The organism is Azospirillum sp. SYSU D00513 (assembly GCF_017356015.1).
GTDB lineage: Bacteria > Pseudomonadota > Alphaproteobacteria > Azospirillales > Azospirillaceae > Azospirillum.
In genome coordinates this window covers 1-193,209 of sequence record NZ_JAFIQV010000006.1, presented here as the reverse complement: position 1 = coordinate 193,209, position 193,209 = coordinate 1, and the positions used below count along the sequence as shown (strand labels likewise).

The following is a 193,209-nucleotide window of genomic DNA, read 5'->3' as shown; positions in this document are numbered from 1 at the left end:
TCGGGAACCGGACCCGCGTCAACGGCCAACAAAGCCGCCGCCTGCGCATCCCTTCTCACAACACGGTCTTCACTTTTAAAAGATCCCGCGGCGCTCGGCGCCGCATTTGCACTTGACTTTTCCGACCGGCTCCGCTTCGTCAGCGGCGCCTGCGTCGGTGGAGGGGTTTATATGTGCCCTGGCCCCTTCGGCGCAACACCTTTTTGACAGGTGAGTGAAGAATCTCGGTCGCCTTTGCGTCACAGGGCCATCGGCGCCTCCATCATCCACACCGCCTTTTCAAAGGACTCCGCCGGCCCTTCCTTCATCGGCCGTGCCGACAGCACCGTTTCCTAGCGAAAATGTCCGCGCCTCCCCCAATTCGGGCTTGCGCTGTGTATTAATATATTAATATGCTGTCCTCCGAAGCCGAGACGACGGGGCACAGCCGCCGATGTCCGGCAATGGAGGACATCCATGAGTTCACCCGCAGAGCCAGCGCCGGCGTCGACCCGGCCCATGCCGCGTGCCGCGAAGGCGACGCGCGGACGGCCGCGGGCTGCCACGACCACCGCGGTCATCTACCAGGCGTTGCGCGCCGACATCGTCGGGATGCGCCGCACGCCGGGCGAGGCCATCGTCGAAAAGCACATCGCCGAGAATTTCGGGGTCAGCCGCACACCGGTACGGGAAGCCCTGCTCCGGCTGGCCGACGACGGGCTGATCGAGATCTTTCCGCAATCCGGCACCTTCGTCGCCCGCATCCCCATGGACGCCCTGCCGGAGGCGGTCGTGATCCGCACCGCGCTGGAAGGTGCGGCCGTGCGCAACGCGGCGCAGCGCGCCACGGGCAGCCAGATCGCCGCGATGCGGGCCAACCTGCTGCTCCAGCAGGAGATGGAAGCGGCGGGCGACCTCGACGGCTTCCACGAGGCGGACGAGCGCTTCCACGCGCTCATCGCCGAGATGGCCGGTTTCCCCGGCCTTTGGAGCCTCGCGCAGCAGGTGAAGGTGCATGTGGACCGCTACCGCCGCCTGACCCTGCCCGAGCCGGGCCGCATCCCGAATGTGATCGGCGAACACACGGCCATCGCCGACGCCATCGCGGCGCGCGATCCGGTCACCGCCGAACGGCACATGACCGTCCATCTCGAAAGCCTCCTGACCGCGATTCCGCAGGCCCAGGGGGCCAACCCGTTCTTCTTCTCCGGTTCGCCGGCAACAACGACCTCGTGAGGATTTGTCCATGAAGATCTCCGTTCGGCACGCGTCGCATCCGGATGCCGTCCGCACCTTCGACACCGAGGCCCTGCGCAACGATTTCCTCGTCCCGACCGTCTTCGAGGCCGACGACATCGTCCTGACCTACAGCCACATCGACCGTTTCGTGGTCGGCGGCGCGATGCCCGTGGCGGGTCCGCTGAAGCTGGAGTCGGCCAAGGCCATCGGCTCGGCTACCTTCCTGGAGCGCCGCGAACTGGGCGTTGTCAACGTCGGCGGCCCTGGCCGCGTGACGGTGGACGGCACCGCCTATGAGCTGGCCCCGCGCGACTGCCTCTACGTCGCCATGGGCAGCGTGGATGTCCAGTTCGAGAGCCTGGACCGCGCCAACCCGGCCAAGTTCTACCTGAACAGCGCCCCGGCCCACGCCCGCTTCGAAACGATGAAGATCTCCATCGAGCAGGCCAAGCAGGTCCATCTGGGCGACCCGTCCCAGTCGAACGAGCGGACCATCTACCAGATGATCCATCCGGACGTGTGCAAGACCGCGCAGCTCGTGCTCGGCATGACCGTGCTGAAGCCGAACAACATGTGGAACACCATGCCGTGCCACACGCATGACCGGCGCTGCGAGGTGTATTTCTATTTCGACCTGCCGGAGCCGGCGCGCGTCTTCCACTTCATGGGCGAGCCGAACCAGACCCGCCACCTCGTGGTCGCCAACGAGCAGGCGGTGATCTCGCCGAGCTGGTCGATCCACAGCGGCGTCGGCACGCGCAACTACACCTTCATCTGGGCCATGGCCGGTGACAACCAGGACTTCACCGACATGGACATGATCCCGATGGAAGAGCTGCGTTGAGCGGAGACGCCACGATGACCAACCCCTTCGACCTCACCGGCAAGGTGGCGCTGGTCACCGGCGCCAACACCGGCATCGGGCAGGCCATCGCGGTGGCGCTGGCCCGGGCCGGCGCCGACGTCGCCGCCGCCGGCCGCACCCCGCCCGAGGAAACCCGCGCCCTGGTCGAAGCGACCGGCCGCCGCTTCCTGTCGGTGCAGGCGGACCTCACCAGCCTGGAGCCCATTCCGGGTGCCGTGGAACAGACGGTCGAAGCGCTCGGCGGGCTCGACATCCTGGTCAACAACGCCGGGATGATCCGCCGCGCCGACGCGCTGGACTTCACCGAGTCCGACTGGGACGAGGTGATGAACGTCAACATCAAGTCGGTCTTCTTCCTCTGCCAGGCCTTCGGCCGCTACGCCATCGGCCAGGGGCGCAAGGGCAAGATCATCAACATCGCCTCGATGCTGTCCTTCCAGGGCGGCATCCGGGTGCCCTCCTACACCGCGTCGAAGAGCGGCATCGCCGGCCTCACGAAACTGCTCGCCAACGAATGGGCCGGCAAGGGCATCAACGTGAACGCCATAGCGCCGGGCTACGTCGCGACCAACAACACCGCCGCGCTCCGCGCCGACGAGAAGCGCAACGCCGACATCCTGGCCCGCATCCCGGCCGGCCGGTGGAGCGACGCCTCGGACATGGGCGGCCCGGCGGTGTTCCTGGCCTCCGCGGCCTCCGACTACGTCCACGGCACGATCCTGCCCGTGGACGGCGGCTGGCTGGCCCGCTGAGAAGGAAGACGAAGGATGAGCACCGACGTTTTCCTGCTGAGCGATACGCTTGACTGGAAGGATCTCGGCAACGGCGTGCGCCGCAAGATCCTCGGCCACAACGACGCCATGATGATGGCGCGCTTCGAGTTCGAGAGCGGCGCCGTGGGCGCCCTGCACCGCCACCCGCATCACCAGTGCGCGGTGGTGGAGAAGGGCTCTTTCGACGTCACCATCGAGGGCCGCACCCAGCGGCTGGGCGTCGGCGACGGCTACATGGTGCCGTCCAACGCGCTGCACGGGGTGGTCGCGCTGGAGCCGGGCACCCTTCTCGATATCTTTACCCCGATCCGAGAGGATTTCCTGGCCTGATCCCCGAGGGGGGCAAAGGCCTGGACAAGAGTTCAACGGAGGGGCCGGCGGAAACCGGCCCCGAAAACAGGAGGAAGCCACATGAAGATCAGTTTCGGCAGTGTCCGCACCGCCCTGCTCGCGGCCTGCGCCGCCGGCGCCATGCTCGCCTCGCCCGCCTCGGCGCGCGACTTCCGCTCGGCGGACATCCACCCGTCCGACTACCCGACCGTCGAGGCGGTCCGCTACGTCGGCAAGCTGCTCGCCGAGCGCACCAACGGCCGTCTGGGCGTCAAGGTGTTCCCGAACGGCGCTCTCGGCAACGAGAAGGACACCATCGAGCAGCTGAAGATCGGCGGGCTCGAGATGATGCGCATCAACGTCGCCCCGCTGAACAACGTGGTGCCGGAGACCATCGTCACCGCGCTGCCCTTCATCTTCCGCTCGACCGAGCACATGCACGCGGTGCTCGACGGCCCGATCGGCGACGAGATCCTCGCCGCCATGGAAAGCCAGGGCATGGTTGGCCTCGCCTTCTATGACAGCGGCTCGCGCAGCATGTACTCCGCCGGCAAGCCCTACAAGACGCTGGCCGACCTGAAGGGCGCGAAGATCCGCGTCCAGCAGTCCGACCTGTTCGTCGCCATGATCCAGGCGCTCGGCGCCAACGCCACCCCGATGCCCTTCGGCGAGGTCTACACCGCGCTGAAGACCGGCATCGTCGACGCGGCCGAGAACAACTACCCGTCCTACGAGTCCTCGCGCCACTTCGAGGCGGCCAAGTACTTCACGTTGACCGAGCACGCCATGGCGCCGGAAGTGCTGGTCTTCTCCAAGACCTTGTGGGACCGGCTGTCCAAGGACGACCAGGCGCTGATCCGCCAGGCGGCCAAGGAGTCCGTCCCCCACATGCGCAAGCTGTGGGAGGAACGCGAGAAGAAGTCCAAGGACGTCGTTGTGGCGGCCGGCGCGCAGATCGTCGAGGTCGCGAACAAGCAGGAATTCATCGACGCGATGAAGCCCGTCTACGACAAGTTCGCGAACACGCCGAAGCTCCAGGACCTCGTGAAGCGCATCCAGGAAACCAAGTAACGCACGGGCGGCGCGGCGCCCCTCCCCGTGGGGAGGGGTGACGCCGCGCCGCACCGGGGAGCAGTGCGGCATGGATATCGAAATGCAAGCAAAGGACGTCACCCCACGGCGCAGCTCGGGCTGGCTGACGCAGATGAACGCGATGCTGGCCCGCATCGGCATGGCCGTCTCGATCGCCGGCCTGCTGGCGATCGTCGGCGTCGTGTTCTATCAGGTTTTCGGCCGTTACGCGCTGAACGACCCGCCCACCTGGGCGGAAAGCCTGGCCATCGTGCTGGTGCTGTACGTCACGCTGATCGGGGCCGCCGTGGGCGTGCGCGATGCCGGGCACATCGGCCTGGAGTCCCTGCTCGTGCTGCTGCCGGACAGTGTGCGCAAGAAGATCGAAATCGTCATCTATGTCCTGGTCGGCATCTTCGGCGCCGGCATGGCCTACAACGGCTGGCTGCTCGGCAGCTCGGTCGCCTCCTACACGATCGCCAATCTCCACGTCTCCGAAGCCTGGCGCTACGTGCCGCTGGTCCTGTCGGGGGTGCTGATCGTCCTCTTCTCCATCGAACACATCATCGCGCTCCTCCGCGGTGAGGAGGTCGAACCGTCATGGAACTGATCATTCTGTCGGCCACCTTCTTCGGCTTCCTCATCCTGGGCGTGCCGGTGGCCTTCGCCATCGGCCTGTCCGCGCTCTGCACCATCCTCTACGAAGGTCTGCCGGTCGCGGTCATCTACCAGCAGATGATGTCGGGGATGAACATCTTCTCCTTCCTCGCCATCCCCTTCTTCGTCTTCAGCGGCGAGCTGATGCTGCACGGCGGCGTCGCCGACCGGATCGTGGGCGCCGCCAAGAGCATGGTCGGCCACATCCGCGGCGGGCTGGGCATGTCGAACGTGGTCGCCTGCACGCTGTTCGGCGGCGTCGCCGGGTCGCCGGTCGCCGACGTGTCGGCGATGGGCGCGGTGATGATCCCGATGATGAAGCGCGAGGGCTACCACGCCGACTACGCGGTCAACGTCACCACCCACGCGGCACTCGTCGGCGCGCTGATGCCGACCAGCCACAACATGATCATCTACGCGCTGGCCGCCGGCGGGAAGGCCTCCATCGGCGCGCTGATCGCGGCGGGGTTGATGCCGGCGCTGCTGCTGATGGTCTGCAACCTGGGTGCCGCCTATCTCGTCGCGGTCAAGCGCGGCTACCCGGCGGGCTCCTTCCCCGGCTGGGAGATCATGTGGCGGTCGCTCGCCGCCGCACTGCCCGGCCTGTTCATCGTCGTGATCATCCTCGTGGGCATCATGTCCGGCGTCTTCACGGCGACGGAATCGGCGTCGGTCGCGGTGATCTACGCGCTGCTGCTGACGCTGTTCGTCTACCGCTCCATGACCTGGAACCATTTCCTGGCGGCGGCGGCCAAGACGGTGAAGACCACCGGCGTCGTCCTGCTGCTGATCGGCGTCTCGACGATGTTCCAGTACCTGATGGGCCTCTATCAGGTGGCGGACCTGACCGGCGAGATGATGGCCGGCCTGTCGGACAACCCGTGGGTCATCTTCCTGATGATCAACATCATCCTGTTCCTGCTCGGCACCTTCATGGACATGGCGAGCACGATCCTGATCTGCACGCCGATTTTCCTGCCGATCGCGATGCAGTTCGGGATGGACCCGGTGCAGTTCGGCATCGTGATGCTGATCAACTGCGCCCTGGGCCTGAACACCCCGCCGGTCGGCACCACCCAGTTCATCGGCTGCGCCATCGGTGGTGTGTCGGTGGGCGAGGTGATGCGCTCGATCACCCCCTTCTACGGGGCGCTGTTCGTCTGCCTTCTGCTCGTCACCTACGTGCCGGCCTTCTCGCTCTGGCTGCCGCGCCTGCTCATGCACTGAGCCGGACACCAGTCCGACAAAAGGGCCGCGCCGGAACACTCCGGCGCGGCCCTTTCCTTTTTCAGGCCGATGGAAGGGGGGAGCGCGCCTCCAGGAAGCGCCCGGCCCAGTCCCGGCCCTTCTCCAACTCGCCGAACAGCCACTCGCGGAAGGTCCGGATCTTCGGCAGGTCCACCGTGGATTTCAGGGTGGCGAAGCCGTGTCCCTGCGCCCTCAACCCCTGCGTGGCGAAGGGAATCACCAGCTTGCCCGCCAGCAGTTCGCGTTCGGCCAGCAGCAGGCTGTCGAGGCAGACACCGAGCCCGTCCACGGCGGCGCTGATGGCCATGAAGGACCGGTCGAAGCGCGGGCCGCGCTCCAGGTCCAATTGGACCCTGCGATGATGCCGCGCCCAGTCGTTCCAGCGCAGGATGTTGATCTCCGAATGGATCAGCGTGTGCTGCCCGAGATCGCCTGGGCGGCGGATCGGCTTCAGCCCGTTGGCGAGGCCGGGTGAGCACATCGGGACGATGATGTCCTCGGGAAAGGGCACCATGACGGTCCCGGCGGGCGGCGGGCCGGGGTTGTAGCGGATGTCCACGTCCACGACGCCCTGCGCGAGGTCGGCCGCCGCCACCGACGCCTGAAGGCGGATGTCGATCCCCGGATGAAGCTCCTGGAAGCGCGCCAGCCGCGGCATCAGCCATTGGGTGGCGAAGCTCGGCGTGGAATGGACGGTCAGGACGGCGCTGCCCACCGTCTGGGCCACGATCTGCGTGGCCGCGTCGATGCGGGCGAAAGCCTCCGTGACCTCGGCCGCGTAGAGCCGCCCGGCATCGGTCAGCAGCACCGAGCGGTGCACCCGGTGGAAGAGCCGCACGCCGAGTTGGTCCTCCAGGACCTTCACCTGATGGCTGATCGCCGATGGGGTGACGGCGAGATCCTCCGCCGCAAGCGCGAAGGAGCCGAGCCTTGCCGCGGCCTCGAAGGCCTGGACGGCCTTGATGGACACCCTTTTCCGCATCGCGGTCTTTCGATGAATTCAGCTCATCTATCCGCGATCTTATTCATTTGTCAGGCTCACCTCAAGAACATACCGTTTCCATAGCGATCGGCGGAACGGATTGTCCGGACCTCCTCGCACCTTTCAAAAATCCATTGGGCAATCGCGGCGTGAATTCGCCGCCACGGGCGGCTTTGCGCCAAAGGAGAGGACATGCTGCTTTCCAACAAGCTGTGCGTGATCACGGGGGCGGCCTCGCGGCGCGGCATCGGCCGCGCGACCGCGCGCCTTTTCGCTCTGCATGGCGGCCGCGCGATCATCCTCGATCTCGACGGCGGGCAGGCCGAGGCGGCGGCGGCCGAACTGGGCGAGGCGCACCGCGGCTACGCCTGCGACGTGACGGACAAGCCCTCCTGCTTCGGCGCCGTGGAGCGCATCGTGGGCGAGTTCGGCCGCGTGGACGTGCTCGTCAACAACGCCGGCATCACCCAGCCCCTGCGCTTCATGGACATCGAGCCCGGCAACTACGACGCCGTGATGGACGTCAGCCTGCGCGGGACCCTCTACATGAGCCAGGCGGTCCTGCCGCACATGCGCGAACGCCGTTCCGGCTCGATCGTCTGCATGTCCTCGGTCTCGGCGCAGCGCGGCGGCGGCATCTTCGGCGGCCCGCACTACAGCGCGGCCAAGGCCGGCGTGCTCGGCCTCGCCAAGGCGCTCGCCCGCGAGGCTGGGCCGGACAACATCCGCGTGAATTCCATCACGCCCGGCCTGATCCAGACCGACATCACCGGCGGCAAGCTGACCGACGAACTCAGGACCGAGATCCTGAAGGGCATCCCGCTCAACCGGCTGGGCGACGCGGAGGACGTGGCGCGCGCCTGCCTGTTCCTCGCCTCCGACCTGTCCTCCTACGTGACCGGCGCCACGATCGACGTCAACGGCGGCATGCTGATCCACTGACGGATCGGCACCCGAGAAACGAGGCGTTCCCGCCGAGGACGCCCGCGATGCTGGAGGAATTCGTGGACATCAACACAACAGGCACCATCGACCATCGGGACGGCAAGACCGGCCACAACGTCGACCTGGCGGAGCGGGCCTACCGCATCCGCCGCAACGCCCTGCTGATGGGCGAGGTGCAGGGCCAGGGCTACATCGGGCAGGCGCTGGACATCGCCGACGTGCTGGCCGTCGCCTACTTCCACGCCATGCGCTACCGCCCGGAGAACCCGGACTGGGAGGAGCGCGACCGCTTCCTGCTGTCGAACGGCCATTACGCCATCGCGCTGTACGCCGCACTCCTGGAGGCCGGCTTCCTTCCGGAGGAGGAGCTGGAGACCTACGGCAGCGACGACAGCCGCCTGCCCATGTCCGGCATGGCCAGCTACACGCCGGGCATGGAGATGTCCGGCGGCTCGCTCGGCCTCGGGCTGTCGATCGCGGTAGGCAAGGCGCTCGGACTGAAGCGCAAGGGCTCCTCCTCGCGCGTCTTCACGCTCTTCTCCGACGGCGAGCTGGACGAGGGCTCGGTGTGGGAGGCGATCATGTCGGCGAGCCATCACAAGCTCGACAACATGATCGGCATCATCGACGTGAACAACCAGCAGGCCGACGGCCCCTCGACCCAGATGCTGGCCTTCGAGCCGCTGGTGGAAAAGCTGGAAGCCTTCGGCTGGTACGTCCAGCGGGTGGACGGCAACGACCTGCCGGCCGTGGTCGCCGCCTTCGACGCGGCCCGCGCCCATCCCGAGCCCAAGCCGCGCATGATCGTCTGCGACACCCGCATGGGCCGGGGCGTGCCCTTCCTGGAAGCCCGCGAGAAGAACCACTTCATCCGCGTCGACGCGCACGAATGGCAGCTTGCCCTCGAAGCGCTGGACGCCGGGAGGACCGCATGAGCAGCAACGCGACCACCACGGCGCCGGCCAAGCCGCGCCTGAAGACCTCGGCGATGATCGCCTCGATCGCCTCCGAGGGGCAGCGCACGAAGCCCGCCCCCTTCGGCCACACGCTGGCCGAGCTGGCCCGAAGCCGGACCGACATCGTCGGCATGACCGCCGACCTCGGCAAATACACGGACCTGCACATCTTCGCGAAGGAGCATCCGGACCGCTACTACCAGATGGGCATGGCCGAGCAGCTGCTGATGGGGGCCGCCGCCGGTCTGGCGCATGAGGGCTTCATGCCCTTCGCCACCACCTACGCGGTCTTCGCGTCCCGCCGCGCCTACGACTTCATCCACCAGACCATCGCCGAGGAAGACCTCAACGTCAAAATCGTCTGCGCCCTGCCTGGCCTGACCTCCGGCTACGGGCCGAGCCACCAGGCGACGGAAGATCTGGCGCTGCTGCGCGCCATGCCGAACATGACGGTGATCGACCCCTGCGACGCGCACGAGATCGAACAGGCCGTGCCGGCCATCGCCGGCCACAAGGGTCCGGTCTACATGCGCCTGCTGCGCGGCAACGTGCCGCTGGTGCTGGACGAGTACGGCTACCGCTTCGAGCTGGGCAAGGCGAAGCTCCTGCGCGACGGCGCCGACGTGCTGATCGTCTCGTCGGGCATCATGACGATGCGCGCGCTGGAGGTTGCCCGGTCGCTCGAATCCGACCGCGTCGCGGCGGCGGTGCTGCACGTGCCGACGATCAAGCCGCTCGACACCGAGACCATCCTGCGGGAAGCGGCGCGCAGCGGGCGCATGGTGGTGGTCGCCGAGAACCATTCCGTCGTCGGCGGGCTGGGCGAGGCGGTCGCGGGGCTGCTGCTCCGGTCCGGCGTCACCCCGGTCTTCCGCCACATCGGCCTTCCCGACGAATTCCTCGCGGCGGGCGCCCTGCCGACCCTGCACGACCGCTACGGCATCTCGACCGAGGTCGTGACGAAGAGGATCAAGGGCTGGCTCGGCGAATGAGCCGGACCGGCACGGCCACGCGTCCGCCGATGCGGAACTGAAAGCCCGGGCGCGGCGGGTGCGGGGGCCAAACTGGCGCCCCCGGACGGGGGCGCCGCAAATCACAAAACTGGAGGAAATCGTGAAGAAGATGCTTCTCGCGCTCGCCGTGGGCGTCACGCTCGCCGCTTCACCGGCCTGGTCGCAGCAGGTCCTGCGCATGGCCCACAACGCAGCGCCCGGCAATCCCAAGTCCGAAGCGTCGCTGAAATTCGCCGAGCTGGTCGAACAGAAGACCAACGGCCGCGTGAAGGTGCAGGTCGGCGGCAGCGCCCAGTATGGCGACGACGTCGAGGCGCTGACCAGCATGCGGCTCGGCACGATGGCCTTCAGCGCCAATTCGCAGGGGGCGACCTCCGGCGTCGTACCGCAATTCTCCGTGATCGGCCTTCCCTTCCTCGTCCAGGATCTGCCGCAGGCCTGGAAGCTGCTCGATGGCCCCGTCGGCGAGCGGCTCGGCGGCCATGCCAAGGAGAAGGGTCTCGTCCTCCTCGCCCTCTGGGACAACGGCATCCGGCACACCAGCAACAACGTGCGGCCGATCAAGACGCCGGAGGATCTGGCGGGCGTGAAGATCCGCACCCCGCCGGACCCCATCACGGTGGACATCTACAAGGCGCTGGGCGCGAACCCGACGCCGATGCCCTTCTCCGAACTCTACATCGCGCTCCAGCAGGGCGTGGTCGACGGGCAGGAGAATCCGCTGATGAACATCTACTCCTCGAAGCTGCACGAGGTTCAGAAATACGTCACCCTGACCGGGCACAAGTACGAATCGACACCGGTGCTCGCCAGCAAGATGGTCTTCGACGGCCTCTCCAAGGCGGACCAGCAGGCGGTGATCGCGGCCGCGGCCGAGGCCGGCCGGCTGAACCGGGAAATGTCGCAGAAGGCCGACAACGAGCTTCGCGGCAAGATGGAAGCGGCCGGCGTCCAGTTCAACACGGTCGATCCGGCTCCCTTCCTCGCCAAGGTCAAGCCCGTCTACGAGAAGTGGGAGAAGCAGTTCCCCGAGCTGACCGCGCTCGTCCGGGCGGAAGCCTCCGCGGCGGCGAAGCCCTGATGGACATCCTGCGCGAGCAGGAGGTGACGGAGGCCGGCCTTGCCGCCTCCGCCATCCACGTGGTGGACACGGCCATCGCCGTCGCCGCCACGGTCGTCTCGGTCCTTGCGCTGGTGCTTCTGTTCCTGTCGCTCGGGGCGGAGGTGGTCGTCCGTTACCTCACGACCCAGGGCCTCGGCTGGCCGTCGGAAATGCCGAACATCCTGTTCCCCTGGCTGGTCATGGGCGGGATCGTGCTCGGCGCGCAGCGCGGCGCGCACATCGCGGTCACGATCGTCTTCGGCTTCCTCGGCCGGGGTGCCGCCCGGGCCCTGCTGCTGGCGATGCAGGCCGTGATCGGCGCGACCTTCTTCTATCTCGCCTACATCGGCATGGACGTGATCGAGATCACCGGCACCGAGGTCTTTCCGGTGACCGGGATCTCCGCCCACTATGCCTACCTGTCCCTGATCGCCGGATTCGTCGGCGTCGGGCTGACCGCGGCCACCACCTTCGCGCGGCTGCTCGTCGCCGAGGATCCGCTCGCGGTGCGCGCCCAAGGTCCGGAGGACCATCAATGACCCTGCTCATGGTTTCCGTTTTCGGCGTCCTCCTGCTGCTCGCCTTCCCGGTGGGCTACGCCCTCGTCATCAGCTCGGGCGTCGCCGTCATGACGCTGGGCTCGGTGCCGACCGTCGTCGCGGTCGTGAAGCTTTTCCAGCCGACGCAGAGCTTCCCGCTCCTGGCCATCCCCTTCTTCGTCCTGTCCGGCGCCCTGATGATGAGTGGGACGCTGGGCCAGAAGCTCGTCCGCTTCGCAGCATCGCTCGTCGGCCGCTTCCACGGCGGGCTCGCCCAGGTCACCGTCGTCGGCTCGACCATCTTCGGCGGCGTGTCCGGCTCCGCCGTGGCGGAAGCCTCCGCACTCGGCGCGATGCTAATCCCCTGGCAGAAGAAGGAGGGTTATCCGCCGGCCTTCAGCGCCGCCGTGACCGCCTCCTCCTCCGTCATCGCCGGGCTGATCCCGCCCTCCATCCCGCTCATCCTCTACGCGGCCGTCTCGAACGCCTCCATCGCGTCGCTGTTCCTGGCCGGCATCCTGCCGGGGCTGATGCTGGCATCCGGCATGATGGCCGTCTGCTACCTGAGCGGCCGCCTGCGCGGCTTCCCGCTCCTGGCCGGCACCGGCGGCCTCAAGGACATCGGCCGGGCCATGCTCTCCGCCCTTCCGGCCCTCCTGATGCCCGCCTTCATCGTCGTGCTGCTGCGCGCGGGCATCGCCACCCCGACCGAGGTGAGCGTCGTCGCCGTCGCCTACGCGCTGTTGGTCAGCGCGCTCATCTACCGCGACCTCACGGTCAAGCGCGTCCATGCCGCACTCGTGGCCACGGTGATCACCACGGGCGTCGTGATGCTGGTCATCGCGGCCTCCAACCTCGTCGGATACGTCCTGATCGTGGAGGCGATCCCGAACGCCGTGACGGAATACGCCCAGGGCGTGCTCAAGGAGCCCTGGCTGATCATCCTCGCCATGAACCTGATCATGCTGGTGGTCGGCATGTTCCTGGACCTTCCGGCGGCGATCCTGCTGCTCGGCCCGACCTTCGTCGCGGTGGGTGCGGCCATCGGGCTGGACGTCATCCAGCTCGGGATCATGATGGCCGTGAACCTCAGCATAGGCCTTTTCACCCCGCCGATCGGGACCACCCTGTTCATCTCCGCCGCGATCTCGCGCGAGCCCATCGGGGCCATCGTGCGGGAGCTGTGGCCCTTCTACCTCGTGGCCCTCACCGTGCTGGGGCTCGTGTCCTATGTGCCGGCGGTCATCCTGTACTGAGCCGCCGCAAACAACGACGAACCAAGGGAAATGGGAGGATCGGCAATGACGACGGTCGGGTTCATCGGTCTCGGCTCCATGGGGCTGCCCATGGCCGGCAATCTCCTGAAGAAGGGTTTCGCTGTCCGCGGCCATGACATGCGGCGCGAGTCCGTCGCGGCCCTGGAGCGGGCCGGCGGCGCCGCGGCTTCAACGGCCGCGGAGGCCGCGAGCGGGGCCGACGCCCTGGTTCTGATGGTGGTGAACGCGGCGCAGGCCGAAACCGTGCTCTTCGCCGAATGCGCCCTCGACGCGCTGCCGCGAAACGGGGCCGTCGTGCTGATGGCGACCTGCCCGCCCGGCGCGGTGGCATCCCTGGCCGCGCGGGTGGAAGCGGCCGGCCGGCGGTTCATCGACGCGCCCGTGTCGGGCGGCACCGTGGGCGCGGCCGGCGGAACGCTCACCATCATGGCGGCGGCCCCGCCGGCAGTCTTCGAAGCGGTCAGGCCCGTGCTGGCCGCGATGGGCGACAAGCTCTTCCACGTCGGCGAGAAACCGGGCCAGGGCGCCACCGTCAAGACCGTGAACCAGCTGCTGTGCGGCGTGCACATCGCCGTGACGGCGGAGGCCTTCGCGCTCGCGGCCAAGATGGGCGTCGATCCGGCCGTCCTGCTGGAGATCATGGGCGGTTCCTCGGCGTCGAGCTGGATGCTGAAGGACCGCGGCCCGCGCATGATGAAGGACAATCCCGAGATCACCAGCGCCGTGGACATCTTCGTCAAGGATCTCGGCATCGTGCTGGAGGCGGGGCGCGACGCCAAGGCGGCGCTGCCGCTGGCCGCCGTCGCCCACCAGCTCTTCCTCTCCACCTCCGGGCGCGGCGACGGGGCGGCCGACGACAGCCAGGTCATCCGCAGCTATCACGCCCTGAACGGAACCGGTGGGCACCGCTGAGCCCCTTCCCCCGTTCCTACCGCCTGCCATTTGAAGATCAGAGTGTCGACAGCCTGTTCGATATGCCTGCGATTACATGACATAGCGTGCAAAAAGTCTGGTCCGTTTACTCCGCAAGTCCGCACCACGCATGGATTTTACATGCACCATCATGAACTCTGGATCCGGCAGCTCAGATACATGACGCGCCGGTGCCAAAACTGATGAAACTTCTGCGCGCTGGAATGGTTAGGGCCACAGTGCCCACCGTGGAGAGCCAGCCGCGACCATGAGCATTGCCCTCGCCGCCCTGACGCCCCTCATCGGGGGGCTGCTCGCCCCCTTGACGATCCGGTCCGGGCGCACCGTCTGCGCCGCGTCAGCCGGCGCCGCTTCGCTCCTGGCCCTGTGCCTTCTCCTCAGCCACGCCCCGGCGGTCTACAGGGGTGAGGTGATCCGCCAGCAGATCGACTGGATTCCGCAGCTCGGACTGAGCTTCAGCTTCTTCGTGGACGGGCTCGGGCTGTTCTTCGCGTCGCTGATCCTCGGCATCGGCCTTCTGATCATCGTCTACGCGCGCTTCTACCTGTCGCGCAGCGACCCCATGGGCCGCTTCTACGCCTTCCTGCTGCTCTTCCAGAGCGCCATGCTCGGGGTGGCGCTCAGCGACAACATCCTGCTCCTCCTGGTCTTCTGGGAGGTGACGAGCCTCAGTTCCTTCCTGCTGATCGGCTACTGGCGCCATCTCCCCGAAGGGCGGCAGGGCGCGCGCATGGCGCTGGTCGTCACCGGCGGCGGCGGACTGCTGCTGATCGCGGGCATGCTGATGCTCGGCCACATCGCCGGTTCCTACGAGATCACCGAGATCCTGCGGCGCGGCGACGCCATCAAGGCGCATCCGCTCTATGTGCCGACGCTGCTGCTCATCCTGGCCGGCGCCTTCACCAAGTCCGCCCAGTTCCCCTTCCATTTCTGGCTGCCGCACGCCATGGCCGCGCCGACTCCGGTGTCGGCATATCTTCACTCGGCGACCATGGTGAAGGCCGGCGTGTTCCTGCTGGCGCGCTTCTGGCCGGCGTTGGCCGGCACGGAGATCTGGACGCTCATCGTCGCGCCGGTCGGGTTGATCACGATGATCGTCGGCGCCTGGATCGCCATCTTCAAGGACGACCTGAAGGCCCTGCTGGCCTTCTCCACGGTCAGCCACCTGGGTATGATGACGATGCTGCTCGGTTTCGGCACGCCGCTCGCCGCCGTGGTCGCGGTGTTCCACATGCTCAACCACGCCACCTTCAAGGCCGCCCTCTTCATGAGCGCGGGCATCGTCGATCACGAGACCGGGACCCGCGACATACGCCGCCTCGGCGGGCTCTGGCGCCTGATGCCGATCAGCAGCGCGCTCGCGATGCTGGCCGCCGCCTCCATGGCCGGCCTGCCGCTCCTCAACGGCTTCCTCTCCAAGGAGATGATGCTGGAGGAAGCGGCGCACACGGAACTCGCGGGCATCCCCTATCTGATGCCCGTCCTGGCGACGCTGGGTGCCGTCTTCTCCGTCGCCTATTCGGCGCGCCTGGTGTTCCACGCCTATCTCGGCCCGGCGCGCGACGACACCCCACATCACCCGCACGATCCGCCGATGGGCTTGTGGGGACCGGTGGCGTTCCTGGTCCTGCTCGTCGTCGCCATCGGTCTCGTCCCGACGCTCGCCGGGCCGGTGGTGGCGCGGACCGCCATGGCCGTGATCGGCACGGAGGAGCTTCCCTACTACTCCCTCGCCATCTGGCACGGCGTCACGCCCGCCCTGATCATGAGCCTCGTCGCCTTCGCGCTCGGCGGGCTCATCGTCTACCGCTACGCGGCCCTGTCCCGCCGGCACGCGGCGCTCCCCCGGCCGGACGCCAAGGCCATGTTCGACGCGGTCATCGGCGGCCTCATCGCCGCGTCGCGGGGCTTCACGCACCGCCTGCACACCGGATCGCTGCGGCGCTACATGGCTGTGATCCTCGTCACCGTGATCGCCGTCGGCGCGGCGGCGTTCCAGGCCGGCGGCCACGCGCCCGGCGGGCGCGAGGCCTTGCCGGCCGACCTGCCCGCGATCATCGTCTGGGGCGTGCTGCTGGCGACCTGCGCCGCGGTGGTCGTCGTCCACGGCAACCGGCTGCTGACCCTGATCCTGACCAGCCTCGCCGGGCTGATCGTGTCGCTTGCCTTCCTGCAGTTCTCCGCGCCGGACCTGGCACTGACGCAGATCTCGGTCGAGGTGGTGACGACGATCCTGCTGCTGCTGGCCCTCAACCTCATGCCACGCCACAGCGAGCTGATCGAAAGCCTGCCGCGTCGCCTCGGCGGCGGGCTGGTCGCCATCGCCGCGGGTGCGGGTGCCGGCATGCTGTCCTACGCCGTCATGACGCGGAACATCGCCTCGATCTCCGAGTACCACCTCGACCAGTCGAAGCCCGGCGGCGGCGGCACCAACGTGGTCAACGTCATCCTGGTCGATTTCCGCGGATTCGACACGTTCGGCGAGATCATCGTGCTGGGCATCGCAGCACTGACCATCGCCGCCATGCTGCAATCCGCCCTGCGCGGCGCCCCGGCGCGGCGGCTGGACTCGATGCGCCCGGGCGTGGAATCGGCGGACGCCCATCCGCTGCTCCTCGTGGTGTCGACCCGCGTCCTGCTGCCGCTGGCCCTGACGGTCGGCATCTACATCTTCCTGCGCGGCCACAACGAGCCGGGCGGCGGCTTCATCGCCGGGCTGATCGTGGCCATCGCCCTGATCATGCAGTATCTGGCGAGCGGCTACAGCTGGGCCGCGTCCCGGGCGCGGCTCGACGCCCGCGGCATGATCGGCGCGGGCGTCCTGATCGCCGGGCTGACGGGCGCCGGCGCGCTGGTCTTCGGGGCTCCCTTCCTGTCGACGAGCTACGGCTACTTCCACCTGCCGCTGATCGGCGAATTCGAACTCGCCACGGCCATGCTCTTCGACCTTGGCGTGTTCCTGACGGTCGTCGGCACGGTTGTGCTGGCGCTGGTCGAAATCTCGCGCATCCAGCGCCGGGCGGAGCGAGAGCCGGTTCCCGAGGGACCCATGGACGTCCTGCTGCATTCCACCGACCCCGCCCCGCCGGCGCCCGTCGCGTCCGAACGAAACGAGGCCTGACATGGGAGACCTGGACATGGGAGACCTGGCATGGAGTTCCTGATCGCCAGCGGCATAGCCGTGCTGACCGCGACGGGCATCTACCTGGCGCTGCTCCGGCAGACCTTCCCCGTCATCATCGGCCTGGCCTTTCTCACCTACGCGGTGAACCTGTTCCTTTTCGCCATGGGGCGCCTGACCGTGGACCGTCCTCCCATCATCGCGACGGGGTCTCCCGGCTACGCCGACCCGCTGCCGCAGGCGCTGGTGCTGACCGCCATCGTGATCTCCTTCGGCATGACGGCGCTGATCGTGGTGCTTGCCTTGCGCGGGTTCCTCGAGACCGGCAGCGACGCAGGGAACGCCGAGCGCGGCGAGGACGGGATCCCCGGCGTCCCGGACCGGAGCCATCGATGAATCACTGGATCATCGTCCCGATCATCCTGCCGGCCTTCGCCGCGGCCTTCCTGGTCACGGCGCTGAGCCACGACCTGGCGCGCCAGCGGCTCGTCTCCACCGTCTCCACGCTCCTCCTGCTGGCGACGGCGGTCTGGCTGTTCATCCTGGCGTCGGACGGAACGACCCGCGTCTATCTCCTCGGCAACTGGCCCGCCCCCTTCGGGGTCGTGATGGTGCTGGACCGCCTGTCGGCGCTGATGCTTCTGGTCACCGCGGTGCTGGCGCTCGCGGTCGTCGTCTACGCCTGCGGCGGCTGGGACGCGAAAGGCCGGCATTTCCACACGCTGTTCCAGTTCCAGCTGATGGGGATCGGCGGGGCCTTCCTCACCGGGGACGCCTTCAACCTGTTCGTGTTCTTCGAGGTGATGCTGATCGCGTCCTATGGGCTGATGCTCCATGGCGGCGGGGCCTATCGGCTGCGGGCGGGCTTTCAGTATGTCGCGGTCAATCTGGTCGGCTCGACGCTGTTCCTGTTCGCGGTCGGGCTGATCTACGCCACGACGGGCACGCTCAACATGGCCGACATCGCGGTCAAGGCGCGCGCGGTCGCCGAGGGGGACGTGGCGCTCCTGCGCACGGGCGTGCTGCTGCTTCTTCTGGTCTTCGCCCTGAAATCGGCGCTGGTGCCCCTGCACTGGTGGCTGCCGACGGCCTACGGCGCCGCCCCGGCACCGGTGGCCGCCCTGTTCGCGATCATGACCAAGGTCGGCGCCTACTGCATCATCCGCATGCACGGCATGGTGTTCGGGGCGGAAGCCGGTGCGGTGGCCAACGCGGCGCAGCCGTGGCTCCTGCCGGCGGCGCTGCTGACCCTCGTGGTCGGCGCCCTGGGTGTCCTCGCGACGCGGCGGCTGCTCGACCTCGTCGCCTTTTCCGTGGTCTGGTCGATGGGATCGCTGCTCATCGCGATCAGCCTCTTCGACGCGGGCGGCATGGCCGCGGCACTCTATTACGCGGTGCATTCGACGGTCGCCGCGGCCGGGCTTTTCCTCGTCGCGGACATGATCGTGCGGCATCGCCGTCACTGGGAGGACCGGCTGACGACCGCCCCGCCGGTTCCGCACGCCACGCTGCTCTCGGGATTGTTCTTCCTGGCGGCGATCGTGATGGCGGGCCTGCCGCCCTTCTCCGGCTTCATCGGCAAGCTGCTGGTCCTCGACGCCGTGCGCGAGGCCTCCTCGGCGGTCTGGGCCTGGGGCCTGATCCTGGCGACGAGCCTCGCCGTCATCATCGGCTACAGCCGGGCCGGCAGCGTCCTCTTCTGGAAGGCGGAGGTCCGGGCCGAGGAGGCGCTCACAGCCGACGGCACGGGCCTGCCCCTGACCTCCATCCTCGCCGCCGCCGGCATGATCGGGGCCGCCGGCCTGCTGACGGTCGGAGCGGGTCCGGCGACCGACGTCTTCGCGGCGACCGCCCGGCAGATCATGGACATCGACGGCTATGTGGGCGCGGTGCTCGGCCCCGATGCGAGACTGGCCCTGGGGAGGTGACGATGATGAACCGCCTGCTGCCGCACCCTTCGCTGACCGTCATGATCGTCCTCGTCTGGCTGCTGCTGGCGAACGACTTCTCCATCGGCCATCTTGTGCTTGGCCTCATCATCGGCCTTCTCGTGCCGCGCTTCACCGGGGTGTACTGGCCGGACCGGGGCCGCCTGCGCAACCCGCGGGCGATCCTCGGCTATCTGCTGGTCGTGGCCTGGGACATCTGCGTGTCCAACATCCAGGTCGCCTATCTCGTGCTGTTCCGCCGGGCCGACACGCTGCGTTCGCGCTTCGTCACGGTGCCGCTCGACCTGCGCACGCACGACGCCATCGCGGTGCTGGCCGGCACCATCACCATGACGCCGGGAACGGTCAGCGCCGACACCTCGGCCGATGGGCGCTCGCTGCTGGTCCATTGCCTGGACACCGACGATCCGGACGCCCTGGTGGCACAGATCAAGGACCGGTACGAACGCCGCTTGAAGGAGATCTTCGAATGATCGCCATCGCCTGCGCCGTCGCCTTCGGCGGGATCATGGCCGCCATGCTCCTCAACGTCTTCCGCCTCGTGGCCGGCCCGGACGTGCTGGACCGCGTCCTGGCGCTCGACACGCTGGTGATCAACGCGATCGCGCTGATCGTCGTGGTCGGGATCTGGTACTCCACCGCGATGTATTTCGAGGCGGCGCTGCTGTTCGCCATGGTCGGCTTTCTGTCGACGGCCGCCTTCTGCAAGTTCCTGCTGCGCGGCAACGTGATCGAATAGGAGGGACCATGACCTTCATCGGCGAATTGATCGTGTCGGTCCTGATCCTGACGGGCACCTTCTTCCTGCTCGTCGGGTCCATCGGGCTGGCCAAGCTGCCGGACATCATGCGCCGGCTGCACGGGCCGACGAAGTCCACCACGCTCGGCATCGGCGCGACGCTCATCGGCTCCATGCTGTATTTCGCGTTCATCGGGGGTGGCCTGTCGCTGCACGAGGTCCTGATCACGCTGTTCCTGTTCCTCACGGCACCGGTGTCGGCCTACATGATCGCCAAGGCGCACATCCTGCGCAGCGGGTCGACCCAGGCCAGCCTGCCGGCCACGGGCCGGAAAACCGGCTGGGCGACGTTCCACCGCCCGGTTCCCACCGGCAAGCCGGCTCACCGCGATCCCGGCACGAGCGGCAAAGCGACCTAAAGGGCAGGCAACCGGAAGGATCAGGACGCCGCCCGGAGGCGGCGATCCGGGGACGCGGCAATTTCACACGGCGGCACGCTCCGGCCGCTCGCCGCATCTGCCGTGACCAGCGCCGAAACGGCCAGGCAGTCATGGCGCAGCACGTCGTGGCAGTTGCGGCCGAACCATTCCAGGGAGGCCTCGGCGCCGGGCTCCTCCATCAGTTCCCCGAGGAAGGCCCGGTAATCGACCGCCCCTTCGAACAGGGGGACCATGCCGTCGCGGCGCCCGGCCGCAGCATACACATTGGCCGCCTCGAAGACGCCGAGGTCCGCCCGCGAGCGGATGTTCTTCAGGTGGTAATGGCCGATGCGCGGGAGCAGCGCGCGACGGGCCGCGACGGGATCGTCCCCGGCTTCCCACACGTGCAGCGCGTCGAAATTGACCCGCAGGGCGGGGTGGTCCACCGCCTCGATCAGGGCCAGCGTCGCCTCCAGCCCGTCGGCCAGCGTCTTCGGATGGGTTTCCACCAGGAGGGAGAGGCCCTGGTCCGCCGCCAGCGCGCAGACCAAGCGCAGCCGCTCCGCGATGAGCGCCCGCCGGTCGGCCGGCGTGTCGCGGCTGCCGCTGCCTCCGGCGAAGGTGCGGATCTTGCGGGCGCCCCAGCGCCTCGCCAAGCGGCAGAGCGCTGACGCGTCGGCGAGCAGCGCGTCCGGGTCGCCTTCGAGCGGCAGATAGTCGCTGATCATCGGCACCGACAGCCCGAAGCCGGCCAGCCAGGCGGCGTCGCGTTCGGGCACGCGCGCCGGGTCGCCCGCCATGTTCCGGGCGTGCGCGCCCCAGAGTTCGATGCCCTGGAAGCCGTTCGCGGCCGCCCAGCGCGCCAGATCGTCGAGCGACAGCAAATGATGGCGGAAGGTGATTGTGCATAGAGAGAGCTTCATCAGGCGGCCTCGCTTTCGGAATACTCGAGCGGCAGCCGGTTGGCGGCACACCAGTCGCGGAAGACGGCGCCGAGCGCGGCCTTCAGCTCGAATTCCAGCCGGTCGAGCCGGTCCAGCCGGGCGAAAAGGTCGGGTGCAAGCCCGGTGTCCCCCGTCTGGCTCAGCCGCATTGCCGCGTAATGCAGGGCCTTGAAGCCCTGGAACAGCTCCTCGATGCGGTCGCAATGGGCGAGAAAGCTGGGGTCGGGCAGGCGCAGCGCCCGCCAGAAGAAGGCGAAGCCATGCTCGTAGGCGTATTTGCGGATGGAGAGCACCGGCAGTTCGCGCAGGGCCGTGGCGAGATCCGCCGGCGAGCGCCCGTCCCTTCCCGCGAGATGAGCCGTGAGGATGGCGCGGACCGCGTCGGTGAGCGGGTTGGCGTCGGGACGGAAGCAGGCCTCGAACCAGGCCTTGAGGTCCGCCGCCGCCGGCGTCCGCAGGTCCCGCCGGTCGAAGGCGAAGCCGCCGGCAACGCTCGGCTGAAGGAAGGCGTTGACGATCCGGTCCCGCGCGACCTCCCCCTCCCAGCGGAAATCCGGGTCGGAGACGAAGAAGACCTGCGGGTCGGCGGCGGTCTCCAGCATCAGGTAATGGGGGAAGGGGTTCTGGTTGAACTTGTTCTCCCGCTCCGGCAGGTGAAACAGGTCCACCATCGCCATGACGTTCAGCGTCGGCGGCCGGTTCTCGACGAGGTCCAGCAGGGTGGCCAAATTCTCGGCCTTGCTCTTGGTCCGGTCGTACCATTCCCGCACCTCGGCCCCGTAGAGCCGCCGGTACCAGGCGCGGAAACCGTCATGGCTGACCGAGGGGGCGTGGTAGAGCAGCCCCATGGTGTCGCCGACGGCGAAATCGGCGTCCCAGACGCCGAAATAGAAGGGGCGGTGGTCGATGCCTTCGCGCTTCAGGGCGTCGCACAGGCAGCTGACGACGCAATGGATCTTGATGTCGACATACTCCTCCCCGTGGACGCTGCCCGGCTCCGGCGCGGGGGACGGTGCCACCGCTAGGTCCCCGGTCTCCTCCGAGAACAGGGCGGCGACGTCGGCCACGGTGGACAGATCGCGCGTGGCGATGAGCTGTTCGGGCACGTCCAGCCCGTAGGACAGCTCCAGTTCCAGGAACAGCTCCATCATCAGGACGGAGTCCAGATACAGGTCCTCGTTCAGCCGGGCTGTGGGACCGAAACCATCGAGGTGCTGGTTCTTCAGATGATCCCGCAGGACCGCGTGGATCGCGTCGACGACGCCGTCCCGCGTCATTGCACCGCTCCCGTCACCAGCGCCCCGCCGGCATGAAGCTCGGCGACCCGGCGGCGGCTGATCTTGCCGTTGGCCATGCGCGGCAGGCTGTCCGCCTGGATGATCTCGGCGGGCTGCTGGTGGGCGGCGAGCCGTTCCTGGCACCAGCCGCGGATGGCCGCCGGCGCCAGCGGCCCGCTGGCGGTGAAAGCCAGCGCCACACGCTCGCCCGCGAAGGGATCGCTCTTCCGGAAGGCAACCGCGTCGGTCACGCCCGGCATGGTCATCACCACGTCCTCGACCTCGCCCGGATAGACGTTGATGCCCGAGACGTTGATCGTGTCGTCCAGCCGCGAGACGAAGACCAGCATGCCGTCGGGCTTGCGGTAGCCGAGATCGCGGGTGCGGACCTCGCCCTCCGCCCCGCTGACCACGATTTCGTCCGGCGTGCCGGCATCCGTGCCCGCACGCAACTCGTGGTGCGGCAGCGGATAGCCCAGTTCGTTGGTGGCGGTCATGTCCGGGTTGATGGCGATGCAGCCGGCCTCCGAGCAGCCGTACTGCTGGAACATGTGCCGCGTCCTGGCCCGGATGCGCGCGAACCAGGGTTCGGGCAGCAGCGTGCCGGAGGTCATCGCCGCGTGGATCGTCTCGTCCGCCGGCATCAGCTTCGCCAGCGCGTGCAGGATGACGGGAGAGGAATAGAGCAGCGGCCGCTCGACCTCGCGCAGGGTCTTCAGCACGTGTTTCGGGTTCCCGGTGTCCAGCACGACCGGGACCGCCCCCCGCCTCAAGCCCACCAGCAGCCCGCAGATCAGCCCGTAGGAATGGGTCGTCGGGCAGGCGATCACCGGGGTCATGCCCTCGGGCTCGCGGAAGAAGCCGACGTAGCTCTCGATTTCCCGGTCGATGGCGCTCCAGTCCCGGGCGATGCATTTCGGCGCGCCGGTGGTGCCCGAGCTCATCTGGAGGAGACGGCCCGGCCCGGCCACCGCCTCGGGATCTCCGTCCTCCGGCACCAGCTCCTCGGGTGTGAGGCTGTTGTAGAAGAGGTAGTTGCAGCCGGCGTCCCGCGCCATGCGCCGCGCCGCCGGCAGGGGCGTGCTGGGATGGAGCGGCAGCAGGCTGCCGCCCGCCGCCCGGACGGCGAAGAAAAGGCCCAGCCAGTCGATGGTCGCCGAAAAGCAGGCCGCGACGCGGGCACCGGGCCGCCTCATGAGCTGCGCCTGTTCCGCGCTGCGCGCCGTCAATGCCTCGATATCGGCCCGTGCGTAATGCCGGTCGTCGATCCGGATCATGGTGTGCCTCTTTTGAAGCCGGAAGATCGTGAAAGCGGAAGATCGTGAAAGCGGAAGAAAAGGGTGAGCCCGGCCCGTCAGGCCGGAAACTCCGCGAAGACGTTCGGTATGGAGTGGTGAAGCTCGGTCCGGGCGTTCAGCAGCTTCTCCGTCAGGAGCGATTCGGCCAGCAGGCGCTCCGCCCGGTGCCCGACCAGCGCCTGGCGCTCGGCCAGCCCGTGACGCCGGGCGTACCGCTCCAGGCAGCGGTGCACCTTCTCCCAGAACGTGCGTTCCGGAAGCCCGTAGCGATGCTCGATGAGATGCGAGAGGTCGGTCATGTTGTAGACGAACAGCGTGTCCATGACCAATTCGCGCAGGGCGTCCACCGTGTCCGCCCAGTAATACTGGTTGGGAAGCCCGTCGCGGTACTCATCGTCCATGTCGCGGAACGGGGGAACGGCGGTGGGATCGCGCAGGAAGCCGGGCTCGTATTCGACGCTGTCATGGAAGTCGCGCAGGATGAGCCGCGCCGGCCAGCCGTCGCGGTGGACCAGGACCATGTTCTGCCCATGCGCCTCCACGGCGACGCCGTGGCACACCAGCAGATGCCAAACCGGCAGGACGGCCACCTCGATCAGCCGGTCGAGCCAGGCGTCCAGCCCGAAGCGCTCCACCCAGCCCGCGATGAAGGCGTCGCCGTCCGGCTCGGTGACCGCCAGCAGGTTGAAGGGCACGGCACCCTCGCCCTCGCGCAGCGCCGCGGTCACGCTCCGCCGCCACAACACGGCCATCTGGCCGGCGAGCGGCCCGTCGCGGTCGGCGATGATGCCCGCATATTCCGGCAGCAGCGTCAGCGGATAGCGGTGTTCGAAGTCGGCGTCGGCGGCGACGATCCCGGTCAGCCAGTGCGAGATGACCGGGGCCGTACAGACCGAATGGGGCACGATGATCCGGCGCGAGGCGGTGTTGACGATGTTCATCGCCAGCTTCACGTCGGCCTTGCGCGGATCGTCGGCGTTCATGACGGTCCGCAGGGACTGGCTGGCGCGGTAGCGGTCGCCGAGCGGCCCCAGCGCATGCGCGCGCCCGTCGGCCAGCCAGCCCGCCAGCCCGCCCTGCCGCAGGTCTTCCCATTGCCAGGGATGGAGCGGCAGGAGGCCGAACGCCTCCGCGTCCAGCCCGAGCATGGCGCGGCGCTCCTCGATCTCCTGCCAGACCGCCTCGCCCAGCTCCGCCCGCCAGAAGCGGGATTCGTCGCCGGGAAGCGCCTGGCGCAGATGGGCGCGGGCGACGAGCAGCCAGACGAGCTGGAATTCCTGCCCCGCTTCCGGCCCGAAGGCGGCGTGGTCGTCCTCGCTGAAGCCGAGCCGCGCCTTGAAGCAGGGATGATAGGGGTGTCCCTCTTCCAGCGCCCCCTCCAGCTCGGCGTAGCCACGGCTCTCGCCGACGAGCCCACGACGCATCCGCAAGGGCAGGTTGGCGTCGTTCCAGCGGCATAGCGCCACCGTGCGGTCGAGTTCGGCCAGCAGAGCCGCCTTGTGCGCCTCCGGCACCGGCAGCCCTTCGAGGAGCGCGCGGTGATCCGCCGCCTCCCAGAGCCCGAGCCCGGAGCGCGTCTCGACCGAGCCGGGCAGGATCCGCAGCCGCCCGAAGGGTCCCTGACGGCCCCGGCAGCGGAAATCCCGCCGTCCCACGACCCAATGGAACAGCAGGGCGTCTCCCTCGCCCGTGATCCGGGCCGTCACCAGCTCCTCGAACAGGAGGGCGGCCGCGAGCTGCCGCGCCACCCGCTCGTCCGGGCGGCCGGGCAGATCAAGAGGGAAAGGCATGGAAGCCTCCTTCGGGGCGCAGGCCGGGGCGGCGGGCGGCGGACGGCCTCGTGGGCGCAGCTGGGGATACACCGGCGGCACGGTTTGCGAGATCGCTCGGGATGTGGCCCGCCTGGCGGTGGAGCGGGTTCGGCAGGGCCGCGTAGAGCGCGCCCTCGTTCGGCGTTTCCAGTTCGTCGATGTCGAGCAGGCGGGTGGTCAGGTTGAACTTCGCCCCGATGGTCGGGCTGTCCAGCAGCCCCTCGACAAAGGACCGCCCCGCCCTGCGCAGCGACGGGGCGAGGGACTCCAGCCGCCCGCGCAGCATCGCCAGCAGATCCTCCTCGCCCACCAGCCCGTCCTTTCCCAGCCGGGAGATGACGGAAAAGACCTGGTTCACGATGAGGTAGTAGGAGACGCGCCGGTTGATCTCCTCTTCGCCGTACCAGAGCGAGCGCATGTTGTCGGCCTCGGGCACATGCCGGCGGAGGCTGTCGCGGTAGCCGTCGCAGAGATAGAATCCCTGGTTGTCGCGGTAGTGGAAGCGGCTCGGCACGTCCTGGCCGATGTCGAGCAGCCCGTTCTGCTGATGGGCCTCCAGGGCGATGCCATGCTCGTCGTAGAGGCTCAGCACGGGGTCCAGCGCGCAGGCCAGATAACGCCCGAACCAATGGCGGGACGCCTCCGCCAGCGTGATGCCGCGCGACGTCGCGAGGCGCCGGACCAGCCGCTCCAGCCGGGAGGGCCGGTCCGGCAGCGGATCGGCGGTCAGCGCCGCGATGGTGACGACCCCGCGGCGCCGCCCGCCCACGAACGGGTTCTCGCGCAGGATGACCTCGAAGCCGCTTTCCGCCCGGCCGGGCAGATCGAGCGTGATGTAGGCCGGGTCGAGCAGGAAGCGCAGCCGCGCGCCCAGCGACGGCCCGATCGCCCCGATCAGCTTCGCCATGAGGACGCCGGCCTCCAGCTCGTGCCGGCGGTTGAGCCGCACGGAGTTGGTGATGCGGACGGGCAGCGAGAATTTCAGCATCCACGGGCTGTCGGGGCTGTAGACCGTGCGCACGGAGGAGGTGGCGGTGAAGTCCGGCCCGGCCGGCCCCAGGTCGCGCAGCGTGCCCTCCTCCACCATATCCCGGACCTCGGGGTCGAGCAGCAGCGCCTCCGCCTGGAGCGGGTGCATGGGGATGAGCTGCTCGCCCTCGGCGAGCGGAAGCCGCGCGCCATCAGTGCCCAGCATCGCCGATATCATCTCCGGCGCGCCCTGCCGGAAGGCGGAACGGTGGCTCACGCGGGACGAGACGGCGGCGAAGAAGCGCAGGCGGAAGCGGCCGTGCAACTCCGGCGCGTAGCTCGGCTGCTGCCAGTGGCTCATGCCCTGAACGCTCTTCGGCGTCGGGTGCAGCCAGTGCCCGAAGACGAGCGACTGTTCGGCGGCGATGAAATCGTCTCCGTCCGTGCTTTCCATCCGCTGCGCATCGATGTAACGCTCGACCGACTGGTAGCTTTGCAGCACGCGGAGCAGCAGTTCGAGTTCGCTCCCCCGCAAATCATGTCCCCTGGCGCCGAAACGGGCGTAGCTCTCGCGGGACAGGCAGTAGAGGGCGGAGAAGGGCTCCGCCGGCTGCCAGGCGCCTTCCGTCCCGGTCCGCATCCAGAGACGGCCGAACCCGACCGGGCCGCACAGGGAGCGCGCGGCGATCTCCGCGCGCAGGGCCGCCCCCTGCGACGGGAGCGCCCATTCGATGCAGTCGGGGCCGGCCGGCGAACCGCCCGGCTCCGAGGCCTCCTCCGTGGCGGCGCCGATGGCGGTCCCATCGGCGCCGTCGTGCCGGACCAGCCTGCCCGCGTCGATCTCGCGGCGGTAGCAGTTGGCGAAGCTCTGGAAGGTGACCTGTTCGGCGATCTGCTGGGAGGATCGCGGCTGGCGGGAACTCATGGTGGCCATCCTGGCGACGGGTCGCGAATTGGCTGCGGGCGCGGGGGCTGCGGGCGCCGGTTCTCGGCGGGCCGGCGCTTCAGGCAGACCAGTCGAGCCGGCGCTCGCCCTCGCGGAAGGCGAAGCGCAGAAGATGGCTCTCGATCACGGCCTTCGTCTCCGCGAGCCCCTCGGCCGTCGGCGCGCTCACGCGGATGCGCAGGCCGCCCGCTTCCGCCCGCAGGGCCGCCGTGCCGCAGGAGAAGCGGCATTCGCCGCCTTCCTCGGAAGGGACGACCTCGATCTTGTGGGCGAAATGCTTGCAGAGCTGGCCGGCGTAGCGTTGGCCGTGCTCGGTTTCGAACAGGGTGGCGGTTTCGAGCATGGGTCTTGTCCCTTGTCGGAATGCGGGGAAAGGAGGAGCGGCGGGACGCCGCCCCCCCTTCACCGCCCTCGGCCGGTCAGAAGCGGGCCGAAGCGGTGAGCATGAAGGTCCGGCCGGGCTGGTAGAGCGGCGTGACCGTGCCGAACTCCTGGCCATAGGTGGCCCGGTCGGCGTAGGTGGCATCGAAGAGGTTGCGGACGTCCGCGCGCAGGGTGAGGGCGGACAGGTCCGGCAGCCGCACCTCCGCGAAGAGGTTGACCGTCTCGTAGCCTTCCAGCGGGAGGTTGCCCGGCTGGACGTCCTCATAGTCGAGCACGAACTCCGCGTCGGCGCCGACGGTCACGTTCCAGGCGCGGAAGGTGTGGGCGCCGCCGACCGTGATGATCTGCCCCATGGGGGTGGCGAGATAGGTGCCGGTGTCGGAGTCGGCGGGCAGCCCGTCGATGGTGACGTCGATGTCCGCGTACTTCACGCGCACGAACCCGTCGGCCCAGCCATAGCCGAAGCCGACCTCGTAACCCTCCGACCGCACGTCGCGGGCGAGGTTGGCGCTCGCCACCGCGAAGCGCGCGGCACGCGCGTCGTCGAGCTTCGTCCGGAACACCCGGCCCTCGGCGGTGAAGCCGTCGTAATGGGCCTCAAGCCCGGCGGTCCAGTTGTCCGCCGTCACCGGCTCCGGCCCGTTCCCGTAGTTCCAGTCCGTGTTCATGATGAAGTTCTCGGCCAGCGGGATGCCCGCCCAGCTGTGGGAATAGCCCGCCTTTGCCGTCAGAAAGCGCGGGATGATGTCCAGCTCGGCCGAGATGTTGTGGCTGAGGCCGCTGTTGGTCCAGTCCTCGCCGGTCGTGCCCTCGAAGGTCTGGCGGTCGCCGCGCAGGCCGAAGGAGAGGCGCAGCCGCTCCCAGGGCTCAAGCCGCGCCTGGGCGTAGAGGCCGTTGTTGCGGGCCTTCTCGCCGGCGGCGAAGGTCTCGTCCTCGTAGCTGGCCTCGTCGCGGTAGAAGTCCGTGCCGACCGTGACCGTCCCGAGCCCGAAGGAGAAGCGGTTCTCGAGCTTGCCGTTGAAGGACGCGGTTTCGCCCTCGCCCGGAAAGCTGGTGGCCACGGTGCTGGGCGGGCGGGGGCGCACGAAGATCGGCGTCTCCACCTCGGTCCGCCCGTAGGCGAGGACGAACTTCGGGTCCCACAGCTCGGTCGGGCGCGTGTGGCTGTAGGACAGCACCGTGTTCTGCCGGTCGAGGCTGTAGTCGCGCACCACCGGTTCCCAGGCCGGACGTCCTGTGATGAAGCCGGTGTTCGCGCGGAAGGGCCGCGGCGCCTCGTCGTGGATGCGCTCATGGCTGACTTGGAGGCGGTGACCGGACTCGGTCTCGTAGGCGCCCTTGACGAGGCCGCTCAGCAGGTCCGTCTCGGTGCCCTCCACCCGGTCGCCGTTGCCGGCCTTGAACTTGCGGCCCGTGCCGTAATTGATGTAGCCGAGCCCCTCGAAGCCCTGGGAGCGGCCATAGCCGGCGAGGCTGGTGGTCACGCCCGGCCCGTTCGAACTCAGCACGGACTTCACGAAGGCCCCCACCCCGTCACCGTCGAGCAGGTCGCGCGCGTCCTTGGTCTCGTAGGCGATGGAGCCGGCCAGCGCACCCGGCCCGGCATCCGCCGGCGCCACGCCGGCATCGACCCGCACGGCCTTCAGGAAGACCGGGTCGATGAGGGTCGTGCCGTTGTGGTGGAAGATCTTGTTGTTCTGCCGGCTGCCGTCGATGGTGACGTTGAGGTTGGTTTCCTCCACGCCGTTCACGTAGACCTTCTGCGACATCGGCACGGAGCTGCCGACCCGGATCCCCGGCTCGCCGGCGAAGACCTCGCGGATGCTCGTGGGGTTCTTCCGGTCCAGGTCCTCCTGCGTGATCTCGGTGTGGCCGATGCCGTTCCAGGAGGCGCCGGTCACCGTGATCGCGCCCAGCACCATGGCGTCTCCGGCGTCACCCACGGCCACCGGCGCCGCACCGGTATCGGTGCCAGTCGGGGCCGCGGCGAGGGTCGCGGCGGCCGGGCCGGTCATGCGGACCGTCACGCCGGTGCCGGCCAGCAGGCCCTGCAGCGCCTGGTCCGGCGTCATGTTGCCCGCGACCGGCTGCGAGGTCCGGCCCGCCGCCAGCCCGCTGGAATAGACGAGCTGCCAGCCGGTCCGGCGGGTGAAGGCGTCGAGCGCGGCCGGAAGCGGCTGGGCGGGGATCGCGAAATCCATTTGCCGGGCGGCGTCCGCCTGCGCCGTCTGCTGCGCCAGGACAGGCAGCGGGATCGCCAATGCGCAGCCGAGGGCCGTCGAGGCCGTCAATGTCCAAACCAACCGCCGGTTCACGGACTTCCCCTTCCGCGCCCCAACCCCCGGCGTCACCCCCCTACGGCCAAGCATCCCCTGCGACTCCCCTCATGTGTGGCGTTCCGGGGGATCAGAGCCGACGGCTGAAGCTTCCCCCTTCTCGCCTGACGTTCGGGGCAGGGCGACCTTACAAAAAAATCCTGGGCCAAAAAATTCTCGGGCCAAAAAGTCGCAGGGCAGAAAAGTCTGAGGGTGGGATGGTTTCAGCCGATGACGATCACGCCCGCCGGCAGCACGGCCATCCGCGCGCCCGCGATCTCGGCGAGCGAGCGGAGCGCCCCGACGGGATCGTCCAGCCGGAAGTTGCCGCTGACGCGCTCCTCGCCGATCCGCCGGCCGAGCAGCAGGATCGTCCCGTCGTGATAGCGCCGCAGAGTTTCGACCACGGTCCCCAGCGGCTGGTCGTGGAAGATGAAGCGCCCCTCGCGCCAGGCCAGCGCCGAGGCGGAATCGACGCGGACCGCCACCGACAGGCCGTCGTCCGTCGCCGTCACCCGTTCGCCCGGCGCCAGCGCCAGGGACTGGTCCGGTTGTGCCGAACCGGTGACGGACACCCGGCCGCGCTCCAGCACGACCGCGTCCTCCCGCTCGCCGGAGCGCACCGCGAAGGCGGTTCCCGTGACCTGCACGGTGCTGTGGGCGGCGACGACGCGGAAAGGATGCGCCGCGTCGGGTACGACCTCGAAGAACCCCTCCCCCCGCAGCAGCCGGACAAGCCGCCGCCCCTCCGCGAAGTCCAGCGCCACGGCCGATCCGCCGCCGAGCAGCAGCCGCGATCCGTCGGGCAGCGGAAACTCCCGCCGCTCCCCCGCTGCCGTCCAATGGTCGGCGGCCCAGCGGAGCGCGGCCGCTGGATAGAGATGGAGGCCGGCCGCGACCAGCGCGGCGGAGGCGGCCACCCACGCCACCCACCGCCGCCGCCGGGGCGCCCGGCGCGGCTTGGGCAGGCTTACCGGCGGGGGCAGAGGCGCAGGCGCGGGAGCAGGTGGCCGCACTGCGGGGGCGGACGGGCTGGCGAGCGTGGCGGCCCGCAGCTCCGGCATGCCGGCGATCTCCGCCAGCCGGTCGAAGGCGGCGGCGCGGCGCGGGTCGCTCCGCCGCCAGTCCTGGAAGGCCGCGAGCGTTCCGGCATCGGGCACGCCGTCCTGGAGCGCGGCGAACCAGGTCAGCGCCTCGTCGGTGACCGGGTCGGGGTGCCGGTACCCTCCGGACGGATCGGGGCCGTCGACTTTGTCCTGCTCCACTCGGGTCATCCGCGCTCTTCGTGTTCGGGCTTCCTATAGCTTAGACGTTCAACCGCGCGGACGACACAATATGGACGGCGCGGCAGGGCGGAGGGCCGAAAAAGGCGATTCCGTACCGCCCCGTGAAAATGAGAATAATTATCAGTTGCGGAGATTGGGCCAATCTGGCAAGCCTTCGGTCGTGACGGTGCGGTCGCCGGTGTCGGGAAAGCCGGCTTCGGAAGGGCCACAGGCGCCTTCACCCGGGGAACGACAAGCCCGCACAGCGACGATAGGCTGACCATGCCCGCACGCCTGAACGCCATCTATCTCGATCACCGCCATTCGCTCCTGGGGCGGGCGCTGCGGATCGTGCGCGACCCGCAGACGGCCGAGGATCTCCTCCAGGAAAGCTGGCTGCGCGCCCACAACGCGGCGGAAAAGGGACCGATCGACAACATCGGCGCCTTCCTGCACCGCACGGTCCGGAACCTGGCGCTCGACCACATCCGGCGGCGCAAGACGCAGGAGCGCTTCGAGGTCCGGCCGGCCGAGGATCTGGACAGGCTGGAGATCCCGTCGGCGGACCCGTCGGCGGAGGAGCACCTCCTCCAGCGCGAGCGGCTGAACCGCTTCAAGGGCGCGCTGGACGCGCTGCCGGAACGGGCGCGCCGCGTCTGGATCCTCAACCGGGTGGAGGGCTGGTCCTATCCCCGGATCGCCGAGCATCTCGGCGTCTCGCAGGGGACGGTCTTCAACGACATGAAGCTCGCGATGGGGCACTTCGCCGACGCGCTGTCGCGCGCGGAACGGAACTGAGCCCGCCCAGGGCTCAGGCCTTTTCCATCTCGCCGTCCATTCCACCGTCCGTTCCGCCTTCCGCCGGGACGGAGAAGTAGAGCGGGTTCGCCTGGTGCGCGTTTGCGATGGCGACCTGAAGGTTGTCGAGATGCGCCGCCAGCGCGCGGACCGCGCCCGCCGGATCATGGGCCGCGACGGCCTCCACGACGGCGGTGTGCTCAGCGATCACCTGCGCCATGCGGCCCCGCACCGGCAAGGTCAGCCGGCGGTAGCGGTCCACCTGCACCTTGACCTGCTGGGTGAGCGTCCAGAAACCGGGATAGCCCGCCGTCTCGGCGATCAGGGCGTGGAAGGCCTCGTCCGCCTGGTGGAAGCCCTCCTGGTCGCCCGCCGCTTCCATTTCACGCGCCAGCTCCAGGTTGGCGCGCAGCCGGGCGACCTGGCTGGCCGTCGCCCGTTCGGCGGCGTAGCGCACCGCGGCCTCCTCCAGCGCGCGGCGGATGGCGATGTCCTCCGGCAAGGAGGCGAGCGGGATGCGGGCGACGAAGGTGCCGGACTGCGGGAAGATCTCGATCAGCCCTTCATCGGCCAGCCGCAGCACGGCCTCGCGCACGGGCGTGCGGCTGACGCCGAAGGCCTCGGCGATCTGCTTTTCCGAGATCGGCTCACCCGGCTTGCGGGCCAGCGACACGATCTCGGCGCGCAGTTCGCGGTGGATGGTGGCGGCGACGGTGGTGCCCCGCCGCGCGGCACCCGGCCCCGCAGCCCGTACCGAATTGCTCAAACGCCCACTCCACCCAGGCAGGAACGACCTTTCCGCGACTATAGCGGCGCCCTTCGGCGGCGGTCAAACGCGTGGCCAGGCGAAGGGGTGCGCCGCAGGGCCGGTCTTCGGCGTTTTTCCGCGACGTGGCGCTGTCGCCGGACGGACTGATATATTAGCCTTGCGGGACCGAAGCAGCGGCGGCCCGCGTCACATGGCCGTCCGAAGGAGAGGACGCCCATCATGGAACGCAAGCGCATCGCGCTGGTCGCGCACGACGCCCGCAAGAAGGACCTGATCGCCTGGCTCGGCGCCAACATCGGCACGCTCGACGGCCACGCCTTCTGGACCACCGGCACCACTGGCAAGCTGGTCCGCGAGGCGCACCCGGAGCTGGAAGTGACGCTGCTGAAGAGCGGTCCTCTGGGCGGCGACCAGCAGATCGGCGCCATGATCGCGGAGGCGCGCATCGACATGCTGGTCTTCTTCGTCGATCCCATGACCGCCCAGCCGCACGACGTGGACGTGAAGGCGCTGACCCGGCTGGCGACGCTCTACAACATCCCGCTCGCCTGCAACGAGGCGACCGCCGACATGATCATCTCCTCCCCGCTCTTCTCCAGCGGCTACCGGCCCCGGCCGGCCGACTTCCAAGGCTACGAGGGCCGCCGGGTCTGAGGCCCGGCGGGCGGGATCGCGGGCGCCTATGCCCCGACCTGATCGATGGCGGTAGGCGTCGGAAGACGCTTGCATCGCGAACTGATATATTAATATGTTGTGCCACGCCCAGGGTCGGCGTGGTCGCGCGGGGGCTGTTCGCACAGTCCGGCATCCGGCGCCCGCTCCCCTCACACCGGGGCCCTGTTCTCTGTCCAGCGGCCCCTTCTCTCAGCGGAGAGTTTCGATGCTCCACCCCGACCGCCTTTTCCCGAGCGACCCGACCCAGCGCGACATCGCGCGCCGGCTCTACGCGGAGGTGGGCAACCTGCCCATCGTCAGCCCGCACGGCCACACCGACCCGTCCTGGTTCGCGAAGAACGAGGCCTTCCCCGACCCGGCCACCCTGTTCGTCGTGCCCGACCACTACGCCTTCCGCATGCTCTACAGCCAGGGCGTGCCGCTGGAGAGCCTGGGCGTGCCGCGCCGCGACGGCGGCCCGGTCGAGACCGACAGCCGCAAGATCTGGCGCCTGCTGGCCCAGAACTGGCACCTGTTCCGCGGCACGCCGACGCGCATGTGGCTGGACCACGCCTTCGAGACCCTCTTCGGCGTCACCGAGCGGCTGAGCGCCGAGAGCGCCGACCGCATCTACGACCAGATCGACGCCGCCCTGAAGACGCCGGAGTTCCGCCCGCGCGCCCTGTTCGAGCGCTTCAACATCGAGGTCATCGCGACCACCGAATCGCCGCTCGACCCGCTGGACCACCACCGCGCCATCCGCGAGAGCGGCTGGAAGGGCCGCGTCGTCACCGCCTTCCGCCCGGACCCGGTCGTCGATCCGGAGTTCGAGGGCTTCCAGGCCAACGTCGAGGCGCTGGGCGCCATGACCGGCGAGAACACCGGCAACTGGGCCGGCTACCTCGCCGCCCTGGCGAACCGCCGCCAGTACTTCAAGGAATTCGGCGCCACCTCGACCGACCACGGCCACCCGACCGCCGCCACGGCGGACCTGTCGCGCGCCGACGCCGAGCGGCTGTTCGACAAGGCCCTGCGCGGCACCGTCACGCCCGAGGAGGCCGAGCTGTTCCGTGGCCAGATGCTGACGGAAATGGCGAAGATGAGCCTCGAAGACGGGCTCGTCATGCAGATCCACCCGGGCTCCTTCCGCAACCACAACCCCGGCGTCTTCGAGCGGTTCGGCCGCGACAAGGGCGCCGACATGCCGACGCGCACCGACTATGTGCGGGCGTTGAAGCCGCTGCTGGACCGGGTCGGCAACGAGCGCGACCTGACCATCATCCTCTTCACGCTGGACGAGACCAGCTACGCCCGCGAGCTGGCGCCGCTGGCCGGCCATTACCCGGCGCTGCGCATCGGGCCGGCCTGGTGGTTCTTCGACAGCCCCGAGGGCATGATGCGCTACCGGGAGACGGTCACGGAGACGGCCGGCTTCTACAACACGGTCGGCTTCAACGACGACACGCGCGCCTTCTGCTCCATCCCCGCGCGCCACGACGTGGCGCGGCGCGTGGACTGCGCCTATCTCGCCCGGCTGGTCGCCGAGCACCGTCTGGAAGAGGACGAGGCGCGCGAACTGGCCGTGGACCTCGCCTACCGCCTCGCCAAGAACGCCTACAAGCTCTGACGGCGTCCCGAGGACAGCAAGGACGGCGGGACCCTGCCCCGCCGTCCCCCGGACCAAACACGGTTTGGCCGCAGGACCGTTGAATGGAGGCCGGCGGGCTGCTACGCCGTCACGGTTCCGACCTCCCGCCCCGAACAGCCGGACCGGCCCATGCCCGATTGCACCACCGAAAGCGCCGCGAAGGCCGGATTCGCCACCATGGCTCCCGCCGGAGCCCGCTCGGACAACCCGTTGCGCGGCATCCTGATGGTCGTCGTGGCGATGGCCTTCTTCTCCTGCTCGGACGCGGCGGCGAAGTATCTCAGCCAGACCCTGCCCTCCATCGAGATCGGCTGGATGCGCTATTTCGGCTTCACGCTGCTGATGCTGCCGCTGGTGATGCGCGACGGCACGGCGGTGGTGCGGACGGCGCGGCCGGGGCTGCAGGTCCTGCGCGGGCTGGGCATGCTGGGTTCGGCCCTGTTCTTCATCATCGCCATGCGTTACCTGCCGATGGCCGAGGCGGCGGCGACCAGCTACGTGTCGCCCGTCTTCGTCACGGTCCTGTCGATCCTGTTCCTGGGCGAGCGGATCGGCCCGCGCCGCTGGGCGGCGGTGCTGGCCGGGCTGGTGGGCGTGATGATCGTCATGCGGCCCGGCGGAGCCGCCTTCCAGCCGGCGGCGGTCTTCCCGATCCTCTCGGCCATGTGCTGGGCCTGCGGCATCATCATCACCCGCAAGATGACCGGGCAGGAGAATCCGAACACGACCCTGATCTGGAGCGCGCTCACCGGGCTGGCGGCGCTGACCCTGCTGCTGCCCCTGGAGATGCGCGTGCCGACGGGGCCGGAACTGGCGCTCGGCCTCTTCATCGGGCTCGTCTCCACCATCGGGCAGTGGCTGGTGGTCCAGGCCTACCGTTACGGCGACGCCTCGGTGCTGGCCTCCTTTTCGTATATCCAGCTGGTCTGGTCCACGGCGCTGGGCTATCTGGTGTTCGCCGCGGTGCCGGACGCCTGGACCTTCGCCGGATCGGGCATCATCATCGCGAGCGGCCTCTACACCGCCCACCGCGAGCGCATCCGTGCCCGCGAGGCGGCGATGGCGCGGCGGGCATGAGTCCGGCGGGCATGAATTCCACAGAAGCTTTAGATATCGAAACCGAAGATCGGGGGAGTTTGGCGATGGGTGTTTCCGCGCGCCGGGTGGCGGCCCTGGGCGAATGCATGATCGAGCTGTCCCGCCGTCCGGACGGGCTGATCAGCATGGGCTTCGGCGGCGACACGCTGAACACGGCGGTCTACATGGCGCGGCTCGGCGCCCCGGTGGACTACGTCACGGCGCTGGGCGACGACCCGAACAGCGACGCGATGGTCGCGTCCTGGCAGGGCGAGGGCGTCGGCACCGGCCATGTGCTGCGCGTGCCCGGCCGCGTGCCGGGCCTCTACATGATCGAGACGGACGACCGGGGCGAGCGGCGCTTCCTCTACTGGCGCGACTCCGCCCCTGCGCGCGAGCTGTTCGTTCTGCCGGATTCCCCCGCCCTGATCGAGGCGCTGGAGGGCTACGACCTGCTCTACCTCTCCGGCATCAGCCTCGGCATCTGGGGCGAGCGCGGGCGCGCGGCGCTGTTCCCGCTGCTCGACCGGCTGCGCGAGCGCGGCGGGCGCGTCGCCTTCGACACCAACTGGCGCCCGCGCCTGTGGCCGGACAAGGAAACGGCCATGCGCGCCTATGACGACATGCTCCGCCGCACCGACATCGCCCTGCCCGGCGTGACCGACCTGCGCGACCTGTACGGCGACGCCGACGCCGCCACCGTGCTGGAGCGCGTGCGCGCCGCCGGCGTGCCGGAAATCGTCCTGAAGCTGGAGGAGCCCGGCTGCATCGTCGCCGGCGACGGCCCGGACCTGGAGGTGCCGTCCGAGCGCGTCGCGACGGTGGTGGACACCACGGCGGCCGGCGACAGCTTCAGCGCCGGCTATCTGACGGCGCGTCTGGAAGGCCGCAGCCCGGCCGAGGCGGCACGATCCGCTCACAGGATCGCCGCCGTGGTCATCCAGCACCGCGGCGCCATCATCCCGCGCGACGCGATGGCGGAGTTCCTGAAGCCGCAGTCCTGAAGGTCTGCCCGTCCGGGATTTTGGCGGCGGTCCGAGCCTGTGGTAGGATGCCCTGACACTGGAGGGCGGAAGACATGGGGAACGCTGCGCGACAGGTGCCACCGCCGCTGACCGTCGAGAAGTTCCTTGCCACGGACCCGTCCGAGTTCGGTCCGGCCTGGCGCTACGAACTCGTGGACGGACAGCCGGTCGCGCAGGCCGCCCCGACGCCCGAACACGGCGCCATCCTGGCGAACCTCGCGGCCGCCCTGAAGACGCGGCTGCGCGGCACGCCCTGCCGGCCGGAAGGCGGTTCGGCCGCGGTCCCCCGCGACAAGAGCAGGGACCGCGCCCGCATCCCCGATGTGCTGGTCCGCTGCGACGGACTGCCCACCGTGCTCTTCGAAATCGTTTCTCCGTCGGACGGGAAGAGCCAGGTCGAAAAGGCCAACCGCTACCGCGACCTCAAGAACGTCGAGGGGGTACGGGAAATCGTGGAGGTCGTGCAGGACGAGTATCTGTGCCGCCTGCACCGCTGGCGTAACGAGATCGCCGGCTGGCAGATGGTCGAGATCGACGGGCCGGACGGCGTGCTGCCGCTGGCGTCGCTCGGCATCGAGATCGCCTTCGCGGAGATCTACGACGGCGTGCTGGAGCCGGTCCCGTCAGAGCGGCGGGACGCCGGTTAGGACGCGCCCCGCCCCGACCACCCGCCGCATGGCGTCCGCCGGCATGGGCCGTCCGAAATGCCAGCCCTGGCCGTAATGGCAGCCCAGTGCCTGGAGCGGCGCCAGCATCGCCTCGGTCTCCACGCCCTCCGCGACCACCCGCAGCCCGAGGCCGCGGGCAAGCCGGGCGACCGCCTCGACGATAGCCGCCGTCCGCGCGTTCTCGCCCATGCCGACGATGAAGCTGCGGTCGATCTTCAGCACGTCGATGGGAAAGCGGTGCAGGTAGCTCAGCGACGAATAGCCGGTGCCGAAATCGTCGAGCGACACCTGGGCGCCCAGCCCGTGGATGCCCTCGATGATCCCCAGCGCCTGGTCCGGCCGGGCGACCAGCACGCCTTCGGTGATCTCCACCTTCAGCCGGTGCGCGGGGAAACGGGTGTCGTCGAGGATGGCGCGGAGCCGCCCGACGATGGCGTCCGAGGCGAAATGGCTTCCCGACAGATTGATGCTGAGGAAGGGTCCATCCGCACCGCCGCCTGCCGCCGCGAGCAGCGCGCGGGCGGCGCTCTCGAACATGCGGAGGTCGAGGGCGTGGATCACCCCGCAGCGCTCCGCCGCCTCCAGGAACTCCGCCGGCGGGACGATCCCGCGCCGGGGATGGCGCCAGCGCACCAGCGCCTCGAAGCCGGCCAGCGCACCCGTGTCGAGCCGCACGATCGGCTGGAAGAAGGGTTCGAACTCGCCGGCCTCCAGTGCCCGCCGGAGTTCGACTTCATGGATCAGGAAGTCGAAGGCGCCCGGCTCGCCAGCCGGTTCCGGCGCCGGGCCGGAGGCCGTCAGGTCGGTCCCGTCCGCCGTGCCGATGCGTTCGACCAGCGCGTTCTGGGCGTGGCGCATGCGGCCGATCAGGACGCGCAGCAGCTGGCCCAGCACGGGATCGCCCGCCTCGATGTGGCTGTGCAGCATCTCACGCGTCACGACGAGCAGTTCCAGCGGCTCCAGCGCGCGCGCCGTCGCCGAGCGGGGCTGGTCGTCGATAACCGCCATCTCGCCGAACAGCTCCCCCGGGCCGAGCCGGGCGAGCACCACCGGCTGCCCGCCGCGTTCGGCCAGGATCTCGACGAGGCCGGACCGGATCAGATAGGCGCGGTCTCCCCGCTCGCCTTCCGAGAAGACCAGCGCGCCCGCGTCCAATCGAACAGTGCCCATGGCGCCAACTCCTTGCAGGGGCCGCGCCGCCGGATCACCGGAGGAAGGCTCCGCCGGCGAGAGTAACCGCACGCGCGAAGCCGATCACCAGTTTTCGCCGTCTGGGTTAGTCCGAACGCAGAGGGCTGGCCCCGGCGGAGCACGGAAGGGCTTGCGTCCGGAATTGATATATTAGTATTCATGAGGCTGGCTTGGTGCGAAGGAGGACCGGCAGTCATGGCATCCAGAAGCCGGAGCGGCCCTCTTCAGGACAGTGGTCCCGTGACCTCGGGCTCCGCGCCGAGGGCGCTTCCGCGCACCCCACAGCGCGGCGCCACGGCGGCCACCACCATCCACCGCAGCCTGCGCGCCGACATCGTGGGCATGCGCCGCAAGCCGGGGGAGCCCGTCTCCGAGAAGCAGATCGCCGAGGCCTTCGGCGTCAGCCGCACGCCCGTGCGCGAGGCCGTGCTGCGGCTGGCCGATGAAGGGCTGATCGAAATCTTTCCGCAGTCCGGCACCTTCGTCGCCCGCATCCCCGTCGCGGCCCTCACCGAGGCCAGCGTGATCCGCAAGACACTGGAGCAGGCGACGGTCCGCTTCGCGGCCGAGCGCGCGACCCGCAGCCAGATCGCCGCACTGCGCGCCAACCTGGAGCGCCAGCACGAGGTGGACGCGGCGGGCGACGCCGACGGCTTCCACCAGGCCGACGAGGCCTTACACGCGCTGATCGCGGAGATCGCGGGATATCCCGGATTCTGGCCCATCGTCCAGCAGGTCAAGGTGCAGATCGACCGCTGCCGCCGCCTGACGCTGCCAGTGCCCGGCCGCATGGGGACGGTGATCGCCGAGCATGAGGGCATCCTCGCGGCCATCGCCGACCACGACCCGGACCGCGCCGCCCGGCTGCTCGGCGACCACATCGACGGGCTGCAGCTGACCATCGCGGATGTCCGGGGCGCCACGCCGCTCTACTTCACCCCCCTTCAGTCAACCCCCACCGAGGCCGAGCCATGACCCAGACGCGACCCGTTCCCACAGCCGCAACCCGCCGCCGCGTCGGCGTGATCGGGCTGGGCATGGCGGCGACGCCGCACGCGCAGAGCCTGCTGGATCTCGCCGGGCGGCTGGAGGTCGCCGGCGGCTACAGCCCATCGCCCGACCGCCGCGCCGCCTTCGCCGCGCGCTTCGGCCTGCCGGTGGTGGAGCGGATGGAGGATCTGCTGGACGACGCGACCGTGTCGGCGATCCTGCTGCTCACCCCGCCGGACACCCATGCGGGCCTGGTGGCCCGCTGCGCCGCCGCCGGCAAGCATGTGCTGCTGGAAAAGCCGCTGGATGCCACGCCGGAAGGGGCACGCGCCGTGGTCGAGACGATGGAGCGCGCCGGGCTGACGCTCGGCGTCGTGCTCCAGCACCGCTTCCGCGCGGCGGCGGAACGGCTGTCCGAGCTGCTGCGCGACGGCACGCTGGGCCGGCCGCTGTCGGCGTCCGTGGTGGTTCGCTGGTGGCGCGACGCCGCCTATTACGCGCAACCGGGCCGCGGCATGAAGGCGCGCGACGGCGGCGGCGTGCTGCTGACCCAGGCAATCCACACGCTGGACCTGTTCGTCAGCCTGCTCGGCCTGCCCAGGCAGATCGCCGGCTTCGCCGCCACCAGCGGCCTGCGTCCCATCGACACCGAGGACATGGTCGCGGCGGCGTTGCGCTACGACAGCGGCCTGCTTGCGACGGTGGACGCCAACACCGTCTCCTACCCCGGCTTCCCCGAGCGCATCGAGATCGCGGGCACCCTCGGCTCGGCCGTGCTGACCGGCGACCGGCTGGAGGCGAAGCTGCACACGGGCGAGACGATCCGGGCGGGGGAAACCGGCGGCACGCTGGGCGGCGGCGCCGATCCCATGGCCTTCTCCAACCAGCATCACCGCGCCGTGCTCGCCGACTTCCTCGACGCGCTCGACCAGGGCGGACGCCCGCGCGCGGACGGGCGGGAAGCGCTGAAGGTGCACCGGCTGATCGAGGGCCTTCTGCGCGCCTCGGACGGCGGCGGCGTCACGGAGATCGCGGAGGGGTAGGCCGGAAGGCGGGTCGGACAAGCGGGTGCGGGCGCTGCTACACTCCGGGGGCACATCCGGACTGGGGCGGAGCATCGCATCATGACCGACTTCGTGTTCGAAACCACGCCGCGCATCATCTGCCGGCCCGGCGCCTCCGCCGGCCTGGGCACGCTGGCGCGCGATCTCGGCGTCACGCGGCTTTTCCTCGTCACCGACCAGGGGCTGGTCAGGGCCGGGCTGCTGGAGCCGGTGCTGGCCGCCATCGGAGAGGCCGGGATAGCCGCCACGGTCTTCTCCGACGTGCTGGCCGACCCGCCGGAGGAATCGGTGCTGGCGGCGGTCGAGCGGGCCAGGGAGGCCGGTGTTGACGGCGTCGTGGGGTTCGGGGGCGGCAGCTCGCTCGACACGGCGAAGCTGGTGGCACTGCTGGCGGGGTCCCCGCAGCCGCTGCCGGAGATCTACGGCATCGGGCTGGCGAAGGGAAAGCGCCTGCCGCTGATCCAGGTGCCGACGACCGCCGGCACCGGATCGGAGGTGACACCCATCGCCATCGTCACGACGCCCAGTCACGAGAAGAAGGGGGTGGTGTCGCCGCAGCTCTACCCCGACCTGGCGCTGCTCGACGGCACGCTGACGCTCGGCCTGCCCGCGCATGTGACGGCCATGACCGGGGTGGACGCCATGGTCCACGCGATCGAGGCCTTCACCAGCCGCCACAAGAAGAACCCCGTGTCCGACGCGCTGGCGCTGAAGGCGCTGGAGCTGCTGCACGCCAACATCCGCACCGCCATCATCAACGGCGGCGACGTGGCGGCGCGCTCGGCCATGCTCCAGGGCTCGCTGCTCGCCGGCATGGCTTTCGCGAACGCGCCGGTCGGGGCCGTGCATGCGCTGGCCTACCCCTTGGGCGGCCACTATGGCGTGCCGCATGGGCTCAGCAATTCGCTGGTGCTGGCGCCGGTCATCGCCTTCAACCGCCCGGCCGCCGACCGTCCTTACGCCCAGCTCGCCGAGGCGATGCTGCCGGGCCGGCGCTTCACCGATCCGGAGGAGGGTGCGGACGCCTTCGTCGCGGCCATCCGCGCGCTCCTCGCCGACATGCCCTACGCCCATCGGCTGAGCGAGGTCGGGGTAAGGAGGGAGGATCTGCCGATGCTGGCGCGCGACGCCATGAACGTGCAGCGCCTGCTCGTCAACAATCCCCGTGACGTCGCCTACGAGGACGCGCTGGCGATGTACGAGGCCGCCTATTGACATCGCCGCGCAGCTGCTGGAGGTGGCCGCCGCGTGAGGCGTTCCGGTGGAACGGCGGAAGAGGCCGTGCGCGACAAAAGCGCCCGACTTATGTTCTTCTCAAAGGAAGGTTGTGCGGCCGGCCCGAAGGCCATTGAAGAACAGCGCGAGGATGGCCGGCGAACCCATGGATCAGACTGGAAACCAAGGCAGCGGAACCGACCAGATCGGCCCCGAACGCGCCAGGACCATGGTTCGCGAGCGGATGGAAGGCCGGACCATCGACATCGATGCCTGCGCCCGCGAGCCGATCCACATTCCGGGCACCGTCCAGCCTCATGGGGCGCTGCTGGCCTTCGATCCGGAGACGCGGCGGGTCGCCGTCTGCGGGGGCAACACCGAGGCGCTGCTCGGCGCCGGGCCGCAGGCCGTGCTCGGACAGGACGCCGGAGACTGCCTCTCCGCCCCCTTCGTCGAGGCGGCCCTGAGCCGATGGAAAGCCGGGGAGCTGTCGTTCCATGAGCCCCTGCGCCTGACCCTTGCGCCCCGGCCCGGCGCTTCCGCCCCCCTGACCGGCTGGGTGCATGTGAGCGGCGGCCTGATCCTGGCGGAAGCGGTAACCGACCCCGCCGAGCCCGCCGGACAAACCTCGATACAGGGCATCGTCAACCGTGTCCTGGGAACCCTGCAAAGGGCGCGGACGGTCGAGGAGCTGTCGCGGACCATGGCCCGCGCTATGCGCGCCCTGTCCGGTTTCGAGCGGGTGCTCGTCTACCGTTTCGACCCTGACTGGAACGGCGAGACCATCGCGGAGGACAAGGTGGCCGACTGGACCCAATCCTTCCTGGGGCTGCGCTCGCCCTCTTCCGACATTCCAGCGCAGGCCCGCGACCTGTACACGAAGAACCTGATCCGTTTCGTTCCGGACATCGACCACGCGGCCGTTCCCCTGCTTTCCACCCCGGACCGGCGCGACACGCCGCTCGACCTGTCCGGCGCCCGGCTGCGGAGCCTCTCCCCCGTCCATCGCGAGTACCAGCGCAACATCGGGGTGAAGGGGTCCATGTCCGCCTCCGTGCTGAAGGACGGAACCCTGTGGGGGCTGATCATCGGGCATCACCGGAACCCTCACCGGGTTTCCCCGGACGCCGAGGAGGCCATCCTCACCCTTGCCCGCGCCTTCGGCATGCGGCTGTACCAGGTCGAGACCGGGGAGGCTCAGGCGGAACGGAACCGCCAGATGAACATCTGCTCCCGGCTGATCGGGCAGGCGGCCGGGCAACGCGACCTCGCCGGCGCCCTGACCGGCCGTGAGCTGGATTTGGGCAAGCTGTTCGGAGCGTCGGGCGCCGCCCTCGTGCTCGACGGCGACGTCCATCCGGCCGGAGCCGCCCCGCCGCGCGCCGACGTCGCCGGCCTCGCCGACTGGATCAGGGACACGGCACCCGAAGGCTCGCTCTTCACCGCCCATGACCTTCCGCACCGCTACGTCCCCTTCGTGAAGCACGCCAAGACCGCCAGCGGCGTGCTGGCCGCCTTCCTCGGCGAGGGCCGCAACGACATGCTTCTCTGGTTCAGGCCGCAGGAGGCGGAGACCGTCGCATGGGCGGGGGAACCCACCAAACGGATCGAACCGGGCAACGGCGGAAACATGATCCTCCCACGCCAGAACTTCGAACTCTGGCGCGAGGTGCGGGCCGGCTACAGCAACCGGTGGCAGGACTGGGAACTGGAGACCGCCGATGAGCTGCGGCGGGCGGTCGAGGGCGTCATGGCCCGGCGGCTGGACGAGCTTCGGGAGGTTCAGGACAGGATCGAGAACATCCGGCGGCTGGAAGCCCTGGAAAGGCTGCGGATCGCGAAGGAGGAGGCCGAGCGCGCCAGCGTCGCGAAGAGCCGGTTCCTCGCCGCGGCGAGCCACGACCTGCGCCAGCCCGTGCAGTCCCTGCTTCTGTTCCTGGAATCCCTCGCCCCCCACGTGCGGGGCGAGCAGGGCCGCGAGGCGATGAGGCATCTCGGGCGCGGCATGGACGCGCTGAAAATGCTCCTGGACGGCCTTCTCGACCTGTCCAGCCTGGACGCGGGCGTCACGCAGCCGGTCATCGAGGAATTTCCGGCGGCTGGCCTCCTCGGGCAGCTCGCGGCCGACTTCGCGTCGGTCGCCGCGGCCAAGGGGCTGGACTTCCAGGTCGGGCAGTGCGCGGCCAGCCTGCGGAGCGACCGCACGCTGCTGCGGCGCATGCTCAACAACCTCGTGGAAAATGCGGTGCGCTACACGGAGTCCGGCCGCATCGCCATCGAATGCCACCCGGCCGGCGGACATCTGCGGATCGAGGTCCACGACACGGGCGCCGGCATTCCATCCGAACATCTGGACCTGATCTGGGACGAGTTCCACCAGCTCGGCAACCCGGAGCGCGACCGCAACCACGGGCTTGGCCTCGGGCTGTCGATCGTCCAGCGCCTGTCCGGCCTCCTCGGCCACCCGGTCGAGGTCCGTTCCATGCCGGGGCAGGGATCGGTCTTCTCGGTCGAGGTGCCTCTCGGCAAGGCCCTGCCCGCCCGGCCACCGGCCGCCACGGCGGAAACGACGGGCAATGGACGGCTGGTGCTCCTTGTGGACGACGATTCCATCGTGCTGCTCGCGCTCAAATCGGTCTTCGAGGCCTGGGGCTACGGCGTGCTGGCCGCCGGCTCCTGCGATGAGGCCGTCCGGATGCTGCGGGAGGCCGGGCAGGCGCCGGACATCGTCGTGGCCGATTACCGGCTGCGCGAGAGGCGCTTCGGGACGGAGGTGATCCTTAAGGTCCGGGAGATGCATGGCACCGGCGTGCCGGGTGTCATCCTGACGGGAGAAACGGGACCGGAAGCCCGCCGCGACTCCCTGACCCACGGGTTCGAACTCATGCACAAACCGGTGACGCCCCGGCAACTGGGCGAGATCCTCGGCAAGCTGCTTCCGTCGGCATAGATTTCGGTTTCCAGACGCTTTCAGATTTGAAAGCCCGGCAGATTCAACATACCCGATGACTTTGAAGATCCGGTGCTGGTCGAACCGCCGCGCCCGGATGAATCGAACCTCGCCGGGCTCCGGTGTCAGGTTGCTGTCAGGTTCGGTCCGTATAGTCCGTCCCGCAAACAACCTTGAAAAACGAACCAGAAGAAGAATGAGGAGGATCCCCATGAAGGCAGCCATGCTCCTGGCCGTGGGCCTGACCCTGTGCTCCGGCGTGGCGCTGGCCCAGCAGGCCCAGCTGCCGCCGGCGGGCGAGCGTCCGCAACGCCTGCCGGAACTCGTGCTCGGCTCCGACACCGACGACACGCTGATGTCCCAGAAGTCCTACGAGCTGGTGGCCGGGCAGGCCTACCGGCTGGAGGTCACCAACGCCGGCATGCAGGAATACATGTTCCGGGCGCCCGACCTGTTCCGCAACGCGCTGATCCGCCAGATCGTCGTGGAAGACCTGGAGGTCCACACCAACTGGATCCACGGCCTGGAGTTCGACGCCAAGGGCACGATGGAGGTCTTCTTCACGCCCGTGAAGACCGGCGACTACGACTTCTTCATTGAGCCGTTCCAGGACGCGATGCGCGGCCGCATCAGCGTGAAGGCCAAGCAGTAGGCAGCGGGCAGCAGGGGGAGGAAGTGATGAAGGCGCTGACACGCGCGCGGGCGCTGGCCGGCCTTGCCGGCGTCCTTCTGGTGGCGTCGTTCGGGGCGGGAGCGGCGCTCGCCGCCACTCCCGCCGGCGAGGCCAAGACGATCCGCATCGGCTATCTGGCGCGGGAGGAGCCGCCCCGCATCCCGCTGACCTTCCTCGAGCCCGACATCCAGGACGAGGGGGTTCAGGGCGCGCGGCTCGGCGTCGCCGACAACGCCACCACCGGGCGCTTCATGGGCCAGCGCTACGAACTGGTGGAGACGGTCCTGCCGCGCGACGGCGACCCGGCGGAAGCCATCCGCAAGCTGGCCGCCGACGGTGTCCGGCTGGTCGTCGCCGACCTGCCGGCCGAACCGCTGCTCGCCGCCGCGTCGGATCCGGCGGCGGAAAAGATGCTGATCTTCAACGCGCGGGCACCCGACGACGTGCTGCGCAACGAATCCTGCCGCGCCAACCTGCTGCACACGGCACCGAGCCGGCGCATGCTGGCCGACGCTCTGGCCCAGTATCTCGTCTGGAAACGCTGGCCGGAATGGTTCCTGGTGGTCGGGCAGACGCCCGGCGACAAGGCCTTCGCCGACGCGATGGAGCGAGCGGCAAAGCGCTTCGGCGCCAAGATCGTGGAGCGGCGGCCCTGGACCTTCGAGACGGGCAACCGGCGCTCCGACACCGGCCACACCACCGTGCAGTCGGCCATCCCCACGGCGACGCAGCGGGTGGAATACGACGTGCTGGTCGTCGCCGACGAGGCTGACGAGTTCGGCGAGTATCTCGACCACCGCACCTGGCTGCCGCGCCCCGTGGCCGGAACCCAGGGGCTGGTGCCGACGATCTGGTCGCGCGTGCACGAGCAGTGGGGCGCCACCCAGCTCCACAGCCGGTTCGAGAAGGCGGCAGGACGCTGGATGACCGAGCGCGACCACGCCGCCTGGATGGCCGTGCGCAGCATCGGCGAGGCGGCGACCCGCACCAACGCCACCGACCCCGACCGGCTGATCGCCTTCATCCGCAGCGGCGACTTCGGGCTGGCCGCCTTCAAGGGCGAGGCGCTGACCTACCGGCCCTGGGACGGGCAGCTCCGCCAGCCGATCCTGATCGCCGGCCCGCGCATGCTGGTGTCGGTCTCGCCCCAGGAAGGCTTCCTGCATCCCGGCTCGCTGCTCGACACGCTGGGCGACGACCGGCCGGAAAGCCGCTGCAGCCTTGCCCGATAAGCCAGGTCCGGGATCAAGTCCGGACCGGAACCAAGAATTGAGGAGGAAAGCATGAAGAGGCTTCTGCCCGCCGCGGCGCTGCTGGCGGCACTCGGGGCCGGCGCCGGGACCGCCCGGGCCGAGACCATCGTCGTCTCCAATGAAAAGGACAACTCCCTCTCCGTGATCGACGGCGCGACGCTCACCGTCGTGAAGACCATCGAGACCGGCCGGCGTCCGCGCGGCATCATCTTCAGCAAGGACATGACGAAGGTCTATGTCTGCGTCGGCGACGACAACCGCATCGACGTGGTGGACCTGGAGGCCGGCAAGGTCGTGGACCGGCTCCCCTCCGGCCCGGATCCGGAGCTGTTCGACCTGCACCCCGACGGGAAGACCCTCTATGTCGCCAACGAGGACGACAACATGGTCTCCGTCGTGGACATCGAATCCAAGCGCGTCACCGGCGAGATCCTGGTCGGGGTGGAACCGGAGGGCATGGGCATCAGCCCGGACGGGTCGGTCCTGGTGAACACGTCCGAGACCACGAACATGGCCCACTTCATCGACACGAACAGCAAGGAGATCACCGCCAACGTGCTGGTCGACGCCCGACCGCGCGTCGCCCGCTTCACGCCGGACGGAAAGCAGGTCTGGGTCTCCTCGGAGATCGGCGGAACGGTCAGCGTGATCGACACCGCCAGCAAGGACATCGTGAAGAAGATTGGCTTCGAGGTGCCCGGCGTGCGGCGCGAGGCGATCCAGCCGGTCGGCGTCCAGATCACGAAGGACGGCAAGCGGGCCTTCGTGGCGCTCGGCCCCTCCAACCGCGTGGCGGAGGTCGATCCCGTCACCTACGAGGTGAAGAAGTACCATCTCGTCGGGCAGCGCGTCTGGAACGTCGCCCTGTCGCCGGACGAGAAGCGTCTCTACACGACCAACGGCGTCAGCAACGACGTGTCGGTCATCGACCTCGAGCGCAACCGCGTCGTGAAGAGCCTTCCCGTCGGTGGCGCGCCCTGGGGCGTGATCGTCAAGCCCTGACCTTCGCCGGAGGATGCTTGCCGGCCGCCAACGGCCGGCAACGGAACGGACCCGCTATTTCTCGCCCACGAAGTCGCAGTGCGGAAAGGTCTGGAAGTCGTAGTGGCGGACGCGCAGTTCCGGCCCGCGGCGGCCGAACCGGTCGAGCACGGCGAGATGGGCGGTCTGGTCGAGCATCCATTGCGGCCGGCCATCGAGCAGGAAATGCCCGATGTAGGCCGTCAGCGTATCCAGGAACCGACCGGCGGCCGGCGTGTCGTTGTAGTAGACGAAGCCGACGGGTATATCGCGGAAGGGCCCGCGCCGGCGCCGGTCGTGCATGACGCCGACATCGTGACCGGCCATCTCGCCGGCGAGCCGCCGGAGGTCGCCGCGCACGGTGGCGTCCAGATCGACCACGATCAGCGGCCGCCCGAGATGACCATGCCACTGCCGGGCACGGATGAAGCGCGCGCTGGCGTAATAGGTGCTGCGCTGGGCGGGTTGCCAGCCGGTCAGGTCGGTCCTCTCGCAGGACAGGCCGATGACCAGCGAATAGCGCTGCCGCCACTCCTCGATCATCCCAAGCAGCGAGCGGGAGGGGGACACCACGTTCAGCACCACCGCCGCACCGGGGCTGTGCTCGCCGATCGACCGGAGCAGGTCCGGCCCGAAACGGCGCACATAGACCTCGTCGCCGCTCATCATGATGACGGGGTCGCTTCCCCCCGGAATATCCGTCACGACCGTCATGTCCGGCAGCCGGGCGATCACGGCGTCGGCCGGCGGCAGCCGCTCGAAGAAGGCATCGTCCGCCCGCAGCATGGACCAGTAGCCGAGTTCTCCCGCAGCCGTCTCCTCCCCGCCCGCGAAGCGGGCCGCGAACCTCATCTGCAGACGTGACGCGAGGGGGAGGCGGCCCCGGCGGTAGGCGTGATAGCCCACCAGCGATGCCGCCAAGATGTCCTTGGGGTCGCCGCGCAGGCGCCGCCGCGCCGCGATGGCCACCGCTTGCAGCCGCCGGTCGTCGAGAGCGCCCAACTGGAACAGGTCCAGCGCCAGCGCCATCCAGGGCCGCAGGCTGCCCGGTTCGTCGGGATGCACCGCCTGAACCCTGCTCAGGTGATCGAAGGCCTGCACGGCCATGGCGAGATCGACGGGACAGGCCTTTCCCGGTGACCAGTCGAGCAGACCGCTGCGGTGCTGGAGCAGCCGCGCCAGGCTGTCGTGTCCTCTCACCGACTGCGGGTCGAGCGCCACCGCCCGGCGCGCCGCGGCTTCCAGCCGGACGGACTCCCGCCCGCGCAGGACATCCAGATTGTTCCGCGCCTGCTTGTGACCAGGCGTCGCCGCCAGGATGCGCTCGTACCAGGCGGCCGCGTCCAGCGGCCGGCCGCCTCCGGCGGGCGGAGGGGCGGCCAGCAGGTTCGCCAGGTTGAAGGCCCCCGCCCCATGGGCCGGCAGGAGCGCCAGCGCCCGCCGGTAGGCGTGATCGGCCGCACCCGGCCGGCCGGCGCCGCGCAGCAGGCTTCCGTAATTCGCCCAATGGTCGGGGCTGTCCGGCTGTGCTTCCACCACCGCGCGGAAAAGGCCGGCGGCCTCGGCGGCACGCCGGGTCTGCATCAGCAGCATGCTCAGCATCTGAAGCGCCTGGAGATGGCCGGGCATGGCCGCCAGGAACGCGCGGTATCCCGCCTCCGCCTGCGTCAGGTCCCCCTGCTGGTGGCTGCGCATGATGTCCGCGAGGTCCATGCCCGTTTCTCGTCCGCTGTTCCCCGCCATCGCGGTTCCCCGGCGCCGGCCGCCGGTGAAACGGACCCTGCCACGTCTTTCACCGCCCGGTCCACAATGGCGTCCGGCCGTGCCCCAGTTCCGCCGGAGTCCAACGGAACGGCCTGGGGCTCAGGGGAGGCCGCGTGAAACGCCGCGGCCCTCGATCCGCGCGACGATCTCCTCGCACAGCGCGTGGGTCCGCAGGGCGTCCTCGGCGGACAGGCGGCGCCCCTCGCGGACGGCGTCGAGGAAGGCCGCGCAGGCCTGCTCGATGCCGCGCTGGCGGGCGACGGGCGTCCAGTCGCCGCGCCGTGCCCGGACCTCCTCGCCCCGATGGTCCAGCCGGTCGGCGAGGTTGAGGACCGTCCTCTTGCTCCCCTCCCCCATCGCCTCCAGGATCTCCTCGGTGGAGCCGCTCATCCGGTTCATGACGCCGACGGCGCTGAAGCCCTCGCCCGACAGCGTCAGCAGGACATGGTGGAGCATCCCGTCCCGGAGCTTCCACCGGACGTCCACGTCCCGAACCGGCCCCGGCGCCAGGAAGCGGAGCGTGTCCACGACATGGATGAAGTCGTCGAACACCATCCGGCGCGGCGCGTCGGCCGAGGCCGTGCGGTTCTTCTGCATCAGGATCAGGTCGCGCGGATGGCCGAGCAGGCCGGCGTAGAGCGGGGCGAAGCGCCGGTTGAAGCCGACCATCAGGGAACAGCCCCGGCTTTCCGCCAGCCGCACCAGCCGTTCCGATCCCGCCAGCCCATAGTCCAGCGGCTTGTCCACATAGACCGGGATGCCGGCCAGCAGCAGCGGCTCCACCAGCGCCGCGTGCGCCTCCGTCGCCGCGTGGACGAAGGCGGCGTCGAGCCCGCCGGCGAGCAGCGACGCCATGTCGGTGTGGCGGTTCCGGATCCGGTGGGCGTCGCCCAGCTCGTCCAGCACCGCCCGGTTCCGCGTCATGAGGCTGAGGTCCAGGTCGGAGCGGGCCGCCAGCACCGGCAGGTAGGCCTTGCGGGCGATGTCGCCCAGCCCGATCATCGCGACGCGCATCATGCCTCCTGTCCGTGCCACTCCTCGGCGCCGGCGACCCAGGTCGCCAGCACCTCCACCTCTTCCGTGATCAGGACGAGATCGGCGCGCAGGCCCGGCGCCAGCCGCCCGAACCGGCCGTCGAGCCGCAGGAAGCGCGCCGGGTAGAGGGAGGCCATGCGCAGCGCCTCCTCCAGCGGAAGGCCGAGCATGGTGACGCAGTTCCGGACCGCCGAGGCCATGTCGATGTCGGCCCCAGCGAGCGTGCCGTCCAGCGTCACCAGCCGCCCATCCCGGCGCAGGATGGTCTGGCCGTACAGCTCGAACCGGTCCGCGTCGGTGCCCACGGGGTCCATCGCGTCGGTGACGAGGAACATGGTGCCGGGGGGCTTGGCCGCGAGCATCACCCGCAGCAGCCCCGGATGGACATGGACCCCGTCCACGATGAGGCCGCACCAGGCGTTCCGGTCGGCGAGCGCGGCGCCGACCGGGCCGGGCTCCCGGTTGACGACCGGCGGCATGGCGTTGCCGAGATGGGTGAAGCCGCGGACGCCGGCGGCCAGCGCCTGCCCCACCCGCTCGAAGGACGCCGCCGTGTGGCCGGCGGACAGGACGACGCCGGCTTCGGCGAAGCCGCGGATGGCCGTGTCCTCCACCGCCTCCGGCGCCAGCGTCAGCAGCACCCGCGCGCCGTGCGGCTCCATGCTCCGGGCAAGGCCGCAGATCTCCGCGAGGTCGTCCGCGTCCGGCGGACGGATGAAGCTCGCCTGGTGGACGCCGCGCCGCGCCTCGCTGAGGAAGGGTCCCTCGATGTGGATGCCCAGCACCCCGCCCCGCGGGTCGGCCGCCGCCTCCAGCGCCGCGGCGCAGGCGGCGCGCTGGCCGTCCCGGCGGTCGGTGATGAAGGTCGGCAGCAGGCCGGTCGTGCCGAAGGGCCGCATCGCCCGGGCGATGGCCAGCGCCGCCTCGCGCGTGGGCGTGCGGTTGAACAGCACGCCGCCGGCGCCGTTGACCTGCGCGTCGATGAAGCCCGGCGCCAGGATCGCCCCCTCGGGCAGCCGGCGCCGCTCCGCCCCCGGCGCCTCGGCGCCGTCCGGCAGCAGGTCCAGGATCAGCCCGTCCTCGATCAGCAGGGACAGGCCGTCGGCCATGCTCTCGCCCGTGAACAGGCGGCAGCCGGTGAGCAGGGTCCGCATCAGCGTGTCTCCGTCACCTTGCGCAGGTTGGCCGGCGCGTCCGGGTCATAGCCGCGCGCGACCGCCAGCCGGTGCACCGCCATGTAGAAGCTCTGGATCTGGCAGAGCGGCGCCACGGCCGGGTGCAGCCCGGCTATGGTCGGCAGCGCCGTGGTCCCGGCGCCGTCCAGCGCCGACCAGACCGGGCTGCCCAGCGCCGCGATGCGTTCCGCCGCCTGCCTGATCGAGCCGGCGGCCTCGTCCTCCTGCCCGACCGCCAGCACCGGCAGGTCCGGCCCGACCAGCGCCAGCGGCCCGTGGATCACCTCGGCGGCGCTGAAGGCCTCCGCGTGCAGGCGGGAGGTCTCCTTGAACTTCAACGCCATCTCCAGCGCCGCGCCATAGCTGGTGCCCCGCCCGATGACGAACAGGCCGCGCGCGGGCACCAAGGTCTCCAGCGCCGGCCACCAGTCGAGGCCGAGCGCCCGCTCCAGCGCGTCCGGCACGGATTCCGCCGCCTCCAGCAGTTCCGCCGATCCCGACCAGTGCGCGGTCAGGTTCAGGAAGGCGAGGCAGGACAGAAGATAGGACTTGGTCGCGGCGACGCTTGTCTCCGGCCCGGCGCCGAGCGGCAGCGCCACGTCGCAGAGCGCCATCAGCGGCGAGTCCTCGTCGTTGACGAAGCCGACGGTCACGGCGCCGCCGGCCTTGGCCGCCTCGGCCAGCCGCAGCAGGTCCGGGCTGCGGCCGGACTGCGACACGGCGATGAAGAGGCTGTCCCGCAGGTCGAGCCGCGTGCCGTAGACCGAGGCGACGCTGGGGCCGACCGAGGCGACCGGATGGCCGAGCGCCGTCTCGACCAGGTACTTGCCATAGACGGCGGCGTGGTCGGAGCTGCCCCGCGCGCAGGTGGTGACGAAGCGCGGCGGTGCGGCGCGCAGCCGGGCGCCGAGTTCGGCGAAGGCGGCGCGGTTGCGCTCGATGTGGCGGCGGGCGGCGGCGGGCGCCTCGGCGGCCTCGCGGCCCAGCGCCGTTCCCGTGGTGCTTTGCGTCATGGCAGCGTTTTTCCGTTGTTTGCAGCGGGTCTCAGACGAGGTTCAGTTCGACGATGTAGTCGTAGGCGTCGCCGCGGTACTGCGACCGCACCAGCTCGAGCGGCGTCCCGTCCTCCAGGAAGCTGCGCCGCTCGATATGGAGCGCGGGCGCGGCGTCGGCCACCTCCAGCAGCCGCGATTGCTCGGGCGTCAGGCAGACGGCGGACAGGCGCTGCAGCGCGCGGAAGGGCGGGTAACCGCGGGCGCGCAGGGCCTGGTAGAGCGAGCCGTCCAGCGCCTCCGGCTCCGGCAGGAAACGGGCAGGCAGCACGGCGAACTCGATGGCGAGCGGGATGCCGTCGGCGAGCCGCAGCCGCCGCAGCTTGGCGACCTGCGCGCCGGGGCTGAGCCCCAGCGCCAGCGCCTCCTCCGGCGAGGCGGGTCCCGTCGCGCGGCTGATCCAGCGCGATCCGGCGCTCATCCCCCGCGCGGCGATGTCCTCCGTGAAGCTGGTCAGGGCGGACAGGCTCTGCTCGACGTGCGGGTTCCGGTTCACGAAGGTGCCGGCCCCCTGGCGCTGGCTTAGCAGCCCTTCGGCGCTCAGCTCCCGCAGGGCCTTGCGCACGGTGACGCGCGACACCTCGAACATCTCCGCCAGCTCGCGCTCGCCCGGCAGAGCGTCGCGCTCGCCCAGGCTGCCCGACGTGATCAGCCCCCGCAGGTGGCGGGCGAGTTGCATGTAGAGCGGCAGCGGGTGCTCGCCGGACAGCGCGCTCTTGTCGAAGGCCGTCTTCGGGCTGCCGAGGCTGGACATGGACTGCGGCTCTTCCTGCTCGTGGCGGACGACCGATAATACCAATAACATACCACACCGCAACCATTCCTTTCCGCCCGCTCCCGAAATTGGAATCGGCCCGTCCTTCACCCCAGGGCTGCGCGTTGCGGAAGTCCGGCGAAAAATCGAGGAAATCACCTCTCCGATGGAGGTATGATGCGTGAAAGGGCACTGTGGGAGGGAACCGGTATTCGAAAGGTAGCTCCACCGGGATTGCAGAAGCGCGTTGCAAACGGCTTGGCAATCGGTATCATCGGCAGCATTCCAATATAGGACCATTCGCTCGTCGGAGGATCGATGGCGGAGAGCACAGAGGAGGCCGGCGTCCGTTTCCAAGGCCTGGACGGCTGGCCGACGGCCGAGATTCTCACCGCGCTGTGGAACGGGCAGATGCAGGCAGTCGCCGCCTGCCTGCCGGCGCTGCCGGCGCTCGGCGCGGCGGTCGATGCCGCCGCGCGGCGGCTTTCCGGCGGGAACGGGCGGCTGGTCTATGTCGGGGCCGGCTCCTCGGGCGGCATCGCCGCCATCGACGGGCTGGAGCTGGGCGGAACCTTCGACTGGCCGGACGCCCGGCTGGCGGTGGTGCTGGCCGGCGGACTCGACCTCAACCGCGGCCTCTCGGCCGGGGCGGAGGACGACGCCGGGGCCGGGCGCGAGGCCGCCCTGGAGCGGCGGGTCGGCCGGGGCGACGTGGTGGTCGGGATTTCCGCCGGCGGGCGCAGCCCCTACACCGTCGCCTTCCTGGAGACGGCGCGGCGGGCGGGCGCCCTGACCGTCGCCGTTTCCAGCGTCCCGGACTCTCCGCTGGTCCGCGCCGCCGAGCATGCCGTCGTCATCGCCACCGGGCCAGAGGTGCTCGCCGGCTCCACGCGGCTCGGCGCCGGGACGGCGCAGAAGGTGGTGCTGAACCTGTTCTCGACCGCCCTGATGACGGCGCTGGGCGCCGTGCACGACAACCTGATGGTCAATGTCCGGCCGGAGAACGCGAAGCTCCGCGCCCGCTGCGCGAGCATCGTCGCGCGCATCGCCGGCGTGGACGCCGTCCGGGCGGAGGCGGCGCTGGCCCGCCACGGCGACGTGAAGCGCGCCGTGCTCGGGCTGGCCGGCGTCGCCGAATCCGACATCAACGACCGCCTGGCCGAGGCCGGCGGCAATCTCCGCCGCGCCCTGAACGGGGTGCGCCGGCGGGAAGGAGCATCCGCATGAGCATGGTCACCCTCGGCGCCCCGATCTCGGGCTGGGCAGCACCCCTGTCGGAGGTGCCCGACCCAGCCTTCGCCGAAGGCATGATCGGCGAGGGCATCGCCATCGACCCGACCGATGCCACCCTGCGGGCGCCCTGCGACGGAACGGTCCTGTCGGTGCACCGCGCGCGGCACGCCTGCACCGTCCAGGCGGCCAACGGGGCCGAGATCCTGATGCACATCGGCGTGGACACGGTCGCGCTGAACGGGGAAGGCTTCACGGTCCATGTCGGCGGCGGGCAGGCCGTGCGCGCCGGCGACCCGCTGATCTCCTTCGACATGGACCTGCTCGCCGCCCGCGCCCGCAGCCTCATGACCATGCTGATCGTCGTGAACGGAGACGAGCATGCGGTCGGCGACCTCGTCACCGACCGGGAGGTCGCGGCCGGGGAACCGGTCATGTCCGTGACCGCCCGGACCGGCGGCGGGGATGGCGGCGAGACGGCGGGCGCGCGGAGCGCCGAGCGGCAGGTGGTGCTTCCCATCGCCCACGGGCTGCACGCCCGTCCGGCGGCGGCGCTGGCGGCGGCGGCGAAGGCCCATGCCGGGGCGGTCACCATCGCCTGCGGAGGCCGGAACGCCAACGCCAAGAGCGTCACCGCCCTGATGGCGCTGGGCAGCGCCCATGGCGACCGGATGACCCTCACCGTGGAAGGCGACGGGGCCGACGCCGCGGCCGACCGGATCGCGGGGCTGATCGCCGCCGGGCTGGGCGACCCCGTCCTGCCGGTGACGGCGGTCCCGGGTACGGGCGTGGCGACGACCTCCACCGAAGCACCCTTCACGGAGGGCGAGCCGGTCCTGCTGAAGGCGACGGTCGCGGTGCCCGGCCTCGCGGTCGGCCGCGCCGTCCGGCTGGTCCGCAAGGCGGCGGAGGTGCCGGAGCAGGGCGCCGGGCCGGAGATGGAGCGCCGCCGGCTGAAGGCGGCCATCGCCGCGACGGCCGACCGGATCGAAGCCGCAGCCACGCAGGAAATCGGAGGCCACGGCGCCATCTTCGCGGCGCACCGCGCCCTGCTGGAGGACCCTGAACTCAACGGCGCCGCCATGGCCGCCATCGCCGAGGGGCGGAGCGCCGAATGGGCCTGGCGCACGGCCTTGAGCCAGCAGGCCGAGACGCTGGCCGGCCTCGCCGACCCGCGCATGGCGGAACGCGCCGCCGATCTGCGCGACCTGGAGGCGCAGGTGCTGGCGGCACTCGGCGGTCACGACACGCTGCGCCAGATCGCCGGCCTGCCGGAGGGCAGCGTCCTGATCGCCGGGGAGATCATGCCGTCGGAGGTCACCGCGGCCCCGCCGGGCCGGCTCGCCGGCATCGTCATGGAGGAGGGCGGCCCGACCTCCCACGCCGCGATCCTCGCCGCCTCGCTGGGCATCCCCACGCTGGTCGCCGCCGGGCGCCCGGCGGCGCGGGTGCCGGACGGCGCGCCGCTGATCGTGGACGGCAACCGGGGCGAGCTGCGCGTCTTCCCGCCCTTCGAGCTGGTCCGGGCCACGCTCGACCGGATCGAGAGCGGCCGCGCCCGCCGGGCCGCCAACCTCGCCGCCGCCGGCGAGGACTGCCGCATGGCGGACGGCACGCGGATCGAGCTGTTCGCCAACCTGGGCCGCGTCGCCGACGCCGCCTCGGCGGTGGTAAACGGGGCGGAGGGCTGCGGCCTGCTGCGCACCGAGTTCCTGTTCCTCGACCGCGGCCAGGCGCCGACGGAGGAGGAACAGCGGGACCAGTACCAGTCCGTCGCCGACGCGCTCGGCACCCGGCCGCTGATCGTCCGCACGCTCGACGTCGGCGGCGACAAGCCCCTGCCCTACCTGCCGCTTCCGCGCGAGGAGAACCCGGTGCTGGGCCTGCGCGGCGTGCGGGTCGGCTTGCGCGACCCGGAGCTGCTGCGCGCGCAGATCCGCGCGATCCTGCGCGTCCGCCCGGCCGGGCGCTGCCGCGTCATGGTCCCGATGGTGACCTCCGTGTCCGAGATCGAGGCGGTGCGCCGCATGGTGGAGGAGGAGCGTGCGGCGCTGGGCATCGCGGTGCCGGTCGAGGTCGGCGCCATGATCGAGGTGCCAGCGGCGGCCCTGATGGCCGACCGGCTGTCCCGCGTCGCCGACTTCCTGTCCATCGGCACCAACGACCTGACCCAGTATGTGCTGGCGATGGACCGCGGCAACCCGCATGTGGCCGCCCAGCTCGACACCCTTCATCCGGGCGTGCTCCGCCTGATCGCCCAGGTGACGAAGGGGGCGGCGGCCTTCGGCCGGCCCGTCGCGGTGTGCGGCGGCTCGGCCTCCGATCCGGTCGCGGCGCCGCTGCTGATCGGGCTCGGCGTGACGGAGCTGTCGGCCACGCCGGCCGTGATCCCGGACCTCAAGGCCTTCATCCGCACGCTGCGCCCGGAGGAGTGCCGGACCGTGGCCGAGGCCGCGCTGAACCTGGATTCGGCCGAGGAGGTGCGCCGCCTCGTGGCGGAGCGCTGGAGCGGTTTCTGAGGGGCCGGAACGTCAAGAAACGCCGAACATCAAGAACGGAAGAACGGGGTGTGACATGTCTTCGAACCGCTTTTCGGGCCTGCAGAATCTCGGCCGGGCGCTCATGCTGCCCATCGCCGTGCTGCCCATCGCCGGCCTGCTCCTGCGCATCGGCCAGCCTGACCTGCTGGACATCGCCTTCATCGCAGCGGCCGGCGACGCCATCTTCTCCAACCTAGGCCTGCTCTTCGCCGTCGGCATCGCCGTGGGCTTCGCGCGCGAGAATCATGGCGCGGCCGGCCTCGCCGGTGCGGTGGGCTACTTCGTCGCCATCAAGGGTGCCGTGGTGCTGAGCGGCGTGGCGCCCGAGATGGTGGCCAAGATGTCCGCCCGCATCAGCATCCCGGTCGGCATCCTGATCGGCATCGCCGCCGGGCAGCTCTACAACCGCTTCAAGGACATCCAGCTTCCGGAATATCTGGCCTTCTTCGGCGGGCGCCGCTTCGTGCCGATCGTCACGGGCTGTGCGGCGCTGGTGCTGGCGGTGCTGTTCGGCATCGGCTGGCCGCTGATCGACGCCGGCCTGTCCGGCCTGACCTCGGCGGTGCTGGGCGCGGGCCAGATCGGCCTGTTCCTCTACGGCGTGCTGAACCGCCTGCTGATCATCACTGGCCTGCACCACATCCTGAACAACGTCGCCTGGTTCCTGCTCGGCGACTACCAGGGCGTCACGGGCGACCTGAACCGCTTCTTCAAGGGCGATCCCACGGCCGGCGCCTTCATGGCCGGCTTCTTTCCGGTGATGATGTTCGGCCTGCCGGCGGCCTGCCTCGCCATGTACCACACGGCCAAGCCCGAGAACCGCGCCGCGGTGGGCGGCGTGCTGCTGTCCATGGCCCTGACCGCCTTCCTGACCGGCGTGACGGAGCCGGTGGAATTCTCCTTCATGTTCCTGGCGCCGGTGCTCTACCTCGTGCACGCGCTGTTGACCGGCGCGTCGCTGGTGATCATGGACCTGCTGAACGTGAAGCTCGGCTTCGGCTTCTCGGCGGGCTTCTTCGATTACGCGCTGAACTACGGCCAGGCGACCAACCCGATCCTGCTGCTGCCGATCGGCCTCGCCTATTTCGCGGTTTATTACGGGCTGTTCCGCATCTGCATCACCGCCTTCGACCTGAAGACGCTGGGCCGCGAGGACGGCACGCTGGCGATACCCGCCGGCCAGGCAGCCCCTGCCGCCGGTGCCGCCGCGCCGGCCGGCGCCACGGCGAGCGCCGCCGCCCCGACCAGCCGGGGTGCGGCCTATCTGGCCGCACTCGGCGGCGCCGGGAACGTCCGGACGGTCGAGGCCTGCACGACGCGCCTGCGCCTGACCGTCGCGGACAACGCCGCCATCGACGAGCCGGGCCTGAAGACGCTCGGCGCGCGCGGCGTGGTCCGGCCCTCGGCCGGTTCGGTCCAGGTGATCATCGGCCCGCTCGCCGACCAGATCGCGGGGGAGGTGCAGGACGCGATGCGCTCCACCCGTACGGCTGCCATCAGCTGAGGCCGGCCACCGCCCAACGCCTCCGGTCCCGCCGCCAGCGGGCCGGAGGTTTTCGTTTCACGAGAAGGACGCCCCTCCATGCGCCTGCCCGCCGGCACCCTGATCCGCGCCGAAGCCATCCTGTTCGACATGGACGGCACGCTGATCGACACCACGGCCCCCAACCTGCGCGCCTGGACGGGCTGGGCGGCCCGCCACGGGCTCGACCCCGACGCCATCCTCCGGGTCTGCCACGGCCGCCGCACCATCGAGACGGTGCGCATGTTCGCTCCGCCCGGCCTGGACGCGGAGGCCGAGGCGCGGGCGCTCAGCCTGGAAGCCACCTTCGACACGGAAGGCGTCTTCCCGGTGCCGGGCGCCCCGGCCCTGCTGGACGCCCTGCCCCGCGACCGCTGGGCCATCGTCACCTCCGCCGACCGCGCCATGGCCGAGGAGCGGCTGCGCCAGGTCGGGCTGCCGCGGCCGGAGATCCTGATCGCGGCGGAGGACGTGTCGGCCGGCAAGCCCGATCCGGAATGCTACCGTCTGGCCGCCCGCCTGCTCGGGCGCGACCCCCGCGACACGCTGGTCTTCGAGGACGCCCCCGCCGGCTTCGAGGCGGGCCGCGCCGCCGGCGCCCGCACCCTCGCGGTCGCGACCACGCTCACCGAAGCCGAGTTGGCGGAGATCGAGTGGATTACGGACTTCGAGCGGCTGAGCCTCGCCGTCGCGGACGGGCTGCGGCTGACGGTGATCTGATCCCGGCGCGCCCCTCATACGATTTTTATGAAGTCCTGCCTGTGGTCAGGACTTCCGCGCCCCAACTTCCGCGCCAGGGGGCGCGGGGCCGCAGTCGCGGCCCTATACCGGGTTCGGAGGTCCGAATCTTCCGAACCCGGTATCACAGCGAGGCGGTGATGCCCCCGTCGACGTAGAGCACATGCCCGTTGACGAAGGCAGAGGCGCCGGAGGCCAGGAAGATGCAGGCGCCGACCAGCTCCTCCACCCGGCCCCAGCGGCCGGCCGGCGTGCGCTTTTCGAGCCAGGCCGAGAAATCCGCGTCGGCGACCAGCGCCGCGTTGAGCGGCGTGTCGAAATAGCCGGGCGCGATCGCGTTGCACTGAAGCCCGTATTTGGCCCAGTCCGTCGCCATGCCCTTGGTGAGGTTGCCGACCGCACCCTTGGTCGCGGTGTAGGGCGCGATGGACGGGCGGGCGAGCGAGGTCTGGACGCTGGCGATGTTGATGATCTTGCCGGCGCCGCGCTTGATCATGTGGCGGGCGACGGCCTGCCCGACGTTGAAGACGCTGGACACGTTGGTCCGCATCAGCCGTTCGAAGGCATCGGCGGGAAAGTCCTCCAGCGGCGTGCGGAACTGCATGCCCGCGTTGTTGACGAGGATGTCGATCGGGCCGGTTTCCGCCTCGAAACGGTCGACGGCGTCGCGGGCCGCCTCATGGTCGGTCACGTCGAAGGGGAGCGTGCCGGCCCCCTCCCCGAGCCCTGCCGCGGCTTCCGCGAGCTTGTCCCTGTCGCGGCCGTTGAGCACGACGGCAGCACCCGCGGCGGCCAGCCCCTTGGCCAGCGCCAGCCCGATGCCCTGCGAGGAGCCGGTGACGAGGGCGCGCCGGCCCTTCAGGTTGAAAAGTTCGATGGACATGAGACGTCTCCAATTCCGGCGGGCCATGGCCGCCGCGCCGGCATATCGAAAAAAGAAAGGGATCAAGGCCCATCCGGACGCTGGCGGCTGCCGGCGCCCGGACGGAAAAAGAATGAGGGGCGCCGGCCTTACTGGGCCTTGCGGGCCTTTTCGATCTCGGCGCGGAACTCGTTCACGAACTCCGGCCCGATCTCCTTCGTGTATTTCTCGACGACCGGCTGGACCTTCGCCTGGAGCTTGGCGATCTCCTCCGGCGGCATTTCCGTCAGGGTCATGCCTTCCTTCTTCAGCTCGGCGATGGCCTTGTCGTCACCCTCGGCGATCAGCTTGTTCTGGAGCGCCAGTGCGCCGGCCGCCGCCTTGCGGACGGCATCCTGGTCGGCGGGCGTCAGCTGGTCCCAGAACTTCTTCGACGCAAGCAGGGTGACCGGCGTGTAGACGTGGTTGGTCAGGGTGACGTACTTCTGCACCTCGAACATCTTGTTCGCGTGCATGTGCTGAAGAGGGTTCTCCTGCCCGTCGAGCGAGCCGGTCTCGAGTGCCGTGAACACCTCCGAGAAGGACATCGGCACGGCGTTGGCGCCGAGCGCCTTCCAGGTCTCCAGCGCCACCGGGTTCTGCATGACGCGGACCTTCAGGCCGGCGATGTCCTCGGCCTTGGTCACCGGGCGCTGGCGGTTCGAAAGCTCGCGGAAGCCGGCATGGCTCCAGCCAAGCCCGACCATGCCCATCGGCTCCAGCTTGTCGAGGATCTTGCGACCGACCGGGCCGTTGAAGACGTACTCGACCTCCCGCAGGTTGTTGAACATGAAGGGGAAGTCGAAGATGCGCACGTCCTGGATCTTGCCCGCCAGCGGGGCCAGCGCGCCGATGTAGAACTCCTGCACGCCCGTCTGGACGGCCTGGAGCTGCTTGTCGTCGCCGCCCAGCGAGGCGCTGTGGAAGACGTTGATCTTCACGCGCTTGTTCGTGGCGGCCTCGACGTCCTGGGCGAACTGGATCATCGCCTTGGCCTGGGCGTGTTCCATCGGATGGGCATGGCCGAGCTTGGCCGTGCGGGTCTCCTGGGCGAAGGCGCCGCCGGACATCAGGGCGATGGCCGCGACGGCCGCGACGCAGAGCCGTTCGAACGAGAACTTCATGGTTGTCTTCCCCCTTTTTGAAAGCCGGCATTCACGGCCGGCGGCTTGGTCACAGGCGACCTTTGCGACGGGTCCCCGCCTTTACGCGAAGGTCATCTGGACCTTCATGGACTGCGTCCGGTCGAGCGCGAGGCGGAAGGCCTCCGCCGCCTCGCCGAACGGCACGCTGGCCGTCAGCAAGGGCCGCACGTCCAGCTTCCCGCTCCCCATCAGCTCGACGGCCAGCGCGAACTCCGTGTCGAAACGGAAGGTGCCGCGCATGTCCAGCTCCTTGGTGACCAGCACGTTCATCGGCACGGCGATGTCGCCGCCGAGGCCGAGCTGCACGACCACCCCGCCCGGACGGACGGCGTCGAGCGCGCCGCGCAGGGCCGATTCCTGGCCCGACGCCTCGAACAGGACGTCGAAGGTCCCCTTGTCCGCCGTGTAGGGGGCGAGGCCGTCGCGCTCGTCGGCGACGTTGACCGTCCGGTTGGCGCCGAGCCGTGCCGCGACGCTCAGCGGGAAGGCGGCGACGTCGGTCGCCACGATCTCCGCCGCGCCGGCCGCCCTGGCGACCAGCACCGACAGGGCGCCAATCGGGCCGCAGCCGGTGACCAGCACGCGCTTGCCCATCAGCGAACCCGCCCGGCGCGCGCCGTGCAGGCAGACGGCCAGCGGCTCCGCCATCGCCGCCTCGGCCATGCTCATGCCCTCGGCGATGGGCACCGCCTGCTCGGCCAGCACGGTGAGGCTCTGCCGGAAGCCGCCCTGAACGTGCGGGAAGCGCATGGCGCTGCCCATGAAGCGCATGTCCAGGCACTCGTTGCGCATGCCCTCGCGGCAATAGCGGCACCGCCCGCAGGGGCGGCTGGGGTTGACCGCGACGCGGGTGCCGGGGCGCAGTCCCTGAACCTCGGCGCCGACCTCTTCCACCGTGCCGGCGATCTCGTGGCCGAGCACCATCGGCTCCTTGATGCGCACGGTGCCGAAGCCGCCATGGTTGAAGTAGTGCAGGTCCGACCCGCAGATGCCGCCGGCCTCAATCCGGACCCGGACCTCGCCGGGGCCGGGCGCGGCCTCCGCGATGCTTTCGACCCGCAGGTCCTTGGGCGCATGAATGACGACGCCGCGCATGGAAACTTCCCTCTTTGTCGGTGGCAGCGCCGGTGGCCGGGCTCTGCCGGGGTTGATCGCGGGGGCCGGGTCCGTCAGAGGACGGCCAGCATGCCGCCGTCCACGTAGATGATCTGGCCGTTGACGTAGTCCGACGCGGCGGAGGCGAGGAAGACCGCCGTGCCGATCAGCTCCTCCGGCTTTCCCCAGCGCCGGGACGGGGTGCGGCCCTTGACCCAGGCGTCGAAGGCCGGATTCTCGATCAGCGGCTTGTTCATGTCGGTCAGCATGTAGCCGGGGCCGATCGCGTTGGCCTGGATGCCGTCCGCGGCCCATTCCGCGGCCATCGCGCGGGTCAGCATCTTGATGCCGCCCTTGGCGACGGTATAGGGCGCGACCGTCGCGCGGGCCAGCTCGCTGGTCAGGGAGCCGATGTTGATGATCTTGCCCCGGCCGCGCGGGATCATCCGCCGGGCCGCCTCGCGGCCGATCACGAAGGCGCTGGTCAGGTTGGTGTCGATGACCTTCTGCCATTCCGGCGTGGACAGCTCGACCATCGGCTTGCGCAGCTGCATGCCGGCATTGTTCACCAGTATGTCCACCACGACGCCGGCCTCGTCGAGCCGGGCGAAGGCCTCGGTCACCGCCGCCTCGTCCGTGACGTCGAAGGCCGCCTCGCGGACGGCGTAGCCCTTCGCCCGCATCTCCGCCGCCGCCGTGGCGAGCCGCTCGCCGCCGGTGCCGTTCAGCACGACGGCGGCGCCGGCCGCCGCCAGCCCCTCGGCGATGGCGCGCCCAAGCCCCCGCGTGGAGCCGGTGACGAGGGCCGTACGGCCGGACAGGTCGAACAGTGTCTGGGACATGAGCGCGGTCTCCTCAGGGCTGCGTGCGGCGGACGACGAGGTCCGGCCGCTCGAGGACGGCCGGCAGCAGGTCGGTGCCGAGGCCCGGCCCTTCCATGGGGTAGACGTACCCGCCCTCGATCCGCGGCACGGCGGTGACCAGCTCCCGGTACCAGCCGTCGTAGAAGGCGCGCACCGATTCCTGGATCAGCGTGTTGGGCTGGCTGAAGGAGGCGTGGACGGCGGCGGCGAAGCCGACCGGGCCGATGCAGTCGTGCGGCGCGAAGGGCTTGTGGTGCGCCTCGGCCAGTGCCGCGATCTTGCGCCCCTCGGTCAGCCCGCCGGTCCAGCAGAGGTCCACCATGACGATGCCAACGGCGTCGCGGTCCAGCATCTCCTTGTAGGCCCAGCGCGAGCCCAGCGTCTCACTGGCGCAGACCGGCACGCTGGTGGAGCGGGCGTATTCGGCCAGCGCCTGCGAGGAGTTCATGCGGATCGGGTCCTCGAACCAAGCCGGCGCGTAGGGCTCCAGCGCGCGGGCGATCTGCTTGGCGGTGGTGAGGTTCCACAGGGAGTGGAACTCCACCATGATGTCCATCCGGTCGCCGACCCGCTTGCGGATCTTCTCGAAGGGCTCCAGAGCCGTGCGCATCTGGGCGGCGGTGATGAACAGCCCCTGGTTCTCCTGCGCGACCGGGTCGAAGGGCCAGATCTTCATCGCCGTGATGCCGCTCTCCAGCAGGTTCTCCGCCAGGGCGCCGGCGTCGTTCATGAAGCCGTGCAGGTCCTCGTAAGGGCCTTCCGAATGGCCGAAGTTCCAGTTCGCGACCGGCTTGATGTTGTTGGAGCGGACATAACCGTAGCCGGCGCAGGTGTTGTAGACGCGCAGCCGGTCGCGGCAGAGCCCGCCCAGCATCTGGTGCACCGGCAGGCCGCAGACCTTGCCGAACAGGTCCCACAGCGCGATGTCCACTGCCGAGGCCGCGCGGTACTCGACGCCCGTCGAGGACTGGGCCATCGGCAGGTTGACGAGGTCCCGGTGGATAGCCTCGATCTGGAGCGGGTCGCGCCCCAGCAGGCGCCCGGCCAGCGTGTCGTGGATGTGCGCCTCCACGGCGGCAGCACCATAGAAGGTCTCGCCGAGACCGATCAGCCCCGAATCGGTGTGGACGCGGACCCAGAGCACATTCGCGAACTCAGCCGTCCGCAGCGTTTCGATCAGGGTGATCTTCATTCCGAACCCGTTCCTTCCCTTTCCCGAAGCGGCCTTTCCCCGACGGGGTGGCGCTCTTTGCACGAGAGCATAGGTTCGCTGGTGAAATATCACAACATTTTCCAATGTGGCACCCGCCCAAGGTTACGTTGTAGCTTGGGACCGGGGAGTTGGCCGGGCAGGGAGCAGTGGGAATGGACGAACGCACCCAACCGGGGATGCCCGAGGACCGGGTGGAGGGGGAGGAGCCGGAGGAATCGGCGGTCCGGCGCCGGAACCGGGTGAACCTGATCGAACTCGCCTACGAGCGGCTCGAGGAGTTCATCGTCGACTGCACGCTGAAGCCTGGTTTCATGCTGACGATCCAGGATCTGCAGGCGATGACCGGATTCGGGCGCACGCCCGTGCACCAAGCGGTCAGCCGGCTCGCCGCGGACACGCTGATCCTGGTGCGCCCGCGCCACGGGATCCAGATCGCGCCCATCGACCTCGCCCGCGACCGCCTGCTGCTGGGGCTGCGCAAGGATCTGGAGCGGTTCGTCGTCCGCCTCGCCGCGGAACGATCAGGACCCACCCACCGCAACCAGGCGATCCATCTGGAACGGCTCCTGCGGGAGCGGCGCGACGGCATGGAGATCGGGGAATTCAACCTGATCGACCGCCGCATCGACCGGCTGATCCTGGCCGCCGCCGGGGAACCCTTCCTGGAGCACACGCTCCGGCCGCTCCACACCATTTTCCGCCGCATCGGCTGGATCTATCACACCCACGCGGCCGGGAAGCCGGGGGCGGACCTGTCCATCGACCGGCATCTGGCCATCCTTTCCGCCCTCGCGGGCCGGCGGGTGGAGGAGGCGGTGGAGGCCTCGGATGGTCTCATGGACTTCATGGACGGCGTGCTGTTGGCGCTGGAGCGTTCGGTGGAGCCGGCCCTGCTCGACTGCCGGCTGATGGACGACGCCCTGTAGCCAAGCAACCAAGCCAGGCGGCCCAGGCCAGACCATCTGAGCACGCCCGCGCGGTTCAGGCCGCCCGGACCGTCGCGTTGAAGTCGCGGGCAGCGCCTTTGAGCCGCTCCGCCTCCTCGGCCAGACGGTTCGCCGTGACGAGAAGCTGGCCGGCGGCGGCACCGGTTTCCGCTGCGGCCTCGGTCACCCCGCCGACATTGGTGTTGACGTCCTCGGTCCCGCGCGCCGCCTGCGCGACGTTTTCGGCGATCTTGCCCGTCGCGGCGTCCTGCTCCTCGACGGCGGCGGCGATGGCCGTGGAGATCTCGTTCATCTGGCCGATGGTGCGGCCGATGGCATCGATGGCGTCCCGTGCCCCGCCGGTGGCGCCCTGGATTTCCTGCACCTTGAGCTGGATTTCCTCGGTGGCCCTGGCGGTTTGGTTGGCGAGGCTCTTCACCTCACCGGCCACGACGGCGAATCCCTTGCCCGCCTCCCCGGCCCGCGCCGCTTCGATGGTGGCGTTCAGCGCCAACAGGTTGGTCTGGCCGGCGATGCTCTGGATCAGCTCAACCACCTGCCCGATCTGGTTCGCCGCCTCCACGAGCCCCTGCACCGTGGCCTTGGTGCGTTCGGCCTCCTGAACCGCCTCGCCGGAAATGCGCGACTGGTTCGTGACCTGACGGCCGATCTCCAGGATGGAGGCGGAGAGTTCCCCGGCCGCCGCCGCGACGGTCTGGATGTTGGTGGACGCCTGTTCCGCCGCCGCGGACACGGCCGTCACCTGGCCGCTCGCCCGCGAGGCGCCGGAGGACAGCGCCGCCGCAGCGCCCTTCACATCGACCGCTTCGGCGGCGATCGCCTCGACCACCTTGCCGATGCTGGCCTCGAAGCCGTCGGCCAAGCCGGTGAGGCGACGGTCGTAGGCGGTCCTGTTCTCGGCGAGATAGATCGCGATCACGAGGTCCATGTCGAGCATGGAGGCGAGGTTGAGCGCGCGCATCAGGCGCGCCGTCCTGTCCTGGGCGGCGGCCGGGTTGAGGCGGCTGCCGAAACGCCGCGCCGCCAGGGCGTAGACGTGGTTCAGGATGAAGGAGTATCCGCCGATGTACCAGCGGGGCTCCAGCCCGATGCGGCTGTGTGTCAGGCCGATGCGCCGCACGGAGTCCATGTAGGCCGCGTCGAACCGCCCGGAAAACAGCTTCAGCCAATGCTCGATCTGCGCCGACCTGGCCCGGTCCATCGAAACCGCGCCGCCCGGGAACATGGCGGACATTTCCGGCCACCCACGCACGTGCTCGTAGAACTTGGTCAGGATGCCGGGAAGGGTGTCCTTCAGGACGGGATGGAACTCCACGAGGGCCGAGCGCGCCTCTTCATCGAATCCGACAAAGGCGAGACGCTTTTGAAGGTCTTCCGCGCCGCTCATCCCAGCCTCGTTCAATCGATATATGACGTCAATTTAAACGGCTCCTCGCGACACATCCAGCATGATTTTTCACTCAAATTGTAACGAAGGGCATGGGTCGGACCATGCCGGCCAGATGCACGGCAAAGCGTCGCGCCTGTGACTCCGCCGGGTGCGATGTGTTACGATTGCAGGCGCCGAAAGTGCTGCGCGCATTCCGGCGACCGCGAGGAGTCCTTCCATGTGCTGCCGTGAAATCGTCGAACGGGTCTATGCGGAACTGGTCTCCCGCGGCGAGCCGGAATCCCACGCCCGGGAGGCTGGGGTGGTGATCTTCACCTTCCATCATCCGGAGGTGCCGGCGGCGGAGGCCGTGGCGACGGTGGAGTCCTGGACAAGGCCGCCCCTGCTGCATTAGGCGCCGGGCCGGCGCTCCCTCACCAACCCAGGGCCGGATGCCTGCGCAGGACGGGGTCCCACCGGGAAAAGTCCCGTTCCTTGTCCCGGAGCGCGGTCCGCGTCCACCATCCGGCCTGTGGCTGCCGCACCGAGGCGGACGCGCTCGCGGAGGCCGCCTCCGCTTCCAGCAGCAGCCGCATCAGGGCGCGCTCGACCCCGATCAGCCTCTGGCGGGTGCCGATGCAGCAGCATTCCCGGCTGCGCGCGCGGATCTGCCGGATCGCCCGATGGTAGGCACGCAAAGCAGCCGCATGTCCGTGCAAAACACTTCGTCCTGTTAAGCAACGATGTTGCCAACATTAGTCTAAAAATTTCCGATAGGGCGAGCGGTTCCTCGGGAAAGGGCGTGCTTGTCACAGGGTGGAACACCCGTTGATCAGAAGGCGGAACGCTCGTTGATCACAGGGCGGAACGCCCGCTGATCAGAGGGCGGAACGCCCATGGAATGCCTGCGGAACGCCTGCGGCCCCGCCACCGCGCGTCCCTCACCGGTCGATTTCACCCGCCCGGCGGGGTGCCTTCGAAGGCGGCGCGGCGGCGTCCGATCTCCTGCGCCATGACGTCGAGGAAGGCGCGCACGCGGGCCACCTGCCTCAGGTCCGGGTGGGTGAGGAGCCAGAGCGTGCTTTCCATCTCCGCCATGAGCGGGCCGATCCGCCGCAGACTGGGATCGGAGTCCATCAGGAAGCAGGGCAGGATCGCCCGCCCGAGGCCGGCGCGCACGGCCGCGCGCAACCCGAGCAGGCTGTTGGAGCGGTAGACGACCCGCTCCGGCGGAACATGGGCGCGGAGCCATTTCGCGAAGCCCAGATGCCCGAGGCTTTCGTCCGGCCCGACCCAGTCCTGCGCGGCCGGATCAGCCGAGTCCTCAACGGACGCGGCGGCATAGACGGCGGACGCGATCGCCGCGGCGCGCCGCCCGACGAGCGTCTCCGGCACCGCGCCGGATGGCCGGATCGCCACGTCCGCGTCGCGCTTGGTCAGGGTTAGGAAGCTGTTGGTGACGACGACCTCCAGCGTGATCCCGGGGAAGTCCCGCCGGAACGCCGCGAAGCAGGGCGTCAGCACCTCCAGCAGCGTGTCCGTGGTCGTCACCCGCAACGGCCCGCTCGGCCTCAGGTCCTGGCCGGCGAGCAGGCGTTCGAGGCCGGAGAGTTCGACCTCCATGCGCTGCGCGGCGGCGATCACGGCCTCCCCGGCGGGGGTTGGCGCGTAGCCGTCGCGCGCCCGGTCGAACAGGCGCGCGCCGAGCCTCTTCTCCAGGGCTCCCAGGCGGCGGAAGGCCGTCGAGTGGTCGATCCCCAGCCTGCGCGCGGCACCGGTCAGCGTGCCCGCCGTGCCGATCGCCAGCACGAGCCGCAGATCCTCCCAGCCCAGCCGTGCCGCCTCCCGCCCCTCTTGCATCGCTGCAAGCTCCCTTTGTGATTTCCCAATATTTCTTGTTTTCGGGAAAGGGTCCAGCTTGGCCTCACCGACAACGGGAGCCGCAAGCCATGACCGACCGTACCCCTGACCAGACCCTGGTCCCTTACGCCGCCTTCATCCTCCGCGTGGCGCTGGGCCTCATGTTCCTGTCTCACAGCCTCGTCCTGAAGCTCTTCGTCCTGACGCTCGCCGGGAATGCCGCCTTCTTCGAAAGCATCGGGCTGCCGGGCTGGTTCGGGTACGGCGTCTTCGCCGCCGAGCTGGTGGGCGGGACTTTCCTGCTTCTCGGGATTCAGGCGCGCTGGGTTTCGCTGGCGCTGGCGCCGATCCTGGCCGGGGCCGTCTGGGTCCATTCCGGCAATGGATGGATGTTCGGCTACCCGAACGGCGGCTGGGAATACCCGCTCTACCTGACCGTCCTCGCCCTCGTGCAGGCGCTTCTCGGCGACGGCGCCTTCGCGCTCAGCCCGTCCCGCGCGGCCAAGGCCGGGATGGTGCCGGCGGCCCTGCCGGCGCGCTGATGCCCGCGCCCTTCTTCCCCGCCCTTCCGCTGGAGACTGTCCCCATGACGACGCCCCGACTGATCAGCCATGCCCTGTGCCCCTACGTCCAGCGCGCCGTGATCGCGCTCACCGAGAAGGGCGTGCCGCATGAACGGGTCTATGTGGACCTCGACCGCAAGCCCGCCTGGTTCACGGCGATCTCCCCGCTCGGCAAGGTGCCGCTCCTGGAGACCGGCGGGGCGGTTCTGTTCGAGTCCGCGGCCATCTGCGAGTATCTGGAGGAGACGGCGGCAGGTCCCCGGCTGCACCCGGCCGACCCGCTGCTCCGGGCGCGGCACCGCGGCTGGATGGAGTTCGGCTCCGCGATCCTGAACGACATCGCCGGCTTTTACCGCGCCCCCGACGCCGAATCCTTCGAGGCGAAGCGGCGGGCCATCCGGGAGAAATTCGAACAGGTGGAACGCGAACTTGGTGAAGGGCCGTGGTTCGCGGGTGCCGAATTCTCGCTGGTCGACGCCGTCTTCGGGCCGGTGTTCCGCTATTTCGACGCTTTCGAGACGGTCGCTGGCTTCGGCTTCTTCGACGGGCTGCCGAAGCTCCGGACCTGGCGCGCCGCCCTGGCCGCGCGCCCGAGCGTCCGCGACGCCGTGGCGCCCGACTATCCGGAGCGGCTGCGGGCCTTCCTCAAGGCACGCGACTCGCATCTGTCCGGCCTGATGGCCTGAGGACGGCGGTGGTGGCGCGCACGGCCAGCCCGGAGGGCCTTAGGAGAACCCGCCCGACAGCCAGGCGATGAGCGTCGAGGCGGCGCCGGCCCCCGACAGCAGGAACACGGTGAGCAGCCGCCGTTCCCGGACGGCGCGCCGCTCGGCCTCGAGCTGTGCCCGCATGAGATAGCGCTGCTCTGGCGCCAGGAACTCGCCGGCACCGGCCTGCTGCACGGCCGTGGCCTGCCTGCCCTTCCGCCGCCTGTTCCGAGCTTTCTTCGCCATGTCGCCTCCGGCACGCCCGTCCGGAAAGGCCGGACGCCTACCCCGAAGGAGGGGTGCCCATGGAATAGCTCCGCTCACGCTTCCCGTCAGCCCGTCTCTCGCCCGATGCCGGGATTGTCACAGGCCGGCGGGAGGGCCAACGATGCCTTCCTACGGCACCAGTGCGTATCCCGGCATCTCAGGCCAAGCGGTCGTCGAACTCCGGCATCCGCCAGGGACCGCCGAGGTCGGTGTTCCGCAGCAGCAGCACCAGCTCCTCCCGCGACCGGGTCACGGCGGTGTAGAGCCAGCGCCATTTGTGCTCGCGGAAGGCCGCGGAGTCGTCGATCACCGTGACCGACGGAAACTCCGACCCCTGGGAGGCGTGGCAGGTGATCAGCCAAGCCCAGTCGAACTGCTGGATGTCCTTGTCCAGCCGCGGCGGGTGGGTCTCGCCGCCGTAATGGGCCTCGAACATCCAGGGATGGACGATCAGCTTGCCGCGCGCCCGCACCTCGTCCTCCATCTGGACGCCGAGCGACCAGAGTCCGGCATGCTTGCCGCGCGCCCGGTCGGCCGCCCGTGTCAGCGTGCCGACCATGCCGTTGAACAGCCCCTCCTCCTTCTGGTTGCGGCGGCACATCACCCGCTCGCCCGCCTGGGGCATGGCGGATTCATGGCCGTGCAGAGTCCGGATGCGCTTGGTGAAGGCGGTGCGGACCCGGTGGGTCCCGCAGATGGCCTGGGTTCCGGTCCGGGTCACCAGCCCTTCGGTGTTGCGGTTGTAGGGCAGCACATGCGCGTTGCCGGCCGACCCGAAGCGGCGCGGCAGCTCCTGGCGCCGCAGCAGGTGGGCGAGCCGGATCACCGGGCTTTCCTTCGCCGTGCGGTGCGGCTCGACCAGCCGGAAGTCCGGCTCGCCGCTGGTGAACATGCCCTGCCCCGACACCGGCGGAAGCTGGTAGTCGTCGGCGATCACCAGGATGCGCTTGCCCGACCGCAGAAGGTCGTTCGCCACGTCGTCCCCGACCATCGAGCCTTCGTCGCAGACGATCAGCTCGGCCTCGGCGAAGGGACCTTCCGACCGGCGGGCGAAATACAGCTCGCCCGTGTCCTCGTCCTGGCGCGGGGCGTAGAGCAGCGAATGGAGCGTTCCCGCCTCGTCGAGGCCCTTGCGCCGCAGCACCTGCGCCGCCTTCCCCGTCGGCGCCCCGACCACGACCTTCTCCAGGCCGCGGCGGTCGCGCAGATGGTCGAGCGCGAAGACCGTCGTCCTGGTCTTGCCCGTCCCGGCCTCCCCCGCCAGCCAGAAGATCTGGGGCGCGTCGCGGTCCGCGTACCAGGCATCGATGGCCTGGATCGCGCGGAACTGCTCGTCCGTCGGGGTATCGGACGAGGCGGGCCTGGAATTGGATGGCGTCGGCGTCATGGCGGGCTCCGGAGGGCGGGCCACCTTACCTCCTGCCCGGCGTTCCGGCCCAGCCTCTTGTGGCGGTCCCATGGGGCAGGCGCTCCCGACCTCGTGGAGCGCCCGCACCACACCGGCGCCTACTCCTGCATGGCCCGGCCGGACAGCTTTGCGATCACTTCCTTCCTGGTGGCGATATCGGCCTCCAGGGCGGCGATCTCCTGCGCGGATTGGCCGCTGTTGCCCATGCTCGCCACATTGGCTTCCGCCGCCTTCAGCTGCTCATTGAGCACGGCCTGCCGCGCGCGGTCCTTTTCGCCCTCCACGCGCATGCCCGCGAGCCTCAGCCGCAGACGATCCAGATCACGCTTTTCCGAAGCCATCTTCTGCTGCAGCGCGGAGCGGTTGCCCACCAGCCTCTTGGCCTCGCGGTCGGCGTCCGCCGCCCGGGTTCGCGACGCGGCCGCTTCCACGCGCAAGGCCTCGACCTCCGACCGCGCGGCGGCGAGGTGAGCCTCGAAGCCCCCGGACGCGCTGCAGCTTGCCGCCGCAAACACGTTGTTGACCTTGCCGGGATCGCACTGCTCGGCCGTGGTCGCGCAGCCCGCCACCACCGGCAGCAAGGCCGAAACCAGGACGAGATGCCTTACCGTCTTGACTGTGAACACGCCTGAACTCCCTGCCGGCCCGGACATCAAACGCCAGCCACGCCCGCCGTCACGCCGGCGAGGTCGTTGATCGTGTTGTCCAGCTTCTGCTTCTCCGCGACGAGCTGGGCCCGCTTCGTCCTCATGTAGGCGATGTCGCTCTTGCTGATGGTGCCGCCATTGATGCCGGCCTGCAGGCTGTCGATCTTCTCCTGGAGACTCGCCGAAGCCTTCACCATGTTCGCGCGGTCCCGTTCGGCCTCCTGCACCCTGGACGCCAGCTGGCCCTTGGAGGCCTGCCCGGACGCCACCTGACGCTGCAGCTGCTTGATGTCGGCCTGTGCATCCCTGGACACGTCGGCGGACGCCTGGACCACACGGTTCGCCTGCGCGACGTCCTCTTCCAGCTTGTTCTTCTGAACGGCGTATTCGGCGCTGGCCGCACCGGCTTGCCCCTGGCGCTGGGCGACGTAGTAGCCCGCCGAGCCGCCGGCCAGACCGCCCGCCGCGGCACCCGCCGCACAACCGACGGCCTTGTTGTCGCTCAGCAGGAGACCGGCCAGGCAGCCGACCGCGGCGCCGGCAACCGCGCCCTGCGCCGTGTAGTCGGATGAATAATCACGCAGCGCCTGCTGTTGGGGAGACAGGCTCTGCGACGATTGATCGCCAGTCGTCGTGCAAGCCGCCGAGAAAAGGACAAGCATTAATGCAGATGCTATACGGGTCTTCTTCAGCATGATTTTCACAACCCTCGCCTTTATTAGAATTATTAAGACTTTTCGCCTATCACGTCCTGCATGGGTCAACGACGCTTGCGGGAACCACAATCAGGAGTTTTTCTTGTTAACCCTGTTTGGTGTGGACTTGCGGAGCATTTTGCCCGAAAAAGTGCTAACGATGTCTTTCTAACCGTCTGACGGTTGCGGCATCAATGCGTCGATAGTGGAATCTACGAAGTTTGTGGGGATAGGCCGAAGGAAAATGTTCATGATCACAGGACCTTCGCTCGGGGCAGCAACACCGTTTCCGGCGGCAAGGCGGATGGAACGTGGCGATGACTGACGTGCGCGCCCCCTCCCGGGCGGCGGCCGCGGCGGGGCTGTTCGGGCTGCTGGCCGTCCTTGCCGTCGTGATCGGTTGGCTCGCCTTGTCCGCCTGCGGCCTCTTCCTGCCGGGCGTGGGCTGGCTCCTCGACTCCTGTGCCGTCGCCGCGCCGTCGATCAGCCAGGAGGAGGCGGAGCGGCTGCGTGGCGCCACGCTGGCGGAAGAGGCCCGGCAGCTGGAGCGCCGCCTCGCGCAGGCCGCCTCCTGCCCGACCCCGCCCCCCGGCGCGCCCCTCCACGCCGCCGCCCCGCAGCCGCCGCCCCAGCTGGCGGCCTGCCCAGTGCGCCGCTCCGACCGGGTGGCCCTGCTTCTGGACGCCTCGACCAGCATGAAGCTGTCCTACACGCTGGATCCGGATCTCGAACGCAGGACCATGGAGGCAGCCCAAAAGGTCGAAGCCAGCGGAATGGGCAGGGCATCCCCTGCCTTCGCCGAACTCCAATCCTTGCTCCAGGAAATGGAAGCGGCCCCCGGAACACCGCGCATCGAGCTTGCGAAACAAGCCCTGACACAGCTCGCCGACGCCGCCGATGCGGAAACCGGTTTCGAGCTGATCAGCTTCGCGCAGTGCGGGCCGCCACGCCACCAGGGGCGTTTTTCGCCCGCGCAACGCGCGGAACTGAAGCGTGCCATCAGCGGCACCGAGCTTCGCGACTCCACCGCCCTCGCGGACGCCATCGCAGCTTTGCCCCGGATGATCCCCCGCGAAGAGGGAGCCGGCCGCCCGCTCAACGTCGTCCTGATCTCGGACGGCAACGACAGCTGCGGCGGCGATCCCTGCGCGGCGGCCGCGCAGCTGGAACAGGAACGCCCGGAGATCAACGTGAACGTCCTCGCCATCACCCGCTCCATCGGCGCCATCCGTTGCGTCGCCGACCGGACGGGCGGGCAGTTCCTGCAGGCCGGCGACGCGGCATCGCTCGCGCCGCTGCTGAGGACGGCCGCCGGACAGAACGTGCCGGACCATTGCCGATGAATCGCCGGATCACCGCCGGGCAGGACGCAGAGAGACAAGGAAAAGGGTCACAGGAATGAGCGTGAATGGGGAAGGCACCAATGGGGAGCCCGCGGATCGACAGGGCCAGGGCGGAGCACCGTCCGGCGGCCGCGCTCCGGACCAGCCTCCGGTCGTCGTGATGCCCCACCGCCCGTGGGTGGCGCCGGCCATCGCGTGCCTCGTCGCAGCGATCGTGCTCCTCTTCCTCCTGATTCCGGGCGTGCTGCGCTACCCTGCCGCTCTCACGCCGGAGCCCGCCGCCTTCACGCCGTCCCCCAGCGCGCAGGCCGAGACCAACCGGGCACTGGAGGAGCGCATCGCCAGCCTGCGCCGTCTCGCCGACGCCCGTGTCTGCGTCGCGCCGGACGGGTACCACCTGCCCGACGGCCCCGCCGCGGCCGAGGTGCAGCCGCAGGACCGCGCCGCGCTGCCGGCTCTCCCTCCCGACCAGACCAGGGTGCCGCCCCAGTCCGTCCCGGAGAACCGCCCCTTCGCCGGTTCGCTGCTCGACCTGCTCGACCAGGCGACGGTCCTGGTTCTCCAGACCAACGCCGCCGGGGAGGTGCAGGGGTCCGGCACCGGCTTCTTCGTCGCGCCGGGCCGCGTCCTCACCAACCGGCACGTCACGGCCGGCGACGCCGGGCGCAAGATCCACGTGGTCAGCCGGGCGACCGGTGTCGCGACCGCCCAGATCCTGGCGGAAAGCGCCGACGGCGAGCCGGGGTCGCCGGACTTCGCGCTGCTCGGCGTGCCGGACGGCACCGGCGCCAATCCCCCAGTGCCGCTGTCCTTCGCACCGCCCGCGGAGCGGCTGGTGAATGTGATCACCGCCGGTTATCCCGGCATGGTCCTGGACACGGACGAGCGGTTCCAGCAGCTGCTGCGGGGCGAACAGACCGAGTTGCCGACCGCCGCCGTCACGGAAGGTGTGGTCACCGCGGTGCAGTCCGGCGCCGGCGCCGGCATGGTCCTGCACACCGCGCAGATCACGCCTGGAAACAGCGGCGGCCCGCTGGTCGACCGCTGCGGCCGGGTGCTGGGGATCAACACCTTCATCCAGGCGCGCGAGGAAGGCCGCATGAACTATGCGCTCGCCGCCGCCGACGCGAGCCGCTTCCTGGCGGCGAACAACGTCACGGTGCGCGACGCGACGGGCGCCTGCACCCCCTCTTCCGGCACGCCCGCTCCGGCTTCCGCCGCGACCCCGGCAACCGGAGCCCCGGGCGCCGGTCGGCCCGCCGCTCCGCAGCCGGAGTGACGGATATGGTCCGCAAGCCGATCGCCGAGACCACCCTGGCCGGACTGCGCCCGCTGGGCGTCGCCGGACGCCGCGTGCTCGACTCCTGGGAACAGATCGACAGTTATCTGCGCAATGGCCCCCAGCCGGGCCTTGCCGACCTGTTCGCCGAGCCCGTCGCCCAGCCCGGCGGGCGGATCACCTGGTTCGCGCCTGACGGAGCATCGGTTCAGCCCTTCCACGCCCTGCCCCCGGCCGACCAGGAGAGCTTGCGCGCCGCCCTGGAGGCGAAGGTCGGCCAGGTGGAGGCCATGGCCGCGCCGCTGCTCGGTTCGAGCAACCAGACCGCGCGCCTCATCGGCGAAACCCTCCAGCGCGCCCTGACCCTTCCCGGAGAGGTCGAGAAGATCCTCTTCTCCGTGGACGGACAGCCGGTGCTCATCAACTGGAGCACCGAACCGGAAGGCGCGCCGCCCGCCCTGAACCCCCTCAAGGAGTTCATACGCCGCGCGGCCCCGCCTCCCCCTCCTCCGCCTCCCGCGCCGCTCCCGGTGGCCGCTCCCCCGGTGGAGCCTCCGGCCCCGCCGCCCGCGCCGGCGCCGATCCTGGTCGAGCGCCCCTTCGCCTGGTGGTCGCTGCTCTGGCTGCTCTTCGCCCTGCTGGCGGCCTGGATCTTCTACGTCCTGATGATCGGCTGCGGACTCTGGCCCGGCGGGGGCCTCCTGAACCACTGCCCGGTGCGGCCCATGGCCATGGCTCCGGCGCCGGATCCCGAGGCTGCACGCACCGACGCGCTGCGGGCCGAACTGGCCTCGCTCGAACAGCGCCTTGAACAGGCGCCCCGATGCGAACCACCGGCACCGCCCCCTCCCCCACGCGCCGATTCCGAGTTCGACCGGCGAATGGCCGAATCGGGAGCCGCCGAGGGTGAGTTGACGGTCACGCTGATCTGGAACACCTCGGCCGACCTGGACCTTCATGTCCGGTGTCCGGGGGGTGCGGAGATCTACTTCCGCAACACAACGGCTTGCGGCGGTGAGCTGGACGTCGATGCGAACAGCGACAGCCCGAGCGCCCGCCCCGTCGAGAACGTCCTCTTCCGCCAGGCCCGGCCGGGCAGCTACCGTATCGAAGTGAACAACTTCAAGGATCGGGGCGCCGGAAGCAGCAGCTTCCAGGTCCGGGTCAAGAAGGGCTCCGAGGAAACCGTCTACGACGGCCAGCTCGGGGCAAGGGGCAAGGTGCGGGTCGTGGACGTGACGATTCCCTGAAGAACCGGCCTGCCCGCCAGGCCGGGATTGCGCACCGCTTAGAGTCGACCGTCGAGAAACCAAGGATGTGCGAGCAATGTTGAAAAGCCTGTTCCGCTGGCAAAAAGGCAGCGTCGTCACGCTGATCCCCAACACCGGCATCCAGTTTCTCGACTTCGGCGTGACGGCCGCCTTCGCCGGTCAGGTGCGGCAGCATTTCTACTGCCAGCCGCTCGCCGGGGAGCTGGAGGACGGCCGGCAGCCCGTGCAGCTGCACGAGGTCAGCCACGACGAGGAGAAGCAGCCCTATTACGAGGATCCGGCCACCGGCATGAGGATGTCCGTGGACGAGGAGGACGTGTTCCTCGTCCGGGGCGACCAGGTGCTCGACCTGCTCGCGGGACGCTGGATGCCGGCCCCCGTCCTGCGCATCCTGGAAGACGGGGTGTTCGACGAGGGCCCATTCAACTGGTCGCGCCTGTTCGTGACGAAGCTGCCGGAGCCGGACGCCGACGGCAACCGGTGGCGGGTCACCCTGGCGCTCGACACCCTTCTCGGGCCGCGTCCCGCCGGCAACCGGTACGTCATGCCAGAGCCCCGGGACGCGACGGACATGGCGCCCTTCGCGCTCGCCACCGGCTTCCGGGACGTGAACCCCTTCCTGAACACCGAATGGGTCCGCTCCTGGCTCCGGGACAACCATCTCGCCGCGGAGAGCGCGCGGCGCAACGGCCGGAAGGTGACGCTCGACGATCTGCCCAACGGCGGCATCTACTGGGCGAGCTACGCGGTCCTGCTGAAGGTGCTTGGTGACGGCAGCGCGCCCGACCGTCCCGCCGGTGCGCCGGACGGACCGATCCTGCCGCGCCTGCGCTTCCTGGACGAGGCGCCCTACGCGCGCGACCAGAAGCCGATCCCCGTGAACCTCGTCATCGACATCGGCAACAGCCGCACCTGCGGGATCCTGATCGAGGACTCCTCCGAGGGGACGCAGCGGCTCGACATGAGCCAGGCCTACCGGCTGGAGTTGCGGGACCTGTCCAACCCGGCCCACACCTATGCCGACCCCTTCGAGAGCCGGATCGAGTTCCACACCGCCAATTTCAACCTCGGCGCCTACTCGCGCATGTCCGGGCGGCCGGTGCGCGACGCCTTCTGGTGGCCCAGCCCGGTGCGCGTCGGGCCGGAGGCGGCCTGGCTCGCCTCGCTGACCGACGGCACGCAAGGACGCAGCGGGCTTTCCAGCCCCAAGCGCTACCTGTGGGACAAGTCGGAGCGCGCCACCCCGTGGGTGAACAACGGCGGGCTCCTGCCGGTGGGCGAGCGGGTGCCGCCGATCCGCGGTCCCATCCCGAGCAAGCTCAAGCAGAACGGCAACAAGCTGAAGCCGGGTGACTTCCCCGGCATGAAGCCCGCCTATTCGCGGCGCTCCCTCTACATGCTGATGCTGACGGAGCTTCTGGCCCATGCGCTGATCCAGATCAACGCCCCCTCCACCCGCGCCCATCGGGCGCGCAGCGAGGAGCCGCGCGTTCTGCGCAACGTGATCCTGACGGTCCCCTCGGCGACCCCGGTGGCCGAGCAGAAGGCGCTGAAGCTTCTCGCGAAATCCGCCATCGACCTGCTGTGGGAGGTGATGGACTGGGACGCGACCCAGCCGCTGCGCCGCCGCCCCGAACTCAAGACCGAATGGGACGAGGCGACCGCCACGCACCTGGTCTACCTCTACAACGAGATCACGCAGAAGCTGCAGAGCGCGCCGCGCGACTTCTTCACGATGATGCGCCGCAACCGGCAGGACGCCGGTGGGAACCCCATGCTGCGCGTGGCCAGCATGGACATGGGCGGCGGAACCACCGACCTCATGATCATCCAGCATGAGGTCACGGACAACGACCGCACCATCCTGCCCCGGCAGCTCTTCCGCGAGGGCTTCCGGCTCGCGGGCGACGACATATTGAAGCAGGTGATCGAGGACGAGGTGCTGCCCTGCCTGCGCCAGACTCTCGCCGAGGCGGGGGTGACTTACCCCGATAATTTTCTCGTCGAGCGTTTCAGCAGCGAACGCGAGGGCATGTCCCAGCAGGAACGGACCCTGCGCGCCCTGTTCGTCAACCAGGTGCTGAGACCGGCGGCGCTCGCCCTGCTGAGCCGTTACGAGGCGGGCGCGCGGCATGCCGGGGACGAGGAGCTGGTCCTGCGGCTGGCCGACAGCTTCCCGGCGGACCGGCAGCCCCGGCGCGCCGTCATCGACTACGTGGAGGAGGCCGCCCGGCGAAGCGGGGGCTCCGGCTTCAGCCTCGACCAGGTGGTCCTGCGGACCCGGCGCTCGAACATCGCCGCGACCATCCGCGGCGTCGTCCGCGGCATGCTGACGGACATCTGCGACGTGGTCCGCTCCTACGACTGCGACGTTCTCCTGCTGTCCGGCCGGCCGTCCTGCTTCCCGGTCATCAAGGACATGATCATCGGCCAGGCGCCGGTTCCGCCCAGCCGGATCGTGCCGATGGACTCCTACGAGATCGGCAACTGGTACCCGTTCCATTCCGCCACCTTCCGGGTCGAGGACCCGAAGACGACCGCGGCGGTCGGGGCCATGCTCTGCCAGGTCTGCGCCGGGCAGGTGGAGGGCATGCTCGTGCGCACGGGCGACTTCCGCATGCGCTCCACCGCCCGCTACATCGGCGTGATGGAGATCAACGACCAGATCCGGACGGAGAAGCTGATCTTCTCCGACATCGACCTGGACCGGAACGAGCAGGCCACCAGCCGCACGGTCGCGGTGACGCCGCCCGCCTTCATCGGGTACCGGCAGCTTCCCCTGGAGCGCTGGAAGACGACGCCGCTTTACTTCCTCGACTTCCGGAACTCCGCGGACGCCGGGCAGCTGGCGATGCCGCTCTCGGTGACCTTCGAACGCAAGAACGAAGCCGTGGAGGACGACGAGGGCGCCCTGGAGGATTTCGACGTGCAGCAGGTCAAGGACGCCAACGGCGAGGACGTGACCGACAGGCTGAAACCCCCGAGCCTCCAGACCCTGCGCGTCGAGCGCGGCCAGGAGGCCGGCTACTGGCTGGACAGCGGTCTGCTCACCATGAACTCGCAGGGCTGAGAGGAAGAGAACCCCCATGGTACGCGATAAGGATCAAGCCCTCGGCAAGAGTTCCCTGTCCATGGCGCAGGCCGCCAAGGACGCGCTGGGCTGGATAACGGACAACGCCAAGCTCGTCGGCCCGGCGCGCTCCGGGCTGGAGCGCAGCCTGAAGACCCACATCGTCGAGGCCAACCGGCTGGCCACCGCCGCCGTGCGCCCGATGTCGGCGGCGGTGTTCGGGCCCAGCCAGGCCGGCAAGTCCTTTCTGATCGGCAAGTTCATCACCCCGACCGAACGGCCGGCCAGGGTGGTGTTCGGCGAGGGCGCCGAACGGGAGGAGCTGGACTTCCTGAGCCAGGTCAATCCTCAGGGCGGCAAGGAGACCACCGGCCTCGTCACCCGCTTCTCCATCACCCCCTACCCCACCCCGCCCGGCTTCCCCGTGGTCCTGCGGCTCCTGCGCGAGGTGGACCTCGTCAAGATCCTGGCCAACAGCTTCCTGTTCGATCTCTCGGGCACCTACGAGCCGCGCGACCCGTTGCACGTCTCATGGATCGACCGGATGGTCGATGAACTGGAGCCGCAGGCCGGACGCACACCGGCGCCGGGCCTGCGGATGGAGGATGTTCTGGAGCTCCGCGAGTATTTCGAGGAGAGCCTGACCGCCCATCCCTACATGCAGATCCCGGAGCTGGCGGAGGCCTATTGGCCGGCGATGGAACGGCTGCTCCCGTTGCTGAGCGGGCCGGCCCGCGTCCGCGCCCTGTCGCCGCTCTGGGGCAACCTGCCGGAATTCGACGGTCTTTTCACCGAATTGAAGGGCGCGCTCGACCAGCTCGCGCACTCGACGGTGGCCTTTGCCCAGATGGAATCGATCCGCGACACCTCCGCGGGCGTCCTCCATGTGGACCGCATCTACGAATTGGCCCAGAGCAGCGGCCCGGGCGCGCAGATCGTCCGGCTGGCGCTGGCCGACCGGACGCAGGTCTCGCTCCGGAAGTCGGTGGTCACCGCCCTGACGTCCGAACTGCGCGTGACGCTGGACCGTGCGCCCTGGCCGTTCCTGGAGCACACCGATCTTCTCGACTTCCCAGGCGCGCGCTCCCGCGAGGACAAGACGCCCGAGAAGTACCTGAGGCGCGACGTCAAGGCGGGCGAGCGCCCGCCCCGCGAGAATTGCCTGCTGCGCGGCAAGGTCGCGGTGCTGTTCGACAACTACGTGGCCGATCTCGACCTCAACACCATGATGCTGTGCATTCCCGACAGCAACATGGAGGTCGCCAAGCTTCCCGAGCTGGTCGGGGGCTGGATCGTCAAGACCCATGGGGCCACCCCCCGGGAGCGTGCTAGGCGCAGCACCAGCCTGCTGTTCTGCATGACCAAGTGCGACCGGCTTTTCGATCTCGCGGCCGGCGCCGGCATGGACCAGCAGATCGAGAACCGCTTCGACACCAATTTCCGGTCCTTCCCCGGCTGGACCACGGAATGGCACCCGAACCGGCCCTTCGACAACAGCTTCATGCTGCGCAATCCGAAGGCGGTCGAACAGCAGAGCATCTTCGTCTACGACGGCCCTCCCACCGACCGGGTGGTGCGCGACGAAGCCGCGCTGACGCCCGATTTCGAGAACCGGCTGCTGCCCGCCTTCCGCAAGGCACTGGCCGAGAACCATCTGGTCCGGACCCATGTGTCCGATCTCGACCAGAAGGTCGACGCCATGATGGCCTTCAACGACGGCGGCGTGTCGCACCTCGCCGAGGCGCTGGCACCGGTCTGCGCCCCCGATCTGAAATACGATCAGATCCGGCCGAGGGCCGAGGCTCTGGCCCTGGAGCTGTCCGCCAAGCTCTCGACCTATTTCGACAAGGACGATATCAAGGAACGGCTGGACCGCCGCACGGCCCGCGCGATGGAGGCGTTCCGCGCGCTCGGCGCCTCCGGCCAGCCGATCGGCCTGTTCCTGCAGGAGCTGGGGGTCGAGGAACTGGCGCTCCGGCAGGCCTATTTCGACTTCGCGCGGCGTGACCGGAACGCCGCGAAGCCCGCCAACGCACCCGCCGCGAAGCCGCCGGCCGACGATTTCGGCATCGACTTCGATGCTCTGGGCGGGTCGGGAGGATCGGCGGCAACGGCCGCCCCGGTCCAGGCGGCGCCGCGCCGCGAGACCTACGGCAGCGCGGCGATCGCCCGCTGGCTCGACGGGCTGCTGCGCAAGACGGGGGACACCGCCCTCACCAGCTATTTCGGCCTGACCCCGGAACAGTTCCAGACCTTCGCCGACGAGTTGGAGAGCGGCGCCCGGCGGCTCCGCCTGATCGAGCGGATCGATGCCCACACCGACAAGGTCATCGGCTACCGCCAGTCCCCGGCGGCGACCGCCGCCGCCGTGGCGCTGGGCACGAGCCTGATCATCAACGACTTCGTCAGCGACGCCGGCCGCCGGCTGATGGAGGAAGCCCCCGATGCCGACATCGCCGCGCAGGCGCGGAGCGCCTTCACGGCGGTGCGCCCGCTTTCGCCCGGCGACATGCCGGACTTGCCCGCCGACGAGGCCTCCCTGTCGGCTCTGCGCCGACAGTTTCCGACGGAATGGGCCAGGGCCTTCCTGGCCCTGACCCGCGAGAACGCGTCCTCGAGCGCCGGCCAGCTGGTCGACCCGGAACAGAACGCCCGCCTCGGCGCCATTCTCGACGCCTTCCGCCTTTGACGCTACCCGCCTGCACAGTGAGCCACGATGCGCCTGCCTTATGAGATCAAGGACGACGACCATTACCCGAGGGGCGGTGTCGCCGCCGTGGTGATTCCCGCCGCCGCCGGCCGCGCAAGCGGCCCGGTGGATGTGGTCATCGCCCAGGAGGATCCCGAATCCCCCTATCTCGGCCAGCGGGGCTGGCAGGCGGTCGAATACCGCTGGCAGGCCTCCCCGGTCCGCGACGAAGGGACCGACCTCGTCGTGTCGTTGGGCGAGCGGGTCACCGCGCTCATCGAGGATTTCACGCCGGTGCGGATCCTGCTGCCGGATCTGAAACTCGAGGGTCAGGCCATGTGGCAGGGGGTCACCCCCCCCTCCACCGCCGTTCCCCCCGCCGGCGATCCGAGCGCCCGCGGCGGTTCCTCCTTTCTGACACCGGTGACGGTGGCACCGCCTCCGCCCCCGCCGCCTCCCCCGCCCACTCCTTCTCCTCCTCCGCCACCTCCGCCGCCGCCGGTCGAGGTGGTGCAGCCGGTTGTGGTGCAGCCGGTCGAGCCAGAGCCGGAGCCCGTCGTGTCGGAGTCGCAGACGGAAACGGTCCCTGTTTCTCCGCCCCCCGATACTCCGCCCCCTGATACTCCGCCGCCCGATAGAAACAAGACGGGGCGATCCTGGCTGCTGCCGGTCATCCTTCTTGTGCTGATCGTGGCGGCGGCCTTCGCCGCCTTCCTGCTGTACCCGCAGGGTGAGGAACAGACCGCCGCGGCACCGCAACCCGCACCCTCCCAGACTCCGGCGCCTCCGGCGGCCCCCGCGCCGCCGCCTCCCCCGCTGACGCTGGCCGAACTGCACGAGCGCGGCCTCGCCGCCGCCGCCGCCGGCAACGCCGACGAAGCCTGGCGGCAGTTCCGCAGGCCGGAGGCCGAGAGCTACGGGCCGACGCTGCTGCATCTGGCGCAGGCCCTCGACTCCGTGGAATTCGCGCCGGGGCTGTACCGGGAACCGAACGACATCGCGGCGCTCCAGCTCTACGCGCGGGCCTGTGCCGCCGGAGAAACCGGCGCGTCCGCGGCGCTCGGCCGCCTGGAGACGGAGATCACGCGGCGGGCCGATGAGGGCGACGTGCTGGCGAGCGAGGCCCTGCGCCTCGAGGTGCCCAAGGCGAAGAACGCATGCCGGTGACATTGGGAGAACGAGCGATGCTTGCGAAGACATTGAAGGCGGCGCTTCTGGCCGGCGTGTTCCTGGGGAGCATGGCCGGGGGCGTGCCGGAGGCGCGCGCGGCGCAGCCGCTCGCCGTCGAGGGGGTGCCCGGCCTCGACCAGCGCATCCTCACCCGGCCTCTTGCCGCCCTCAGCGCGAACCCCGGAGCCGCCCTGGCATCCGGTGGCGCCGCGCTGCCGACCTTCACGCATTTCTATGTGTTCGAGCGCAAGGTCGAGGGCGGCAAGAGCTGGCTGCGCGTCGGTCCGAACCGGAACCAGGCGCCCACCGGCTGGCTTCCGGAGAGCGCGACGGTGCCCTGGCGCCAGGCGGTCGCGCTGGCCTTCAACCAGGCGCCGAACCGCCCTCCGGTGCTGTTCTTCGACCAGCGCCCGCCGCTCGACGCCCTGCTCGCCGACCAGCGCCGGGGCGAGCGCGTCACGCGGCTCGTGGAAGGGGCGAGGTCGCGCTCTCTGCCGCCGGACAGCGGGGTCCTGGCCATGGAGCCGCAGCCCGTGGCGGATTTCCGGTCCTCCTTCTACCTGCTGCCGATCCTGGAAGCGCAGGACGTCCAGGTGCCCGGCCTGCGCCGCCGGGGCGGAACCAAGCTGGTGAAGGTCGCCTCGGTGTCCCTTCCCCTGCCGGAAGAAGCGGACGAGGTGACGCAGCAGCAGGCCCTGGCGGAGTTCAAGACCGGGGTCGTCTTCGTCATCGACACCACCATTTCCATGGGCAAATACATCGACCGGACGCGCACGACCGTGCGCCGGGTGATGGAGCGGATCCGCCAGTCCTCGATCGGGGACAAGGTCAGCTTCGGGCTCGTCGGTTTCCGCGACTCCCTGGACGGGCGGACCGGCCAGGATTACCTGACGCGCGTCTTCCACCCGCTGAAGGAGACCTTCGACGCCTCGGCCTTCCTGAAGTCGATCGAGGAGATCGAGGAATCCCAGGTCTCCAACGCCGGCTTCATCGAGGACGGTCTCGCCGGAATCCAGACCGCGCTGCGCATGGAGAGCTGGCCGAAGTTCGGCGGCCGCTACGTCATCCTGATCTCGGACGCGCCGGTCCGCGAGGCGAACGATCCGCGCAGCTCGACCCGGATCAGCCCGTCGGACATGGCGACGGACGCCAGCGCGCCCGACCGGGCGACCGCGATCATCTCCATCCTGCTGAAGACGCCTCAGGGCAAGGAACATCACGCCCAGGCGGAGAGCCAGTTCAACCAGCTCTCGCGGTTCCGCCCGACGGACCGCCGCTACTCCCTGTCCGTTCCCGAGGGCGATCTGGAGCGGTTCGGCACGACGATCGACCAGCTGGCCGACGACATCGTGCAGATGTCGGTGAACGCGTCGCAGGGCCAGATGGCCAGCGGCGCGGCCCCGGCCACCCCGGCCACCCCGGCCGCCGGAGCACAGGCGTCCCCGGTCCTGGACGCCGGCCGCGCCATGCAGCTCGCCTGGCTCGGCAACCGGCAGAACAGCCGCGCGCCGACGGTGCTCGAAGGCTGGGCCGCGGATTTCGACCCGGCCGACCCGATGGCGCGCCAGGCCTTCGACGTCAACGTCCTGCTGACGCGCAACCAGCTCAACGAACTCTACCAGGCGCTGGACGCGATCTCGCAGGCCTCGACACGCCGCCTGGACGCGACGGGAGGCAGCCAGTCCTTCTTCGCGCAGCTGCGCCACGTCCTGGCGACGGCGCAGACCGACCCGACCGCCCTGCAGTCGCTGGACCCCAACTTCGCCAGCCATGTGCCCAACCCGGACGAGGTGCGCAGCCTCAAGGATCTGGTGTCGGGCTTCGTGAACCATCTGCCCTACCAGAGCAGCCTGCTGTCGCACGGGCAGGAAACGCTCGAGGCGCTGAGCGACGCCCAGCTCCATGAGCTGCTGACCGGGATCCGGTCCAAGCAGCAGATCTACAAGAGCTATTTCCAGGACGTCGACCGCTGGGTGAAGCTCAACCCCGCGGCCGGGCTCGAGGAAGCCGTCTACCCCGTTCCGATCAGCCTGATGCCATGACGGACGCCGGACATGGGGAAGCGGCGGTGCCCCTGATCGACATCGCGGAGCTGCTGACGGAACGGCAGGACGCGGACCGCTGCTTCAGGCTGCGAGTGTCCGCCTTCCGGCTGTTCGCCGGCGACCGGGTCGCCGTTCTGGGTCCCAGCGGCAGCGGAAAGAGCACCTTCATCGAGACGGTGGCCTGCGCCCGCGCGCCCTCCTCGGCCTCGGTCCTGACGGTCCATGCCCCGGCGCTGGCCGGCGGTGCCGTGGATGTGGGCCGGGCCTGGGCGGAGGGCCGGGAGTCGCTGCTCACGCGCCTGCGGGCGCAGGTCTTCGGCTATGTCCACCAGACGGGCGGCTTGCTGGAATTTCTCTCCGTGCGCGACAACATCGCGCTGAGCCAGCGCCTCGCCGGACGGCCCGACCCCGACTGGATCGACCGGCTGGGCCGGGAGTTGAGGATCGACACCCTGTTCCGCAGCCCCCCCGCCCGCCTGTCCGGCGGCCAGCGGCAGCGGGTCGCCATCGCGCGGGCGCTCGCTCACCGGCCGAGCGTGGTCATCGCGGACGAGCCGACGGCGTCGCTCGACCGCGGCATCGCCCGCGTCGTCATGGGGCTGCTGTGCGAGACGGCGGCTGCGGCCGGCGCGGCGCTGCTGGTCGCCACGCATGATCTCGCCCTGATCGATGAGTTCGGTTTTTCGGCGACCGGCCTCGCCGACGACGGAAGCCACGGCGCGCTCCAGGCCGTCGCCCTGTCCAGCATCGCCGGAGGCGCGGCATGAGGCTCTGGATCACCGGCCTGTCGCTTGGCCTGCGCGACCTCTTCCATGACCGCTCCGGCTTCCTGACGCAGGTGCTGGCGCTGGCGACGGTGCTGGCCCCCCTGCTGGTGCTTTACAGCCTGCGCGTCGGGGTCGTCAGCAGCCTGGTCGCCGACCTTTCCGAGGATCCGCGCAACCGGCAGATCGTCGCCACCCAGCAGGGCCATTATCCGCCGGACTTCTTCGACGCGCTGCGGGCGGATCCCCGGGTGAGTTTCGCCGTCGGCCACGCCTCGCCGATCGCCCGCGAACTCACCTTCGCAAGGGAAACGCAGGGGGTCGGGGCGCGGGCCGACGGGGTCGTGCTCGGCAGCGGTCCGGGCGATCCCTTCCTCGGAAGGAACCTCGCGCCGCCCGCGCGCGGCGAGGCCGTCCTGTCCCGCGGATTGGCGGCGCGGCTCGGCGTGCAGCCGGGCGACCGCGTGGTGCTGTCCGCCGTCCGCAGGCTCGCGGGTGAGGAGGAGGCCCTTGCCCTCTCGCTGGCCGTCACCGGCTTCGTCGACCCCGCGCTCTGGGAAGCCGACGGCGCGCTTCTGGCGGACGAGACCCTGGCGGCCGTGGAGCAGTGGCGGGACGGCGCCGCCGTGCCGGCCTTCGGCTGGGCGGGCCGCGAGGCGGCGCGCTCCTTCGCCTACAGAAACTTCCGCCTTTACGCCCGCGACCTGCCGGACCTGCGCTCGCTGCACGCCGAACTGGCCGCGCGCGGGCTGCCCGTGCGCGCCCCGCGGCTGAAGGAGTTCGAGAACATCATGGCGCTGAACGCCGCCCTCGGCGTGATCTTCCTGATCATCGCGGCGGCCGGCGCGCTGGGCTTCCTGTTCTCCTTCGGCGCGACCCAGTGGGGAAGCGTGAAGCGCAAGCGTCCGGCGCTGAGCGTGCTGAGGCTGCACGGCCTGCCGCGCCCGCAGGCCGCCCTGTTCCCGGTGGTGCAGGCGTTCGTCGTCGCGGCCTGCGGCTGGGCCCTGGCGAGCGGCGCCTATTTCGCCGCGGCAACCGCGCTCAACCGCACTCTCGCCGACAAGCTTCTGGTCTCCGGCACCATCAGCCAGCTCACCCCCGTCCATTTCGGCATCGCTTTCGCCCTGACTGTCGGCGTGGCGCTGCTCGCCTCCATGACCGCCGCTTGGCAGGTCACCCGCATCGAACCAGGAGAAGGCATCCGTGGGAACTGATTGGCGCGCCGTCCTCGGGACGGCCCTCGTCTTGGGAGTTCTGCCCCTGGGCTCCACGGCCCGTGCGCAGGCGGCGAACGCCCCGGCGGCCTGGCCGCAGGAGAATTTCGATCCGCAGCCCGCCGAAGGCGACCTGACTCTGCCCATGCCCTGCGGCGGCAAGATGATGTTCCGCCGCGTCGACACCTTCGTGGGGAACGGCAACTGGCTGGCCGACCAGCAGATCCGCATGGGCAGTCCGGACGAGGCGCGCGCGAGCAGCGAGGATCTCCGCTTCGGGCGGCTCGTCGGCGGATTCAGCGAGGACGGCAAGCCGGAACGTCGCTTCTATTACATCGGGAAGTATGAGGTCTCGCTGGCGCAGTACGACGCGGTGATGGGCAAGGGCTGCGAAGCAAAGGGCGCGGAAGGCGCCCTGCCCAAGGAGGACGCAGGGTGGTTCGACGCCATCACCTTCACGCAGCGCTACAGCGAGTGGCTCCTGCAGAACGCCCGCGAGTCGCTGCCCAAGGAGGACGGTACCCCCGGCTTCGTCCGGCTGCCGACCGAGAGCGAATGGGAATTCGCCGCGCGGGGCGGAGCCAAGATCATGCCCTCGCAGGAGGTCGGGCGCGTGTTTCCGATGGAAGGGCCGGTCAGCGACTATGCCTGGATCGGGTCACCGGACTCCTGCAACGGCCAGTCGCAATATATCGGAACGCTCAAGCCCAACCCGCTCGGGCTGCACGACGTGCTCGGCAACATTGGTGAGATCGTTCTCGATCCCTATCAGCCGACCGCGCCGGGGCGGTTGCACGGGCAGGTCGGCGGCTTCGTGGTGCGGGGCGGCTCCTGCCTGACCTCCGAACTGGAGGTGCGCAACGCCGATCGCCGCGAGGAGCCGCTGTACGACACCGCCGACGGCACGGCGCGCCAGGCGCCCTTCACCGGATTCCGCCTGGCGATCGGCGTTCCCGCCGGCCCGAGCCAAAGCCGGATCAACGCGTTCGTCAAGGCGGCCGAGACGCGGCCGACGGCGGGCGGAGAACTGCCCGCAGGCGCCAATCTGGCGGCCGTCACGCGCGCGCTCGCCGCCGAGGCTGACCGGCCGGTGGTCGCCGAGCGGCTGAACCGCCTCGCCTCGGACATCGGGGCGGAGTTGAACCGGCGCAACGAGATCGAGGCGAACGGCGCCCGCATGGCCGTGATGAGCGCCGCAATCCTGATGCGCGGCTACCGCCAGGAAATGAATGAGGCGGACCGGCTGGAAGCCGCTCTTCAGGTCGCTTCGGAAACGGTCCGCCCCCAATATGTGAAGAGCATCGAGGGCTGGCGGAACCGCGCGCGTCTCAGCGGCGAGGCCTATCTCTCCCTGCTCGTCGAGGCAACGGACAATTTCGGGCCCGATCTCCTGCGAGGGCAGCTTCCGCGCGTCTCGGCATCCTTCAGCTACGACGGCTCGGCCGGGCTGATCAAGATGACGTCCCGCTTCGTCGAACAGAGCGCCCGCTACAAGTCCCGCCCGCCCAGCGACCTCAATGACTTCCTGAAAGAGGCCTTGCGCCCGCTGTAATACGATTTTCATGAAGTCCTGACCTGTGGTCAGGACTTCCGCGCCATGGGGCGCGGGGCCGCAGTCGCGGCCCTAGACCGGGTTCGGGAGTCGGAATTTTCCGAACCCGGTATAAGCATCGCTCCGGGGAGGAGGCGCCGCGGCCGGCGAGGGTTTATTCCTCATACCGCCTGACGTCCGAAACACCATTCCGCCTCCTCCTTCCGACGCAGCCCCGTCGGGGGGGAGCGCGGGATCGTCCGGATTTTGACACAGCACATCCGCCGCCAAACGCTTAGCCTTCGGGGAACGCAAAGAACCGGTGGAACATCATGCTGCGCCTCGGCACGAAGGTCAGAATAGACGGCCTTAACGCCCTCATCGTCGCCCGGACACTGACAGCCGCTCCGAAATATGACCTTCGGCTGAGTGATGGCCGAATCATCAAGTATGCTTCCGAAGCGGATTTTGAATCCATGGAAACGGCCGAACAGTTGGCCGCGGGACTTTGCACGCCGCGCCAGGGCGGGATTCTGGACACCGCCGGCCGCCGCTGACGCGGGCGCCCTTTTTCGCGAAAAACCGACAGCAAAGCGAGGCCCGATGACGCGGGACGAATTCCCCTATTCGCTCCAGCCCTACGCGACACCGGCGGACGGCGGTGACGGGCAGGAGGCCCAGGGCTGGGTCCTGTGCCTTTACCGCGCCGCCGACGAAGGGGAGCGGACCTGGCTGCGAGACAATGGGTTCACCCTGCAAGGCCGCGTCTGGGTCCGCGAAACGCCGCCGGACGAAACGGCCCCCGATGACCCGCTCCCTGCTGAGCCGGTTCCCGGCGGGTTGGTCACCCCCGAATTCACCTCCCATGAGTTCGCTTCTCATGAGTTCGCCGGGGCATCTCATGAGTTCGCCGGGGCACCGGCCGAAGAGCTGCCCGCCTCCCCGATCAACGTGCTGACGGTCACCGAGCGGAGCCCCGCCCTGGAAGCCTGACCGTCGCGCCTCAGCAGAACCGTCCATGCCCGACTGTCTCGACTACGCTTCCTCCACGATCCTTCCGGCGGTCCCGCCCCTGGACACAGTGCAATCGGATCTGCTCCGGCGCCTCCGCCGCGCGGCGGCCGGCAACGCCGCCTCGCCCGAGGGGGTGACGCTCCTCGGTGTGTCCCGCCGCGAGGTCACGGCCACCGCCGTCCTGACGGTCGCCATCACCTGGACGACCGAAGTCGAGACCCGGCAGGGGCAGGAGGGGGTGTGGTCGGCGATCCATTGCCGCAACGCCGCCGAGCTGGACGCGGCGCTGGCGCGCGACCTGGACATGGAAACGGCGTCGCTGGAAACCGCGCACCGCCTCGCGGCGGTGATCGGCTCGCCGGACGGCGCCTTCCGGGACGGGGATGCCCCGCCCACCCTGCCTGCCATTCGGGGTCCCTACTACGTCCATGAGGCCTGCCGCTGCTGCAGCGGTGGCGGCGTCTGCGCCTGCACCGGCCCCGGATGCCGGGGCGGAAAGGTCGCCTGCTCCCGGTGCGGCGGCGTTCCCTCCGGTGAGGACGGCGAGGATGGCCGTTGCGAGGAGTGCTGGGGCAGGGGCGTGCTCCGTTGCGCGAGCTGCGACGGCGGTGGCGTCGTCGGCTGCGCGGACTGCGCGGGGGTCGGCAATTTCACCCACATTCACCGCCCCCGCCTCTGCGCCAAGCCGCAGCACGGGATCGTTCTTCCGCCGGACGCCCCGGCCTCCGTCCGGGCTTTCCTGGAGGAGACCGGCTTCGCCCGGTTCACGGAGCTGGCGGAAACCCAGCCCTGGACCCTGCGCCATTCCGGGACGCAGCTCGTCTATGAGCGTGCCGGCACGCTGCCGCTCGTGACCCTGTCCTGCCGGTGCGACGGCGTGACCTTCGAGGTCGAACTCGTAGGGCCGCAGGCCGAGCTCCACGCGATGCCCGTCTTCCTGGACTCCCTCCTGGCGCCGGCCCTCTCGGCGATGGAGGCGGCGCCGGGACCCGATGCCTTCGCCATCGCTTCGTCCATCCGCCTGACCGGAACCATCGCCGGTTCGATCCTGGCGGGGGTGCAACCGGATCTGGAGGCGATCGCCTCCGACCATGAGGGCTGCGTGAGCCGCGCCTTCCTGGAGCGTGCCGCCGCCGTCCTGCGGCGCGCCCACAGGGCGGCTGGGCTGGGCGCGGCGCGGCAGGCCTGGCAGCAGGCGGCCGCGGCGCTCGCCCTGGTGCCGCCGCTGGTCGCCGCCCTGGACCTGCCGGGGCTGCTGACCGGCGCCACGGCCGGGGATCCGGCCGCCCTGCCGCTACGCCTGTCCTGGGACCTCGGCATTCCTCTCCTCGCCGGGGGCGCCGCATGGCTGACCGTGCGCGACCGGGTGCGGCGCGCGATGGAAGCAGCGCTCGGCGCCCCGCCGGTGCGGCCGGTCGCGCAAGGCGCCTGGCCCTGGCTGGTGCTCGGCGCTGCGTCCCTGATGCATCTGGCGGTGATGACGGGCTGGCATGGGGGGCTCGGCGTGGATCGCGTCGGGCCGGGCGATCCTGCTGGCGGACCGCGCAACGAGGCCGCGCTGGACGGCGGTGCCGACCGGCCCCTGCCGCCGCGCGCCCTGTCGCCGGAGGAGCGCATCGCGGCGGGCCAGCGGGCACTCGCCCGGCTCGGCCTGTATGACGGCGCCATCGACGGCAAGCCGGGGGAGCGGACGAGGGCCGGGCTCGCCGGGCTCGCCGGGCTCGCCGGGCTCGCCGGCTTCACGGACGCCGCTCCCGGGGAGCCGTTCGAGGCCCTGCTCGACCGCGCCGTCGCCATCGCATCCGACCGGGCGGCCGTCCGGCTGTCCACGCCGGACCTGCTGGTCGGGCCGGGCTGGAGCAACGCGACGCGCCTGCGGATCGCACCACAGGACTACCAGCGGATCGCCGCCGCCTTCCGCAACGCGCTGGCGGCGCCGGGCAACGCGAAGGAGTGGCTGTCGGAGGACGGCACGCGCTCCGGCCTGCTGACGGTGACCGGTCCAGCCGCGGACCCGCGGGGGCGGTCACGGCCCTGCTTCGCCTTCGCCCACACCGTCACCACGCCCGCGGGCCGTGACGGCGGCGTGCCCTCCAGGGCCTGCCTGACGGACGAGGTCTGGGAACTGGTGGAGTAAGGGTAGGGCTGGAGTCATACCGGGTTCGGAAAATTCCGACCTCCGAACCCGGTATAGGGCCGCGACTGCGGCCCCGCGCCCCGTGGCGCGGAAGTCCTGACCACAGGTCAGGACTTCATGAAAATCGTATAAGGTGCAGGCCGTCCCGTCAGGGCATGGTGACGGCCTGCCCGGATTCGGCGGAGTCGTAGGCGCCGAAGGTCAGTTCCAGCGTCCGCAGATTGTCGGCGCCCGACGTCGCGGGCTCCCGGCCCTCGCGCAGGCAGTCCACCCAGTGGCGCTGGATCGCCAGCACGCTGTCCTGGACGACGTGCCAGGGCCGCTCCGCCCAGGGCAGCAGGGGGGCGTCCACGCTGCGCTCCTCGCGCCGGCCGGGACCGGTCAGCACCAGCCGGTAGCCCTGGAGCAGCTCGATGGTGCCTTCCGTCCCCTCGATGCGCAGGAGGGTTTCGGGGAAGGGCTCCGGGTCGGTCCTCGTCGCCGTGGACAGCTCGATCACGGAGGTCATGCCGTTGGCATGGTCGAGCAGCATGGTGGCGGTGTCCTCGCCGCGCAGCCGCTGGTCGATCCGGGCGGTGCGGCAGTAGAGGCGGTTCGCCTCGCCAAACAGGAAGCGCGCCACGTCGAGCAGGTGCAGCCCGACGTCCATGATGATGTAGCGCTCGTCCAGCGCCAGATAGGGCTGGTTCGTGATGATGTCGAAGCCGTGGCGGAACATCACCCGGCCGAAGAAGGGCGTTCCGGCCCAGCCCTCGTCCAGCGCGGCGCGGACCGCCAGCAAGGGCTGCTGCCAGCGGAAATTCTCGTGCACCATCAGCGGCACGCCGGCCGCGGCGCAGGCCCGCACCATGGCGCGGGCGTCCTCCAGCCCGGCGGCGAAGGGCTTCTGGCAGATGGCGGCGACGCGCTGGCGGGCGGCCAGCTCGACCAGCGGGCGGTGCGAGGGAAGGGTCGTGGCGATGTCCACGAAATCGGGCCGCTCCTCGACCAGCATGGCCTCGGCATCCTCATAGACCCTGGGAATGCCGAAACGGCGGGCGGCGGCCTCCGCCTTGGCGCGGTCGCGGTCGCAGACGGCGACCAGCTCGACCTCCTCGATCATGCGCCAGGCGTTCAGGTGGTTCTCGGCGAAGAAGCCGCAGCCGATCAGCGTGCCGCGCAGGCGGCCGGGGTTCGACGTCATACCGTGCGCTCCTCAATGCGGATGCGGCGGCGGCCGATCCGTTCCAGAATGCGGGACCGCTGGCTGTCCACGAAGACGGCCAGGAAGATGATCGAGCTGGTGACCAGCGGGTAGATGTATGGGTCGGCGTTGACGATCACGAGGCCGTTCTGGACGGTCTGGATCAGCACGGCGCCGAAGACGGTGCCGGCCACGCCGCCCCGGCCACCGAACAGGCTGACCCCGCCCAGCACGGCCGCGGCGACCGCCGCGAACTCCTTCTCCACCGCGAAGGAGGAGGCGGCGGCCCCAACCTGCGTGACCGAGACGAAGCCCGCGACACCCGCGCAGGCGCCGGAGATGGCATAGACGGCGGTCAGCACGAGCGGCACGTTGATGCCGGCCTTGGCCGCGGCCTCGGGGTTGGCGCCCACGGCGTAGACCTGCCGCCCGAAGGGCGTGTGGTTGAGCGTCACCCAGGCCGCCGCGAAGACGGCGGCGAAAATCCAGATCGCCCAGGGCACGCCCAGGAACTCGGCGCGCGCCAGCGACAGGACCTGGTCCTGGTAGAAGACCATGCGGGTGTTGGTGATCCAGAGCGCGAGCCCGCGCCCGACGAACAGCGTCGCCAGCGTCACGATGAAGGCCGCGACGCGCAGCCGGACGATGAAGAAGGCGTTCAAAAGCCCGAACAGCACCCCCACCGCCGCCATGGCCGGCACGGCCAGCAGTGGCGGCAGACCGGCCATGTGAATCCCCAGAAGCGCCACCGCCAGATACATGACGGTGCCCACCGACAGGTCGATGCCGGCGGTCAGCAGGACGAAGGTCATGCCGATGCCGAGGATCGCGACGTGGGAGGACTGGATCAGGATGTTGGTGAAGTTCTGCGGGTCGAGGAAACGGTCCGACAGCGTGCCGAACACGGCGATCACCAGCAGGAACAGGGCGAGCGGCGCGTTGCGCAGCAGCAGCAGCCGGAGGCGGGCGTTGTCCGTGGCGCGGTCCATCAGGCGGGCTCCTCCGCGCGGCGCGCCATGGCGCTTTCCAGGATGCGCTCGCCGTCGAAGGCGCCGCGCCGGTATTCCGCCTGTATGGCGCCGTGGTTCATGACGAGAATGCGGTCGCACATCCCCATGAGTTCCTCCATCTCCGACGAAATCATGAGGACGCCGGCCCCGCCGGCGACCAGCGCGTCGATGATCTTGTAGATTTCGAACTTCGCCCCGACGTCGATGCCGCGCGTCGGCTCGTCCAGGATGAAGACCCTGGGCTCGCGCAGCAGCCATTTGGCGAGCACCACCTTCTGCTGGTTGCCGCCGCTGAGGTTCTTGACGAGCGCCCCCTTCGGGTCGGCCGCGCGCAGCCGGACGCGCTGGGCCATCCTCTCCACCTCGGAGCCGAGCCGGGTCCGCTCCAGGAAGCGCAGCCAGGGCGAGGCGTAATCGTCCAGCGAGGCCAGCGCCACGTTCTCGGCGATGGGGGCGTGCATCAGCAGCCCCTCGCCACGCCTGTCCTCCGTCAGGAAGGCCATGCCGCGCTCCATGCAGAGCTGCGGGGTCGGGCGCTCCACCGGCTCGCCGCAGACGGCGATGGAGCCCTCGCGGAAGGGGTCCAGCCCGAAGAGGATGCGGGCCAGCTCGCTGCGCCCCGCCCCCATCAGCCCGGCGATGCCCAGCACCTCGCCCGCATGCAGCGTCAGGTCGATGCCGTGGACGACGCCCGGCTGCGACAGCCGCCGGACCTCCAGCACCGGGGTGGCGGAAGGGGCGGAACTGCGCTCGGGGAAGAGCTGGTCGAGCGTGCGCCCGACCATCAGGGCGATCATGCGTTCCGTCGTCATCGCCGCCCTGGGTCCTCCGCCGGCCACTGCCCCGTCGCGCAGAACGACGATGTCGTCGCACAGCCGCATGACGTCGCCCAGCGCGTGGCTGATGTAGATCACCGCGATGCCGCGCCCGCGCAGACGCCCGATGATGGTGAAGAGCCGCTCCGCCTCGCGGCGGGTCAGCGAGGTCGTCGGCTCGTCGAAGATGATGACCTTGGCGTCCACGCTCAGCGCCTTGGCGATCTCGACGAGCTGGCGCTCCCCCTGGCTGAGCTGTGCCACCGGCGTGCCGGGCGGGTGGCGGATGTCCACCTGTTCCAGCAGCTCGCGCGCGCGCCGCCGCATGGCCGGGCGGTTGATGAAGGGGATGCCGCGGGCGAGCCTCGGGAAGCCGCCGATGAACAGGTTCTCCTCGACCGACAGGTTCTCGAACAGGTTCAGTTCCTGGTGGATGAAGACGATGCCGCCGGCCAGCGCGTCCTTCGGCCCGCGCGGGTCGTAGTCGCGCCCGTCCAGCCGCATGCGTCCGCCGTCGCGCGCCAGCACGCCGCCCAGTATGTTCATCGTCGTGGACTTGCCGGAGCCGTTCTCGCCGACGAGGCCGAGCACGCTGCCGCGGTCGAGCGTGAAGGACACGCCGTGCAGCACCTCCACCCCGAAGAAGCTCTTGCGCAGGGATTCGCATTCGAGCAGAGCCATGGGAACGCTCCTAAAGCCGGGCGGAGAAGCGGGTGCGCAGGGCGTCGATCACCGCCGCCGCCAGGATCACCGCCCCCTTGATGGCGAAGACCGAGAAGAGCGACATGCCCAGCATCTTCAGGCTGGTGTCGATCAGCACCAGGAACAGCACGCCGAACACGGTCCACAGGATCTTGCCCTTGCCGCCGAACAGGCTGGTGCCGCCGATCACCACCGCGCCGATGATGTCCAGCAGGATCGCCTGGCCCAGGATGGGCGTGCCCGTCTCCAGCCGGCCCGTGTAGAGGATGGAGGCTACCGCGGCGCAGCCGCCGGAGATCACGAAGGCGGTCCGGATCACCTGCGGGACGGGCACGCCCGACACCATCGCGGTGCGCCGGTTCTGGCCGCAGGCGTAGAGGCGCCGGCCGAGCACCGTGCGCGCCAGGACCAGATGCGCCGCGATCCCCACCGCCAGCACGACCCACAGCGCGTGAGGCAGGCCGGCGGCGCTGCCCTGCCCCACCGCCACGAAGCCGCCGGGAAGGCCGGCGATGCTGCTCGTCTCGGTGTGGAAGGTCGTGTACCAGATGGCGGCACCCGAGAAGAACATCATCGTCGTCAGGGTGACGATGAAGGGCGGCATGCCGAAACGGGTGATGCACAGGCCGTTGAAGGCTCCGATCAGCAGCCCGACCGCCAGCATCGCGAGGATGGCGCCGGGGACCGCCAGCGGGGACCCGGCCAGATAGCCGCCGTCGCCGGTCATGACGCTGGCCCCGACGACGCTCGCCATCGCCAGCACCGAGGTCACCGACAGGTCGATGCCCGCGACGATCAGAACGAAGGTCTGGCCGATCGCCACCACGAGCAGCGGCAGCATGTCGGAGAGGATGTTCGCGAGCACCTCGGCAGAAGCCATCTCGGGCACCAGCGGCAGCACCGCCACGAAGTAGAGCAGGCTGAGATAGAGGACGAGATACTCGGAAAAGAGGAGATGGCGGAGAAGGCGCCGCGCGGCCGAGGCCGGCGCGTCGTTCCCGAGGCTGGTTGCGCTCATGCCGTGAACCCGAATGTGCCGCGGCCAGGGCCGCGCCGGAAAGAGGACCGGAGAAGGGCGGCGGGACCGGCCCGGGCCGGTCCCGCCATGATCTCGGCTGAGAGACCTCAGCCGTTCTTCTGCTTGTGGACGACGTAGCCCCACATGCGGTCGCGCGCCTGTTCCAGGTTGGCCTGGTGGATGGCGAAGCCGGGGTCGAGCAGGACCCGGTCAACGGTCTTGCCGGCCTGGAGGTCGAGGATGGCGTTGATCGCCAGGTCGGCCTCCTTGAACAGGTCCTGCACGCCGTCGGCGTCCAGATACTTGTCCTGCAGAAGCTGGTAGGCCGTGGCGTCGCCGTCGAAGCCGCCGAAGATGACGTGATCGGGGTGGCCGATGGGATGGAACTTGTTACGCGTCTTCATCACCTGGACGATCTGCGGGAACAGGAAGTCCGAGGAGGTGAAGAGGAAGTTGATGTCCGGGTTGGCCTGGAAGGCGTTGGTCAGGCCGGAGAAGGCGACGTCCGCGTTCCATTCCGTCGGGATGCGCGCGACGACGTCGATGATGTCCTTGTTCTTGTCCACCACGTCGAAGAAGCCGTCGCGGCGGCCGATGGCGTTGGGATCGCCGAGGTCGCCGATCATGATGGCCGCCTTGTACTTGCCGCCCTTCTCACGCGCCACCTTCACCATATGCTCGACCGTCGCGTTGGTGATGCTGCGGTTGTCGGCGACCACCGCGACCGAGAAGGCCTCCGTCTTGGCCGGCGGGCGGTTGAAATGCACCATCGGTACCTTGGCCTGGTTGGCGGCGCGGATCGCCGGGATGACGGCGTTGGAGTCCGTCTGCACGATGATGATGCCGTCCACCTTGCGGGCCAGCATGGCGCGGACCTGCTCGAGCTGCCGGTTGTCGTCCTGGTCGGAGATCGCCTGCACCATCTGATAGCCGCGGCGCTCCAGGTCCTTCTTGATGACATCCAGGCCGGCGACCCAGAAGGGCGAGTAGAGGCCGTCGAAGAGCACGGCGATGGTCTTCTTGCCCTGTGCCTTGGCGAAGACCGGAAGGCCGGCCGTGCCCGCCGCGAGCAAGGCGCCGAGCGTGAATTGGCGACGCGTGATGGTCATGGCAATTTCCTCCCCAGGATTGACGCCGGGCCGTTTCCCCGGCCATTTCTTTACTTGTACACTGATCATACCAGTTGACGGCGGACCGGCAACGGCAAAAGTACGTGAAGCCAGCAGTTACGACTTCTGAACTATGTGCGCTGACGCGCGGGCTGAACCATGCGCGCGACAGCACAGGCCGGCAGTTCCAGCCCCCGGAGCGGGCGGATCTCCACCTCACCATCCATCCAGAGCGGATCGCGGCAGGTCTCGGCGAAGCGCGCGGCGTCCATGATCCGCACCCCGGCCCGCTCCAGCCCCGGTCCGGCGACATCGATCCGGACGGGATCGGGCATCAGGTTCGCCAGCCACAGCTCCGCGCCGGCAGCGCCTCTCCAGCCGAACGCCACGAGACCGTTCCCGGCGCCCTCGACGGTCACGTCGAGGAGGGGGGCGCCAACCGCGCGCGACAGGGCGCGAAGCACATGGTAGGCGGGATAGACCTGGGCCGCCGGATCCGCGTCGAACCAGGGCTGCGGGTAGTCGGTCCGGCTGTAGGCGAAGCCGAACTCCCCGGCCAGCGCGCCGAGCGCGACGGAGGCCGTCCCCTGCCGCGCCAGCGCCGCGGCATAGCCGAGATACCAGCCGGCCCCGAACAGCCCGCGCTGGCGCGGGTCCATGCGCGCCATGGGGACGCGCCCGTTGTCCGGGTTGGCCACGGGTCCCTGGCCGTAGGGGTTGTCCCTCATGCCGATGGCCGAGGGACCGACCCGGAGCGGCACCCCGCCGCAGAAGGAACGCGCCGTCTCCATGACGGCGGGCAGCGCCTCCAGTGATTCCCGGATGGACCGCTCGTCGGCCGCGTGGACCAGCGGGCTGGTGGTGACGCTGACATAGTCGCACCCCTCCACCGGCGGGCGGGCGCGGTTCAGCTCCGTGAAGAAGGCGTGCACGCCACCGCCGATGGCGAGGCCGGGAAAGACGCGGCGGGCTGCCCGATACAGTTCGGCGAAGGAGGGTACCTCTGGCCAGGGACCCTGCGGCTGGTAGCTCTTGAGGTAGGCGGCCGGCGCGACGGTCAGACCGGCGACAGGCAGGCGCGCCGCTTCGATCGCACGGGCGGCCTCGCCCAGTTCGGCGTCGAGAGACCGCCGGCAGGGGAGCGGCAGTTCCAGCAGGAGGTCCGCACCCGTCCCCTCCGCCAGTTCGGCGAAGGCCCGCAGGGTTCCGCCGTCGGCCGTCAGCGGGTCATAGCGCCCGACGAGCAGCCCGGCCCCGGCCGTCCGGGCGAGGTCCAGCACGGCCAGCTGCTCCGGGAGCCGGCGCGGATCGATCCCCAACCCGACCGGCGGCATCGCCGCTGCCGCGAGTCCTTCCCCTATGGTGACGCGGATTCCGTCCTCGACGGCCTGGGCCGGAAGCTTCCCGATTTCGCGGGGCGGCGCGCCGGAAAGGGAGAGCCGCACGGCCTGCTCCACGCGCGTGCCGGCGGGGATGGTGTAGGGGGTCGGCAGCGACAAGGGCCGGACATAGGTCTTGAAGGAGGCGTCGGTCCAGTTCCGCTGATCCTCCATCTCGAAGACGTCGCCCTCGAAGACGCAGTCCGCGCGGACGCCCGGCACCGGCTCGTGGGAGAGGCCGCGGATGGAGAAGATCGGCTGGCCGGGGCTGACGAGCGCCGGGAAACGGCCCTCCTCCCGGCTGCCGTCGGCGTGCAGGATAGCGACCGGCCGGCCGGCGACGCCATCCAGTGGGTGCAGGACGACGAAGCCGGTGCGGCAGGTCTGGACGTCGGTGAGGGCGGCCCCCGTTGCCTCGAACTCCAGCCGGCCGTCGGCCGTGCCCCGGATCGACGCCTGGTAGACATAAGCCTGGCCGCCGGCCTCGACGCGGCCCTCGTGGCTCACCCGGAAACCGTCGGCCCCTTCCTCCACCGTCATTTCGGAAAGCGTGGCCGGCAGGGTTCCCCAGCCGGTGTCCCGCACGAGATAGGCGATGCCCCGCAGGATCTCGACGCCGTGCCAGCGCACGGCACGCAGGGCTCCCTCCTCGAACTCCGCGGCCAGGGGACCCGCCCGCAGGATGCGGGGGCGGGCCGGGGCCTGCATCGTCCCGTACAGCGCGACCGTCGGCATGACCTCCGCCATGGCGCCTTCCTCCCTCCGTTTTTTGTTTCTTTGGTTTCCCGTCCGGAAGCCGGCCTTCTCCGTGCTGGCTTTCCGAGTACCGGCCGGCCCCACCGTCACTCCTCGGAGCGGCGGTACAGGTGATGCGCGCGCTTCAGGTGATCGGACATGGCCCGCTCCGCCCCTTCCGGGTCGCGGGTGGCGATGGCGTCGAAGATGCGCTCATGCTCCTCGATGGTGACCATCTCCAGGCCCGGCGCGCGCAGCAGGTCGACATGGTAGGCGGCCAGCCAATCGAACATGGCCTGGCTCACCGCCGCGTAGATCGGGTTGCGGGAGATCATGGCGATCTCGCGGTGGAAGGCCATGTCCCGGGCCTGGAAGACGGACAGGTCCGTCAGGCTCTCCCGATGCTCGTGCAGGCGCCGCCCCAGATTGTCGATGTCGGCCTCGGTCGCCCGCTCGGCGGCGATGCGGACCATGCCGACCTCGAAGAAGACGCGCGCCTCCTTGAGATGCTCCAGATTCTCCGGCGCGGTCGCCAGGAAATGCTTGGCCGAGCCGCCGACCTGTTCGATCAGCTTCGCCGCCGTGACCGGCGTGACGCGCGCCCGCTCGCCATGGGTGATCGTGACCAGCCCCATGTGCGCCAGCGTCTGCATCGCCTCGCGTATGGCCGGCCGGCCGACCTGGAACATCTCCATGAGCTGCCGCTCCGAGGGGAGCTGGTCGCCCGGCGCATATTCCCCCGTCGAGATGCGCGACAGAAGGCGGTCCAGAACTTCCTGGGACAGCTTGCGGCGGGGAATCGGTTCGATGGCGCTCATGATCGGCTCTGCAAGGGGATTTCACTCTGGAATACAACCGATCAATACGGACGCCAAAGCGAAACGGACCGGATTTTCCGACCGCCGGGCGTCACCGCCCGGCGGGGAATGTCCCCTGGGCGGTATAGAGATCATACCGGCCAGGGGGCGCTCCGGCGGGGACCGACCCTCAGGCGCAGATGTCCTTCACGGACTGGAGCACCGCCTCGCGGTCGAACACCCGCTCCAGCCAGTCGTCGCGGAAGATCTTCGGCCGGGCCTGGGCGATGGCGTGCAGCGCGCCGTCGGAGAAGCGCCCCTCGGGGAAGACGTTGAAGGCGATGGCCAGCTCGATGTTGAGGTGACCGAGCATGAAGTCCACCGCCGCCTCGCGCGGAACGCCGCGCCGCTCCGCCTCGTCCACCGCGTCGCGCATGGCGAGCGACAGGGTGGCGCCGACCGTCTCGGACAGGGCCGGCTCCAGGATGGCGAGCTGCTCGACCGTCACCCGATGGGAGCGCATGACCGGCTTGTAGATCGTGCGCGCGATCTCCTCGCACAGCGCGTAATGCTCCTCCGGCCCCTGCATCAGGGCGCAGACGATGTGCTGCTTGGCGGCGATGCCGCCGAAGAAGTCGGTCTTGGCCGAGGGCTCCACCTCGTCGTTGAAGATCGGCGGATGGCAGGGGTGCGTCACGAAATAGGTGACGTCCTCGCGCGCGGGCAGCAGGCCGGCGTGGGGAGCGGCCGCGTCGAGCATGATGATGGCGGTGCCCGGCTTGATCTGGTCGATGAAGGAATGGGCGATCTTGCCGATCAGCCGGTCGGGGACGGCCATCAGGACCACGTCGGCCTCGGCGAGCGCCCGCTCCCGGTCCACGCATTCGGCGCCGATGGCGTTCTTCAGCCGCGCGCGGCCCTCTTCGGAGATCTCGACATGGTCCACGGTGAAACGGGACCCGTGGAGGTTGGAGGCAAGGCGGACGCCCATCTTTCCGCCGGCGCCGAGCAGTGCGATCTTCGTCATGGTCTCAGATCCTCCCCAAATGTCTTGTCGGTTGATTTCGGTGATGTGGTCGAAGCGGTTCGGCTTCAGTCGTTCGCCGCGCCGCGCTTGACGGCGGGGAAATAGTCGGGGGCGCCCATCTGGCCGCCCTTGAGCGCGATCTCCAGCGACGCGTGGCAGGGGTCATCGGAATGCGCCCGGCAGAGCGGAGCGCCCGGCGCCACCGGCGCCAGCGCCGTCAGCGCGTGGATGCCGAGCCGAAGCGCCGCATGGCCGGAGGTGTCGCCCCCGGCGATCACGCCGCGCGTCAGCCCACCCTCCCGCAGCAGGTGGTCGAGCAGCCGGCCGAGCCCCGCCCCGATGCGGTCGTTGACGGCCTCGGGCGACAGCCCGTTCGCCGCGACGGCCGAGCGCAGGTCAGCCACCGCCGGGTCGTCCGGTCCCATGGCCGAGAAGACCAGCGGGTCGCGGCCCTCGCCCAGGACTGCCAGCGCCTCGTCCGCGGCGCGCCCCAGCTCCCGGTCCCAGGCCGCCTCGTCCACGGCGCGCGCGGCGTCGATGCGCAGCGCCGCGAAGCCACGCTCGGCGGCGAAGGCGATCTGCCCGGCCGTGACCGGCGCGCAGGAGCCGGAGACGCAGGCGATGCGTTCGGCCGAGGCCGCCCGGAAGGCGGGTGGGGCCGCCCCGATCAGCCCGGCGGCGCGCCAGTAGGCGACGAGCGCGTATTCCAGCCCTTGGGAGCCGATGCCGAACAGCCGGTCGCCGCCCCGTTCCCAGATCAGCCGGCCGGCCTCGGCCAGCGTCTCCTCGTCCACCACGTCGAGCGCCACGATCCCGGCCCCGCGCTCCCGCTCCCGCAGGAGTGCCGCGTCCGCCTCGCCACGCTTCATCGCGACGAGGTCCACGAGGCCCAGCGCCATGCCGGTCTGCCGCGCCAGATGGAGCCGCACGTCGGCCTCGTCCATTGGCGTCACCGGGTGGTGCGCCATGCTCGGGTGGCGGTCGAGCCGGTGCCGGACCCCGTCCGCGGCCACCGCGAAGAGGTTGCCGAAGGCCTGGTAGCGCGCGATGGCCGGGGCCGCGACGACCAGCGGGTGCCAGCCGCCGCCGAGCCGGGGGGCCGCCAGCTCCGCCGCCCGCCCGATCGACCCGACATGGGGGGCGGAGTCCAGGGTGGAGCAGATCTTGTAGTGGGACACCGGCGCGCCGAGCCCGGCCAGCGCCTCGAAAACCGGCGGGAGGTGGCGGCCCATCCAGGCCGGGTTTTGCGAGCGCGCAACCCCGGCGATGCCGACCGCCCGGTATCCGGCGAAGCGGGCGAGCCGCTCCGGCGTCGGCAGGTCGAGGAACAGGACCGTGGGCAACCCGGCGAAGGTCATGACCTCCATCACCGCGGCGGAGCCGGTGTAGTCGTCGCCGTAATAGCTCAGCAGCAGCCCGTCCGGCAGCGGACGGGGGCCGGAACCGTTTGGCATGCCGGTGGAGGGGACCGCCATCATGCGTAGGCCCTGATCGCCTTGGCGAGCGCCGGATGGTCGCGCGCGTACTCTTCCAGCGGGATGCCGGCGAGCGCCGCCTCCCAGGATTCGCGAAGGCTGGCGAAGCCGGCCGCCGGCCCGTCGGGATGGCCCATGATGCCGCCGCCGGCCGCGAAGATCAGGTCGGCGGAGCCCAGTGCCGCGTAGGTGCCCGGCGCCTGCTTGGCCGACTGGCCGGAGGAGAAGACCGGCATCACCGTGCAGGGCTTGCTCTCGAACATCGGCGTCAGGCAGGCCCTGGCCGAGGCGATGACGCTGTCGTCCTCCTCGCAGAACTTGTTCTGGAGGCCGTTGACGTGCATGTGGTCGGCACCCGCCAGACGCCAGATCTTCTGCCAAGCCACGTAGGACCAGCCGAGCGACGGCTCGCGGGAAAGATAGCCCCAGCCGTTGCGGTGGGCGTGGATGGGGAGCTGGCTGAAGCGGCCCAGCTCGATCATGCCGGTCAGCCCGACCGAATTGAGGCTCGCCATCACGCAGGTGCCGCCGAGTTCGAGGACGAGGTCATGGCGCCGGCGCATCTCTTCGAGGTCGCCGGTGATGTTGAAGGCGTACATCGCCTTCTTCCCCGTGCGCTCGGCGCTGTCGTTGACGACCCGCATCACGGCGCGGGCACGCTGCTCGAAGGGGCAATGCGGGCCGTCGGCCTGAAGCTCGTCGTCCTTGATGAAGTCGATGCCGGCCTCGCAGAGCGTCCGGGCAACCGCCGCCGTCTCCTCCGGGCCGAGCCCCACGCTCGGCTTCACGATGGTGCCGATCAGCGGGCGGCCCTCCACCCCGGCGAGGCGGCGCGTGCCGGCGACGCCGAACCTGGGACCGGGATAGGCCGCGGCGAAGGCCTCCGGCAGGGTCATGTCGATCAGCCGCAGCCCGCTGAAGGGACGCAGCTCGAACAGGTTGCCGGCGACGGTCGCCACGAGGTTCGGCAGGGACGGCCCGAAATTGTCGAGCGACCAGGACAGCACCACCTCCGCCCGGCGCCAGACCGGCTTTCCGGCGGTCCCCCTCGGCAGGCCGGCCCCCGGCAGGGACGGGGCCGCGACCTCCTCCAGCTCGGTCACCCGTTCCACATGCGCGCCGTAGGCCTCGCGCATCGCGTCGGTCTCGCCGGGCAGGCGGATGAAGGTGCCGGTGGACTGCTCCCCGGCCATGGTTTCGACCGCTTCCATCACGGGATAGGCGGTTTCGATGCGATAGGTCGCGGTGATGCGTTGCGCGGACATGCTGCCTGTCACCTTCTCAAGCCTCTGCCTTCGGCCTTTTCGCCGCATCGGGGCGGCGCTGCTTTCCTGACGGCGGTTTTTCGGCGCTCCGGGCCGGAACGGATCCGGCGGCGCCATGGGCGAGTTCGTATAGTCATCATACCAGCTTGCAGCACGCCGGCAAGACAAATTTTTTAAAGAATGTTCTTGCCTCGAACAATATACTGGTATGATGATTGCTCCATAAGGGTGCGTGCCGCATGCGACGGCAGGGAGCCGGGAACAGGTTTCCACCGGATGCTGGAACGCCGCAACGCCGCCAGAAGCGCTGGCAGATTTCCTGGGGAGGAGACGCACATGCACCGAGGTCCGAACCGTGCCGCCCGCCGGCTGCCGCTCGCCGTCCTGGCGGCCGCGCTGCTCATTCCGGCCCTGCCGGCGCAGGCGGCGCCCGACAAGCCGGTGATCGCCCTGTCCAACTCCTATTACGGCAACACCTGGCGCCGCCAGATGGTGGAATCCTTCGAGGCGGCGGCGACCCAGGCCAAGCAGGAGGGCAAGATCGCCGATTACGTCGTCGTCAACGGCGACGGCTCGGCCAACCAGCAGATGAGCCAGATGGCCGATCTCATCCTGCGCAAGGTCGATGTGATCGCCATCAACGCCGCGTCGGAAACCGCGCTGAACGGGATCATCCAGAAGGCCTGCCAGGCCGGGATCACGGTCGTCGCCTTCGACTCCCTGGTGTCGGCCCCCTGCGCCTACACGCTGGGCTTCGATTTCCGCAAGTACCAGGCCGACATGGCGCATGAGATCGCCAAGCGCCTGAACGGCCAGGGCAACGTCATCGTCGTGCGCGGCGTGAAGGGCTCCGCACCCGACAACGAAATGCACGCCGGCCACATGGAGGCGTTGCAGAGCTATCCGGGCATCAAGGTCGTCGCCACCGTCTACGGGCAGGCCACCACCTCCACCGCGCAGTCCGCCGTCGCCAACGTGCTGCCGAGCCTGCCGACAGTGGACGCGGTGCTGGCCCAGGGCGGCGGCGACGATTTCGGCATCGCCCAGGCCTTCGAGCAGTATGGCGGAGCCTACGAGAAGAAGATGCCGATCATCAGCGGGGGCGGCAGCTCGAACTTCATCCAGTGGTGGAACGCGCAGAGGAAGAAGAACGGTTATTCCACCATCTCCATGAACACCACGCCCGGGATCGGAGGCGCCGCCTTCTGGCTGTCCTACGAGATCACGAAGGGGGCGAAGCCGCCCAAGGCCATGACCATGCCGGTCGCGGTGGTGGACGAAAAGAACCTGGACGATTACGCCTCCATGCCGGCGGGCACCATCGTCAGCCCGACCTTCACGCAAGGCTGGGTGCGCGAGACGCTTCTGGCCCAGCCGCAGGCCGCGGCCAAGTAAACGCCCTCCGACAAGCGCCCTCCAGGTGCCGTAGGACGGATCCGGACCCGCGACCGCCGGGACGGACCCGTCCGCAACACAGCGGACCACCAGCGACATGACCCTCACCTCGCCACGGGCGCTCCCGCCCGACGACGGCCCCGGCATGGCGTCCGGGACGGCGGCCGGCGCCGCCGTCCCGGTCATCGCCCTCGACCGCATCAGCAAGGCCTACGGCCCGACGCTGGCCAACGACGGCATCAGCCTCTCGGTCATGCCCGGCGAGACGGTCGGTCTGGTCGGCGCCAACGGCGCCGGCAAGAGCACGCTGATGCGCATCCTCTGCGGCTCCGCCCAGGCGGATACGGGCACGATCGCCATCGGCGGCGCGCCCGTATCCGTCCATGGGCACACGCCGGGCACCGCGCGGGAGCGCGGCATCCGCATCGTCCACCAGGAACTGTCCCTCTGCACCAACCTGACGGTGGCGGAGAACGTCTACCTGGAGGCGCCGGGCCTCTCCGGCCCCACGCCCTTCTGGCGGGGCCGCTACCGGGCGCTCGCCCGTGCGGGCATCGACGCCGTCTTCCCGGACAGCGGCATCGACCCGGACCGGCGGCTCGGCGACCTGCCGATCGGCCAGAGGCAGATGGTGGAGATCGCGCGCGCCGCCGCCGACCCGGCGCTGAAGCTGCTGATCCTGGACGAACCGACCTCCTCGCTCGATGGCGGGCGCGCGGCACAGCTCCAGTCCTACATCCGGCGCCGCGCCGCCGAGGGCGTGTCCTTCATCTTCATCACCCACAAGCTGCGCGAGGTGCTGGAGGTCTGCGGCCGCGTCGTGGTGATGCGCAATGGGCGCATCGTCCGCGAGGGGAACGCGCGCGGTTTCGCGGTACATGATCTCGTGGCGCTGATGGGCGGTGAGGCCGCGCAGGACCAGCCGGCGGCCGCGCGCGTCGGCATGGGCGCCAAGAGCGCGGCCGATAGCACGCGGCCGGTGCTGCTGCGCGTCGGCGGTGCCGCTGTGGCGCCGCTCGGCCGAGACATCGAGCTGCGAGCCGGCGAGGTCGTCGGATTCGCCGGCCTGGAGGGCGCCGGCCAGAAGGATCTTCTGCACCGCATCCGCGCCTGCGCCGCGGGCGGCTCCGACCCGGACCTGTCCTGCCGCGCCGGCGCCGGTTTCGTGTCCGGCGACCGCCAGCGCGACGGGCTGTTCCCGCTGTGGAGCGTGCTCGAGAACATCGGCGCCGCCGGCCTCGCGCGCCGCCCCCTGCTGTCGGTCCCGTCCCCGGCTGCGGAGCGGCGGGAGGGGGAGGCCTGGGCGGAACGGCTGCGGCTCGACCCGGCCCGTCTGCCCTCCAACATCCTGCATCTGAGCGGCGGCAACCAGCAGAAGGCTCTGGTCGCCCGCGCCCTGCTGCCGGGTTTCGAAATGGTGCTGCTCGACGATCCCATGCGCGGCGTGGACGTGGCGGCCAAGCGCGACTTCTACGCCGCCGTCCGGGACACCGCCGGGTCCGGCCGCCTCCTGCTCTGGCACAGCACGGAGGATGCCGAGCTTCTGGAGTGCGACCGCGTGCTGGTCTTCCGCGACGGCGCCATCGTCCGCGAGCTAAAGGGGAGCGACATTTCCGAGGAGGGCATCGTCCAGGGCGCCTTCCAGGGTGTGGGCCAAGGTGCGGGCCAAGTCTCCGACGGTCGAAATCCGGAACGCCGTGAGGCGCCAGGGGGAACGGACGGCGGCCTGGGCGCGCGGCTCGCCGCGCTGGCCCCCTTCCTGAGCCTGGCGCTGGTGGCCGCCGCGCTGGTCCTGCTGAACCCCATGGCGGCGAGCACCTTCGGGATGGACCTGCTGCTGAGTTCGGCGATCCCGCTGGTGCTGATCGCGCTGGCGCAGATGATCATCGTCGGCGGCAGCCAGATCGACCTGGGCATCGGCGCCTATGCCGGGCTGGTGAACGTCGTCAGCGCGACGCTGCTGGTCGAGCAGCCCCCGCTGGGCATGGCGGCGCTCGCCGCCGCGCTCGCCGCATACGCCCTGACCGGCGCCATCATCGAGCGGCGCCGCATCCCCGCCATCGTCGTCACGCTGGGCGCTTCCTTCATCTGGCTCGGCTGCGGCTACAGCCTCCAGGCGGCGCCCGGCGGCGCCAGCCCGGAGTGGCTGAGCGCTGCGGTGGGCTGGCAGATCCCCGGTCTTCCGACCTCCGCCCTCATCATCGCCGCGGCGGGGCTGTGCGGCCTTCTGGTGGACCGGTCGCGCACCGGCACCGTGCTGCGCGCCTTCGGCAACAACCCGGACGCGCTGGAACAGGGCGGCTGGTCCGCCCTGCGCCATACGGTGCTGCGGTACCTCCTCGCCGGGCTCTTCGCCACCGCCGCCGGCCTGTCCATGACGGCGATCACCACGGCGAGCGACATCAACGCCGGCAGCGGCTTCACCCTTCTCAGCATCGCCGCCGTGGTGATCGGCGGCTGCAGGCTGGGGGGCGGCTTCGTCTCGCCCCTCGGCGTCACGGCGGGGGCCGTGACCCTGTCGCTGATCGGCTCGCTGCTGAGCTTCCTCGGCATCGCCACAGACTACAACGCAGCGGTCCAGGGATTGCTGCTGATCGGCATCCTGGCCCTGCGCGGCGCGATGGACCGGCGGGAGGAGGCATGAGCGGTTTTCTCGCCTGGGCGCAACGGCGCCCCTGGGTCTGGTCCCTGATGGGCGTGCTGGTCCTCTGGCTGGCCCTGAGCCTGCTCACCGCGCGGTTCAGCCCGCAGAGCCTGTCCGGCGTGGCAGCCTCGGCCGCGTTCCTGCTCTTCCCCGCGCTCGGGCAGATGCTGGTTGTGACCACCGGGCGGGGCAACATCGACCTGTCCGTTCCCGGCGTCATCACGCTCAGCGCCTTCATGTCGGTGAACGTCATCGACGGGTCGGACCTCATGCTGCCGGTGGGGCTGACGGTCGCGGCCGCCGTCGGGCTGCTCGTCGGGGCGGCGAACGCCGCGCTGGTCCTGCTGCTGCGCATTCCCGCCATGATCGCGACCCTGGCGACGGGCTATGTTCTCGCCACCGGGACGCTGCTGGCGAACCGCAGCTTCTCGACATACCGGATCAGCCCGGCCCTGGCCTGGGTCGCGACCGGGCGGGTCGCGGGCGTGCCGGTCATCGTGCTGCTGGCGCTGGCGGCCACCCTGCTCTGCGCCTTCGTCCTGCGGCGGACCGTGTATGGGCGGCTGCTCGCCGCGGTGGGTCAGAACCACCGGGCGGCGGTGCTGGCCGGCATCCCGGCCGGCCGGGTGACCGCCATCGCCTTCCTCGCCGGCGGCGTGGCCTCGGCCCTGGCCGGGGTGCTGCTGGCGGCACGGTCCGGCGGCGCCTTCCTCGACATGGGAAGCCCCTTCCTGCTGCAATCCGTCGGCGCGGTGGTGCTCGGCGGGACGCTGATCTTCGGCGGCCAGGCGTCGGCGGCGGGCACGCTGTTCGGCTCGGTCCTGCTGGTGCTGATCGTCACGACGATGCAGGTCGCCGGCCTGCCCGCGGGCACCCAGGACATCATCCAGGGTGCGGTCATCATCGCCGTCCTGGCGCTCGCCGGCGATGCGCGGCGTCGGCGAGCGCCACGCCCGGACGCCACCCCAAGCCCAGCGGCGGCAACGGCCCGGCCGGCCGGAACGAGTCCCTAGCAAGAACGAACCAACGGAGGAAACGATCATGATGCGCATGCTTTCAGTGGTGTCGGGCGTCCTGCTGTCGGCGCTGGCCGCGGCGGGCACGGCCCAGGCGGCCGGCGAGATCGTCATCAAGGCGGGCCACGGCGCCCAGATGGCGCACCCGACCCATCTCGGCCTCGTCAAGTTCGGCGAGCTGCTGGCGGCGAAGACCGGCGGCAAGGTCAAGGTAGAGGTCTATCCCGACCGCCAGCTCGGCGAGGAACGGGAGATGGTCGAGGGGCTCCAGCTCGGCTCGGTGGACATGGCCGTCGTCTCGACCGGGCCGCTCACCGCCTTCGCGCCGCAGATGGGCATCGTGGACCTGCCCTTCCTGTTCAAGGATTCGGCCCATGTCTACCGCACGCTGGACGGCGAGATCGGCCGGACGCTGCTGTCCAAGCTGGAGCCCAAGGGCATCGTCGGGCTCGGCTGGTGGGAGAACGGCTGGCGCCACCTGACCACCAAGAAGCCGGTGGCCTCGCCGGACGACCTGAAGGGCCTGAAGCTGCGCACCATGCAGAACCCCGTGCACATCGCGGCTTTCAAGGAACTCGGCGCCTCGCCGATCCCGATGGTCTGGGGCGAGGTCTTCACCAGCCTCGGCCAGGGCGTCATCGACGCGCAGGAGAACCCGATCACCATCATCTACACCAACTCCCTGTGGGAGGTGCAGAAGCACGTGACCCTGACCGGGCACGTCTACGGGCCGCACGTCGCGATGTTCAGCAAGGCGCGCTGGGACGCCCTCCCGGCGGAGGTCCGTTCCGCGGTCCAGGAGACGATGGCCGAGGAGACCGCCTACCAGCGCGAGCAGTCGGCACGGCTCGAGCGCGAACAGCTGGAGAAGCTGCGCGAGCGCGGCATGACCGTGGAGACCGTCGACACCACGCCCTTCCGCAAGGCGACCGCCGGCCTCGCCGGGTCGCTGAAGAACATCGATCAGGGCATGCTCGCCGCCATCCGCGAGGGGGCGCAATGACGGCCCTGCCGCGTCTGGCCTCGCGTCCGGCACTGGGCGCGGCAGCCAGCCGCCAGCCGCGCGTGCGGGCGGCGGTGGAGGCCGTCTGGCGCGGGGTCGAGTATCTCGCGATGGCCGCGCTGGTGCTGACCGTCGCGGTGATGATCCTGGTCTGCCTCGCCCAGGTCGCCTGGCGCTACGCGCTGAACGACCCGCTGACCTGGAGCGAGGAGCTGGCGCGCTACGCGCTGGTGTGGATCGGCTACCTGTCGGGCTGGCTCGCCTGGAGGCACCGCGCCCACATCGCGCTGGACGCCATCGCCTATCTGGGATCGCCCCGGCTGGAAGGCTGGTCGGGGCGGCTGGTGGAGGCGCTGGTCCTGGGATTCTGCGGCTGGACCTTCGTCGCCAACATGCGCCTGCTCGGGCTGACGGTGGACCAGCCCTCGGCCATCCTGGAGCTGCCGATGGTCTACGTCTATCTCGGCTACAGCGTCATGGCCTTCCTGATCTGCGGCGACGTGCTGGTGACCTGGTTCGTCCGTGGCGGCCGCCCCATCAATGCACAAGCAACCGGCGCGCAAGGCTGAAGGCCACCCGGTAAGAACGGAACGCCGAACGGAAGGGCACCCAATGGCCACCATCCTGCTCCTGAGCTTCTTCGTCCTGCTGCTGGTCAATGTGCCCGTCTCCTTCAGCCTCGCCATCGCCTCCTTCGGGGCGCTGCTCTACGGCGGCCTGCCGATCGGGCTGGTGGTGCAGAAGATGACGGCGGCGATGGACAGCTTCGTGCTCATGGCGGTGCCCTTCTTCCTGCTGTCCGGCCATCTCATGGCGCGCAGCGGCATCGCCCGCGACATCGTGCAGTTCGCCGACGCCATCGTCGGCTGGCTGCGCGGCGGGTTGGCGCAGGCCAACATCGCCGCCGGCACGCTGATGGGCGGCATGACCGGCTCCGCCGTGGCGGAAGCCGCCTCCACGGGTGCCGCACTCATCCCGCCGATGATCGACCGGGGCTACGACCGGCCCTTCAGCGCCGCGGTCACGGCCAGCGCCTCGACCCTGTCGGTGGTGATCCCGCCCTCGATTCCGATGATCATCTTTGGCGTGGTCACCGGCGTGTCGGTCGTCGACCTCTTCATCGGCGGGCTCGTGCCGGGGCTCCTGATGGCGCTGGCGCTGATGGTCACCTCCTGGATCCTGGCGGTGCGGCGCGGCTACCAGAAGGGTCCGCGCCCGTCCGCGCGCAGCATCGCCGCGGCGACGCGGGCCAGCGTCTGGGGGCTGCTGATGCCGCTCGTGATCATCGGCAGCATCCGTTACGGCATCGCCACCCCGACCGAGGCCTCGGTCGTGGCCGTGCTGTACGGGCTGGTCGTCGGCATGGTGGTTTACCGCACCATCCGCCCCGCCGACCTGCCGGGGATCGTCCTGGAGTCCATGGTGACGACGGGCATGGTGCTGCTGATGATCGCCGCGGCCTCCCTCTACGGGCTGATCGTCACCCGCGAGCAGCTCCCCCAGGAGGCGGCGGGGATCATCCTGGGCCTGACCTCGGATCCCTACCTCGTGCTGATCCTGATCCTCGGGATCTATCTCGTGGCGGGCATGCTGCTGGACCTCGGCGCCAACATCATCATCCTGGTGCCGGTGCTGTGGCCGCTGGTCCAGAAGGTCGGGATCGACCCGGTCCAGTTCGGCATCGTCACCGTCATCGGGCTCGCCATCGGTCTGGTGACGCCACCCGTGGGCGCTTGCCTGTTCGTGACCTGCGGCATCGCCCGCACCAACCTGCTGGAGGCCAGCCGGGCCACCGTGCCCTTCATCCTCGCCCTGATCGCGGTGGTGCTGCTGATCATCTTCGTGCCGGCCCTCGCAACCTGGCTGCCCTACAGCGCCAAATCCTGAGGGGGAGGCCGGAGCAGGACCGGATCGGCTCTCCCGGAAAGCACCCTTTTCAAACAGGAATCCGGGCCCCTCCCCTATGGGAGAGGCCCGACCGGCCCGTTATGGACCGTCCGCTCGTCAGGCCGCTTCGGGCGTGACCGCGAAGAGCTCCGTGTCCCACCGTCCGATGTCGACGTCGAACCCGCCATTGCCGCCGGTCACGGTGAAGGCGTGCTTCGCGTGGGTCTCCAGATTCTCCGCCGTGTAGCGCCCGTCCTTCAGCATAAGCCCGATATGCACGTTCAAGGCCCCGCGCGACGCCGTGTCGTCGAAATCGACGCGGTCGGACGCGACCACGATCAGCCGGTCCTTCTGGTCGTAGAAGCCATAGCCGGTGATCTGCGCACCCGGATCGGCGTCGGTGAAGGTCAGCGGATGCTTGTAGCCGATGGCCTCGTCCCCGACGAGGACAGGTGACCTGGCCTTGAGCGCGGCGATTTCCGCATCGCTGAACAGATCGACGCCGTTCTGGTAACGCTGCGGGATGATCCAGGCGCTGGGCGCGTTGGAGGCGTTGATCGACCCCAGTGCCGCGTCGCTCACGTAATAGCCGAACGGCACGCCGGCCTCATGCAGGCGGGTGATCGGTGTCAGCAGTTCGCCGAGATAGGCGTTGCCGATGTCGTTGCCGGTGGGCGCGAGCCGGTTCGCGGCGTTCTCCGCATTCGCGCTGTAATAGAGGGCCGGGCCGAAGGGCCGGGTCGGCACGATGTCGCGCAGGGTGTCGAGCCAGCCCTGCTTGACCTCGCCCCAGTCGTGATAGCTGCGCGACCAGGACTCCGCCGCGCGGCGGATGCCGCCATCCGCCTCGGCGACATGGGTCCAGCCGCTCTGGTACCAGGTCTGCTCCAGGCGGTCCCAGCCCAGCTCCTCGCGCGCGGTGCCCGACACGCCCTTGTAGAGCGTGTTCACCGCGTTCCAGTAGTCGTCCTCGGAAGAGGACAGCATGTGCCCGTAGTGCCCTTCCGGCGCGCGCGCCGCGTGGGTGCCGAGCATCGCCTGCTCGTAGGCGGCCGGGGCCAGCTTGTGCTGCATGGTGAAGCGCTCGAGCGTCTGCACGTTGATCAGCAGGTCGCCGAGATCCATGACCTTGCCCAGTTCGCGCACGTCGACACCGGCGAACTCGCGCATGGCGGCGGGCGTGAAGGAGGTCTGGTTGCTGAGCCAGGCTTCCTGGCCCGTGTGCTTCTCGATGCCCTCGGTCAGCGCCTTCCAGCTGTAGGACCAGCCCTTGACGAAGTAGTCGAGCCATTCGAGCGGGTGTTCGGCGCGGATCCAGGCCGCCTGCTCGGCAAGGGTGCCGCCGCTGACCGCGATCCCCGTCTTCGCCGAGAAGTCCGCGATCATGCGCGGGTTGAAATAGTTCATCACGCCGGAATGCGGGCTGCCATCGAAAAAGTCCGCCAACTCGAACCCGCGCGTGCCGGTGTGGGCGGCGAGGCGCCCCAGCTTGTCGGCCAGCCAGTCGGCATAGTAGGCGGTCTTGCCCGTGAAGCCTGCCGGCGCGTCCTTCGCGTCGAGCGGCATCAGCGGGCTCACGTAGCCCCAGCCCTCCGTGTTGGCGGTGGTGGAGTAGTGCACCTTGCCGCTCGCGTTCGTCCCGAGATACTGCGGGTGCGCTTCCACCCAGGACACCCAGGCCTTGTGGCCGGCGAGGCTGCCGAACTGTGCGCCGGGCTGCGACTTGAGGAAGGTGTCCTCCCAGAGCTGCATGCCGATGACGGGAACGACGCCCTCCGCCAGATGGTCGGCCGCCACATCCCGCGTCAGCGCCATGTGCGACGCGTTCGCGTAGTCGGGCACCGTCTCCCAGAACAGGTGCTGCGGGGCGAGCCCGCGGTCCGCGCCCCAGGATTTGACCCAGACGTCCTTCGACAACGGCGGGCGTTCCGAGCTGACGGACGCGCTGGCGGTCCGGTCCGATGACGGCTGGGTCGGGGCAGGCTGGCTTGGAACCGGCTGGGGCGCCACGGCGGCGGCCTTGACGTCCACCGCCACGGTGGCGGTCGAGGTCACACCCGCCGCGTCGCGCAGCGTGTAGGTGAAGCTGTCCGACCCTACGTAACCCGCCGCAGGCTTGTAGCTGAGGTCGCCCCCAGCGGTGACCGCGACCGTTCCATGCGCGGCCTTGCCGGCGATCAGGCTGGGGTCCGCGGGCTTGCCGTTCACCACGCTGTGGGGCACCGTAAAGGTCTTGGCGCCGTTCGAGGTCTGGGCCGGCGAGGCCGGCGTGAACTGGGTGCCGTCCACCGAGACGGACTGGACATACAGGTTCCGGTCCTTGGACGCCGAGCCCTCGAACAGGTTGTTCAGGAACTCGACGGAAACCTTGTGCTGGTCGATCTGCGGAAGCGTCGTCTTGAAGGTGAAGCTTTCCCACTGGTTCTGGCCGTACACCGCCGAGACGGTCTGCACGGCCCCGACCGGCTGGCCGTCCACGAGCAGCCGGAACTGGGGCGCCCCCAGGTAATGATCGCCCGACACGCGCACCGTCAAGGTGCTGGGGCCGGCGGTCCAGCGGTCATTGGCGAGAGGGTCGAACACCAGCGCGCTGCCGCTCGCCACCGTGACGCGGTCACCGACGGCGGTCCATTGCGGCGCCGACGGCGCGGGCGGGCTCGGAACGGTTGGGCTCGGGATGGCCGGGCTCGGCACCGTCGGAGCCGGGGCGGTCGGAGTCGAAGCTGACGGCGTCAGGAAGCCGGCGGGAACGGAGAAGACCATGGTGCCGTTCCACCACATCGCCTCCTGCCCCTTGGCGAGATCACGCCCGTCCAGCGCCCCCTTGTCGTAGATCACGTCCGGCGCGGTGGATTTGATCTCCTGCCCGCCGATCTGGATGCCCTGAATGAAGAAATCCCGCTGGGGGCCGTCGTTCAGATACTGGACCTGGATCTTATGCGCTTGGTCGGCCGCCACGCTGGCCGTGAAGCTGTAGTCCTTGGACGTGCTGGAGGTGGCGCTCGCCTCGCCGATCAGCTTGCCGTCGAGCAGCAGCTTGAAGCGCGGCGCTTGGCCATCCTGCGTGGTGCCGGAAGCCTTGACGGTGATCGCGACCAGGTCGTCCGGGCCGGTCGCCGGCGGCGGGGTCGTGACGTTGGACGGAACCGCGAAGTCCAGCGCGCCGTTCCACCACATGGCCTCCTGCCCCGCCACGACATCCCGGCCGTCGATCGCGCCCTTGTCGTAGGTCACCCCGGGATCGGTCGGCTTGATCGAGAAGGCGCCGACCTGCAGCTTTCCGACGAACAGGTCTCGGCCCGGAGCGTCGTTCACGTACCGCACCTGAAGCTTGTGCGCCAGCGAGGGATCGAGATCCGCGGTGAAGCTGTAGCCCGTCGCCGTATAGGCCCTGACCTCGGTCTCCCCGACCATCTTGCCGTCGAGGAAAAGCTGAAGCTTCGGAGGCACCGACTGGTCGCCGTTGCGCCAAGCCGTGACGGCGATGGAGGTCCTGCTCACACTCGACATTCTTCATAGACCCTTTGAGCTAAATCCAACCTACTTTGTGGTTAGCCCTTTAGCGCCTAATCCTTTTCTCCTGCTGTGAAAAGAAACGGACCGAAATGTCGGCGAAATAATAGAGTCATCCTGACGCTTTATTGAACCATATGCGTCAGTATAGAGTCGCCATATCGGTGTCCAGAGTTCATATCGCAGCGCATCGAGTCAAATGACTCAATGTCGACTCCGCTGATTCGTGATTTCTCTTTACCATAAGATAGGACCCGAAAGTTATCCTGATCTTATGGAGACATGGTGAACATTTTATCGAGATGCCGACAAGACAATCTGCATCATTACTCTGTTTCACAATATGATATATTGATAACCTTCTGAAAAGTTCAAAGACGACCTCAAAAATTCCGAAGTAGCTCAATCAAACTAACTGAAGAAGCAAACAAGTCCTGAAGATCCGTTTCAAAATGGCCGATTCGGAAGGAAGCGCCGCCGTGGCCGGGAGCCGACCACGGCGGCGCTTCAGGCTGGGACCGATCAAAGTACCCGTGCCACCCTTATTCCATAGGCGGCATAGCCTATGCCCGCGCCGTCGGCGCGGCGGGCCGCCGGGCGCAGATGGCGCGGGTGGCTGTGCCAGGACCCGCCGCGCATCATCCGTCGCCCGCAGTCGCCGGTGAGGAGCGCCCGGCCGTCCCGCGGTCCGGCCGCGTCATACCGCTCGTTCCGGCAGTCCTCGACCCACTCCCACACGTTGCCGAGCATGTCGGAGAGGCCGAAGGCGTTCGCCTCGTAACGGCCGACCGGAGAGGTGAAAATCGCGCCGTCCCGGCAGTTCGCGACCTCCCAATCGGTGAAGCGCGTCTTCGCGGTGAGGTCCGCCCCGTTTCCGCCGCAGGTCTCCCCGGCCCGCTCCTCCGGACGCCAGGGGCCGGAATCGCCCGCTCGGGCGCTGTACTCCCATTCCGCCTCCGAGAGCAGTCGATAGGTCCGCCCCGTCCTCCTGCTGAGCCAATCGACGTAAGCTTTGGCATCGTTCCAGGCGATGCAGACCACCGGATCGTCGAGCGACTGCGGAAACCCCGGTGACCGCCAAGTGAAGCGCGGCTTTTTCCTGAGCTCCGTTTCGCCGTCATAGCCATGGCATTCGGTCGTCGAGGCGTATCCCGCATCCTGCACGAAGAAGGCATATTCACCCCGCGTGACAGGGTATTGCGATACGGCGAAGCCATATCCGATCGAGACCTGAAGCCGGGGCCCCTCGTCGTCGAAACGGCCGGCCTCGTCGGACGGCGACCCGAGCGTGAACTCGCCCGGCGGGATCACCGCCATTGGCGGAGTTTCGGGCTGGTCCCACACCGCGGGCATTCCGACCGACAGCGGCGCGTGCCGGCAGGAGGCCGACGCCGCGCACGCCTTCGACAGTCCGCTCCAACGCTCGTGCCCGGCCGCCCGCTCGTGCAGCCAGACCGACAGATCGATCTCCTGCCGCGCTTGCGTCGTGTCGAAACCGGCCGCAACGACGACACCGGCAAGGACGATGCCCAGCAGCGCGATTGCGCTCTTCCTCATGAAACTGCCATCCTCTGCTCTTGAACCATCGAACCCTCCCCGCGGATCCCCCCGGAACGGGCGGGGCTGCCCGGATCAGACAAAGGGCGCGGCGTGGGACAGGACGAAGGCGGTCGGCATGACGGAAGCGCAGGCCCTCTGGAGCAGATCGGAAACGCGGCGCGCGACACGGTCGGAATCGAACTCATCGGAGCGTTCGCGCGCCGTCTCGCGCGCGGCGGCGAGAACCTTGCGATCGCCGAGCCGGGCGAGCAGCTCGTCCCGCAACGCGTCGCCATCGCCGGGCTGGACCAGCCAGCCGGACCGGCCGGGCTCGATGATCTCCGGGTTGCCGCCGCATGCGCTGGCGACGACCGGTACGCCCAGGGCGAGCGCTTCGACCACGACGAAGCCGAAATTCTCCCACAGCGAAGGGACAACCGAGATCTCCGCCCGGGCAACGATGGCCAGCGCCTCCTCCCGCGGCAGTTCGCCGACCAGATGCACACGGTCGGCCACTCGCGCCACGTCGCTCTTGAACCGGGCGATCTCCGCCGCGCTTTCGGGGTCCTCGCCCCCCACGATCACCGCATTGACGTCCGGGTGGGCAGTCAGCACCGCCGGCAGCGCCTGTCCGAGGGGAACGATGCCCTTCCTGGCCTCCAGCCGGCCGAAGAAGACGATGAAGCGCTCGGGGAGCGGCTGCGCCGGCAGCCGCGCGCCGGCCTCGCGCACGGCGGAAAGATTCAGAGAATTGGGGATGACCTGGATTCCCTCCGGCGCAATGCCCCAGCCGTCGCCGACGCGCACCGAAATCGCTCTCGTCGGAGCATACACGGCGGCGCTGCGGCGGGTCTGGTCGCGCTCCAGGAAGTCCAGGAGAAAGGTGTGGGGCACCCAGCGCTTGCCGTTGATGGATTTCACCATGCCGCTCGGCGTGGCGAGCCTCGTCACCACCGGAATCTTCGAAAAGCGCGTCAGCCACCAGGCGTTGGCGTCGAACTCCGCGGCATGGACGACGTCCGGCCGCCAGCGCAGGGCGGCGCGGGCGATGGACCGGTTGATGCGGAACCGGTCCAGGATGGGATGCAGCCGCATTCCGATACCGACGCGCACCACCGTGACGCCCTCCTCGCGATGGGTACCCGGCACTCCGGGCGTCACCACCTGGACCTCATGCCCGGCGCGTGTCAGAGCCCGCGCCATCGTGTGGGTGTGGGTGGCAATGCCGCCGAGCCGCTCGCCGGGCGGGTACTCCGGCGTCAGTAGAGAGATGCGCATGGCTTTTTTGCCCTCATTGTTTGTGGAGTTCGCGGAAGAAGACGTGTTCGCGTGAGCGGTCCGCTTCAGGGCGGGCAACCGCTCCGCAATGGTGCCAAGGCGCGCGCGACCCTCTTGAAGGATGGCGCGAAAGGCTGCCCGGTCCGGCAGGAAGGCCGACCATGGCCGCCCCACGGCGCGCTGGTAGAGGAAAGCCGCCGTGACGAAAACACAGGCGTAGGCGGCCGTGGACGTGATGGCCGCGGCCAGCATGCCGCCGGACGGAAGGAAAAGGAGCAGTCCGGCGACCGTCACCAGCATGCCGACCAGCTGCGCGCCCGTGGCAGAAAAAGGGCGGTTTTCCGTGTAAAGCCCATTGTACAGGATGTTGGCGGCAGCATAGAGCACCACGCCGGGCAGGAGAATGCGCAGGGGCAGAGCGCTGCCGAGGAATGCCTCCCCGTACACGATCCAGATCGCGAGTTCGGCGAACACGAACAGGCCGCCTCCCAGCAAGGCGCCGAAAATGAGCGTGGCGTGCACGCATTTCAGCACCAGCTCGCGTCCGTTTTCCCCACGGCGCGTGGCCGCCGGCATGACGATCGTCGCGAGAGACCCAAAAATGGTTATGAGAATCCAGGCGATGTTCGTCGAAACCGCGTAGAGCCCAACGCTCGACGCAGCGAGGAAGGCCGGCATGATCATGAGGTCGAAGCGCTGGGTGACCACGCCGCTGATGACGCCGCCATGGACGCGCAGGGCGTACCACAAGCTCCGCCGTCCAAGATCGTAGTCGGGCCAGGCAACGCCATGACGGCGCAGGCACAGGACTCCGGCCAGGACGAACACAACCAGGCTCATGAATGCCTGGGCGAGAACGGCCCCCGCGACGTCGAACCGCCCGGCTTGCCAGAGGAGCAGGTACGCGACGACCGTTCCCGCCGGCTGAAGCAGCCGCAGGGCGTTGTAGGCCTTGAAATTCTGATCCCCCAGTATGAGCCCGAAGAGAAGCTCCGTAAGGAGCGACAGGAGGATGATCGGTGCATAAAGCCTGGCGACGACCAGGGTTTCCTCCGACTGCGCCGCCAGCAGGGATGGCAGCAGGAGATCCGCCAGCGGCACCGCGGCCAAGCCGACCGGAAGCAGGATCACGACCCAACTCGACAGCAGCTTGGCACCGATGGTGCGGTCGCGGGACAGAAAGAAGGTCACGGCCTTGCCGCAGCCCATGCCGAACAGCCAACCCAGCAGCTGCGGCGCCGTCAGCACCGCGGTGAGGGCACCCCGGCCATCGGGGCCAAGAATCCGGGCAACGATCAAACCGGTAAGCAGGCCCAGACCCAGCGTCATGATCGTCACGACCATGGTCGCCGCGCTGTCCTTCGCGAAATCACCGGCCTTCTCGGGAGAGCCGGACACGGTGGACCGGGTGGCGGGTTTGGTGGATGGAGAGGAGTCCCCGGCGTCTCGTGCCACGGAGTCCGGCACTCTTCGTATGAACACTCTCAGGAAGCCAAAGATTCGCAGACCGAAAGCACTCGCCAAAGCCTTCATGCACAAAGCTCCTGTCTGGCTGGACCGGGGGCGTGTCGACCTCTGCGATGAAGCGGCTTACCGCTCTCACAGCAGGTCCGTGGCGGTGGCCTCCGTGATCGCGTAGACCCCGGTGTCCCAGCGGCCGAGAGCGATGTCGAAATCCCCCGTTCCGCCGCGAACGGAGAAGGTCTGCGTACGGTCGTTCAGGAGATCCTCGACCCGGTAATCCCCGTCCGGCAGATCGAGGGACACCGTCGCCGCGATGTCCGCGCGGCTGCCGTCATCGTCGAAATCCACCCGGTCCGACGCCACCACGATCAGCCGGTCATGCTGGTCGTAGAAGCCGAAGCCGGTGATCTCGGCCCCGGGAACCGTGTCCGAGAAGTTCAGCGGATGCCGGTGGTTCAAGGCCTCCTCGCCGACCAGCACCGGCGCGATCTCTTCCAGCGCGTCGAGTTCCGCTTCGGTGAAGAGGTCCTGGCCTTCGTGGAAGCGTTCCGGGATGATCCAGGCGCTCGGCGCGTCCGCCTCGTCGATGGAGGCCAACGCGGCGTCGCTGACGTAATAGCCGAAGGGCACGCCCGCATCGTGCAGGCGCGTGATCGGCGTGAGCAGTTCGCCGAGATAGGCGTTCTCGACGGCGTTGCCGACCGGCTCGATGGCGTTCATGGCCTTCTCGGCGTTGGCGCTGTAATAGAGCGCCGGACCGAACGGCCGTGACGGCACGATGTCGCGCAGCAGCTCCAGCCAGGCGGCATCGACCTCTCCCCAGTCGTGGTAGCTGCGCGACCATGCCTCGGACGCCCGGCGCACATCCCCCTCGCCGTCGGCGATGTGGGTCCAGCCGCTCTGCAGCCATGTCTGCTTGAGACGGCCCCAGCCCAACTCCTCGCGATCCTCGCCGGTCACCCCCGGATACATGCGGCTGACCGCGTTCCAGTAGTCGTCCTCCGAGGACGACATCATGTGCCCGAAATGGGCCTGTGGGGCGCGGGCGGCGTGGGTTCCGATCATCGCGGCCTCGTAGGAGGCCGGCGCGGGCTTGTGCTGCATCTCGAAGCGTTCGAGCGTCTGCACATGGAACAGCATGCTGTCGAGATCCACGCGCTCGCCGATCTCGCGCACGTCGACGGCGGCGAACTCGCGCATGGCCGCCGGGGTGAAGGAGACCTGCGTGACGAACCAGGGCTCCTGCCCGGTGTGACGTTCGACCGAATGCTCCAGCGCCTGCCACCCGTAGGCCCATCCCTCGACGAAATAATCGAGATATTCCTGCGCATGTTCGGACTTGATCTCGGCCGCCTGCTCAGCGAGCGAATCACCGGCCAGATCGATGCCCCGCTCCCTCTCGAAATCCTGGATGATGCGCGGATTGAAATAGTTCATCACGCCGGAGTGCGGGCTGCCGTCGTAGAAGTCGGCGAACTGAAAGCCCCGGACGCCCGTGTGGCCCGCGAGGCGGCCGAGCCTGTCGGCAAGCCAGTCCGCGTAGGTTGCGTCGGTTCCGGTGAAGCCGGCCGGCACATCCCCGGCGTCGAGCGGCATCAGGGGGCTGACATAGCCCCATCCATGCGGGTTTGCGTCGGTTGCGTAATGAACCCCGCCGTCCGAAGTGACGCCGAGATAGCCGGGGCGATCGCCGATCCACTCGACCCAGGACCCATGCCCGCTGATCGCGCCGAAGAGACCCTCCGGCAAGGATTTTTCAAAACTGTCCTCCCAGAGCTGCATGCCGATGAGGGGGAGTTCTCCGGCCGCCTCATGATCGGCTGCGGCCTGCCGCGCCGCGGCGATGTGAGCCGCATCGGAATATTCGGGCACATCCTCCCAGAAAAGGTGGCGGGGCGCCAATCCGAGATCGGCTTTCTCCGAAAGCACCCAGGCCTCGGAGGCCAGGGGCGGACGTTCCGCACTGGTGCGTGCGACCGAGGCATGATCGTCCGGCCTCGCGCTGTTGGTCGAAGCTGCTGCCACGTGCCACTCCTGCTTATGTCCAGATGGAAAAGCCGCATCACCGGCGTCGAGCCTGGCGACCTCGAAGGTGGAGATTTGCCCGTTTCAAGGCCGCCGCTTTACCAGGGCGCCGCCCGGTTCGGGCTTTCATTTAGACTTTGAAAATCATGGTTCTTCAGGAATACCGAGGCAGGCGGGCCATGAACCCGCGCACCGCATGAGGCCGGTCGCGGATCCCTCCGTGCTCCCCTCCTCATCCCCTTCACTCACTTCATTTTCATTCGAGGGAAGGCCAGCCGTTCGGCAGCCTCGGCCCGCGCTGCCCTTCGACAGCCCGGGGAGGCGCCTTTCGGTCCGCCCGGGGATACGGGTCGCGTTTGGCCGACAGGGCATTCGTCTGCCCGTACAAGGGTTTGAGCGTGCCCTGCCGGGAAGGCTCGAAACGGTGCTTTCCCAATTTATCCGGCCGCAGCCTTTGCGGCCGGCCGGCCGGTGCCGCCCGCCGGTCGGACTCCATCGCGTTGTCCAGAACCAGTCCCTCTTCAAGACCGATGTCCTCGTCGAGCCCGATTTTCGAACGGCGCTCCTGCGCGATGGAAGGCGCCGCCATGACAAAGACGGCGGCCACGATGATCCAGGATCGGAGCATGACGAAAAGCCCTTTTTATAAATCGGCGCTCAGGAGAATAGTTGCGGCCCGCGAACTCCGACGGGACCCATATTCCACAAGGGGAACGGCCGCCTGCTGCCAAGGCCGGCAGACTGGTGAAACCGGAGGTAAATCTAGCATGCGAAGATTTGCCGAAGCTTTTTCAAAAAGGGGGCATATGCCAACGTGGTGCCCGAATCAGAACAAACAGCGCCCAGATCAGGCCGGGAGGATGAGTGATCTCCTTATCATAAGGTGAAAGCAGGGCCATTCGGGGGATAAGCGCTGTTCTCCACGGCAAATTCATTTCAGGTTTTTGTACACTGCTGAACCGCTACGGCCCTGCCCATGGCATGAACATGATTTTAAAATCGTCGATCTCCGCCACGCGGCAGGGTTGGCCGGCGGCTCCCTTTTGCGCTGTTGAATTTTTCACTCTAAGCTTGAAAAAGGAAGTTATCACCGTTCAACCGTGGCCAAGCACTCACGGCTCAGGAAACATCGAGCCCAATTTTAAAGTATAACCTTCCCCCTTCGCGGGGCGGATCCGGGCGAATTGAGACCGCGCCCGGCGGATCACCCACGAAGCCGTTCCAAAGCATGGAGCCCCAAACATGCGGGCCCATGGTCATCCGGCGTCGTCAACGCGGCTCGCCCCCGCCACATCGGATTGGAGGATGCGCACCCATGATCATCGCCATGGTTACCCAGAAGCTCGTTCAGCATGACGGGCAAGGGCGCGTCAACAGCGTCATCGCCGCCGAACTGCTGCGGCGTGGCCATGATGTTCTGGTCATCGCATCGGAGGTCGGGCCCGAGTTGCGGGACCATCCGCGCCTGCACTGGACGCGGGTGCCGCACTCCGGCGTCCCGACCCAGCTCCTCAAGGATCAGCTCTTCGCATGGCGCGCCGGCCGTCTGCTGAGGGACAGACGGGACGAGATCGACCTCGTGGTCATCAATGGATTCGTCTGCTGGTCGCCCTCGGACGTCAACATCGTGCATTTCGTCCATTCGGCCTGGATACGGTCGCCGGCCCATCCCGTCCGGAAAAGGGTCGGTCCGGTCAGCCTCTACCACGCGCTCTACAACCTCCTGAACGTCGCCTTCGAGCGATGGAGTTTCCGTGGCGCACGGCGGATCGTCGCCGTCTCCAGAACCGTCCGGAACGAGCTGCTGGCCGCCGGCGTCCCCCTGGGCCGCATCAGCGTCATCGACAACGGCGTGGATGCGGCGGAGTTCACGCCCGGAACACCGGATGGCCGTACCCTCGGTTTCGCGGAGGGCGGGCCGGTCGCCCTGTTCGTCGGCGACGCACGGACGAACCGCAAGAACCTCGACGGCGTCCTCCACGCGCTCGCCTCGGTCCCGGGGCTGAACCTGGCCATCGTGGGGGACGCCGAGGGCGGTCCCTTTCCGGCGCTCGTGGACCGGCTTGGCCTCGGCGCCCGTGTCCGCTTCCTGGGCCACCGGAAGGACGTCGCGGCACTCATGCGAGCCGCCGACCTGTTCGTCTTCCCGACACGGTACGAACCCTTCGGCCTCGTGCTTCTCGAAGCCGCCGCGAGCGGCCTGCCGGTGATCACCACGCGCGCGGCCGGTGCCAGCTGGCTTCTCGACGAGCAGGGGGCGATCCTTCTGGACGATCCGGAGAGTGTCGGGGGAATCGCTTCGGCCCTGCGGACGATCACCGACGATCCCGAACTGCGCCGGACCATGGCCGCCGCCGCCCGCCGCATCGCCGAGAGCCACGACTGGAGCGTCACGGCGGCGCGCTACGCCGATCTCATCGAATCCGCGATCCCTCTGGTCAGCCCGCCCTCGCAACGCCCCGGCGCACGGGCGCTCAGCGCAGGGTGATGTGCAGTTCCACCATCACACTGCCCTCCCCCGCCCCGGCATCGGCCGCCGCGATCCCGACGATCGAACCGGACCGGGAGCGGTCGCGTCCGGCCGCTTCTACCCGCGTGGGCTTTTGCGCGCCCGTCTGAAGGACGGCGCCCATCCGGATGGCGGGTTCCGTTTTGCCGACCGGCACGACGCCCTCGGTGGCAACCGGCACGACGGCCCCCTGCGGGCCGGAGCCGGCGGCGACGCCGATGGCCGGATTGTCGCCCTCCACGCGCCGGACGCGGTCGTAATCCCGCTGGACAGCATCGCCGGCCTCGACGCCGCCCTCCCCGACTCGGATGAAGTGGCCGGAGAAATCCTGGGTCCGGAAGCTGTTGGACTTGCATGTGCGGCCGACGAGCAGTGCCGGAACATCCGAACCCCGGCCGAGAACGAGCCGGTCGCCATCGTCGAACCGGTTTCCGACGGCCTCCTCCGCGACGATCACCGCTTTCCCGATCCCGCGGAAATCATCCCCGAAGGCCGCGGTGCCCCCCAGGAACAGGTTCCTTTCCAGGCGCCGGACATTGATGACGCCGTGGTAGGGCGTGGAGGGGTGCCGGTATTTCGGCAGATGGGAATAGCTGCAGCCGATGAAGCTGTTGCCGTAGACCTCGGCATCGCGCCCGTCGATCCAGCCGTTTCCACAGGCCTCGAAGGCGCAATCGACGAACTTGTTGTTCGACAGGAACGGCCGTTTCGGCGCTCCCTCCTCGGCGTGACAGCCGAAGGGGGAGAAGCCCATATGGCAGCCGATGAAGCTGCTGTGATCGATGCCGTTCTCCGGGGCCACGGCGATGGACGCAAAGGTGTTGCCGGCGAGATCGACATCGACCAGCAGATGGTCGCCGAAGCTGACCGTTCCCCCGGACCAGTAGACGCCATAATAGTTCTTCGCGATCTGGCAGGAGTAGAGCGAGGAATGGTCGCGCCAGACGTCAACCCCGGCCCGGAACCCGTAGATTCCCACGCGCTCGATGACGAAACGGGACGTGATTCCCAAGCCGCTCATCGCGGCCGGCGGCTGGGCGAGGCGGTCGCTCAAGCGCGGCCCATGGAACATGATGTCGGCGATCTTGGTCTGCTGGTACCCGTTCCGGTCGGGTCCGCCCGTCCGGCTTCCGGCCCTCAACGCGAAGCGCCCCGCCCCCAGATCCCCCGGCCAGGAGAGGACGGAGGAGCGCAGCCCGGCACCGCGGAGTTCCACTTCGTTGTAATCGTCGTCCCAACGCTCCAGGTTCGGCAGCACCAGTTCCGCGTCGAGGATGTAGCGGCCGGGTGGCACGAACACCGTGCCGCCATGGCCCGTGCGCGACAGGCTGTCGATGGCTCCCTGCAGCACGGCCCAGTCCGTTTCCTGCTCCAGGCTGACCACGTGCGGGTAGAGCTTCCGCGCGTCGCGCAGGGTTCGGAAGCGTTGCGACAGCGGGTGGCTGCGCCCGTCGCCGTGGGCTCCCAGATCCTTGATGGACAGGAAGCCGGCATGGCGCGCCGGGCCTGCGCCCGGCATCGACGGCGTGGCTGCGCGGGCGAACGGCGTGGCGGCAAGCAGCCCCGCCGTCCCGCCCAGAAAGGCACGGCGCCCGATCAAGCCCTTGCACCGACGGCGTGAACGGCCGGAGGGCAGGCTTTCGCCGCCCATCCCGCCGTGCCGTAAACCTCCTCGAGGCGGTCCAGATGACGGTCCAGCGTGAAGGGGGCTTTCCAGTAACGCTCATAAGCCTCGCGGCCCATTCTCAGCGCCGTTTCGTCGTCGGCCAGGTCTCTCAGCCGGGCGGCGAGGTCGTCGCTGTCCCCGCTACGGAAGACGAAGCCGTTCCGTCCGGGAGCGACCGCCTCCACGGCGGCGGTGTTGTCGCTGACGATGACGGGGACGCCGTTCGCGAGAGCCTCGTGGACGGCCAGCCCGAAGGTTTCGTACCAGTGCGAGGGAAGCACGACGACACGCGCCTTGCGGATCTCGGCGGTGACCTGCTCCGCCGGAAGCCAGCCGGCCAGGCTCGCGCCGGGAAAGGCCTCGACGATCGCCGAACGCTCCCCGCCGTCGCCGATAAAGCGCACGGGCACCCCCGCCTTGCGCGCCGCCTCGGCCAGCAGCACGGGACCCTTCTCGCGGGACAGGCGGCCGACGAACAGCACCTCGCGGTTCCTTTCCACGGGAGCAGGTCCGAGATCCCGGACGTCGATCGGGTTCGGAACATGCGCCAGGGCCGTGCCGGCCGGGATATGGGGTGCGATGACGGCGCGCTGCTTCTCGCTCAGCGTGATCAGGGTCATGCCGTCGATCAGGGAGCGGGTCGAGGCGGCCACCGCGAAGCGGGCGGACCGCCAGAGCTTGTGGTGGTAGGCGCGCGCGTCGCAGTGGGTCCGAAGGCAGGCCGGGGAGAGCGCTTTCAGCTCGCAGTTCCGGCCCTTCTGGAAATCGAAGAAGGCGCCGTTGGGGCAGAGCGCGAAATAGTCGTGCAAGGTGAAGAAGACCGGGAGGCCCGACCGGCGGCATATCCAGGCCACGCTGGGCGAAAGGGCCTTGGCCCAGCCATGGATGTGGAGAACGGTGTCCTCCGGCGGACAGGCGTCGATCACGGAGCGCAGGTACTTCGCCGCCGTGGCGTTCCATATTCCGCGGGCGGCGGTCTCCAGCCGGTTTCTGCCGTTCAGCAGGTCGCTTTGACCGAGGCAGACGACCGTCACGCCGGCGGCGATCAGCTCATCCTCCACCGGCCCGACCGCGGCGACGAAGATGACGCGGTGGCCGCGGCGGGCGAGCCCGCAGGCCCCCGCGATGGCGACCCTGGCGAGACCGCCGGATGTGTGCGCGTGGTCGCAGATGACCACGACCGTGCTTCGGCGCATGGGCGTTCGATCCTCTAGTGAAGGGCCTTCTGGTAGACCCGCAGGATTTTCTCGGCGATCACCGGCCAGTCGAAGCGCTGGCGGGCGTAACGCTGACAGAGGTCCTGGCCAGGCAGGCGCCGGCGCCCCTGAAGCGCGTCGGCGATCCCAGCCGCCAGCTCGCGCTCGCCACACCCGCCAAGCACGAGACCGCCGTCAAGCGGTCCCACCACGTCCGGCAGGCCACCGACCGGCGTCACCAGCACGGGCGTGCCGGCCGCCAGCGATTCCGCCACCGTGATCCCGAATCCCTCCAGCGACTGCGACGGCATGACGGAGAGGTCGGCGGCGCGGTAGGCGAGCGGCAGCAGTTCGTCGGGCACGAAACCCAGGAGCCGCACGTGGTTTTCGAGACGCAGCGCCCGGATCCCTTCCTGGAGCGCCCGCGCCTCCGGCCCCTTGCCGATGATCATCAGGAGCGCGTCGGGATTGCGCGCACTCACCTCGACCATGGCGGACAGCAGTTCGGACAGTCCCATCCTCCGGACCAGCCGACGCACCGTGACGACGACCTGGCGGTCCTGCGGCCATCCCAACCGCAGGCGCGCCTGCCGACGGTCCTCGGGGATGGCGAAGCGGCGCGCGTCGACCCCGCCCTCGACGAGCTCGATCTTGTGCTCCGGTACGCCGTACCGGTCGCGCAGTATGGCGCCGAACGCCCGCGACAGCACGACGAAGCGGTCGGCGCGCCCATAGACCGAACGCTCGATCATTCCCTTGATGTGGACGGCCATCCGGCTTCCGCCCTCCACGGCGCTTTCCAGGGCCCAGGGGCCGTGGAAATGAACGACATGAGGCCGCTCGCGCAGGACCGACAGCGCCGCGACCGCGGTCAGGGCGAAATGGGAGGCGACGATGTCCGGGTCGTGCCGCCGAAGGGCCGCGTGTATTCCGGCGCGCGCGGCCGCCAGGCGCCGCGGCAGGGCCGCCGTGGGCGGTGCGAAGGCGGCGGCCCGGCCCCCGCTCTCCGTCGCCACCTCCGGCGAGCCGACCACGAGGCTGCGCACCGCGCAGCCGAACGCGGGCAGGTGCCGGTCGAGGTGATACAGGACATTCTCGGCGCCGCCATGCGCCTCCGGAAACCAGCCCAGGCCGAGCTGGAGGATGGAGGCCGGTGGCTCCAAGCCGCGCGAGCGTTCCACGCCCGGCGCGGGCGCCTCGTCCGTCGCGCTGGAGGTCATCATGCCGGACGTCATCGTCCCCCCTCGGCGGATGCGTTTTCCGTTCGGAACTCCGCTGCCCGGGATTTGGCGAGCCCGTGGTTCTTGGCGGCCAGCGCCATGCCGAGAAAGAACCAGAAGCTCACGCCCGTCACCTTGACCAGCGTGTGTTCGAAGACCATGGAGATGAGGATGGTGACCGCGATCGCCTCGGAACAGCGCGCGAAGCTGTCCGCGGGCATGCCCCGGCGGCGGAACAGGCCGACCATCAGGATGGCGATGCCCGACGCGTACCCTATGGTGCCGGGCCAGCCCAGCTCGTAGGGGACGCGCATGAGGCCGCTGTCGAAATAGGCCATCACGCCCAGCTGGCCGTCGTTGGACAGCTTGGTCGCCGTGTCGACCGCGCCGAGGCCCGCCCCTCCGATGTTGGTCAACGCCTCCACCAGGAAGCGCCCGTAGAACTCCTGGCGCTCCTGGTAGCTGCGGTCATGCTCCATCGTGTTCAGGGAGTCGAAACGGGCCAGAATGACATCGCCGACCTTCGGTATGCTGAACAGGGGCACGACCGCGATGCTCAAGGCCGCCATGATCGCCAGCAAACGCAGCCTGTGCCGTCCCGGCATGGTGATCAGCAGATAGAGGAACACGACGAGCCCGGCCAGCCATGCGGCCCGCACGAGGCTCAGCATCAGGGACGCCAGGGCGAGGGCTCCGGCAAGCGGAACCAGCACGCCGCGGGCGGCTGGAAGCACCGCGATCCCGGTGATCAGCAGGAAGGCCAGGGGGCCGGAGGAATTCAGCGTGCTGAAGACCCGCACCTGCATGGGCAGGGGCTGTCCCTGGTTGGTCATCCCCACGCTGATCAGCCAGTAGGCGTCCCAGGCCGGCATGAAGAAATACTGCACCAGGCCGTAGCCGCCCACGACGATCAGGCCCCAGGTGAAGGTCCGCAGCACCTCGTCGCGGATCTGTGGATAGATGGGCCAGTGGAAGGCCGCATACATGCCGAGCGTGATCGGCACCAGCCAGTTGAGCAGGCCGAAGGTGGCCGCGGGAATTCCCGCCTGCAGGATGCCGACCAGATAGGAGTAGACGAGCCCCGCGATCACCAGCGCGAAGCCCACATAGGACCGGTAGCGCAGCATCGGCGCGTACATGATGATCGTCACCCAGGTCAGGCAGCCGACCAGGAAGGGCGTGATCATCACCGTGCTGATGGTGCTCCACCCCGCCTGATGATCCACGATGCGGCGGACCTCGGGCGTGAGGAACCACAACCACCAGGTGAAGCTGAGGAAGCGGGCCGGGTCCTGCATGCACAGCACGCAGCCCGTCGCCAGTGCCGCGGCCGGGAACACGACGGCCAGCAGGCGGGCCTGCCCCACGGCGCACAGCGCCAGGATCAGGAACCAGAAGGACCAGAGCGCGACACGGCCGATCTGCGCCCGCCATCCGCTTGGGCGCAGCGCTGCGTCCATGGTCATCGTCATGCGGCGGACTCCATCCGGTCCCGCAGCCCCGCGAGACGGCCGCGCAGGGTCGCCCGCAGCTTCGCGGCGGCATGCCGGTCCCCGCGCAGCGTCAGGCGCATCCACTGGGCCAGGCCGGGAAATTCGCTGGTTCCCACGAGGAAGGACCAGACGATGAAGACGCTCCGGTTGAAGGACGGGAAATGGTCCATCAGGGCGACGGTGTCGTTGAAAGCCGCGTTCTCCTGGGCGAGCGGATGGAAATAGCCGGCGCCGCGCTGATCGACGTCGTGGCGCACGCTCGGGAAATGGTCCACGGCGACGCGCGGATCATAGACGAGCCGCCAGCCGCTCCTCCTCAGCCTCAGGGAAAAGTCCAGGTCGTTCTGCACCTGCGCGCCGGCCCCGCGCAGGCGCGTGTTCAGGCGCAGGCTCCCGATGGCGGAACGGCGCAGGCTCCAGTTGGCGCCCTTGAGGACGTCCACGTCGCAGGGCCGCTCGACGCCCAGATGGTGGTTTCCGATCACGCGCCCGAACCACTGGAGCCGGCCGACGGTGCGGGCGCGGCCGCTTTCCAGCCTGCCTTCCTTGAAGACGTAGTCCCGGCCCCCGACCCCGCCGATGCGCTCGTCCAGGTGATACCAGGCTTCGATGCGCTCGATCCAGTCGGCGTGCGGAACCGCGTCGTCGTCTGTGATCGCGACGATGTCCCCCCTGGCATGATCGAGCGCCCGGTTGATGGCCATGACCTGGCCGGGCAGGTCCAACTCCACGATGTCGAGCGGCAGGACGCGGGCGAAACGCTCCGCCATGGCGCGGGAGGCGGGATCGTCGTCGCGCACGGTGACGATCATCTGGTGGGGCGGCATGGTCTGCGCGGCCAGCGCCTTCAGGCACTGCTCCAGCCGGTCGGTGCGCTTGTAGGTCGGCACGATCACCGTCACCCGGAAGGTGCCGCGGCCGGAACGCTCGGGCCTGTCCGGTCCCTCGCCGAGGCGGCTTGCGATGCCGGTGGTCATGGAACGGTCGTGCATGCTGTCCTGCCCTGCGGTTCGGTTCGGCTGTTCGAAGTCGGAGCGTTCAAAGCGGCAGTGGGGCCAGCTGCGGGCGGCGGACCTCGTCCCTGGCCCTGCTGCGCGGCGCCATCGCCGGCGCGTGCATCCAGCCCGCGATCGTGTCCCGCATGCGGTTGTTGAACACGGTCTTGCTGAAGCGCGCGGCGTGTTCCCGGATGATGTCGGGCTGGAAGACATCCGCCTGCTCCTCGAAGCGGTCGACGAGATCCATGATCGCCTCGGGTGTCTGCTCGTCGAAGAACAGGCCGGTGATGCCGTCCTTGACCGTCTCGGTCGCCCCGCCGCGGGAAAAGGCCAGGACCGGTTTCCCCGCCGCCATGGCCTCGACGGGAACGATCCCGAAATCCTCCTCGGCGGCGAACACCAGCGCCCGGCAGGTGGCGTACTGCCGTGCCAACTCCTCGTCGGAGCACCGGCCGAGCAGTTGGACCGTCGGTCCGGCGATGCGCTTCAGCCGCGCGAACTCCTCGCCCTCGCCCACGACGACGAGCGGCTTCTGCATCCGGTTGAAGGCCTCGACCACGATGTCGGCGTGCTTGTAGCGGACGAGTTGGCTGACGAAGAGATAGTTGCCGCCCGATTCCGACTCCGCCGGGTAGTGGGCGGTCTGAACGGGCGGGTAAATGACCGTCGCCTCGCGGCGGTAGGCCCGCCAGATCCGCTGCGCGACCGTGTCCGAATTGGCGATGAAGTGGTCGACGCGCGCGGCCGTCGTCAGGTCCCATTGGCGCAGGCGGTGCATCACCAGCGGCATCAGCGGACGGATCAGGGGACCGGCGGAGGAGAGATAGTCGTGATACCCGCTCCACACGTATCGCATCGGCGTGTGGCAGTAGCAGACATGCAGGGCGTCGGAGCGGGTGAGGACGCCCTTGGCCGGCCCGGATTCGCTGCTGATGACGAGGTCGTAGGCGCTGAGGTCGAGCTGCTCGAGCGCGAGCGGCATGAGGGGAAGGTACTTCTGGTAGAGCCGATGCGAGAACGGCAGGCGGTCGATGAAGCTGGTGTGAACGTGATGCCGTCTGATCGTTTCGGATATGTGCTCGGGACGATAGACGTGCGTGAACACATCGGCGCCCGGATAGAGGTCGCACAAGGCCTCGACGACCTTCTCGCCTCCCCTCATCCCGACCAGCCAGTAGTGAACGATGGCGACCTTCATGACATACCCCTCCCCTGTTCGGGACGACTGTTTTTCGAAGACGGTTGCCGGGCCGGGATTTTCCTGGGCCGAGCCCTTCCCGGACCGGCTCAGCGGCTCTGGCGCAGCAGGTAGGGCCGCACGGGCGGTGGCCGGACGCCGTACTCGAGGTTGGCGTGGTGGCGGGCGTTGACCATCGAGAGGACAGCGCCGCTCACCCGACCACCGACCTCGCGCAGCTGCTTGAGGCTGGCGTTGGCATGGCTCGTCGCGGTCCGCGCCCAGCGCACGACGAAGAGCACGCGGTCGGCGAGCGGTGCCAGGATCAGGGCGTCGGATGCCGACATGACCGGAGGCGTGTCGAGAATGATGATGTCGTAGCGCTCGGAAAGCTCGACCAGGAGCGACAGCATCGCCTTGGAGCCGAGGAGCTGCTGCGGCCGCGCGGTGGGCCGGCCGGCGCTGATCGCCGCGAAGCGGTCGCACCCGTCCCCGCGCAGCACATCGTCGAGTTTGGCATGCCCGCCGAGAAGGTCGGTGAGGCCGACGTGGGGCATTTCCGCGCCCAGGATCTGATGGATGGCGGGCCGCCGCGTGTCGCAGTCCACGATGACGACGCGTTGGCCGCTGTCCGCCAGATAGGCACCGAGCGCCACGGCCATGGTCGTCTTGCCCTCGCTCGCGACGGAGGAGGCGATCATGATGACCTCGGACCGCTCGTCGGAACCGGACAGCCCGTTGGCGCCGACCAGCTTCATCCGGGCGCAAAGGCGCCAGATGGCTTCCGCGAACTCGGCGCCCTTCTCGTCCTTGCAGGACAGGGGCCGCACATTGTCGGTCCACTGCTTGCGGCGAAGAAGAGGCACGGCCCCGAGGGTGGGCAGCCCGAGAAGCGCTTCGACCTGGTGCGAGCTGTAGAGGCCGCGCTGCATGATCACCAGCACCAGCGCGACGCCGACCGCCAGGGCGGTGTAGACGAAGCCGGACAGCGCCGCGAGCAGGTTCTTGCTCGGCCAGACGGCCGCGAAGGGCACGGAGGCGGTGGTGACCACGCGGATGTCCGGCGTCATCTGCATGGCCTGGAGCACCTGCGTCTCCTTCAGCCGCGTGATCGCGCGCCGGTAATTGTCGTCGGACGCGTCGGCCATCCTTTGCAGCTGGCGGACGTTCACGTCGCCTTCCATCGCGCTCAGGGCCCGTCCGCGCAGATCGTCCAGGCGCTTGGTGAGATCCTGAACCCGCGTGAAGTGCTGCTCGACGTCGGCCCGCAGGTTGCGCACGGCGCGGCCGATCTCCCCCGCCACGGAGGCGTTCAGGTTCTGAAGCTCCGCGGTCGCGCTGACCACCACGGGGTGACGGTCGCCGTACTGCTGCCTCAGTTCCGCGAGACGGGCGTTCGCCGTGATCTGCCGTTGCCGGAGTGCCGTGATCAGCGGATTGCTGATGATGGTCGGCCCGCCGGAAGCGCCCCTGCCATTCTCGATGGCGAGGAGTTGCTGCAGCTGCGCCTGGCTGGCCTCATAGGTGCTGCGGGCTTCGGTCAACTGGGCGCTCACCGCGGACATTTCCTCCGCGACCAGAAGGCCGTCGCGGCCACGGGTGAGCCCCGTTTCCGAGCGCAGCGCGTCCACGGCGGCCTGCCCGGTTTCCGTCATGTCCGTCTTAAGGTCCTCGAGCTGGGACTGCAGCCATTGGCTCGCCCTTATGGTCGCCGCCCTCTTGGCCTCGCTCTGCATCGCGCCATAGTTCTCGACGACCGCGTTGGCGATCCGTGCCGCGAGCTTGGGATCCTCCGCTTCGAACGTGACCCGGATGGCGCGGGACTGCACGGCCGGGGAGACCGTGAGTTTCTTGAGAAGGACGTCGGTCACGAGGTCGAGCGATTGGGGCTCGTCAAGACGTTGTGCGGGTGCGGGCGCCTGCGCGGCCAGCACGGTCCGCAAGCCTTCCGGAAGGAACGCCGCACCACCGGAGAGCCAGCCGAACAGGCGGGTCAGGGTGCCGCCCGCGGGTTCGAGCAGACGCCTGTATTCCGGTTCCTGGACCAGATTCGTCTTTTCGACGACGCGCCGGGCCAAGTCGCGGGACCGGAGCACCTCTATTTCGGTGTTCACCGTGTCGAGGTAGATCCCCATGGCATCCGAGACCATGGGGATGTTGATCACCCTGTTCGGATGCGGATCGATCACGACCACCGCCGTGGCCGTGAACAGCGGCGTCATGCTGCGGATCAACAGAAGAGTTGGAATCCAGAGAATCGCGATGACGGTCAAAATAAGCAGCTTCTGCCGCCAGAGCGTCTGCAAAAGCCGTTTGACATCGATCTTGTCCGCCTCCGCCCCGACCGGCGGCGCGATTGGTCCGGTCACACCGACCGGCAACCGACTGTTCTGTGCATCCATTTGGCCAGCACTCCTTTTCCTCACCTTTGGCACATTCAAGTTACTGTCCTAGTAACTTCCCCTTCTTTGAAAGACGACGAAAACGGTTTTCACCATGATCATCAGGTCGCGGTATGTGCTTGCGGTGTTCGCGTAGCGCGCATCAAGCAGAACCCGTTCATCGTAGGACGTGTCGCTGCGCCCGCTGACCTGCCAAAGTCCCGTGATCCCGGGACGGCACGCGTAATAATGGCCGATGTACTTGCCGTACCGTTCGATCTCTGCCGAAACGATCGGCCGTGGCCCGACGAAGCTCATCTCACCGCGGATCACGTTCAGGATTTGCGGCAGCTCATCAAGGCTCGACTGGCGGAGAAACCGCCCAACTTTCGTGACGCGCACATCCTTTTTAAGTTTGAAATCCCTTTGCCATTCGGCGCGCGCATCCGCGTCGCGTTTCAGCAGCTCCTGCAGGACGTCATCGGCATTCACCACCATCGTGCGGAACTTGAGGCATTTGAACGGAACGCCGTTCTGTCCGATCCGCGTGTGCCGAAACAACACGGGCCCGCCATCAAGGGCGACAATGCACGCAATGACAATATACAGAGGAAGGAAAAGAATGGCAGCAATCAACGCAATCGACAAGTCCAAAATGCGCTTCGTTATCTTGTAAAGAACCTTTCCATTGGTTGTCTTTGCGATCTTGACACTGACGTGCCGCTGAGTGGCCGGCGCTTTTGAAGCGTAGTAACGCGTCGATGATGTTTCGACCATGGTTCTCGATAGCTTCGGATTCTCCATTTCAGCCACTCCATTGATCGATTGGCCTCCCCGTACCTTCGAATTTCAAGAAGGTTTCCGGCAGGCGGAGTTTCATGGATGTCATTCCACGTTCTTCCCAGCCCCGATTGCGAGGCGATGCGTCCGCATTCTTTCTTTGCGCGCAGTTTCCGCGCTCAAGGGCTTTGGCCGGACCGGAAAGCCCTTGCACGGATGGATCACTCCACGCCCGGCCAGCGCAACGCGGCCCTTTTGAAAATCGCCTTTGCAGAACTTTCAAATCCTGCGAAGCCGACAAACAGAATGGATACTCGATGGAGGATTTTCGTTGTTGATGCAGAAAACACAGAACCCCGTTCAACAGGCCCGGCGTTCATACGAAGGATGATGCCGCAGCCACGGATGCGGGCTCGCGACGATATACCAAATTATGTGTGCCCGATCATGGCATCTTCTCTTTCCGCTCGCAAGATGTTTGCAAGCTCCATCCAAGTCTTTCTTTTCAGGACTTCATCGCCGTCTTCACGCCCGCTCCATCACGTCCGTCCGGGCCGCCATCTTGCCCGACCTTTGCGCCAGGAGGCGGGCGTAGCGCGCGACGACGTTCGGCGTGACGTTGATGAGCTGGCCCGATGTTCCCCCGCCGGCGACCATCTGGGCGATTTTGAACACGGTCCGCCCCTTTTCCAGCACTTCGCCCGGCAGCAGCCACAGGATGGAGTCGATGTTCGAGGCCAGCCAACCAGGCCGCTTGGCGCGCAGAAGCTGCCGTTCCGCGGTTCGGACCTGCCCGGTCGACCCGACGGTGTAAAAGGGCGACCATCCGTCCCAATCACCAGCGGTGAAGGGGAGTGCCACGAAGTCTTCCGAGACGAACGGCGCTTCCGACCGTCCGAACGAGGCTTTCGTCCACATGTAATCGAACCCGGCGGACCGCACCGCTTCGGCGAGGGCCGGATCGATGGGACCGGGGCGGGCGCGGTCGAACGGGCGCCAAGCCTCGTAGAAGCGGTCGAGACGGTAGCGGCGGAGCGCGCTTCCGATCACTCGCCGGGCATCCCGCCGCCCCGATGCCGCCGGCGCCGGCTTTCCCCCACCCTCCACCGCCTTTTCCTGCGGCCGGGGACGCGGCGCGATGCGGATCACCGGACGTCCGTCCACCCAGGAGAAGCGGGGCGTCGTGCCGTCGACGAGCTTGGTGTCGACGAGCGGCCACCACCCCTTCGGCATCAGGCTTTCCGGAAGGACCTCGGCGAGTTCGCGCCGCGTGTCGGCGAGCAAGGCCGCAAGCTCGTCCGGAGGCATCATGCCTTCGGCGCAGACGCCGCGGCCCGTGCTTCCCAGCAGAAGCTCCACTTGGCCCGCCACGCCGCCATGCTCCGGCGGCACGCCCAGCAGGGCGAAATCCGATGGGCTTGCCTGCGCAAGGCTGTCGGCGGTAATCACCAGCCCGCAATGCAGGCCGGTCGCCGAAACCAGATCGAGGATTCGGGGAATGCAGTGCAGCTCGCGGATCATTCCCGACCACAGGACGAGCGTGGATAGCACGCGTCCCTCGTCCGCCCAGCGGCGCAGGGTGGCGTCGTCCGGCTCGAGTTCGGCCGGCGGCCTGGGCGGGGACGGGATCCGGGGAGGGACGGCCGACATGCTCGCGAAGGGCGGATCCGGATCGACGATCTGCAGTCCCCGGCCGAGCCGTGCGAGCGCGAAGAAGTCGTGATCGTCGAACTGCCGGCCGTACACCGGATCGGCGCCCGCGCGTATGAGGTCGGCGGCTCGCTCGATCACGTCGGTCTGCGGCCGGCCATAGAGAGGAAGCAGCCTTTTGCCAACCGCCAGGGGAAGCTGAGCGGCGATGAGGTCAGGATCGCCGAGCAGCGTTCCGCGTCCCCATCCGGCATGCCGTTCCGCGAGCCGCGCGGTGAGGGTCGCATAGCTTTCGCCGCCGACCTGCCCTTCCACGCCGTCGAGACCGCCCGGGAATCCATTGGCACGATCCGGATCGACGAAATGCCCGACGAAGCGGCGGACGCCGAGAGTTTCGAGCCGCGCGCGCAGGTCCGCGTCGCACGTCACGTCGATCCCGACGCCCCCGTCCTGCAGAAGGCGGGGGTACAGGAACGGTGCGGTGACGATGCTCAGGGGACCTTGCGGCGCGGCGTCCAGCACCGCCGCTTCCGCCGGCAGGGTCTGCCCGAGACGCGGGAAGACGGCGGCGTAGATGTCCGCGGGGTTCCGGCTGCGCCCCAGGCTTTCGCCATTGGCCTCGATGACCGGCCAGAGCGGCGAGAAGGGATCGCCGACCGCGACCACCCGGTAATGGGCCATCAGCCACAGCGCATGGTCCAGATGCCGGCCGCCGGCAACCAGGCTGCCGCTGGCCATGGATTCGGACAGCCCCCCCTCGTCCCATCCGCCGAAATGGCGCCCGCTGCGGCGGTCGTCGTAATAGGCGTCGAACGCCCATCCGGCGCGCTGCGCGGCGGCCGCGAGCGCGGGGCCGACCGCGCAGCGATGGCGGTCGCGTGCGTGGGCGAGGTACAGCAGCAACGAGGGCTTCATCAACAAGGGTTTCATGACGTCTCCCGATCCCCGCGATGGCACCACCACAGGTGCCACTTCGCGACCCCGGGGGGACCGAAGCGTTCCGTCCGGTCGAGGTCGAGACCGACCGACTTGAGCGCCGACTGCATTTCGCCCGCCCAGTGATGGCGCACGAGCTTGCTCCATTCGGGCAGGACGCCGCCATGCCACATGGTGGCGAGAAGCCGGTGGGGCCGGTACCGGAAGTAGCTGGGGTAGGCGAGCACCCAGAGCGGGTTGGCGTTCGTGGTGTCGCACACCACGCGTCCGCCGGCGCGGGCGACCCGGCGAAGCTCACGCGCGCCCTCCTGGAGGTCCGGTAGATGGCAGAGCAGATCCAGCGCGATCACGAGGTCGAACTCGCCATCCTCGAAGGGCAGCTTGCGCGCATCGGCCTGCCGGACCTTGAGAGCGGGGAAACGCTCCTTGGCCTCGGCCAGCATCTCGTGCGAGATGTCCACGAGCGTGACGTCATGCCGGTCGGCGAAGGGCCCGGTGATGCGGCCGTACCCGCCGCCGACGTCCAGGATCTTCATGCGCGGCGCACGGGCCAGCTCGGCCGCGACGGCCTGCCGCTTGGCATCGTAGATCCTGTAGAAGGGCGTCGTCGGATGATCCGGGCGGAAGTGCCGCCGGTAGCCGTTGTTGTAGATGGTCTTGGACGCGGGCTTGACCCGCTCGGCCATGGCGTGCGCGCACAGCTCGGCGACCCGGCCGGCGATGGCGTCGGCATCGAAGTGAAGGGCGCGGTGCCGGGCATGCTCGCGGGCCGAGGCCAGCGCCGCGCGGTCCGATAGCCGGATCATCAACTCGTCGCGCAATGCCCCGGCGTCGCCCGGAGGGACCAGCCATCCGGACCGGCCCCGCTCAACGATCTCGGGGATGCCCCCGGCGTCGCTCGCGACCACGGGAACGCCCAGGGCGAGCGCTTCGACGACGACGAAGCCGAAGCTTTCCCACAGGGAGGGAATGACGGCAAGCTCGGCCCGGGCGACGATGGACAGGGCTTGCCGCCTCGGCAGGGCGCCGAGCAGATGGACGCGCCCGGCGAAGGGCGCCAGGTGCTCCTTGAAACGCGTGATCACTTCGGCGCTTGGCGCGTCCTCGCCGCCGACCACGACCACATGAAGGTCGGGTTGCGCCGCGAGCACGGCCGGCAGGGCCTCGCCCAGCGGCCCGATGCCCTTGCGCGTCTCGAGGCGGCCGAAGAACACGATGAAGCGCTCAGGCAGAACGCGCGGCGGAGCGGATGCGCCCGCCGCGCGCACGGCGGCGATGTCGATCGAGTTCGGGACGACCTGGATCACCTCGGGCGCCATACCCCAATAGTCCGCGACCTTGAGCGCGATCGCCTTCGAGGAGGCGTAGACGGCAGCGCTGCGCCGGGTCTGGTCGCGTTCGAGATAGTTCAGGACATGGGTGTGCGGCGTCCAGGATTGCCCGTTGATGTCCGTAACCATCCCCGTCGGCGTCGCGAGCCGCGTCACCACGGGAACGGAGGTGAAGCGCGTTATCCACCAGGCGTTCGCGTCGAACTCGGCGGCATGCACGACGTCCGGCTTCCAGCCGAGCGCCGCGTCCGCGAAGCGCTTGTTGCCGCGGAGCCGATCCAGCACCGATCGGATGCCCAGGCCGGGTTGGAGCCGAACGACGGTGACGCCGTCCTCCACCGCCGTGCCGGCGTCTCCGAGCGTCACCACCTGGACCTCATGCCCGGCGCGTGCCAGCGCACGGCCCATGGTGAGGGTGTGCGTGGCGATGCCGCCGAGAGGTTTGCTGGGCGGGTACTCTGGTGTCAGAAGTGAGATGCGCATGATGAGCTGAACCTCTCCGCTTGTTAAATCAATCGCCCATTTCCTCGGCGCGGGCCGGCGAGCGTGCGGGAAGATGCCGGTGGAGCATCGACCGGACCGGCTCCAACGCCGCCTTGAAAGTCGAGGCGGGCGGCCAGAAAGCGCTCCAGTCCAGATCGGCGGCCCTGCGGTACTGCATGGCCGTCGTCAGGAAGACGAGCGTGTAGGCGGTGGTGGATATGATCGCCGCGGCAAGCACGCCGCCGACCGGCAGGAAAAGGAACAGGCCGACCACCGTCACGATCATGCCAAGCGACTGGGCCAACGTTGCGGTGAAGGGCCGGTTCTCGGCGTAGAGTCCATTCAGCAGGATGCCAGCCGCCGCGTACAGCACCGCTCCCGGTAGAAGTATTCGCAGCAGGAGGACGCTTTCGGCGAAGTCTTCCCCATAGACGATCCGTATCGCATGGTCGGCAAGCACGAAGAGACCGCCGCCCGTCACCAGGCCGAGCGCGACCGTGAAATGCAGCGTCTTGAGAATCAGTTCACGGCCACGCTCGCCTCTTTTCGCCGCCGCGGGCATCACGATCGTGGCCAAGGCTCCGGAGACGCTGACGAACAGCCAGGCGAGGCTCGTGGCGAGAGCGTAGTATCCAACGCTGGCGGCGGTCAGAAAGGCCGGAATGATGAGAAGGTCGAGCCGCTGCGTGACCACGCCGCTGACGATTTCGCCATGGGTGCGGAGCGCATACCACAGAGTGGCCCGGCCCAACCGAAAGTCGGGACGCGCCAGCCCATGCCGTTTCAGGACACCCGCCGAGGCCGCGACCAGGACGAGGCTGCTCATGAACCCCTGGGCGAAGACCGCATTCCGGACGGTGAAATCGCCATGCAGCCAGAGCACGAGATATATCGCCGCCGTTCCGGCGGGCTGAACGAAGTTCAACACATTGAAATAAAAGAATCTCTGCTCGCCGAGAACGATGCCGAGGACCAATTCCGAAAGCAGGGCCACCACGATGATCGGGACGTAGATCCTTGCGATCTGCAGCGTTTCCTCGGACTGCGCGGAAAGCAGCGCGGGGAGCATCAGTTCACCGGCGACCACGGCGATCGCGGCGACCGGAAGGAGCATCACGACCCAGGTCGTGAAAAGCCGTCCGGCAATAGTCCCGTCGCGGGACAGGAAATAGGTGACGGCCTTTCCGCAGCCCATTCCGAACAGCCAGCCGAGCACTTGCGGCACGGTGAGCACGGCGGTCAGCGCGCCGCGCCCCTCCGGGCCAAGCGTACGGGCGATGAGCATTCCCGTCAGCAGCCCGACGCTCAAGGTCAACAGGGTCATGGCGATGGTTGCGGCCCCATCCCGTGCGAAGTTGCCTTGCGTTCGGGGCGCCGGTGACGTTGCGGCCGGCGGTTTTCCGGAGACGCCCGAGGCTTCAGGCGTTGGAAGCCGCGGCTCGTCCCCGTGCTTCGCCTTGGCCTTCTTTAAAAAGAAGGCAATTCTTTTTCTCATGAAGGATGTCCTTCCCGACAACGTCTTTTGACTTTGAAAGGAACAGCGACGCCGTTGCTCCGCAGCGGGAGTGGCGGGATGTTTTTTCTTTTAAGACCCTGGTTTTGAAAAAGCCCCGACCACATGAGCATCGCCAAGGTCACACCGCATGACGCTGGCCTCAGGGGGCACTTTTGCTTACTTTTTCATTTTAAAGGGGACCTCTGTGACACTGTCATAGCCGGCGGATGTGTTTGAAATCCGCCAATAGACTGCCAAAAATCGACAAATCCAGAGTACGTAACGCAATAATTTCGAGTCAATACACAAATCGCTCATTATCTGATTGAGCAAGGAATCCCTGACCTTCCATCCCGATGCTCGCCCGATAATGAGGTATATTCTTAAACATAAGTGGGAAAGCAGCAGCCCTCCTGATTCATCCCGGACACATGAAAGCCGGATTGCCAAGGACAACGGCTATCCGCAAACGGCATCCCGAAGAGCGGGGGCATCCGCCGCTTTCCTGGATTTCCCAGTCGTTCATGCGTTTGCAAGATGGAGCCGCAGGGTTCTTTAACGCAACTGAAGGAGAGAATTCCAGGTGTTTTAAAATTTTCAGCCATGGCCTATCCGATTGGAGCAGCTTGGAACATGAGCGCATCCTCTCAAAAGAGGCAAAGAAGCTCAGTTGGCCAGGTTTTTCAATGGATCACAACAATGCGCTTGAACTGCCCGCTCTATGTTTTAAAAAGCATGAACGCGACACAAGCGTTAAACATTACAGCCGATCAAGAGACAGATCGCTCGGCTGCATCCCCATCTTCTTTTTCAAATTCAAAGCATGCCAACACGGGTATTCTTCAAGGCATTCCCTGCAAAAAGATCCTCTTTTTTAAAAGCCGGACCCTTATCCGTGAACTGTAAGGGGCTTTGCGCTGAATCTCCCAGAACAGGTCATCCTCAAAGGAGGAAAACCATGCCCAACCGAATCCTTCCTGTCCTACTGTCCGGCGGCGCCGGCATGCGGCTGTGGCCGATGTCTCGGGAGCTTTACCCGAAACAGCTTTTGAGCCTCTGCTCGGAGAAGTCCATGCTCCAGGAAACGGCGCTTCGCGTTTCCGGCGCCGGACGCTTCGCGGCGCCTCTGGTCATCTGCAATCAGGAGCACCGCTTCTCGATCGCCGAACAGCTTCGCCAGACCGGCGTCACGCCGGGCGCGATCATTCTGGAGCCTGCCGGGCGCAACACGGCGGCAGCCTGCGCCGTCGCGGCGTTGCGCGCGGCGGAAACCGAGCCCGATGCCTTGATGCTCGTGCTTCCGGCGGACCATCGCATCCATGACACCGCGGCCTTGCTGGAGGCGGTGGACAAAGCGGCGGAGGCAGCACTCGCAGGGCATCTCGTCACCTTCGGCATCGCCCCGACCCGACCGGAAACCGGCTACGGCTACATCCGGCGCGGTCGCGCGGTTCCCGGCCGGCACGGCGTCCATCAGGTGGCCGAGTTCGTCGAAAAGCCGGAGCGCGCGATGGCGGAACGCTTCGTGGCGGGCGGCGAGCACAGCTGGAACAGCGGCATGTTCCTGTTCCCGGCAGGCCTGCTCCTCACCGAGCTGGAGCGCTACGCTCCGGACGTGCTGAAGGCGGCCCGGGCGGCCCTGGCCGGGGGCTGCGCCGACCTCGACTTCTTCCGGCTCGAGCGACAGGCGTTCGAGGCCGCCCCTTCCCTCTCCATCGACAACGCGGTGATGGAGTTCACCGACAAGGCGGTCGTCGTGCCCTGCGATCCGGGTTGGACCGACGTCGGCGGCTGGGGCGCCCTGTGGGAGATCGGGGCCAAGGACGATCACGGCAACGTCGCCGTCGGCGACGTGGTCACGGAGGATGCCCGCAACTGCTACATCCGCAGCGAGGAACACCTGACCGCGGTCGTCGGGCTGAACGACGTCATCGTCGTGGTGACCGACGACGCCGTTCTCGTGGCCGGCAAGGACAAGGTGCAGAACGTGAAGGCCGTGGTGGAGCGGCTGAAGAGGCAGGGGCGCCCCGAACCGGTCTCCCATCGGAAGGTCCACCGCCCCTGGGGTTCCTTCCAGTCGGTCCATGCCGGCGCACGCTTCCAGGTGAAGAACCTGACCGTGCTCCCCGGCGCGAGGCTGTCCCTGCAAAAGCATCATCACCGCGCCGAACATTGGGTGGTGGTCCAGGGCACCGCCCTGGTCACGCGTGGCGATGAGACGCTCACCGTCTATGAGAACCAGTCCGTCCACATTCCGATGGGCACGGTCCACCGCCTCGAGAATCCCGGCAAGGTGCCCTTGTGCCTGATCGAGGTGCAGTCGGGCTCCTATCTCGGCGAGGACGACATCATCCGCATCGACGACACCTACGGCCGTGCCTGAAAGGTGGGTCGTTCCTCCGGACCGGACGGTCCCGGAGGAACGACCGCCAGGAAGGCCCCGGAGCAATCGCGAGCAAGCACCTTTCGGTCCGACGCATTATTTGCAAAAGGAGATGCGCCATGAAAGCAGGCAGATACAATTTCACCAGCGAGTCCGTGTCCGAAGGTCATCCGGACAAGGTCTGCGACCGCATTTCCGATGCCATCGTCGACCTGTACCTGTCCCAGGATCCCTACGCCCGCGTCGCGGTCGAGACGATGGCCACGACCAACCAGGTGGTTCTGGCCGGCGAGGTGCGCGGCCCGGCCTCCATCACCGCCGACCGGCTGGTCGAGGTGGCGCGCGAGGCGGTGAAGGGCATCGGCTACGAGCAGGACGGCTTCCACTGGAAGAACATGGACGTGAAGTGCTTCGTCCACTCCCAGTCGGCCGACATCGCCGTCGGCGTGGACGCCGCCGGCAACAAGGACGAGGGCGCCGGCGACCAGGGCATCATGTTCGGCTACGCCTGCCGCGAGACGCCGGCCCTGATGCCGGCCCCGATCCACTACAGCCACGCCATCCTGAAGTCGCTGGCCGACGCACGCCACTCCGGTGCGGCTCCCTGGCTCGGCCCCGACGCCAAGAGCCAGGTGACCCTCCAGTACGAGAACGGCAAGCCGGTCCGCGCCACCGCCGTGGTGGTCTCCACCCAGCACGCCGAGGGCGTGTCGCAGGAGGAGGTGCGCGAGCTGGTGCGCCCGCACATCCTGAAGATCCTGCCGGAAGGCTGGATGTGCGGCGAGGACAGCTTCTACGTCAACCCGACCGGCCGCTTCGTCATCGGCGGCCCGGACGGCGACGCCGGCCTGACCGGGCGCAAGATCATCGTGGACACCTACGGCGGGGCGGCCCCGCACGGCGGCGGCGCCTTCTCGGGCAAGGACCCGACCAAGGTGGACCGCTCGGCCGCCTACGCCGCGCGCTACCTCGCCAAGAACGTGGTGGCGGCCGGGCTGGCCGACCGCTGCACGATCCAGGTCTCCTACGCCATCGGCGTGTCCAAGCCGCTGTCGGTCTATGTGGACACCTACGGCACCGGCAGGGTGGACGAGGACCGCCTGTCGGTCGTCCTCCAGCAGCTGGTCGACCTCAGCCCGCGCGGCATCCGCACGCATCTCGGGCTGAACCGGCCGATCTACGCCCGCACCGCCGCCTACGGCCATTTCGGCCGCGAGCCGGACGCCGACGGCGGCTTCTCCTGGGAGCGCACCGACCTTGCGCACGACCTGCACACCGCCTTCTACTGAGGGCCTGCCGCCTCCTCCCACGTGGCGCAGGGCCGCGGATCCAAGATCAATGCCGGATCGGCCGGAACGGACATGCCGCCCGCGAACGTGCCGATCACGTTTGGGCCTTGTCGATATGATGGGGCGTGCGGGATGAACCGTGGAGCGGCATCGCCGGGGCAATCCGGAAGGCTTCCCCCGCCCCATTTCCAATCCCCAGCGCTGCCTTTGTCATGGGCGTCCCTGCCACCGGCGGCATGACGGAGCGGCGACAACGGGCAACGCGCTGGAATTCAGCTTTCCCTGGAACGATGCTTTCCAAGGCCGAACGCTTTGGCCATATTGGACCGCGCCGTGCTGTAGTTCGGGGCCACCATGGGATAGCTCGACGGCAGTCCCCAGCGCGTCCGGTATTCCTCCTCACCCATGCCGTGCCATGTGCGAAGATGGCGCTTCATGATCGCGTTTCGCGCTCCGCATTCGAGGCACACGATGTAATCCGCGGTCACGCTCCTGCGGAGCGGCACGGCGGGGATAAGCTTCGTTGCCTCCGCCGGAGGCTCCTCTTCCTTCCCAAGGCCGCTCAGCGCGTCGTAGACGGTGCCGATAAGCGTTGGAAGGTCATCGGCGTTCAGCGGATTTCCGGCAAGGTAACCAGCAACGATCTCGACCGTAAGCTTTCGAAGCTTGGTGTCCACCTTGACCTCCCTGCATGTTTTGCCTGCATGTTTTCTGCGTTGGCCAACGTAGAGACCAGCATGCTTTGAACGCCTGTCGCGTTTTCTTTCGAACGCGACAGGCAGCGGGATCGGCATCCCTGCCGAAGAGAGCACGGAGGGAGCGCGGGCGTCGGTTGAGCCGTCGTGGAAAGCGGAACATCCGGCAGAACGCGGTGTGGGAGCCCCGACCGCCACACACGCCATGATTTGAACACAATACTGGCGTGATATGGAGACTGTCCAGCCTATGGGACCGCAGCTTTCAGGCAACTCGCTTTTAAAAACCACCCCGATATTATCGGCCTGGAATCCACGACCTGTTACGACATGCTCTCAAAAAACCTGACATCATGTGCCTGCAGGTTTTCATAAGAGCGGTCATACGGTCTGGTTGCCTGCGTTCATGATGCTTCAGTCGGCCAGCGCGCTCGTTCCATTGCATAAATTCTTCGTTTTGCGCGGCAGGCGGATGACCTTATTATCCTCACCCACGCGGTCATTGGCAGAATGTTTGTAAAAATGCCGAATGAGCCGATCATGGACCGGAGCAAGAGCGCCGCGCATGTCCAGGACCTCGACTTCCGTCGCACCACAGCTCGCAAGCATCGCGACTTGGTCCTTTGCCCTGTCGACGCCTTGTATTTCCTCGTAATAAGCGCTGCCATTCAGAGTGTAGCAAAGAGTGTATTCAGACTTTTTCGACATTTTGAATTAGCCTCCGCTTATTCCGCTTCATGGCGTTTGAAAGCTTTCTGACTGGATGTTGTCTGGAGGGCGCTCTGATCAAAAGCATATGTTCAGAGCGAAGCGAGCGGTCTTTTATTTCCCTCGATTTAAAAGGCCGCCCGGTCCTGAACTTCCTATCTGATGCACTCATCCATAGGCAACTAGCTTCACGATATAACCCTATTTTGATGAGGAACAGCGCGTATACTTTCGATAGTGAACCCCTTTTCAAATGAAAGCACGCCATTCTAACCTCACGGCTGACCATCCCCGAGCAAGCCGCAGGGAACAAAGGGAAAGATATGCAATTCATTGTGAAAAGCAGGCGTATCGTCCAGCTACTCTGAATCCGCATCCTACCGCACCGCAACAAGGTTCCAGCTGCAATTACCGCACTATGCCCCATCCTTAGCAAGGCGTTCGGAGCAATTACTTAACAGCATTTTAAAATGAAGCGCGCAATCGGATGTCCGTTCGCCCCGCAGCTGTCTTAAGCGAGGCCGAAGCCAAATGAACGAACGGGGTATTCCTAATTTGAGTTCTCCTGCGGGTCAAAATAGTCGGCCGACAGCAGGGCACTTGCAACCGCATCGCCAGCATGAATACCCCGATAGGATCATTTGCGTTTATGCTTTCGGTACGAACGGGCCGTTTGGAATCTTAACCGCGTCCCTTATCATATCGGACGTTGAGCGGCGCCGGTCCCTCGGAGTTCCGAGGGCGGACAGCCTTTTGGGACCGGCAAACAGGCAAGCCGCGACCACTGCGGCATGACCCCGGTCGGCAGGTGCCAGGCCCTCTGCGGGTCCGTTGAGGCCGTGTCATGACGCTGTTGACCAGTACGATGCGCACCCGCGCCCGCCGGTCCAAAAATAAACTTTCGCCGTCGTGCATCCAAAGGCGGGGGGCTCCGACTATAGGCGGCACAGGCCACCCGTTGGCTGAACTGTGATCGGAGATCCGAGATGAAGAGCATGATCCTCGCCGCCGTCGCCGCCCTTGCGCTCACCGCTCCCGCCCACGCCGACACGCTCGCCGCACTGGCCGGTTCCTCGCGCATCGCCATGATCGACACCGGCTCGATGACCATCGGGCGCATCATGACCCTCAACGGCACGGATTCGGAGATCGTCGGGATCGACGTCCGGCCGGCCGACGGAATGCTCTACGGTCTGTCGAGGAACGGTACGCTTTACGCCATCGACACCCGTGCCGGAACGGTCATGCGCAAATCGGCCCTGAGCGTGATGCCCGCCGCCGGTGCACGCGTGACGGTGGACTTCAATCCCGTGGCGGACCGCCTGCGGGTGATGGGGTCCGACGGAACCAACCTGCGCGTCAACGTCGATGACGGCATGACGACGAAGGACGGCATGCTCCGCTACGCGGACGCCGACACGAACCGGGGAATGACGCCCAGCATCGCCGCCGGCGCCTACACCAATTCCATGAAGGGCGCGAAGGAAACCGCACTCTTCGACCTGGACGCCGCGTCCGGGCTCCTGGTGAAGCAGGCACCGCCGAACGATGGCATCCTGGGCACGGTCGGCAAGCTCGGCGTGACGGGGTCGGGCATGGCCTTCGACATCGCGAACGAGACGGCGGGCGATGGCGCGATGCGGAACGTCGGCTGGCTGCTGACGGGCGGGACCCTGCACCGCATCGACCTCGCGACCGGCCAGGCGAAGAGCGTGGGCAAGGTCACCGGCGCGACGGACGAGTTCATGGACATCGCCGTGCTTCCGGCGGCGCGGTGAATCTCCGCCCTTCCACGACTCTTGGAAGGGTTGCCGAACTCGGCGGCAGCGTCGATAACGATACGGACCAACGCTGCCCGGAAGCCGGAATGACAGTAAGCTCGGAGGACTCCGCCCTGGACGAGGACGAACTCGGCAGAGCCCTTCAACGCTGCGCCGGGGGCGACCGTGCGGCGTTGCGGAAGATCTACGAGGGCGAGGCCGGGCGCATGCTCGGCGTCGCCCAGCGGATGCTGCGGCGCCCGGCCCTGGCGGAAGAGGCCGTGCACGACACCTTCCTCCAGGTCTGGCGCCACGCGGCCAGCTTCGATCCGGCGCGCGGAAGCGCGCGGGGCTGGCTCTTCGCCATCCTGCGCCACCGCGCCCTGAACATCCTGCGCGGGGAAGTCCGCACCGACCTCGTCGACGACTTCGAGCCGATGGGCCTCCTCAGCGAGGAGGACAAGCCGGATGCCATGATCATGCGGCTCTCGGAGAACGGACGCCTGAGGCGGTGCCTGGAAAAGCTCGACCCCGCGCGGCGCGACGCCATCGTGCTCGCCTATGGGAACGGGCTCAGCCACGGCGAGCTGGCCGGCCGGATCGGCGTGCCGCTCGGAACGGTCAAATCCTGGATCAGGCGGTCGCTGTCCGTCCTCAAGGAGTGCATGGGATGACGGCGGACGATCGCGACGCGTTCGCGGCAGCCTATGTTCTGGGCCTGCTGGATCCGCGGGACATGCAGGAGGCGGAACGGCTCCTGGCCGAGGACCCGGCCTACGCCGCCCATGTGGCGGACTGGCGGGAGCGTCTGTCGGAACTGGACCGGACGGCCCCGTCCCTCCCCCTCCCCCAGGGATTGTGGACCCGCATCGAGGCCGGCCTCGACGCACCCGCAACGGCGCAGCCGGCGGCGGGCATCCGGACGGAAACGGTACGGGCGGAAGCGGCTTGGCCGGAACGGAAAGCGCAGCCGGAGCCGGCCCTGTCCCGTCTCTGGCGCAGCCTCGGCTTCTGGCGGGGCATCGGGCTTGCCGCGAGCGCCGCCGCGGTCCTGCTGTCCGTCGCCCTGAGTGTGGCGGCCGTGCAGCTCGGCCGCAAGCCGGCGATGATCGCCGTGCTGCTCACCGACTCGCGCGAGCCCGCCGCCGTCGTTCATACCTTCAGGGACGGGCGCGCGGAACTCGTGCCCCTGGCGCCGATCGACGTTCCCGCCGGCCGGGCGCTGGAGATCTGGACCTTGTGGGACCGGGCGCGCGGTCCGGTGTCCATCGGCCTGATCGACGAAGCCCGCACGGTGCGGCTGAACCTGGATGAGCTGCCGCGGACCGACGAGGGACAGCTGTTCGAGATCACCCTGGAACCCAGCACCGGATCCCCGACCGGGCGCCCGACCGGACCGATCCTCATGAAGGGCACGGCCTCCGCACCGCTTTAGCGCAGGGACAACCATCCGGCGCAGAGTGGAGACGCTGGCCGCCCTCCTCTTCATAAATCTTTCACATGGAAGCGCTTCGGCGCTTTCGTGGTAGCGCTGTATGATCCGCCGAACCGGACACAGGCGGCAGGCGGCCGAAGGAATGAGCACCGAGAGTTTGAGCCGGCCCTCGCGCCCGGCGCGGCGGAGCAAGACGCGCACGCTCGTGCCGCTGGCGGGGTTGTTGGGCGTCGCGATCACGACGACGGCGCTGATCGGGATGTTCGGGCTCTATTACGCGCACAAGTCCTATCTGGGCGACATGCGGCGGGTCGAGATGCTGCTCGTCCGGCTGGACGAGGCGCGCGGCGCGCAGGTCCATTTCAAAAAGCAGGTCCAGGAATGGAAGAACCTGCTGCTGCGCGGCGGCGACGACGCGCAGTATGAGCGTTATCTGGCGGCCTTCCGCGAAGAGGACGGACGCGTCGCCGATCTGCTGGGCCGGCTCGCCGAGGGCACGGACGGGGAGGCGCCGAGCGCTGCTGCGGCAGGGCTTCGCGAGGCGCACCGCGCGGTGAGCGTCCGCTACGGCGAGGCACTGGCCACCCATCCGCGCGAGGCGCTGGCCCGCGCCGACCAGGAGCTGCGCGGCGTCGACCGGACGCTGGACGCCGAGCTGAACGTCTTCGCCGACGGCATCCGGGACGAGGTGTTCGCGGTCCGCCGGACGCTCGAGACGGAATCGACGGCGCGCTACGACGGGCTGCGGCGGGTGGCGACCTGGGGCCTCGTCGCCTGCGTCCTGCTGGTCGGGCTGTTCCTGCGCGCGGCGATCCGCCGCGAACGCGACGTGTAAGGGCCGGTAGCGGAATGGACATCGTCGCGGCGATCTTCGGCGGCCTCGGGCTTTTCTTCATCGGCGTGAAGCTGATCGGCGCCAACCTGAAGCAGATGGGCGGCCGGCGGCTGCGCGGGCTGATGACGCGCAGCACCCGGTCTCCCTGGCTGTCGGGGCTGGTCGGCACGCTGGCCGGCGCCCTGACGCAGAGCACCAACGCCGTCACCTTCATCGTGATCAACCTCGCCGCCGCCGGGGTGGTGGAGGTGCGCCGGGCGGTGCCGATCATCGTCTGGGCGAATGTCGGCACCTCGCTCCTTGTGCTGATGGCGGCGCTGGACCTGCGGCTGATCGCCCTGTTCCTGGTGGGGGTGACCGGCGTCCTCTATCAGATGGAGATGGACAAGTCGGCTCGGTTCCGCAACGCGGTCGGGGCGCTGCTCGGCATCGGGTTGCTGTTTCTCGGGCTCAACCTGGTGAAGGCCGGGGCCGCACCCCTGCGCGAACTTGAGATCGTGCGGGAGTTCGTCGGCTTCTCCGCCGAGTCCCCTCTGATCGCCTTCCTGATCGGCGCCCTGCTGAGCCTCGTGGCGCAGTCCTCCTCCACCGTGTCGGTGATCGCCGTGGCCATGGTCTCGGTCGGGCTGCTGGCGACGGAACAGGCGGTGATGATCGTCTATGGGGCGAGCCTGGGCTCCGGCCTGTCGGTCTGGTTCATGGCGAGCAACCTGCACGGCACCCCCAAGCGTCTGGCCGACCTTCAGCTCTTCACGAAGCTGGCCGGGGTAGCGGTGCTGGTTCCGCTCTTCCTGGTCGAAACCGGGCTGGAGGTGCCCCTGGTCATGCACGCCCTGCGCGCCGGATTCGACACGCTGGCGGAGCGGATCGCCTGGCTCTATTTGGTGGTGCAGGTCGTGTCCGCCGTGGCGGTGACCGCCGTTATGCGGCTGCTCTATGCAATGGTGGAGCGCGCCACGCCGCCGACGGTGGAGGAGGAGCTGTCGCGTCCGCATTTCCTGTTCGAGGGCGCGCTGAGCGATCCGGCCGGCGTGCCGGCCCTGGTCGAGCGCGAGCATCTGCGGCTCCTGCCCTTCCTGACGGAGATGCTGGACAACGTCCGCACCGACACAGGGACCGAGGCGCCGCACGATTACCGGACCCTGCACGAGGCCGGCCGCGCCGTGGCGGCGGAGGTGGACGGCGCCCTCACCGACCTGCTCGCCGGCGCGCCCCCGCGCGACCTGCTGGAGCGGATCATCCATCTGCAGAACCGCAACGAAATCTTGGGCGGGCTGATGGACGGGACGCGCGACCTCGTCGCCGTGATCGAGGGGCTGGACGCACCCGGCGAGGGCCCGCTCGAAAGCCCACCCGATGGCCCCCTGCCCCGCTTCGCCGCCGGGATCGCGGAAAGCCTGCACGCCCTCCTGGAGGAGCTGGCCGAGGAGGTCGCCGAGCATGACCCGCACCGGCGGGAGACGTTGCTGGCCGTGACCGCCGACAAGTCGGAGCTGCTCGACGGCATGCGCCGCCGCCTGCTGGAGAAAGGGCTGGAGCGCAACCAGCAGGCAGCGCTCTATCCCCTGACCATGCTGTTCGAGCGCAATGTCTGGCTGCTCCGCCGGTACCTCATGCTGCTGCCGGACGGCCAGGCGCTCCCATATCGGGCGGTCGATATGGGAGAACTCGACCTCCGGGTCACTTCGTGAAGAAGCAATAGCAGCCGTCGGTGAAGATGCACCAGGGCGAGCCGCCACCGGACACCTTGTCCAGCGCGTCGTCGTCCAGCGCTTCGACCGACGCGCCCGAGCCCGGATTCTCGGAGAAGGCCTTCTCGATCTCCTCGGGCGTCAGGCTGATGCCTTTCGAGGAGGCGTAATGCGCCAGGGCCTTGGACGCTTCCTTCACGTCGCCCGATCCGGCGGCGCCCTTCAGGGCGTCGGGGTTGGACTCGACCAGGGACTTCAGCTTTTCCAATTCCGCGTTCGTGCCGGCCATGGACCTTCTCCAATCAGGGTTGGGAATTGCGATTTAGGAGTAGTGGCCACACTGCCAGAAGACGAAAAATCGTCAACCAGAAACGCGTTGAATATCACCGTGCGTTTCCGTTCCCACGACGCGATGACAGCGCACTTTATTGCGATGCCGCAACAATAAATGGAACAGCGCGCCAAGAGGCCAGACCAAAGCCCGTCCCGCGTGGCGGCATTACTCCCGACAGGATCTGCGCAGGCACCGCCGTTACAGTTTTGATTGCCTGATTCGAGGCTCCGGCCCCGGCATTTCGAAGGCACCGGGGCGGCGCACGCCGCCCCTCACTCGGGCAATTCGTCAAGGATGGTGAAGATGCTGGTGAATCCGCTGATGTCGAAGACCTCGCGGATCTGCGGCGCCAGACGCGCCAGCGCCAGCTTGTGGCCGGTCCCCTTGGCGATCTTGGCGGCCTTGAGCAGGATCCGCAGCCCGGCGGAACTCACATACTGGACTTCCTTGAAGTCCACGATCACGGAATCGGATTTCTGCACCCGGTCGGTCAGCAGGTCATCCAGCGTCTTGGAGCTGCTGCTGTCCAGCCGTCCCGACAGGGCCAGGATCAGCGTGTCACCTTTGGTGTTCTCATTGATGTTCATGGCGGGCTCCAACTTACGGCAGATCCGTTCCTATCATCTTTCCAAGCCACGCCCTAGCTGAATGCCGGGGCCCCCATCGTGCCGAAACGCTCTCCCGGCCGGTCCGGGACAGGATTGCCGGCGGGCGGCCACAGGATGGCACGCGTCTGGGCCACGGCGAGCGTGCGCTCGCCCGGCGTGCCGGAGAGGCGCTCGTAATCGCGCAAGGCCCGGTCGGCGCCGGTCAGCCCGCTGCGCAGGACTTCAAGAGGATAGGCCAGCATCCACTGCTCCTCCGCCTCCAGCCCGCGCCCCGCCACCTCGACCAAGCGCGCGCAGAGCGGCTTGAGCGCCACCTCGCCCGCCTCCCCGTCGAGCCCGTCCCGGATCGCCGCCTCGCGCAGGGCCGGCAGAGCCTCCCAGGGGATCGAGGCGGCGAGCCGCCAGGCTTCGCCCAGGTTGCGCAGAAGTCCGGCCTGGAGGGCTGACGGGGAGATCACCACCGAATCCGCGACCCGCCCGTCCGGCAGATCGGCGAGTTCCCGGTCGGGGAAATTCGCGCCGGCCGCGCGGCCTTCCATGTAACAGCAGTCCAACCTCTCAGCGAACAGGGCCTCGACCCCGCCGGGGCGGCTCATGGCGGACAGGAACTCCTCGACCTCGAAGGCGCCGTCGCGGAAACGGAAGCGGATGCGGGCGTCGAGGAAGCCGGCGAACTGGAGGAATTCGACATGATGCATGGCCGGCACAACCGTGCTTTCGGCACCGCTCGCGATGCAGCGCCCGCTCCAGCCCGGTGCCGTCAGGAAGTCCAGCAGGCAGGGCTCCGCGTCGATGTGGTACAGGTCGCGCAGCGTCTTGTAGGCGGTCTGCCGGCCGGTCGGCACGCACTGCATCACCGTGCCCGGCCCGAACATCCAGGTGAAATGGTCGGCCAGGTCGCGGAAGGGCTGCTGCGGCGGGCTGTGCAGCGCGCGGTCGCCCGGGAAGACGGAGCCGCCGAACATGCGCGGCCAGAGCGTCAGGCGGTTTTCCTTGCGGCCGGTGGGCCGCCCCGCTTCGAAGGGGCTGTTGGCGAAGAGCGCGATCAGCGCCGGGCTCAGCGCCAGCAGCGTGTTCAGCGCCCGCACGGCGTCGGCGCAGTCCACGCCCGTGCTCGGGCTGTTCTGCGCCTTGGCGTCAATGCCCGCGGCGTGGTTCCAGCCGCGCGTCCCGTTCCAGTAATCGTAGATGGGCTTGGGCGCGCGGATGCGGCGGTAATGGGCGTCATCGACGGGCAGGTTCGGATGTTCCGAGAGGTTCAGGATGGTCGCCCCTTCCCGGTCCAGAGACGCACAGACCGCGTCCAATTCTCCCCGCACCCGTCGCTCCAGCTCGGCGAGATTGCCCGGCCCGGCCTCCACCGGCCCGATGGAGCTTTCCAGGTTGTTGAAGGCGTTGTCGAGGGAGCTGAGGATGCCGGGCGTCAGGACGGCGATGTCCCGCCCGTCAATCTCCTGCAGGTCCGCCCTTTCCCCGCGCGCCGCCTTGACCGCCTGCAGGGTGCGGAAAAAGGGACCCACCGCATGGGACCGTCCCGTCGCACGGTCGGCGATGGCCATTTCCATCTCGAGGCCCAGGGTGGGCATGGCGGGTCCTGCCGGTTCGCGCTGCACGGGGATCAGGGGGCGCCCGGCCCGGTGCCGGGAAGCGCCGGCTCCGGCACGCGCGGGGCGAGGCGCGACCAGAGCGGGCGCTCACCCGCCACCGCCAGGAACAGCAGGGTCGCGGCGAGATAGATCGCGCCGGTGACGGCCAGCCCGACCTCGATCCCGACGGAGGTGAAGAGGGCGCCGACGATCAGCGGCCCGAGCATCTGCCCCAGCTTGTCGGCGGCGCGCTGGAAGCCCATCGCCTTGCCGGTGCCGTAGGCCTGCACGGACTTCAGGTTCAGCGCGAAGGCCGACTGCGCCCCGCCGGACAGGCAGCTTCCCAGGCTCAGCATGAAGACGGCCAGCACCATCGCCGGCATGCCGTGGTTCACGTAGAGCCAGACCAACCCCGTGCTGCCGATCAGCCCGCCCGCCGCGATGAAGGCCTTCTTGCGCGGCGTGCGGTCCACGATGCGGCTGATCATCGGGGCGATGTAGATCACCGACAGGCCGTAGATCATCAGGATGCGGCCGATGTTGGACTGATTCACCCCGAGATCGGCCAGGTAGATCGGCAGCGAATAATAGAGCAGCCCGACCTGCGCGATCGAGAAGGGAACGACGCTGCACAGGAGGAGCGCCAGGAAGTTCCGGTCGAACAGCACGGCGCGCAGGCCCACCCGCGCCTCGGCGGGAGCCGCCGCCGTGCCGCTCACCGGCACCGACGCCGGCACGGCGGCCGGGGTTGCTGCGGGAAGCGGCCCGTGCATGTAGGGGCGCATGAAGGCGAAGGCAAAGGCGAGCGGCACCAGCATCGCCCCGGCCGACAGCAGGAAGACGGGCGTGAAGCCGATCTGCTCGGCGAGCATGGCGCCGATGGCCGTGCCGCAGATGTGGCCGGCGAAGATGCCCGCCATGAGGTTCGTCACGCCCTGGGCGCGGGTCGCCTGCGTCCCGTGCTGGAAGACGAAACCCTGGATGCCCATCCAGGCGAGGCCGTAGCCGAGGCCGACCACCCCGCGGCACAGGATGAAGGAGACCGCCGTGTCGGCGTTCCAGGCCAGCAGGGCGCCGAGAATGCTGATCGCCAGCCCGGCCAGGAAGGGCACGTGCCAGCCGCGCCGGTCGGTCAGCGCGCCCGCCAGCAGCGCCGTGAACAGCGCGCACAGCATCTCCAGCGAGATCGGCAGCGCCATCATCACCTGGCGCGGCAGGCCGAACAGTGGCTCGTACAGCGTCTGCATCTGCAAGGGGATGAAGGACAGAGGCAGCGCCCAGGCCAGCAGGAAGGTGAAGACGGCCGGGCGCGCCAGCATGTGGCGGGTCGCCTCCTCCCCCGCCCTGTCGGACTCGCCGGCGGCCAGCGACCGGCGCACGAAGACCCGCAGCAGGATGGACAGCTCGAACACCGCGAGTGCGGCGAGCAGGACCAGCGTGCCGGAATCGAGCATGCGCTGCCGGATGCCCTCCCCGATGCGTTCCGGCGACAGGTGGATGCGGATGAAGCCGGCGAGCGTGCGGCTACCGTCCGCCGCCTGGGGCTGGAGCGGCAGGAAGATGTCGTAGTCCGGATCCCGCAGGTCCGCCCCGGCGGCGGGTGCGGGCGCCGTCACCTTGCCGGACTGGTCGGCCTTGTAGAGCAGCGCCTCGCTCGTGTCGCGGATCTCGAGGTAGCCGATCTCCGGCACGCTGGAGACGATGCGCTGGAACTGGTCCTCGATCCGCACCAGGCTGGTGATCTTGATGCCCTTGCCGAGGATGGTTTCGATGTCCCGCTTGACGAAGTTGGTCAGCCGCTCCGCGTTGCCGCGGGTCATGGACAGATATTCGTCGCGGAAGCTGCGGATCGTCTCGAACGAGTAGTAGCCTTGCGCCGCCACGATGGCGATCAGCGGCACGGCGTAGATCTGCGCGCCCGACAGCCGGTTCTGGCGCAAGCCCCGCCCGAGGAACAGGAAACGCATCAGGATCGCCAGTGCCGCCGCCCCGGTGGTGAGGCCGAGGATCCGGAGGTTGTCCTGGAGAGCCGCCTCGAACCGTTCGCGCACGACCTCGTCGGAGAAGGACAGGACGAGCGTCCCCGCCAGGGCGCCGGCCTTGGTGCGGATGGCGAAGAGCGCCAGATGCCGCCCATCCTCCTCCGCCATCGTGAAGGTTCCGCCTCTGGCGAAGGTCTCGCGGGCCGCCGCCAGGGCGGAACCGGCGGGCTTTCCCCCGCCCTCGAGGCGGAAGGCCTCCCGCCCGTCGGGCAGGGAGAGGATGATGCCGTCGAGTTCGGGAAGCGCCGTCCTCACGCCCTCGGCCAGCTTCTGCATGCCGTAGAAGGCCTCGATCGGCTTGCCGAAACGGACGGCCCCCTCGATCTTCAGGACGGCGTCGGCGCCCGTGACCTTCACGCTCGCCACCAGAGACTGGAAATAGACCTTCTTCAGCGAGGCGAGCGTCAGGCCGCCGTTCAGGGTCTGAGCGATGATCAGGATGAGGATGCTGCCGGCGAGCACCTTCCAGAGACCGCCCAAACCGCGACGCGCCATGTCCCGACCCCGCTTCCTATGGTCCGAAATCCAAACGACTTCCCAGATGTCCATGAGACGGCCGGGCAAGGCAATGCGATCAGGCGCCACCCCCGCAGATTGCGGGAGGAGAAAGTAATATAAACAATAATTCCCGAGTACCCGTGACTGCCATAGCATGAGCATAGTCGAACCGTATAGGCCGTTCAACGCGGCGGGCGGTGGATATCACAGCCGTGGAGCGGGTGTCGGCTCTAGCAACGGCGCGGCGACCTGTTGTACGGTTCGGCACCGGGCAGGACGAAAGGTGATTGCGGCGTTCAACCGCGATTGTTCACCCGTGACTGTTCAACCGCGACACTGGGCGGGCAAGGCGCATGGCGGCCGTTCTGAACTCCCTCAAGGCCAAGGTCTTCCTGCTGGTCATCCTGCTGCTGGGCGTCATCGCCGCGACGGTGATGGTGCTGAGCAAGCACGACGTCGAGCGCGCCATGCTCGATGCGGAGATGGAGGGGGCGCGCAACGTCGTCCGGCTGGTCAAGGCGGACATCACCAACCGGTACCGCGGGTTGGTGGCGGAAAAGGTCCGCACCATCACCGCGCGCAAGCAGCACCTCAAGCAGACCAGCGGCATGGTGCAGGCGACGCTGGAGCGTTTCGCCGCACTCGCCGACGAGGGCCGCCTGACGGAGGACGAGGCCCGCGTGGCGGCGCTGGACTGGCTGACCCACGCCCGGCTCGACGAGGCCGGTCGGCAATATCTCTTCGCCTTCGACCTCCAGGGCCGCGCGCTGGCCTATCCCGAGCCGGAAATGATCGGCCAGGATCTCGGCGGCTTCACCGACTACAAGGGGCGCGGCGTCGTCCAGACCGTGCGGGAGGAGACGGAGCGCTACGGCAGCACCTTCTCCACCTACCGCTGGAAGGAGATCGGCCGGGACGAGACGGTGGCGAAGTTCGGCCATTTCTTCCTGCTGCGCCGCTGGAACTGGGTGGTGGGCACGGTCAACGACGTGCGCGATGTGGAAGCCGACGTCCGCCGCCGCATCGACGCCTTCGTCGCGGAGCTGCGCGTCACCATGCCGGCGATCCATGTGGCGCGCACCGGCACCGTCTTCGTCTTCGATGGAAAGGGCGAGGTCGTCGTCCCGCCGCGCGGCAATCCCGGCATCGCCGGAGAACGCAACGCGCTGTCCGGCGGCCGGCTCCTCGACGAGCTGAAGGCCGCCGCGACGGAAGAGGGGACCACCTCCGTCTACCACGCCTCGGCCGGCGGGGAGCGGATGGAGTCCCACGCCTCCTACTTCAAGGCGCTGGACTGGTACGTGGTGGCGACCACCTCGACCGAGGAGATCGCGCGTCCTGCCCAGCTGCTGATCGCGCGGCAGGGCGCCATCTTCGCGGTCGTGCTGCTGGTCAGCGCGGCACTCGGCTATCTCTATTCGGCGCGGCTGGCGCGGCCGCTGGTGCAACTCACCCGCTACGCCAACGAGCTGTCGGGCCAGGACTTCTCAAAGCCCGCCCCGGCACCCGCCGGCAGGGGGATCGCCGACCTGCCGGAGCGCCGCAAGGACGAGGTGGGGCGGCTCGCCGGCGCTTTCGTCTACATGGAGCGCTCCTTGCGCGACAACGTGCGCTGGCTGATGGACGCGACCGCCGCGCGCGAGCGGATCGAGAGCGAGTTGACCATCGCCCGCGACATCCAGCTCGGGCTGCTGCCCAAGATCTTTCCCGAGCCGCCGGAATCGCACGGCTTCGAGCTGTATTCCGCCCTGCGCTCGGCCAAGGAGGTCGGCGGCGATCTCTACGACTTCTACCTGCTGGACGAACACCATCTCTGCTTCACGGTCGGCGACGTGTCCGGCAAGGGCGTTCCGGCGGCGCTGTTCATGGCGATCACCAAGACCCTCATCAAGGTCATGGCGGACCGCACCGGCGAGCCGGCGGAGATCCTGGCGCGGGTCAACGACGAGCTGTCGCTCGACAACCCGAACATGATGTTCGTCACGCTTGTGGTCGGCATCCTGGACATCCGCACGGGCGCCGTCCGCTACGCCAGCGCCGGCCACAACCCGCCCCTGCTGGTCGGGGCGGACGGCAAGGCGCGGTACCTGAAGGCGGGCACGTCGGGCATGGCCTGCGGCATCATGGAGGGCGTGCCCTACGGCACGGCGACGGTGGAGCTGGCGCCGGGCGACACGCTGCTGCTCTACACCGACGGCGTGACCGAGGCGATGGACCCCGACAACGAGCAGTATTCGGACGCCAAGCTGCTGGATCTCATGAACGGCGGCGGGCCGGGCCGCACCGCCCGGACCATCGTCGACGCCGTGGTCGACAGCGTCGCCGAGCACGCGAACGGCGCCGAACAGTCCGACGACATCACCGTTCTGGCCCTGCGCTTCTGCGGCGTGACGCCGAACGGCGGGCCCGTCCCGCTCGTGCCCACCCCGCTGGTGAAGGAAATCTAGCATGCGCGCACCGACCCGCCTCGCCCGCCTGGCCGGCGCCGGCCTCCTTCTTGGCCTTCTCGCGTTGCCGGCCCAGGCGCAGACCGCGCCGCCGGTCCCCCAGCAGGAGGCGGCCCCCCAGCAGGAGGCGGCCCAAGTCCCGCTGGGCGACAAGGGCAGCTACGCCACGGCGCCGCGGCTGAAGGACGGCCGGAAATGGCGGATCGGCTATCTGGAGGGCGGTCAGTACCCCGATTACGAGGTGATCCTGAAGACCACCCTGCGCGGGCTGATCAATCTCGGCTGGATCGAGCCGATCCAGTTCCCGGCGGAGAACAACCCGGAACCCGGCGGTTTCTGGCGCTGGCTGTCCGCCAACGCCAAGAGCGACTATCTGGAGTTCCCGGCGGACGCCTATTACGCCGCCGGAAACTTCGACGCCGCCAAGCGGCCGGAAACGAAGGGCGCGCTGCTGGAGCGGCTGAACGGCGCCGGCGACATCGACCTGATGATCGCCATGGGCACCTGGGCCGGGCAGGACCTGGCGAACGACGCGCACCGCGTGCCGACCGTCGTCGCCTCCACCAGCAACCCGGTCGGCTCGAAGATCGTGCGGAGCGCCACCGACTCCGGCTTCGACCATCTCCACGCGAAGGTGGAGCCAGACCGCTACGCCCGGCAGGTCGAGATCTTCCACGACGTCATCGGCTTCCAGCGGCTCGGCCTCGTCTACGAGGACACGCCGGAGGGCCGCACCTTCGCCGGCGTCGAGGAGGTCGAGCGGGTGGCGGCCCAGAACGGCTTCGAGATCGTGCGCTGCCTCGCCCCCTTCAGCGGGGTGGCGCAGGAGGTCGCGGAGACGCGCGTCGCCGGCTGCTACGCGGAGCTGGCGCCGAAGGTGGACGCCGTCTACGTCACCGTCCACCGCGGCGTGACCGTCGGCAACCTGCCCAACATCCTGGCGCCGGTCAACCGGGCCAAGATCCCGTCCTTCTCCATGCTCGGCTCGCAGGAGGTGCAGCACGGCGTGCTGATGAGCATCTCCCAGGCTGGCTACAGCTACGTCGGCCAGTTCCACGCTGAGACCATCGCGAAGGTCTTCAACGGCGCCAGGCCGCGTGACCTGGAGCAGCGCTGGCTCGCCCCGTCCAAGATCGCGCTGAACCTGAAGACCGCCGAGATCATCGGCTACGACCCGCCCGTGGACATCCTCATCGCCAGCGACGAGCTGTTCGAGGAGATCGCGGGTCCGGCACCGAAGATGTGAGGCGGACATGACCCGGAACGGGAGCCGGCGATGAACGGAACAGGCCTGAAGGTCCGGCTGGCGAACCGGCTCTCGGAGATCGAGCCGCTGGCCGAGGCCGTGGAGGCCTTCTGCGAGGAGCACGAGGTTCCGCCGCAGAGCGTCTTCCACCTGAACCTCGTGCTGGACGAGCTGATCACCAACATCGTCTCCTACGGCTACGACGACGAGGGGCCGCATGAGATCGAGGTGCGGCTGGAGCTTGCCGGCGGCCGGCTGACGGCGGAGGTGGTGGACGACGGCCGCCCCTTCGACCCGCTCTCGGCACCGCCGCCCGACCTCGACGCCTCGCTGGAGGACCGGGCCATCGGCGGGCTGGGCGTGCATTTCCTGCGCACGCTGATGCAGGACGTCGAGTACCGCCGCAACGGCACCCTCAACCAGATCCGTTTTTCCAAGACCCTGGCCGCCGGTGACGAAACCGACCGATGACCGGCCCGGCTGACGTCCCCTTCGCCCCGCTCCTGGAGCCGGTCGTCGCCGCCGCGCGCGACGGGCTCGCCCGGACCCGCGCCGAGGCCGGGAGCCGCATCACGCCCGATGCCTGGGCCGGGGCGGAACGGGCGCTGTGGCGGCGGCTGGGCGAGACGGCGGGGCCGGCCCTGCTCGACGCCTTCCGGGCGGAGAACCCACTGCCCCTGCTCGCCCGGCTGCACCGGGACACGCCCGACTGGGTACCGCGCGAGCGTTATGACGCTTTCCTGTCCGCCGCCCTGGCCGACGGCCGCTTCCTCGACCGCTGGCCGGTCCTGGCATTGCGCCTGCGCGCGATGGCGGAGGACTGGCGCGCGGCCATGGCCGATTTCGCCGCGCATCTCGCCGCCGACGAGCGGGCGCTGCGGGCGAGCCATAGGGACTGGCGCGCGGGCGTGCCCCCGGTCGCCGGGATTGCCTTCGGCCTGTCCGACCCGCACGCGGGCCGCACGGTCGGACGGATCGATTTCGCCGACGGCCGCACCCTGGCCTACAAGCCCCGCTCGCTCGCGGCCGAGGCCGGGTTCAGCCGGCTGCTCCGCGCCGTATCGGGGCAGGACGGCGCCCCACGGCAGAGGGCGCCGCAGGTCATCGACCGCCGCACCCACGGCTGGATGGAATGGGTGCGGCACGAGGATCTGCGCGGCGCGGAGGAGGCTGGCGCCTTCTACGAGCGGTGCGGCGGGCTGCTGGCCCTGCTGGACCTCTTGCGCGGCGGCGACATCCACCCGGACAACCTCATCGCGGCCGGTGCCTGGCCGATGATCCTCGACCTCGAATGCCTGTTCCAGCCCGGCCCCGCCGACCTGGGCTGCCAGGATCCGCTGGATGACCCGCACCTCTTCACCAACGGGGTGCTGCCGGTCTTCACCTCCTACGACGGCGGGGCCACCATGGCGGCGGCGGCCGCGGCGGGCGCCGGGCCGGGGCCGGTGCGCGAGGGACGGCGGCTCGCCCATCCGGGCAGCGACTGGATGCACGCCGCCAGCGGGCCGGTCGCCGGATTCGACCCGAACGGTCCGCGGCTGAACGGGCAATGGCTCGACGTGCGCGACCACGCCGACGCCCTGGCGCGCGGCTTCGCGGCGACGCTGGCGGCGGTCGCCGCGCGGCGCGCAGACCTGCTCGGCCCCGGCGGCGCGCTCCGGCGGTTCCGCCGTGCCCGGATGCGTCTGCTCTGCGCGCCGACGAACCTCTATGCCCTCGTGCTGGAACCGGCCCTGTCGGGCGACGGGCTGACGGACGAGTCGGTGTTCCGGACCCGCCTGTCCCGCGCCGAGAGGCGCCCGGCTCTCATCGGCGACCGGGAGCGCTGGCGGGCGGTGCTGCGGGCCGAGGCGGTGGCCATGGACCGGCTCGACGTGCCGGCCTTCACCTTCGCGCCGTCGGGCCGCACCGCCCGTTCCGTCGAGGGCGCCCCCATCGGGCGGGTGTTCGCGACGCCCATGTACGAGCGGGTCGAACGGGCGCTCCTCGCCTTGGACGAAGGGACGATCCGGGCCAAGGCCGGCCTCCTGCGCGCGGCCTTGCGCCGCCCGGAACCCCGGGCCGAGCCGGCGGCCACACAAGCCGCTCCACCGACAACTGATGCCCGCGACGCCCTGCGGCGCGTGGCGGGCCGGGTGGAGGAGCTGAGCGTCCGGCTGGGTCCGGACTCGGTTGCCTGGGTCCGCTTCTGGGAGCAGATGCCGGCCCCGGTGGCGCCGGTCGGGCCGGGGCTGTGCTATGGTGCTGCCGGCATCGCGGTCTTCCTCGCCGAGGCGGCGCGCGCGCTGGACGAGGACGGCCCGGCCCGCCTCGCGGCGGAAGCCCTGCGTCCCGTCCGGGACCGGATCCGCAACGGCGATGCGTCCGGACTGGCGGCGCGGCTCGGCCCCGGCTACGGGCGCGGCATCGGCGGGGTGATCGCCGGGCTGGCCTGGTGCGGCACGCTGCTGGAGGAGCCGGCGATGATCGCCGACGCCGTGACGCTGGCCGGAGCGGCCGGGACGGCGCTGAAGGCCGAGGGTCCCCTGCCCGACCTGATGGACGGCGCCGCCGGGCTGGCGCTCGGGCTCGGCGCCCTGCATGACGTGGCGGGGAACGACCCGGCGATTGTCGGTGCCCTCGCCGCATCCGGAAAGGCCATCCTGTCGGCCTCCCGCCAAGCAGGGCCAAGCCTGCGGGACTGGCCGGACCGCAAGGGGAGCGGCCTGCCCGGCCTGTCCCACGGGGCGGCGGGGATCGCGGCGGCGCTGCTGCGGATCCGTGCCGTGACGGGAGAGGACGCGCTGGGGCAAGCCGCCCTGGAGGCCTTCGCCTACGAGGACACGCTGTTCGACCCGGCGCTGGGCAACTGGCACCGCCCCGGCAACGGGCGGCGGCCGGACACCGTCCTGTGCACCTGGTGCCACGGCGCGCCAGGCATCGCGCTCGCCCGCCACGCGGCGCTGAGGCTTCTGGACGACGCCGGGCAGGATGCGGGTGCCGCCTTCCGGGAGTCCATCGCCACCGCTATTGCCACAACCCGGCGCACCCCCATCCCCGGCAGCGACGACCTCTGCTGCGGCGAGGCCGGACGGCTGGAGATCCTCTCCGTCCTCGCGGCGGCCCTGGGCGACCGGGAGTTGGAGGGGGAAATCGAGGCCGCCCTGGCGCAACGTCTGCCGGGCTGGGCGGCGGGCGGCGGGCTCTTCATGTCCGCCGGTGCGCCCGGCGCGCCTGAAGATCCCTCGCTGTTCCGGGGGATCGCCGGGATCGGCCATCTGCTGGTGCGCCGGCTGGCCCCGGCCTTTGCCGCCGGCGTGCTGCTGCCGGGCTACGGCGCGCCGGCGCCGGTGAGCTGGCGGCGGGCGAAGGCGGCGAAGAAGCCGTCGCGGGCCATCAGCGCCGCGTAGCTCCCCTCCTCCTCGACCCGGCCGTTGTTGAAGACGACGATGCGGTCGGCCTTCTCCACCGTGCTCAGCCGGTGCGCGATCACCAGCCGCGTGGCGGCGATGCGGTTCAGGCTGTCCGTCACGGCGGATTGGGTCCGGTTGTCGAGCGCGCTCGTCGCCTCGTCCAGCAGCAGGATGCGCGGCTTTCCGACCATCGCGCGCGCCAGCAGCAGCCGCTGGATCTGGCCGCCCGACAGACCGGAGCCGCCGTCGGTCACCACCGTGTGCATGCCCATGGGCATGGCCTCGATGTCCTCGGCCAGGGCGACCTGCCGCGCCGCCTCCCAGGCGGCCTCCTCCGGCAGGTGGGTGGCCGCACCCAGGATGTTGTCCAGCAGGCTGCCCGGCATCAGCCGCCCGTTCTGGAGCACCACGCCGCACTGGCGCCGCACCGCCTGAACGTCGAGCCCAGCCAGGTCCACCCCGTCATAGAGGACCACGCCGGAGTTCGGCTGCTCGAAGCCCAGCAGCAGCCGGAACAGGGTCGATTTGCCGGTCCCGGACGGGCCGACGAAGGCGACGAACTCGCCCGGCCGGACGCTCACCGACAGGTCGTTGAAGACGCGCGGCGCCTCCGGATGGTACTGGAAGGTCAGGCGCGAGATCTCGATGGCGCCGGACAGCTCCCCCGGATCGGCCTTGTCGATGTCGGCCTCCGGCCGGGCCTTCAGGATCGGTTCGGCGTGGCGCACGACCGGGCCGAGCGCCAGGATCTCCACCGCCACCGTCGCCAACCCGCGCACCCCTTCGAGCGCGGTGGTGAAGGCGGTCAGGAAGGCGACCAGCAGGCCGAGGCCGGTCCCCTCGGCGAGCCCGCCATAGACGCAGGCGGCCATCAGCGCCGCCGTCGCCAGTCCCGTGTAGCCGGCGGTGACGGCGCCCAGCAGCCCCGCCGCCCGGTCCGCGCGGAAATGCGACCGGCTGGCGCCGGCATAGAGCCGCGCCCAGCGGAAGAAGGCGCGGTCCTCCGCCGCGGCGAGGCGCAGCTTGGAGATGCCCGAGGCGAGTTCCAGCGACAGCCCGACCACCTCGCCGTCCCGGGCCACGGCCTCGGCCTCGCGACGCACGCGCGCCCAGCCGAGCGCCAGCGTGATGGCGGCGAGCAAAATCGTCAGCCCGATCGCCACGAGGCCGAGCCGCCAGGAATAGGCGAGCATCATCCCGTAGGAGACGAGAGCGATCATGCCGGTCATCACCGAGCCGACCATGGAGGCGGTGAGCGCCTTCTCCAGCCGTGCCACCGCCAGCACCCGCGTCGCCATGTCGCCGGTGGTGAAATCGCGGAAGAAACCGGTGGGCAGGCGCAGCAGCCGGTCCATGACCGCCGCCTGCAGCCGGCTGCCCTCCAGCCCTTCCAGCCGCAGCATGGTGAGCTGTGCCGCCATGCGCAGCAGCAGGGTCATGGCCGACAGGATGGCGAGTCCGGCGGTGATCTCGACGATCTTGCCGAGGTTGTTGTCGGGGATGACCGAGTCAAGCAGGTAGGTCATTGCCAGGGGAACGCCCATGGCGAGCAAGCCGGCCAGGAAGGTGGCCCCGGCGACCGTCGCCAGATCGCCCCTCCGGGCCTTCAGCGTGTTCGCAACGAGGTCGCGGACGGTGAGCGGACGGTCGGGCAAGGGCGGGTAGAGGGCGAAGGCCTCGCCCCGCAACGCGGCGGCCTCCCGGCCGGTCAGGCGTATCGCGGACCGCGCGACGGGGTCGTAGGCCTCGTAGGCGCCACGCCCGGCCGGCACCAGGGCGAGCGGCCCCGCCCCGTCCTCGCGCAGCAGCAGGAAGGCGCCGGAATCGGTCTTCCACCAGCCGGGATCGAGCGTCAGCGCCCGAGTCCGCAACCGGCTCGCCCGGGCGATCTCGTCGAGCGTCAGCGGGCGCGGCTCGTCGTCGCGACGCATCGGCAATTCGAGTTGAAAGCCCAGTGCCGCCCCCAGATGCGCGAGCGCCAGGACCAGCGGCTGGTCGGAGTGGAGGTCCTCTCCTCCGCCATTCCCGGTGCCGAGGACGGAGCCCAGCGCGCGCAGGGCTAGGTCGGCCGAGCGGCGGTTGCCCTCGGCGCGGGCACGCAGCCGGTTCAGCTCATCGACCGAGGCGAGACGCAAGGCCGTGGGCAGCACGTCCACCGCCAGCGCGTGGAAGCGCTCCAGCGCCGCCTCCAGCCCGTCATCCTCCAGCAGGGCAGCGGTGGAGACGGCCGTGACGGACGCGCCCTCCGGCACGACGATCCAGCCGTCGGCGGTGAGCGGCAGCGGCGGGCCGTCCTCCTCGACCGGCTCAAGGTCGACGTAGAGGGCTCCGTCCCGGTCCGCCCGGCACCAAGCCACGCCGTGCGCCCCGCCGACCCGGCCCCCCTTGGGCACGGGAACGGTCTCGCCCGCCGCCACGATCCCGTCGAAGCGGGGCCGGGGGACGATGTGGCGGGTGATGGCCTGGGACAGCCCCTCCACCCAGCGCTCCACCGCGCCGGCCGCGTCGCCCTCGGCGAGGCCGGCACGGTCCAGCTCGGCGGCCCGGTCCAGCTCGGCCACACGCGTGTCGGGCGTGCCGGCGGCGAGGAACATCACGTCAAGCAGGCTGGCAGCGCTGTCCATCCCGAACAGCAGGTCGCCGGCCCGCGCGCCGAACAGGTGCTGCCGCGTGCCGGGGCGCCCGTCCTCCAACCGCTCGACCAAAAAGACCTGCACCTCCCCGCGCAGCACGAGGAAGCGGCGCCCCGGATCGTCGAGCGACAGCGGGCGGTTCCCGGTCACGTCGAAGACGCGTCGGTCCTCCCGGACGGTGCCGGCCAGGAAGTCGGCTATGGGATCGGCCATGCTCACCGTCCGGTCCTCACGATTCCACCAGGCGGCGGTAATGGCCGCCGGCCGCCATCAGCTCCTCGTGCCGGCCACGTTCCAGCACCCGGCCGCGGTCCATCACGATGATCTCGTCGCAATCCCGGATCGTGCTGAGCCGGTGGGCGATGATGAGGCAGGTGCAGCCGCGGCGGCGGATGTTGTCGATCAGCTCCTTCTCGACGATGGGGTCGAGCGCGCTCGTCGCCTCGTCCAGCACGAGCAGGCTCGGCTCCGCCACCAGCGCGCGGGCGATCTCCAGACGCTGGCGCTGGCCGCCGCTCCAGTTGCGTCCGCCCTCCTCGATCCGGCTGCCGTAGCCGCCGACGCGGGCCACGATGTCGTCGTGGATCACGGCGTCCTTGCAGGCGCGCACGATGCGCTGCTCGGGCATGGTGTCGTCCCACAGCGTGATGTTGTCGCGCACGGTGCCGTCGAACAGCATGATGTCCTGGTCCACCACCGCCAGCGAGTTGCGCAGGATCTCGCGCGGCAGCGAGCGGACCGGATGGCCATCCAGCAGGATCTCTCCCTCCCAAGGGTCGAACAGGCCGCAGATCAGCCGGCCGATGGTCGATTTGCCGCTTCCCGAGGCACCGACCAGCGCCACGCGGGAGCCCGGCGGAAGCTCCAGATCGAAGCCCCGGACCAGCGGGTCGGCGAGCGGGCTGTAGCCGAAGGAGAGGCCCCGCACCTCCGCCCGGCCGCTCAGCTTGCGCACGCGCCCGGTGGCGGTCGCGACCGTCCTCGGCCCTCCCTCCCCGCCTTCATTCTCGCCCTCGAATTCCCAGGCCATGCCGGCGGTCGCCACGTCGGTGAACTGGTCGAGCGAACCGCGCGCCTGCTTCAGCGCCGCGGTCTGGGCGATCATCGCGCTCAGCGGCGCCGTAAAGGCGGTGACCAGCGCCTGGAAGGCGGCCATCTCGCCGGGCGTCATCTCGCCCCGTGCCACCAGCCAGGCCGAGACGGCGAGCACCAGCGCGCGGCTCAGCATCATCAGGCTTTCGGGCAGGGCGCCGAGCAGCGCCTCGATGCGGCCGGCGGCCTGCCGGTCCCGCACCAGCAGGGCGAGATAGCCGGACCATTGCGCGAAGAAGGCGCCGTCCGTGCCGTTCGCCTTCAGCGTCTCGATCATGCCGATGCCCTGCATCGCCCGGCCGTGCAGCTTCACGCCGGTCATGCCGGCCTTGCGGGCCAGCTCCTCCAGCCGGCCCTGCACCAGCGCGAAGATCGCCAGCAGCAGCCCGGTCACGCCGAGCGTCAGGGCGGTCAGCAGCGGGCTGTAGGTCAGCATGACCAGGGCGAAGAAGACGCAGCTCACCGCCCCGAGCGCCGCCTTCAGTGTCTGATCGGCGGCGTGGGCGCCGAGTTGGCGGGCGAGGTCGATCCGCCCCGCCATGGTGCCCGCATGGCGCTGGCCGAAGAAGCGCACCGGCAGCCTCAGCATGCGCCAGACCATGCGCCCGGCCGCCTGCACGGCGATGCGCGTGCGCAGCCGCGCCAGCACGCCCTCCTGCAGGGCGGTGAGCCCGATCTGGATCAGCGATCCGGCGGCCAGCACGCCGAGCAGGCCCAGCATCCAGTGCGGCTGGCTGTCGGTCAGGTAATAGTCCACGAAGATCTGCGTCGCCGCCGGCACGACCAGCCCCGGCAGGACCAGCGTCAGCCCGGCCAGCAGCGCCAGGAGAAAGGCGCCGCGCGCCCCGTCGAGCAGGGCCGACAGGTCGCTCCAGAGCTGCGGCCGCACACCGCCCTTCCGGAACTCGGCGTTCGGCTCGAAGGTCAGAAGGACGCCGGAGAAGATGGCGTCGAATTCCGCCTGGGTGAGGACGCGCCGGCCGGCGGCGGGGTCGTTCAGATGGACCTTCCGCCCGCGCACCCCCTCCAGCACGACGTAATGGTTCATGTTGACGAAGGCGATGGCCGGCATCGGGAAATCGCCGAGATGCTGCGGCTCGCACCGGAAGCCCTTGGCGGTGAAGCCGTGCCGCCGCGCCGCCCGCACGATGTTGGAGGCGCGGCTGCCGTCGCGCGACACGCCGCAGGTCTCCCGCAACTCGGGCAGCGGAATCCAGAGGCCGTGATGCGCCATCACCATGGCGAGCGCCGCCGCCCCGCACTCCACCGCCTCCATCTGGAAGATGGTGGGGGTGCGGCGCGCCCGGTGACGCCGCACCGGCGTTTTCGAAGCCACGGCCTCCGCGCTCATCGGGCGCGCCCTGCGAAGACGTCCGTAAAGGCGGCCGTCATGGCTCCAGCCCCAGCGCGTGCAGGACGGAATCGAAGGCGGGGAAGACGAGTGTCATGAGCCGGACGCGCTCGACCACCACCAGCCCGTCCACGACCGTGCCGCTTTCGACCGCGCGCGTACGGCCGAGGTCCGACGACCAGGCGAAGCCGCTGACGGTGTTTGGATCGGGCCGCAGCGCTACCCGCACCTCGAAGGGCGGGCCGTCGGCCGTCAGCTTGGCGACGAAGGTGTCGTTCTTCAGCGTGCGCTGGATGGCCTCGCGCGTCGCGGGAATCTCCGACACCGCCACCACCTCGCCCTGGATGAAGCCGTCGCGCTCGACCCGCACGGTCGAGGGCACGACCTGCACGGCCATGCCCGGACGGACCTTCTTGCCGTCGGCCGGCGGCACGTAGAGCACGGCCTCCAGCCCTCCGGCGCCCGTCTCCGGAGCATCCGCCTCCTCCGGCACGAGGCGCATCAGCGCGGCGCCGGCCGGAACCCGGTCGCCCGCGGCGACCGACAGCTCGATGACGCGGCCTGCCGCGGGCGCGCGCACCTCGGTCCGGGCGGCGCGCTCGGCGGCGACTTCCGCCTGCTCCTGGCGAGCCTGGTTGAGCCGGGCGTCGAGGTCCATCAGTTCGCGCTCGGCGCGCACGCCGCGCTCGTCGGCCTCGACCAGCAGCGCGTTCAGCGAATTGCGCGCGTCGATCGCGGCGCGGCGCGCCTGGTCCAGATCGTTCTCGGCGGCCTGGAGCCGGTCGCGGGTGGCGAAGCCGCGCGCCAGCAGGTCGCGCTGGTTCGCCAAGGTCTGCACGAGTGTCGCCTCACGCTGGCGCAGCTGCTCCAAGGTTCGCTCCAGCCCCTGGCGCCGCTGGGCGTCCGCCCGCTCGCGCACCTCGCGCTCCCGCGCCTGGAAGGCCGAGAGCCGGGACCGTTCCTGCGCCAGTCCGGCCAGCCGCGCCGCGACGGTGTCGGCCCGGGCGTCGAGCACCGGCTCGCTCAGCCGCGCGACGATGTCGCCCTGCCTCACCCGGCTGCCGACGCGCACGTCCAGTTCGGCCACGGGCGCCGAGTTCGGCGCGGAGACCAGCAGCACGCCGCCGCTTCCCTGGAGCACTCCCGTCGAGCGGACCTTGACCGGTGCCGTGGAGACGGAGGCCCAGACCAGCCCGCCCAGCACGGTGGCGCCGAGGATCGCCAGCACCAGCCAGCCGGACGGCGTGGCGACCCGCACCATGCGGTCGAGCTGGTCCGGGTTGGTGTTCCGGAAGGTGAGCCTGGTAGTCGCCATCGGTCCGGATTCGAGCCTTGTTCGGATTGGCGGACCGCATGTCCAACCACACGCGTCCTCTCACAAGCTGCGCGAAACGGCGCGCCTTCGCAAGACGGACGTAGTAATCCGGCTGTGACTTTCCACGCCGTTAGAGAGGCGAGCGGTTCTGTTCGCCGGGAGGGCGCTTTCTTGCGTTCCGATCTTGTGCCCACGCCGGGTGGAGGCCCAAAGTCCCGTGCCGATTACCAGCGGATCGCGACTTTCGATTGACGGCACAACCGGCCCACGACAGCCTTCACACCTCGACCGGGGCAGGATGAAGAGATGAGTGCACAGGACGTCGAGCGGCTGGAAAAGAACGTGGAAACCCGGCCGGCCCCCTTGCGAATTGACGGGCCGAGCGCCGTACCGATACGGCGGCCCATTATCCGGGTCCGCCGTCCTTTTCCGGAAGCCGTCGGTTAGATCCTGCCCGTCAGGATGCAGTAGCAGCCCTTCGTCAGGATGCAGTAGGGCGAACCACCGCCGGAGACGTTGTCCAGCGCCTCGTCGTCCAGCGGCTCGCTGGAAGAGGCGGGAGCGTCGTTGCTCGTGAAGGCTTTTTCGATTTCTTCCGGCGTCAGGCTGATGCCCTTCGACGCCGCGTATTGCGCCAGAGCCTTGGACGCCTCCTTCACATCGCCCGAGGCCGCCGCGCCCTGCATGGCGTTGGGATCGGACGCGATGAGGTCCTTGAGCTTGTCCAGATTGTCCTGCGTGCCGGCCATTGTTCCCTCCCTATTCGATAGAGGTAGACAAGGTGCAGCGTCCCGCCTGTTCCGTCAACTCCGCATGCAAGTCGATGCCGTCCGGGCGGGCTTTCTTCTTTGCAGCCTGTAGTTACGCTGCCTTCCGGACGGGGATTATTTCTATCGAGGACCAAATGAAGCGGCCCCTTCACAGGGCCGGAGCCGTTCCCACCGACGGCATGCCGAAACAGGCGCCCCTCGCCCCGTGCTCCCCGTCCCCTACGCCGAACGCCGCAACGGAACCGGTCAGAGGCTCCGGCTGTCGGCTTCGCTGTTGAGCCGGTCCGCCCACACGATCGCAACCACCCTGGAAAGCCCGGTCAACGCGTTGCCCTTCGCCTGCGCATTGTCGTTGGAAACACGATCAATAACGCTCCAGCTTTTCTTCTTTGCGTTGTGAAGGACTGCATATCGGCTAGAACTGCTCATCCGATCGCCCCATTGGAAAATGGTTTCTGCTGAGATCCTAGCTACATGCCATATGCTAATAGATAATTACCATTTCTAATCGCCGCATTTGTTGATGCGTGCGGAAATATCTTTTTAAAGCGTAATCTTGTGGACGTCGTCTTTTTTCTTGATGTCGAGGTTGCCGTGGTGAGCGAGGCAGGCGATGAACACGGGAACGGCGTTCCCGCACCCAATACGCGTGAAGAAAGAGGACCCCAGCCAAGATTTCGATGCGGAACCCGGAAGAAAGCGGGGATCTTTCTTTCTCCATTGCTCAGGCGTGCCTGTGGGAGATCGGCGTGCCTGGACATATCAACGAGGGCAGCGGTTCCGGCGACGCCGCCCCGTGCGTCAGAACATCCTCGACGGCAGCCACAGGGTCAGCGCCGGTATGGCGGCCAGCAGGATGAGCCGCAGGATGTCGGCGAGGATGAAGGGCAGGATGCCGCTCACCACGGCCCGTTGCGTCAGGCCCGGCACCGTCGCCTGGACCACGAAGAGGTTCATGCCGATCGGCGGCGTGATCAGGCCGATTTCGGCCACGGTCACGATCAATATGCCGAACCAGACCATGTCGTAGCCGAGCGCCTGGGCGACCGGCGCCAGGAACGGCACCGTCAGCAGGATCATGGACATGGAATCCATGAAGCAGCCGAGCACGATGTAGAACAGCATGATCAGGATGAGCACCACCGCCGGGCTCAGACCGCTGTTCTGGATCAGGCCGATCAGCGCGTTGGGAAGGCCGGTCGTCTCCAGGAAGTAATTGAAGAGCGAAGCGCCGATCAGGATGAAGAAGATCATCCCCGTCAGCCCCGCCGTCTCCCGCACCGCGTCGCGGAACGCCGCCCGGTCGAGTTCGCCCGAGACGAGCGCCAGGAGGAAGGCGCCGACGGCACCGACGGCCGCCGCTTCCGTGGGGGAAAACAGGCCGAGATAGATGCCGCCGATCACCAGCGTGAAGAGCAGGACGACGCCCCAGACGCGGCCCAGCGAGGCGATGCGCGCAGTCCAGCCTGTCCGGGGCGTCGGCGGCGCCAGTTCCGGCGCCATCCGCACGCGGATGATGACGGCGACACCGTAGAGGACCGCCCCGAGCATGCCCGGAACGATGGCGCCGATGAAGAGCTGGCCGATCGAGGTCTGGGTGAGGATGCCGTAGATGACCAGCAGGATGGAGGGCGGGATCAGAACCCCCAGCGTGCCGCCGGCGGCGATCGCGGCGGAGGAGAGGCTGTCGCTGTATCCGTGCCGCTTCATCTCGGGGATGGCGACGCGGCCCATGGTCGCGACCGTGGCGAGCGAGGAGCCGCAGATCGCGCCGAACAGCGCGCAGGCGCCGATCGCGGTCACCGCGAGCCCGCCGCGCACATGGCCGAAGAAGCCGTTCACCATGTCGAACAGCGAGCGCGACAGCCCCGCCCGCGCCGCGAAGACGCCCATCATCACGAAGAGCGGGACGACGCTGAGCGAATAGGGGAAGATCGCCTCGAAGGGCGACGAGCCGAGGATGAAGGCGGCGCCCATCCAGCCGTTCAGCCACCAGAAGCCGGCCACCCCGATGACGGCCATCGCGACCGCGACCGGAAAGCCGAAGGCGATCAGCACGAGCGCCGCGACGAAACCCAGGAAACCCAGAAGTGCGGAACTCATGACGTGGCCTGCGTGCGCGGGGCGGTAAAGATGGTGAGAAGGGCGGCGATGATGGACAGGGCCATGCCGGCCAGCAGCGGCACCCAGTACCAGATGATCGGAATGCCGAGCTGCTGCGAGCGGTCGCCGAACATCAGCTGCTGCTGGAAAGCCTCGTAGCAGTGGACGAGCATCAGTGCCAGCAGGCCCGCGGCGGCGACACTCGCCACCGCCCGCAATCCCCGCCCGACCGCATCGGGAAAGGATTCCACGAGAAGGTCCACCCCCACATGCGCGCCGGTCAGGAAGGCGTAGGGAATGACCAGCCAGGCGCCACCCAGCACGAACAGCTGGACGAGATCGACCACGCCTGGGATCGGCGCTGCCATCTGTCGGCCGACGACGTCGGCGACCGTGACCAGCGCGGCGGCGGCATAGGCGAGCACGCCCAGAACGGCGGCGCCGACGATGAGAGCGCGCAGGGATTGGACCAATGGCCTCATGACGGCTCCGGTGCCGGGGAGGAGAAGGGCGAGGAGAAGGGCAAGAGGGGCCGCGGGGGATCCATCCTCGCGGCCCCGGTCGGGATTCAGCCGGACCCGGCCGTCACTTCTGCTTCTCGGCGAGGCGCTTACGCATCTCGTCGACGATCGCCTGCGCGTTGTCCACCTGTTTGGCGGTCTGCTGGATGTAGGCGCCGATGACCGGCTGCAGTGCCTCGCGCCAGCGCCCGCGCTCCTCCTCGCTCAGTTCGGTGATGGTGTGTCCGGCCTGCTTGGCCTCGGTGCGGCCGGCCTCGTCCCACTTGTCCCACCAGTCGCCGAACTTGGCGACCAGCGCGTCCCCGGAAGCCTTGTCGATGCAGATCCGCACCGGTTCCGGCAGGGCCTCGTACTTGCGCTGGTTCATCACGAAGAAGAAGGGAACCGTGTAGGTGCCGGCCTCCAGATGGTGTTTCAGCACCTCGTTCAGCCCGAAGGACTTGACCGGATCCCAGGGGAAGACCGTGCCGTCGATCACGTTCTTCTGGATGTTCTCATAGACCTCGCCGGGCGGCAGGCCCTGGGGCGTGGCGCCGAGGGCCGTCAGCATCTCGGAGACGGCGGGGCTGGGGGTGCGCAGCCGCAGCCCCTTCAGATCCTCCATCGTCTCGACCTTCTTGTTCGAGGTGTGGATGAGGCCGCCGTTGTGGGCGTGCAGCGCCAGCACCTTCAGGCCGCGGTATTCCGGCGCCAGATAGTCCGGGTACATCTCCCACAGCGTCTTGCTGGCCGCACCCGCGTCGCGCGTCATGAAGGGAAGCTCGATCAGCGAGGTGCGGGGGAAACGCCCGCGCGGGATGCCGTGCAGCCCATGGGCGATGTCCACCACCCCGGCCATCACCTGCTCCTGCTGCTTGGCGACGTTGCCGAGCTGCGTGCCGCCGGGGAAGATCTCGAATTTGACCGCCCCGCCGCTGCACTGGGACACCTGCTCGGTCCAGGGCACGATGAAATCGGTGTGGATGCCGTGGACCGGCGGCAGATAGTGGCTGAGCTTCAACGTTGTCTGCGCCGCCGCCGTGTCGGCGAGGAACAGCGCGGTCGCGGCGAGCGCCGCCAGCTTCGTGGCCGTCCGCTTCGTGATGAATGTCATTCTTTTCCTCCCTCGTGGTTCTTCCAGCTTCGCGGAAGACGCTTTCATTCGAACGGTATCGCCGCTCCGCCCCGCCCCGGGCCGGCCAGCGCTGAGTCACAGCGCCACCGTGATCCTGCCGCTCTTGGCCCGCGAGCAGCAGGCCATCATCCGGCGGTTCTCCTTCCGCTCCGCCTGGCTCAGCACCTTGTCGCGGTGGTCCACCTCGCCTTCCAGCAGGGCGACCTCGCAGGTGCCGCACAGCCCCTCCTCGCAGTCGCTCGGGACATCGACCCCGACCGCGCGCAGGGCCTGGAGCATGGTCTGGCCGGCGGGAACCTCGACCGTCAGGCCGGAATCCTTCAGCTCCACCGCGAAGCCGGTTTCCCGGCTGGGGTCCAGCTGCGTGCCGCTGGTGCTGAAATGCTCGATGTGCAGCATGCCCTCGGGCCAGTCGCGTCCCAGCGCTTCCAGCGCGGTCAGCAGCCGCTCCGGCCCGCAGGCGTAGACCTGACGGCCCGGCCGCGGCTCGCCGGCGAGCCGGGCGAGATCCATACGCCGCCCCTCCTCGGCCGGGTAGAGGCTGAGCCGGCCGCCATGGTCGCGCCGCAGCCGCTCGACGAAGGCCATGCCGGCGCGCGTGCGACCGGCGTAATGGATCGCGTAATCCTTGCCCAGCCGCTTCAGCCGGTCGGCCATCGCGATGATCGGGGTGATGCCGATGCCGCCGGCGATCAGCAGGTAGGAGCCGGCCTCCTCGTCCAGCCGGAAATGGTTCTTGGGGCCGCGCACCCGGACCAGCGCGCCCGGCCGGACCGTCTCATGGATGTAGGCGGAGCCGCCGCGGCCCCGTGGGTCGCGCAGCACGGCGACCTGGAGCCGGTGCCCGTCGTCGCGGTCGCCGCACAGCGAGTATTTGCGGACATGGTCCCCGGCGATCACGTCGATATGGGCACCGGGGGTCCAGCGCGGCAGCCGGTGGCCGCGCGGGTCCTCCAGCACCAGCCGGACGATGCCATCGGCCTCCGCATGGACCTCGGCCACCCGCAGCCCGCGCGCGGCGTCCTGCTTGGCCGGCGCGCCGATCCTGAAGCCGGCGTGGCGTTCGAGGACGGACGGGTCGCGCCGTTCCGGATTCCGCGCCGGATCCCACCGGACCCACAGATGGTCGGGCCCGCGGAAGGAGGTGTTGGGCAGGAAGGTGAAGGTCTGGCCGGGCACCAGCTCCATGTGCGGCAGGCGCTTGCTCAGCTCCTCCAGGAAGACCCGCATTTCCATCCGGGCGAGGTTCTTGCCCATGCACTGGTGGCTGCCATAGCCGAAGGTGAGGTGGTCGGTGGTGTTGTCGCGGTAGATGTCCAGCTCGTCCGCGTTCTCGAAATGGCGCTCGTCGTGGTTGGCCGAGGCGCTGACGATCAGCAGCTTGGCGCCCTTCGGGATCTCGACCCCGCCGATGCGCGTGCCGGCGGTGGCGATGCGCCGCCAGGCGACGACCGAGCCGGAGTAGCGCAGGCACTCCTCCACCGCGTTGGGAATGAGCGAGGGGTTCTCGCAGACCTCCCGCCAGGCATCGCGGTTCTCCAGCAGCAGGCGGAACATGTTGGCCGCGGCGTGGGCCGTGGTCTCGTGCGCCGCGACGATGCCGGCCATCATCATGGAATGCAGGTAGGAGTCGGTGACGACCTCCGGAAGCTCCTTCTGGCGGCGGATGCCGTACTGCATCCAGCCATGGCCGGAAGGGTCCTGGCGCATCTTGTCCAGCACCTTGCCGGCATATTGCCAGAACTTGCCCACCGCGTCGGCCACGGCCACCTGCTGCTCCGGCGAGGGGCGGCCCCAGGTATTGACGGTGTGGGCGATGGAGTATTCGCGCAGGGTATCCATGTCCTCCTCGGGCACGCCGAGGAAGTGCAGGGCCACGGTCAGCGGGATCTCCCACAGCATGTCGTCGACCAGGTCGGCTTTGCCGCGGTCTACGATGCGGTCCACATACTCCCGCGTCAGCCGCCGGACCATCGGCTCGTGGTGCGCCAGTTCCTCCAGCGAGAAGGAATCCATGAGCGCGCGGCGCCGCTCCATGTGCACCGGCTCGTCCTCGTTCACGAGCGTGCGGTTCATCGCATAGCCGTAACGCTTCAGCGTGTCCTGGGCCTCTTGCGAGACCGGAGTGATCTTCTCCAGCGCGATGGACGGGGAGAAGGTCACGTTGTCGCGGAACACCGCCTTCACGTCCTCGTAGCGGCTGACCACCCAATAGCCGAGCTTCGGGCTGTAGAAGACCGGCTCCTGGTCGCGCGACCAGCGCAGCGCCTCCGCCGGATCGACCTGATACGGCCCCTCGAAGGGGTCGAAGGCCTCGGCGTTCGGGGAAACGGGGCAGCCGGTGGGAGAGACGCCGGCATGGCCGCCCGCTCCGGATGCCGCGTCATGGAACGGACAGGCCCCGGCGCCGGGACGCGCCGTGGAAGGGCTGCGATGCTGCGTCATCTGGAGGCCTCCCGGCGTGCGGAACCAATTCGTTTGGTTTACAAATAACGCACATGACTGTGCGTTCTCCGAACATATATAGATGGATCGGCTTTCGATCAAGGCAGGCAAAGGGCGCATCGGGCCGGGCACCGCCGGGCTGGACGGGTCCGGCCGAAGACAGTCGGGATGATCATGAAGACGACCAACCAGTTGCAGACCCTCGACCGCGGCATTCAGGCGCTCGCGATCATTGCGCAGCAGGCAGGCGGCATCACCATCGCCGACCTTGCCGCCCGGCTGGAGATCCATCGGGCCATCGTTTACCGGATCGTCTCGACGCTGGAGGCGCACGCGCTGATTTCCCGGTCGCCGGAGGGGCAGATCTATCTGGGCGGGGGGCTTCTGGTGCTGGCCTCCCGTTTCGAACCGCAGCTTCGCTCGGTCGCGCGGCCCCTGCTGCAGGCGCTGGCCGGGGAAACGCGGGCGACCGCCTATGTCTCGCTGGCGCAAGGGGAGGAATGCGTCGTGATCATGGTTGCCGAGCCGGAGGAAGGGCTGCTGCGGGTCGGTTACCGTGTCGGCAGCCGCCATCCGCTGACGCTGGGTGCCGCCGGCATCGCCATACTGGCGAGCCGGCCGGAGCGGCCCGGCGATCCCGAGGCGGTGCGGCAGGCACGGCGTGACGGCTACAGCCTGACCCGCGGCCAACTGCAGCGCGGCGCCGTCGGCGTCGCCAGCGCCATCCATGCGCCGGACCGGCCCCGCACCGGTTTCGAGGCCTGCATCGGCGTCGTGGCGATGGACGACCTGAACACGGAGGTCGCCATCGCCGCCGTCATGTCCGCCGCCGGAAGGCTCGCGGCGCTGACGCAGCCCTGACGGCGCGCGCTGTTCAGGCCGCCGGGCGAACCCGGTCGGGATGGGCCGCCGCTATCTCCGGAAGCGCCTCCAGGGCCGCCATCACCGCGCCGACCCGCCTCAGATCCTCGACCGGCACCTGCCAGCGCCGCGCGTTGTAGATCTGCGGCACGAGACAGAGGTCGGCGATGGACACCGCATCGCCATGGCAGAAGCCACCGGTCGCCGGGCTGTCCAGCAACGCCTCGACGGCTTCCAGGCCGGGGCGGATGAAGCGCCGCATCCACTGGGCGGCGCCATCCTCCCCGCCGATCAGCGAGGCCGCGTATCTGGAGACGGACATGTTGCAGACCGGGTGGATGTCCATCGCGATGGCATGGGCGAGCGCCCGCACGCGCTGGCGGCCCTCCGGATCGGCCGGAAGAAGGGGCGGCTCGGGCCGTGTTTCGTCCAGATATTCGATGATGGCCAGCGACTGCGTCATCATGCGGCCATCGATCTCCAGCGCCGGCACCAGCCCCTGAGGATTGCGCGCGAGGTGGGCCGCGCCCCGGTGCTCGCCCTCCAGCAGGTTCACCGGCACGCTGTCGTAGGCGACGCTCTTCAGGTTCAACGCCATGCGGACCCGGTAGGCCGCCGACGAACGCCAGTAATCGTAAAGGATCGTGGCCATGAAAGCCCCCTCCCGCGACACGGCGGCCGTGCTTTCCGGACGCCCTTGGATGGAAGGCGATCCTCACACGGAGTTCGTCTCATCCGCAACAGGATGGCCTGATGCGGCAATGACCTGGCGCATTGCCCGCCGGCCGGTCAGCTGTCCGCTTCCTCCGTGGGAGCCGTCGCCGCGGTGCGGGCGAGCAGCCGGTCCAGCACCCGCCGGAAGGCCGCCAGATCCTCGGCCGGCAGGCCGGACAGCAGTTCCGATTCATAGGCGACGGCGAGCGGCGCTATGTTTTCGAACATGCGGCGGCCCTTACGGGTCAGCGACAGCCGAACCAGCCGCCGGTCGCTCGCGTTGGCCTTCTTTTCGATGATCCCCGCCTGTTCCAGGCGGGCGGCGGCGCGGCTCACCTTCGACTTGTCCATGTCCACGCGCCGGCGGATCTCCCGCACGGACACCTCCCGGTTCCGGGCGAGATGGGCGATCACCCGCCACTCGGCGATGGAGATGCCGAAACGCTCCTCATAGACGGCGGCGAGTTCGCGGCTGACGCGGCCGGCCAGGACGTTGATGAGGTAGGGAAGGAACCCGTCGAGGTCCAGGGAGGGGCCGTTCGCGGTCATCGCCGTTGACAGTCGTTGCAATTGAGATGATATCCTGCGCAGGGCCGGCCGGCAAGGCAAGCGCTCATCGGCCCCTACGGTCCGGCCAGCCAGCCCAGCCAATACCATCCGGTCAAGCGCCTCCACCGGCGGGGCGCCTCCAGGGAGGAGACGATGACCCTTCGCTACATGCCTGGTTTCGGCAACGACTTCGAAACCGAGGCGCTTCCCGGCGCCCTGCCGCAGGGGCAGAACTCGCCCCAGCGCTGCGCCTATGGGCTTTACGCCGAGCAGCTGTCCGGCTCCCCCTTCACGGCGCCGCGCGGCACCAACGAGCGCTCCTGGCTCTACCGCATGCGCCCGTCGGTCCGGCATGTCGGCCGTTTCCACCGGATCGAGCTGCCCTTCTGGAAGACCGCTCCGCACATCGTCGACCATGACCTGGCGCTCGGCCCCCTGCGCTGGAGCCCGGTGCCGATCCCGGACGAGGAGCTGACCTTCCTGTCCGGCCTGCGTACCGTCACCACGGCCGGCGACGTCCACACCCAGGTCGGCATGGCGGTGCATCTCTACTTCGTCACCGCGCCGATGCTGGACGAGTGTTTCTTCAACGCCGACGGCGAGCTGCTGATCGTGCCCGAGGCCGGGCGGCTGCTGATCTTCACCGAGCTGGGCAAGCTGGAGGCCGGGGCCGGCGACATCGCCGTCGTCCCGCGCGGCATGAAGTTCAAGGTGGAGCCGGTCGGCGGGCCGTCGCGCGGCTATGTCTGCGAGAATTACGGCGCCAAGTTCACCCTGCCCGAGCGCGGCCCCATCGGCGCCAACTGCCTCGCCAACCCGCGCGACTTCAAGACGCCGGTCGCCGCCTACGAGGAGAAGGAGACACCCTGCCGGCTGGTCGTGAAGTGGTGCGGGCGCTTCCAGGAGACGGAGATCGGCCATTCGCCGCTGGACGTCGTCGCCTGGCACGGCAACTACACGCCTTACAAGTATGATTTGCGGACCTTCTCGCCCGTCGGCGCCATCCTGTTCGACCATCCCGACCCGTCGATCTTCACCGTGCTGACCGCGCCCTCGGGCGAGGCCGGGACCGCCAACATCGATTTCGTCATCTTCCCCGAACGCTGGATGGTGGCCGAACACAGCTTCCGCCCGCCCTGGTACCACATGAACATCATGTCGGAGTTCATGGGGCTGATCTACGGCAAGTACGACGCCAAGGAGGAGGGCTTCGCCCCCGGCGGCATGAGCCTGCACAACTGCATGCTGCCACACGGGCCGGACGCCGACGCCTTCGCCAAGGCAAGCACGGCGGAGCTGAAGCCGGTGAAGCTCACCGACACGCTGGCCTTCATGTTCGAGACGCGCTTCCCGCAGCAACTGACCGAGTTCGCCGCCAGCCTGCCGACCCTGCAGGAGGGCTATGCCGACTGCTGGTCCGGCATCGAGAAGCGCTTCGACGGCACGCCCGGCCTGAAGTGACCGTGGAAGGGAACGGGACGGGGCGTCGAGGATCCGGATCGGGAGCGCCAACCTGTACTGCGGCCCTGAAATGAGCCACCCAACTGGACTTGTTGAGGCGGCTAAGGATAGCTCGGCGATGGAGGTCGGCCCGGAGTTGGGCCGAGGTGCGGGGTGCGGTGTCCGTGCCGGGCTGACTGCCCGGTGGCGATACACAGTAGCGCAAGGTACCCGCCACGTCCGAGCAACCCAGGCCAGACTGTAACGCCGACCGGTGGATGGCGAAGTGGTCCGGCTCATCGCTTCGACCTCCGTAGGGCCAAAGAGCTTACCCCCGCGAAGGCGGGAGGCGTTTGCCCTCAAGCGCGGCGATCTTCTCCTCCAGCAACTCGCTGGCCATCCTCTTCAGCCAAACGCTACAGGTCGTGTGCGCTCACGATGCCCTTCCCTGTGGCACAGGGGCGAGGCGCCGCCTTCGCGCAAGGGGAGGCCGCATGACGGCCCGCCCGTAGGACCCAGGATAAGGCTCCCTCCGCGCAGGCTCCTTCGCCCTTGTGGACTTGCCGCACGCAAGGCTTTAAAAGCGGGTGCACAGGATTGATCCGTCTTGTGCCTGCAACAAGACACCATCACCGCCGCTCCTTCCGCAGTCGGGTAGCAAAACACCACCATGAGAACAACCGGGATCATGGTCGGCAGTGTCGCCTTTGCGGTTGCTGTTCTTGCCGGATATGGTTTTCACGCCTACAAACTCCGCGAATCCCATATCGCACGCGCCGAGATTTCGCTTCGGAGCGTCACCAGGGCTCTGGAGCACCATGCGAAATGGTCCTTCGCCGCGGCCGACCTTCTCCTGCGGCGGGTCTCGGCGCAGGGGGAAACCTTCCTGAAAGCCTCGGAGGGCCGTGACGACCTGCATCGCATCCTCGCCGAGCGCGTGATGGCATCCTCCATCCTTCAGAGCATCGTCGTGCTGGACGAACGGGGCCGCAACGTCGCCGACTCGCTGTCCTTCCCTCCGCGGGAGCTGGACGGCTCGGACACCGATTACTTCGGGGCGCACCGGGGCGGCAGACCGGACAAGGTTTTCATCACGAACACGTTCCGAAGCCGCATCAGCGGACGGATCATATTCGGGATGAGCCGGGCGATCCGTGATGAGGACGGCAACCTTGCCGGGGTGGTCTTCGCCACGATCGACGCGGAGTTCTTCCGAAACCTCTACGAGAGCCTCAATCTCGGATACCGCGCGACGACGACCTTGCTGACGAGCAACGGCGACGTCCTCATGCGCGTCCCCCACACCACGGACCTGGTCGGCGCCAATACGGCGAACGCCCCACTTTTCACCAAGCACCTTCGAAGGGCACCGGAAGGAACCTACAGTGTCCAGAGCATATTCGACCAGTCCCACCGGCTGGCCGCCTACAAGAAGCTGCCCGACTTCCCGCTGGTCGTGACGGCATCCTACTCCATGGACGAGGTGCTTTATGACTGGAAAATGGACATCTTCATCGAGGGGATATTCGCCGTCTCTCTTGCCTTTGGCTCCGTTCTTGCCTGTTACCTGATCACGCGCAGAAGCAGCGTCCCATAATCGGCGCCCTTGCCGGCCCGTCAGCGGCCGGTGCGGATCGGGACAGGGCGGCGGAAATTCGCCCCGGAGGCCCGAAGCGCGCTATGATGCCGCGCCGAAATCCGTTCCGGTCGCACCCAAGCAAGGAGCGTCTGCCCTGTCCGCCTTCCGCCAATCAGCGTCCTTCGCCTCCCGGCTGCTTTCACGATTGCGTTCCCGTCCTCAAGCCGGCACAGGCGCCGGGCCGGAACGGCCGGATGCGCCCCCCGGCGCGGCCAGACGCGTACGGCCGGCCAACATGATCTATGGCGTCGACGACCGTCCGCCGGCGGCGGCCTTGGCCATTCTCGCTTTCCAGCACGCGGCCCTGGCGCTGGCGCTGGAGGTCTATGTGCTGATCGTCGCCCAGGAGATCGGTCTCGACGCCACGGCCACCCAGGCCTTCGTCGCATCGAGCGTTCTCGTGATCGGTGTCGGAACGCTCCTCCAGGCCTTCCGTGCCCCCTTCGGGGCGGGCCTCATGCTGGTCCATATTCCCGATCCGGTGCTGATGGGCGCCTTCGCGGCCGTCGCGAAATCCGCGGGCATGGCGGCCGCGGGTGGCGCCCTGGCGCTTGCGTCGATGACACAGATCGCCCTCTCGCGCGTCATCCCCCGCATGCGGTCGGTGTTTCCGCCCGAGGTCATCGGGGTCATGGTCTGCATGCTCGGCCTGTCCATGGCCGGCGGCGGCGTGCAGCGCCTCCTGGGCATGAGGACGAGCCTTGCCCCCGTGGACGCGACGTCGGCCGCCGTTGGGCTGCTGACGCTCGGCAGCATCGTCGCCGTGGCGATCTGGTCGCGTGGCACACTGCGGCTGTTCGCCCTGATCGTGGGGCTGCTGGTCGGCGGGGTGGCCAGCTACGCGACGGGAACGCTGCATTTCGATGGTTTCGGCCGTGACACGGCCTGGCTGGCACTGCCGTCCCTCACGGCCCCGAGCCTGGATTTCACGCTGGCGGGCGTGCTCCCGATGGTGCTCATCGCCCTGCTGGTCGGGTTGGACACGGTCGGTTCGGTCGCCGTGATGGAAAAGATGAACGACGCCGGGTGGCGGCGGAGCGACATGCGCGCGGTCAGCGGCGGCATCTGCGCCAGCGGCATGGCCAACATCCTCGGCGGCCTGATCGGCGGGTACGGAACCGGCATTTCCTCGGCCAACATCGGCCTGAGCAGCGCCACGGGCGCCAGTTCCCGCATTCTCGGCGTCGCGACCGGCCTCGTGCTGATCGCCGCGGCCTGCTTCCCGCCCCTGATCCAGATCGTCACGCTCACGCCGGAACCCGTCCGGGGCGCGATCACCCTCTATGCCGCGGCCTTTCTCGTGACGTCCGGAATGGAGCTGATCCTCTCGCGCATGCTCGACAGCCGCCGCACCTTCATGGTCGGGCTGTCGATGTCGGCCGGCGTCGCCCTGATCGCCATGCCGGCCCTGCCCCATGGAGCGCCGGAATGGGCGCGCGAGATGCTCTCCTCGCCCCTGACGGTTGCCACCCTTCTGGCCATCCTGCTGAACCTCGTCTTCCGGCTCGGGACGTCGCGGACCGTTTCGATGACCATCGACGCGCAAACCCCCATGCGCGACGTCACCGATTTCCTCGAAACGTCGGGAGCGAGCTGGGCCGCGCGCAAGGACACGATCCTGCGCGCCGGCAACGCCGTCGTCGAAGCCGTCGAGGTTCTGCGGGACAGCGGCCATGCGGAGGGGCCGATCGAACTCACCGTGAGCTTCGACGAATACAACCTGGATCTCGAATTCACCTATGCCGGCACGCCGCTCGCGCTGACGCCAAGCACGGTCGATCCGGCGAAGGCTCTGGACGGCGACGACGATGACTTCAACCTGTTGATCCTCTCGGCCTCCAACGCCCTGCTGGCGCGTCTGGCCGACCGCGCCAAGGCGTTCCGGCGCGGAGACCGGGCCGTGTTCGCGCTTCACTTCGAACACTGACCGGCAGGTTGCGCGGGCCATCATCGGTATCCCGGGCGAGCCCCTGCCGCCCGGAGAAGAGGCGGCCGGAATTCCCGGCCCGCAGATCCGTGCCTTTCAGCGGACAACGCCGACGGATGCGTAACCGCTGAAAACGTTTTCATCTTCACGGAAACGTTTTCAAGGCGTCACGCGACTGCAACGCCGCGCCGTCATCTTGCCCCTGGTTCGATGAAACGGCGGGAAGGCACGATGACCAGAGGGGCGACCATCCGTGACGTGGCGGCGCGTGCGCGCGTCTCCATCGCGACGGTGTCGCGGGTCCTGAACGGCACGGGCCTCGCTGCACCCGCGACGGAGGAGCGCGTGCGCCTCGCGATGGCCGAACTGGGCTTCCGGCCGAACACCATCGGCCGCAGCCTCAAGGCGGCGCGGACCCGGACGGTCGGCGTGCTGATCCCGTCGCTGTCGAACCCCGTCTTCGCCGAAAGCGTCTCCGGCATTCAGGAGGTGGCGGCGGAGGCCGGACACGGCGTGCTCATCGTGTCCACCGACTACAGCCCGGAGCGGGAAGCACAGGCGATCGAAAGCCTGCTCTCCAACCAGGTGGACGGGCTGGTGCTCACCGTCGCCGATGCCGACCGCAGTGCCTCGCTGGACACGCTGGACGCGGCGGGCCGCCCTTATGTCCTCGCCTACAACCAGCCGGAGCTGAGCGGCCGGCCTTTCGTCTCCGTGGACAATGTGGCGGCGGCGCGGGCCATCGTGGAGCGGATGATCGCCCTCGGTCACCGCCGCATCGGCATGGTCGCGGGCCGCTTCCGCCAGTCCGACCGGTCGCGCCGCCGCCATGCCGGCTATGAGGCGGCACTTCTGGCCGCGGAGCTCGCCCCCGGACCGGTCATCGAAGTCGATTTCGCCGACACCCGGTTGGCCCAGCACCTCGCCGGCCACATGGCGGGTGCCGCGGGCGCAGGGCGCCCGACCGCCCTCTTCGCCTCCAACGACCTTCTGGCGCTCGCCACCATCCGCGCGGTGCGCGACCTCGGCCTGTCGGTGCCCGGCGACGTGTCGGTCACCGGCTTCGACGGGATCGAGGTCGGGGCGCTCGTCTCCCCCAGCCTGACCACGCTGGTGCAGCCGGCCCGCGCCATGGGCCGCGCCGCCTTCGCCGCCCTGCACGCGCGCCTGTCGGGCGAGCCGCACGACGCCAGCACCATTCTCCCCTTCGCCATACGGAAGGGCGAATCCCTCGGACCGGCTCCCTCCTTGCCGGTACCGCGCCACAGCCACGCCACCCCCTTGCCTTGAGGACGCGACCATCATGCTGATGCCCCTGCTGAAGCCTCTCACCCTGGGTGCCGCCCTGCTGGCAGCCCTGACCGCCGCCGTTCCCGCGCCGGCAGCCGCCCAGCAGAACGCGATCTGCTACAACTGCCCGCCGGAATGGGCCGACTGGGCCTCGCAGCTCAAGGCGATCAAGGACGATCTCGGCATCGCCGTGCCGTTCGACAACAAGAACTCCGGCCAGTCGCTGTCCGCCATGCTCGCGGAGAAGGACAAGCCGGTGGCCGACGTCGTCTATCTCGGCGGCCCGGTCGGCATCCAGGCCAAGGAGGCCGGTGTCGTGGCACCCTTCAAGCCGGACGCCTGGGACCAGATCCCCGCCGACATGAAGGACCCCGACGGCTACTGGTTCACCATCCATTCCGGCACGCTCGGCTTCTTCGTCAACACCGAGGCGCTGGGCGGCAAGCCGGTGCCGCAATCCTGGGCCGACCTGCTGAAGCCCGACTATGCCGGCATGGTCGGCTATCTCGACCCGACCAGTGCCGCCGTCGGCTATGTCGGTGCCGTCGCGGTGAACTTGGCGCTCGGCGGCGGCTACGGCAACTTCGATCCGGCCATCGGCTGGTTCAAGGCGCTCCAGAAGAACCAGCCCATCGTGCCCAAGCAGACCTCCTACGCCCGCGTGCTGTCCGGCGAGATCCCGATCCTGATCGACTACGACTTCAACGCCTACCGCGCGAAACACACCGACAAGGCCCCGGCCGCCTTCGTCATCCCGGCGGAAGGTTCCGTCTCGGTGCCCTACGTCATGAGCTTGGTGAAGAACGGGCCGAACCCGGAGAACGCGAAGAAGGTCCTGAACTACGTCCTGTCCGACAAGGGGCAGGCCCTGTGGGCCAACGCCTTCATGCGCCCGGTGCGCGCGGCCGCCATGCCGCCGGACACCGCCGCCAAGTTCCTGCCCGCCGCCGACTACGCCCGCGCCCGGCCCGTGGACCTGGCCCGGATGGCGGAGGCCCAGAAGGGCTTCATGGCGCGCTACCAGGCCGAAGTGCGGTGAGCCTGCGCGACGCCTCCTCCCTCCTGCCGCCGCTCCGCCGGGGCGGGAGGGGACGGGTCCGCAGCGGCGGCCGGGACCTGCCGCTGCTGGCCGGAATGATCGCCCCGGCGGCCGCTGTGTTCGGCGCCTTCTTCCTGCTGCCGCTGGCGCGCCTGTTCGCGATCGGCGGCGGCGGGGCGGAGGGATGGGCCGCCTATGCGACGATCCTGACCGACGCCGGCCACCGGGACGGGCTGATCGCGACCGTGCTGCTGTCGGCCGCCGTCACGGCGGCCACGCTGGCCGCCTCCACCGTGGCCGGGCTGTTCCTGGTGCGCCACCGCTTTCCCGGCCACGCGCTGCTGGTCGCCATGCTGACCTTCCCGCTGGCCTTTCCCGGCGTGGTGGTCGGCTTCATGGTCATCATGCTGGCCGGCCGTCAAGGGCTGCTGGGCACCATCACCCAGGCGCTGTTCGGCGGGAAGCTGGTCTTCGCCTACTCCATGGCCGGGCTGTTCCTGGGCTATCTCTACTTCTCGATCCCCAGGGTCATCCTGACGGTCATGGCCGCGGCCGAGAAGCTCGACCCGCGGCTGGAGGAGGCGGCCCGGTCACTGGGGGCGACGCGCGCCCAGCTGGTCGCCCATGTGATCCTGCCGGCGCTGAAACCCGCGCTGCTGTCGGCCGGGGCGCTCTGCTTCGCCACGGCGATGGGCGCCTTCGGCACGGCCTTCACGCTCGCCACCCGGATCAACGTGCTGCCCATGATCATCTACACCGAATTCACGCTCCAGGCGAACCTCGCCACGGCGGCGGCGCTGAGCCTCGTGCTCGGGCTCGTCACCTGGGCGGTGCTGGCCGCCGCGCGCAGCTTCGCCGGCTCCTCCGTCGCGGCGGCGGGGTGAGGGACGCCATGCGACGCCGCGGCCTGTCCTTCTGGGCGCAGCTGGCCTTCACGCTGCTGCTCTGCGCCTTCCTGGTGACGCCCATCATCCTGTCGATGCTGGCCGGGGTGACCGCCAACTATTTCGTCGGGCTGAAGAGCGGCCTGACGCTGCGCTGGGTGGAGGAGGTCTGGCGGCTCTACGCCGACACGATCTTCCTGTCCCTGCGGATCGCCTTCGCCTGCCTCGGCTGCACCCTGCTGCTGGGCGTGCCCGCGGCTTACGCGCTGGCACGCCGGCAAGGGCCGGCCGCCCGGCTGGCCGAGGAGCTGCTGATGATGCCCGTCGCGGTGCCCGGCCTTGCCACGGCGCTCGCCCTCATCGTCACCTACGGCGGCGTCGGGGATCTGCGCAGCAGCTGGCTCTTCATCCTGATCGGGCATGTCCTGTTCACCCTGCCCTTCATGGTGCGCTCGGTGCTGGCGGTGATGACCTCCGTCGATCTCCGGACGCTGGAGGAGGCGGCCGCCAGTCTCGGCGCCGGCTTCGCCCGCCGCTTCTTCGGGGTGGTCCTGCCGAACTGCGCGTCCGGCATCCTCGCCGGTTCGCTGATGGTGCTGACCCTCTCGGTCGGAGAGTTCAACCTGACCTGGCTGCTGCACACGCCCATGACCAAGACGCTGCCCGTCGGGCTGGCCGACAGCTACGCATCGCTGAGGATCGAGGTCGGCAGCGCCTACACGCTGGTCTTCTTCCTGATGATCGTCCCCAGCCTGATCCTGCTGCAGGCGCTCGCCCGGCGCGCGCGCTCCAACCCCTGAACATTTTAGCCCTTGAGCACACCCATGCCCTCAAACTTCCATCTCGACGCCGTGCCCATCCGCCTCCAAGCCTGCGGGAAGAGCTGGGAGGGCGGCGGCCGCGCGCTGGAGCCGCTGGACCTCGCCATCCGGGGCGGCGAGACCATCGTGTTCCTCGGCCCGTCCGGCTGCGGCAAGACGACGACCCTGCGCATCATCGCCGGGCTGGAGAGCCCCGATCCCGGCGGGCGCGTCTTCTTCGGCGAGGAGGACGTCACGGAACTGCCCATCGAGCGCCGCAACGTCGGCATGGTCTTCCAGAGCTACGCGCTCTTCCCGAACATGACGGTGATCGAGAACGTCGCCTACGGGTTGAAGGTGCGCGGCGTGCCGCGGGTTGAACGCGCGGCACGCGCGGAGGAGATGCTGGAGATGGTGAAGCTCGGCGAATTCGCCGGGCGGCGCATCGACCAGCTGTCCGGTGGCCAGCGCCAACGCGTGGCGCTCGCCCGCGCGCTGGTGGTCCGGCCGCGCGTTCTGCTGCTGGACGAACCGCTGACGGCGCTCGACGCGAAGCTGCGCGACGGCCTGCGGCTGGAGATCGACCGGCTGCTGCGGCAGCTCGGCATCACCGCCGTCTACGTCACCCACGACCAGGGCGAGGCCATGGCGCTCGGCGACCGGATCGTCGTGATGGCGGAGGGCCGCATCGCCCAGGTGGGAACCCCGCGCGAAATCTATTATCGGCCCGCCAACGCCTTCGTGGCCGAGTTCGTCGGCACCATGAACCGCCTTTCAGGCGAGGCGCGGAACGGACGGATGCGGCTCGGGCCGGGGTTCGGGGTGGCGCTTGCCTCCCTGCCCTGGTCCGGCCCGGACGGCGCCCAGGAGTTCCTGGTGCGCCCCGAGGACATCGACCTGGCGGAGGAGGGCGGGCATTTCGATGCCCGCGTCGCGGCCAGCGTCTTCCTCGGCGACCGCACCCGCCTCGTCGTCGAGACCGAGGGCGGGCAGCCGCTGACCGTGGACGCGCCCGGACGGGCCGACTTCGCCCGAGGCCAGAGCGTCGCCCTGCGCCTCGATCCCAACCGCCTTCTCACTCTTCCGGCCTGAACCATGCTCATCGCCCAGCTCACCGACCTCCACATCAAGCCGGCGGGCCGCCTCGCCTACCGCCGCGTTGACACGGCGGCCTGCCTCGCCCGCGCGGTCGAGGCGGTGAACGCGCTGGACCCGGCGCCCGACCTCGTCCTCCTGACCGGCGACCTCACGGACTTCGGCACCGAGGAGGAGTACGGCCTGCTGATGGAGCTTCTGCGTCCCCTGCAGGCACCCTTGTTCCCGATCCCCGGCAACCACGACGCGCGCGCCGGCATGGCCGGCGCCTTTCCCGCGATCGCGCGGCGCGCCGGACCCGGACCCTTCCTGCAATACACGGTCGAGGACTGGCCGGTGCGGCTCGTCGGGCTCGACACGCTGGTGCCGGGCTCCGGCGGCGGCGAACTCTGCGCCGAACGGCTGGGATGGCTGGAGGCCCGGTTGGGCGAGCAGCCGGATCGCCCGACCGTCGTCTTCCAGCACCATCCGCCCTTCGCCACGGGCATCGGCCACATGGACCGGATCGGGCTGGCCGGTGCCGGGGGGCAGGCTGAGGTGATCCGGCGGAACCCGCAGGTGGAAAGGGTGCTGTGCGGGCATGTGCACCGCCCGATCCAGGCCCGCTGGGCCGGTACCATCGCCTCGGTCGCGCCCTCCACGGCGCATCAGGTGGCGCTGGACCTCCGGGAAGAGGCGCCGTCGGCCTTCGTGCTCGAACCGCCGGGCTTCCAGCTGCACCGGTGGGACGCCGGCGCGGGGCTCCTCGTCAGCCACACCGCGCTCATGGAGGGGTTCGACGGCCCCTACCCCTTCTTCGAGGACGGCAAGCTGATCGACTGAGCCACGCCGGCGAGCGGCGTCGTTGCATCGGGGTGCCGGATGCCCTGAACGCGCCGGCATCATGGGAGGGCGCCCCGAGTGCAGCCGCTCTTCACGCCTGTCGGCGACCGCGCCCGCCAGCGCGAAGGATGGCCGACGGGGCAGAACCCGCCGAAGACGAGGACGGTCGCCGGGATACTTGAGCGGCACGGGAGCGGCGCTGCTAAACCATCCAATCAGGGCAACGGTTCCCGCTACGACGGCGACGACGCGCATCGCCCGGTGCGATCAGGCGAAAGGCCGGGAAGCGCTGCTGGAAACGGATTGAAACGTCCGGCCCGACGACCGCCTCGGCCATGCCCGCCTTCGCCCCTGTCATCTCTTGGTGAGGCTTGGCGCGTCAGTGGAAACGACAGGATGGTCGCAGGATAAAACGCAACGCTCACCTCTTTATCGGCGGCGCCGTGGCCGGCCTGGGCATCCGGCAGGCGGCGTTCGTCGGCCACGACGTCGGCGGTGGCGTCCTTCAGGTTATGCTGACTTCCATCCCGAACTCTTCTCGGGCCTGATGCTGGTCGATTGCGTGGCCTTCGACAACTGGCCGGTGCCCTTCGTTCCAATGGCACGCGCGGTGCGCGGTCTCATCGCACGCCTGCCGCCGGCTTTGATCAGGCCGCTGTTCCTGGTCGTGCTCCGTAACTTGGGCCGCGATGCTCCCGCGCAACGCAGCGCCTCCGCCTCGCTGCCGTGGAAGCCCTATGCGCATTCGGTCGGTCCGCGCGTTCTCGCCAACCAACTGCACCACCTGACCGCTCATGACACCCCGGTCGCTTGGCCTACGGCTTGCACAGAACTCGATAGAAAGTCGGTTAAAAGGAAGGGGTTTGCCTGTTGTGAGGCTCTGATCTGGCAACGGAGCATGAGC

Annotated in this window: 156 protein-coding genes and 1 pseudogene; 86 read left to right on the top strand and 71 right to left on the bottom strand. The window is 69.0% G+C overall.

Going from position 1 to position 193,209, the window contains the following annotated elements:
* The 8 genes from JUB11_RS07000 to JUB11_RS06965 all read left to right on the top strand — a co-directional run.
* A partial coding sequence (locus JUB11_RS07000) for a hypothetical protein (protein ID WP_207457674.1) occupies positions 1 to 207 on the top strand: 207 nt, incomplete at its 5' end.
* Between the two features lie 291 nt (positions 208 to 498).
* Positions 499 to 1,215: a GntR family transcriptional regulator gene (locus JUB11_RS06995; RefSeq protein ID WP_247886902.1), complete on the top strand. Its 717-nt coding sequence runs from the start codon at positions 499 to 501 to the stop codon at positions 1,213 to 1,215.
* Between the two features lie 10 nt (positions 1,216 to 1,225).
* The gene (kduI, locus tag JUB11_RS06990; RefSeq protein WP_207457670.1) at positions 1,226 to 2,062 is read left to right on the top strand and encodes a 5-dehydro-4-deoxy-D-glucuronate isomerase; all 837 of its coding nucleotides are present in this window, start codon (positions 1,226 to 1,228) and stop codon (positions 2,060 to 2,062) included.
* A gap of 14 nt (positions 2,063 to 2,076) precedes the next feature.
* Positions 2,077 to 2,835 (top strand): 2-dehydro-3-deoxy-D-gluconate 5-dehydrogenase KduD, encoded by a 759-nt coding sequence (gene kduD, locus JUB11_RS06985; RefSeq protein ID WP_207457668.1) that lies wholly within the window; start codon positions 2,077 to 2,079, stop codon positions 2,833 to 2,835.
* Positions 2,836 to 2,850: 15 nt separating this feature from the next.
* Positions 2,851 to 3,186, top strand: coding sequence for a cupin domain-containing protein (locus JUB11_RS06980; protein ID WP_207457666.1), 336 nt, complete (start codon positions 2,851 to 2,853; stop codon positions 3,184 to 3,186).
* An 81-nt stretch (positions 3,187 to 3,267) separates the two neighbouring features.
* The gene (locus tag JUB11_RS06975) at positions 3,268 to 4,257 is read left to right on the top strand and encodes a TRAP transporter substrate-binding protein (protein ID WP_207457664.1); all 990 of its coding nucleotides are present in this window, start codon (positions 3,268 to 3,270) and stop codon (positions 4,255 to 4,257) included.
* Between the two features lie 70 nt (positions 4,258 to 4,327).
* Entirely contained in the window at positions 4,328 to 4,867 is a 540-nt protein-coding gene (locus JUB11_RS06970; protein WP_207457662.1) for a TRAP transporter small permease, read from the top strand.
* Entirely contained in the window at positions 4,858 to 6,141 is a 1,284-nt protein-coding gene (locus JUB11_RS06965) for a TRAP transporter large permease (protein WP_207457660.1), read from the top strand. The genes JUB11_RS06970 and JUB11_RS06965 overlap by 10 nt, the downstream gene beginning before the upstream one ends.
* A 61-nt stretch (positions 6,142 to 6,202) precedes the next feature.
* Here the strand turns inward: JUB11_RS06965 and gcvA are convergent, their stop codons facing one another.
* Positions 6,203 to 7,132 carry a transcriptional regulator GcvA gene (gene gcvA, locus JUB11_RS06960; protein WP_348771376.1) on the bottom strand — a complete coding sequence of 310 codons (930 nt, stop codon included), beginning with the start codon at positions 7,130 to 7,132 and terminating at the stop codon, positions 6,203 to 6,205.
* Between the two features lie 204 nt (positions 7,133 to 7,336).
* Between gcvA and JUB11_RS06955 the strand changes: the two genes are divergently transcribed.
* The 13 genes from JUB11_RS06955 (at position 7,337) to JUB11_RS06895 (ending at position 20,137) form a co-directional block, all read left to right on the top strand.
* Positions 7,337 to 8,086, top strand: coding sequence for an SDR family oxidoreductase (locus JUB11_RS06955; RefSeq protein WP_207457656.1), 750 nt, complete (start codon positions 7,337 to 7,339; stop codon positions 8,084 to 8,086).
* 47 nt (positions 8,087 to 8,133) lie between these two features.
* Positions 8,134 to 9,024, top strand: a complete 891-nt coding sequence (locus JUB11_RS06950; protein ID WP_207457653.1) for a transketolase — start codon at positions 8,134 to 8,136, stop codon at positions 9,022 to 9,024.
* Positions 9,021 to 10,037, top strand: a complete 1,017-nt coding sequence (locus tag JUB11_RS06945; RefSeq protein WP_207457650.1) for a transketolase family protein — start codon at positions 9,021 to 9,023, stop codon at positions 10,035 to 10,037. Before JUB11_RS06950 ends, JUB11_RS06945 begins: the two co-directional genes overlap by 4 nt.
* Before the next feature lie 130 nt (positions 10,038 to 10,167).
* Positions 10,168 to 11,139: a TRAP transporter substrate-binding protein gene (locus JUB11_RS06940; RefSeq protein WP_211112450.1), complete on the top strand. Its 972-nt coding sequence runs from the start codon at positions 10,168 to 10,170 to the stop codon at positions 11,137 to 11,139.
* Complete coding sequence (locus JUB11_RS06935; RefSeq protein WP_207457646.1) at positions 11,139 to 11,699, top strand: TRAP transporter small permease subunit; 561 nt, start codon at positions 11,139 to 11,141, stop codon at positions 11,697 to 11,699. The genes JUB11_RS06940 and JUB11_RS06935 overlap by 1 nt, the downstream gene beginning before the upstream one ends.
* Positions 11,696 to 12,955 (top strand): TRAP transporter large permease, encoded by a 1,260-nt coding sequence (locus JUB11_RS06930; protein WP_207457643.1) that lies wholly within the window; start codon positions 11,696 to 11,698, stop codon positions 12,953 to 12,955. The genes JUB11_RS06935 and JUB11_RS06930 overlap by 4 nt, the downstream gene beginning before the upstream one ends.
* A 45-nt stretch (positions 12,956 to 13,000) precedes the next feature.
* On the top strand, positions 13,001 to 13,888 hold the full coding sequence (locus JUB11_RS06925; protein ID WP_207457640.1) for an NAD(P)-dependent oxidoreductase: 888 nt from the start codon (positions 13,001 to 13,003) through the stop codon (positions 13,886 to 13,888).
* 268 nt (positions 13,889 to 14,156) lie between these two features.
* On the top strand, positions 14,157 to 17,030 hold the full coding sequence (locus JUB11_RS06920) for a monovalent cation/H+ antiporter subunit A (RefSeq protein ID WP_207457638.1): 2,874 nt from the start codon (positions 14,157 to 14,159) through the stop codon (positions 17,028 to 17,030).
* Between the two features lie 30 nt (positions 17,031 to 17,060).
* Positions 17,061 to 17,426: a Na+/H+ antiporter subunit C gene (locus tag JUB11_RS06915; protein ID WP_207457636.1), complete on the top strand. Its 366-nt coding sequence runs from the start codon at positions 17,061 to 17,063 to the stop codon at positions 17,424 to 17,426.
* Positions 17,423 to 18,958, top strand: a complete 1,536-nt coding sequence (locus tag JUB11_RS06910) for a monovalent cation/H+ antiporter subunit D (RefSeq protein ID WP_207457634.1) — start codon at positions 17,423 to 17,425, stop codon at positions 18,956 to 18,958. The genes JUB11_RS06915 and JUB11_RS06910 overlap by 4 nt, the downstream gene beginning before the upstream one ends.
* Before the next feature lie 2 nt (positions 18,959 to 18,960).
* Complete coding sequence (locus JUB11_RS06905) at positions 18,961 to 19,452, top strand: Na+/H+ antiporter subunit E (protein WP_207457632.1); 492 nt, start codon at positions 18,961 to 18,963, stop codon at positions 19,450 to 19,452.
* Positions 19,449 to 19,718 carry a K+/H+ antiporter subunit F gene (locus JUB11_RS06900; RefSeq protein WP_207457630.1) on the top strand — a complete coding sequence of 90 codons (270 nt, stop codon included), beginning with the start codon at positions 19,449 to 19,451 and terminating at the stop codon, positions 19,716 to 19,718. Before JUB11_RS06905 ends, JUB11_RS06900 begins: the two co-directional genes overlap by 4 nt.
* A gap of 8 nt (positions 19,719 to 19,726) precedes the next feature.
* Entirely contained in the window at positions 19,727 to 20,137 is a 411-nt protein-coding gene (locus JUB11_RS06895) for a Na+/H+ antiporter subunit G (RefSeq protein WP_207457628.1), read from the top strand.
* A 20-nt stretch (positions 20,138 to 20,157) separates the two neighbouring features.
* Here JUB11_RS06895 and JUB11_RS06890 read toward each other — a convergent pair whose 3' ends face one another.
* The 8 genes from JUB11_RS06890 to JUB11_RS06855 form a co-directional block, all read right to left on the bottom strand.
* A complete protein-coding gene (locus JUB11_RS06890) occupies positions 20,158 to 21,060 on the bottom strand; it encodes a sugar phosphate isomerase/epimerase family protein (protein ID WP_207457626.1) in 903 nt (300 codons plus the stop codon).
* Entirely contained in the window at positions 21,060 to 22,358 is a 1,299-nt protein-coding gene (locus JUB11_RS06885; RefSeq protein WP_207457623.1) for a DUF6005 family protein, read from the bottom strand. The genes JUB11_RS06890 and JUB11_RS06885 overlap by 1 nt, the downstream gene beginning before the upstream one ends.
* A complete protein-coding gene (locus JUB11_RS06880; RefSeq protein WP_207457621.1) occupies positions 22,355 to 23,635 on the bottom strand; it encodes an AMP-binding protein in 1,281 nt (426 codons plus the stop codon). Before JUB11_RS06880 ends, JUB11_RS06885 begins: the two co-directional genes overlap by 4 nt.
* A gap of 77 nt (positions 23,636 to 23,712) precedes the next feature.
* Positions 23,713 to 25,446 carry an IucA/IucC family protein gene (locus JUB11_RS06875; protein WP_211112448.1) on the bottom strand — a complete coding sequence of 578 codons (1,734 nt, stop codon included), beginning with the start codon at positions 25,444 to 25,446 and terminating at the stop codon, positions 23,713 to 23,715.
* Complete coding sequence (locus JUB11_RS06870) at positions 25,430 to 27,361, bottom strand: IucA/IucC family protein (protein ID WP_207457619.1); 1,932 nt, start codon at positions 27,359 to 27,361, stop codon at positions 25,430 to 25,432. The genes JUB11_RS06875 and JUB11_RS06870 overlap by 17 nt, the downstream gene beginning before the upstream one ends.
* Positions 27,362 to 27,440: 79 nt before the next feature.
* The gene (locus tag JUB11_RS06865; protein ID WP_207457617.1) at positions 27,441 to 27,725 is read right to left on the bottom strand and encodes a DUF2218 domain-containing protein; all 285 of its coding nucleotides are present in this window, start codon (positions 27,723 to 27,725) and stop codon (positions 27,441 to 27,443) included.
* Positions 27,726 to 27,801: 76 nt separating this feature from the next.
* Positions 27,802 to 30,081 carry a TonB-dependent receptor gene (locus JUB11_RS06860; RefSeq protein WP_348771375.1) on the bottom strand — a complete coding sequence of 760 codons (2,280 nt, stop codon included), beginning with the start codon at positions 30,079 to 30,081 and terminating at the stop codon, positions 27,802 to 27,804.
* Between the two features lie 224 nt (positions 30,082 to 30,305).
* On the bottom strand, positions 30,306 to 31,355 hold the full coding sequence (locus JUB11_RS06855; RefSeq protein WP_207457612.1) for a FecR domain-containing protein: 1,050 nt from the start codon (positions 31,353 to 31,355) through the stop codon (positions 30,306 to 30,308).
* A 273-nt stretch (positions 31,356 to 31,628) separates the two neighbouring features.
* Here JUB11_RS06855 and JUB11_RS06850 point away from each other — a divergent pair, with 273 nt between their 5' ends.
* A complete protein-coding gene (locus JUB11_RS06850; RefSeq protein WP_207457610.1) occupies positions 31,629 to 32,144 on the top strand; it encodes a sigma-70 family RNA polymerase sigma factor in 516 nt (171 codons plus the stop codon).
* 13 nt (positions 32,145 to 32,157) lie between these two features.
* Here the strand turns inward: JUB11_RS06850 and JUB11_RS06845 are convergent, their stop codons facing one another.
* A complete protein-coding gene (locus JUB11_RS06845) occupies positions 32,158 to 32,910 on the bottom strand; it encodes a GntR family transcriptional regulator (protein ID WP_247886897.1) in 753 nt (250 codons plus the stop codon).
* A gap of 222 nt (positions 32,911 to 33,132) precedes the next feature.
* Here JUB11_RS06845 and JUB11_RS06840 point away from each other — a divergent pair, with 222 nt between their 5' ends.
* The 5 genes from JUB11_RS06840 to JUB11_RS06820 all read left to right on the top strand — a co-directional run bounded on the left by JUB11_RS06840 (position 33,133) and on the right by JUB11_RS06820 (position 37,964).
* Entirely contained in the window at positions 33,133 to 33,567 is a 435-nt protein-coding gene (locus JUB11_RS06840; protein WP_207457608.1) for a methylglyoxal synthase, read from the top strand.
* Between the two features lie 226 nt (positions 33,568 to 33,793).
* Positions 33,794 to 35,194 carry a glucuronate isomerase gene (uxaC, locus tag JUB11_RS06835; RefSeq protein ID WP_207457606.1) on the top strand — a complete coding sequence of 467 codons (1,401 nt, stop codon included), beginning with the start codon at positions 33,794 to 33,796 and terminating at the stop codon, positions 35,192 to 35,194.
* A gap of 150 nt (positions 35,195 to 35,344) precedes the next feature.
* A complete protein-coding gene (locus JUB11_RS06830; protein WP_207457604.1) occupies positions 35,345 to 36,292 on the top strand; it encodes a DMT family transporter in 948 nt (315 codons plus the stop codon).
* Positions 36,293 to 36,357: 65 nt separating this feature from the next.
* Positions 36,358 to 37,296: a sugar kinase gene (locus JUB11_RS06825; protein WP_207457602.1), complete on the top strand. Its 939-nt coding sequence runs from the start codon at positions 36,358 to 36,360 to the stop codon at positions 37,294 to 37,296.
* A 74-nt stretch (positions 37,297 to 37,370) separates the two neighbouring features.
* Positions 37,371 to 37,964: a Uma2 family endonuclease gene (locus tag JUB11_RS06820; RefSeq protein WP_207457599.1), complete on the top strand. Its 594-nt coding sequence runs from the start codon at positions 37,371 to 37,373 to the stop codon at positions 37,962 to 37,964.
* Here JUB11_RS06820 and JUB11_RS06815 read toward each other — a convergent pair.
* Positions 37,941 to 39,155 carry an EAL domain-containing protein gene (locus tag JUB11_RS06815; protein ID WP_207457597.1) on the bottom strand — a complete coding sequence of 405 codons (1,215 nt, stop codon included), beginning with the start codon at positions 39,153 to 39,155 and terminating at the stop codon, positions 37,941 to 37,943. The genes JUB11_RS06820 and JUB11_RS06815 overlap by 24 nt on opposite strands.
* Before the next feature lie 261 nt (positions 39,156 to 39,416).
* Here JUB11_RS06815 and JUB11_RS06810 point away from each other — a divergent pair, with 261 nt between their 5' ends.
* The 7 genes from JUB11_RS06810 to JUB11_RS06780 all read left to right on the top strand — a co-directional run bounded on the left by JUB11_RS06810 (position 39,417) and on the right by JUB11_RS06780 (position 48,323).
* On the top strand, positions 39,417 to 40,151 hold the full coding sequence (locus JUB11_RS06810) for a GntR family transcriptional regulator (RefSeq protein WP_348771373.1): 735 nt from the start codon (positions 39,417 to 39,419) through the stop codon (positions 40,149 to 40,151).
* Positions 40,148 to 41,209 carry a Gfo/Idh/MocA family oxidoreductase gene (locus JUB11_RS06805; RefSeq protein ID WP_207457593.1) on the top strand — a complete coding sequence of 354 codons (1,062 nt, stop codon included), beginning with the start codon at positions 40,148 to 40,150 and terminating at the stop codon, positions 41,207 to 41,209. Before JUB11_RS06810 ends, JUB11_RS06805 begins: the two co-directional genes overlap by 4 nt.
* 81 nt (positions 41,210 to 41,290) lie before the next feature.
* Positions 41,291 to 42,445, top strand: a complete 1,155-nt coding sequence (locus tag JUB11_RS06800) for an iron-containing alcohol dehydrogenase (RefSeq protein ID WP_207457591.1) — start codon at positions 41,291 to 41,293, stop codon at positions 42,443 to 42,445.
* Positions 42,446 to 42,611: 166 nt separating this feature from the next.
* A complete protein-coding gene (locus tag JUB11_RS06795) occupies positions 42,612 to 45,395 on the top strand; it encodes an ATP-binding protein (protein ID WP_207457588.1) in 2,784 nt (927 codons plus the stop codon).
* Between the two features lie 211 nt (positions 45,396 to 45,606).
* Entirely contained in the window at positions 45,607 to 46,047 is a 441-nt protein-coding gene (locus JUB11_RS06790) for a hypothetical protein (protein WP_207457580.1), read from the top strand.
* A gap of 26 nt (positions 46,048 to 46,073) precedes the next feature.
* Positions 46,074 to 47,300, top strand: a complete 1,227-nt coding sequence (locus tag JUB11_RS06785) for an ABC transporter substrate-binding protein (protein WP_207457578.1) — start codon at positions 46,074 to 46,076, stop codon at positions 47,298 to 47,300.
* Between the two features lie 51 nt (positions 47,301 to 47,351).
* Positions 47,352 to 48,323, top strand: a complete 972-nt coding sequence (locus JUB11_RS06780; RefSeq protein ID WP_207457575.1) for a PQQ-dependent catabolism-associated beta-propeller protein — start codon at positions 47,352 to 47,354, stop codon at positions 48,321 to 48,323.
* 54 nt (positions 48,324 to 48,377) lie between these two features.
* Here JUB11_RS06780 and JUB11_RS06775 read toward each other — a convergent pair whose 3' ends face one another.
* From JUB11_RS06775 to JUB11_RS06755, 5 genes are all read right to left on the bottom strand, one after another.
* Positions 48,378 to 50,054, bottom strand: coding sequence for a tetratricopeptide repeat protein (locus JUB11_RS06775; protein WP_247886896.1), 1,677 nt, complete (start codon positions 50,052 to 50,054; stop codon positions 48,378 to 48,380).
* A gap of 150 nt (positions 50,055 to 50,204) precedes the next feature.
* A complete protein-coding gene (locus tag JUB11_RS06770) occupies positions 50,205 to 51,122 on the bottom strand; it encodes a Gfo/Idh/MocA family oxidoreductase (protein WP_207457571.1) in 918 nt (305 codons plus the stop codon).
* Positions 51,119 to 52,294: an N-acetylglucosamine-6-phosphate deacetylase gene (gene nagA, locus JUB11_RS06765; protein WP_207457569.1), complete on the bottom strand. Its 1,176-nt coding sequence runs from the start codon at positions 52,292 to 52,294 to the stop codon at positions 51,119 to 51,121. The genes JUB11_RS06770 and nagA overlap by 4 nt, the downstream gene beginning before the upstream one ends.
* Entirely contained in the window at positions 52,294 to 53,328 is a 1,035-nt protein-coding gene (locus JUB11_RS06760; RefSeq protein WP_207457567.1) for an SIS domain-containing protein, read from the bottom strand. The genes nagA and JUB11_RS06760 overlap by 1 nt, the downstream gene beginning before the upstream one ends.
* A 31-nt stretch (positions 53,329 to 53,359) precedes the next feature.
* A complete protein-coding gene (locus JUB11_RS06755) occupies positions 53,360 to 54,121 on the bottom strand; it encodes a GntR family transcriptional regulator (protein ID WP_207457565.1) in 762 nt (253 codons plus the stop codon).
* Between the two features lie 318 nt (positions 54,122 to 54,439).
* Between JUB11_RS06755 and JUB11_RS06750 the strand changes: the two genes are divergently transcribed.
* From JUB11_RS06750 to JUB11_RS06735, 4 genes are all read left to right on the top strand, one after another.
* Entirely contained in the window at positions 54,440 to 55,348 is a 909-nt protein-coding gene (locus JUB11_RS06750; protein WP_207457563.1) for an N-acetylmuramic acid 6-phosphate etherase, read from the top strand.
* Positions 55,345 to 57,870 (top strand): phosphoenolpyruvate--protein phosphotransferase, encoded by a 2,526-nt coding sequence (ptsP, locus tag JUB11_RS06745; protein WP_207457561.1) that lies wholly within the window; start codon positions 55,345 to 55,347, stop codon positions 57,868 to 57,870. The genes JUB11_RS06750 and ptsP overlap by 4 nt, the downstream gene beginning before the upstream one ends.
* A 55-nt stretch (positions 57,871 to 57,925) precedes the next feature.
* Entirely contained in the window at positions 57,926 to 59,395 is a 1,470-nt protein-coding gene (nagE, locus tag JUB11_RS06740) for an N-acetylglucosamine-specific PTS transporter subunit IIBC (RefSeq protein ID WP_207457558.1), read from the top strand.
* A gap of 78 nt (positions 59,396 to 59,473) precedes the next feature.
* Positions 59,474 to 60,133: an HAD family hydrolase gene (locus JUB11_RS06735; protein ID WP_207457556.1), complete on the top strand. Its 660-nt coding sequence runs from the start codon at positions 59,474 to 59,476 to the stop codon at positions 60,131 to 60,133.
* A gap of 142 nt (positions 60,134 to 60,275) precedes the next feature.
* On the opposite strand, the gene JUB11_RS06730 is transcribed toward JUB11_RS06735, so the two are convergent.
* The 5 genes from JUB11_RS06730 to JUB11_RS06710 all read right to left on the bottom strand — a co-directional run bounded on the left by JUB11_RS06730 (position 60,276) and on the right by JUB11_RS06710 (position 65,347).
* Positions 60,276 to 61,034 carry an SDR family oxidoreductase gene (locus JUB11_RS06730; RefSeq protein ID WP_207457554.1) on the bottom strand — a complete coding sequence of 253 codons (759 nt, stop codon included), beginning with the start codon at positions 61,032 to 61,034 and terminating at the stop codon, positions 60,276 to 60,278.
* A 128-nt stretch (positions 61,035 to 61,162) separates the two neighbouring features.
* On the bottom strand, positions 61,163 to 62,176 hold the full coding sequence (locus JUB11_RS06725) for a TRAP transporter substrate-binding protein (RefSeq protein ID WP_207457552.1): 1,014 nt from the start codon (positions 62,174 to 62,176) through the stop codon (positions 61,163 to 61,165).
* Positions 62,177 to 62,257: 81 nt separating this feature from the next.
* Positions 62,258 to 63,292 carry an L-idonate 5-dehydrogenase gene (locus JUB11_RS06720; protein ID WP_207457550.1) on the bottom strand — a complete coding sequence of 345 codons (1,035 nt, stop codon included), beginning with the start codon at positions 63,290 to 63,292 and terminating at the stop codon, positions 62,258 to 62,260.
* Between the two features lie 74 nt (positions 63,293 to 63,366).
* Positions 63,367 to 64,134, bottom strand: a complete 768-nt coding sequence (locus tag JUB11_RS06715) for an SDR family oxidoreductase (protein WP_207457548.1) — start codon at positions 64,132 to 64,134, stop codon at positions 63,367 to 63,369.
* A gap of 13 nt (positions 64,135 to 64,147) precedes the next feature.
* Complete coding sequence (locus tag JUB11_RS06710) at positions 64,148 to 65,347, bottom strand: mandelate racemase/muconate lactonizing enzyme family protein (protein WP_207457546.1); 1,200 nt, start codon at positions 65,345 to 65,347, stop codon at positions 64,148 to 64,150.
* A 173-nt stretch (positions 65,348 to 65,520) separates the two neighbouring features.
* Here JUB11_RS06710 and JUB11_RS06705 point away from each other — a divergent pair, with 173 nt between their 5' ends.
* Entirely contained in the window at positions 65,521 to 66,294 is a 774-nt protein-coding gene (locus tag JUB11_RS06705) for a GntR family transcriptional regulator (protein ID WP_207457543.1), read from the top strand.
* Between the two features lie 55 nt (positions 66,295 to 66,349).
* Here JUB11_RS06705 and JUB11_RS06700 read toward each other — a convergent pair whose 3' ends face one another.
* Positions 66,350 to 67,702, bottom strand: a complete 1,353-nt coding sequence (locus JUB11_RS06700; protein ID WP_207457541.1) for a globin-coupled sensor protein — start codon at positions 67,700 to 67,702, stop codon at positions 66,350 to 66,352.
* A 220-nt stretch (positions 67,703 to 67,922) separates the two neighbouring features.
* Between JUB11_RS06700 and JUB11_RS06695 the strand changes: the two genes are divergently transcribed.
* Complete coding sequence (locus JUB11_RS06695) at positions 67,923 to 68,099, top strand: hypothetical protein (RefSeq protein WP_207457539.1); 177 nt, start codon at positions 67,923 to 67,925, stop codon at positions 68,097 to 68,099.
* A gap of 80 nt (positions 68,100 to 68,179) precedes the next feature.
* Positions 68,180 to 68,374 (top strand): hypothetical protein, encoded by a 195-nt coding sequence (locus tag JUB11_RS06690; protein ID WP_207457537.1) that lies wholly within the window; start codon positions 68,180 to 68,182, stop codon positions 68,372 to 68,374.
* A gap of 264 nt (positions 68,375 to 68,638) precedes the next feature.
* Here the strand turns inward: JUB11_RS06690 and JUB11_RS06685 are convergent, their stop codons facing one another.
* On the bottom strand, positions 68,639 to 69,544 hold the full coding sequence (locus tag JUB11_RS06685; RefSeq protein ID WP_207457535.1) for a LysR family transcriptional regulator: 906 nt from the start codon (positions 69,542 to 69,544) through the stop codon (positions 68,639 to 68,641).
* An 89-nt stretch (positions 69,545 to 69,633) separates the two neighbouring features.
* Here JUB11_RS06685 and JUB11_RS06680 point away from each other — a divergent pair, with 89 nt between their 5' ends.
* Positions 69,634 to 70,086 (top strand): DoxX family protein, encoded by a 453-nt coding sequence (locus JUB11_RS06680; protein ID WP_207457533.1) that lies wholly within the window; start codon positions 69,634 to 69,636, stop codon positions 70,084 to 70,086.
* A 44-nt stretch (positions 70,087 to 70,130) separates the two neighbouring features.
* Positions 70,131 to 70,793, top strand: a complete 663-nt coding sequence (locus tag JUB11_RS06675) for a glutathione S-transferase family protein (RefSeq protein WP_207457531.1) — start codon at positions 70,131 to 70,133, stop codon at positions 70,791 to 70,793.
* A 39-nt stretch (positions 70,794 to 70,832) separates the two neighbouring features.
* Here the strand turns inward: JUB11_RS06675 and JUB11_RS06670 are convergent, their stop codons facing one another.
* From JUB11_RS06670 to JUB11_RS06655, 4 genes are all read right to left on the bottom strand, one after another.
* Positions 70,833 to 71,060, bottom strand: coding sequence for a hypothetical protein (locus JUB11_RS06670; protein WP_207457529.1), 228 nt, complete (start codon positions 71,058 to 71,060; stop codon positions 70,833 to 70,835).
* A gap of 178 nt (positions 71,061 to 71,238) precedes the next feature.
* Positions 71,239 to 72,468 carry an AAA family ATPase gene (locus JUB11_RS06665; protein ID WP_207457527.1) on the bottom strand — a complete coding sequence of 410 codons (1,230 nt, stop codon included), beginning with the start codon at positions 72,466 to 72,468 and terminating at the stop codon, positions 71,239 to 71,241.
* A gap of 119 nt (positions 72,469 to 72,587) precedes the next feature.
* Positions 72,588 to 73,115, bottom strand: coding sequence for a hypothetical protein (locus tag JUB11_RS06660; RefSeq protein WP_207457524.1), 528 nt, complete (start codon positions 73,113 to 73,115; stop codon positions 72,588 to 72,590).
* Between the two features lie 26 nt (positions 73,116 to 73,141).
* A complete protein-coding gene (locus JUB11_RS06655) occupies positions 73,142 to 73,831 on the bottom strand; it encodes a hypothetical protein (RefSeq protein ID WP_207457522.1) in 690 nt (229 codons plus the stop codon).
* 317 nt (positions 73,832 to 74,148) lie between these two features.
* On the opposite strand from JUB11_RS06655, the gene JUB11_RS06650 reads away from it, so the two are divergent.
* From JUB11_RS06650 to JUB11_RS06590, 13 genes are all read left to right on the top strand, one after another.
* Positions 74,149 to 75,174, top strand: coding sequence for a hypothetical protein (locus JUB11_RS06650; RefSeq protein ID WP_207457520.1), 1,026 nt, complete (start codon positions 74,149 to 74,151; stop codon positions 75,172 to 75,174).
* Positions 75,175 to 75,334: 160 nt separating this feature from the next.
* Positions 75,335 to 76,453 (top strand): serine protease, encoded by a 1,119-nt coding sequence (locus JUB11_RS06645; protein ID WP_207457518.1) that lies wholly within the window; start codon positions 75,335 to 75,337, stop codon positions 76,451 to 76,453.
* A 5-nt stretch (positions 76,454 to 76,458) separates the two neighbouring features.
* On the top strand, positions 76,459 to 77,703 hold the full coding sequence (locus tag JUB11_RS06640; RefSeq protein WP_207457516.1) for a hypothetical protein: 1,245 nt from the start codon (positions 76,459 to 76,461) through the stop codon (positions 77,701 to 77,703).
* 76 nt (positions 77,704 to 77,779) lie between these two features.
* Positions 77,780 to 80,794 carry a virulence factor SrfB gene (locus JUB11_RS06635; RefSeq protein ID WP_207457514.1) on the top strand — a complete coding sequence of 1,005 codons (3,015 nt, stop codon included), beginning with the start codon at positions 77,780 to 77,782 and terminating at the stop codon, positions 80,792 to 80,794.
* Positions 80,795 to 80,810: 16 nt separating this feature from the next.
* Complete coding sequence (locus tag JUB11_RS06630; protein ID WP_207457512.1) at positions 80,811 to 83,483, top strand: virulence factor SrfC family protein; 2,673 nt, start codon at positions 80,811 to 80,813, stop codon at positions 83,481 to 83,483.
* Positions 83,484 to 83,510: 27 nt separating this feature from the next.
* Positions 83,511 to 84,650 carry a hypothetical protein gene (locus JUB11_RS33120; RefSeq protein ID WP_282189011.1) on the top strand — a complete coding sequence of 380 codons (1,140 nt, stop codon included), beginning with the start codon at positions 83,511 to 83,513 and terminating at the stop codon, positions 84,648 to 84,650.
* 17 nt (positions 84,651 to 84,667) lie between these two features.
* A complete protein-coding gene (locus tag JUB11_RS06620; RefSeq protein WP_207457510.1) occupies positions 84,668 to 86,695 on the top strand; it encodes a vWA domain-containing protein in 2,028 nt (675 codons plus the stop codon).
* Positions 86,692 to 87,465, top strand: coding sequence for an ATP-binding cassette domain-containing protein (locus JUB11_RS06615; RefSeq protein ID WP_207457508.1), 774 nt, complete (start codon positions 86,692 to 86,694; stop codon positions 87,463 to 87,465). The genes JUB11_RS06620 and JUB11_RS06615 overlap by 4 nt, the downstream gene beginning before the upstream one ends.
* Complete coding sequence (locus JUB11_RS06610; protein WP_207457506.1) at positions 87,462 to 88,676, top strand: FtsX-like permease family protein; 1,215 nt, start codon at positions 87,462 to 87,464, stop codon at positions 88,674 to 88,676. The genes JUB11_RS06615 and JUB11_RS06610 overlap by 4 nt, the downstream gene beginning before the upstream one ends.
* Before the next feature lie 31 nt (positions 88,677 to 88,707).
* Complete coding sequence (locus JUB11_RS06605) at positions 88,708 to 90,228, top strand: SUMF1/EgtB/PvdO family nonheme iron enzyme (RefSeq protein WP_207457504.1); 1,521 nt, start codon at positions 88,708 to 88,710, stop codon at positions 90,226 to 90,228.
* 311 nt (positions 90,229 to 90,539) lie between these two features.
* Positions 90,540 to 90,764, top strand: coding sequence for a hypothetical protein (locus tag JUB11_RS06600; protein ID WP_207457495.1), 225 nt, complete (start codon positions 90,540 to 90,542; stop codon positions 90,762 to 90,764).
* Positions 90,765 to 90,810: 46 nt separating this feature from the next.
* On the top strand, positions 90,811 to 91,200 hold the full coding sequence (locus tag JUB11_RS06595) for a hypothetical protein (RefSeq protein WP_207457493.1): 390 nt from the start codon (positions 90,811 to 90,813) through the stop codon (positions 91,198 to 91,200).
* A 25-nt stretch (positions 91,201 to 91,225) separates the two neighbouring features.
* Positions 91,226 to 93,358 (top strand): heterocycloanthracin/sonorensin family bacteriocin, encoded by a 2,133-nt coding sequence (locus tag JUB11_RS06590; RefSeq protein WP_247886895.1) that lies wholly within the window; start codon positions 91,226 to 91,228, stop codon positions 93,356 to 93,358.
* A 148-nt stretch (positions 93,359 to 93,506) separates the two neighbouring features.
* On the opposite strand, the gene JUB11_RS06585 is transcribed toward JUB11_RS06590, so the two are convergent.
* From JUB11_RS06585 to JUB11_RS06540, 10 genes are all read right to left on the bottom strand, one after another.
* Positions 93,507 to 94,541 (bottom strand): Gfo/Idh/MocA family oxidoreductase, encoded by a 1,035-nt coding sequence (locus tag JUB11_RS06585; protein WP_207457491.1) that lies wholly within the window; start codon positions 94,539 to 94,541, stop codon positions 93,507 to 93,509.
* A complete protein-coding gene (locus JUB11_RS06580) occupies positions 94,538 to 95,530 on the bottom strand; it encodes an ABC transporter permease (protein WP_207457489.1) in 993 nt (330 codons plus the stop codon). The genes JUB11_RS06585 and JUB11_RS06580 overlap by 4 nt, the downstream gene beginning before the upstream one ends.
* Positions 95,530 to 97,047, bottom strand: coding sequence for a sugar ABC transporter ATP-binding protein (locus tag JUB11_RS06575; RefSeq protein ID WP_207457487.1), 1,518 nt, complete (start codon positions 97,045 to 97,047; stop codon positions 95,530 to 95,532). The genes JUB11_RS06580 and JUB11_RS06575 overlap by 1 nt, the downstream gene beginning before the upstream one ends.
* Before the next feature lie 10 nt (positions 97,048 to 97,057).
* Complete coding sequence (locus tag JUB11_RS06570) at positions 97,058 to 98,086, bottom strand: ABC transporter permease (protein ID WP_207457485.1); 1,029 nt, start codon at positions 98,084 to 98,086, stop codon at positions 97,058 to 97,060.
* A gap of 107 nt (positions 98,087 to 98,193) precedes the next feature.
* Entirely contained in the window at positions 98,194 to 99,195 is a 1,002-nt protein-coding gene (locus JUB11_RS06565; protein ID WP_207457483.1) for a sugar ABC transporter substrate-binding protein, read from the bottom strand.
* A gap of 131 nt (positions 99,196 to 99,326) precedes the next feature.
* Positions 99,327 to 101,321 carry a hypothetical protein gene (locus JUB11_RS06560; RefSeq protein WP_207457481.1) on the bottom strand — a complete coding sequence of 665 codons (1,995 nt, stop codon included), beginning with the start codon at positions 101,319 to 101,321 and terminating at the stop codon, positions 99,327 to 99,329.
* A gap of 95 nt (positions 101,322 to 101,416) precedes the next feature.
* Positions 101,417 to 102,127 carry a transcriptional regulator NanR gene (locus JUB11_RS06555; protein WP_207457479.1) on the bottom strand — a complete coding sequence of 237 codons (711 nt, stop codon included), beginning with the start codon at positions 102,125 to 102,127 and terminating at the stop codon, positions 101,417 to 101,419.
* A gap of 169 nt (positions 102,128 to 102,296) precedes the next feature.
* Positions 102,297 to 103,133: a phosphogluconate dehydrogenase C-terminal domain-containing protein gene (locus tag JUB11_RS06550; RefSeq protein WP_207457477.1), complete on the bottom strand. Its 837-nt coding sequence runs from the start codon at positions 103,131 to 103,133 to the stop codon at positions 102,297 to 102,299.
* A 65-nt stretch (positions 103,134 to 103,198) separates the two neighbouring features.
* Positions 103,199 to 104,611 (bottom strand): four-carbon acid sugar kinase family protein, encoded by a 1,413-nt coding sequence (locus JUB11_RS06545; protein WP_247886894.1) that lies wholly within the window; start codon positions 104,609 to 104,611, stop codon positions 103,199 to 103,201.
* Positions 104,608 to 105,873 (bottom strand): ribulose-bisphosphate carboxylase large subunit family protein, encoded by a 1,266-nt coding sequence (locus JUB11_RS06540; protein ID WP_207457474.1) that lies wholly within the window; start codon positions 105,871 to 105,873, stop codon positions 104,608 to 104,610. The genes JUB11_RS06545 and JUB11_RS06540 overlap by 4 nt, the downstream gene beginning before the upstream one ends.
* A 336-nt stretch (positions 105,874 to 106,209) precedes the next feature.
* Here JUB11_RS06540 and JUB11_RS06535 point away from each other — a divergent pair, with 336 nt between their 5' ends.
* The 6 genes from JUB11_RS06535 to JUB11_RS06510 all read left to right on the top strand — a co-directional run bounded on the left by JUB11_RS06535 (position 106,210) and on the right by JUB11_RS06510 (position 113,818).
* The gene (locus tag JUB11_RS06535; protein ID WP_207457472.1) at positions 106,210 to 107,268 is read left to right on the top strand and encodes an ABC transporter substrate-binding protein; all 1,059 of its coding nucleotides are present in this window, start codon (positions 106,210 to 106,212) and stop codon (positions 107,266 to 107,268) included.
* A 97-nt stretch (positions 107,269 to 107,365) separates the two neighbouring features.
* Complete coding sequence (locus tag JUB11_RS06530; RefSeq protein ID WP_247886893.1) at positions 107,366 to 109,912, top strand: ATP-binding cassette domain-containing protein; 2,547 nt, start codon at positions 107,366 to 107,368, stop codon at positions 109,910 to 109,912.
* Entirely contained in the window at positions 109,909 to 110,925 is a 1,017-nt protein-coding gene (locus JUB11_RS06525) for an ABC transporter permease (protein WP_207457470.1), read from the top strand. Before JUB11_RS06530 ends, JUB11_RS06525 begins: the two co-directional genes overlap by 4 nt.
* A 28-nt stretch (positions 110,926 to 110,953) precedes the next feature.
* Positions 110,954 to 111,931: a TRAP transporter substrate-binding protein gene (locus JUB11_RS06520; protein WP_207457468.1), complete on the top strand. Its 978-nt coding sequence runs from the start codon at positions 110,954 to 110,956 to the stop codon at positions 111,929 to 111,931.
* Entirely contained in the window at positions 111,928 to 112,500 is a 573-nt protein-coding gene (locus JUB11_RS06515) for a TRAP transporter small permease (protein WP_207457466.1), read from the top strand. Before JUB11_RS06520 ends, JUB11_RS06515 begins: the two co-directional genes overlap by 4 nt.
* 43 nt (positions 112,501 to 112,543) lie before the next feature.
* Positions 112,544 to 113,818: a TRAP transporter large permease gene (locus JUB11_RS06510; protein WP_207457464.1), complete on the top strand. Its 1,275-nt coding sequence runs from the start codon at positions 112,544 to 112,546 to the stop codon at positions 113,816 to 113,818.
* Between the two features lie 117 nt (positions 113,819 to 113,935).
* Here the strand turns inward: JUB11_RS06510 and JUB11_RS06505 are convergent, their stop codons facing one another.
* The 5 genes from JUB11_RS06505 to JUB11_RS06480 all read right to left on the bottom strand — a co-directional run bounded on the left by JUB11_RS06505 (position 113,936) and on the right by JUB11_RS06480 (position 124,265).
* A complete protein-coding gene (locus tag JUB11_RS06505) occupies positions 113,936 to 117,319 on the bottom strand; it encodes a carbohydrate-binding domain-containing protein (protein ID WP_207457462.1) in 3,384 nt (1,127 codons plus the stop codon).
* A gap of 534 nt (positions 117,320 to 117,853) precedes the next feature.
* On the bottom strand, positions 117,854 to 118,888 hold the full coding sequence (locus tag JUB11_RS06500) for a formylglycine-generating enzyme family protein (protein ID WP_207457460.1): 1,035 nt from the start codon (positions 118,886 to 118,888) through the stop codon (positions 117,854 to 117,856).
* A 75-nt stretch (positions 118,889 to 118,963) separates the two neighbouring features.
* The gene (locus JUB11_RS32650) at positions 118,964 to 121,681 is read right to left on the bottom strand and encodes a glycosyltransferase (RefSeq protein ID WP_282189010.1); all 2,718 of its coding nucleotides are present in this window, start codon (positions 121,679 to 121,681) and stop codon (positions 118,964 to 118,966) included.
* Positions 121,682 to 121,747: 66 nt separating this feature from the next.
* Positions 121,748 to 123,637 (bottom strand): hypothetical protein, encoded by a 1,890-nt coding sequence (locus tag JUB11_RS06485; RefSeq protein WP_207457458.1) that lies wholly within the window; start codon positions 123,635 to 123,637, stop codon positions 121,748 to 121,750.
* A 256-nt stretch (positions 123,638 to 123,893) separates the two neighbouring features.
* On the bottom strand, positions 123,894 to 124,265 hold the full coding sequence (locus tag JUB11_RS06480; protein ID WP_207457456.1) for a hypothetical protein: 372 nt from the start codon (positions 124,263 to 124,265) through the stop codon (positions 123,894 to 123,896).
* 687 nt (positions 124,266 to 124,952) lie between these two features.
* Here JUB11_RS06480 and JUB11_RS06475 point away from each other — a divergent pair.
* Positions 124,953 to 126,125 carry a glycosyltransferase family 4 protein gene (locus tag JUB11_RS06475; protein WP_207457454.1) on the top strand — a complete coding sequence of 391 codons (1,173 nt, stop codon included), beginning with the start codon at positions 124,953 to 124,955 and terminating at the stop codon, positions 126,123 to 126,125.
* Here JUB11_RS06475 and JUB11_RS06470 read toward each other — a convergent pair.
* The 11 genes from JUB11_RS06470 to JUB11_RS06420 all read right to left on the bottom strand — a co-directional run bounded on the left by JUB11_RS06470 (position 126,112) and on the right by JUB11_RS06420 (position 142,952).
* Complete coding sequence (locus tag JUB11_RS06470; RefSeq protein WP_247886890.1) at positions 126,112 to 127,746, bottom strand: capsid cement protein; 1,635 nt, start codon at positions 127,744 to 127,746, stop codon at positions 126,112 to 126,114. The two genes, JUB11_RS06475 and JUB11_RS06470, sit on opposite strands and share 14 nt — an antisense overlap.
* Positions 127,743 to 129,008: a glycosyltransferase family 4 protein gene (locus JUB11_RS06465; protein WP_207457450.1), complete on the bottom strand. Its 1,266-nt coding sequence runs from the start codon at positions 129,006 to 129,008 to the stop codon at positions 127,743 to 127,745. Before JUB11_RS06465 ends, JUB11_RS06470 begins: the two co-directional genes overlap by 4 nt.
* A 14-nt stretch (positions 129,009 to 129,022) precedes the next feature.
* Complete coding sequence (locus JUB11_RS06460) at positions 129,023 to 130,243, bottom strand: glycosyltransferase family 4 protein (protein ID WP_247886889.1); 1,221 nt, start codon at positions 130,241 to 130,243, stop codon at positions 129,023 to 129,025.
* Positions 130,240 to 131,700 carry an O-antigen ligase family protein gene (locus JUB11_RS06455; RefSeq protein WP_207457448.1) on the bottom strand — a complete coding sequence of 487 codons (1,461 nt, stop codon included), beginning with the start codon at positions 131,698 to 131,700 and terminating at the stop codon, positions 130,240 to 130,242. Before JUB11_RS06455 ends, JUB11_RS06460 begins: the two co-directional genes overlap by 4 nt.
* On the bottom strand, positions 131,697 to 132,713 hold the full coding sequence (locus JUB11_RS06450; RefSeq protein WP_247886888.1) for a glycosyltransferase family 2 protein: 1,017 nt from the start codon (positions 132,711 to 132,713) through the stop codon (positions 131,697 to 131,699). Before JUB11_RS06450 ends, JUB11_RS06455 begins: the two co-directional genes overlap by 4 nt.
* Before the next feature lie 46 nt (positions 132,714 to 132,759).
* Entirely contained in the window at positions 132,760 to 133,917 is a 1,158-nt protein-coding gene (locus tag JUB11_RS06445) for a glycosyltransferase (RefSeq protein ID WP_207457446.1), read from the bottom strand.
* An 89-nt stretch (positions 133,918 to 134,006) separates the two neighbouring features.
* Positions 134,007 to 136,298 (bottom strand): polysaccharide biosynthesis tyrosine autokinase, encoded by a 2,292-nt coding sequence (locus tag JUB11_RS06440; RefSeq protein WP_207457444.1) that lies wholly within the window; start codon positions 136,296 to 136,298, stop codon positions 134,007 to 134,009.
* A 48-nt stretch (positions 136,299 to 136,346) separates the two neighbouring features.
* The gene (locus JUB11_RS06435; protein ID WP_247886887.1) at positions 136,347 to 137,081 is read right to left on the bottom strand and encodes a sugar transferase; all 735 of its coding nucleotides are present in this window, start codon (positions 137,079 to 137,081) and stop codon (positions 136,347 to 136,349) included.
* Between the two features lie 501 nt (positions 137,082 to 137,582).
* The gene (locus JUB11_RS06430) at positions 137,583 to 139,637 is read right to left on the bottom strand and encodes a hypothetical protein (RefSeq protein ID WP_207457442.1); all 2,055 of its coding nucleotides are present in this window, start codon (positions 139,635 to 139,637) and stop codon (positions 137,583 to 137,585) included.
* Positions 139,634 to 141,457 carry a glycosyltransferase gene (locus JUB11_RS06425; RefSeq protein WP_207457440.1) on the bottom strand — a complete coding sequence of 608 codons (1,824 nt, stop codon included), beginning with the start codon at positions 141,455 to 141,457 and terminating at the stop codon, positions 139,634 to 139,636. Before JUB11_RS06425 ends, JUB11_RS06430 begins: the two co-directional genes overlap by 4 nt.
* A gap of 28 nt (positions 141,458 to 141,485) precedes the next feature.
* Complete coding sequence (locus tag JUB11_RS06420) at positions 141,486 to 142,952, bottom strand: oligosaccharide flippase family protein (protein WP_207457438.1); 1,467 nt, start codon at positions 142,950 to 142,952, stop codon at positions 141,486 to 141,488.
* A 431-nt stretch (positions 142,953 to 143,383) separates the two neighbouring features.
* On the opposite strand from JUB11_RS06420, the gene JUB11_RS06415 reads away from it, so the two are divergent.
* The 3 genes from JUB11_RS06415 (at position 143,384) to metK (ending at position 146,624) form a co-directional block, all read left to right on the top strand.
* Complete coding sequence (locus tag JUB11_RS06415; RefSeq protein ID WP_207457436.1) at positions 143,384 to 143,830, top strand: hypothetical protein; 447 nt, start codon at positions 143,384 to 143,386, stop codon at positions 143,828 to 143,830.
* An 80-nt stretch (positions 143,831 to 143,910) separates the two neighbouring features.
* Positions 143,911 to 145,335, top strand: a complete 1,425-nt coding sequence (locus tag JUB11_RS06410; protein ID WP_207457434.1) for a mannose-1-phosphate guanylyltransferase/mannose-6-phosphate isomerase — start codon at positions 143,911 to 143,913, stop codon at positions 145,333 to 145,335.
* Between the two features lie 119 nt (positions 145,336 to 145,454).
* On the top strand, positions 145,455 to 146,624 hold the full coding sequence (gene metK, locus JUB11_RS06405; RefSeq protein ID WP_207457432.1) for a methionine adenosyltransferase: 1,170 nt from the start codon (positions 145,455 to 145,457) through the stop codon (positions 146,622 to 146,624).
* A 272-nt stretch (positions 146,625 to 146,896) separates the two neighbouring features.
* Here the strand turns inward: metK and JUB11_RS06400 are convergent, their stop codons facing one another.
* Together JUB11_RS06400 and JUB11_RS06395 are read right to left on the bottom strand one after the other, a co-directional pair.
* Positions 146,897 to 147,301 carry a MucR family transcriptional regulator gene (locus tag JUB11_RS06400; RefSeq protein WP_348771371.1) on the bottom strand — a complete coding sequence of 135 codons (405 nt, stop codon included), beginning with the start codon at positions 147,299 to 147,301 and terminating at the stop codon, positions 146,897 to 146,899.
* Between the two features lie 432 nt (positions 147,302 to 147,733).
* Positions 147,734 to 148,027 (bottom strand): hypothetical protein, encoded by a 294-nt coding sequence (locus JUB11_RS06395; protein WP_207457428.1) that lies wholly within the window; start codon positions 148,025 to 148,027, stop codon positions 147,734 to 147,736.
* Between the two features lie 986 nt (positions 148,028 to 149,013).
* On the opposite strand from JUB11_RS06395, the gene JUB11_RS06390 reads away from it, so the two are divergent.
* The 5 genes from JUB11_RS06390 to JUB11_RS06370 all read left to right on the top strand — a co-directional run bounded on the left by JUB11_RS06390 (position 149,014) and on the right by JUB11_RS06370 (position 153,748).
* A complete protein-coding gene (locus tag JUB11_RS06390) occupies positions 149,014 to 149,805 on the top strand; it encodes a DUF4394 domain-containing protein (RefSeq protein ID WP_207457426.1) in 792 nt (263 codons plus the stop codon).
* An 89-nt stretch (positions 149,806 to 149,894) separates the two neighbouring features.
* Complete coding sequence (locus JUB11_RS06385) at positions 149,895 to 150,461, top strand: sigma-70 family RNA polymerase sigma factor (RefSeq protein ID WP_207457424.1); 567 nt, start codon at positions 149,895 to 149,897, stop codon at positions 150,459 to 150,461.
* Positions 150,458 to 151,222 (top strand): anti-sigma factor, encoded by a 765-nt coding sequence (locus JUB11_RS06380; RefSeq protein WP_207457422.1) that lies wholly within the window; start codon positions 150,458 to 150,460, stop codon positions 151,220 to 151,222. Before JUB11_RS06385 ends, JUB11_RS06380 begins: the two co-directional genes overlap by 4 nt.
* A gap of 142 nt (positions 151,223 to 151,364) precedes the next feature.
* Positions 151,365 to 152,057, top strand: coding sequence for a hypothetical protein (locus JUB11_RS06375; RefSeq protein ID WP_207457420.1), 693 nt, complete (start codon positions 151,365 to 151,367; stop codon positions 152,055 to 152,057).
* A gap of 14 nt (positions 152,058 to 152,071) precedes the next feature.
* Complete coding sequence (locus tag JUB11_RS06370; RefSeq protein WP_207457418.1) at positions 152,072 to 153,748, top strand: Na/Pi symporter; 1,677 nt, start codon at positions 152,072 to 152,074, stop codon at positions 153,746 to 153,748.
* On the opposite strand, the gene JUB11_RS06365 is transcribed toward JUB11_RS06370, so the two are convergent.
* From JUB11_RS06365 to JUB11_RS06350, 4 genes are all read right to left on the bottom strand, one after another.
* The gene (locus JUB11_RS06365) at positions 153,738 to 154,037 is read right to left on the bottom strand and encodes a Nif11-like leader peptide family natural product precursor (protein ID WP_207457416.1); all 300 of its coding nucleotides are present in this window, start codon (positions 154,035 to 154,037) and stop codon (positions 153,738 to 153,740) included. The two genes, JUB11_RS06370 and JUB11_RS06365, sit on opposite strands and share 11 nt — an antisense overlap.
* A gap of 317 nt (positions 154,038 to 154,354) precedes the next feature.
* A complete protein-coding gene (locus JUB11_RS06360) occupies positions 154,355 to 154,669 on the bottom strand; it encodes an STAS domain-containing protein (RefSeq protein ID WP_207457414.1) in 315 nt (104 codons plus the stop codon).
* Positions 154,670 to 154,722: 53 nt separating this feature from the next.
* Positions 154,723 to 156,276: a glutamate-cysteine ligase family protein gene (locus JUB11_RS06355; RefSeq protein WP_207457412.1), complete on the bottom strand. Its 1,554-nt coding sequence runs from the start codon at positions 156,274 to 156,276 to the stop codon at positions 154,723 to 154,725.
* A gap of 32 nt (positions 156,277 to 156,308) precedes the next feature.
* Complete coding sequence (locus JUB11_RS06350; protein WP_207457410.1) at positions 156,309 to 158,813, bottom strand: MFS transporter; 2,505 nt, start codon at positions 158,811 to 158,813, stop codon at positions 156,309 to 156,311.
* 356 nt (positions 158,814 to 159,169) lie between these two features.
* Between JUB11_RS06350 and JUB11_RS06345 the strand changes: the two genes are divergently transcribed.
* The 4 genes from JUB11_RS06345 to JUB11_RS06330 are packed head-to-tail and all read left to right on the top strand — an operon-like array spanning position 159,170 to position 165,898.
* Positions 159,170 to 161,263, top strand: a complete 2,094-nt coding sequence (locus tag JUB11_RS06345) for a SpoIIE family protein phosphatase (protein WP_207457408.1) — start codon at positions 159,170 to 159,172, stop codon at positions 161,261 to 161,263.
* 1 nt (position 161,264) lies between these two features.
* The gene (locus tag JUB11_RS06340) at positions 161,265 to 162,509 is read left to right on the top strand and encodes an ABC transporter substrate binding protein (protein ID WP_207457406.1); all 1,245 of its coding nucleotides are present in this window, start codon (positions 161,265 to 161,267) and stop codon (positions 162,507 to 162,509) included.
* Between the two features lie 30 nt (positions 162,510 to 162,539).
* A complete protein-coding gene (locus JUB11_RS06335) occupies positions 162,540 to 162,980 on the top strand; it encodes an ATP-binding protein (RefSeq protein WP_207457404.1) in 441 nt (146 codons plus the stop codon).
* A complete protein-coding gene (locus JUB11_RS06330) occupies positions 162,977 to 165,898 on the top strand; it encodes a type 2 lanthipeptide synthetase LanM family protein (protein WP_207457402.1) in 2,922 nt (973 codons plus the stop codon). Before JUB11_RS06335 ends, JUB11_RS06330 begins: the two co-directional genes overlap by 4 nt.
* Here the strand turns inward: JUB11_RS06330 and JUB11_RS06325 are convergent.
* The 9 genes from JUB11_RS06325 to JUB11_RS06285 form a co-directional block, all read right to left on the bottom strand.
* Entirely contained in the window at positions 165,820 to 168,747 is a 2,928-nt protein-coding gene (locus JUB11_RS06325; protein WP_207457400.1) for an NHLP bacteriocin export ABC transporter permease/ATPase subunit, read from the bottom strand. The two genes, JUB11_RS06330 and JUB11_RS06325, sit on opposite strands and share 79 nt — an antisense overlap.
* Positions 168,748 to 168,763: 16 nt before the next feature.
* Positions 168,764 to 170,962, bottom strand: a complete 2,199-nt coding sequence (locus JUB11_RS06320) for an NHLP family bacteriocin export ABC transporter peptidase/permease/ATPase subunit (RefSeq protein ID WP_348771370.1) — start codon at positions 170,960 to 170,962, stop codon at positions 168,764 to 168,766.
* 52 nt (positions 170,963 to 171,014) lie between these two features.
* Positions 171,015 to 172,292: an NHLP bacteriocin system secretion protein gene (locus tag JUB11_RS06315; RefSeq protein WP_207457396.1), complete on the bottom strand. Its 1,278-nt coding sequence runs from the start codon at positions 172,290 to 172,292 to the stop codon at positions 171,015 to 171,017.
* Between the two features lie 443 nt (positions 172,293 to 172,735).
* Complete coding sequence (locus tag JUB11_RS06310) at positions 172,736 to 173,041, bottom strand: Nif11-like leader peptide family natural product precursor (RefSeq protein WP_207457394.1); 306 nt, start codon at positions 173,039 to 173,041, stop codon at positions 172,736 to 172,738.
* Between the two features lie 267 nt (positions 173,042 to 173,308).
* Positions 173,309 to 173,491: a hypothetical protein gene (locus JUB11_RS06305; protein ID WP_207457392.1), complete on the bottom strand. Its 183-nt coding sequence runs from the start codon at positions 173,489 to 173,491 to the stop codon at positions 173,309 to 173,311.
* A gap of 372 nt (positions 173,492 to 173,863) precedes the next feature.
* A complete protein-coding gene (locus JUB11_RS06300) occupies positions 173,864 to 175,165 on the bottom strand; it encodes a TRAP transporter large permease (protein ID WP_207457389.1) in 1,302 nt (433 codons plus the stop codon).
* Positions 175,162 to 175,647, bottom strand: a complete 486-nt coding sequence (locus JUB11_RS06295; protein WP_207457387.1) for a TRAP transporter small permease subunit — start codon at positions 175,645 to 175,647, stop codon at positions 175,162 to 175,164. The genes JUB11_RS06300 and JUB11_RS06295 overlap by 4 nt, the downstream gene beginning before the upstream one ends.
* A gap of 103 nt (positions 175,648 to 175,750) precedes the next feature.
* On the bottom strand, positions 175,751 to 176,779 hold the full coding sequence (locus JUB11_RS06290; RefSeq protein WP_207457386.1) for a TRAP transporter substrate-binding protein: 1,029 nt from the start codon (positions 176,777 to 176,779) through the stop codon (positions 175,751 to 175,753).
* 96 nt (positions 176,780 to 176,875) lie between these two features.
* Positions 176,876 to 179,245: a cytochrome P450/oxidoreductase gene (locus JUB11_RS06285; RefSeq protein ID WP_207457384.1), complete on the bottom strand. Its 2,370-nt coding sequence runs from the start codon at positions 179,243 to 179,245 to the stop codon at positions 176,876 to 176,878.
* A gap of 168 nt (positions 179,246 to 179,413) precedes the next feature.
* Here JUB11_RS06285 and JUB11_RS06280 point away from each other — a divergent pair, with 168 nt between their 5' ends.
* Positions 179,414 to 180,106 (top strand): helix-turn-helix domain-containing protein, encoded by a 693-nt coding sequence (locus JUB11_RS06280; RefSeq protein WP_247886886.1) that lies wholly within the window; start codon positions 179,414 to 179,416, stop codon positions 180,104 to 180,106.
* A 13-nt stretch (positions 180,107 to 180,119) separates the two neighbouring features.
* On the opposite strand, the gene maiA is transcribed toward JUB11_RS06280, so the two are convergent.
* Both maiA and JUB11_RS06270 read right to left on the bottom strand, forming a co-directional pair.
* The gene (gene maiA, locus JUB11_RS06275; RefSeq protein ID WP_207457382.1) at positions 180,120 to 180,758 is read right to left on the bottom strand and encodes a maleylacetoacetate isomerase; all 639 of its coding nucleotides are present in this window, start codon (positions 180,756 to 180,758) and stop codon (positions 180,120 to 180,122) included.
* 137 nt (positions 180,759 to 180,895) lie between these two features.
* A complete protein-coding gene (locus tag JUB11_RS06270) occupies positions 180,896 to 181,390 on the bottom strand; it encodes a MarR family transcriptional regulator (protein WP_207457380.1) in 495 nt (164 codons plus the stop codon).
* 132 nt (positions 181,391 to 181,522) lie between these two features.
* Between JUB11_RS06270 and hmgA the strand changes: the two genes are divergently transcribed.
* Complete coding sequence (hmgA, locus tag JUB11_RS06265) at positions 181,523 to 182,830, top strand: homogentisate 1,2-dioxygenase (protein ID WP_207457378.1); 1,308 nt, start codon at positions 181,523 to 181,525, stop codon at positions 182,828 to 182,830.
* 138 nt (positions 182,831 to 182,968) lie between these two features.
* On the opposite strand, the pseudogene JUB11_RS32645 reads toward hmgA, so the two are convergent.
* Positions 182,969 to 183,200 (bottom strand): annotated as a pseudogene (locus JUB11_RS32645) (hypothetical protein); the annotation flags it as partial.
* 297 nt (positions 183,201 to 183,497) lie between these two features.
* Between JUB11_RS32645 and JUB11_RS06260 the strand changes: the two are divergent.
* From JUB11_RS06260 to JUB11_RS06220, 9 genes are all read left to right on the top strand, one after another.
* On the top strand, positions 183,498 to 184,406 hold the full coding sequence (locus JUB11_RS06260; protein WP_207457376.1) for a cache domain-containing protein: 909 nt from the start codon (positions 183,498 to 183,500) through the stop codon (positions 184,404 to 184,406).
* 277 nt (positions 184,407 to 184,683) lie between these two features.
* Positions 184,684 to 186,375, top strand: coding sequence for a solute carrier family 23 protein (locus JUB11_RS06255; protein WP_207457374.1), 1,692 nt, complete (start codon positions 184,684 to 184,686; stop codon positions 186,373 to 186,375).
* Positions 186,376 to 186,606: 231 nt separating this feature from the next.
* A complete protein-coding gene (locus tag JUB11_RS06250) occupies positions 186,607 to 187,665 on the top strand; it encodes a LacI family DNA-binding transcriptional regulator (protein ID WP_207457372.1) in 1,059 nt (352 codons plus the stop codon).
* A gap of 13 nt (positions 187,666 to 187,678) precedes the next feature.
* A complete protein-coding gene (locus tag JUB11_RS06245; protein WP_207457370.1) occupies positions 187,679 to 188,704 on the top strand; it encodes an ABC transporter substrate-binding protein in 1,026 nt (341 codons plus the stop codon).
* Positions 188,701 to 189,588 (top strand): ABC transporter permease, encoded by an 888-nt coding sequence (locus JUB11_RS06240; protein ID WP_348771369.1) that lies wholly within the window; start codon positions 188,701 to 188,703, stop codon positions 189,586 to 189,588. The genes JUB11_RS06245 and JUB11_RS06240 overlap by 4 nt, the downstream gene beginning before the upstream one ends.
* An 8-nt stretch (positions 189,589 to 189,596) precedes the next feature.
* Positions 189,597 to 190,388: an ABC transporter permease subunit gene (locus JUB11_RS06235; protein ID WP_207457368.1), complete on the top strand. Its 792-nt coding sequence runs from the start codon at positions 189,597 to 189,599 to the stop codon at positions 190,386 to 190,388.
* A 24-nt stretch (positions 190,389 to 190,412) separates the two neighbouring features.
* A complete protein-coding gene (locus JUB11_RS06230; RefSeq protein ID WP_207457366.1) occupies positions 190,413 to 191,480 on the top strand; it encodes an ABC transporter ATP-binding protein in 1,068 nt (355 codons plus the stop codon).
* Positions 191,481 to 191,483: 3 nt separating this feature from the next.
* Entirely contained in the window at positions 191,484 to 192,305 is an 822-nt protein-coding gene (locus JUB11_RS06225) for a phosphodiesterase (protein WP_207457364.1), read from the top strand.
* Positions 192,306 to 192,852: 547 nt separating this feature from the next.
* On the top strand, positions 192,853 to 193,209 hold a 357-nt coding region (locus tag JUB11_RS06220), incomplete at its 3' end, for a hypothetical protein (protein WP_207457362.1).

Bases quoted from the DNA above. Each gene is read 5' to 3' on its own strand.
- JUB11_RS06850 (WP_207457610.1), top strand. From the start codon at position 31,629: ATGCCCGCACGCCTGAACGCCATCTATCTCGATCACCGCCATTCGCTC.
- JUB11_RS06525 (WP_207457470.1), top strand. From the start codon at position 109,909: ATGAGCGGTTTTCTCGCCTGGGCGCAACGGCGCCCCTGGGTCTGGTCC.
- JUB11_RS06875 (WP_211112448.1), bottom strand. From the start codon at position 25,446: ATGCCTTTCCCTCTTGATCTGCCCGGCCGCCCGGACGAGCGGGTGGCG.
- JUB11_RS06805 (WP_207457593.1), top strand. From the start codon at position 40,148: ATGACCCAGACGCGACCCGTTCCCACAGCCGCAACCCGCCGCCGCGTC.
- JUB11_RS06280 (WP_247886886.1), top strand. From the start codon at position 179,414: ATGATCATGAAGACGACCAACCAGTTGCAGACCCTCGACCGCGGCATT.
- JUB11_RS06445 (WP_207457446.1), bottom strand. From the start codon at position 133,917: ATGAAGGTCGCCATCGTTCACTACTGGCTGGTCGGGATGAGGGGAGGC.
- kduI (WP_207457670.1), top strand. From the start codon at position 1,226: ATGAAGATCTCCGTTCGGCACGCGTCGCATCCGGATGCCGTCCGCACC.
- JUB11_RS06450 (WP_247886888.1), bottom strand. From the start codon at position 132,713: ATGCACGACCGTTCCATGACCACCGGCATCGCAAGCCGCCTCGGCGAG.
- JUB11_RS06665 (WP_207457527.1), bottom strand. From the start codon at position 72,468: ATGACGCCGACGCCATCCAATTCCAGGCCCGCCTCGTCCGATACCCCG.
- JUB11_RS06895 (WP_207457628.1), top strand. From the start codon at position 19,727: ATGACCTTCATCGGCGAATTGATCGTGTCGGTCCTGATCCTGACGGGC.
- JUB11_RS06680 (WP_207457533.1), top strand. From the start codon at position 69,634: ATGACCGACCGTACCCCTGACCAGACCCTGGTCCCTTACGCCGCCTTC.
- JUB11_RS06335 (WP_207457404.1), top strand. From the start codon at position 162,540: ATGAACGGAACAGGCCTGAAGGTCCGGCTGGCGAACCGGCTCTCGGAG.
- JUB11_RS06735 (WP_207457556.1), top strand. From the start codon at position 59,474: ATGCGCCTGCCCGCCGGCACCCTGATCCGCGCCGAAGCCATCCTGTTC.
- JUB11_RS06855 (WP_207457612.1), bottom strand. From the start codon at position 31,355: ATGACCCGAGTGGAGCAGGACAAAGTCGACGGCCCCGATCCGTCCGGA.
- JUB11_RS06885 (WP_207457623.1), bottom strand. From the start codon at position 22,358: ATGACGCGGGACGGCGTCGTCGACGCGATCCACGCGGTCCTGCGGGAT.
- JUB11_RS06970 (WP_207457662.1), top strand. From the start codon at position 4,328: ATGGATATCGAAATGCAAGCAAAGGACGTCACCCCACGGCGCAGCTCG.
- JUB11_RS06615 (WP_207457508.1), top strand. From the start codon at position 86,692: ATGACGGACGCCGGACATGGGGAAGCGGCGGTGCCCCTGATCGACATC.
- JUB11_RS06410 (WP_207457434.1), top strand. From the start codon at position 143,911: ATGCCCAACCGAATCCTTCCTGTCCTACTGTCCGGCGGCGCCGGCATG.
- JUB11_RS06230 (WP_207457366.1), top strand. From the start codon at position 190,413: ATGCCCTCAAACTTCCATCTCGACGCCGTGCCCATCCGCCTCCAAGCC.
- JUB11_RS06790 (WP_207457580.1), top strand. From the start codon at position 45,607: ATGAAGGCAGCCATGCTCCTGGCCGTGGGCCTGACCCTGTGCTCCGGC.
- JUB11_RS06575 (WP_207457487.1), bottom strand. From the start codon at position 97,047: ATGGCTCTGCTCGAATGCGAATCCCTGCGCAAGAGCTTCTTCGGGGTG.
- JUB11_RS06890 (WP_207457626.1), bottom strand. From the start codon at position 21,060: ATGAAGCTCTCTCTATGCACAATCACCTTCCGCCATCATTTGCTGTCG.
- JUB11_RS06830 (WP_207457604.1), top strand. From the start codon at position 35,345: ATGCCCGATTGCACCACCGAAAGCGCCGCGAAGGCCGGATTCGCCACC.
- JUB11_RS06350 (WP_207457410.1), bottom strand. From the start codon at position 158,813: ATGGCGCGTCGCGGTTTGGGCGGTCTCTGGAAGGTGCTCGCCGGCAGC.
- JUB11_RS06375 (WP_207457420.1), top strand. From the start codon at position 151,365: ATGAGCACCGAGAGTTTGAGCCGGCCCTCGCGCCCGGCGCGGCGGAGC.
- JUB11_RS06510 (WP_207457464.1), top strand. From the start codon at position 112,544: ATGGCCACCATCCTGCTCCTGAGCTTCTTCGTCCTGCTGCTGGTCAAT.
- JUB11_RS33120 (WP_282189011.1), top strand. From the start codon at position 83,511: ATGCGCCTGCCTTATGAGATCAAGGACGACGACCATTACCCGAGGGGC.
- JUB11_RS06825 (WP_207457602.1), top strand. From the start codon at position 36,358: ATGGGTGTTTCCGCGCGCCGGGTGGCGGCCCTGGGCGAATGCATGATC.
- JUB11_RS06250 (WP_207457372.1), top strand. From the start codon at position 186,607: ATGACCAGAGGGGCGACCATCCGTGACGTGGCGGCGCGTGCGCGCGTC.
- JUB11_RS06590 (WP_247886895.1), top strand. From the start codon at position 91,226: ATGCCCGACTGTCTCGACTACGCTTCCTCCACGATCCTTCCGGCGGTC.
- JUB11_RS06475 (WP_207457454.1), top strand. From the start codon at position 124,953: ATGATCATCGCCATGGTTACCCAGAAGCTCGTTCAGCATGACGGGCAA.
- JUB11_RS06795 (WP_207457588.1), top strand. From the start codon at position 42,612: ATGGATCAGACTGGAAACCAAGGCAGCGGAACCGACCAGATCGGCCCC.
- JUB11_RS06760 (WP_207457567.1), bottom strand. From the start codon at position 53,328: ATGACGCAAAGCACCACGGGAACGGCGCTGGGCCGCGAGGCCGCCGAG.
- JUB11_RS06710 (WP_207457546.1), bottom strand. From the start codon at position 65,347: ATGAAGATCACCCTGATCGAAACGCTGCGGACGGCTGAGTTCGCGAAT.
- JUB11_RS06580 (WP_207457489.1), bottom strand. From the start codon at position 95,530: ATGGACCGCGCCACGGACAACGCCCGCCTCCGGCTGCTGCTGCTGCGC.
- JUB11_RS06725 (WP_207457552.1), bottom strand. From the start codon at position 62,176: ATGAAGTTCTCGTTCGAACGGCTCTGCGTCGCGGCCGTCGCGGCCATC.
- JUB11_RS06325 (WP_207457400.1), bottom strand. From the start codon at position 168,747: ATGGCCGATCCCATAGCCGACTTCCTGGCCGGCACCGTCCGGGAGGAC.
- JUB11_RS06945 (WP_207457650.1), top strand. From the start codon at position 9,021: ATGAGCAGCAACGCGACCACCACGGCGCCGGCCAAGCCGCGCCTGAAG.
- JUB11_RS06235 (WP_207457368.1), top strand. From the start codon at position 189,597: ATGCGACGCCGCGGCCTGTCCTTCTGGGCGCAGCTGGCCTTCACGCTG.
- JUB11_RS06930 (WP_207457643.1), top strand. From the start codon at position 11,696: ATGACCCTGCTCATGGTTTCCGTTTTCGGCGTCCTCCTGCTGCTCGCC.
- JUB11_RS06225 (WP_207457364.1), top strand. From the start codon at position 191,484: ATGCTCATCGCCCAGCTCACCGACCTCCACATCAAGCCGGCGGGCCGC.
- JUB11_RS06305 (WP_207457392.1), bottom strand. From the start codon at position 173,491: ATGAGCAGTTCTAGCCGATATGCAGTCCTTCACAACGCAAAGAAGAAA.
- JUB11_RS06310 (WP_207457394.1), bottom strand. From the start codon at position 173,041: ATGGCCGGCACGCAGGACAATCTGGACAAGCTCAAGGACCTCATCGCG.
- JUB11_RS06515 (WP_207457466.1), top strand. From the start codon at position 111,928: ATGACGGCCCTGCCGCGTCTGGCCTCGCGTCCGGCACTGGGCGCGGCA.
- JUB11_RS06315 (WP_207457396.1), bottom strand. From the start codon at position 172,292: ATGGCGACTACCAGGCTCACCTTCCGGAACACCAACCCGGACCAGCTC.
- JUB11_RS06300 (WP_207457389.1), bottom strand. From the start codon at position 175,165: ATGAGTTCCGCACTTCTGGGTTTCCTGGGTTTCGTCGCGGCGCTCGTG.
- JUB11_RS06395 (WP_207457428.1), bottom strand. From the start codon at position 148,027: ATGTCGAAAAAGTCTGAATACACTCTTTGCTACACTCTGAATGGCAGC.
- JUB11_RS06770 (WP_207457571.1), bottom strand. From the start codon at position 51,122: ATGATGCGCGTCGCGATGATCGGGCTGGGCGACATCGCCCGCAAGGCC.
- JUB11_RS06675 (WP_207457531.1), top strand. From the start codon at position 70,131: ATGACGACGCCCCGACTGATCAGCCATGCCCTGTGCCCCTACGTCCAG.
- JUB11_RS06910 (WP_207457634.1), top strand. From the start codon at position 17,423: ATGAATCACTGGATCATCGTCCCGATCATCCTGCCGGCCTTCGCCGCG.
- JUB11_RS06925 (WP_207457640.1), top strand. From the start codon at position 13,001: ATGACGACGGTCGGGTTCATCGGTCTCGGCTCCATGGGGCTGCCCATG.
- JUB11_RS06650 (WP_207457520.1), top strand. From the start codon at position 74,149: ATGACTGACGTGCGCGCCCCCTCCCGGGCGGCGGCCGCGGCGGGGCTG.
- JUB11_RS06385 (WP_207457424.1), top strand. From the start codon at position 149,895: ATGACAGTAAGCTCGGAGGACTCCGCCCTGGACGAGGACGAACTCGGC.
- maiA (WP_207457382.1), bottom strand. From the start codon at position 180,758: ATGGCCACGATCCTTTACGATTACTGGCGTTCGTCGGCGGCCTACCGG.
- JUB11_RS06630 (WP_207457512.1), top strand. From the start codon at position 80,811: ATGGTACGCGATAAGGATCAAGCCCTCGGCAAGAGTTCCCTGTCCATG.
- JUB11_RS06620 (WP_207457510.1), top strand. From the start codon at position 84,668: ATGCTTGCGAAGACATTGAAGGCGGCGCTTCTGGCCGGCGTGTTCCTG.
- JUB11_RS06975 (WP_207457664.1), top strand. From the start codon at position 3,268: ATGAAGATCAGTTTCGGCAGTGTCCGCACCGCCCTGCTCGCGGCCTGC.
- JUB11_RS06560 (WP_207457481.1), bottom strand. From the start codon at position 101,321: ATGGCGGAGGTCATGCCGACGGTCGCGCTGTACGGGACGATGCAGGCC.
- JUB11_RS06535 (WP_207457472.1), top strand. From the start codon at position 106,210: ATGCACCGAGGTCCGAACCGTGCCGCCCGCCGGCTGCCGCTCGCCGTC.
- JUB11_RS06260 (WP_207457376.1), top strand. From the start codon at position 183,498: ATGGTCGGCAGTGTCGCCTTTGCGGTTGCTGTTCTTGCCGGATATGGT.
- JUB11_RS06425 (WP_207457440.1), bottom strand. From the start codon at position 141,457: ATGCGCATCTCACTTCTGACACCAGAGTACCCGCCCAGCAAACCTCTC.
- JUB11_RS06670 (WP_207457529.1), bottom strand. From the start codon at position 71,060: ATGGCGAAGAAAGCTCGGAACAGGCGGCGGAAGGGCAGGCAGGCCACG.
- nagE (WP_207457558.1), top strand. From the start codon at position 57,926: ATGTCTTCGAACCGCTTTTCGGGCCTGCAGAATCTCGGCCGGGCGCTC.
- JUB11_RS06390 (WP_207457426.1), top strand. From the start codon at position 149,014: ATGAAGAGCATGATCCTCGCCGCCGTCGCCGCCCTTGCGCTCACCGCT.
- JUB11_RS06640 (WP_207457516.1), top strand. From the start codon at position 76,459: ATGGTCCGCAAGCCGATCGCCGAGACCACCCTGGCCGGACTGCGCCCG.
- JUB11_RS06255 (WP_207457374.1), top strand. From the start codon at position 184,684: ATGATCTATGGCGTCGACGACCGTCCGCCGGCGGCGGCCTTGGCCATT.
- JUB11_RS06585 (WP_207457491.1), bottom strand. From the start codon at position 94,541: ATGACGTCGAACCCCGGCCGCCTGCGCGGCACGCTGATCGGCTGCGGC.
- JUB11_RS06840 (WP_207457608.1), top strand. From the start codon at position 33,133: ATGGAACGCAAGCGCATCGCGCTGGTCGCGCACGACGCCCGCAAGAAG.
- JUB11_RS06720 (WP_207457550.1), bottom strand. From the start codon at position 63,292: ATGCGCGGCGTCGTCATTCATGCGCCCAAGGACCTGCGGGTCGAAAGC.
- JUB11_RS06370 (WP_207457418.1), top strand. From the start codon at position 152,072: ATGGACATCGTCGCGGCGATCTTCGGCGGCCTCGGGCTTTTCTTCATC.
- JUB11_RS06815 (WP_207457597.1), bottom strand. From the start codon at position 39,155: ATGGGCACTGTTCGATTGGACGCGGGCGCGCTGGTCTTCTCGGAAGGC.
- nagA (WP_207457569.1), bottom strand. From the start codon at position 52,294: ATGCGGACCCTGCTCACCGGCTGCCGCCTGTTCACGGGCGAGAGCATG.
- JUB11_RS06920 (WP_207457638.1), top strand. From the start codon at position 14,157: ATGAGCATTGCCCTCGCCGCCCTGACGCCCCTCATCGGGGGGCTGCTC.
- JUB11_RS06360 (WP_207457414.1), bottom strand. From the start codon at position 154,669: ATGAACATCAATGAGAACACCAAAGGTGACACGCTGATCCTGGCCCTG.
- JUB11_RS06550 (WP_207457477.1), bottom strand. From the start codon at position 103,133: ATGACGAAGATCGCACTGCTCGGCGCCGGCGGAAAGATGGGCGTCCGC.
- hmgA (WP_207457378.1), top strand. From the start codon at position 181,523: ATGACCCTTCGCTACATGCCTGGTTTCGGCAACGACTTCGAAACCGAG.
- JUB11_RS06755 (WP_207457565.1), bottom strand. From the start codon at position 54,121: ATGTCCAGCCTCGGCAGCCCGAAGACGGCCTTCGACAAGAGCGCGCTG.
- ptsP (WP_207457561.1), top strand. From the start codon at position 55,345: ATGAGCATGGTCACCCTCGGCGCCCCGATCTCGGGCTGGGCAGCACCC.
- JUB11_RS06555 (WP_207457479.1), bottom strand. From the start codon at position 102,127: ATGAGCGCCATCGAACCGATTCCCCGCCGCAAGCTGTCCCAGGAAGTT.
- JUB11_RS06285 (WP_207457384.1), bottom strand. From the start codon at position 179,245: ATGACGCAGCATCGCAGCCCTTCCACGGCGCGTCCCGGCGCCGGGGCC.
- JUB11_RS06655 (WP_207457522.1), bottom strand. From the start codon at position 73,831: ATGCTGAAGAAGACCCGTATAGCATCTGCATTAATGCTTGTCCTTTTC.
- JUB11_RS06465 (WP_207457450.1), bottom strand. From the start codon at position 129,008: ATGCGCCGAAGCACGGTCGTGGTCATCTGCGACCACGCGCACACATCC.
- JUB11_RS06980 (WP_207457666.1), top strand. From the start codon at position 2,851: ATGAGCACCGACGTTTTCCTGCTGAGCGATACGCTTGACTGGAAGGAT.
- JUB11_RS06290 (WP_207457386.1), bottom strand. From the start codon at position 176,779: ATGACATTCATCACGAAGCGGACGGCCACGAAGCTGGCGGCGCTCGCC.
- JUB11_RS06750 (WP_207457563.1), top strand. From the start codon at position 54,440: ATGGCGGAGAGCACAGAGGAGGCCGGCGTCCGTTTCCAAGGCCTGGAC.
- JUB11_RS06940 (WP_211112450.1), top strand. From the start codon at position 10,168: ATGCTTCTCGCGCTCGCCGTGGGCGTCACGCTCGCCGCTTCACCGGCC.
- JUB11_RS06440 (WP_207457444.1), bottom strand. From the start codon at position 136,298: ATGGATGCACAGAACAGTCGGTTGCCGGTCGGTGTGACCGGACCAATC.
- JUB11_RS06520 (WP_207457468.1), top strand. From the start codon at position 110,954: ATGATGCGCATGCTTTCAGTGGTGTCGGGCGTCCTGCTGTCGGCGCTG.
- JUB11_RS06705 (WP_207457543.1), top strand. From the start codon at position 65,521: ATGGACGAACGCACCCAACCGGGGATGCCCGAGGACCGGGTGGAGGGG.
- JUB11_RS06570 (WP_207457485.1), bottom strand. From the start codon at position 98,086: ATGAGCGCAACCAGCCTCGGGAACGACGCGCCGGCCTCGGCCGCGCGG.
- JUB11_RS06645 (WP_207457518.1), top strand. From the start codon at position 75,335: ATGCCCCACCGCCCGTGGGTGGCGCCGGCCATCGCGTGCCTCGTCGCA.
- JUB11_RS06365 (WP_207457416.1), bottom strand. From the start codon at position 154,037: ATGGCCGGCACGAACGCGGAATTGGAAAAGCTGAAGTCCCTGGTCGAG.
- JUB11_RS06700 (WP_207457541.1), bottom strand. From the start codon at position 67,702: ATGAGCGGCGCGGAAGACCTTCAAAAGCGTCTCGCCTTTGTCGGATTC.
- JUB11_RS06595 (WP_207457493.1), top strand. From the start codon at position 90,811: ATGACGCGGGACGAATTCCCCTATTCGCTCCAGCCCTACGCGACACCG.
- JUB11_RS32650 (WP_282189010.1), bottom strand. From the start codon at position 121,681: ATGAAGGCTTTGGCGAGTGCTTTCGGTCTGCGAATCTTTGGCTTCCTG.
- JUB11_RS06995 (WP_247886902.1), top strand. From the start codon at position 499: ATGCCGCGTGCCGCGAAGGCGACGCGCGGACGGCCGCGGGCTGCCACG.
- JUB11_RS06900 (WP_207457630.1), top strand. From the start codon at position 19,449: ATGATCGCCATCGCCTGCGCCGTCGCCTTCGGCGGGATCATGGCCGCC.
- JUB11_RS06345 (WP_207457408.1), top strand. From the start codon at position 159,170: ATGGCGGCCGTTCTGAACTCCCTCAAGGCCAAGGTCTTCCTGCTGGTC.
- JUB11_RS06715 (WP_207457548.1), bottom strand. From the start codon at position 64,134: ATGTCCCAGACACTGTTCGACCTGTCCGGCCGTACGGCCCTCGTCACC.
- JUB11_RS06730 (WP_207457554.1), bottom strand. From the start codon at position 61,034: ATGTCCATCGAACTTTTCAACCTGAAGGGCCGGCGCGCCCTCGTCACC.
- uxaC (WP_207457606.1), top strand. From the start codon at position 33,794: ATGCTCCACCCCGACCGCCTTTTCCCGAGCGACCCGACCCAGCGCGAC.
- JUB11_RS06415 (WP_207457436.1), top strand. From the start codon at position 143,384: ATGAAAGCCGGATTGCCAAGGACAACGGCTATCCGCAAACGGCATCCC.
- JUB11_RS06915 (WP_207457636.1), top strand. From the start codon at position 17,061: ATGGAGTTCCTGATCGCCAGCGGCATAGCCGTGCTGACCGCGACGGGC.
- JUB11_RS06540 (WP_207457474.1), bottom strand. From the start codon at position 105,873: ATGTCCGCGCAACGCATCACCGCGACCTATCGCATCGAAACCGCCTAT.
- metK (WP_207457432.1), top strand. From the start codon at position 145,455: ATGAAAGCAGGCAGATACAATTTCACCAGCGAGTCCGTGTCCGAAGGT.
- JUB11_RS06775 (WP_247886896.1), bottom strand. From the start codon at position 50,054: ATGGACCTCGCGGACATCATGCGCAGCCACCAGCAGGGGGACCTGACG.
- JUB11_RS06340 (WP_207457406.1), top strand. From the start codon at position 161,265: ATGCGCGCACCGACCCGCCTCGCCCGCCTGGCCGGCGCCGGCCTCCTT.
- JUB11_RS06245 (WP_207457370.1), top strand. From the start codon at position 187,679: ATGCTGATGCCCCTGCTGAAGCCTCTCACCCTGGGTGCCGCCCTGCTG.
- JUB11_RS06330 (WP_207457402.1), top strand. From the start codon at position 162,977: ATGACCGGCCCGGCTGACGTCCCCTTCGCCCCGCTCCTGGAGCCGGTC.
- JUB11_RS06435 (WP_247886887.1), bottom strand. From the start codon at position 137,081: ATGGAGAATCCGAAGCTATCGAGAACCATGGTCGAAACATCATCGACG.
- JUB11_RS06480 (WP_207457456.1), bottom strand. From the start codon at position 124,265: ATGCTCCGATCCTGGATCATCGTGGCCGCCGTCTTTGTCATGGCGGCG.
- JUB11_RS06905 (WP_207457632.1), top strand. From the start codon at position 18,961: ATGATGAACCGCCTGCTGCCGCACCCTTCGCTGACCGTCATGATCGTC.
- JUB11_RS06565 (WP_207457483.1), bottom strand. From the start codon at position 99,195: ATGACCATCACGCGTCGCCAATTCACGCTCGGCGCCTTGCTCGCGGCG.
- JUB11_RS06530 (WP_247886893.1), top strand. From the start codon at position 107,366: ATGACCCTCACCTCGCCACGGGCGCTCCCGCCCGACGACGGCCCCGGC.
- JUB11_RS06545 (WP_247886894.1), bottom strand. From the start codon at position 104,611: ATGATGGCGGTCCCCTCCACCGGCATGCCAAACGGTTCCGGCCCCCGT.
- JUB11_RS06965 (WP_207457660.1), top strand. From the start codon at position 4,858: ATGGAACTGATCATTCTGTCGGCCACCTTCTTCGGCTTCCTCATCCTG.
- JUB11_RS06610 (WP_207457506.1), top strand. From the start codon at position 87,462: ATGAGGCTCTGGATCACCGGCCTGTCGCTTGGCCTGCGCGACCTCTTC.
- JUB11_RS06455 (WP_207457448.1), bottom strand. From the start codon at position 131,700: ATGACGATGACCATGGACGCAGCGCTGCGCCCAAGCGGATGGCGGGCG.
- JUB11_RS06500 (WP_207457460.1), bottom strand. From the start codon at position 118,888: ATGAGGAAGAGCGCAATCGCGCTGCTGGGCATCGTCCTTGCCGGTGTC.
- JUB11_RS06695 (WP_207457539.1), top strand. From the start codon at position 67,923: ATGTGCTGCCGTGAAATCGTCGAACGGGTCTATGCGGAACTGGTCTCC.
- JUB11_RS06880 (WP_207457621.1), bottom strand. From the start codon at position 23,635: ATGATCCGGATCGACGACCGGCATTACGCACGGGCCGATATCGAGGCA.
- JUB11_RS06380 (WP_207457422.1), top strand. From the start codon at position 150,458: ATGACGGCGGACGATCGCGACGCGTTCGCGGCAGCCTATGTTCTGGGC.
- JUB11_RS06950 (WP_207457653.1), top strand. From the start codon at position 8,134: ATGCTGGAGGAATTCGTGGACATCAACACAACAGGCACCATCGACCAT.
- JUB11_RS06820 (WP_207457599.1), top strand. From the start codon at position 37,371: ATGGGGAACGCTGCGCGACAGGTGCCACCGCCGCTGACCGTCGAGAAG.
- JUB11_RS06295 (WP_207457387.1), bottom strand. From the start codon at position 175,647: ATGAGGCCATTGGTCCAATCCCTGCGCGCTCTCATCGTCGGCGCCGCC.
- JUB11_RS06430 (WP_207457442.1), bottom strand. From the start codon at position 139,637: ATGAAACCCTTGTTGATGAAGCCCTCGTTGCTGCTGTACCTCGCCCAC.
- JUB11_RS06870 (WP_207457619.1), bottom strand. From the start codon at position 27,361: ATGAGTTCCCGCCAGCCGCGATCCTCCCAGCAGATCGCCGAACAGGTC.
- JUB11_RS06685 (WP_207457535.1), bottom strand. From the start codon at position 69,544: ATGCAAGAGGGGCGGGAGGCGGCACGGCTGGGCTGGGAGGATCTGCGG.
- JUB11_RS06355 (WP_207457412.1), bottom strand. From the start codon at position 156,276: ATGCCCACCCTGGGCCTCGAGATGGAAATGGCCATCGCCGACCGTGCG.
- JUB11_RS06785 (WP_207457578.1), top strand. From the start codon at position 46,074: ATGAAGGCGCTGACACGCGCGCGGGCGCTGGCCGGCCTTGCCGGCGTC.
- JUB11_RS06935 (WP_207457646.1), top strand. From the start codon at position 11,139: ATGGACATCCTGCGCGAGCAGGAGGTGACGGAGGCCGGCCTTGCCGCC.
- JUB11_RS06600 (WP_207457495.1), top strand. From the start codon at position 90,540: ATGCTGCGCCTCGGCACGAAGGTCAGAATAGACGGCCTTAACGCCCTC.
- JUB11_RS06955 (WP_207457656.1), top strand. From the start codon at position 7,337: ATGCTGCTTTCCAACAAGCTGTGCGTGATCACGGGGGCGGCCTCGCGG.
- JUB11_RS06420 (WP_207457438.1), bottom strand. From the start codon at position 142,952: ATGAGAAAAAGAATTGCCTTCTTTTTAAAGAAGGCCAAGGCGAAGCAC.
- JUB11_RS06865 (WP_207457617.1), bottom strand. From the start codon at position 27,725: ATGCTCGAAACCGCCACCCTGTTCGAAACCGAGCACGGCCAACGCTAC.
- JUB11_RS06635 (WP_207457514.1), top strand. From the start codon at position 77,780: ATGTTGAAAAGCCTGTTCCGCTGGCAAAAAGGCAGCGTCGTCACGCTG.
- kduD (WP_207457668.1), top strand. From the start codon at position 2,077: ATGACCAACCCCTTCGACCTCACCGGCAAGGTGGCGCTGGTCACCGGC.
- JUB11_RS06800 (WP_207457591.1), top strand. From the start codon at position 41,291: ATGACCGACTTCGTGTTCGAAACCACGCCGCGCATCATCTGCCGGCCC.
- JUB11_RS06460 (WP_247886889.1), bottom strand. From the start codon at position 130,243: ATGACGTCCGGCATGATGACCTCCAGCGCGACGGACGAGGCGCCCGCG.
- JUB11_RS06780 (WP_207457575.1), top strand. From the start codon at position 47,352: ATGAAGAGGCTTCTGCCCGCCGCGGCGCTGCTGGCGGCACTCGGGGCC.